This window comes from Sphingomonas kyeonggiensis, from assembly GCF_030812785.1.
Classification (GTDB): domain Bacteria; phylum Pseudomonadota; class Alphaproteobacteria; order Sphingomonadales; family Sphingomonadaceae; genus Sphingomonas; species Sphingomonas kyeonggiensis_B.
Genome location: NZ_JAUSTJ010000003.1, coordinates 731,086 through 961,771 on the forward strand (window position 1 = coordinate 731,086; position 230,686 = coordinate 961,771).

The following is a 230,686-nucleotide window of genomic DNA, read 5'->3' on the forward strand; positions in this document are numbered from 1 at the left end:
CCGCAATCGCGGCCCTCTCTGGAGATATCGCATGACCGAACAGGTGCTCGTAACGGGCGGAACCGGTTTTATCGCGCAGCATTGCATGCTCGCGCTGTTCGAGGCTGGCTATCGGGTGAAGACCACAGTGCGCTCGCACTCGCGCGAAGCCGAAGTGCGCGCCAACCTCAAGACCGGCGGCGCCGAGCCGGGCGAGCTTTTGTCCTTCGCCGTCGCCAATCTCGATTCCGATGATGGCTGGGCCGAGGCGGCTTCGGGCTGCACCTATGCATTCCATGGTGCGTCGCCCACGCCTTCGGGCAATCAGGTGACCGAGGAGGACTGGGTGCGCCCGGCGGTGGACGGCAATCTCCGCGTGCTGCGCGCCGCCTGCGACGCGGGCTTGAAGCGCGTGGTGCTCACCTCGGCCTTCGGCGCGATCGGCGCCGGGCACGAGCCGCTCGGCCGCCCGTTCGTCGAAACCGACTGGAGCGATCTGGACGGCAATATCGCACCCTATCAGAAGTCGAAGACGCTCGCCGAGCGTGCGTCCTGGGACTTCATCGCGCGCGAGGGCGGCGGGCTCGAGCTTGCCGCGATCAATCCCACCATGGTGCTCGGGCCGGCGCTCGGAGCCGATTATTCGCACTCGATCCGTACGATCAAGGAAATGCTCGACGGCCAGCCGGGCTATCCGAAGATTCGGACCTGCGTGGTCGACGTCCGTGACGTCGCCGATCTGCACCTGCGGGCGATGCGCGATCCCGCCGCGAATGGCGAGCGTTTCCTTGCTACCACAGGCAAGAGCATGTTGCTGGCGGATATCGCCAAGGTGCTGAAGGAGGGCATGGGTGCGGCCGGCCAGCGGGTGTCCACCAAGAGCCTGCCGAGCCTGCTCATCCGCTCGATGGCGCTCACCAATCCGGCGATGAAGGCGCTCGTGCCGCTGCTCGACAGCGATCTGGATGCCAGCGGGGAGAAAGCACAGCGGCTGCTGGGCTGGGCACCGCGTCCGCGCGAGGAAGCGATCCTCGCAAGCGGCGAGAGCCTGGTGCGGCTCGGGCTGGTCAAGGCCGAAGCCTGATCGAAGCGTTCAGCCCCGCGCGGCGGGGCTGTCCAGCCAGGCCGAGAGCTCGGTATAGGAAATCGGATCGTGAAAGGCGACGCCGGCGAATTCCTCGTTGCTCCAGCGCGTGGTGCAGCGGCGCGTCGGCAGGCCCGGGATCATCAGGATCACCTCGCTGTCGGCGCGCAGGGTGCGCTGGAGGCGCAGGCACGCGCCGCCCTGGGAGAGATCGGCCACCACCACGTCGATCGAGCGGCCGAGGGAACTGATCCGCGCCGGGATGTCGGCAGCGAAGCGCGGCGAGCGCGGGCGGACCGTCGCTGCCTCGATCTGCGGCTTGCCGAGGATGGCGTTGACGTCGGCGGGCGTGTCGAAGCGCACGCCGGCGCGGCCGCCCTTGGTCCAGGCGATCGCGCCCGTCAGCGTCTGCCCACCGCGCAGCTCCACGCTGATCCGCATCGCCGGCAGCAGCGAGGCGATCGTGTCGATCTGCATGCCGTGCTCGGAGATGTTGCGGACGCGGCAGAGCTGGCCGGGATTGCCCTCATGGCTGAGCTTGCCGACGAGGAGCGTGGCGACCGCCCGCGGGGCACGCTCGATCCACTCTTCGCGAGTCTCGGCTGCGCTGGCGGGGATGGCTTCCACAATGTCCTCGGTGAATAATTGGTCCTGCCTGTTTTATAGGGAGGACGAGCGCCCGGCCGGGCGTTAACCACGTAAATTACGTAGTTTACGCAGAAGCAGGATTTAGGCGGGCGTAGCCTGGGTGATCGCGACCTTGCGCACCACGCCGGCGCCGAACGCCTCGGGCGCGGCGGCTTCGACGACCTTGCGGAACTGGTCGAGGCTGGGCAGCAGTCCGTCCTTGCCGGCGGCCAGCGGCGTCTTGAAGGTGCGCATGTTGATCGCGTGCAGCAGCAGCGGCAGGCGCTTGGTCACGTCCGGGGACTTGTCCCTGGGAACCTCGAGGTTGAACTGGAACTGGACATAGCCGGTCAGCCGCCCGTCCTCGGCCGAGACCAAAGGCGCGAGCAGCTTGTCGACCGGCACGAACACCGTCTCCACCTCTTCCGCCGGCGCCCTGGCCGCCTGGGCGGGGCGGGGGCCGAGCACCACCAACGTGGCAAGCGCGGCGCCGCCGCCCAGGCCGAGACCGGCCAGCACCACGACGATCAGGAACAGCATCTTCTTCATGGTGCGATACTCAGAACTTGAAGCTGCTGTCGGTCGGAAGCGACGAGGCTTCCGCCTTCAGGACGATGGTGATGCGCCGGTTCTCCGGCCGATCGGGCTGGCCCGGGAAGACCGGGCGGGTGCCGCCCATGGCGACGATCTCGGCGAAGCGGTCGGGCGTCATGCCCGAGGCGATCATCGCTTGGCGCGCGGCGAGCGCGCGCGCCCCGGAAAGCTGCCAGTTGGCATCGCTCTGGCCGCCGCCCGAGGCATCGGTATGCCCCTCGATCGCGATCTGGCCGCCCTGCTGGGCGAGCTTGGCCGCGGTCTTGGCAAGCAGCGAGCGGGCGAAGGGGTTGAGCTCGGCGGTGCCGGGCCGGAACATCGACTGCTTGTCGGTGTCCATCAGCGTGATGCGCATGCCGCTGCGATCGGATTCGAGCTGCACGTTCTTGCGGCCCTGGTCCTGCGGCACGCTGTCGAGCGCGACCTGCAGTTCGCTGGCGAGGACGCGCATCGAGGTGTCGGGCACATTGGCGGTGCCGCCGCGCGAGGCGCCGTTGGTCGCCGCCTCGGTGGTCGGGGTGCCGTTGGCGCGGCTGCTGTCGTTCGACGAGCGGCGGGCCTGGCCGCCGGCGCCTTCGGAGGTGCCCATGACCGGGGTCGAGGGCGCGGTGTCCGAGATCGTCGGCGAGAAATAGGCGGCAAGGCCCTTCAGCCGCTGCTTGTCGGGATTGGCGATCAGCCAGAGCAGCATGAAGAACGCCATCATCGCGGTCACGAAGTCGGCGTACGCGACCTTCCAGGCGCCGCCATGATGGGCGCCGGCGACCTTCTTGACCCGCTTGATGACGATCGGACGATCATTCGGAATCGAAGCCATGCCACTTACCCCCGAAGCTTTCGTTCATCGACAGCGCGTCGCGCAGCCGTTCCTGCACCTCGGCGAGGCGGACGTGGTTGATGGCGCTCAGCGAGTCCTCGCCACCGGCGATCCGCTCGAGCAGATTCGCGCACTCGTCGGTGTGCTGGATCAGATAGTCGAACGACTGGAGCTGCTCGATATGGTCGTGCGCGAACTGTTCGTCGGCGACGAGCACTTCGGCCAGCCGCTCGAGCATCTCGCGCATCTCGCGCAACTCGCTGGCGATCACGCTGTGGAGCATGCCCGCATGGGGGTCGTAGCCAGGCAACGGCTCGGCCTGAAAGGGCTGGGCGGGCACGGGCATACACGACATCAGAAAAGCTCCAGGTCTCCGCCGGCGGGCGGCAGGTTGACGGGGACGGGCGGGCGATCGGGAACGCGGTCCGCCACCTTGGTGCAGCGGCTCTTGCCCTCGTGGGGCAGGAACTCGACCTTGCGCGCCGAAGTGCCGCCGAGATCGGTGTGCGCGACCTCGATGCCTTCGTCCGCCATGAAGCGGCGCGCGAACGCCGCGTTCGCGGTCCCGATGCCGCCCAGACCGGAAACGATGTTGCCGCCGCCATACAGATGAGCCTTCAGCCGGGTGCGCATCGCGCCCCGCGCCATCAGCCCATTGATGAGAAGCTCCATGGCATGAACGCCATAGCGCTGCATGTCTCCGGCGGAGACGCGTTGGTCCGCGCCCGGTTCGCCGAGGAGGAAGTGGTTCATCCCACCCACCTTGGCTACGGGATCGTAGAGACATGCGGCGACACAGCTGCCGAGCAGCGTCGAAACGACGACGCCCGGCTCGGCCACGATCGCATTCTCGCCCTGTACGATCGAGACGCGGCGCATCAGGTCAGCTCGCCGAAGACGCGCTCGATCTTCTCCTTCAGCGCAGCCGGCGCGAAGGGCTTCACGACATAGTTGTTCACGCCAAGGGCCGCGGCCTTCTGGACGATCTCCTTGTCCGACGAGCCGGTGAGCATGATGAACACCGTCTTGCCGATCACCGCGTCGGTGCGGACCGCTTCCAGGAACTGGAGGCCGTCCATTTCCGGCATGTTGTAATCGGAGATGATCAGATGGACGCGGTCAGCCTTGACCGCCGCCAGCGCTTCCGGGGCGCTGGGCTTGTCACGCACGTCCTTGAACCCGAGATCCTGTAGCGCGCGACGGATCATCGCGCGCATGCTGGTCTGGTCATCGACCACCATCACCTTGATCGCTGCAGCAGCAGGCATCAGACGCTCCCAATCTTCTCTCGGCAGGCCTTGAGGATCGCCTCAGGCATGCCCGACAAACCAACTTCATGTTCCACCGCACCCAGCTCCTTTGCCGAGCGCGGCATTCCCCAGACCACGCAGGTTTCCCTGCTCTGGCCCAAAGTGCGGGCCCCGGCCTGGCGCATGGCCAGCAGGCCCTGCGCACCATCGGCACCCATGCCGGTGAGGATCACGCCCACCGCGGCTTTGCCTAGCGGCGCCACCGAGTTGAACAGCGTGTCCACCGAGGGCCGGTGGCCGGAGACGGGGTCGCCGTCCCGCAGCTTGATATGGCCACGGATGCCGCCGCGCAGCTCCATGTGGCGCTGCCCCCCAGGAGCAATATAGACGGTTCCCGGCAGGACCGGCGCGCCATCCGTAGCTTCCACAACCTGGACCCGGCATTCGCCGTTCAGCCGCTCCGCGAAATTGCGCGTGAAGGCGGCCGGCATGTGCTGGACGATCAGCACCGGCGGGCAGTTCTCCGGCAGGGCAGGGAGCAGCGAGAACAGCGCCTCGACGCCGCCCGTGGACGAGCCGATCGCGATGATCCGCTCGCCGACCGCGCCGGCGGCGATGGTCGGCTGGACGGGCAGGCGCTGCGGCCCGGCGCGAGCGACCGAACGGGCGGCCGCCTTGACCTTCTCGCAGAGCAGCACCGCGTCGCGCTCGATGTCCTCGGGCGTGCCGCTGGGCTTGGTGACATAGTCGACCGCGCCTAGGCGGAGCGCCTCGATCGTCACTTCCGCACCGCGGGCGGTCAGCGTCGAGCACATCACCACCGGCATCGGCCGGAGGCGCATGATGCGCTCGAGGAACGACAGCCCGTCCATTCCCGGCATCTCGACGTCGAGCGTCAGCACGTCGGGGTTGAGCGTCTTGATCATCTCCCGCGCCGCGAACGGTTCGGGGGCCATGCCGACCACCTCGATGGCGGGATCGGCGGAGAGCATGCGGTTGAGCGTCGCGCGCATCGAGGCGCTGTCGTCGACGATCAGCGTGCGTACCGGCGCCATCAGTGTATCTCCGGCTTCTGGTAGATGGTGTGCCCGCAGGAACGCATGTGGCGCGCCGCCGGGCCGATCAGCCGCTCGGAATGACCGATATAGAGGTGCGCGCCCGGAGCCAGCTGGTTGACGAAGCCCGCCTCCAGCTCTTCCTTCGCGGGATCTCCGAAATAGATCATCACGTTACGGCAGAAGATCACGTCGTACGCGGCCTTGAGCGGCCAGGGCTCGAACAGGTTGAGCACCTTGGCGGTCACCAGCGAGCGTGCCTCCTCGGCCATCTGGTAGCCACCCTGCACGGGCTTCATCCACAGGCTGCGATAGGGCTCGGGCACGGCTTCGGCGACATTGTCGGCATAGAAGCCGCGACGCACCGATTCCACCACGTGCGGCGCGATGTCGGTCGCCAGCAGGCGGACATCGGCGTTGCGCAGCCAGGATGCGGACGTGCGGTCCGTACCCAGCAGGCACATGGCGATCGTGTAGACCTCCTCGCCCGACGAGCAGCCCGCCGACCAGATCCGCACCGGGCCCTGCTTGCGCTTGAGCACGGGCAGGACGGTCTCGCGGAAATGATCGAAGTGGTGCGGTTCGCGGAAGAAATGCGTGTGGTTGGTGGTCAGCGCCACCACCATCGCATGGCGTTCCACCGGGTCGCTCTGCACGAGCGCGACATATTCGGAGAACTTGGCCAGGCCATGCTCGCGCAGCCGGCGCCCAAGGCGCGACTGGACGAGCGTGGTCTTCGCCTCGCTCAACGCGATGCGCGCATCCTCGTGCATGATCGCGGCGATGGCGGCGAAGTCGCGGGGCGTGAGCTCCGCGTTGCTCGCTGCCGACATGGCCGATGCGACGCCGGCAGGCGCCAGGGCGCCCCCGGCGGCGGTCACGCTGCGAGATCCAGGTGCTTGGTCAGGCTCAGCGCGTCGAGGTCGAGCAGCAGCACCATGGTGCCCTTCTCGTCCCGGGTGCCGTCCTTCTGGCGCGTGGCGATGCGGACCAGGCCGGCGATCACGCTGGGCTCGATCGTCTCGACCTCGGGGGCCGGCTGGATCTCGGTCTCGCCGATCGCGACGATGTCGTTGACTTCGTCGACCAGGAAGCCGGCCTGCTTGCCCGCGATGTTGACGACCAGCACGCAGGAGCGGGCATGGATCGCGCTCGGCTCCCAGCCCAGGCGCTCGGCCAGGCCGACCACCGGGATCACGTTGCCGCGCAGGTTGGTCACGCCCTTGATGAAGCCCGGAACGTTGGGGAGCGGGGTCGGCTCGTCCCATTCACGGATCTCGATCAGCGCGCGCATGTCGATCCCGAAGGTCTGCTGGGCGAGCGAGAAGGTAACGATCTTGCGGTCGGTACCGGCGTTGTCGTTGGTGTCGGTCATGCTGCCATTCCTTTGGGCGTGTAGCGGTTGGTGGAGGCGACGAGCGCCTCGATGTCGAGGATCAGTGCGATCGAGCCGTCACCCAGGATGGTGGCGCCGCCCAGGCCGCGGATCGGGTGCAGGTTCTGGTCGAGGCTCTTGATCACCACTTCGCGGCGGTCATCGATGGTATCGACGACCAGGCCGACCTTGCCGTGCGCCTCGCTCTCGACGATCACGACGAGGCTGTCCTCGACCGCGCGGTCGTCGTTGAGGCCGAAGATCTCCGTCGCACGCTTCACCGGCACATATTCGCCGCGCATGTCGATCACTTCGCTGTCCGGCGAGGTGCGCTTCACCTGGCCCGGCTCGGGCTGGACCGTCTCGAGCACATGCGCGAGCGGCAGCACGAAGCGCTGGCCGGCGAGGCGGACGATCATGCCGTCCAGGATCGCCAGGGTGAGAGGCAGGATCATCGTGAAGGTGGTGCCTTCGCCCGGGACCGAGTGGATTTCCACGCGGCCGCCCAGCGCCTCGACGTTCGAGCGGACCACGTCCATGCCCACGCCGCGACCCGAGATGTTCGAGATGGTCTCCGCGGTCGAGAAGCCCGGCGCGCAGATCAGCTGGTCGATTTCCTCGTTGGAGAGGACCGCGTCGGCGCTGATGATGCCCTTCTCGATCGCCTTGGCCTTGACGCGCTCGCGGTTGATGCCGCGGCCATTGTCCTGGACGCGCACGAAGATGCGCGCGCCGCGCTGCTCGGCCGAGAGCTTGATCGTGCCGGCCGGATCCTTGCCCGCCGCGATGCGCTCTTCGGCGCTCTCGAGGCCATGGTCCGCGGCGTTGCGGATCATGTGGGTCAGCGGATCGCCGATCTTCTCGATCACACCCTTGTCGACTTCGGTGGTCTCACCGTACGTCTCGAGGTTGATCGTCTTGCCGGTTTCGACCGAGAGGTCGCGCAGCATGCGCGGCACGCGGCTGAAGGCCTGCTTGATCGGCTGGGCGCGCAGCGACATGACATTGTCCTGGATCTGGCGCGTCAGGCGGGCCAGTTCCGGGAGTTCCACGCGCTGGCGATCGGCCGGCGACAGCCGGTCGGCCAGGATCGAGTTGCGGATCACCAGCTCGCCGACCAGGTTGAGCAGCAGGTCGAGCTTGCCGAGATCCACGCGGATCGTCTGCTGGGCCGCGTCGCCGCCCGCCTTGGGGGCGATGGACGGCGTCTCGACGCTGCCGATCGGCGGCGACGCCGCGGCGATCGTCTCGACGACGCGCTGCATCTCGGCGGCGAAGTCCTCGATCGGAGCGCTCACCGGCACGAAGCCGAACTCGTCGGCGCCGGTGTCGGCGGCGGGGGCCTCGGCCACCGGCGCGGCGGCCGGGGCAGGGGCTTCGTCACGGCGGACCTCGACGAGCGAATCCGGCGCGACGAAGTCGAAGCAGTCGTTGATGTCGCCCTCGGCGACCTCGCCCGGCACGCGCAGCGTCCAGGTGAAATAGGCATCCTCGGGATCGAGGTCGCGCAGCGGCGGCACCGTCTCGGTGTCGACCGAGAGGATCTCGGCGCCGAGCGTCTCGAGCTCGCGGATGATCAGCAGCGGCTCGCCGGCATTGGCGAGCGCGGCGCGCGACGGCTTGAAGGTGACGATCCACCAGGCGTCCGCGGCCGGAGCCTCGGCAGGCGCGTCGAAATCGTCGAGCGACACGGCCATCGGCACGAAGCCGAACTCGTCCGCTTCCGCGGCGGGAGCGGGGGCGGCCGGAGCCTCGACCGCGACCGGCGCGGGGGCCGGGGCAGCGGCGGGCGCACCGTCATCGGCACCCTTGTTGGCGAGAACCTGCTCGAGCGCGGCCAGCGCGGCCTCGTCGGCCGGGCGCGGGGCCAGGCCCTTGGCGGATTCGACATGGTCCGTCAGGATGTCGAAGGCGCTCAGCATGACCTTGACCACGCCGGGGCTCGGCGGGATCTTGCCACCGCGCACTTCGTCGAGGACGTTCTCGAACTTGTGCGCGAAGGCGGTCAGGTCGGCATGGCCGAACGCGCCGGCACCGCCCTTGATCGAGTGGACGGCGCGGAACACGCCCGCGATGACTTCGGCCGAGACGTCGCCGGCCTGCATGGCCGAAAGGCCCTGCTCGGCGGTCACCAGACCTTCGGCGCACTCTTCGAAGAAGATCGCCTGGATTTCGTCGAGTTCGTCGCTCACGGGCACACGCGGCGGATGGCCGCCCCCAGCTTGGTGGCTTCGAACGGCTTGGTGATCCACCCGGTCGCGCCGGCCGAACGGGCACGCGACTTCTTCTCGTCCGAGAATTCGGTCGAAAGAACCAGGATCGGCGTGCCGCGGAACTCGTTCAGCGCACGCACCGCCTCGATCAGTTCGAATCCGTCCATCTTAGGCATGTTGATGTCGGTGATGAGCAGGTCGGGCTTCACCTCGTGCATGCGCTCTAGTCCGTGCTCGCCGTCATTGGCGCTCTCGATGCGAAAGCCCTGCGCGGTCAGCGACGTCTTGAGCAGCATGCGCATGCTCGCCGAATCGTCGACGGTAAGGATCAACTTGCTCACTGGACGTCTCCGGTATCGAGGCCGACCGCCGCAGCCAGCTGGCAGCGGTTCACGCGATCGACAAATGCAGGGCTGGGGTTGGCAATGCGGAATAGCTGACCGTTGCTCGCGGCTTCGGCGCGCGCGGCGACGAGGAGCTGGAGGACGGCCTGGCCGACGCTCTCGACTTCCGACGCGTCGATTTCGATCGTGTCGTCGAGGTCCGCGGCGAGCACGAGGCGCACGCGCAGGTCTTCGGCCGTAACGGTGGTGCCATGGGCGGGGAGGCGCAGCGCGCGCTCCTCGGCGTCAGGCAGCTGCAGGGGCTGGTCCATTCTTGGCCTCGTCAAGTGCGGTTTCGAGTTGCTGGAAGGTCGGCGAATAGGCCGACGGGGTCATGCGGCGGGCGATCTCGATCGCCACCTGAACCGGCTGGTTCTGGGCATAGGCGACGATCGCGGTCTTCACGATCGAATAGGGCTTGCCGTCGGCCTCGATCGTCTCGAGCAGCTTGGCGGCGAGCGGACCCACCACGCAGTAGCTCAGCAGAACGCCCAGGAAGGTACCGACGAGCGCGCCGCCGATCATCGCGCCGAGGATCTCGGTTGGCTGGTCGATCGAGCCCATGGTCTTGATGACGCCGAGAACCGCGGCGACGATGCCGATCGCGGGCAGGCCATCGGCCATGATCTGGAGCGCGTGCTGCGGGCCGGCCTCTTCGTGGTGATGCTTCTCGATGTCCGCGTCCATCGCGGCCTCGATCTGATGCGGGTCCTCGAAGTTGACCGTCATCATGCGCAGATAGTCGCAGATGAACTCGATCAGGTGATGGTCCTTGAGCAGGCGCGGATAAGGCGTGAAGAGATTGCTCTCCTCCGGCTTGTCCAGGTGCGGCTCGAGCGCCGTGGCGCCACCCTTCTTGAAGGTGGAGAGCACGGTGAACATCAGGGTGAGCAGGTCCTTATAGTCCTGCGCCTTCCACTTGCCGCCCTTGAACGAGCGCATGATGCCCGCGCCGGCCTTCTTTACCGTCGACATCGAATTGGCGACGATGAAGGCCCCGATGGAGGCCCCTGCGATCGCCATCATCTCGTGCGGCAACGCATGCGAGATGATCTCGAACTTGCCGCCCGACATCATGAAGCTGCCGAACACGCAAACGAGAATGATGATGAAACCTACGCCGTTTAGCATGGCGGTTCGCCCGATGTCCCTGTTGTTTCCAGAATTATAGGAAGGATTTGCCGGTGCGGTGCGGCCGCACCGGCAAATTGGTTAGGCCGCGGCCGTGGCGCGGTCCTGGTACTCGATCACCTGGAGATAGTTCTGCAGCCGGTTGGTCTCGAGCGCGGCAAGCAGCTTGTTGTTGTGCCAGGGCACGATCATCTCGGCGAGCGCCGGCGCCCAGGGTGCCGAGCTGTCGAACAGCATGCCCAGGCCGAACACCGCGGGCACATGCGCCCAGGCGAGCGGGCGGGCGTCGGTCTGTGCCTCGGCGCGGAAATCCTCCACGGCGGTCAGCACGCCGTTGCGCGGGCCGCCTTCCTGCAACGCCCAGGCGAAATGGCCGCCACCGCGGAAGCCGCGATTCTCGCGCCAGCCGGCATCGCCGGGGACCACCCCTGCATCATAGCTGTAGGCGTGACGGTGCTCGGCGGGGATGCGCTCGGGTGCGTAGTAGAAGTCGCGGCGGGCGCAGGGCCAGGAGACGTCATGCAGGATGGCAAGGAAGTGCTTGCCGTCGCGGCGCGAGAGCTCGTCGGCGATGCGCAGCTCGTTGTAGACGGTGTAGTAATTGTGGTCGCCGTCGATCACCCAGGCATCGACGTCCTTCAGGCCCGGCATCGCATCGAGGCTCGGCTCGGCGATGTGGCGCACTTCGGGCGTCTGGCTCGCCCAGGCGACGAACTCGGGCTTGGGGCAGGGATCGATGCTGGTCAGGCTGCCGCCCAGCGCGCGCGCATAGGCGGCGAGCTGCTGCGACATGCCGCCGAACTCGGCGCCGACCTCGGCGATGTTGCGCGCGCCGGCGATGTGCAGACCGTGCAGGATCAGGTCCGAGAATTCCGACATGGAATGGATCAGAAGCGTCATGCGTTGGCTCCCGCGAAGATGTGAGGGGCGGTCTGGGGCACCGCGGCCTGGCGCGCGGCGATCGGGCGGAACACGAGCGCGAGCATCATCGGCCGGTCCCCCTGCCGCGGCGGAGGCGGGACCATCATGAAGCCGAACTCGTTCTCGCAGCGGAAGAGATGCGGGGCGACCTGCTCCATACCCTCGAGCGAGGGCAGGGCATCGATCTCCTGGTTGCCATCGGCATGTTGCTTGTCGCTCAGGAATCGGTCGACCGGCATGAAGCTGGCGCTTTCGACCTGCACATAATCGTAGAGTTGGCCGAACTGGACGCCCACCGAGAATCGGCTGTCGCCGATCGGGATGGGCGCCAGATAATAGCCGTCATGCGTCGGGGTGGCGGTGACCTTGCCGGTCGAGACCTGGTTGCCGTCGGCGACGATCAGCGGCAGCGCGATCGAATTGTCGACAAAGTCCTGGTATTTGAGCGGCATGGCGAAGCGGCGCTGGGCAAGCAGGCTGAGCTTCACCGCCAGCCCCTCGCCGTGCAGCTCGGCCGGCAGGTACATCCGGTCTGCGCCCTTCATGTAGGACAGCCCGCGCTGGCGCAGGCTTTTCTTCGCGATGCCGGCGTCGAACAGCGAGACGGTGTTGTCGACGCCCAGGTTGATGTCGTGCTCGAACTCGCCGAGCACCGCGAGCTCGGCCTCGAGCGGCACGTACATCAGCCGGCCGAGCACGGCGGCGGCGGCGCGGCGCCACATCATCGTCTCGTGCGGCGCTCGGGCGCCGCGGATCGTCACGCTGCCTTCGTCGTGCACAAAGCGCAGGCAGCCTGCCTGCACCGCGTCGCGGACCGTGGACTGGCGCGACTTGATCGAGTTGCCGCGGCGGATCGAGGTGCCGTCCTTCTCATAGTCGACGACCGAACCCTGGGCGGCGGTACAGAGCTGCTCGAGCACCGCGACGTTTGCGCACAGCGATTCGAGCGCGGTGCAGTCATAATCGTCGTGGCCGATGAAGCCCTTCTTGTCCAAGCCGCTGCGCGACTGCTCGCGCAGCACCAGGTAGCGGCCGGCGACCTTCACATCGAGGGCACGGGCGAGCACCGCTTCGATGTCGTTCTGGACCGAGCCGTTATAGCCCAGGTCGACCAGCATCAGCGTGTCGCCCTTGGCCGGGTTCACCGCCTTGCGAACATGCGCGATCATCCGCTCGGCAAAGGCGCGCGAGGCAGCGGTGATGCGGCGCATGCGCTGCGGATCCTGCACGGCCTTGAGAAAGGCGGGCGGGCGCCCATGATCCTTGACCAGCTTGGCGGCTTCGGCTGCCGGGAACAGCAGCTGCTTGGCCACGACGCTGAGATCGCTCATGATCTCGCGCTGGAGATAGTTCTCGACGGTTTTGGCATCGGTCAGCGAGGAGGCCGTGCCGGTGAAGCGGCTGATCTCCACGGCATGGCCGGTGCCGCCGCGCGCTTCGTGGACGAGCTGGGGCAGATAGCCGTCGCGCATCAGGAACACCGCATGGACCTTGCCGCCATTCTGTGCCTGGAGCGCGGCGGCTTCGTCGCCCAGCCAGCGGTCGAAGCCGTTGAGCACCGGGCCGAGCGTGGTGTAGCCGAGCACCTCCGCCGCGTTGTCGAGCTGCGGCTCATAAGCCGCGATCGTCGCGCGGTGCGGCTGATGGGTGAGGGCGGTGCGCGCCTCGGTGGGGTGGAAGATCGCGTTGATCGCGCTTTCCAGGCGGATGCGCTGCTCGCTGCCTTCGGTGAACTGTTTGAGGTGCAGCGTGTTCACGCCGAAGGGGGCAACGCCGTCGACATCGGCCTTCTTGTTGTCGCCGATGTGCAGGATCTTCTCCGGCGCGATCTTGAGCGCCCGGAGCACCGGCTCGTACAGGCCCTCGCCCTTGGCCTTGCCATAGAAGGACGAGCAGAAGATGCGGCCGATCAGACCGGCGACTTCCTCACCCGCCGCTGCAGCAATCAGGCCGCGCAACTGCTTCTCGTCGAGATAGGTGTCGGAGACGATGATCGTCTCGATGCCGCGGGCCTTGGCCGCGCGCATCAGCTCGACCGTCGGCTTGAAGGCGAAGCAGTGGCGCGCTTCCGCATCGAGCTCGTCGCGCACCGCGGCTGCGCGTTCGGCTGCGCTCGCGTTCGGCAGCAGCTCGGCATAGATCTCGTCGATATGGACTTCGTTGCGGCGGTGGCGGACCGCGGCGGTGCTCCGCGCGGTCTGCTCGGCCCAGCCGCGCTGAAGCAGATTGGCTTCGCCAAGCGCGCCGAACAGGTCGCGCGGGGCGTGCACGTCACGCCACAGCAGCGTGTCGAAGCAGTCGAGCGAGAGCAAGGTCACGCCCGGATACGCATCGAGCGCGGTCGGCAGCGCGTGCGGAAGAATGGTGTTGGCCAATGATTTTCCCCGGATGCGCGCCCGCATTTCGGAGGGCGCACTAATCTTATAGGATGTACGCGCCCGGAACGTTCGCAATCGTCCTAGAATGAAGGGTCAAGCAAATGGAGCGAGCATGACCCTTAGTGCCTATCAGGCGGCCCGTGCCCGGGCCGAAACGCCGCGCTCGGCAGAGCTCAGGCTGTTGGGCGAGATCACCGGCGAGATGATGGAAGCGGAAGAGCGGGGCGCGAAGGGCGCGCTGCTGATGCCGTCGCTGCATCGCAACCGTGAGATGTGGAACGCCTTCAGCAACGATTGCAACGATCCCAATAACGGCCTGCCGCGTGACCTGCGCGCGCAGATCGTCTCGCTCGGCCTCTGGGTCGATCGCTTCACCAGCGACGTGATCGCCGGGCGCGAGCGGATCCGCGAGCTGATCGAAGTGAACCGGATGATCATGGAAGGCCTCCGCGTTCCGCAGCGCGTCGCCGCCTGATCCTGCGATCCGGCTGAAGAGAAAAGGGCGCCCGGCGAAAGCCGCGGCGCCCTTTTTCGTCGGCCCGGATCCCGGCTAGGAGCGGCCGATGCTCATCGCCGCCTTCACCTGGGTCCTGCTCATCAATCTCTGGACGATCCTGCGTTTCTGGCAGGATAAAAGGCGCGCAGTCGCCGGCATGCGGCGCATTCCCGAAGCCGATCTGCTCGGCCTGGCCCTGATCGGCGGCTCGCTGGGCGCGTTCGCGGCGCGGCGGCTGTTCCGGCACAAGACCCGCAAGCGGCCCTTCACGACCCGGCTCTGGCTGATCGCGCTGGGGCAACTGGGGATCGGGGCAGGGCTGCTGATCTTCAGTTTGCGGGCTTGAGCGGCGCCCACAAGAAAAGAGCGTCCCGGCTGAAGCCGGGACGCCCCTTTTCTTGCGTTGAGGACAGGACTCAGAAGCTGGCCCAGTCGTCCCCGCCATCCATTGCCGCGGCAGCAGCAGGAAGCGCCTTCACCGGCGAGACATAGCCGTTCTTCTTGGCGGCCGGCTTCGGCGCCCGGGTGGCGGGCGTCGGGGCCGGGCGCATCGCCGGGCGCACCGCGGTGGCGGCGCCGACGGTGAAGCGGCTGGCCTGCTCCGAAAGCGCATTCACTTCGGTGTTCAGGTTGCGCGCCGCCGCCGAGGTCTGCTCGACCATCGCAGCGTTCTGCTGGGTCGACTGGTCCATCGTGCCGATCGCGGTGCTGATCTGGGTGATCGCAGCCGACTGCGCCTGGTTGTCCGCAGCCATCTCGGCGAGCAGCGTGTGCACTTCGCCCACGTCGCTCGAGATGTTGGCCAGGGCGCCATCGACCTTCTGCACTGCATCCACGGCCGAGACGATGTCGGTCTGGGTGGCGGTCAGCTGGTCGCGGGCGCGGCCGGCTTCCTCTTCGGCGCGCATCGCCAGGGCCGAGACGAGATCGGCGACCACCGCAAAGCCACGGCCGGCCTCGCCGGCGCGGCCAGCTTCGACGGCGGCGTTCATCGCCAGAACGCGCGTCTGGAAGGCGATCTTGTCGAGACCTTCGATGACCGAGTCGATGCCCTTGGCGCTGTCGCTGACGCGGGTCATTGCCTGCATCGCCTCGTCGGCGATCGCGCGGCCGCCCGAGACGGTGCTGATCGCGCCGTCCGCCCGCTCCACGGTGCGGCCGGCCGAGCCTGCCATCACCTTCAGGCGCTGGTCCATCTGGCTGATCGCGGCCGAGGTCTCCTCGAGCGACGCAGCGTTGCTCTCGGTACGGCGGGCGAGGTCTTCCGACGCCTGGGCGATCTCGGTGGAGCCGGTGTTGATCGTCGCGGCCGATTCCATCACCGATCCGATCAGCGTGCGCAGGCTGCTGACCGCTTCGTTGAAGTTGGTCTTGAGCTGGACGTACTCGCCCGGGAACTCCCGGGTGATCGACGCGGTCAGGTCACCCTTGGCGAGGTCGCCGAGATTGTCGCCCAGCGTCTCGACGACCATCTTCTGTTCCGCATCGGCCTTGGCCTTGGCGGCGGCAGCGGCTTCCTGCGCCTGGGCGGCGTCGCGGAAGACCAGCACGGTCTTGGCCATGTCGCCGAGCTCGTCGCCGCGGTCGGTGCCCGGCACCTCGACGCGGTTGTTGCCGCCGGCGAGGGTGCGCATGGTGTCCTGCAGGCGTGCAAGCGGCTGGGTGATCCCGGCCCGCGAGACGATGAAGGCCACGCCCAGCGCGAGCAGGGTCGAGATGATGCTGATCGTCAGCATCAGGGTCGAGGTCGCGTCGGCCGAGTCCGAAAGCGTGTCCGATTCCTTCTTGCCGTCGGCGATGATCGCGTCGTTGAACTTGACCATGTCCGCCGCGAGCGCGTTCATCAGCGGGTCCATTTCGGCGAGCGTCGAACGCGCATTGTCGTTGTCGTTGCGCAGGCCGAACTGGATGGCGCGGGCAGCGAGCTCATGGACCTTGGCCATCCGCGTGCGGAAGTCCTCGATCTGCGGCTTCAGTTCCGGCTGGAGCTGCACCGCATTGTCGAACAGCTTGTTGGCCGATTCGAAGCTTGCCTGCTCTTGGCCTACCGTTTCGCGTGCTTCCTTGGAGGCGCCATCATAGGCGAGCGCGCGATAGGCGCTGTAGGCGATGTCCGTGCCGCGGCGATTGGCGCGGGCCATCGCGGTGGAAACGGGCATCTGCTCTTCGACCAGCGTCGAATATTTCGCGGTGATCGAGTCGAGCGCGTTGGTGCCGAACAGCGATACGGCGAAACCCACGCCCGCGATCATGATCACGAGCGCGAGAATCTTGGTTGGAATCTTGAACTTCGCGAGAAGATTCATGGTTTTGCACTCCTGCAAAAAGAAGCGGGCTCTCCCCCGAGCCCGCTTCCCCAATTGGTTAGGATCGATGCGTCACGGCGTCAGAACGACGTCCAGTCGTCGTCGCCGCCACTGGCAACAGCTGTGGTGATGGGCAGCGCCTTCACCGGGGAAACATAGGTCGCGTTCTTCTTGGCGACCGGCTTGGCCGGGCGCGAAGGGGTGGGAGTGGGGGCCGGGCGCATCGCCGGGCGGGCCGCGGTAGCGCCGACGGTGAAGCGGCTGGCCTGCTCGGCGAGCGAGCTCACTTCCGAGCTCAGATTGCGCGCGGCGGCAGAGGTCTGCTCGACCATCGCAGCGTTCTGCTGGGTGCCCTGGTCCATCATGCCGATCGCGGCGCTGATCTGGGTGATCGCGGTCGACTGGGCCTGGTTGTCGGTCGCCATCTCGGCAAGCAGCGAGTGGACTTCGCTCACGTCGCCCGAGATGTTGGCGAGCGCGCCATCGACCTTCTCGACCATCTCCACGGCGGCGACGATGTCGGTCTGGGTGGCGGTCAGCTGGTCGCGGGCGCGGCCGGCTTCCTCTTCGGCGCGCATCGCGAGGGCCGAGACGAGGTCGGCGACCACCGCGAAGCCGCGGCCCGCCTCACCGGCACGGCCGGCTTCCACGGCGGCGTTCATCGCGAGGACGCGCGTCTGGAAGGCGATCTTGTCGAGACCTTCGATGACGCTGTCGATGCCCTTGGCGCTGTCCGCCACGCGGGTCATCGCCTGCACCGCTTCGTCGGCGATCGCGCGGCCGCCCGAGACGGTGGTGATCGCGCCGTCGGCACGCTCCACGGTGCGGCCGGCCGATCCTGCCATCGCCTTCAGGCGCTCGTCCATCTGGGCGATCGCGGCCGAAGTCTCCTCGAGGCTCGCGGCATTGGCTTCGGTGCGGCGCGCCAGGTCTTCGGAGGCCGAGGCGATTTCGCTCGAGCCGGTGTTGATCGCAGCGGTAGATTCCATCACCGAGCCGATCAGCGTGCGCAGGCTGGTCACCGCCTCGTTGAAGTTGGTCTTCAGTTCGGCATAGGCGGCCGGATAGGCGGCGGTGATCTCGGCGGTCAGGTCGCCGCGGCTCAGCGCCTGCAGCGTGTCGCGCAGCGTGTCCATCACGTCGCGCAGCTCGGCGGCCGAGCGGGCATCGGCCTCGGCGCGGGCCTTGGTGCCCAGGCGGAACTGCTCGACGGCATTGGCGATCTGGCCCAGCTCGTCCTTGCGGTCGCGGCTCGGCACCTCGGCCTCGCCACCCTGGGCGAGCACGGTGGTCGCTTCGGTCAGCTTGGCCATCGGGTTGGCGACGGTGCGGTTGATCGCGAGCCAGATGCCGCCCAGGCCAGCAAAGGAGACCAGCGACAGCAGGATCGTCATGATGAGTGCGAAGGTGGTCTGGCCCTCGCCATATTCATTGTCCTTGGCCGAGCGCTCGCGGGTGCGGGTCAGCAGGTTGTCGGCCGCCTCGATCGCGTCGTGCGACTTTTCCTTGCCGACGCCCTTGATCGCCTTGACAGCGCCTTCCAGGTCATTCGCGGCGCGCAGGTCGAAGATCGTCTTGTTGGCGGCGATCAGCTCGGTCGCGCGGGCACGCAGGCCGTCGACATCGGCGCTGAAGTCATCACCGGCTACCTTGCGATAGGCATCGATGTCCGCCAGCAGCTTGGCCTCGCCCTTGGCGCGGCGCTCCACCAGGCTCGCCTCGTCCTTCGGGGTCGCAGCATTGTAATAGCTGTAGACGATGATCCGGAGCTCGCGGATGTCGGCGAGAACATCGGTCAGGCCGGAAAGCCCGGTGATGCCATTCTCGACGTGCCGGGTGGCGACGCCACTCAGCGTCTTGTTCGACACATAGCCGTTGATACCCAGGCCAAGGACCAGGGTGCCGATAAGGGCGAAGGCCACCAGCATCTTCTTTGCGAGGGGCCAGCTGTTGATTGTGCCGAGCATTCTTAATTCCACTAGCTTCCGGCACCCTTCGTGACGGGCACCGCGATTGACAGGGGAGCCCTGACGGGCGCGAAAATACCCTTCATTATAGGACCAAGTGGCGGCCCGTTCCCGGACTGCGTAGTTTCCACAGGGTGGGGTCTGGAGTTTACGGATCATCCTATAATTCGACGGGTAACCATTTCCGGAGTTCCCCGTGTCCCGTTCCGTTCGCATCTCTCTCGCCTGTGCGGCGATCCTGCCTTTCGTCTCCGCTGCGCCGGCGCTTGCCCAGGACAAGGTCAAGCTCAGCGTGACCGGCAGCGTCCGCGTCCGTGCCGAGACGATCGGCGGCCAGTTCCGCCCGAACACGCCGGAGAGCGACAGCTTCCTCTCGTTCCGCACCATGGTGGCGGCGAAGGCGGAGATCGGCGCGTTCACGCTGGTCGGCGAAGTGGTGGATGCGCGCGGCTATGGCGAGAGCGACAAGAGCTCGGTGCGCACCAGCGAGATCAATGACCTCGAGCCCGTCCAGGCCTATCTCGCCTGGCGTCCGGTCAAGGGCGTGCAGATCACCGGCGGCAAGTTCGCGATGGACATCGGCGCAAGCCGCCTCGTCGGCCGCACCGACTTCCCGAACGGCGTGCCCACCTATCTGGGCGCCAAGATCGAGGCGAAGGACAAGAACAAGAACCAGTTGGTCCTGTTCTGGACGCGCCCCTTCACCGCGCTGCCCGAAACCCCCGCGGATATCTACGACAACAAGGTCCAGCTCGACCGCGCGACGGAAAACATCGAGTTCTTCGGCGGCAACGCGATGTTGGCCAAGCTCTACGGTAACACCTCGCTCGAGACCTATGGCTTCCGCCTGATCGAGCATGATCGCACCACCCATCCGACGCGCAACCGCCGCCTCGTCACCTTCGGTGCGCGCCTGCGCCGGGCGCCGGCCAAGAATGCGCTCGACTATGAGGTGGAGGCGGCGCTCCAGCGCGGCCTGGCCCGCGCCACCGCCGCAGTCACCGATGTGCGCGACCTCAAGGTCCGCGCCGGCTTCGTCCATGCCGAGAGCGGCTGGACCTTCGATGGCAAATGGGCGCCGCGCGTCGCCGCGCTGTTCGACTATGCCAGCGGCGAGACGGCCAATCCGAACACTTTCACGCGCTTCGACACCCTATATGGCGCGCGCCGTGCCGATTTCGGCCCGCTCTCGCTCTATGGCGCGTTCGGCCGCGCCAATATCGTGTCGCCGGGCGTACGCTTCGAGGCGCGCCCGTCGAAGCGGCTCGACCTGATGGCATCGGTGCGTGGCGCATGGCTCGCCTCGGCAGTCGACAGCTTCGCCTCGACCGGCGTGATCGATCGGACCGGCAAGACCGATACCTTTGGCGGCGTCCAGTTCGAGCTGCGCGCGCGCCGCTGGCTGGTCCCGCAGAAGCTGCGTTTCGAGCTCGGTTCGGCCTGGCTCGCCAAGGGAGCCTTCCTGCACGATGCACCCAATGCGCCGCGCACCGGCGACACCAAGTTCGTGCACGCCGACCTGACCCTCAGCTTCTGATTTCGGATTGCGGAGAGACCTTTAGGTAGAAGCCACGGATGGTGGGACCTGCATGATCTCGCATACATCCCATCATCCGCGGGCAGCAAGTCCGGGTCGCAAATGCAGGAGGGCCAGGTGAGCCCGTCGTTTCCATTGCTGGTGCTGGTTGTGCGTGAGGCGGGCCTCCGCAGCACGCTGATCGCGCGTCTGTCGATGGCGGGCGCGGACCTCGTGACGATCCATGACATCGACGATCCGCGCGTCGAGCGGTGGCTCGCCAAAGGGCCGGTGCTGATCATCGACGATGTTGCGCTCGCCGGGCGCACCGGCGGCGAAGCCGCTCTGCGCGCCGACACGCGCTGGCGGGAAATTGCAGTGATCGGCGGCGTAGCGACCGACGCAGCACTGCCGCGGGTATCCCGGGACGACGCTGCCCTTGCGATCGAGGCGATGCTGCCTGGCTGGGGCTATCCGGAGCGCTGAAGGCCAGGGTCCTTGCGGGGACCCCGGCTCCCTGTTTCAGTTCTTGGGGAACATGCCTGCGGCAAAGGCGATGCGCAGCGCCTCGGAAAGGCTGCGCACTTCCAGCTTCTCCATCAGGTTGGCACGGTAGATCTCCACCGTGCGCGGACTGATGTCGAGCTCATAGGCGATGATCTTGTTCGATCGCCCTTCGATCAGGCCCTTCAGCACGTCCCGCTCGCGCGGCGAGAGCTTGCCGATCTTCGTTTCGGCGACATTGACCCGCGACGCCGCTTCATTGCCTTCCTCGAGCCGCGAGAAGGCGAGATCGATCGCGGTCATCAGGAACTCGGCCTCATAGGGCTTCTCGATGAAATCGAGCGCGCCCGCCTTCATCGCCTGCACCGCCAGCCCGACATTGCCCTGTCCGGTCAGGATGATCGCCACGAACTTCGGATCGTTGCCAACCGCCTGGAGCACGTCCAGGCCGGTCGATCCCGGCATGTGGAAATCGAGCAGGAGGACGCCCGGATCGAGGTCCGGCAGCGATTCCAGGAATATGTCTCCCGAGCGAAAGGCCCGGATCACCAGATCTGATCGGAGAGAAAGGAGGCTGTGCAGCGAGGCACGGACGGCATCGTCGTCGTCCACGATATAGACCGTTTTTGTCATCTACTCTCCACCCTGTTCCGTGGTCGGTAACGTGAAGCGGAAGACCGCGCCACCCTCTGGCCGATTTTCCGCGCTCAGCGTCCCACCATGAGCCTCGATGATACGCTTGCTGATAGAAAGTCCAATACCCATTCCGGCACCCTCTTTCTTCGTCGTCGTGAAACGAGAAAAGAGTTGGTCGAGCATTGGTTCCGGTATGCCCGGGCCGCTATCGGCGATTTCTATTGCAATCATATCTTCGCTGGACTTGCGCGAACTTACCGTGATCCGGCGATCGATCGCATCCTGTTTGCGAAGAACATCTATAGAATTGCGCAGAAGATTGACTACAACTTGCTGCACCTGCACACGATCCGCGAAGACGCAAGGCACGTCGGGGTCGAGATCGTAAGTCAGCCTTATATTGAACTGGCTGGTTCCTATGAGGACAAGATCGGCCGCATCTCGGATGGTCGGCCCCAGCGGCGTAACCCGCAGATCGACGTCGCCCCGCATCGTGAAGCTGCGCAGTCGCCGGATGATTTCGCCTGCGCGCAACGTTTGCTCGTTGGCCATGCGGAGGAGTTCGCCTACGCGTTCGAAATCCTCTCCCTTGTCGAGCAACATACGCGCTGCGGCGAGGAAATTCGACGTTGCGGCGAGCGGTTGGTTGAGCTCGTGCGCCATGTCGGCGGCCAGTTCGCTCATCGCCGACTGGCGGCCGACATGGGCGAGTTCGGCGTTGAGCTCGCTCAGCCGCTCCTCCGCCTCGAACTGCTTGGTCAGGTCGCGGGCGAACAGCGTGTAGAGCGAATGCCCGTCGATCTGTGCGACGCTGGCGCGGACCTCCATCGGAAAGCGATCGCCCTCGCGGTTGAGGCCGGCGGCGGCGATGGTCTGGCCGGGTTCGAGCGGCTTGCCCCCCTTCAGGAAGGCGCTCAGCCGCGATTCCGCCTCGGCCTCCGCCTCGTCGTCGCGCGGATAGGGGGTGAGCATCGAGAAATTATGGCCCAGCACCTCATGAGCACGATAACCCCACAGCTCCTCCGCCGCGGTGCTGAACACCCGGATTGTGCCTTCCTCGTCCACCGCGAGCATCGCCTCGGGCACCGTCTCGATGATCGATCGGAGCTGCGCCTCGCGGCGGCGCAGCGCAGCCTCGCGCTCCTCCCGTTCGGTGACGTCGAGCATCGCGCCGATGGTGCGGGTCAGGTTGCCCTCGGTATCGTAGAAGGCGCGCGACGAGCCCTCGACGGCGCGGACCGATCCGTTGCGCTCCTTGAACCGGTAGCGGAAGCTGAAGCGCGGCGCGCGATCGGCGACGGCCAGCTCGATCGTCTCGATCACCGCCTCGGCATCCTCGGGCTCGATCTGGTCGCGCCAGCTGTCGAAGCTGGTGACCGAACCGGGCACGAGGCCCAGCCGCTCCTCGGCGCCGGGCGCCCAGCTCATCCGGCCTGTGGCAACGTCCCATTCGAACACGCCCACCTCGTGCGTGGCGGTGGCGATGGCGAGGCGCTCCTCGCTCTCGCGCAGTGCTGCCACGGTGTGGGCGCGGTCGGAGATGTCGGTCATCTTGTGGACGATCACCGGCTCGCGGCCCGTAATCTCCACCCGGTGGATCCGCTCGTGAATGGCGATCTCGCGCCCGTCGCGGGTGATCTCCACCAGTTCCAACGCCTCGCCGTGAGGTCGGCGGGGCAGGCTGGACTCGGGGCTTTCGCAGCGTGAGCGGAGCAGCAGATACTTGTTCTGCCCGCACGCCTCCTCGGCGGTCCAGCCGAACAGCTCGGCCGCGCCTTCGGACCAGTGGACGATCCGCCCGTCCGGGGCGGTGAGCGCCATGGTGGTGACGTCGATCGCCTCGCTGAGCTCAACCTGGGCGGATTGCTCGCGTGCGACGCGGGTGACCGCCCAATAGGCGATGGTGCCGACGATCAGCACGTTGCCGAGCATCGCCAGCAGCTGGCCGGGCGCCGCTGCGAACACCATCCGCCGGGCCAGCACCAGCTCCAGCACCGCGGGCAGCACCGGCAGGATCAGCGCGGCGGGCAGCAGGATGCGCAGCACGCGCCGGTTGCTGGGATCGCGGGCCAGTGCGCGCATCCAGGTGAAGCCGCTGTTCCAGGCGATCGCCGCCAGCGCTAGCGAGATCGAAATGATCGCCGCGGGCAGGGAGGTGGTCAGCAGGGGCACGCTGGGGCTGGTGCCGGGGTGCGAGAACAGGATGATGATCGCCGCCGCGGCGGCCAGGCCCAGCGCGATCATCGCGACCAGGCTGCGCATCTCCTTGGCCACCAGGTCACGCACGCATTGCCCGAGCCCGGCCAGGCCGAGCACAAGGAACACCGCCGCCGGGTTGATCCCGACGCGACCCGGGGACGGGAAGGCGAAATCGACGATCTGGTCGGGGAAAAGCAACCGGTCGACCCCCAGGTCGATCTCCGTCCAGCGCTCGAACAGCGAGACAAAGGCGATCACCAGCGGGATGGCGAGCAGGTTCATCGCCACGCGCCGACGGTCGACAAAGGAAGCCAGGAAGCCCAGCGATAGGGCGGCATAGCCGATCGCGGTCCAGGGCCAGATCGGGAAATCGTTGAAACCGAAGCCGCGCAGATCGGGGACGTCGAACACCCATCCCGCGAACGCGGTCAGGCTGCATGCCAGCCCGAAAGCGGCGAGCCCGATGGCGACCCGCCGGTTCACGGGGGCCGTCACGCGAGACGGCTCGGCAGGGTCAATTGCGACGCGCAACGATGCACCTTCCCCTTCCGGGAACTGTCAATAACACCAATCAAGCACAAGAGAAAATGGGGATAGTCCAGAGTGGTTCAGTCTCTTTGCGAAGAAGCATGGCTTGCCAAGTGCACGGTACCTGCGCGATCACCGCACCGTTACGCAAGGGGGAGAGAGTCGCTTGATCCGCTCGTTAATCATCTTTGGTGCGCTGGCAGGGCTCGCAGCCTGCGATTCGAGCAGCACCAGGGCGCAATCCGCCTCGTCCGACCCCGCTCCGGCGGCCAGTGGCCCGGGCAAGGGCAAGGGGTATAATCACGATCCCTTCCCTTCGACCTATCATGCCTATCCGGGCGCGCCGACGCTGCTGACCAACGTCACCGTGCTCGATGGCGAGGGTGGGCGGATCGACAATGGCCAGGTGCTGTTCCGTGATGGCAAGATCGTCGCGGTCGGCCAGAATCTTGCCGCCGACGGCGCCACGGTGATCGATGGGCGCGGCAAGTATGTCACCCCCGGCGTGATCGACATCCACAGCCATATGGGCGACTATCCGGTGCCTGGCGTGCAGGCCAATTCGGACGGCAACGAGATGACCGGCCCTGTCACCGCCGAGGTATGGGCCGAGCACAGCGTCTGGCCGCAGGACCCCGCCTTCGGCCGCGCGCTCGCCAATGGCGGCGTCACCACACTGCAGATCCTCCCCGGCTCGGCGAACCTGATGGGCGGCCGCTCGGTCGTCGTGAAGAACGTCTATGCCCGCACCATGCAGGGGATGAAGTTCCCCGGCGCGCCCTATGGCCTCAAGATGGCCTGCGGCGAGAACCCCAAGCGCGTCTATGGCTCGAAGGGCCGCATGCCCTCCACCCGGATGGGCAACATTGCGGTGGACCGCCAGACCTGGGCCCGCGCGGTCGAGTACAAGCGCCGCTGGGACAAATATGAGGAGAAGGGCGGGGAGGCGCCTTCGCGGGATCTGGCGATGGATACGCTTCGCGGTGTGCTGGAGGGCGAAATCCTCATCCAGAACCACTGCTACCGCGCCGACGAGATGGCCGTCGTCCTCGATATGGCCAAGGAGTTCGGCTACCACGTCTCGGCCTTCCACCACGCGGTGGAGGCCTACAAGATCGCCGATCTGCTCAAGGCCAACAACACCTGCGCCGCGGTCTGGGCCGACTGGTACGGCTTCAAGATGGAAGCCTATGATGCGGTGCCCGAGAACCTCGCCATCCTCGACAAGGAGGGCGCCTGCGCGATGATCCATTCGGACGACGGCAACGGCACCCAGCGGCTCAACCAGGAAGTCGCCAAGGCCCGCGCCTCGGGCATCAAGGCGGGGATGAACATCAGCGAGGAACATGCCTGGACCTGGCTGGCGATCAACCCGGCCAAGGCCTTGGGCATCGCCGACAAGACCGGCAGCCTCAAGCCCGGCAAGATGGCCGACGTCATCCTGTGGAACGGCAATCCGTTCAGCGTCTACACCCGTCCCGAGATGGTCTGGGTCGACGGCGCGCTGATGTACGATTCCAAGGACCCGAAGCGTCGCCCGGTTTCCGATTTCGAGCTCGGCCAGCCGGGCGAGGGGGATGTGAAGTGATGACCAGCAAGCTCCTTCTCGCCGCCACCGCGGCGCTCGCCTTCGCCACCCCCGCCATGGCGCAGACCGTGGCGATCACCAATGCGAAGCTCGTCATCGGCGATGGCGGCCAGCCGGTCGACGGCGGCACCGTCGTGATCCGCGACGGCAAGGTCGTCGCCGCCGGCCCCGGCGTCGCAGTGCCCGCCGGCATCCGCGTGATCGACGCGGGCGGCAAATGGGTGTCGCCCGGCATCTTCGCCGGCTTCACCCGTCTCGGCATCGTCGAGGTCGACGGTGTCGACGAGACCAACGACAGCGGCGCGAGCGGCACGCCCTTCCACGCGGCGATCGACGTGACCCCGGCGGTCAATCCCAAGTCGACCCCGATCGCGATCAACCGGGCCGAGGGCATCACCCGCGCCGTGGTCGCACCCGACAATCGCGGCTCGATCTTCGCCGGCCAGGGCGCGATCATCGACCTGGGATCGGACATGGACGCGGTCAGCAAGCCGCGCGCCTTCCAGTTCATGGAATGGGGCGAGGCTGGCGCGCGCGCCGCGGGCGGCAGCCGCCCGGCCGCCTATGCCGCGCTGAAGAACGTGCTGTTCGAGGTCCGCGACTATGTCCGCGCGCCGGGCAGCTACACCGATCGCGGCAAGGACGCCTTCCTCACCCGCGCCGATGCCGAGGCGCTGGTGCCGGTGGTGCAGGGGCGCATGCCGCTGCTCGTCCATGTCGAGCGTGCGTCGGACATCCTGGTCCTGCTGCAGCTCAAGAAGGAAATGCCGGCGCTCAAGCTGGTGTTCGTCGGCGCGACCGAGGGCTGGACCGTCGCGTCGCAGATCGCGGCTGCCGGCGTGCCGGTGATCGCCACCGCGCTCAACGACCTGCCCGAGAGCTTCGAGCAGCTCGCCGCCAGCCAGTCGAACATCGGCCGGATGACCGCGGCGGGCGTGCTGCTCGGCATCGGCACGATCAACCAGGACGAGGCGCGCCAGGCCCGCTGGGAGAAGCAATATGCCGGCAACCTGGTCGCGCTGACCAAGGTGCCCGGCGCGACCGGGCTCGACTGGGGCGCGGCCTTCGCGGCGATCACCTCGAAGCCGGCCGAGGCGCTCGGCCTGGGCGGCGAGTTCGGCTCGCTCAAGCCCGGCCGCCGCGGCGACGTGGTGATCTGGGACGGCGATCCGCTCGAGATCGGCACCTCGGCGGTCAACGTCATCATCGACGGGGTCGAGCAGCCGCTCGAGAACCGCTGGACGCGCCTGCGCCAGCGCTATCTCGACCCGAAGGAAGGCGCGCTGCCCAAGGCCTATCAGCGCTGACGGAACAATGGTTACGGTCCCGCATTGATTGCGGGACCGTCTTTCTGGGGAGTATCAAGATGCGGATTATCGTTCCGATGCTTGCCGCGCTTGCGCTCGCCGGTTGCGGGGGCGCCAGCAACACCAACCTGACCGCCAACGACGCCGTGACCGCCGAGCCGCTCAACGCCGCCGACGAGCCCGCCGCGGGCAATACGGCCGAGGTGAACTACAGCGCTGCGGTGCTAGCCCAGAACGACGCCCAGCGCGGCGCGACCTTCATCCGCGCGCTCCAGGACGCGCCCTTGCCCTGCGACCATGTCGACAGCTCGACCCGCATCGCCGACCAGGACGGCGTTCCGACCTGGCGCGTCACCTGCAAGGGCGGGGTGAACTACATGATCGGCATCCCGAAGAACGGCGTGGCGAAGATCATCAGCCGCACGGACCGGTAGGCTCGGGCGGGTGTCGATGATCTATGACGCGGGAGGCAGTCTGGCAGCTTCTGTCTACGGCCGAAGCGAAGGGCAACACCGGCGAGGCGGCGATAATATCCCGCTGTGCCTGATTCTAGTCAGTATTCTATTCGTCCGCTTCCGTCTCGCCAAACTTCACGATTCGAAAGCGGTCAGGAAATTCGCAATCACTATTATGTGCGAAAGGTTCATTGTCGCTCCATGATACGGTGAATGCGCGACAAACTTTCTGATCTTTCATAAGATAGTCGTCGACGGAAAAATTTATCTTCACCAGCAATGGATGTTGTCCGGCGTGAAAGCGGCGCATTTCCTTATCGGATAGAGATACGGGGGTTTCTCCAATCGCAACGACACCACCCGTGGGAACAACTGTTCCGACCGACCCCATGGTACCCAGCATAACGCCTAGTTTATCCGCGTCCTCGACGGTGGTCGAGTAATAGGTTATCGTGAACGCTGTCTGTCCGGCGTTCCGTATACTGAAGCCATAGCTAAACGCAGAGATTCTGTCGCCAGTCTGAGTTGGCTCAGCGTTCTTAACAATAATATTTACGTCGAACACTGGGCGTGCTGCATCCAGAGTGCGTGCGCGGAAGAATATCTCCGATTCAAGATTTGTTGCAGCAATGTTGACCATTTTCTTCGATATCGATGCATTCTGTTGTGAAATTGCGACATTGGCCTCAAGGGCCTCCACCTGCTTTTGCGCTGCATCCGCCTGCAATTTCGCTGCTTCGGCCGATAGGACCGCTGCTCGAGCCTGATCGCGAAGGGTGGAGACTTCAGCCTTGGATGATTCTGCAATAGTCGCGAAGCGCTGCAATGCTTCGGCGGTGTCTCTGTCGGACGATACTTGATTTATCTGCGTGATGACCGTTGCGATGACGAGAACTGCAAAGCCGAGAATACCTACGATAAGCGTGATATGGTCGTGCCAATCTCTTTCCCGAGCATCTTTCGCCGGCATCGCTTCGTGTTTTCGGAAGCGGTTGAAGAGTGGCACGTTCAATCCCCGCCATCAAGATTAGGCCATATTTGACCGCGCTAGCGCTATATTGCTTCGGGTAATCTAATTGAGTTGCCGTTCTCCACCAGCATTATTCGCGTCCCAAACAAAAAGGGAGGCCCCCTTGCGGGAGCCTCCCTCTCTGTTTCACCGATCCGTGCGGATCAGAGGCCGACGATACCGCCGTCATTCTTGGTGATGATCACGATCGCCGAGCGCGGGCGGACCGTGGCGCCGGCGGTGCCGGTCGCCTGGCTGTCCGGCCAGTGGCTGGTCGGGGCGTTCGGGTTGCCGGCGGGGAAGCTGGCAGCGCCTTCGCCCGGATGCTGGATGCCGACGAACAGCGTGCGGCCGTCCGGCGTCGAGTCCACGCCGGTGATCTCGCACTCGACCGGGCCGACCAGGAAGCGCTTCAGGCTCGCGCCCGGCGCCGCGCCGATGCGGGTCGCCTGGGTCGCGGTCGCGCCGCCCGTACCGGTGTTGGTGATCGTCCGCGCGCCGCCGTCGCCGACGGTGCCCGGCTGGCCGACCAGCATCATGCAGTTGGTGACGTCGGTATAGGCGCCGTCGTCGGTCTGGATCCACAGCAGCGGCTTGACCAGGCCCGAGGCGTTGCTCGAGCGGCCGAACCACAGGCCGTCGGGCGACGAGAAGTCGTTGTCCGCGGTCAGGCCCGACAGGTTGATGTTGGTCGCGTCGAGGTCCGCACCGGCACCAAAGGCATAGATGTCCCAGGTGAAGGTGACCGACTCGGTGCTGGTTTCCTTGATGCGGATGATGTGGCCGTTCGGATTGCCATACTGCGCCGTGGCGGCAGCGCCGAACGGATCGTTATAGTGGCGCGGATTGGCCGCATCGGTGCCGTTCAGCGGGCGCAGCGAGGCGTTGTTGTTGGTGAGGGTGAGGTAGACCTCGCCGGTCACCGGGTTCACCGCCGTCCATTCCGGACGGTCCATCGGGGTCGCGCCGACCACGTCCGCGGCGAGGCGGGCGTTGACGAGCACGTCCGCCTGGTCGGCGAACGGGTAGATCGCGCTGGCGGCGGTGACGCCGTTCTGGCCGAACACCAGCGGCAGCCAGGTGCCGGTTCCGTCAGCGTTGAACTTGGCGACGTAGAGCGTGCCGGCGTCGAGATACTTGTCGCCGATCGCCAGGCGGTCGGCCGCGGTCGCATCCGCGGCGGCCCAAGCGGTGTTCGAGATGAACTTGTACATGTACTCGCGGCGCGAATCGTCGCCCATGTACCAGGCGGGCTTGGTGCCGGCGACGAACTTGCCGGGCCAGCAGCCCTCATGGCCCAGGCGGCCGAGCGCTGTGCGCTTCCGCGGTGCCTTGCTCTTGTCATAGGGGTCGATTTCGACGACCCAGCCGAACTGGTTCGGCTCGTTGCGCCAGTCGGTCGTCGCGGTGCCGCCGGTGGTGGCGCGCGCGTCCCAGCGGCGGAAGGTGGTGTTGGTGCCGTCGGCGGGAACCACGGTCGACCAGCCATAGCTGCCCGAGGTGCTCGTCACGCCATAGCGGTTGAGCGCGGTCAGCTCCTTGGCGGTGCGGTTGGCATTGTCGCCTGAGCGGCGGAAATAGCCGGCCCAATTCTCTTCGCAGGTCAGCAGCGTGCCCCAGGGCGTGTAGCCGTTGGCGCAGTTGTTGATCGTGCCGCGGCCCGTGGTGCCGGCGGTCGAATAGGGGGTCTTGATCAGGTCCGAACCGGCCACCGGGCCGTTGAACACCACCGGGGTGTTCGGGGTGACGCGGCGGTTGAAGGTCGAGGTGGCCGAGAAGGTCCAGGCGCGGTTGGCGCCTTCCGAATATTCGACGACCGAGACGCCGTGGCACTCGATCTCCTTCAGCGCTTCCGCCTCGGGGCGGACGCCGCCGGGCTGGCTGGCGCCGGTGGCGTGGAGATACTGCTGGTTGATGTTCTCGTGGTTCTGCACGATCAGGCCGCGGGTCGAGCTATTGTCGTCGCGGGCGCCGGCGCTGTTCAGGCCGAACCAGTAGAGCGCATCACCATGGTCGCCGATGCGGTTGGCGAAGCCGGTGTCGGTGCCGTCATTCTTGTAGGCCGCGGCGCCGCCGGTGATCGGATCGCCCAGGCGCGCGCCGATCTGCACGGTGTAGCCGGCGGGCACGGTCACGACGTCGTTCTTGTTCTTGGCGACGGCGGCGAAGCCGATCGCGGCCGGGTTGACGGTGACGTCGACGGTCGAGATCCCGGCGGTGCCGGTCTTGTTGGCGGCGGCGAGCTGGAAGGTCAGCTTGGTGGCGGCGGCCACCGAGGGGGCCAGGAAGCTGGTGGTGAGCGCATTCGGCGTGGTCAGCGTCACGGCCGGGCCGGCGACCTGGGTCCAGGCATAGGCCTCGGCGGAGCCGGTGCCGGTGAGCGTGACCGTCTTGCCCGAGCTGGTGGTGCCGGCGGTGCCGGCGCTGATCGTCGGCGCGCTCAGCGGATCGTTGCTGTTGGTGCTGTCGCAGGCCGCGAGGACGGAGCCGCCCATCGTCGCCGCGACGATCGCCGTGCCGCCGCGCTGCAGCGTCTGGCGACGCGAATAGCGCAGGTCGGCCAGCTCGTTCAGCGACGGGCCGGTGTTGTGGATGTTCTGATCGACGTCGCCGTCGGTATAGCCGAAGCCCGTCTCGGTGAGATTGGTCATGGAAACCCCCAAGCAGCCGAGTCACTGGCGACCCGGTCGCCCGGTCCTTGGAAGCGCGAAATGACGCCAGCATGCGATTGTCGTTTCGTTAACGTGACTTTTGTGTTTCCGCCGCGTGACGCTTTGCGCGGAGCGGCCGCAGCGGCTAGGCAGGCGCGCGATGGACGCCGGCAAGCCCGATACCGACCCGCCCGAACCCCAGGCGGACAGCCTGTCGCACCGCCTGGCCGCGGCGCTCGCCGGTCTGCGCCTGCCCGGCGGAGGGCGGGGCGCGGCGGCGGCGTTCGGCCTGCTGCTCGCGGCCGGGCCGCTGCTCACTTTGGCCGGGGCGACCTTGCTCGCCCGGCATGAAAAACGTGCGACACTGAGGTTGCAGGAACAGGTCGCGCCGCGTCTCCAGGCCGAGGCTGCCGCGCGCGAGGCGCGTGCCGCGCTCGCCAATGCGGCAGGCCGGGCTGCGCCGGGCGTGGTGCTGGAGCTGCTCGCCGGCACGCTGCCCCCCGAGGCGAAGCTCACCCGGGTCGAGCGTACCGGCGATGGCGGGCTGGAGCTCGACGTGACCGGTGGCGACCCTGACGCGCTGCGCGCCGCGATCCGCCGCGCGCCCGAATTCGCCGGCATGCGCAACACCAGCCAGCGCCGCACCGACGCGGCGATGATCGTCTCGATGCGCGAGGATGCCCAGTGAAGCTGCCCGCGATGCTCATCGGTGGGATCGCCGGGCTTGCCGTGGCACTGCTGCTCGCGCCGGCCACCGGCACTGCGCTGGGCGATCTCGCCGCGGCGCGTGCCGAGCATGCCAAGCTCGCCGCGCTGACGGCCCAGCCGGCGGCCCCGCCGCCGCTGCTTGCCCCCGGCCTCGGCCTGCATGTTGCGGATCCGGCGGCCGGCCGGGCGGCTATCATGCAGCGCGTCCACGGCCTTGCGCGGCAGGGCGGTGTGCTGGTCGAGGAGATCGCCACCGCCCCGGCGCCCGCCGGCGTGGTGGCGCTGCGCATCCGCGTCTCGGGGGCGGAGAAGGCGGTGGTCGCGCTCGCCGACGCGTTGGAGCGCGGCAGGCCGCTGATGCGTATGCGCAGCTGGCGGATCGAGCCGATCCCCGAGGGCGGTGGCGTGCGGCTAATCGGCGAGGTGGTCGCGGCATGGCAATGAAGCGCCGCCCCGAATGGATCGCGCTGGGCATCGCCGGCGCCTTCGCGATCGGCATGCCGCTCGCGCTGCTGCTGCCCGGCAAGGCGGGGAAGGGCGCCGCGGCGCCGCCCGTGCCCGCCCCGATCGGCGCCGGCTCGATGCCCGCGCTCGCCCGTGTCTATGAGCGCCCGCTGTTCGGCGGCGCCGAGCCGGCCGAGGCGCCCGCCGACGCCCCGCAGCTGGTCGGCATCGTCGGCCGGCTGAACGTCGACGCAGTCGCGCTGGTCAAGGCCAGCGCCGGCGCGACCCGCACGCTTCGGATCGGGGAAAGCGTCGATGGCTGGAGTCTCGCCAGCCTGGCGATCGACGCCGCCTTCTTCACCCGTGGCGCGGAACGGGTGCGCGTGCCGCTGCCGATCGGGCCGGATGGGGGCGAGGCAGGCACGGACAACACTGCCCAGTAGAGCTTCGCACGCCTAGCTCCTGCGATCGACTTCCTCCGGCACACGGCCGGCCAAATTCTTCGCGACTTTGACGAAACGCCACGTCAAAGCGCCGAGCAGCCAGGCCAGTACAGCGCCCGCCAGCAATCGCCCTCCAAATTCGGGGAGCGCGTTGCCGAGAAGAACATATGCAATGGCGCATGCCACTGCCAGCAGCTGAAGCGTGATATGGGTGGCGAGGGAGCGGATTAGGCGGAGTGCGATCATCGGATGAACATGCTCCCGTAGATGGCCAGCCGACCGCGCACTGCCCCGCCGCTCAATAAATCCCGTCGATCTCCACCGTCAGCCGCGGCGTCGGCGGGGCGAGGAGGAGGCTGCCGCGCTTGGTGTTGGCGATCTCGTCGGCGCGCAGGCGGTTGTAGCGGTCCTGGGACGCTGCCGCCGCGTCGGCGCCGTCGCGCAGGATCGTCGGCTTGAGGAAGATGAACAGCGTCCGCTTCTGGTGCTGCTCGCGGCGGCTCTTGAACAGCTCGCCGACGATCGGGATGTCGCCCAGGATCGGCACCTGCTGGCGCGTGTCGATATAGTCGTCGGCGGTCAGGCCGCCGAGCACGATCGTCTGGCCATTGTCGGCGAGCACGGTGGTGGTGATCGCGCGGCGATTGGTGACCAGGTCCGAAGCCGCGGCGGTCTGCGCGGCGGCGATCGACGAGGCTTCCTGGTTGACCTGCAGCCGGATCGTGTCGCCCGCATTGATCCGCGGCAGCACGCGCAGGGTGATGCCCACGTCCTTGCGCTCGATCGTCGTATAGGGGTTCACCGTCGAGCTGTCGGTCAGGATCGATCCGGTCAGGAACGGCACGTTCTGGCCCGAGACGAACTCGCCCGCGACATTGTCGAGCACGGTGATCTGCGGCGTGGAGAGCAGGTTGGCCCGGGTCGAGCTGCCCAGCGCCTGCACCAGGATCGAGAAATCGTCGCCGATCGCCACATTGGCGCTGAGGCCGGTGCCGAGCACCTTGCCGGCCGGCACGCCCAGCGCGGTCAGGATCGTGCCGAGCGACGGCCCTCCGGTCGCGTCGAACGACGTCGCACCGCCCTTCACCTGATCGAGCACCGCGCCGCTGGTGCCCAGCTGCACGCCCAGCGCCTCGGCATCGTCGCCGGTGATCTCGGCGATCGCCGCCTCGATCAGCACCTGCGGGCGGCGCACGTCGAGATCGGTGATCAGCGGCTCGATCGCGGCGATGGCGGCCGGGGTGCCGCGCACCACCACTGCGTTCAACTCCGGTGCCGGCTGCACGTTCAGATCGGGCGTCGAGAAGCCCCGGGGCGTCTGGGTCTGCACGCTCTGCATCGTCGCGCCATTGGTGTTGGCGCTCTGCATCGCGCTGCCGATGCCGCCGCTGGTCGAGGCCGAGCTGTTGGGCAGGGCGGAGAGGTTCTGGTTGCCCTGGCTCAGCCGGGCGAAGGGATTGGAGCTGCCCGAGCCCAGGCTCTTCGCCACGGGATTGTCGGCGCTGTCGCCCTGGCCGAGCACGCCGCGCAGCACATCGGTCACCGTCTCCGCGTCGGCATAGTTCAGGCGGAACATGCGGGTGATCGGCGTCGCGCCGCCCGGCTGGTCGAGCGAGACCAGCATCTTGCGGGCCTCGGCGACCGAGGCCGGGGTGCCGCGCACGATCACCGTGTTGCTGCGCGCATCGGCGGCGACGCGGGTGCCTTCGCCCAGCACGCCCTGCAGCGCCTGGGCGACGTCGGTGGCGTTGCCGTTCTTCAGCGAGAAGGTGACGAAGGTCGCGCCGCTGCCGCCATCGAGCTGGCGGGCGATCGCCTCCACCCGGCGGACATTGTCGGCATAGTCGGTGATGACCACGGCGTTGGGCGTGCTCAGCGGCTCGACGCTGCCGAAGGTCGCGACCAGCGGGCGCACCACGCGCGCGACATCGGCGGCCGGCACGTTCTGGAGGCGGACCATCCGCGTCACCAGCTCCTGGCCCGATGCGCCGCGGCTCGGAATGCCGCCGTCGCGCACCGCATTGGCGGCCGGCACGATCCGCCAGGCGCGGCCCGAGCGCACCGCCGCGAAGCCATTGGCGCGCAGCACCGACTGGAACAGCTCCCACACGCCCTGGGGCGACAGCGGGGTCGAGGAGGTGACGGTCACCACGCCCTTCACCGCGGGATCGAGGATCAGCGTGCGGCCGGTGATGCGCGAGATCTGGTCGGAGACGTCGGAGATCTCGACGCCGCGCATGTTCACCACCACGTCGCCGGTGCCGGCATCCTGCGGGGCGGGTGCCGTCTGGGCGATGGCAACCGTATCCAGGGCGATCCCGGCGAGCGCGAATGCGGCGATGGCGGAGCGAATCTTCACGGGAGCACTTTCTAACGGAGCGGCACGGTAAGCGTGATACGCTTCCCGTCACGCAGGATCTGGATCTGGGCATTGCCGTTCGCCTGGGCGGCCGCGAAGGCGCCCTGGGCAGCGGCGGGGTCGGACAGCGAGGTGCCGTTGACCGACTGGATCACGTCGCCCGCCACCATGCCGGGCGGGCCGTTGTCGCCGATCCGATAGCCGCCCTGGACGGGGCTGGCATCGAAGCGCTGGAGGATGCCGGCCACCGTTGCGGCGGGCGGCGCCGGGGCGGGAGCGGGCGGGGCGCCCGGCGTGCGCGCCGGCGGCGGCGTGCCGGGGCCGGTCGTCACCGGATTGGCCGGCGCGGCTGCCGGCTGACCCGCGGCGGCGGCCTGGCGCTGCTCGGGCGTCAGCGTCGGATCGGGGAAGGCGAGGAACTCGTTGCGGCCCCCATTCGCCAGGATCACCTGGTCGCGCAGGATCGCCTGGATCGTCGCGCCATTGATATTGTCGCCGACCTTGTAGGCCTTGGCCGGCTGTCCGCTCACCGAGATGAACGCGCTGGAGAGGTCGCCCGGGCCGGCGGCGATCACGCCCTTCAGCTCGAGCGGCAAGGCGGTCGCCTGGCCCGCCTCGGAGACCGAGGGCTTGCCGAACGGGGCCAGCGCCACCGCCGCGCCGATATCGGGCGTCACTGCCGGGCCGCTTGTCCCCGACGGGACGGTGATCGCGCCGGTCCCGGCATGGCCGGCGATCCGCCAGGTGAGTCCGGCGAGCGCCACCGCCACCGACACGACGACCGCGCCGGTGAACAGGTTGAGCCCGATGCGCGCCTGGCGCGGCGTGAGGGTGAGCGCGGTCATTACAGCTTCCGTCCGTCCACGAAGCCGTCGAGCGATGCAAGCGCGCTCTTCTCTTGCCCGGCGAACACCTGGATGCGGACGCGCTCGATCTCGGGATCGTCGGTCCGCCGTTTCTCGACCGCGACGCGCCATTGCTGGCCCATCATCTCGACCTGGTCGCGGCCCGGCGCATTGGCCTGCAGCTCGGCCATCCGGTTCTCGGCGACCCACATGGCGGTGGTCCGGCGCTCCATCGCCCGGGTCGAATCGATGTGCGATTCGACCGTGCGCATCAGCCCGACGGTGGCGATGGCGAGGACGGCGAGCGCGACGAGCGCTTCGATCAGGGAGAAGCCGTTCTCCTCCCTCGCGAAGCGGGGGAGGGGGACCGCGCCGCGTAGCGGCGTGGTGGAGGGGGCGTCGCCACACGGGCCATCCCCAGGGGAGTAAACCCCCTCCACCACGCCCTGCGGGCGCGGTCCCCCTCCCCCGGAAACGCCATTTCCGGGGAAGGAATTGAGGAGGAGGGCGTGTATCGTCACAGCTTCAGCGCCCCAACCGGGAACGCCCGCACGGTCATCCCGTCATAGACGACCGTCCAGCGCCTGGGTCCGCTCTCGATCACCGCCTGCATCGGCCGGCCGGCGCCGTCCACGCCCAGCACCACCGGCGGCTTGACGCTCAGCGTCATCACCATGCCGCCGGGCAGCTTGTGGAAGCCGAACGCGTCGTCGGTGCGGGGCAGGGCCTTGCCGTCGGCGGCGATCGTCGCGAAGCCGTATCCGTTCTTCTGCACGGTGAAGGCGATCGTCCGGTCGCCGAGCATCGCGTCGTCGGCGGCGGCCTGGAGCCGGGTCGCGAGGCGCCGCGCCTCGGTCTCCACGCTCGGCGCGCGCGTCACCGATCCCATGCCGAGCGCCACCGTGCCCGCCATCACGCCGATGATGACCAGCACGATCATCATCTCGATCAGCGTCATGCCCGCTTCGGAGGGGCGCACGGCGATGTCGGCCCCCCGCATGCGGATCAGCCCTTGCCGTCGATATCGGCGTCCACGCCTTCGCCGCCGACCTTGCCGTCCTTGCCGAGCGAGCGAATCGTGAAGCTGCCGCCTTCCGAGCTATACTCATAGGGCTTGCCCCAGGCGTCGAGCGCCGGAGCGGAGAGATAGCCGCCCTGCGGGAAGGTCGACGGCACCGGCGGCGCGGTCGGCTTCTCGACCAGCGCCTTCAGGCCCTGCTCGGTGGTCGGATAATCGCCATTGTCGAGCCGGTACATCTTGAGCGCGCCGGAGATGGCGGCGATGTTGCTCTTGGTCGCGGTTGCCTTGGCTTCGTCCGGGCGGCCCATCACGTTCATCGCGACCAGGCCGGCGACGATGGCGATGATCACCAGCACGATCATCATTTCGATGAGCGTCAAACCGGCCTCGCCTTCGGGAACGGCGTGCTTGCGGTCCTGCACCTTAGGTGCAATGTCAGTACGCACCCGCGGTGCGATGTCATGGAACTGTTTCAAAACTATGCGCATCCCCGCCCCATGCGTCCTGCCCATGAAGCAAATGTGACAATGAGCCCAAACGCCCCGGGTGCGCCCGACCCAAATTTACCGCCCGCCGCGGGCGTGTGGACGCTGGCGGGTGACCGCCTGATCATAACCGTGCGCGACTGGCCCGCAACCATTCTCGTCCCCACCGGACAGGTGCGGCTGCTGGCGGTCGACCTGCCGCTGCCCAGCCACGCCAGGCGCGTCGCGGCGCTGCCCTTCGCGATCGAGGACCGAATCGCCGAGCCGGTCGATTCGGTGCATCTCGCGCTGGGCGAGCAGGTCGCGCCCCACCGCTATCTGGTCGGCGTGGTCCGGCACGAGGTGATGGCCCGTTGGGTTGCCCAGGCCGAGGAAGCCGGGATCGGCCATGCCGCGATGGTCCCCGACGTGCTGACCATGCCGCGTCCAGACGAGGGCTGGGCAGTGTCCCAGTCGGGCGGCCGCGCAGCGGTGCGCGTAGCGGACGGCACCGGCTTCGAAGTCCCCGCGCCACTGCTGCGCCCCGCCTGGGAAGCAGCCGAGCGGCCGGGCATCACCAGCTATGGCGAACGCCTGCCCGACGACATGCAGAAGGGCGCGGCATCGCTCGATCCCGCCGCCTTCGGCCCTGCCGCTGGCGCCGCGGTCGCCACGCTCAACCTCCGCCAGGGTGCGTATGCCGTCCGCAAGACCGGCGGTTCCAACCTCTGGCGCAAATTCGCCTGGGTCGCCGCGATCGGCGCCGCCGCGCATGTCGTGATCGCGCTCGGTGATGTGATAATGCTGCGCAATATCGCCGATCGGCGCGAGGCGGAGACCCGGGCGACCGCTGCGCTCGCCGCGCCAGGCGTGACGCTGGGCGAGGATCTCGCCAATTCGATCACCGGCATGTTGCCGAGCGGAGGCGGTGGCCGGGTGCCACAGCCCTTCCTGCCGCTGGCCAATCGCGTCTCCGGCGCGCTCGGGCCGCTCTCGGGGGCGATCACGGTCCGCGCGATGACCTTCGAGGGCAAGCTGCTCACGCTCGATCTCGATGCCTCGGCCGATGCCGGCCTCGCCGGCCAGATCGAGGCTGCCCTGAAGGGCGCCGGAATAGGGGCGCAGGTCGTCCGCTCGCCCGAAGGCGCGATCCGTATTACGGCGAGCGCCGCATGAGACTGATTCTCGCCCGCATGCCGGCGCTCGACGCCGCGCTGATCCGCTTCGATGGCTGGTGGAACGGCCGCAGCCGCCGCGAGCAGGTGATGCTCGGCGGCCTCGCCCTGTGCCTCGCCGCGCTGGTGCTGGTATTCGGCGTGATCAAGCCGCTCCAGTCCGCCCGCGCCTCGGCGCTGCAGGACATCCGCACCTATGAGACGCTCACCGCGCGCATCCGCGCCGCGGGCACGCTCTCGTCCGGCCAGCCCCAGCGCCGCCAGGGCTCGCCGGCGGACGTGATCAACGGCTCGACCGGCAGCTTCGGCCTCACCGCCACGGTCGCCCCGATCACCGGCGGCGCCCGCGCGACGATCGCGGACGGCAGCTATGACAGCGTCATGGCCTGGCTCGCCGATCTCTCGGCGACCTCCAGCCTGCGCATCCGGCGCGTGGACATCCAGCGCACCGCCACGCCCGGCCGGGTCAGCGCTACCGTGGACTTCGGCACATGAACGAGATGCTGATCCTCACCGACGATACGCCGACCACGCTGCCCTACAGCTTCGCGCGCAGGAACGGCGTGCTGCTGCGCGTCACCGATGCCGGGCTTGAGTGCGTCCACAAGGCGGGTGCGGCGCTCGACGGCCTGCTCGAGGTCCAGCGTCTCGCCCCCGCCGCGCGCTTCGTCACGCTGCCCGACGATCAGTTCGACGCCGCGCTCAGCGCCGCCTATTCGGGTGCCGGCGCCGCCGCCGACATCGACCTGGGCGACATGGACCTGGCTGCGCTTGCCGACAGCGCGGCCAGCGTCGATGACCTGCTCGACACCCGCGACGATGCACCTGTCATCCGCCTGATCAACGCGCTGCTCCTCGAAGCGGTGCGCGAAGGCGCGTCGGACGTGCATATCGAAACGCAGGAAAAGCGCCTCGTCGTCCGCTTCCGCATCGACGGCGTGCTGCGCGACATGATCGAGCCGCCGCGTGCGCTCGCGCCGCTGCTGGTCAGCCGCATCAAGGTGATGGCCAAGCTCGACATCGCCGAGCGCCGCATCCCCCAGGACGGCCGCGTTACCCTCCGGATCGGCGGCCATGACGTCGACGCCCGCGTCTCGACCATCCCGACCCAGCATGGCGAGCGCGTCGTGATGCGCCTGCTCGAAAAGGGCTCGCTCCGCCTCGACATGGAAGTGCTCGGCATGTCCGAGCGCGACCGCAATGTGTTCACCCGCCTGCTCGAGCGCCCGCACGGCATGCTGCTCGTCACCGGCCCCACCGGCTCGGGCAAGACGACCACGCTCTACGCCGCGCTCAACAAGCTCAACGACCGCAAGCGCAACATCATGACGGTCGAGGATCCGATCGAGTATGAAATGGCCGGCATCGGCCAGACCCAGGTCAATCCGCGCACCGACATGACGTTCGCGAGGGGTCTTCGCGCGATCCTTCGCCAGGATCCCGACGTGATCATGGTCGGCGAGATCCGCGACCAGGAGACCGCCCAGGTCGCCGTCCGCTCGTCGATGACCGGGCACTTCGTCCTCTCGACGCTCCACACCAACAGCGCGGTCGGCGCCGTGACGCGCCTGATCGACATGGGCGTCGAGCGCTATCTGCTCGCCCCGATGGTCGTCGGCCTCTGCGCCCAGCGTCTCGTCCGCAAGCTCTGCCAGAATTGCGCGACGCAGGACGAGGCGACCGAGGCGGATTCGCTCCTGCTCGGCGGTGCGATCAAGCCCGGCAAGAAGATCTGGCGCGCGGTCGGCTGCGCCGAGTGCCATGGCGAAGGCTATCGCGGCCGCGCGGGCTTGTACGAAGTCGTTGCGGTCGACGACAGGTTCCAGAAGCTGATCCATGACGGCGCATCGGAGGCCGAGCTCGAGGCCCATGCCCGCAAGGAGAATCCCAGCCTGCTCGACGACGGCATCGCCAAGGTGAAGGCCGGGGTGACGACGGTGGAGGAAGTGGCGCGGGTGGTGAGGGACGACGCATGATCCTCCCCGGAACGGGGAGGGGGACCGCTCGCGCAGCGAGTGGTGGAGGGGGCCCGCGTGCCTCCAGCCTTATCGTGCGTGGAGGGCGGGACCCCTCCACCAAGCCGCTTCGCGTCTTGGTCCCCCTCCCCGTTCCGGGGAGGATTTAGAAAATGCCCGCCTACGCCTACCGCGCCGCCGACCGCTCCGGCGCCGCCAAGAAGGGCATCATCGAGGCCTCCAGCCCCTCTGCCGCCCGTGCGCTGCTGCGCGAGCAGGCGCTGCTGCCGCTCTCGGTCGAAGTCGCCGCCGAGAAGGGCGCGCGCCTCGGCAGCATCCAGCTTCCCAAATTCCGCCGCGGCACCATCTCGTCCAAGGCGCTCGCCACCGTCACCCGCCAGATCGCCACGCTCGTCGGCTCGGACATCGCGATCGAGGAGGCACTCCGCCTCGTCGCCACCCAGTCCGAGCAGACGGCAACCAGCAGCCTTCTTCTGGACGTCCGCGCCGCGATCCTCGACGGCCGCAGCTTCGCCGCCGCGCTCGCCCAGCACCCCAAGGCCTTCCCCGAATTCTACCGCGCCTCGGTCGCGGCGGGCGAGGCGTCGGGCAAGCTGCCAAGCGTGCTCGAGCATCTCGCCGGGTTCGTCGAGAACCGCCAGGCCAACGGCCAGAAGCTCCAGCTCGCCCTGATGTACCCCGCGCTGCTCGCGCTGGTGTCCTTCGGCATGATGGCGCTGCTGCTCGTCTATATCGTGCCGGACATCGTCAAGGTCTTCGTCTCGCGCGGCGCCGACCTGCCGTTCCTCACCCGGGCGCTGATCGCGGTGAGCTGGTTCCTCCAGAATTTCGGGCTCTATCTGCTGCTCGGCTTCGCGGTGGTCGGCCTGGTCTTCGGGCGCTGGGCCCGCGTGCCCGCCAATCGCCTGCGCATCGACCGCTTCTTCTCCGAGCGTCGCCCGTTCCGCCGCTTCAGCCGCCAGCTGAGCGCCGCCCGCTTTGCCGGCAGCCTCGCCACGCTGGTCGGCAGCGCCGTGCCCTTGGTCGACGCGCTCCACGCCGCGGCCGCCGTCACCCCCAATCGCTGGGTCCGCGAAAAGGCGCTCGGCGTCGCGACGCGGGTGCGCGAGGGCATCAGCCTGCGCGCGGCGATGAGCGAGGCCGGGGTTTTCCCCTCGATGCTCGTCGCGATCGTCGCTTCGGGCGAGAGCTCGGGCCGCCTCGCCCCCGCGCTCGGCCGCGCCTCGGACGAGCTTCAGCGCGAGCTGGACGCGCTCGTCTCCACCCTGGTCGCGCTGGTCGAGCCGCTGGTGCTGCTGGTGATGGGCGGTCTGGTGCTGATGATGGTGCTGGCGATCCTGCTGCCGATCATCAACCTGAACAATCTGGTGGGGCTCTGAACTAGAGCATCATCCCGACGACCTTGCCTTTCCCCGGCGAAGGCCGGGGCCCAGCCCTATTAAAAAATCGCGCGCGGTAGCGCGCCTGCGCCGCGCACTGTCAAGACTGGGCCTCGGCCTTCGCCGGGGAAAGAAGAAGGGGATGGCGGCTGCGCCGTCACATCTGCCCCTGCACCGTAGCGCCGCCCGGCAGCCCCACGAACGGTAGCACCGCCGCACCCTCCTGTGTCATCGAGATGTCGAGCGCGCCGTCCTCGCGCAGCACCGCGGTCATCAGCGTCTTCAGCCGCTGGGCCGAAGGCGCCACGCGGATCGTGGTGCGGTCGCCGACATGCTCGGCGGTGATCAGCAGGGCGGGGACCGCGACCGGCCCGCCGCCGCTCTTGGCCCGGCAGCTGCCCGGATCGGTCGTCACCTTGCCGTCGGCCATCCGCGCGCCACTGCCGGTCGCGATCCGCTGCATCTCGATCTGCATCGTCAGATTGCAGGTGAAGGGCAAATTGGGCTGCAGCGCCTTGAACAGGCTGGCGTCCGCCGATCCGCTGATATGGTCGAGCACCGTCCGTCCGCCCAGATGGCGGAGCATCTGCCCGCCCAGGTCGGTGTCCGGCCCGGTCGCCTTCCAGTCGGCGGCAAAGGCCAGGCTGGTCAGCGAGCGCAGCGGCGCCATGTGCCAGGCGAAGGTTGCCCCGCCCGCGACGCCCACTTCGCCGTTCCACACCGTGCCCGCCACGCCCGTGCGCCAGCCGGTGTTCCTGAAGATCACGCTCGCCGGCATCGTCACGAGCAGCGCGAGCAGATACGCCCCTATGCCGATCAGGGCGAAGAGGATAATAGACCGCCGTGCCCCGCTACCCTCTCCCAGAGTCGGCAATGGATCGACGGACCCTGCTGAAGTCACTGCAATCAGGCCTGGTCGCGTCAGCGGCATCGGTCGTGCTTCCCTCTGTCGTGTTCGCAGCCGACAAGAAGAAGGACAAGCGCCCGATCGCCCTGCTGCTGCCGCTCACGGGCCCGCGAGCGCGGCTGGGGCTTAGCATGCGCCAGGCCGCGTTGCTCGCGGAAAACAACGCCTTTGTGCAGAGCTTTGACACCGCGGGCACCGCCGCCGGCGCCGCTGCCGCCGCCGCCCAGGCCTTGAAGCTCAAGCCGGCGCTGATCCTCGGCCCGCTCTCGGCCGAGGAAGTCCCCGCCGTCTCCAGCACCGTCGCCGGCCGCATCCCCGTCATCGCCTTCAGCAACGACAGCGTGCTCCGCGCGCCCGGCACCTGGATCTTCGGGATCACCGCCGGCCAGGTGACCACCGCGGTCCTGCGCTATGCCCGCACCCGCGGGGTGAAGACCGTCACGATGATCGACGACGGCTCGCCGTGGAGCGCCGCCGCCGCCATCGCCGCCGGCAAGAGCGAGGGCGAGATCGGCATCACCGTCAACATCCTCCAGGTTAAGCCCGGCCAGCCGCTGCCCAATCCGGGCGAGGCGCCCGACGCGGTATTGCTCCCCGGCGCTGGCGAGACCGTCCTTGCCGCCGCCCGCGCGCTCAAGGAGACCGGCGTCCAGCTGCTCGGCACCTTCCAGGCGCTCGACAACCGCCCCCAGGCGCTTGCCGCGCTCGAAGGCGCCTGGCTCGCCAGCCCGGATCCCAACGCCTTCGGCACCTTCGCCAGCGCCTTCCAGGCGCGCAACGGTGGCGATCCAGGCACGATCGCCGCGCTCGCCTATGACGCCGCCGGCATCGCCAACACGCTGCGCGCCGACAACCGGCTCGGCGTCGAGGGGCTGATGGACGCCAAGGGTTTCCACGGCGTCACCGGCCCGGTCCGCTTCCGCACCGACGGCTCGGTCGCCCGGGACTTCGCCATCCTGGTCGCCGGCCCCACCGGCTATACCCCCGTGGCGTCGAGCTCAGGGTCGTGAAATCCCGCCCCGAAGCCGGCGAAACCGGCTTCACCCTGATCGAGCTGATGATCTCGATGGGCCTGTTCGCGCTGATCGCGGTGGCGGGGCTCGCGCTGGTCGACGGTATCATCAAGGTGCAGGGGCGCACCGAGAAGCGCATGGACCGGCTCGCCGATCTCCAGCGCGCGATGTTCGTGGTGTCGAGCGACATCGACCAGATTTCGTTCGGCGCCGTCTCGGGCGGCGGCGAGAAGCTGAACTTCACCCGCGCCGCGCCCGGTTTCGGCGGGCCGGCGGTGCCGCTGCAATATTCGGTTGCCAACGGCAACCTCGTCCGCGGATCGGGCCCGATGGTGCAGACCGTGGTCGGCGGCGTCGCCAATGTCCGCTGGCGCTTCTTCGACGGCAGCGCCTGGGCCAATCGCTGGCCGATGCGCGAGGAAGACAAGGACAAATGGCCCCGCGCGATCGAGATCGACCTCCAGGCGGTCGGCCCGGGCGGCACGCCGGGCGCGCTGCGCCGCGTCGTCACGCTGCCCGATCAGGCGGAGTATCCCAAGCAATGAGCCGCCGCGAAGACGAAGCCGGGATGATCCTCGTCAACGTGCTGATGTTCGTCGCGATCGCGTCCGGCCTTGTGCTATTGCTAATCAATCGCGAGGAATTGGCGCTCGATCGGGCCCTCCGTACCCGCGAGGCGGCGCGCGCCCTGTCGGTGGTCCGCGGCGGCGAATTGTCGGCGGTGGTCGCCCTCCGCCGCGACATGATCGCCGCGCCGAACGAGGACAATCAGACCGAACCTTGGGCCAAGCTCTTGGAGAATGGCGCGCCGATCGAGGGTGGCACCTTCGATCTCGCCATCGCCGATGCCGAGGGGCGCTTCAACCTCAACAGCCTGCGCGCAGGCGATGCCGGCGCGATCGTGCTGTTCCAGACGATTGCCAAGGATGTCGGCCTGTCGACCGAGGACGCGGTCAAGGCGATCAGCTATGTCCGCCTCTACGGTCCGCTCACCGACGTCCGCCCGATCCGCCTCGCCGGGTTCGAGCCCGAGGCGGCGGCGCGGATGGAGCGGCTGGTGACCGCGCTTCCCGGCACGACCACGATCAACCTCAACGCCGCCGATCCCGAGATGCTGCGCGTGCTGTTCCGCGATCCGCTCGTCGCCCAGCGCCTCGCCGAGATCCGCCAGCGCAACGGCAAGCTGACCCTGAAGGACCTGTCGGACCTCAACCTGTCGCTGCCCTGGGGTGCCGGTTTCCGCTCGGGCACCTTCTGGGTCCGCACCCGCGTGACGATCGGCCGCACCAGCCAGCAGGCCGCGGTGCTGATCCAGCGCGTCCAGCGCCCCGACGGCAAGATCGCGGTCGGCGTGGTCGAGCGCTGGCGGGGGGCGTCGGTGCCGCCCGAGGCACCGGCATTTCCCGCGGCCCGTTGAGCGAACCCCCTCATGACCGATCCTGCGACCTTCGCCTGGTTTCCCTTCCTCGCGGTCGGCTGGGTCATCCTGGCCATTGCTGCCTCGGTCGTGCTTCGAAGGCGGCGCGGAAAGCCGATCGTTCCACGGACTCCGCCGAATGCACTGTTCTCCGAGCGCGGCTGCTCCGGCCGCTCGCTCGATACGCCATGGGGGAGGATAGGCGGCGCCCGGAACTGCCTGATGGTGGTGCTCACGCCCGAGCGCCTCGTCATCACGCCCATGTTTCCGTTCACGCTGCTCTTCCTGCCGGAAATCTATGGCCTCGATCACGATCTCGACATTTCGGCCATCCGGGAGGTGGTCGATCACACGGGCCTGCTCGGCCAGCGCATCACGCTGACCTATGCAGGCCTCAGGCTTCGCCGCGTCGAGCTACGCCTGCGGCATCCCGACGCCTTCCTCGATGGCTTGCGAAAGCTTCGGGTGTCGGTGTCGCAGGGCTGACACACCGGCATTTTAAGGGATGGCGTGCTGCTTGCGATACTTCGATGGCGTCTCTCCCATGTGCAATTTGAACGCACGCTGGAAGGCCGCCTCCGATTGGTAGCCAACCTTATCCGCGACCACGCCAGTTGGGGCGTTCGAGCCGCGCAGTTCGTTTGCGGCGACCGTCATGCGAATGTCGGTCAGCAAGTCCGAGGCCGACTTTCCCAGTCGTTGCTGAAACTGTCGGATGAAGGTCGCGCGTGACATGTGGCAAAGCGCTGCAAGCTCAGGAAGCGTCCAAGGGTACGCCGGCTGATTGAAGAGCGCGGCGAGTGCCGGGGCGAGGCGCGGATTGCCGGCAAGCGCCAATAGGCCCTCCGGTATCTTGAGGGTTTCGCTGGCCAGCCGCAGCACGAGCGCAAACATCGCGGTCGAGAGCGCGTTGAGCATCGCGAGCCCGCCGAGATGCTCCTCGGCCGATTCAAGCCTCAGCAGCCCAACCAGATTGGCAAGATGCTGGCCAGCCCCCGGCCGGGCAGCGCCAGGGCTGTTTTCCGCGGCGTTGACAATCAAGCGGTTCGGCAGATGCGCGCGGATCAGCTTCTCGTGTGCGGAGGACAGAACGAAGCGGCCACACAGCATGTCGAGCCGCTCGCCCACACCGTCATTCTCGACGACCGTGAGCGCGGGCCCGACCGTTGCATGTGCGCTCGACGGTGGGAGGTTGCTCGCGTCCCGAAGGATATGCGTGTCGCCGTGCGGCAGCAGGAGGATATCGCCGGCGAGGAGGCGGATCGGGGGACCGCCCGCCGCATCCTCGAGGTACGCGGAGCCCCCCAGCACGATATGGTAGGGAATCTCCGTCCGCTCGAACGGTCCATTGTCGAGGCGCCAGGGAGCCCCCAGGAAACACCGATAGTCTATCTGGCCGCGCACCGGGACCATCTGCAGCAGCCTGCTCAGCCAGTCCGTGGCATCTGGCACTATTCTCTCCCAGGAATGATACTTTGGAGCATGTTATAGAGCATATCGAGAATTATCAATCTCAGGGCGTGGTCATAGATAGCAGGCATCGCCCGAGACGGGCGGCTCGAAGAAGAAAGGTAGCCCGACATGCCCCGTATCCACACGCCCGCCTTGGAAAGCGCGACCGGCCCCACCGCGGAAGTCTACGCCGCTATCAAGAAAAAGGCCGGTGGCGTCCCTAACACCTATGCCGCCATCGGCGCGCTCGGCCCCCAGGCACTGAAGGCCATTCTGGAGGCGGACGGCGTTCTCGCCTCCGGCACCTTGTCCAGGCAGGACCAGGAGACGATCAAGCCCGTGGTCAGCACGGTCGTCGAGTGCCATTACTGCATCGCCGCCCATAGCTTGCTCGGCAAGATGACAGGTCTGTCGCAGGATGCACTCCGTCAGATTCGCGCCGGCGTGTCGACGGGCGATGCGAAGCGTGACGCCCTTGTCCGCTTCGTGAAATTGCTGATCGAGACAAGCGGCACGGTGTCTGACGCCGAGTTCCAGGCGATCCGGGCCGCCGGCTACACGGACGAGCAGTTCGTCGAGATCAGCCTGGCGATTGCGGTGACCGTATTCACCAACATGTTCAACCGGATCAACGACACCACGGTCGATTTTCCGCCCGTCGATTGACCCTACCGGATCGGGGCGCCACTGGCCGGCGCCCCTCCTTGGGCACCAATCCAAATCAAATCTGAATCGGGGTGTTCAGCGCAGGGCGCTGGCTTACCAACAGGAGGGAACATGACCTATATCGCCAATCTGCTGAGCCGTTCGGGCCTGCTGAAGGAAGATCTCGACTATCACCTGCTCCGCATTGCGATGGTGATCATTTTCGCCTGGTTCGGATATGACAAGTGGTTCGAGGCGGAGATAAGGGGGCTGCTCCCGATCATCACGCACGGCCCCTTCATCTCCTGGACTATTCCCGTCCTCGGCATTCATGGCACGGCGATCTTCCTCGGTAGCGCGGAATGGACCTTCGGCACCCTGTTGCTTCTGGGGTTCTGGAACAAGAAAGCCGGGATGCTTGGCGCGATCGGCTCGGTCGCCACCTTCGTCTCGACCCTGACGGTTCTGCCATTCGTGCCCGATGGCTGGAACGCCGAGGCTGGCGGCTTCCCAGCGATGGCAATGAACGCGGCCTTCCTCCTCAAGGATCTCGTGTTGCTTGCGGTCTCTCTTTACCTGCTCCGGCAGGACGCGGTCCGAGTAGTCGAAGCGGCGAGCCGAAACTGACGAGGCCTTATCCAGGAAAGCGGTGGCCCGGCGGGTTGCCGCTTTCCTTTTGCCGGTGAACTGGAAGCGGCGGGCGCTCATGGACGGCGCGCCATGAAATCGAGGATCAACCGCGCGATCTCCTCGGTCTTCTCGTCCACCTCCTAAATCAAGATCCGGAACACCGCCCCGCCGCCGGCAGCATCGCCCACATCGATGCTCCCGCCATGCGCCACCACGATCTGCCGCGCGAGGTTCAGCCCCACGCCGGTGCCTGTCGCGCGGGTGGTGAAGAAGGGCAGGAACACGTCCTGGCGCAGCCCTTCGGGCACGCCGGGGCCATTGTCCTCGACTTCGATCACCAGCGCCTCGCGGTCCTCGAACAGCCGCAGCGCCAGCGCCGGCGGGCGTTCCTGTCCGGCCATGGCTTGCGCCGCGTTCTGGAGCAGGTTGATCAGCACCTGGGCGAGCAGGTCCGGGTCGGCGTCGATCGCCAGCCGGGCCGGCGCCACGTCGACCGTCAGCGGCACGTTCGGCTCGCGCGCGGCGAAGATGCGGCCCAGTTCCTCGGCCCAGGGCTGGGCGGCAAAGGCCTGGCGCTGGATCTCGGGCGTATGCGCCACCGCGCGATAGGCCTCGATGAAATGCCCCAGCCCATGCGCGCGCCGGGCGAGGGTGGAGACGGCCGCGCGCGCGTCGCCGATCCGCGGATTGCCCGCCAGTTCGGGATCGTCGAGCAGGTCTGCCGCGGTCGCCGCCAGCGAGGTCACCGGGGTCAGCGAGTTGAGGATCTCATGGGTCAGCACGCGGACCAGGTCGGTCTGCGCCGCCATCTCGACGGCATCGAGCGTGCCCTGGATCGGCTGCACCGTCACCGCGCGGATGCTCCGCCCCAGCCGCTCCAGCGTGCCCGATCGGACCAGCACGCGCTGCGTCCGTCCCTCGATCGCCAGCAGCAGTATCTCCTCGGCCGCGTCGCCGCCTGCCAGCCTCTTGGCCAGCGTCGCGCCATAGACGGCATAGTCCTCGGCCCGTGCACCGCCGACGCCGCGGAACAGGCGCCGCGCCGCCTTGTTGGCCGGCTCGACATGGCCTTCGCCGTCGATGGTCAGCAGCGCGACCGGCATGTCGTCGACCAGCGCCTCGAGGAAGCGCGTCTCGGCCGCGGCTCGGGCCTGACGCTCGCGAAGCCGGTCCATCGCGCCGTCCAGCGCAGTGCCCAGAGCCTCGAACCCGCCGCCGCTCGCGCCACCGAAACGCGCCGAAGTGTCGCCGAAGTGCAGCGCCTCTACGAAGCGGGCGACGGCGGCATTGGTGCGCGAGACATGCTGCCACAGCCCCCAGATCGCCCCGGCGACGAGCAGCAGCGCGACGATCCGCGCCGCGCCCAGCCCAGGCGTGAAGAAGGCCAGCACCGTCGCCGCCAGCGCGAGCGCGAGCGCCACCACCCAGGTGATCAGGCCGGTCGTGAAGCGCCGGTCAAAGCCCATGCTTCTCCATCCGGCGATAGAGCGCGGCGCGCGAAAGACCGAGCTCGCTGGCGGCCAGCGAGATATTGTAGCCGTGCTTCTTCAGCGCCTCCTCGACCAGCCGGCGCTCGACCCGCTCGAGATTGAGGTCGTCGCTCTGGCGGGCCGGCGGGGGCGTCACCGCGGCGGCGGGCACGATCCGCGGCATCGCCTGGACCAGCGCGAAATCCTCGGGCTCCAGCGCGGCGTCGCGCGCCAGGATCACCGCGCGCTCCAGGGCGTGGCGCAGCGCGCGGACATTGCCCGGCCAGTCATGGTCGAGCAGCGCCATCCGCGCCGCCGGGCTCAGGGCGGGCACGGGCCGGCCATAGCGCTTGGCGTAATGCTCCAGATAATGCTCGATCAGCTGCGGCACGTCCTCGCGGCGGTACCGCAGCGGGGGCAGGTCGATCTCCACCGTGTTGAGGCGGAAGAGCAGATCCTGGCGGAAGTGGCTCTCGTCGCGCAGCTTCTCGGGTGGGAGGTTGGTCGCGGCGATCACGCGGATGTTGACCGGCACCGGCTTGTTGGCGCCCACCGGCGTCACCTGGCGCTGCTCGAGCACGGTGAGCAGTTTGGGCTGGAGGCGGAGCGGCAGATTGCCGATCTCGTCGAGGAACAGGGTTCCCCCGTCCGCCGCCTGGATGCGCCCCACCCGGTCGGTCCGCGCATCGGTGAAGGCGCCCTTCACATGGCCGAACAGCTCCGAATCGATCAGCTCCTCGCTCACCGCGCCCAAGTCGACGGTCAGCATCACCTGGTTGGCCCTGAGCGACTGCCGGTGCAGCTCGCGCGCGACCAGCTCCTTGCCGGTGCCGTTCTCGCCGAGCACCAGCACGTTCGCATCGGTCGGCGCCGCGCGGCTGATCAGCGAGTGCACCCGCGCCATCACCGGCGAGCTGCCGAGCAGCGGCGAGGCGCCGGCCTGCTGCGCCGGGGCGGGGACCGCGCCGCCACCGCTCACTGCTTTCCGGGAACGCCGCAGCGACGCGGCGGTGCGCACGGTGGCGAGCAGTTTCTCGTTCGACCAGGGCTTGGAGACGAAGTCGGTCGCCCCGCGCTTCATCGCCGACACGGCGACCTGCACGCCGCCATGCGCGGTGATCATCACCACCACCATCTCGGGATCGATGCCGAGCAGCTTGTCGAGCCAGGCCAGCCCCTCCGCCGCATTGGTCGCCCCGCGCGCGAAATTGGCGTCGAGCAGCACCGCGTCGGGCGTGCGCGCCTGGATCAGCGGCAGCGCCTCCTCGGGGCTGCGCACCGCTTCCACATCCTTGAACAGCCGTCGCAGCAGCAGCCGCGAGGCCATCAGGATGTCGTCGTCGTCGTCGATCACGACGCAGAAATCGAATTCCGGATCCCCCATGATGGCCACTCCCGTACATCTACTGTGCGGAACCGGACAATCAATTTGCGTGCCAAGCCCTGGTCCCCCTGTGGACGCAATTGGCACGGCTCATGCTGACACTCCGATGAACGGCGCGCATGCCGGAGGAGGAAATCGTGCAGCTTCGGGGGAGCCTGGTTCGGAAGGGAGCGGTCGTCGCGGCGGCGCTTCTCCTCCTGTGCCTGCCCCGCGGCCCTGTCGGTTTCGACCTGCGGATGGACGCCGCCGGCAGTCAGGCCGTGCTCCGGCTCGGCATCATATCGTTACGGGTGGCGTTCGATTCCGGACGCTCCTGTCCGAAATCGAACACTTGCCACGCCGCCGATGCCGGATCGCCTGAGGAGGCGCGGCTGGCACGGCAATTGCGGGGATAGGGGACATGACAGTGCTACGGATGCAGAAGGACAGGGGGGCAGGGGCCGTCTCGGGCAGCGGGATGGACCAGGTCGTCGAGAAGCGCAGCCTGTCGCTGCGCGTGAAGATCGCGCTCGGTGCGGTCGCCGCCTTGCTCGCTGCGTTCGGCTTCTGGTGGTTCGCCCCCTCGGGCGCCAGCCAGACGGTCGGCATGGACCGGCTGACCATCTCCACCGTCACCAAGGGCACGTTCGACGATTTCATGCCGCTGCGTGCCCGGGTCACCCCCTTGCTCACCGTCTATATCGACGCGGTCGAGGGTGGCCGGGTCGAGAAGATGCTGGTCGAGGACGGCGCCACCGTCGCCGCCGGCCAGCCGATCGCCCTGCTCTCCAACGCCGAGCTCCAGCTCTCGACGCTCGCGCGCCAGACCGAGGTCGAGCAGCAGATCAACAACATGCGCAGCCAGGAGCTGGCGCTCGCCCAGACCCGCCTCTCCAACGAGCGCGCCGTGCTCGCCGCCGAGACCGTCTATGACAAGGCACGACGCCAATATGAGCGCGAGAAGCCGCTCGCCGGGCGCGGCTTCGTCTCGGGCAAGCAGTTCGCCGACACCGAGGCCGATTACGAGCTGAGCCAGCGCAACCTCGCCGCCCTCAGGCGCAGCCAGAGCACCGACGCGCGCCTTCAGGGCAGCCAGCTCTCGCAGCAGCAGGCGGCGGCCAAGTCGATGCAGTCGGGCCTCGCCATCGCCCGCGCCAATCTCGATGCGCTCCAGCTCCGCGCCCCGGTCGCCGGCCAGCTCTCGGGCTTCTCGGTCCAGGTCGGCCAGTCGCTCGGCCGCGGCGAGCGCGTCGGCCAGATCGACAGCCCGGGCCGCAACAAGCTGATCGCCGGCGTCGACGAATTCTATCTCGGCCGCGTCCAGCTCGGCCAGCAGGCGGCGCTCGACTGGGGCGGCAAGCGCTACGGCGCCAAGGTCACCAAGATCTACCCGCAGGTCCAGAACGGCCAGTTCCAGGTCGACCTGCAGTTCGCCGGCACCGAGCCGCCCCAGCTCCAGCGCGGCCAGACCATGCAGGCGCGCCTCACCCTCGGCGATCCGGCGCCCGCGCTGCTGATCCCGAACGGCGCCTTCTACAACGACACCGGCGGCGCCTGGGTATTCGTCGTCGCCCCCGGCGGCGGCAGCGCGGAGAAGCGCAACGTCCGCCTCGGCCGCCGCAACACCGATTTCGTCGAGGTGCTCGAAGGGCTCGAGCCCGGCGAGAAGGTGATCACCTCGCCCTATACCGGCCTCACCGACAAGACGCGCCTGGACCTGACCAAGTGACCGAAAAGAAAGGGAATCCGATGCTGCACATGCGCGAACTCTCCAAGGTCTACCGCACCGACACGGTGCAGACGACGGCGCTCGACGCGATCGACCTCGAAATCGCCCAGGGCGAGTTCGTCGCGATCATGGGCCCGTCGGGCTGCGGCAAGTCGACCCTGCTCAACATGATCGGCATGCTCGATAGCCCGTCCTCGGGATCGTACATGTTCAACGGCCAGGAAGTCGCCGGGCTCAGCGAGAGCAGGCTCGCCGATGTCCGCAAGGAGAATATCGGCTTCATCTTCCAGAGCTTCAACCTGGTCGACGAGCTGTCGGTCCGTGACAATGTCGAACTCGCGCTGCTCTACCACAATGTCCCCGCCGCCGAGCGCAAGCGCCGCGTCGACGAGGTGATGGACCGCACCGGCATCGCCCACCGCGCCCGCCACCGGCCGAGCCAGCTCTCGGGCGGCCAGCAGCAGCGCGTCGCCGTCGCCCGCGCGCTCGTCGCCAGCCCGAAGCTGATCCTGGCGGACGAGCCGACCGGCAATCTCGACACCCAGCATGGCGAGGAGGTGATGCACATGCTGCAGACCCTGAACGCCGAGGGCTCGACGATCGTGATGGTCACCCACTCGCCCGCGCACGCCGACTACGCCGGCCGCATCGTCTCGATGCTCGACGGCCGCGTCCTCCAGGAACGCCGCCGCGCGGCATGATGCAACGTCCTCTCCCCCTCGGGGGAGAGGGCAGGGGAGAGGGGGAGTGATCCCTAGCGCCCCTCTCCCCGATCCTCTTCCCGCCAGCCGGGAGAGGGAGAACGAGAAGGAAGAAGCCCATGTGGCGCAACTATCTCACGGTCGGCCTGCGCGCGCTCGCGAAGAACCGCACCTATGCCTTCATCAACCTGTTCGGCCTGGCGATCGGCCTCGCGGCCTGCTTGCTGATCCTGCTCTACGTCCAGTATGAGCGCAGCTACGACCGCTGGCTGCCGGACAGCGACCGCACCTATCAGCTCCAGGTCTATTATCAGAGCAAGACCAACGGCGATAAGTACGACAATCAGGGCGCGCCCTATGTGACCAAGGCGGCCCTGCTCAAGGACTTCCCGCAGATCGAGAGCGCCACCTATACCGGCGGCCCGCGCATCACCCTGCTCAAGGACGGCCAGGCCACCGAGGTCGAGGATGGCCGGCTGGTCGACAGCGCCTTTCTCGACACGATCGCGCTGCCGATGGTGCAGGGCGACAACAAGGCGCTCTCCGCCCCCGGCACGGTCGCGCTGAGCGAGGCCGAGGCGACCCGGCTGTTCGGCACCACCAGCGTGGTCGGGCGCACCCTGACGCTGCTCGTCGCGGGGAAGAAGGCCGATTACCGCATCACCGGCGTGTTCAAGGACCTGCCGAAGAACTCGCACATGACTGCGCGCATGCTCGCCCGCGCCGACTTCCCCAGCCTGTTCCCGGGGGACGACGGCTATCTCACCAGCTGGGGTTGGACCTCGGGCTATGTCTATGTGAAGCTGCGCCCCGGCGTCGACGTGAAGACGATCAATTCCCAGATGCCGGCCTGGGAAAAGCGCAACATCCCCGACGAGAATTTCAACGGCAACCGCTACAATGCGGGCGACGAGCGTACCTTCAAGCTGGTCGCCGCGCCCGATATCCATCTCGGCATCGCCAGCAACACGGGGATGACGCCGGGCAACGACGTGCAGACGATCACCACCTTCGCGGTGATCGCGCTGCTGATCCTCGCCATGGCCTGCATCAACTTCACCAACCTCGCCACCGCCCGCGCCAGCCAGCGTGCCCGCGAAGTGGCGCTGCGCAAGGTGCTCGGCGCCACCCGCCGCCAGCTGATGACTCAGTTCCTGGGGGAATCGGTGCTGCTCGCCACGATCGCGATGCTCCTCGCGCTTGCGGTGGTCGAGATCGTGCTGCCCTGGTTCGGCAACTTCCTCGATGCCGATCTGCAGCTCCGTTATTTCGGGCATGACGGGCTGTTCCTGCCGATGATCGCGCTGGTGCTGCTCGTCGGCGCGGCGGGCGGCCTCTATCCCGCCTTCTACCTGTCGCGCTTCCAGCCGGCCCGCGTGCTCAAGGCGAACAAGTCGGCGGCGGATGCCGAAGGCTCGGGGCATTTGCGCAGCGCGCTCGTCGTCATCCAGTTCGCGGTGTCGATCGGGCTGATCATCTGCACCGCGGTGGTCTGGTCGCAGAACATCTACGCCCGCACGGTCGATCCGGGATACAAGCGCGCCGGGCTGCTCCAGCTCCAGGGCATCGGCTCGAAGACGCTCGAGCCCCAGGCCGATGCGCTGACCCGCGAGATCGCCAAGGTGCCGGGCGTCGAATCCGCCGGCCGCACGATGATCGGCGTCATCACCGGCCAGACCTCGACCACCTCGGTGGTGGTGCCCGGCCGGGCCGATCCGGTGGACCTGGGCATCTACTCGGTCGATGCCGGCTTCTTCCCCACCATGGGCATCCGCACCATGGCCGGCCGGGTGTTCGACGAGCGCGCCGCCGACGACATGACCACCCCACGCCCCGAGGATCCGGCGGCGGAGCGGGCCATGGTCGCGCGCGGCGCCCATGTCGTGCTGAACGCAGCGGGCGTGAAGCGCCTCGGCTTCAAGACCGCGCAGGAGGCGATCGGCAAGACGATCCGCTACGGCGTGAAGGAGGAATATGGGGGGATGATGAACCTCACCATCATCGGCGTCGTCGCCGATGCGCGCTTCCGCACCGTCCGCACCGCGATCGAGCCGACGATGTTCCTGCTCGACAAGCACAACGTGAACTGGCTGGTCGCCCGCTTCCACGGCGATCCGCGCCCGGTGCGCGAGGGGATCGAGCGGGTCTGGCGCCGCCACGCGCCCGACGTGCCGTTCGACGCGATCCTCGCCGACGAGGTGATCGCCAAGGCCTATGAGCGGCTCGACGCGCGGGCGCAGATGTTCGGCATGTTCGCGGTGCTCGCGGTGGTGATCGGCTGCCTCGGCCTGTTCGGCCTCGCTGCCTTCACGGCGGAGCGGCGGACCAAGGAGATCGGCATCCGCAAGGTGCTGGGCGCCCGCACGATCGACATAGCCCGGCTGCTGGTCTGGCAGTTCACCCGCCCGGTGGTGCTCGCCAACATCATCGCCTGGCCGGTCGCCTGGTGGCTGATGCGCGAGTTCCTCAACGCCTATGACGCGCGCATCGCGCTCACCCCGGTGCCGTTCATCGCCGCGAGCCTGCTCGCGCTGGCGATCGCGGTCCTCACCATCGGCGCCCACGCCTTCCGCGTCGCGCGCACCAATCCGGTTCATGCCCTGCGCTACGAGTAGGCGCGTCAGCCCAGGGCATGAGACGGGCGGGGAGGCAACTCCCCGCCCGTTTTTCGTGTAAATTCCTCCCCCAGCTCGCTGGGGGAGGGGGACCGCCCGCGAAGCGGGTGGTGGAGGGGCCGCCGCGAAGACGGCGCCCCACTTTGCCCCTCCACCACCGGCCTGCGGCCGGCGGTCCCCCTCCCCGAGACGAGCTCGGGGAGGAATTTGAAGGGGTATTTACCCAAATCCCCACCGCGCTATCCTCCCCGCAATACCAAAATCGGGAGGGGACATGATTCGTATCGCAAAGATCGTTCTGCTCGCAGCAATAGCGATGACACCGGTGGCATATGCGGCGGTCGAAGTGATCGGCCAGATGACCCCCGCCGAGCCGATCACGCACGCCCGGATTTCCACGCTTCCCATCGGCCAGCAGCGCGCCTGGAACGTCTATCTCGACAAGTCGGTCAGGCTGATGGAGGCCGACAAGGCCGCGCTTGCCGCCGAGCGGGCCGACGGCACCCTGCCCACGCCCGCCGCGCCGCCCACCGGCCCTTCGGGCGGCAGCGGCATGCCCGACAACAAGCCCGCGGCCTGGTATGCCGGCGCCGAGGCGCGCCATGTCGCCGACAATATCGTCAGCTTCCAGACCCCCGCCGGCGGCTGGGGCAAGAATGTGGACCGTACCGGTCCCGTACGCGCGCGCGGCGAGCATTATGTCCCGGTCGAGAAGCTCCCCGCTTATGCCAAGACGGACATGGCGGACGAGAATTGGAGCTATGTCGGCACGATCGACAACAACGCCACCACCGCCGAGCTGCGCTTCCTCGCCCGTGCCCAGGCCGCGGCGCCGGGTGCCGAGGGCAATGCGTATCGCGAGAGCTTCCTCAAGGGCATCCGCTACCTTCTGAATGCGCAGTTTCCGAACGGCGGCTGGCCGCAGATCTACCCGCTCCAGGGCGGCTATCACGATGCGCTCACCTTCAACGACGATGCGCTCTCCTCGGTCGTCACCGTCCTCGCCGAGGTCGCCCGCCGCCAGGGCGACTATGGCTTCGTGCCCGAAGCGCTCGCTGCGGAGGCGAAAATTGCCTGCAACCGCGCGATCCAGCTGATCCTCAAGACCCAGGTCGTCGTCGACGGCAAGCGCACCATCTGGGGCCAGCAGCACGACGCGCTCACGCTAGCCCCGGCGGGCGCCCGCAACTTCGAACCGGCCGCTCTGTCCTCGGATGAGAGCGCCGACCTGCTGATCTTCCTGATGAAGCAGGCGGGCCATTCGCCCTCGGTCGATGCGGCGGTGGCGGACGGCGTGGCCTGGCTCAGGGCACATGCCGTGCACGGCGTCGCCTTCGAGAAGGGGCCGGACGGCCGCAAGCTGGTCGACAAGCCCGGCGCCGGCCCGATCTGGTCGCGCTATTACGACATCAAGACGGGCAAGCCCATCTTCGGCGACCGCGACCGCTCGATCCGCACCGACGTCAACGAACTCAGCCTGGAGCGCCGCAACGGCTATAGCTGGTACAATGCCGGCCCCGCCAAGGCACTGGCGACGTATGATAAGTGGGTGGCCGCCAAATAACCGTTATCCCGCGCCTCAAGCCGTCATCCCGGCGAAAGCCGGGATCTCAGGCGAAGGCGCGGGAAAGGAGCCGCACGAGATCCCGACTTTCGTCGGGATGACGGAGGTGGAGCTTTCCTACACCCAAATGTTCCTGTAATGTTCCAAAGATCGCCGCAAGGCCGCTCTTTGAACCGTCAAACCAGCGCACATGTGCCAACATCCGCGCGCAGAAGCGTCCGCGCGTGCGTCCGTCCGCTCTCCCACAGCGTATCGCGGAACGCCCCTCCAGGAGGGCGTTCCGCGTAAACCACGCCAACTTCCGCGTCCGAAGCGTCCGCGTCAGCCCGCTGCTTCCAGTGCCTCGCTGGCCTGGAGCCAGACCGCCTCGGCCGCCTCCAGCCGCGCCTCGACCTCGCCGCGCCGCTTCATCAGCTCGCCCATCGAGAGGTTCTTCAGCGCAGGCGAGGCAATCCCCGCCAGCGCGCCATCGACCTCGGCCAGCGCCCGCTGCGCCTTGGCGATCTCCCCCTCGGCGTCCTTCACCGCCTTGCGCAGCCCGGCCGAGGCCTCGCGCGCCTGGGCGGCGGCGCGGCGCTCCTCCTTCTTGTCGACCGGCGGGGCAGGGGCGGCGACTGCAGCGGCCGAAGGCGTCGGCTCCTTCCCCGAGACGACGAAGGCGGCATATTCCTCGATCGTCCCGTCGAACTCGCGGGCGGTGCCGCCATCGACCAGGAACAGCCGGTCGGCGACCAGCTCGAGCATGTGCCGGTCGTGGCTGACCAGGACCACCGCGCCCTTGAACTCGGCCAGCGCCTGGACCAGCGCCTCACGGGTATCGACGTCGAGGTGGTTGGTCGGCTCGTCGAGGATTAGCAGGTGCGGCGCATTATGGGTCACCAGCGCCAGCGCCAGCCGCGCGCGCTCGCCGCCCGAAAGCTTGCCGACCGCGGTGATCGCCTTGTCGCCCGAAAAGCCGAAGCGGCCCAGCTGGCTGCGCACCTGCACCGGCGTCGCGCCCTTCATCACCCGGCCCATCGTCTCGACGGCGGTGGCGGTCGGATCGAGTTCCTCGACCTGATACTGGGTGAAATAGCCGACCGTCAGCTTGGTGGCGGTGGTCATTTCGCCTTCCATAACCGGCAGCTCGCCGGCGATCATCCGGGCGAGCGTGGTCTTGCCGTTGCCGTTGCGGCCGAGCAGCGCGATCCGGTCGTCGGGATCGAGGCGCAGGCCCAGGCGCGAGAGGATCGGCTTGCCGGCCTCATAGCCGACCGCCGCCTTGTCGAGCGTCAGCAGCGGCGGACGCAGGCCCTGCGGATTGGGGAAGTCGAAGCGCATGCTCGGATCCTCGGCCACCGCCGCGATCGGCTGCATCCGCTCCAGCGCCTTGACGCGGCTCTGCGCCTGCTTCGCCTTGCTCGCCTTGGCCCGCCAGCGATCGACGAACGCCCGCAGCTTCTCGCGCTCGGCCACCTGCTTCTCGCGCGCCGCCGCCTGCTGGGCGAGCCGCTCGGCCCGCTGCCGCTCGAACGCGTCGTAACCGCCCGGATAGAGCGTAGTCTGGCCGCGATCGAGGTGGAGGATATGGTCCGCCACATTGTTGAGCAGGTCGCGTTCGTGGCTGATCAGCAGGATCGTGCCGCGATAGGCGCGCAGGAACCCCTCGAGCCACATGACGGCTTCCAGGTCGAGGTGGTTCGAAGGCTCGTCGAGCAGCAGGATGTCGGGGTTGAGGAACAGCAGGCTCGCCAGCGCCACGCGCATCCGCCAGCCGCCCGAGAAGCTGTCCATCGGCCGCGCCTGCATCGCCTCGTCGAAGCCCAGGCCCTTCAGGATGCGGCCGGCGCGGGAAGGGGCCTCGTACGCGTCGATCTGGTCGAGCCGCTCATAGATCTCGCCCAGCCGGTCGGGATCGGTCTGCGTCTCCGCCTCGGTGAGCAAAGCGGCGCGCTCGACATCGGCCTCCAGCACCGTGTCGAAGGCGCTGGTCTGGCCGCCCGGCGCGTCCTGGCGGAGATAGCCGAAACGGGCGTTACGCGGGATGTCGATCGAGCCGGTGTCGGGCTCGATCATCCCGGCGATCGCCTTCATCAGGGTCGATTTGCCGGCGCCGTTGCGCCCGATGAAGCCGACGCGGGCGCGGGGCGGGATCGCCGCCGAGGCGCTCTCGATGATCGCACGGCCGCCAAGCCGGATGGTGATGTCGCGGAAGGAAAGCATGATGGGGCGCCTAGCAGCACTCAGGCGGGCACCCAAGTGCCCTGTGACCCCTGGCGGTCACTTTACCTAAAGTGTTGAAATAAGCGGGAATAAATTGGTCGGGGAAAGAGGATTCGAACCTCCGGCCCCTGCCTCCCGAAGACAGTGCTCTACCAGGCTGAGCTATTCCCCGACCGGCGCCTCCGGGGCGAACCCCGACTGCGAGGGGGCGCCTATAACCACGCTATTTGAGTCACGCAAGCCACTGAATCAGCTTTTCGTAGCCCCCAGCATCGCATCGACCGAAACGAACTTCTCGCGGGGCGCCCCGATGCGGGCCGCGGCGATCTCCGCGGCGTCGATCTTCTGCCATTCGCGGAAGGTGACGGGATCGACTCCCCGCTCTCCCAGCAGCGCGTCGAGCCCCGGCCGCCCGGGCTTGCCGGCGCCCTCGCCAATGTCCTCGGCGATCTTCTCGGCAATGGCGAATCCGTCGGGCCGGTTGGTGCCGATCGTCCCCGTCGGCCCGCGCCGCGCCCAGCCGACCGCATAGAGGCCGGGCAGCACCCGCCCGTCGAGATTGGCGAATCGGCCCGCCTTGTCGTCATAGGGCACGCCCTCGATCGGCGGCGTGCGATAGCCGATGCAGCTCACCACCAGGCTGGCCGGCACCGCATAGGTCTCGCCCGTGCCGTGTGCGCTGCCGTCGAAGCCCAGGGCGGTGCGCTCGACGATCACCCGCTCGACCTTGCCGTCACCCTCGATCGCCACGGGCATGGCGAAGAAGTCGAACACGATGCGGATCGGCTTGTCGGGCATTCCCTGGGCATAGCGGCGCAGATGGCCGATCGACTTGCGCTGGCCGGGATCGAGCACGGCATCGTCCTCCACCGGCGGGAAGTCATGCGGATCGACCACCGGAGTCGCATGGCCCAGCTCGCCCAGCTCGCCCAGTTCCTTGGGGGTCATCGCGATCTGGTGCGGCCCGCGGCGGCCGAGCAGGGTGATGCTGTGGACCTTGGAGCCATGCAGCGAATCGAGGGCATGGGCGACGACGTCGGATGCCTCGAGCTCGTCCTCGGCCTTGGCGAGCACCCGCGCCACGTCGAGCGCGACATTGCCGTTGCCGATCACCACCGCCGGCCCGTCGAGCGGCGGGTTGAGGTTCGCATAGTCGGGATGGCCATTGTACCAGCCGACGAACGCCGCCGAGCCGACCACGCCGGGCAGCTCGGCGCCTGGGATCTCCAGCTTGCGATCATGCGGCGCACCAGTGGCGAGGACGACCGCGTCGTACAGCTCGCGCAGCTCGTCGATCGACACGTCCTTGCCCAGCGTGACATTGCCGACGAAGCGGACATTGTCGGTCAGCGCCACCGCCTCGTAGCGGCGCGAGACACCCTTGATCGACTGGTGGTCGGGCGCGACGCCGGTGCGGATCAGCCCGAAGGGCACCGGCAGCCGGTCGATGATGTCGACCCGAACCTGATCGCCGAAAACCTTCTGGCACGCTTCGGCGGTATAATATCCCGCCGGACCCGAACCGATCACCGCGACATGACGCATGGGCCTCTCCTCCCGCGATCCTAGGCCATTACCGTAGCGGCAAGCGGGGGGAGGGCAAGCCTCTCGACGGGGGCTGCCGGTTGTTGCTAGGCCGTAACCGTGAGCCCGATAGAGATCGTCGCCGTCGCCCTCGGCATCGCCAATGTCACTCTCGTCGTGCTTCGCAGCATGTGGAATTATCCGTTCGGGATCGCGATGGTCGCGCTCTACGCGCTGATCTTCTACGACGCGCGGCTCTACAGCGACGCGCTGCTGCAGGTCTTTTTCTTCGTCGTGCAGCTCTATGGCTGGTGGGCGTGGAGCCGCGCCCGCGCCGATGCGGGCGAGATCCGGGTCGAGCTGCTGGGCAACCGGGCGCGCCTGGCCTGGCTGGCCGGGATCGTCCTGGCCACCGCCGGCTGGGGCTGGCTGATGCACCATTATACCGATGCTTCGCTGCCCTGGTGGGATGCGGCCGTCGCCATGCTCAGCGTCGCCGCGCAGATCCTGCAGTCGCGCCGCAAGCTGGAGAGCTGGTGGTTATGGATCGCAACCGATCTCGTCGCCATCCCGCTTTATGCGGTGAAGGGGCTCGGCCTTACCGCCGGGCTCTATCTGGTGTTCCTGGTACTGGCGAGCTGGGGGGCGATCGACTGGGCGCGGGTTCGCCGCCATGCGCTCGCCGCCGCATGACCCGCGGGTTCCTGCTCGGCAAGTTCATGCCGCCCCATAATGGCCATGTGCTGCTCTGTGAGACAGCGGCGGCCTTGGTCGACGAACTGACTATCCTGGTTTGCTGGCTGCCCGACGATCCGGTTCCCGGGCCCCTGCGCCTGCAGTGGATGCGCGAGCTGTTCCCCCGCGCCCGCGTGATCGGCCATGATGCGGTGGTGCCGCAGGCGCCCGAGGAACATCCCGATTTCTGGCCGATCTGGCGCGGCATCGTCCGGTCCGCGCATCCCGAGCCGATCGACTTGGTCTTCGCGTCGGAGGATTATGGGCAAAGGCTGGCGGCGGAGGTCGGCGCGCGCTTCCATCCGGTCGATCCGGGGCGCAAGGCGGTGCCGGTCTCGGCCAGCGCGATCCGCGCCGATCCCTGGGGGCAGTGGCACCATCTGCCCGCGCCGGTGAAGCCTCACTATGCCCAGACCATCTGCCTGCACGGGCCGGAGAGCACTGGCAAGTCGCAGCTCGCCGCCCACCTGGCCCGGCATTTCGGCACGCAGCACGTCCCCGAATTCGGGCGCACCTGGTGTGATTGGCGCGGCACCGATCTCGCCATGGACGACCTGCTCGCCATCGCCGCCACGCATGACGCGATGACTCGGGCGGCGCTGCGCCAGTGCAATCGCCGGCTGGTCCTCGATACCGATCCGCTGATGACCGCCGTCTGGGCGGAGATGCTGTTCGGCAGGCGCGATCCCTGGTTCGACGCATGGCAAGGTGCCGCCGATCTCTATCTGTTGCTCGATATCGATCTGCCCTGGATCCAGGACGGCACCCGCTTCTTCGGCGAGGAAGCGGATCGGCGGCGCTTCTTCGAGTTGTGCCGGGCCGAGCTCGATCGCCGCGGGGTGCGCTGGGTGTTGGTGAGCGGCATCGGTGAGGCGCGATCCGAGAATGCGCTGGCGGCGATCTCCGCCGAAATGGGTAGCGCTTTAAACGCTTTTGCCATTTCCGCGTGCTAGCGAGGACGTAATGAAGCTGCGCACCATCTGTCTCCACGGTCCCGAAAGCACGGGCAAGTCCACCCTCGCGCCGCGCATCGCCGAGTATCTCGGTGGCGAGGTAGTGGACGAATATGGCCGCGAATATGCCGAGGCGCGGGGCATCGACTTCACGATGCGCGACCTGCTGGAGATCGCCAAGACCCATGATGCCGGCACGCGGACGATGGTCGCCGCCGGGCTCAAGCCGCTGGTCCTCGACACCGATCCGCTGATGACGGCGGTCTGGGCCGACATGCTGTTCGGCGACCGCGATCCCTGGTTCGACGAGTGGCAGGGCTATGCCGATTTCTACCTGCTGTTCGACATCGACATGGCCTGGCGGGCGGACGGCACGCGGATGTTCGGCACGCCCGAGCTGCGGCAGCGGTTCTTCGACCTCAGCAAGGCCGAACTGAAGCGCCGCGGGGTGCGCTGGGCGTTGGTATCGGGGCAGGGCGAGGAGCGCTACACCAACGCCATCGCCGCAATCGAGGCCGTCCAGGCGGACTGACATCTGTGGCTTCGCGCGATTGCGTGGCGGGCATGCTGCATTGCAAAAATTTAATGTTCGTTGTCACAGTTCGTACACAATCGAGTCCTAACCGCCCCTCCGCAGGGGGCAGCAAAGCTCCCCGATAACAAGAATGTCCGGCGTGCCGACGGCGCGATTCCGCGGGGCGGAGTCGTGGCCGAAGTCGCGCGTTGGGCGCATTTCAGGGAACAACCTCATGAAGATCGGCATCACCAAGACTGCCCTTTTCCTGGGCGCCGCGTTCAGCGCGCTCGCGATCGGCGGCACCGCGCAGGCACAGGACAGCACCGCTCCCGCCGCCGATGACGGCGCGGAGACCGAGATCGTCGTCACCGCCGAGCGCCGCCCGGAAACGCTGCAGAACACCCCGGTCTCGGTTGCGGTGATCGGTGGCCAGGACGCACGTGACTTCACCGCCTCGGGCGACGACACGCTGCTCTCGCTCTCGGGCAAGGTGCCGAGCTTCTACGCCGAGACGACCACCGGCCGCATCTTCCCGCGCTTCTACATCCGCGGCTTGGGCAATATCGACTTCTACCTCGGCGCCTCGCAGCCCGTGTCGATCATCCAGGACGACGTGGTCCTCGAGCATGTCGTGCTCAAGTCGAACCCGGTCTATGATCTCGATCACGTCGAAGTGCTGCGCGGTCCGCAGGGCTCGCTGTTCGGCCGCAACACCACCGCCGGCATCGTCAAGTTCGACACCGTCCGCCCGACGCTCGACGGCCTCGATGCGCGCGGCACGCTGAGCTATGGCAGCTACAACAGCATCAGCCTCGACGCCGGCATCGGCGGCCCGCTGGCCGACAATGTCGCGATCCGCGTCTCGGGCCTGTTCCAGCACCGCGACGACTATGTCGACAACGCCTTCAACGGCACGAGCGCCGATGGCACCAAGACCCCGCGCAAGAACGCGATGGGCGGCTTCGACGAGCGCGACGCGCGCATCCAGCTGCTGGTCAAGCCGACCGAGGACTGGACCTCGCTCTTCTCGGCGCATGCACGCAACTATAACGGCACCTCGACCCTGTTCCTGCGCCAGGCGCTGAAGAAGGGCTCGAACGACGTCAGCAACGTCTCGCGCACCACGGTCCGCTATGACGAGGCGATGGACAATCCGCAGGACTATGACACCTACGGCATGTCGTGGAACAACAGCTTCGACTTCGGCCCGGTCACGCTGACCTCGATCACCGCGTACGAGACCTCGTCGGGCTATAGCCGCGGCGACACCGATGGCGGCGCTGCGGCCGACTATCCGGTCGGTGGCCTGCCCAACGGCTTCGGCCAGTCGATGGGCCGTCTGGCCGATCTCGACCAGTGGACCCAGGAAGTCCGCCTTGCCAGCAACGGCGACGGCCCGTTCAAGTGGCAGGTTGGCGGCATGTACTTCGACAGCCGCGACATCACCGAGTTCTACCAGCGCGCCTGGTTCCTGACGACCTCGGCCCGCAACCCGAACAACTGGGTGCGCCTGCACGACGTCAACACCAGCTGGGCGCTGTTTGGCCAGGCGAGCTACCAGCTCACCCCGAAGTTCCGCCTCACCGCCGGCGTGCGCGTGACCGAGGACACCAAGACCACCGACCTGCTCAAGACCGCCGACACGGTCGCCGGCGCCTCGACTTATACCGGCCGCCGTCACGTCCGCATGTCGGACACCCAGCCCAGCTGGGACGTGAGCGCGCTCTATGAGGCGACCGACGATCTGAGCCTCTACGCCCGTGTCGCCCGCGGCTTCCGCGGCCCGACCATCCAGGGCCGCTCGGCGGTGTTCAACTCGGACTTCACCACCGCGAACTCGGAGACGATCCTGTCGTACGAGGCCGGCCTCAAGTCGAGCCTGTTCGACAACAAGGTCCGCTTCAACCTGACCGGCTTCTACTACACGGTCGACGACATCCAGCTGAACGGCAATGATTCGAACGGCAACGGCGTCCTGTTCAACGCCGACAAGGCCGAGGCCTATGGCATCGAAGCCGAGCTGAATGTGCGTCCGGTGCGCAACCTTGCGCTCTCCTTCGGCGCCAGCTGGCTCCACAGCGAGATCAAGGACAAGCGTGTCTATGCCCAGGCCTGCGCGCTCAACGGCGTGCTCGTCTGCACGGTCAACGATCCGATCGTGACCCGCACCGTGTTCGGTGCCCCGGCCTATTTCGCCCAGATCGACGGCAACCCGCTGCCGAACGCGCCGGAATACAACCTGAGCGCCGTCGCGCGCTATGACATCCCGGTCAGCGACAGCGGCAAGGCGTTCATCTCGACCGACTGGAACATCCAGGGCTACACCAACTACGTCCTCTACAAGACCGACGAGTTCTACTCGAAGGGCAATTTCGAGGGCGGCCTGAAGATCGGGTACACCGGCGGCAACGGCACCTGGGAAATCGCGGCCTTCGCCCGCAACATCACGAACGAGAAGAACCTCAAGGGCGTGATCGAGAACTACATGGCCGCCGTGCTCAATGAGCCGCGCGTCATCGGCATCTCGCTGACGGGCCGCACCCGCTAAGCGATAAGCCTGTAGACAAGGTCGGGCCCGGTGGAGTTCAAGCTCCGCCGGGCCCGTTCCTTTTGGGCACGATGCGGGGACTTCCTGCGCTGCCCCGCGCCTGCTAACGCGCGCGGATCATGGCAACCGAACTTTCCAAGATCCGCAACTTTTCGATCATCGCGCATATCGACCATGGCAAGTCGACCCTGGCCGATCGGCTGATCCAGCGCACCGGGGGGCTCTCCGACCGCGAGATGTCCGCCCAGGTCCTCGACAACATGGACATCGAGAAGGAGCGCGGCATCACCATCAAGGCGCAGACCGTGCGCCTGGAGTGGAAGGGCCATATCCTCAACCTGATGGACACGCCGGGCCATGTCGACTTCGCCTATGAGGTGAGCCGCAGCCTCGCCGCCTGCGAAGGCGCGCTGCTGGTGGTGGACGCGGCGCAGGGCGTGGAAGCCCAGACGCTGGCGAACGTCTACCAGTCGATCGAGCACGACCACGAGATCATCCCGGTCATCAACAAGATCGATCTCCCCTCGGCCGAGCCCGAGAAGGTGAAGAACGAGATCGAGGAGATCATCGGCATCGACGCATCGAACGCGGTGCTCGCCAGCGCCAAGTCGGGCATCGGCATCGAGGAGATCCTCGACGCCGTCGTCGAGCGTATCCCAGCGCCCAAGGGCGATGCCGACGCGCCGCTCAAGGCGATGCTGGTCGACAGCTGGTACGACCCCTATCTCGGCGTCGTGATTCTGGTCCGCGTGATCGACGGCACGATCAAGAAGGGCCAGCAGATCAAGTTCATGGCGGCCGGGACGACCCATCTGGTCGACCGCGTCGGCGCGTTCACGCCCAAGATCGAGCAGCTGCCCGACCTGGGGCCGGGCGAGATCGGCTTCATCACCGCACAGATCAAGGAAGTCGCCCAGGCCCGCGTCGGCGATACGCTGACCGACGCCAAGCGGCCCGCCGCCGAGCCGCTGCCGGGCTTCAAGGAAGTCCAGTCGGTGGTGTTCTGCGGCCTGTTCCCGGTCGATGCCAACGACTTCGAGAAGCTGCGCGAAAGCATCTCGAAGCTGCGCCTCAACGACGCGAGCTTCTCGTTCGAGATGGAGACGTCCGCGGCGCTGGGCTTCGGCTTCCGCTGCGGCTTCCTGGGCCTGCTGCACCTGGAGATCATCCAGGAGCGGCTGATGCGCGAATATGATCTCGACCTGATCACCACCGCGCCGTCGGTGGTCTATCAGATCGAGCTGACGCATGGCGGCGGGCATATCGAGCTGCACAATCCGGCCGACATGCCGGATCCGAACAAGATCGAGAGCATCGCGGAACCCTGGATCCAGGCCGTGATCTATGTGCCGGACGAGTATCTCGGCTCGGTGCTGAAGCTGTGCCAGGACCGGCGTGGCATCCAGAAGAACCTGACCTATGTCGGCGGCCGTGCGCAGGCGACCTATGAGCTGCCGCTCAACGAAGTCGTGTTCGATTTCTACGACCGGCTGAAGTCGCTGTCGAAGGGCTATGCCAGCTTCGACTATGAGCAGATCGGCTATCGCGAGGGCGATCTGGTCAAGATGGGCATCCTGGTCAACGAAGAGCCGGTCGATGCGTTGAGCATGATCGTCCACCGGTCGACCGCCGAGGTGCGCGGCCGCGGCATGGTGGAGCGGCTCAAGGAACTCATCCCGAGGCATCTGTTCAAGATCCCGATCCAGGCGGCAATCGGCGGCAAGGTGATCGCTCGCGAGACGATCAGCGCGATGCGCAAGGACGTGACCGCCAAATGCTATGGCGGCGACGCGACGCGCAAGCGCAAGCTTCTGGAGAAGCAGAAGAAGGGCAAGGCGAAGATGCGCGAGTACGGCTCGGTGCAGATCCCGCAGGAAGCCTTTATCGCCGCGCTGCGGATGGGCGAGGAATAGAGGCCGGGAGCGGCTGGACCGCTCCCGACCCGATTACGCCGGACAGACTGGCGCGGATCGGGGCGTGCGAGGCACGCCCCGCGTGGCTTACAGGCCGTCGACGCTCTTGCTGACCAGGATGTTCACCGCGACGCGGCGGTTCTGCGCCTTGCCCTCCGGCGTGTCGTTGCTCGCCAGCGGATCGGCCTTGGCCATGCCGGTGGGGGTTAGCATGCGATACGGTTTCCACCCGCAGACCTGCTGCAGATAGTTGATAACCCGCGCCGCGCGCTTCTCGCTGAGCTCCTGGTTGAGATCGTCGCTGCCGGTCGAGTCGGTATAGCCGACCACCAGCATCAGCGCGTTCTCGGTCTGCTGGGCCTCGTTCGCCGCGGTGCAGAGCTGTGACTTGTCCTGCGCCGAGATATCGGCCCTGCCGATATCGAAGTGCACGTTGGTCGTGCTCTTGACGTTGTACTTGTCGATATCGGCCATGCGCCCGCGCAGTGCCTCGGTGGCCGCGGCCTGCTCCTCGAAGCGCTGCGACGTGCCGCTCTGGATCATCGTCGCGGTCCGCAGGTCATTCTTCCGCAGATTGATCTGGCTTGCATAGAGCTCGCCGCCCGCCTGGGCGCCCCGCGGCTGCAGCGTCTTGATGGTGACCGGCAGGCCGTTGAGCAGCGAATCCGCGGCAAGCTTCTGGCCGCCACCGAGGAAGCCGCCACCGCTCTTGATCCGCGTCGTATCGGTGAGGGCGATGATCGTGGTGCCGTCGGCGGTCGCGACCTTCATCCGGTCGCCGTGACGCGCGGTGATCACGCCCTTGATCTCGGGGCCTTCGGTAAGGTCCGCGGGCGCCGGACCGTTCACGACGATATTGGGATCGGGCGTGCTCTGCTGATCCTGCGCATAGGCGCCGCCCGACGCAGACACGGCCAGCATGGCAGCCAGGAAGCGAACCCCCGACCTTTTGGAAATGATACGCATTGAGGCAACCTCCTTCAAAACTGCCCCCGCCGGCTTGCCTTGCGTGTTCGGAGGAAGCTGTCCGCCAGATGAACGCCCCCGGCAAGGCCCGTGCCGGAGCGGGTGGTTCGGGCGAGACCTGCGACGAACCGAGGCGGAGGGTGCCCGCCGGACCCGCGATATTTTGTCATCGGGCGCCGCGAAAGGCGTCGCCGAATTGTCATCGATACGTCGCACTGCGTTTATAGAGCCCGGCTTCGTAACCAAGGGGAACCCGATGCTGCTTGCCACGATGATGCTGCTCCAGGCCGTACCCGCCGCTGCCGCCGTGCAGGAGGTGCCTACGGCCGAGGTGAAGGCGATCGGCGAGACGGCGGCCGTGGCAAGCCTGGAGGATGCGGCGGACGATCCCGCGATCTGGCGCAACCCGCGTGATCCCCGCCACAGCCTGATCGTCGCGACCGACAAGAAGGCCGGGCTCAACGTCTATGACCTGTCGGGCAAGCTGCGCTCGACGCTGCCGGCGGGCCGCGTGAACAATGTCGACCTGCGCGTATGGGGCGGGCAGGTGATCGTCGCGGCGAGCGACCGCAACGACAAGACGGCGGCCAAGCTGGCGCTCTATGCGCTGGACACCAAGGCGGCGACGCTGCGCGAGATCGGCCGCTTCGATGCCGGGGCGGGCGAGGCATACGGCCTGTGCATGTACGCCCCGCGCGGGGGCAGGCTCTATGCCTTCGTCGTGCACAAGGCGGGCACCATCGTGCAGATGGAAGTGCTGCGCGAAGGCGGGGCGATCAAGGCTGACCGGGTGCGGACGATGAAGCTCGCCACCCAGTCCGAGGGCTGCGTGGCGGACGACCGCACCGGCCAGCTGTTCGTGGGCGAGGAGGATGCCGGCGTGTGGCGCTTCGGCGCGAACGGCAAGGACCCGGTTGCCGGCGAGAAGGTAATCGTGGCCGACGGCAGGCATCTGGTGGCCGATGTCGAGGGCGTGGCGATCGCGGCGGAAGGCGCGCGGGGCGGCTATCTGGTCGTGTCGAGCCAGGGCGACAACGCCTACGCACTGTGGCGCCTGCGGGACATGGCCTATGCCGGGCGCTTCCGGATCGCTGCGGGCAAGTTCGGCGCGACCAGCGAGACCGACGGGATCGAGGTTTCGACCGCGGGCTTCGGGCCCGGGCTCGAGGGCGGGCTGATGCTGGCGCAGGATGGCGACAACGCGCCGGCCGCGCAGAACTTCAAGCTGGTCCGCTGGGCGGACGTGCGCAGGGCGCTACGGCTCAAGTGAGGGCCTTGTCTCACCGGCCGGCGGCTGTCAGGCAGTGGACATGACGACCAGACAAGGGATCGACCGGCGGGCGCTGCTCGCCGGCATGGGCGTGGCGGCGCTGGCCGGGCCGCGCGTGGCGCTGGCGAGCGCTAAGGCGCCGCTGGTGCTGGCGGCGGCGAGCCTGCAGGAATCGATGACCGCGGCGGCGGATGCCTGGGCGGCGAAGGGCCGCGCTCGGCCGGTCTGCTCGTTCGCGGCGTCTTCGGCGCTGGCGCGGCAGATCGCAGCAGGGGCGGCCGCGGACCTGTTCGTCTCGGCCGACGAGCCCTGGATGGACGATATCGAGAAGCGCGGGCTGATCGTGCCGGGCACGCGCGCGCCGTTCCTCGGCAACCGGCTGGTGATCGTAGCGCCGGCGGGCACGCCGCGCGCGCGGCCCTATGACGTTTTCCGCGGGCTGGGGCGGACGAAGCTGGCGCTGGCCGATCCGGATTCGGTGCCGGCGGGCCGCTATGCCAAGGCAGCGATCGAATATGGCGGGAGCTGGGAGGCGGTGGCGCCGCAGGTCGTGCGAGCGGAGAGCGTGCGCGCGGCCCTGGCGCTGGTCGAGCGCGGCGTGGTGCCGCTCGGCGTCGTCTATGCGACGGATGCCTTGGCATCGAAGCGGGTGCAGGTGATGGCGGTGTTCTCCGAAGAGAGCCATCCGCCGATCCGCTATCCGCTCGCCCGGCTCAAGGCTTCGACCAGCCCCGATGCCGAGCCGTTCCGCCGCTTCCTGCTGAGCGGCGAGGGCAAGGCGATCTTCCGGCGCTTCGGCTTCCGACCGCTTTAGAGCCCGCTTGGCGGCGCAGTTGACCCGGGCGGCCGCGCAGCCTCTAGTGCGACATCTTCGGCGCGAAGCCGACATTGCGGGGGGGGCATTGCATGAACAAGAACGGAGCGATCGGGTTCGCCATGGGCGTGTTTGGCGGGATCATCCTCGGCGCGCTGATCGACAATATGGCGATCGGGCTGCTGATCGGCTTCGCGGTCGGTTTCGGCCTGCTGAAGTTCCCGGTGAAGCGCGGCGGGGCCTGATCGGGTGAGATCATGACGGCCGAACTCTGGGGCATCGTCTGGTTGTCGCTCAAGGTGGGCGGGGTGGCGGTGCTCGGTTGCCTGCCGGTGGCCTTCACGCTTGCCTGGCTGCTGGCGCGCGGACGGTTTCCGGGCAAGCTGCTGCTCGACGGGCTGGTGCATCTGCCGCTGGTGGTGCCGCCGGTGGTGACCGGCTGGCTGCTGCTGCTCGCCTTCGCGCCCGTCGGGCCGATCGGGAGCTGGCTGCAGGACTGGTTCGGCGTGAGCGTGCTGTTCCGCTGGACCGGCGCGGCGATCGCCAGCGCGGTGATGGCGCTGCCGTTGATGGTGCGCGCGATGCGGCTGTCGATCGAGGCGGTGGACCGGCGGCTCGAACAGGCAGCGGCGACGCTGGGGGCGGGGCGCTGGCGGGTGTTCGCGAGCGTGACCCTGCCGCTCAGCCTGCCTGGGGTGCTTGCCGGCGCCGTGCTGGGCTTCGCGCGGGCGCTGGGCGAGTTCGGCGCGACGATCACCTTCGTGTCGAGCGTGCCGGGCGAGACGCAGACGCTGCCGCTCGCCATCTATGCCGCGCTGCAGATGCCGGACGGCGAGGCGCAGGTGCTGCGGCTGGCAGGTATCTCGGTGCTGCTCTCGCTGGCGGCGCTGCTCGCCTCCGAGTTGATCGCGCGGCGGGCGGGCAGGGGGCTGCATGTCCTTTGACGTCGATATCATCGGGCGCGTCGGCGACACCGAGATTCGCTGCCGCATCGAACCGATCGATGGCCTGACCGTGCTCTTTGGCCCGTCCGGATCGGGCAAGACGAGCGTGCTCAACATGATCGCCGGGTTGATCGACCCAAGCTACGGCCATATCCGCGTTGCCGGCGAGACGCTGTTCGATGAGGATTGGGATCCCTGGAATTATGGGAGCATGCCGGCACCGAAGCGCCGTGCGGGTTATGTCTTCCAGGAGCCGCGGCTGTTCCCGCATCTGCGGGTGCGGGCGAACCTGCTCTATGGCCGGCGCGAGGGTGCGGGGCTGGATGTGGACGAGACGATCGCATTGCTCGGCATCGCCCATCTGCTCGACCGCTGGCCGCGCACGCTCTCGGGCGGCGAGGCGCGGCGGGTGGCGATCGGGCGGGCCTTGCTCTCCGATCCGCGCTTCCTGCTGCTCGACGAACCGCTGTCCTCGCTCGATCGGGCGCGGCGCGAGGAGATCATGACGCTGATCGAGCGGCTGCGCGACGAAGTGAAGCTGCCGATCCTGATGGTCACGCACGACCGGGGCGAGGCCGAGCGGCTGGGGACGCGGATCGTGGAGATCTAAGGGGCGGTATCCCGGGCTTGCATGGAAGAGTGGACGCTGCGCAAGCGCTCCAGTTGCGGAGATCCAGCCCCCTTGGCATAAACGAGGGATGTTACGCTGGATCATGACCGCGGCGATCCTCTTCTGGGTGACGCTGCTCGGCCTTGCGCTGATATCGGTGTTCTCGGGCGGGCACCCCGGCCCGGAGAGCTTTTATCTGGTCGGTATTCCGATGGCGATGATTGCGGTGACGATCGTTACGCAGAGGACTGCGAAGAATCCTCGCCTTGCCTCCGGCGCCCTTGCAGGCGGCTCAATAACAGCGGGATTTGCCGTGATGATGTTGATCGGAATCCTGGGCGCAGGGGTGTGATCTGCGAACAAGGGCTGACCACCCGATAACCCCTCCTTTTCAAGGAGGGGAGTTGAATGAAGTCAGCCCTCCAGCTCCGGCCCGTAGACGCGGAAGGACACGCCCTCGCTGCGCTTGGCAGCGTAGAGCGCCAGGTCCGCGCGGCGGGTGAGTTCCTCGGGAGCGAGCTTCTCGGCGCGGGACAGGGCGATGCCGATGCCGGTGCCGACATGCAGCGTGCGGCCCTCGACGAAGACCGGCCGGGCGATGCTCTCCGCGAGGCGCCCGGCGACAAGCTTGGCGATCTCGGGATTGGCGAGGCCCGGAGTGATCACCGCGAACTCGTCGCCGCCCAGCCGCGCGGCGGTGTCGCCTTCGCGCACCGCGCCGGCGATGCGGTCGGCGACCACGCGCAGCAGCGCGTCGCCCATGCCATGGCCATGGGTGTCGTTGATCGCCTTGAAGCCGTTGAGGTCGAGCATCAGCACGGCATGAAGACCGCTCGGGCTGAGCTTGGCCAGCGCCTCGTCGAAGGCGCGGCGATTGGGCATGCCGGTGAGCGCGTCGTGATAGCCGAGGTCGCGGGCGCTGCGCTCTGCCGCGATGCGCCGGTCCCGCTCGCGCCCGCGTGCGCGCTGCTGGTTGAGGCCATAGCTGAACAGCAGCAGGATCAGCGCCGAGGCGAAGAGCAGGAACTCGTCCAGCTCGATGCGCAGCTTGCGGTCTGCGACCGACGAGGTCTCGTCGCGGATGATGTCGAAGGCGAAGATCGCGTAGAGCCCGGCCATCGCCAGCAGGACGACGAACCAGATGCTGCGATTGAACAGCAAGGTGCGAATTCCGGCCTCCATGACGACGATCCTGCGCGCGTGACGGTTAATTCCGTGTGGACGCTGCACTCAGTATAGACGCGAGGGCGCGGTTCATCGGTGCGTCGATGCCATGTTTTTCGCCGAGCCGGACGATCACCCGGTTGCGCGCATCGACTTCGGTCTGGCGGCCGGCAAGGAAATCGGCGTGGAGCGAGTTGAGCGACTGGGGATGGGCGAGGGTGGTCCATTTCACCACCTGGTCGGCGAGCTTGTCGGGCAGGTCGGCCCCTTCGGCGCGGCCTACCGCGATGCACTCGCGGACCAGCGCGCGCATCACTTCGGCGACGCCCTCGTCATTGGCGACTTCGGCCGGTCGATGGGTGAGCGCGCTGACGATGCCCGAGCAGTTGATCGCCAGCTTGCGCCAGGCCGCAGTGACGAAGTCGGGCGTGGTCTGCGCATCGATCGGGGTATCGGTGAACAGCGCCACCAGCGCCTCGCCGGCATCCCCCTCGGGCACATGGATGGTGCCGTTGCGACGCTGGACGATGCGCCCGGGGGCGGTGCGCTCGGCGGGCAGGTCGATGATCACCGGCACGGTGCGCTGGGCCGGCACCTGCGGGAAGCGGTCGCGCTGCTCGACGCCGTTCTGGATCACCGCCAGCCGCGTGGTGGCGCCCATCAGCCCGGGCAGCCAGGCGGCCGCGGCGGCGCAGTCATAGGTCTTGGTGGTGCAGAGCACCCAGTCGACTTCGCTCGCCTCGGCCGGATCGGTGAGGATGCGCGGGGTCGCGCGGATCGGACCTTCCGGCGTCTCGACCTCGAGATCCTCGAGCGGCGAGCGCGCGCAGACGGTCACGTCATGGCTCTGGGCGAGCCAGGCGGCGAGCGTGCCGCCGATGGCGCCCGCGCCGATCACCGCGATGCGGACCATCAGATGCCGCCCAGATAGTCCATCTTGCCCAGCGGCGCGCCCTTGTGGCGCAGGATCGCGTAGGCGGTGGTCATGTGGAAATAGAAGTTCGGCAGGGCGAAGGTGGTGACGTAGGGCAGGCCCTTGAAGTGGAAGCTGCGGTTCGGCGTCTTCACTTCGATATCGGCATCCTCGCGGCCGTCGATCGCTTCACGCGGGACCGACTTGAGGAAGTCGACCGTGGCGGCGATGCGCGCCTGGAGCTCGTCGAAGCTGGTCTCGGTATCGGCCATGGCCGGTGCCTCGATCTGGCCGAGCCGGGCGAGCGCGAACTTGGCGCCGTCGCTGACGCGCTGGATCTGCGCGCTGAGCGGGGCCATGTCGTCGGCCAGCCGCGCCTCGAGCAGCTCGGCATGCGGGACGCCGTTCTCATCGGCCCAGGCGCGCGCCTTGTCGAGGAAGGTCGCCATGGCCTTGAAGCCGCGGAGGAAGACGGGGACGGTGAGGTCGTAGAGTTCGGTCGCCATGGGCGCGCAAATAAGCCGCGCGCAACGGGTTCGCAACGGTCCAGAATCTCCCTCTCCCCGCCGGGGAGAGGGAGAAGGGGCATCAGAACGCCGCGCGGATGGTGAACTGGACCAGCGGGCCCGAATGCTCGCGCTCGATCTCGTACTCGTCGAGATCGCCGGCGGCGCGGTTCTGGAGGATCTCCTCGAGCGAGTCGCCGTCATATTTGCGGAACTCTTCGTACTTCACGCGGTCGAGCAGGTTCTGCGCCGAGACGCGGAGCACGATGTGCTTGCCGATGCGCTTCTCGACGAAGGCCTCGAGGTCCGGATCGTAGCGCAGCTCCACCGTCTCGTCGAAATTCGACTCGAGCGACTTGGAGCGGCCCGAGATCGTGGCGCCGAAGCTGACGTCCGCTGCCTTCACCGTCTGGATGAAGCCGACATTGTAGACATGGTGCGGCTGGGCATTGAAGCGGCGCTTCTCGCCGGTGAACGGATCGGTCGTCGAGCTGTCGAGATAGGTGTAGTTGGCGAAGACGCCGGTGTCGGGCATGCCGAGGAAGGTCAGCGGCGCCGACAGGTCGAACTCCACGCCCCAGGCCTGGCCGTCGCCGATATTCTGCGGACGGAAATCCTGGCCCGCGCCATTGTCGCGGGTCGCGACCAGCTCGATCAGGTCGGTGATGTCGCGGTAGAAGAAGTTCACGCCGGCGATGCCGCTGCCGCCGATGCGGCGCTCATAGCCGACGTCCACGCCCCAGGCGCTCTGGTTGCGGAGGTCCGGGTTGCCGGTGGTGGTGTCGTCATCGCCCGGCGTCTCGTCATATTCGATCGGCGAGAGCAGGTCATAGTCCGGACGACGGATGGTGCGCGCGACCGAGGCGCGGAACTGGTCGGCGCCGGTGGGTGACCAGCGGAGGCTCAGGGAGGGATTCAGAATGCCGGTGTTGTACTTGGCCGAAGCGGTGGTTGCGGTCACCTTGCGGTCGACGATCTCGTAGCGCGCGCCGCCGTCGATGGTGAGCGAGCTGCCCAGGTCGTAGGTCAGCCGGGCATAGGGCGAATAGCGGTTCTCGCGGATGCGGAAGATGTCGGTCAGGACGCCGTCGTTGAGGCCGTCGCGCGTCTTGAACAGGAAGTCCGAGCCGATCTTCAGCTTGAACGCCCCGGCTTCGTAATTGCCGAACAGCGTGCCGCTCCACTCGCTGTCCTTGATGTGGAGCGTTTCCTCTTCGTCCAGGTCGACATCGCTATAGTCGTTCTCGTTGTCGCCCTCGAACACCGAGGTCCGGGTGTTCTCGCGATACTGGTTCCAGCCGCCGGCCAGGCCCAGCTCGAAGCTGTCGCTCAGCGGCACGCGCGCGTCGGCGGTGATCGCATAGGTCTGCTGCTTGATACGCTCCTTCTGGAGCTCGACGCCGTCGAAATCGAGGCTGGCGTCGTCGAGCGTCACCGACTGCTCGTCCTCGTCGCGATGCGTGTCGACGAAGAAGCCGTTGAGGCGCAGCCGGCCGCCATCGCCGAAGCGCGTGGTGATCTCGGCGCTGCCCGACAGGTCGCTGCCGTCGCGGGTATCGCTCTGGGCCTCGAAATCATGGAATTCGGGGTCGGTGACATAGTTGCTCTTCGACGGATCGCCCGGGAAGCGCTTGTCGTCGGTCACCGGCACGTCGTCGAACCGGTACGAGACCTTGCTCTTCGGGTTGCGGCGCTTCTGGTAGTTGAGCGCGATCCAGTAATCGGTCTTCTCGCCGATCTTGCCGGCAAAGGCCGCGGCGGCCGAGGGACGGAACACGCCGTCGCGGGTGTTGAGCAGCGCGCCGATCTTGCCGAAGCCGCCCTCGAACGAGGCCGATTCCTTGGTGATGACGTTGAGCGTGCCGGCGACGCCGTCGCTCGGCTGGTCCGGGCGGGGCGCGCGGACGATCTCGATACGCTCGACCAGCTCGGCCGGTATGCGATCGACGAAGAAGGTGCCGTCGGACTCGCCGCCGGGTGCGCGACGGCCGTTGATCAGCACGTTGGTGAAGCCGCCGGGCAGGCCGCGGAACTGGACCTGGTCATATTCGAGCACGTCCGAGGTGAAGGTGGCGCCCGGCACGCGCTTCAGCATCTCGCCGACCGAGACCGGCTCGAACTTCTGGAAATATTCGAGGTCGTAGGAGAGGACCGGGTTCGGGTCCGCAGTGCGGTTACGGAAGAAGATCTGGCCGGTGACCAGGATCTCGTTGGCGCGCTGCTCCTCGGTCGCGGGCGTCTCGACCGTGGCCGCATTGTCCTGGGCTTGCGCAGCACCGGCGGCGAGGGTGGTGGCGAGCACGGCGATGGCTGCGCCGCCTAGTAAGCGCGAAACGTTCATGTCCTGGTTCCCCTTTCGCAAGGGGCGACCCGCCCCCGCTCTCAGCGGGCGCTCAACAGGACGTAGATGAACCGTACACGGCGGTTCGGAGTCGTTTCAGTTACGATTATGTTTCTTTTTGGAGACTGTGCCACCCGCGCAACATTTGTTGCGCGGGTGTATCCGGTCAGTGCATCGTGGCGCCGTTCAACGCCTGACGCTGCGCCGCGGGGCGGTGGCCGGCGTGTGGCGCGTCGATGGTGAAGCTCGCGGCGCTGTCGGCGAGCGAGTCCACTTCCTGGGTGAGGTTGCGCGCGGCGGCCGAAGTTTCCTCGACCATCGCGGCGTTCTGCTGCGTACCGCGATCCATGTCGCCGATCGCCTCGCTGACCTGGCTGACCGCATGGCTCTGGGCGTTGTTGTCCTCGGCCATGGTGCCGATCAGGGCATGGACCTGGCCGACATCGCCCGAGATATCGGCAAGCGCACCGTCGACCTTCATCACGGCTTCCACCGCGGTGACGACTTCGGCCTGGGTGTGGGTGAGCTGGTCGCGGGCGCGGCCGGCTTCCTCTTCGGCGCGCATGGCGAGCGCAGAGACGAGATCGGCGACCACCGCGAAGCCGCGGCCAGCCTCGCCGGCGCGGCCCGCTTCCACCGCAGCGTTCATCGCGAGGACGCGGGTCTGGAAGGCGATCTTGTCGAGGCCCTCGATGACCGAGTCGATGCCCTTGGCGGATTCGCTGACCCGGCCCATCGCCTGCACCGCCTCGTCGGCGATCGCGCGGCCATTGCCGACCACGGCGATGGCACCGTCGGCGCGCGACAGCGTCTCGTTGGCCGAGAGCGCGATCGACTTGAGGCGATGGTCGATGGCGTTGACCGCCGCGTTGGTCTCCTCGAGCGTCGCGGCGTTGCGTTCGGTACGGCGAGCGAGGTCCTCGGAGGCCGAGGCGATCTCGTTGGCGCCGGTGCGGATGTTCTCTGTGCCGGTGACGACGTTGCCGATCAGCGCGCGCAGGCCGTGCGCGGCGTCGTTGAAGCTGCGCTTGAGCGCCGCGAAGGGACCGGTGAGCTCGGCGCTGATCTCTACGCTCAGGTCGCCGCGTGCCATCGCGTCGAGGCTGGTGCCGATGGTATCGACGATCAGGCGGGTCTGCGCCTCCTTGGCTTCCTCGGCGGCCTTGAGTTTGTCGCGGAAGGCGTCGATCGCCTGGGCCATGCCGCCCAGCTCGTCCTCGCGATCCGCATGCGGCACCTTGACCGACAGGTCGCCGCCGTCGAGCGCGCGCATCGTGCCGGCAAGATCGAGCAGCGGACGGATGAGCAGGCGGCGCGCGGTCTGGGCGAGCAGCAGTGCGGCGGCCATGCCGGCGAGCAGGGTGATGAACAGGATCACCATCGCGACCGTGCCGAGCGTCGCCGAGCTGGCGGCGACCTGCTTGGCGTGATTCTCGATCGCGTCCGAGGCGGCCGCCATCGATTCCTCTAGGGCGCGGAACTGCTGGAGGAAATTGGGAAGCTGGGTGCGCGCGGCGACCGGATCGGTACCGGCGGCATCGACGATCTTCTGCGCGGCCGAGGCATAGGCGTCCATCGGCGCCTTGAGCTTGCCGGTCGCTGCGACGATGCTGTCGACGCCCTGGAAGGCTGCGTCCTCGTTGATCGTCTTCGAGAGCGTATCGAGATGGTCCTTGAGGTCGGCGAGCGTCTCACGGCGCGCGGCATCGTCTCCACCGACCAGCGCGGCGAGCACGTCGGCGCGGACCGCGTCGTGCATCATGTCCGCTTCCATATGGTTCTGGAGCAGGCTGGCCGCCGCGGCCTGTTCGGCGATCGCGGCATTCTCCTTGGCGACGATGAACAGCCCGGTGCCGCCCGAAAGCGCGGTGATGCCGATCAGAATGGCCGCCGCCTGCGTCGTCGCCTTGTTGAGTGACGTGATCTTCACGAAAGTCTCCCGCACGGAAGCCTTCGCGGCTCCGTCCCCGAAGCCAATTATAGGGTGAATCGAACCAGTCCGGTCCCAGCCCTCTATTATTGTGTCTGGGGATGTCGCGAACTGGGGCTTTTGGACATGCGTGGGACTTTTGGCGGGGCCTCGACGGCGCTCGCCCTGCTTTTCTCGACTTCGGCATATGCTCAGGAATCGGAAGATCCGGCGCTCGACATTGGCGCGACCTATCGCGTCGACCTGTCGGGCGTGGCTGCCGACGGGCGCAAGATGCGCAGCTTCGGTCTCGACGACCTGAACATCGAGGCGAATGGCGATCTGGAGCGGCTGGTTGGCTGGAAGGGCGCGAGCTTCCATGTCGATGTGCTCAACAATCTGGGCGACCGTCCCAATGACGTGGCGGGCACGCTGCAGGGCGTCGACAATATCGAAGTCGCCTCGCCCAAGCTGCGCCTCTACGAATTCTGGCTCGAGCAGAAGATCGGCGGCGCCACCACGCTGCGCGCCGGCCTCTACGACCTCAACAGCGAATTCTATGCCAGCGATGCCTCGGGCCTGCTCCTCGCCCCGGCGTTCGGCGTGGGTTCGGAGATCGCTGCGACGGGTCCCAACGGCCCCTCGATCTTCCCCACCACTGCGCTGGCGGTGCGCATCGAGCAGCGCTTCGGCGGTGTCGGCTTCGCGCGCGTCGCGCTGCTCAACGCCACGGCGGGCGCGCTCGGCGACGATCGCGGCTCGGCGCTCGATTTCCATCACGGTGCGCTGCTGATCGGCGAGGTGGGGCTGGAGAAGGACGGCAACAAGCTGGCCGTCGGCGCCTGGGGCTATAGCCAGAAGCAGGACGACATCGTCGAGACCGACGGCGCCGGCGACCCGGTCCGCCGCAAGGCGCGCGGCGCCTATGTGCTTGCCGAGAAGACGCTGGGTGGCCAGGACGGCCCCTTTGCCACCAGCCTGTTCGTCCGTGCCGGCATCTCCGACGGCAAGACCACCCCCTACAAGGGCGGCTGGCAGGCGGGCGTGCTCGCCACCCATGTCGTGCCCGGGCGCGACGACAGCCAGGTCTCGGTCGGCGTGAACCAGGCCTATCTGTCGAAGGGCTATCGTGACCTGCTGCGCGGGGATGGCATCAGCACCGCCGCGGCGGAGAATGCGGTGGAGTTCACCTTCTCCGACAAGCTCACCAAGTTCCTGACTTTGCAGCCGGATCTGCAGTTTATCTGGAATCGTGGTGGCGACCGGGATGCACAGCGTGTCACCGTCGCCACATTGCGGGCGACGCTGGAATTCTGATCTCAGGATTGCGCCAATATGGTGCGAGTATATCCGTAAAAGTGAGGAATTGAGCGAGGAGGATGCTCTCTCTAGGATTCGGCGGGTATTGATGGATGCAGGGCATTACACTTGGTTATGCCTTGCATGCATCTCGATAATACTTGGCGTGATTTGACAATTGACGCTGGTGTGTTGCGTTCATAGTTCACCTCGCCTCGGCCATGTAGGACCTGTCGAAATGCCCGTTACGTTTGCGCCGGCGCGTGTTCCGGCGACGTCCCCGCGCAAGCTGCGCGAAGTGCACAATCATCACTTCGATTCGACCGTGTGGAACGACCTGGTCTTCCGCCGCGACGATGTCGTGGTCGCGACTTATGCCAAGGCGGGGACGACCTGGACGCAGCAGATCGTCGCGCAGCTGATCTTCAACGGCGATCCCGAAGTGTCGGTCGCCGAGATCTCGCCCTGGGTCGATCTGCGCGTGCCGCCGGCGCTGGCCAAGCTCGCCGCGCTGGAGGAGCAGACGCACCGGCGGATCCTGAAGACGCATTTGCCGGTCGACGCGCTGCGCTTCAGCCCCAGGGCGAAGTATCTTTATGTCGCGCGCGACGGGCGCGACGTGGCCTGGAGCCTGCACAACCATCATCTCCACGCGACCGACGCCTGGTATGCCGCGCTCAACGACACGCCGGGCCGGGTCGGTCCGCCGATCCCGCGCGCGAACCCGGACGTGATCGCCTATTTCCGCGAATGGCTCGAGGCCGATGGCGCGCCCTTCTGGCCATTCTGGGAGAATGTCCGCAGCTGGTGGGCGATCCGCGACCTGCCCAACGTCCATCTCGTCCATTTCGAGGCGCTGAAGCGCGACATGGCGGGCGAGATCCGCCGGATCGCCGAGTTCCTGGAGATCGACGTGGCGGCCGAGACCTGGCCGCGCGTGCTGCGCCATTGCAGCTTCGACTGGATGAAGGCCAATGCCGGCCAGGTCGCCCCGCTGGGTGGCGTGTTCTGGGATGGCGGCGCCGAGACCTTCATCAACAAGGGCACCAATGGCCGCTGGCGCGACATGCTGACCGCCCAGGATATCGCCCGCTACGAGGCGGCCGCGCTGGCCGAGCTCGGCCCCGAATGCGCCGCATGGCTTGCAAGCGGCAGGGCGGCGTAACTGCCCCGCTTGCAGATCGAGGTCCGTGCGCCGAAGTAGGGCGCATGGACCTCGATGCACTGCTCACCCATTATTTCGGCACCGACGAACCCGAGGCGCTGGACACTTCCGTCCGCGAACGCGGCGAGGAGCGGCTGCGCATCGATTTCGGCGTGGAGCAGGAACCCTCGCGCAAGTTCGCGCTGTGGGTGGTGATGGAAGGGCTGGGCATCGCCCCGCTGCCCGCCGAGGCGTTTGACGAGGAGCCGGCGCTCAAGGCGGCAGCCGAGAAATATCTCGACGCCGCCTGGAGGCTGGAGCGGGACTAAGCCCGAGGCTTAGCCCTCGGCCTGCGCGCGCAGCCGGGCCTCGCGCTCGATGATCTCCGGCGTGAGCTCGGCGCCGAAATCGGCCATCTCGTAGAAGGGGCGGATCTCCAGCTCGCTCGGGCCGGGCATCGGATTGGGGCAGCGCTTAGCCCAGGCGATCGCCTCGTCCATGTCCGCGACTTCCCACAGCCAATAGCCGGCGACCAGCTCGCGCGTCTCGGCGAAGGGGCCGTCGATCACGGTGCGGCCCGGGCCGTCGAACGCGATCCGCTTGCCGGCGGAGGAGGGCTTGAGCCCGTCGCCGCCCTTCATGATCCCGGCCTGCACCAGCTCCTCATTATACTTCATCATCGCGTCGAGCAGCTCGGTCGAGGGCATCAGGCCCGCTTCGCTGTCCGCGGTCGCCTTGACCAGCACCATCACCCGCATCGTTCATCTCCTCATGGTTCGCACGAAGCGCCATTGCCTCGCATCCTGACGACGAACGGGCGGGATGGAAATCGACAGGGGGGAAGAAAAATTTCTCGCGGCGGGCTCAGCAGCCTTCGGTCAGCGTGACATGCAGCGTGACCGTGCGCTTTACCGTCGAGTCGAGCGACGATCCGACGGGCACCTCCGCGGTTCGTCCACCGAACAATCCGCTGATCGCGACCATGCCGATCGCGGTCCCCGCGGGAAGGCCGCCGTCGCGGCTCACCCGGCCGTCGAGCCGGACGATGGTCTCGCCCAGCTGCAGGTAGAGCGGCCGCAATGCCAGCTTGCCCGAGGTGCCGAGCGCGCCGGTGCCGCTGGCGTCGGTGATCTGTCCCTTGGCGGGCGTGCCTGCCGGGATCGCCACGACGCCGTCGATCTTCACGTCCTCGGCAACGGTGAGCGCCACCATGTCGCCGGTCGCGGCGCGCTTGCTCGACAGCCGCTCCGCGGTGAGCAGCCGGATCGCGGTGCCCTCGGCGAGCGTCAGGTCCCGCTCGCACTTCGCGGGCGGCGCGGCCCCCAGCAACGGGGCGAGCAGCAGCGCGACGATCATCGCGTGCCGGGGGCCGGAGCGGGCGTCGCGACCGTTCCCGGCGCCCGCCGTACTGCAGCGCCCGAATAGTCGAGAACGACCTCCTCGGCGACGAAGCTGCTGACGACTTCGCCGGCCTTGATCTTGGCGTTGTTGCCGCGGTGGAACAGGCCCATCAGGCCGCCGCTGAGCACGGCACCGGCCACCGAGCCCTTGCGGCCCTTGCTGCTGATCTCGCCGTCGAGCGGGATCTCCACATCGCCGAGCTGGACGTGCTTCAGCCGCGCGGTCATCTTGCCCGACTTGCCCAGGCCGCCGGCATCGCTTGCGGTGACGACCTCGCCCCAGGCCGGCGTCCCGGCCGGGATCACCGTCAGGCCTCCGATCAGCACTGCGCTGCGCACCTGAAGCTTGATCGGCGTGCCGGGCTTGGCGTTCGCCGTGCTGACTTCGCGAGTCGCGATCAGCTCCACCGGCGTGTCGCGCGGCAGCGTCACCAGCAAGGCCGCCGGTGCCGCGACTACCGCCGCCGGAGTCGGCGTGGCCGTTGCTGCCGGCACATCCTGCGCAGCGGTACAGAAAGCCCCGAAGGCCATCAGGCTAATAAAGATCATGACAAGTCCCCCTTCGGGAAATATTCCCGCTGCCAAAGCATTTGGCAAGCGCTTGTCGAATTCCCAAGCTTGAGGCAGGTTCTCGTTACCCGGACGGGATTCGGGTTACCAAGGGGGACAATCATGAAGTTCACGCGTCTCGCGGCGCTCGCTGCCGTTTCGATTCTGGTGGCATCGCCGTCGCTGGTCTCTGCACAGGACAAGCAGGACAAGAAGGGGCAGAAGCACTATGTCGTCGTCAACGAGGACGTCGGCGTGCCGGTGTTCGCGACCGACCTTCCGGACCGCCCCTACAAGGTGCTCGGCGAAGTGAAGGCCGGCGTCCGCAAGGCGACGATCTTCAGCAAGGAAGCGTCGCAGAGCAAGATCTATCGCGAGCTCTGGGAGCGGGCCGAGAAGCTGGGCGCAGATGCGGTGATCAACGCCAAGTACGGCGATTCGCACGTCAGCGCGTTCAGCTGGGGCAAGACCAACGCCACCGGCACGGCGATCAAGTTCCTGGCGCCCGGCGAGGCTCCGGCCCCGACTCCGGCGGCCGCCACGAACTAAGTACCGCGTCGCTCCGACGCGAGAAACAGCCGCCGTCCGGTACGCCGGGCGGCGGTTTTCCTTTCAGGGAGGGCCACGATCAGGGTTGCCCCGATGGCCGCGCACCGCCGAGCAGGTTCCGCGCGGTCTTCTGTTCGGCGGTGTTCCCGGCGTCGAACAGCAGGGGATAGAGCACGCGATAGCCGGTCTCGTTCTGGCCCTGGCGGAGCAGTTCCTCACCGAACTGGAGGCGGGCCGATGCAGCTCCGGGAACGTGCTGCAGGGCCCGCGCCATGCCGATCATCGCCGATTCAGGCACGCGGGTGCCGGCCAGCGTGAAGCTGCGGAAATAACCGATCGCGGGCAGCGGCGCCTGGCCATCGAGCGCGATGGCGCGCTGGAAGGTGTCGCGCGCGGCGGCGAGCCCGGCTTCGCGCGTGGCTGGTGGCCCGGCGATCGCGCGATGGGTCAATGCGGCTCCCTTCCAGGCCAGGGCACGCACATCGTCCGGATCGTCGGCGAGCAGGGCCTCGGCCGTGGCGAGGCAGGCGTCCGGATGGTCGCTACGGCATTCCGCCTCGGCGAGAAGCAGGCGGGCATCGTTCGATCCGCTCCCCGCCAGGCGGATACGCAAGGCATCCAGCCATTCCGCGTCGTTCACACGCGCCCCGAGCGCGACGCGCGCGTCGACCAGCGCGGCGCTTTCGCGCGAAAGGCGCGTGATCAGAGGCTCCTTCACGGGCTCGCTGGGCTTCGCGGTCCGCGCGTACAGCGTCCGCTTGTTGGCATAGACGAACAGTCTTTGCCGCAGGCCGCCGGTATCGCCGAACGCCTCGGCCGCCTTTGCGAGCGGCACGCCACGCTGGACGGCGGCCATGTAGCGGGCGAACTGCCTGCTCTCTTCGGGCTTGAGCTTCGAGAACAGGAAGTAATGCGCGATCACCCAGGCGTGATAGGGCGTCCAGAGCATCACGTTGGAAGGCTTGTCGAGATAGCGTCCGGTCAGCACGTCGTCGGACCGGACCGTTCCATAGGAATAGAGGATCTGGTCGATCTCCTCCGGAATCCGTGCATAGTCGATCGTGCCGTCGCCGCGCACGTCGGTGGTCGAGAACATCGCCCCGACGCCGTCGATATACCAGCGCGGATAGATGGCGTGGGTGTAGGTCAGCAGGAAATGCTGGGCATAGGCGCCGAACAGCACCGATTCCCACCGGCGCACGAACGGGGGTATTTGGGGTTCGCGGCAGGGGACGCCCGCCGCCACTGCCGCCTCGCAGGCATGATCGGCGGCGATGGCGGTATTGAGGTCGATCAGCTGGTCGGTGCGCGAAACCGCAAGGATCGGGCCGTCTTCGCGCGGATCATAATAACGCTGCTCGGGGAAATCCTTGAAATAGGGGCCCTCCAGCCAGCGTTGGTTGGCGAGGCCCATATTCTTCTGGAATCGAGGGGACTCGAACAGCACCACCTGCAGCTTGACCGTGTCGTCACTCGCTTCGCCACGGCGGAAGATACGGGACAGGAGCAGATAGAGGCGATCCAGATCCTTGGTCACGCGGATCAGCTCGGCTTCGCTGCCGTCGCTGAAGACGATGACGTGATCGCTCTCGGCCCGTTTCCAGTCGCTCTTCTTCCCGGTTTCGCCCTGCACGACGATCGCCTGGCCGCCGTCATCGGTCTGCGCCGAGGCGGGCAGGGCGGCGAACAGCGACAAGGCGACAGCGAGCCACTGGAAACGCGACATCGAAGTTCCCCCAGCAATTCCAGCAGAGTTTTGGGGGCGGATAGTTGAACACGCGCTGAGCGAAACGAAAATTCGCGCCGATCCGGCGAGGTCAGTCCTTGCAGACCTGCACCAGCGCCATGCGCATCGGCTCGCCGCCAAAGCCGGGGAAAACCTGGTTCTCCACCGTGATGTTGCGGCACGGCTTGCCCTGCTTGTTTAGGATCGCCTTTCTGCTCGTGTGCGCAGGTGCGGGGGCAGGGGCGGCGGCCCTCGGTGCCGCGACCCGAGTGGCGGGGCAGTCGCCCTGGACGACGAGCTGGCGGTAGCTCGCCTCTTCTTGCGACTTCGCCCAGGCATTGGCAGCTGCCTTGCCCTGGCGCTTGTAGCGCGCGGTATAGCCGTCGATCAGCCGGCGCTTCTCGGGCTCGGGCAGTGAATCGATCGAGCAGCGCCCGGCCTTTTGCGCGGTGGGGACGGGGCTAGCTTCGGCGATCGGGACGGGCGCCAGCAGAAGCAACGCGGTGGGGAGGAGTCGCAGCAAGATTCTCTCCAGCAATGCCGCCACCCCGCGTGCATTCTCGCCGGAGCCCCGTGACATTGGCAATCGCGCTGTTCCCGGGCGAGCGCGCAAACCGCTCGACCTGCCGCCCAAAAGAAAACCGCCGCCCGGTTGCCCGGACGGCGGCGTTTCTTGTCAGCGCGAAGAACGGCTGAACTCAGGCGATCATTCGCCTTCGTTCAGATACTCGCCGGCATCGGCATCGGTGCCATGGCCCGAGGGCACGACCGAGGCGAGCGGATCGCTGCCGGTGCCTTCGGCGTCACGCGCCGAGCGGGCGTGCTCGGCGGCGCGCTCCTCGGCGGCCGAGTTCGGCGCCACCAGCGCGTTCTGCAGCGCACGCTGCTGGACGCGGAGGGCGGCGTCGCGGCTCGTCGCGGCGACACGCAGACGGTTCATGCCCGCGCCGGTGCCGGCGGGGATGAGACGGCCGACGATCACGTTCTCCTTGAGGCCGATCAGCGTGTCCTGCTTGCCCTGGACCGCAGCCTCGGTGAGGACGCGGGTGGTCTCCTGGAACGACGCCGCCGAGATGAAGCTGCGGGTCTGCAGCGACGCCTTGGTGATGCCGAGCAGGATCGGCTTGCCCTGTGCGGGGGCCTGACCCGGAGCCAGCTTCTCGTTGGTCTCGTCCATCTCCGAACGGTCCACCTGCTCGCCGGGGAGCAGGGTGGTGTCGCCGGCTTCGGTGATCTCGACCTTCTGCAGCATCTGGCGAACGATCACCTCGATGTGCTTGTCGTTGATCTTCACGCCCTGCAGTCGATAGACTTCCTGGATTTCCGACACGAGATATTCCGCGAGCGGCTCGATGCCGAGCACCTCGAGAATGTCGTGCGGATCGGGCGAGCCGCCGATCAGGTTGTCGCCACGCTTGACGTAGTCGCCTTCCTGGACGTCGATCACCTTCGACTTCGGAACCAGATACTCCACGACCTCGCCGCCGTCCTCGGGCTGGATGCCGATCTTGCGCTTGGCCTTGTAGTCCTTGCCGAACACGACACGGCCCGAGACCTTGGCAATGATAGCATTCTCCTTCGGCTTGCGGGCCTCGAAGAGCTCGGCGACGCGCGGCAGACCGCCGGTGATGTCGCGGGTCTTGGCGGACTCGCGAGCGACACGGGCGAGAACGTCACCGGCCTGCACGGTCGCACCGTCCTCGACCGAGAGCACCGCGCCCGGCGCCAGCATGTAGCGGGCGGCTTCGGCGGCACCTTCGCCGGTCAGGGTCAGGCGAGGACGCAGGTCCTCCTTCGACTTGCTGGCCGCGCGATACTCGGTGACGACGCGCTGGGCGATGCCCGTCGCTTCGTCGACCTGCTCGGTCAGCGTCTTGTTGTCGAGCAGGTCCTGGTACTTCACGACACCGCCGGTTTCCGTGATCACCGGCATGGTGAACGGATCCCACTCGGCCATGCGATCACCCTTCGAGATGATGTGGCCGTCGTCGAACATGACATACGCACCATAGGGGATGCGATCGACCGCGAGCTCGCGGCCTTCCATGTCGAGGATGGCGATCTCACCCGAACGGCTGAGCACCACGCGGCGGCCACGCTGATCCTCGATCAGACGCAGGTCGCGGAACTCGACGGTACCGTCGACAGCTGCCTCGAGGTTCGAGGTTTCGTTCAGCTGCGCCGCACCACCGATGTGGAAGGTACGCATGGTCAGCTGCGTGCCCGGCTCGCCGATCGACTGCGCCGCGATGACGCCGACGGCCTCGCCGATGTTCACCGGGGTACCGCGGGCGAGGTCACGCCCGTAGCACTTGCCGCAGACACCGATCTTGGCTTCGCAGACCAGCGGCGAGCGGATCTTCATGCCCGGAATGTTCAGGGCTTCGATCTTCGCCACGGCCGGCTCGTCGAGCAGGGTGCCGGTCGGGATCACGACATTGCCGTCCTTGTCGACCACGTCCTCGGCCGTGGTACGGCCCAGGATACGCTCGCCAAGCGAAGCGATGGTCGAGCCGCCCTGCACGATCGCGCGCATTTCCAGCGCCCGCTCGGTGCCGCAGTCCAGCTCCATGATCACGCAGTCCTGCGACACGTCGACCAGACGGCGGGTCAGGTAACCCGAGTTCGCCGTCTTGAGCGCCGTATCCGCCAGGCCCTTGCGGGCGCCGTGGGTGGAGTTGAAGTACTCGAGGACGGTCAGGCCTTCCTTGAAGTTCGAGATGATCGGCGTTTCGATGATCTCGCCCGACGGCTTGGCCATGAGGCCGCGCATGCCGGCGAGCTGCTTGATCTGCGCCTGCGAACCACGCGCACCCGAATGGGCCATCATGTAGATCGCGTTGATCGGCTTCTCGCGGCCCTTGTTCGGGCCGTCCTCGAAGCGCTTCACAGCCTTGATCTCGTCCATCATGGCGCCCGCCACCTGGTCGCCGCAGCGGCTCCAGGCGTCGATCACCTTGTTGTACTTCTCCTGCTGCGTGATCAGGCCGTCCTGATACTGCTGCTCATAGTCCTTCACGAGCGCCCGGGTCTCGTCGACCATCGCTTCCTTCTGCTGCGGGATGATCATGTCGTCCTTGCCGAACGAGATACCCGCCTTGAAGGCGTGACGGAAGCCGAGCGCCATGATCGCGTCGGCGAACAGCACGGTCTCCTTCTGCCCGGTGTGGCGATAGACCTCGTCGATCACGTCGCCCACGTCCTTCTTGGTGAGGAGGCGGTTGACGGTGTCGAACGGCACCTTGTGGCTCTTCGGCAGGCACTCGCCGAGCAGCATGCGGCCCGGGGTGGTCTCGAAGCGCTTGAGGTACTGGTTGCCCTCTTCGTCGGTCTGTGGGACGCGGCTGATCACCTTGGTGTGCAGGGTGACGGCGCCGGCCTCGAGCGCCTGGTGCACTTCGGCCATGTCGCCCAGCAGCATGCCTTCGCCGGGCTCGCCTTCCTTGAGCATCGACAGGTAGTAGAGACCCAGCACCATGTCCTGCGACGGCACGATGATCGGCTTGCCGTTCGCGGGCGACAGGATGTTGTTGGTCGACATCATCAGGACGCGCGCTTCCAGCTGGGCCTCGAGGCTCAACGGAACGTGGACGGCCATCTGGTCACCGTCGAAGTCCGCGTTGAAGGCCGAGCAGACCAGCGGATGGAGCTGGATCGCCTTGCCTTCGATCAGCACCGGCTCAAACGCCTGGATACCCAGACGGTGGAGCGTCGGCGCGCGGTTCAGCAGAACCGGGTGCTCGCGGATCACTTCGTCCAGGATGTCCCAGACTTCCTTGCGCTCCTTCTCGACCCACTTCTTGGCCTGCTTCAGGGTCATCGAAAGACCCTTGGCGTCCAGACGGGCGTAGATGAACGGCTTGAACAGCTCGAGCGCCATCTTCTTCGGCAGGCCGCACTGGTGCAGCTTGAGCTCCGGACCGGTCACGATGACCGAACGGCCCGAATAGTCGACGCGCTTGCCGAGCAGGTTCTGACGGAAGCGGCCCTGCTTGCCCTTGAGCATGTCGGACAGCGACTTGAGCGGACGCTTGTTCGCACCGGTGATGGTGCGGCCGCGGCGGCCATTGTCGAACAGCGCGTCGACGGCTTCCTGCAGCATGCGCTTTTCGTTGCGGACGATGATGTCCGGCGCGCGCAGCTCCATCAGGCGCTTCAGGCGGTTGTTGCGGTTGATCACGCGGCGATACAGATCGTTGAGATCCGAGGTCGCGAAGCGGCCACCGTCCAGCGGCACCAGCGGGCGCAGCTCGGGCGGGATGACCGGCACGACGTCGAGGATCATCCACTCGGGGCGGTTGCCCGAATCGATGAAGCTCTCGACGACCTTCAGGCGCTTGATGATCTTCTTCGGCTTCAGCTCCGACTTGGTGACCGCGAGCTCCTCGAGGAGCTCCTTGCGCTCGCCTTCCAGGTCGAGATCCATGAGCATGATCTTGACCGCCTCGGCGCCGATGCCGGCCGAGAACGCGTCTTCGCCATATTCATCCTGCGCGTCGAGCAGCTCGTCCTCGGTGAGGAGCTGGAACTTCTCGAGCGGGGTGAGGCCCGGCTCGGTGACGATGTACGACTCGAAGTACAGCACGCGCTCGAGCTGCTTGAGCTGCATGTCGAGCAGCAGGCCGATGCGCGACGGCAGGCTCTTCAGGAACCAGATGTGCGCGACCGGGGCGGCCAGCTCGATATGGCCCATGCGCTCGCGGCGGACCTTCGAGACGGTCACTTCCACGCCGCACTTTTCGCAGACGATGCCCTTGTACTTCATGCGCTTGTACTTGCCGCACAGGCACTCGTAGTCCTTGATCGGACCGAAGATGCGCGCGCAGAACAGGCCGTCACGCTCGGGCTTGAACGTGCGATAGTTGATCGTCTCGGGCTTCTTGATCTCGCCGAACGACCAGCTGCGGATGCGGTCCGGCGACGCGATCCCGATCTGGATCTGGTCGAAGGTCTCCGGCTTGGCGAGCGGGTTCGCGAAGTTGGTAAGTTCGTTCATTTTCTAGTCCCTCTGGAGGGTCAAATTCTTCTGGGCGGGGAGGGGATGGCCCCTGTCTTCGGGAGACAGGGGCCGAAGGTTCCTTACTCCGCCGCCTCGGCCAGGCTGTTGCCGTCCTCGTCCGTCTCATCGATGGACTTGAGTTCGACGTTGAGGCCCAGCGAGCGCATTTCCTTGACGAGCACGTTGAAGCTCTCGGGGATGCCGGCCTCGAAGGTGTCGTCGCCCTTGACGATCGCTTCGTAGACCTTGGTGCGGCCGACCACGTCGTCCGACTTCACCGTCAGCATCTCCTGCAGCGTATAGGCAGCGCCATATGCCTGCAGGGCCCAGACCTCCATTTCGCCGAAGCGCTGGCCACCGAACTGCGCCTTGCCGCCCAGCGGCTGCTGGGTGACGAGCGAGTACGGTCCGATCGAGCGCGCGTGGATCTTGTCGTCCACGAGGTGGTGAAGCTTCAGCATATAGATGATGCCCACGGTCACCTTGCGGTCGAACGCGTCGCCGGTGCGGCCGTCGAACAGCGTCGACTGGCCCGAGGTGTCGAGACCCGCCAGCTCGAGCATGTCCGAAACGTCTGCCTCACGCGCGCCGTCGAACACCGGGGTGCCCATCGGAATGCCCGTGCGGACGTTCTGGATCAGCTCGTTGACCTGCTCGGGGCTGCGCGCCTCGATCTCGTCGGCATAGTGATCGCCGTAAACCACCTTGAGACGATCCTTCACCGCATCGGGCATCACGCCCGGCTGCGCGTCCGGATTGTTCTCGCGCCACTCCTCGAGCTGCTTGGCGACCTGCATGCCCAGGTTGCGGGCAGCCCAGCCAAGATGGGTCTCGAAGATCTGACCGACGTTCATGCGCGAAGGCACGCCGAGCGGGTTCAGCACCAGGTCGACCGGGGTGCCGTCCTCGAGGAACGGCATGTCTTCCTGCGGCAGGATCCGCGAGATGACGCCCTTGTTGCCGTGACGGCCGGCCATCTTGTCGCCCGGCTGCAGCTTGCGCTTCACCGCGACGAAGACCTTGACCATCTTGAGCACGCCCGGCGGCAGCTCGTCACCGCGCTCCAGCTTCTCGCGGCGGTCCTCGAACTTGTCCTTGATGCGCTTCACGGCCTCGTCATACTGGCCCTTCACCGCCTCGAGGTCGCCCTGGACCTTGTCGTCAGCGACGGCGAATTTCCACCATTCGTGACGATCCACGCTGTCGAGCAGATCGGCGTCGATCTCGGCGCCCTTCTTCAGGCCCTTCGGGGTCGCCGTGGCGACCTGGCCCAGCAGCATCTCGCGCAGACGCGACCAGGTCGCGCGGTTGAGGATGTTGCGCTCGTCGTCGCTGTCCTTCTTCAGGCGCTCGATTTCCTCGCGCTCGATGGCCAGCGCACGCTCGTCCTTGTCGATGCCGTGGCGATTGAAGACGCGCACGTCGACGATCGTGCCGGCCACGCCCGGGGGCAGGCGGAGCGAGGTGTCGCGGACGTCCGAGGCCTTCTCGCCGAAGATGGCGCGGAGGAGCTTCTCTTCCGGCGTCATCGGCGATTCACCCTTGGGGGTGATCTTGCCGACCAGGATGTCGCCCGGCTCCACTTCGGCGCCGACATAGACGATGCCCGCCTCGTCGAGGTTGCGCAGCGCTTCCTCGCCGACGTTCGGGATGTCGCGGGTGATGTCCTCCGGCCCGAGCTTGGTGTCGCGGGCCATCACTTCGAACTCGTCGATGTGGATCGACGTGAACACGTCGTCCTTCACGATGCGCTCGGAGATCAGGATCGAGTCTTCGTAGTTGTAGCCGTTCCAGGGCATGAACGCGACGAGCGCGTTGCGGCCCAGCGCCAGCTCGCCGAACTCGGTCGAGGGACCGTCAGCGATCGTGTCGCCGGCGTTGACCGTCTCGCCCACCTTCACCAGCGGGCGCTGGTTGATGCAGGTCGACTGGTTCGAACGCTCGAACTTCATCAGCGTGTAGATGTCGACGCCGCTCTCTTCCGCCGAGACCTCGCCGGTCGCGCGGATGACGATACGGGTGGCGTCCACCTGATCGACGATGCCCGAGCGCTTGGCGGCGATCGCCGCACCCGAGTCACGCGCAACCGTCTCTTCCATGCCGGTGCCGACGAAGGGCGCTTCCGCCTTCACCAGCGGCACGGCCTGGCGCTGCATGTTCGAGCCCATCAGTGCGCGGTTCGCGTCGTCGTTTTCCAGGAACGGAATGAGCGACGCTGCGACCGAGACCAGCTGCTTGGGGCTGACGTCCATCAGCGTCACCGTCTCCGGCAGCGCCATCAGGAATTCGCCGGCCTGGCGGGCCGAGATCAGGTCCTCGGTGAAGCGGTGATCGGCATCGACCTCGGCCGAGGCCTGCGCGATCGTGTGCTTCGCCTCTTCCATCGCCGACAGATAGACCACGTCGTTGGTCACCTGGCCGTTGTTCACCTTGCGGTACGGCGTCTCGATGAAGCCGTACTTGTTCACGCGGCTGAACGACGCGAGCGAGTTGATCAGACCGATGTTCGGGCCTTCCGGCGTCTCGATCGGGCAGATACGGCCATAGTGCGTCGGGTGAACGTCGCGGACTTCGAAGCCCGCGCGCTCGCGGGTGAGACCGCCCGGCCCGAGCGCCGAGACGCGACGCTTGTGCGTCACTTCGGAAAGCGGGTTGGTCTGGTCCATGAACTGCGAGAGCTGCGACGAGCCGAAGAACTCGCGAACCGCGGCAACCGCCGGCTTCGCGTTGATCAGGTCGTTCGGCATCACGGTCGACACGTCGACCGAGCTCATGCGCTCCTTCACGGCGCGCTCCATGCGGAGCAGGCCGACGCGGTACTGGTTCTCGAGCAGCTCGCCCACCGAGCGGACGCGGCGGTTGCCGAGATTGTCGATGTCGTCGACTTCGCCCTTGCCGTCCTTCAGGTCGACGAGCGTCTTGACGACAGCGAGGATGTCCTCGGTGCGCAGCGTGGTGACGGTGTCCTCGGCGTCGAGGTCGAGGCGCATGTTGAGCTTCACGCGGCCGACGGCCGAGAGGTCATAGCGCTCCGGATCGAAGAAGAGACCGGCGAACAGCGACTCTGCCGTCTCGAGCGTCGGCGGCTCGCCGGGGCGCATGACGCGGTAGATGTCGGCGAGCGCCTGCTGACGCTCCTCGGCCTTGTCGGCGGCGAGCGTGTTGCGGATCCACGGACCGGTCGAGATATGGTCGATGTCGAGCAGCTCGACGCGGTCGATGCCGGCCTTGTCCAGCTTCTCCAGGTTTTCGGCCGAGACTTCGTCGCCGGCTTCGATGTAGATTTCGCCGGTCGACTCGTTGATCAGGTCATAGGCCGAATAGCGGCCGAAGATCTCGTCGGTCGGGATCAGCAGGGTTTCGAGACCATCCTTCTGCGCCTTGTTGGCGGCGCGCGGGCTGATCTTCTGGCCAGCCGGGAAGATCACTTCGCCCGACTTGGCGTCGACGATGTCGAACGACGGCTTGGCGCCGCGCCAGTTGGTCGGGTCGAACGGGATCTGCCAGCCGTTCGGGCCGCGGACGAAGGTCACGCGGTTGTAGAAATAGTTGAGGATGTCCTCGCCGTTCAGGCCGAGGGCATAGAGCAGCGTCGTCACCGGAAGCTTGCGCTTGCGGTCGATACGGACGTTGACGATGTCCTTGGCGTCGAACTCGAAGTCCAGCCAAGAGCCGCGATACGGGATCACGCGTGCAGCGAAGAGATACTTGCCCGAGGCATGGGTCTTGCCGCGGTCATGGTCGAACAGCACGCCCGGCGAACGGTGCATCTGCGAAACGATGACGCGCTCGGTGCCGTTGATGAAGAAGGTGCCGTTCTCGGTCATGAGCGGCATGTCGCCCATGTAGACGTCCTGCTCCTTGATATCGAGCACCGAACGGGCTTCCGTATCCGGATCCACCTCGAACACGATCAGGCGCAGCGTGACGCGCATCGGGGCCGCATAGGTGATGCCGCGCTGGCGGCACTCTTCCACGTCGAACTTCGGATGCTCGAGCTCGTAGTTCACGAAGTCGAGCTCGGCGGTGCCGGCGAAGTCGCGGATCGGGAAGACCGAGCGCAGGGTCTTCTCGAGGCCGGAGACGTAGCCGATCGAGGGATTGGACCGCAGGAACTGCTCGTAGGATTCGCGCTGAACCTCGATCAGGTTCGGCATCTGCACCACTTCGTGGATGTCGCCGAACACCTTGCGGATGCGGCGCTTGAACGTGCCGCCCTCGATTGCCTTGGTTGCCATGGGTGTTTTTGCCTCGTCAGCCGTAATTTCGGTGCCCCTGTCCGGGGCCGGGACGTGCGGAAAGACGCAGAAAAAGCCGCGCGACTCCCATTTCGGGTTTCGGCAGCTTTCAGCGTCTTATGAGACCACGATTCCAATTCGACCGATGCGCTGCGCGACGACGCATCATTTCCCGAAACCGTGGTGAAGTGCGGGATATAGGGGCTGTGTTGGATTCTGTCAAAGGGTCGGAGCGCGACAAGATTCGCGCAGTTCCGCAAGCACCTGGAAAACGTTTCGCATTGCAACGAAAATGATGCTGCAATGCAGCGTAAGCGTAACATTCCCCCGTCACTGGCCTCCAGCTGAGTTAACAAAGAAGGGGGTTGGTTTCCATGGCTAACAAGATGAAATTGCTCGCGGTGCTGCTGGCATCGACGGCAACGGGCGTGGCGCACGCTCAGCAGGAGCAAACCAAGCCGGAGGCATCTCAGGAGGCAGCGGGCGGCAACGAGATCGTCGTCACCGCGCAGAAGATCGAGCAGCGCGCGATCGACGTGCCGATCACCATCTCGGCGCTCACCGAAGCGCGGATGAACGAGCTCGGCGTCTCCGACCTCGACGAGCTGTCGGCCTATGTGCCCGGCCTCAATATCCAGGAGCAGAGCGCCAACAATCCCGGCATCGTCATCCGCGGCATCACTTCGGACAGCGGCTCGGCGCAGCAGGCGGCGCGCGTCACCCTCTATTACAACGGCATCGACATCTCGCGGTCGCGCGGCGCCTATCAGGCGGTCTATGACCTCGACCGTGTCGAAGTGATCAAAGGACCGCAGGCGACCCTGTTCGGCACGGCATCGGCGGTGGGCGCGATCAGCATGATCTCGGCCCGGCCCCGCGCGGGCTTCTCCGGCGAGCTGTATGGCGGCATCGGCAATTACGACCAGAAGCAACTGGGCGGCCATCTGAATCTGGGTTCGGACGTGATCGCCGGCCGCGTCGCCTTCGAATGGAAGAAGCGCGATGGCTATGTCCACAATCTCTCGACCACCCAGGGCGATCTCTATGCCCAGAACCAGCTCGGCGTTCGCGCCGCGCTGCGCTTCACGCCGAGCGATGCGCTGACCGTGGATCTGATCGGCACCTATGACCGGCAGCGCAACAGCGGCACGCCGTTCATCTCGAAGCTCTATCCGACCGCAAGCGGCCCGGGCAATCCGTTCGGCGATGCCAACCTGTCGGGCTCGCCGGTTTCGAAGGCCGCGCTCGGCGCCGACAAGCTGGGGCTGAACCGCAACGTCTATGACGGCAACCTGACGATCAGCTATGATTTCGCCGATGGCTGGAACTTTACCAGCGTCAACGGCTATCGCAGCTTCGACTCGCTCGAAATCTTCGACGCCGACGGTTCCGCAGCCTGGTACCTTGAATTCGCCGAAGGCGCCTATGGCTCGCAGATCAGCCATGAATCGCGCTTCGCCTATAGCGACGATCATTTCCGCACGAGCTTCGGCTGGAACGTCTTCCACGAGAACAACCGCCAGGAAGTGCCGTTCTCGACCGAGGAGGGCATCTATCTCCAGTGCGCCGCCAATGTGATCAAGGGCCTGGGCTGCATCGCGCCCAACGGCACCGTCACGGCCGCGCAGGCGACCGGCCTGCTCACCGGCGGCAAGGCGACCGCCATTCCCTATCGCTCGATCTTCACCAACAAGGGCATCAACGACAGCTATTCGATGTTCGGCGAAGTGACCTGGACGCCCACCCCGCGACTGGAGCTGACCGCCGGCATCCGTGCCCTGATCGAGCAGCGCAAGTCGGGCTATTATGCGGTGGCGCCGAAGTCGGTGCTTTCCGGCGCCGCGCTGATCCCGGGCCAGGTGACGACCAACGGCACGATCTGGTCGCAGGACAGCTTCCAGGCCTTCCTGCCGCGCTTCAACATCCTCTATCGCCTGAGCGACGGGCTGAACCTGTACGGCACCGTTTCGAAGGGTCGCCGCTCGCCTACGGTCAACCAGGGTGCCGGCACCACCTCGCTGATTCCGGAGGAGACGGTCTGGAACTATGAGGGCGGCATCAAGGCGTCGAAGGGCATCGTCTCGGGCTCGCTCGGCGTCTATTACCAGAAGTACAAGAACTTCCAGGTCTCGCGCGTGGTCACGGATGCGAACGACCCATCGGGTCGCCCGGTCGGGTCGAGCGTCACGGAAAGCGCCGGCAGCGCGAGCAATCTCGGCGTCGAGGCCGAGCTGCTGGTGCGTCCGGTGTCGTGGTTCAGCATGTTCGGCAACATCGGCTATATCGATGGCGGCATCGACAAGACCAAGGCGAACGGCGTCTATGCCGGCAACAAGTTCCGCCTCCAGCCCGAGGTCCAGGCGGCGGCCGGCTTCACGGTGGATGCGCAGCTTGGTGATGGCATCCGCTTCTTCGCAACGCCGAGCGTGACCTATCGCAGCAAGATCTATTTCGAAGTGCCGAACAAGGAAGCGATCTCGCAGGAAGGCGTGGTGCTGGTGAACGCCAAGGCGGGCGTCAGCTTCGCCGAGCGGCGCTACGAGATCGCCGCCTATGTCCGCAACGCGACGAACAAGCGCTATCTGCTCGATGCCGGCAACACCGGCGGCGGCTTCGGCAATCCTACCTTCATCCCTGCCGAACCGCGCTTCTATGGCGTGCAGCTGACCGGACGCTTCTAAGCATCCGTCCATTCGCCTGGCGGAGGGGTGGGGCGCGGCCCCATTTCTCCGCCAGCGCAAACCTCCTGCGAGCAGATCGGGGCGGAACCTTTTGCCTGCCCGTAAGTGCTGCGTGAATCTGCAATTAACCGCAGATGAACGCGGTTGTTCGTCGTTCATGACGCGCAGTTCACCGCAGTTTCGAGCCTCCTTCGCGACGGAATCCGGGTTCCATTCATTGAACCTGCGACATGAAGGAGAGACTTGTAATGCGTACCACCCGTGCCGCGCTGTTTCTCGGCGCCGCTTTCCTTGTTCTGCCCGCCCGGGCGCAGGACACCCCCCAGCAGGTTACCCCGCCGCCGATCATGACGACTCCGGCACCTGCGCCCGCTCCCCAGCCGCAGGTGGTGATCCAGCCCTCCGCCCCGGTGGTCCAGTCGGTCCCCTCGGTCGAGGAGCAGCAGCGCGGCGCCGCCGCGGCGGATGCGCCGGCTCCGGCCGAGCGCCGCGCCACCGCGACCCGCACCACGACGACGCGGACCACGACCACCCGCGCGGCGCCGGCTCCCGCTCCCGCACGCCAGGCCGCTCCGGCGCCTGCCGCCGAGACGCCGACAGCCCCGCCGTCGCCGCCGATCGATCCGTCGGCCGTGCCCGCGCCGCTGCCGCCCCAGGCCGAGACCGCGCCGGCTCCGGCGCCCGACGCCGCAGCGCCGGTAGCGTCCGACACCACCACGACCCAGACCAGCAGCACCGCTATCGCCTGGCCATGGCTGATCGGCGGCCTCGCGCTGCTGGGGCTGGGCATCATCGCGTTCCTGTTCACGCGCCGCCGCCGCAATGACGAGGTGGTGACCACCGAGACTGCCTATGTCGAGCCGGCCTATGTCGCGCCCGTCGCCGCCGCACCGGTGGTGGTCGAGCCTGTCGCCGCACCCGACGCCGCCGTCATCGCCGAGGTGCCGCCCGCCGACGAGCGGATCGTCCGCCGAGAGCCCAGCCCGGCGATCGTCCCCGAAGTCGCCGCTGCCGAGCAGGTCGAGGAGGCCGAGATCGCCGATGCCAGCAAGGACGACCTTGCGGGTGTCGCAGATGCCGCCGCGCCGGTTTCGCACCGTCCGTGGATCGAGCTCGGCCTGCGCCCGGTGAGCGCCGGCACTACCGAGGAAGAGGCGATGGTCGATTTCGAGCTGACCGTCGGCAATTCGGGCGACACCCAGGCGCGCAACGTCCGCATCTCGAGCTTCATGCTCGCCGATGAGGCCGAGAGCACCGAGATGGAGCGCATGCTCACCGAGCGCCGCGCCGACACCATCGTCCCGCCGGTCTCGATCGAGCCGGGCGACGGCACCCGCGTCGATGCCCATCTCGCGGTGCCCAAGGGTGACCTGGGCCGAGTGTTCAACCCCGTGGTCGTCGCCGAGGCGCGCTACACCCTGCCAGACGGTAGCGAGGCGCGCACCGCCGCGGCGTTCAGGATCGGCCGCCCGGCCTTTGAAGGCGGGATCGGCGCGATCGGTGCCTCGCGCCCCCATGTGACCGACGATCTCGCCGCCGAACTCTACGGCCAGCCCGAGCACGTCTGATCCCTGACATATCGGGGACACAGGAGCCCGCTTCTTCCGAAAGGGAGGAGCGGGCTCTTTCCTTGCGGATGGATTTGGGCCTATCGAACGCCATCCTGAGGGAGATACTATCACATGAACAAGTCGCTGCTCGCCCTGGCCGCCGGAACGGCCATCCTCGCTGCCACGGCCGCCCAGGCGCAGGAAAGCCCCGCACCCGCCCAGGCGCCCGCCGCGTTCAACGACATCCCGCCGAACTTCCAGCCGCCCGCGCTGCCGGCCGACTATATCAAGCGCGAAGTGATGATTCCGATGCGCGACGGGGTGAAGCTCTACACGGTGATGATCATCCCCAAGGGCGCGAAGAACGCCCCGATCCTGTTCACCCGCACGCCCTACAACGCTGCCGGTCGCGTCGTCCGCACCGAGAGCGGCAAGATGATCAACACCCTGCCCGAAGGCGACGAGGTGTTCGTAAAGGCCGGCTATATCCGCGTGTTCCAGGACATTCGCGGCAAGTACAAGTCGGAAGGCGACTATGTCATCACCCGCCCGCCGGTCGGCCCGCTGAACCCGACCAAGGTCGATCACATCACCGACGCCTATGATTCGATCGACTGGATGGTGAAGAACGTCCCCGAGACCAACGGCAAGGTCGGCATGCTCGGCTCGTCCTATGAGGGCTTCACCGTGGTGATGGCGCTGATGGGCCCGCACCCGGCGCTCAAGGTCGCCGCGCCCGAGAGCCCGATGATCGACGGCTGGATGGGCGACGACTGGTTCCACTATGGTGCCTTCCGCCTGGCGAACATCGGCTGGATCGGCGCGCAGACCGGCTACAAGGGCGCCGGCAAGGCCCCGCCGCGCCCCGACTGGGACGATTACGAGACCTTCCGCAAGGTCGGCTCGGCTGGCGACTGGGCCAAGCAGTTCGGCTATGACCAGCTGCCCGCCTGGAACAAGATGAGCCAGCACGTCGCCTACGACAAGTTCTGGCAGGGCCAGGCGCTCGACAAGCTGCTCGCCGCCAACCCCTCGAACATCCCGACGCTCTGGGAACAGGGCATCTGGGATCATGAGGACATGTACGGCGCGATCCACGCCTGGGAGGAACTGCAGAAGACCCCGCAGGCCAGCAAGAACTATCTGCTGATGGGTCCGTGGCGCCATTCGGGCTTCAACTATAACGGCTCGAGCCTCGGCCAGCTCAACTTCGAGGGCGACACCGCGCTCCAGGCGCGCCGCGACATCCTGCTGCCCTTCTTCAATGCCTATCTCAAGGACGGCGCGCCGGCCTTCACGCCAGCCAAGGCGAGCTTCTACAACACCGGCGAGAACCGCTGGGAGTATCTCAACAAATGGCCGCTCGCCTGCGAGACCGGTTGCGACGCCAAGCTTACCCCGATCTACCTCAAGCCCGCCGAGGGCCTGGGCTTCGACAAGCCCGGCGCAGGCTCGGACAGCTATGTCTCCGACCCCGCCAAGCCGGTGCCGCACCTGCCGCGGCCGGTGAACTTCCAGGACGGCCGCTGGTCGACCTACCTTGTCACCGACCAGCGCTTCGTCGATGGCCGTCCGGACGTGATGACCTATGTCACCGATCCGCTGACCGCCCCGGTCCGCGTCTCGGGCGCGCCGCTGGCGGACATCTTCGCCAAGACGACGGGCACCGACGGCGACTTCGTCGTCAAGGTGATCGACGTCTATCCGGACGACTATGTCACCAAGAAGGAGATGGGCGGGTTCCAGCTGCCGATCAGCATGGACATCTTCCGCGGCCGCTATCGCGACTCGTTCGAGCACCCGACGGCGATCCCGGCGAACAAGGTGCAAGAGTTCAAGTTCCGTCTGCCGACGGTGAACCATGTCTTCCAGCCGGGCCACCGGATCATGGTGCAAGTCCAGTCGAGCCTGTTCCCGGTCTATGACCGCAACCCGCAGAAGTTCGTGCCGAACATCTTCTTCGCCAAGCCGGAAGACTATCAGAAGGCGACGGTGACGCTGATGTATGGCGGCGCCCAGTCGAGCAACGTCCTGCTGCCGGTGGTGCCGCTCGATCAGTCGGCGAACGAACAGAAGTGAGACAGGAACGGGCCGGGGCGGGATGCTCCGGCCCGTTTCGCTTCGCCGGCGGAGGGGCGCGGATGAGAGGAGCGGTGGCGTTGGTGGCGGGACTGGCCGCGGCATGCGCGCCGCTCGCCGCGCAGGCTTCCACCTATCCCGAGATGCCGCGCTGTACGCTGCCGTCGCTGCCCGGTGACGCCAGGCTGGTGCTGTTCGGCGCCTATAGCGGCAACGCGGTTTCTTCGGTATCGGTCGGCGGGCCCGATCAGGCGACCGACGTCATCGATGTCGAGATCGAGCGCGGCACGAGGCGGCTCTATCTTGTCCTGACCTCCTATGAATCGATGGTTTGGCGAATTCGCGGCGACACGGGCCGGATCGCCGCGGTGGTGGTCTCGGCGTTTCTTTATCCGCGCAAGGCCGGCGACAAGAGCTCCCCGCCGCCCGTGCCGATGTCTGCCGCCGGGGTGACGGGTGTACCCCGGGAGAAGGTTACGATTGCGCCCACCAATTGCCCGGCCTTCTTCCACGCGCCGGACGGCAAGGAGGCGCGCACTGCGGTCGCGACGCTCCATCGCGCGCTCGGCTTCCGCCCCGATGCCGTATTCGGCGGATACCACGTGCGCCGCGTGGCGCTGCCCTCGGGAACACTGCCGCCCGGAGAGAAGGCTGTTCCGCCGACGCCAGCGGGGTTCGATCTCGCCTTGTGGCGGGAGGCATTACGTTACCATCCGGGTGGGCTGGTGCGCATCGGCCGGGGCCGGGTGGTCGCCCGTGCGCCAGTCGCGCCCTATCCGGTGCTGCCGAGCGAGATGGGCCTGGCCCAACTCCTCGGTGCAGGCGCGATCGAGCGTCGGCCGGACGGCACATTTCGCGTGCTGCGCCCCATCGCGCATCTGCCGCCGCGCCTGCGGGCGAAATTCTTCCTCGCACCCGGCGTGCCGATGCCGCCCGGCGATCCGTGGAATGGCTGCATTGTCGAGGAAGCGACGGGGCGCACCAGAGGCTCGATATGCGCGATGATGGGCGAGCGGACCCCGGAGCAATAAAGCCCCTGTACAGCGGCGCTGCGGAGTGTGACGGTGGGTTAGATCACCGACTCACCCGAGGGGAGAATAGATGAGGAAGTGGAGTCTTGCGCTCGCCCTGGCGGCGACTGCAGTCCCGGCGCTTGCCCATGCCCAGGCAAGCGCGCCTGCGGCGGCCAGCAAGCTGCATGTCGACACGCAATATTTCACGCTGCCCAATGGCCTGCGTGTCGTTCTGACCAGGGACACGATTGCGCCCACGGTCACGGTCGGCGTCTATTATGGCATCGGCTTCCGCGTGGAGCCGAAGGACCGCACCGGCTTCGCCCACCTGTTCGAGCATCTGATGTTCCAGGGGTCGAAGCATGCGCCCAAGGGCGTGTTCGACACGACGATCACCAATTCGGGCGGCGTCAACAACGGCTCGACCCGGTTCGACTTCACCAATTATTTCGAGATCGTCCCGTCGGGCGCGCTCGAGCGGATGCTGTGGCTCGAGGCCGATCGCATGGCCAATCCGGTGATCGACGATGTCGTGCTGAAGAACCAGCAGGGCGTGGTCGGCAACGAAGTGAAGGTCAACGTCCTCAACCAGCCCTACAGCACCTGGCCGTGGATCGACCTGCCGATGCTGGCCAACACCAACTGGTACAACAGCCATAATTTCTACGGCGACCTGAAGGAGATCGAGGCGGCGACGGTGCCCGACGCCCAGGCCTTCTCCAAGGAGTTCTACCGGCCGAACAACGCGGTGCTCGTGATCGCCGGCGACTTGGATTACGCCGCGACCCGGGCGATGGTGGAGAAGTATTTCACGCCGATCGCGTCCGCGGCGCCCGTCGCCCAGCCCGACATCTCCGAGCCGCGCCAGACCGCCGAGAAGTTCAAGAGCCGCGTCGATGCGCTGGCTCCCAAGCCGGGCTATGCCGCCGGCTATCACGTGCCGGATCGCGGCACCCCCGAATGGTATGCGATGGGGCTGATCGACCAGATCCTGCTCCAGGGCGACGACAGCCGGCTGTTCAAGAAGCTGGTGTCCGACACCGGCATCGCCGGCGAGCTTTCGGGCGGGATCAACGGCGATCTCGGCAACATGTTCAACTATCGCGGGCCGATGCTGTGGAGCTTCAGCTTCACCCATGATCCGACGCACACCACCGCCCAGATCACCAAGGCCGTGGACGAGGTGATCGAGGAGCTGCGGACGAAGCCGGTGACCGCAGCCGAGCTGCAGCGCGCCCGCACCAAGATGCGCTCCGACCTGTACGGCACGATCGACGGGGGAGGGCGGGTCGGCCTGATCGACCTGCTCGCCGTCTATGCGCTGTTCGACAATGATCCCGCAGCGGTGAACAAGATCGAGGAGGGCTTCGCCAAGGTGACGCCCGAACTGATCCAGAAGACCGCGCAGGAATATCTCCGCAAGACCAATCGCTCGGTCTACGTCATCGAGCCGGGCGCCCAGCCCAAGGGAGGCAAGTGATGAAGCGCATGCTCCTCGCATCGGTGGCGTTGCTCGCTGCCACGCCGGCCCTGGCCCAGGACAATTTCCCGCCCGCGCCGCCGATCGCCGATCCCAAGCCGTTCACCTTGCCGGCGACCGAGACCTATACGCTGCCCAATGGCTTGCAGGTCACGCTGATCCCCTATGGCATCGCCCCCAAGACGGTCGTGTCGCTGCGCGTGCGCGCCGGCGCGGTCAATGAAGGCGATGCGGTGTGGCTCTCCGAAGTCACCGGCGCGCTGATGAAGGAAGGCGCGGCCGGCAAGACCGCCGCCGATCTCGCCGCTGCGGCGGCGGGGATGGGCGGGCAGCTCAATGTCAGCGCCGGCATGCAATCCACGTCGGTCGGCGTGAACGTGCTTTCCGAATATGCCCCCGACGCGGTCCGGCTGGTCAGCGATGTGGCGATCCATCCGACGCTGCCGGCAAGCGAGTTGGCCCGGGTGAAGGCCAATCTCGGACGCCAGCTCTCGGTCGCCTTGTCGCAGCCGGGCACGCTGGCGGACGTGGCGCTGGGCCGCACCGTCTATGGCGCCAGCCATCCCTATGGCCGGATCATCCCGAGCGCGGCGCAGCTCCAGGGCTATACGATCGCGCAGGTGCAGGCTTTCCATGCCGGCCAGTTCGGCGCGAAGCGCGCGCATCTCTATGTCGCCGGGCGTTTCGACGCGGCGGCGGTGAAGGCGGCGATCGACAAGGCCTTTGCGGGCTGGAAGGCCGGTCCCGATCCGGTGACGCTGCAAAGCCCGCACAAGCCGGGCCCGCAGATCGTGCTGATCGATCGTCCGGGCGCGCCCCAGGCCACGCTGCGCCTCAGTTTCGATGCCAGCCGCGCCGGCACGGAGGGGGACATCCCGCAGCGGGTGACCAATGCGCTGCTCGGCGGCGCGTTCAGTTCGCGCATCACCCGCAACATCCGCGAGGACAAGGGCTATACCTATTCGCCCGATTCCGACGTGGGGTTCACCCCCGAACAGGCGCTGTGGACCTTCCAGGCGGACGTGACCACCGAGCATACCGGGGATTCGCTGAAGGAGGTCTTCAAGGAGATCCGCCGGATGCAGACCGAGCCGGTACCGGCCGACGAAGCCAAGGGAATCCGCACCTATCTGGCCGGCCTCTTCGCGATTTCGAATTCCACCTCCGGCTCGGTAGTCGGCACCCTGGCGACGCGCGACCTGCTCGGCCTGCCGGGCGACTGGACAGAGCGCTATGTGCCCGCGGTGCTGGCGGTGACCCCGGAGCAGATGCAGGCCTCGGCGAACAGCGGCTATCCGCTCGGCAAGCTCACTTTGGTGGTGGTCGGCGATCTCAAGACCGTCGTCCCCCAGCTCAAGGCCCAGCCCGAGCTGGCCAATGTGCCCACGACCACGGTGACGGTGCCGTGATCCTCCAAATCCTCCCCCGGCTTGGCCGGGGGAGGATTGCTTATGGCCTGACCCCCAGGATCGTCCGCTTCAGGTCGGCATAGATCAGGTCGTTGCCCAGCCCGCTGGGATGATCCCCATCGAAGAACAGCGGCCGGCCGCCAGGCAGCGCCTCGCAGGTCTGGCCAGGGCAGAAGATCGGCAGCGGGTCCCACAGGATCGTCGAGCGCCGGCTGGCGACGAGCTGGCTCATCGCCCGCATCACGTCGCGGCGACGCTCGAGCATGTGCTCGCGGCCGATCGTCAGGCCATGGCAGGCGGGATTGGCGCGGTTGAACCAGTCGGCGCAGCGGAAGACCGGGCTGGGGAAGACCGGCTTGGGCGCCTCGAGCACGATCCGCGCGCCTTTTGCCTCCAGCCGCTGCGAAATGGCCTGCGCTTCGGCCAGCGCGCCCTGGGAAACCGTATCGGGGTGCGCGCCGATCAGGTCGCGATCATTCTCGAACTGGTTGGCGAGCCGGGTGACGCGCAGGCCGGGGAGGAACACGACGTCGCCCGGTTTCGACCGTGCTTCGATGTCCTGCTCCACCCCTCGATACCAGCCGGCGCAGCGCGGGCGGGAGGCATGGGTCTGGATCAGCTTGAAATAGGGACAGCCGGGCCGGAAATAGAGGCGCACGCTGGCGCCGGTCTCCGCCGCCAGCCGGCGTAGCGCCGGAGTATAGGCGAGGCCGTGCGAGTCCGCCGGCACGAACAGCGTGAAGCCCTCCGGCCGGGCGCAGCGCGGGGTCCAGAGCTTGACCCGGCCGCCTGCTACCCACTCTTCGCTATCGATCGGTGTGCAGCCGGTCAGGTCGAGCGGCAGCGGGCGGCCGGGCTCGGCATACCAGGCGAAGCGGTCGCGGGTGACGCTGAGGGTGATCCGGTTGTGCGCCGCGATCAGCAGCTGCCCACCCAACGCTGCGACCAGCACGCCTGTCAGCGCTGCCGTGACGACCCGCCCACGCGGCCAGCAGGCGATGACGCGGCTCGAGCGCAGCGGCTTCTCGATCAAGAAGTAGGAGAAGATCGCCAGCACGACGGCGATGACCAGCGCGGCGAGCTGGTGCTTCAGGCTGTGGAGGCCAACGGTCCAGCGGAAAAGTACGAAGACCGGCCAGTGCCAGAGATAGAGCGAGTAGGAGAGCAACCCCACCGCCACCATCGGCCGGCTGCCCAGCGCCCATGGTGCGGTGCCGCCAAGGATCGCCGTGATGACCAGCGCGGTGCCTGCCACCGGCAGCAGCGCGCCGGGGAAGGGGAAGAGCGGCCCTTCGGGAATAGCGAAGCCCGCTGCGACCAGCAGCGCACCCAGCGGGGCGAGCCAGCGCCGGCCGGCGGTCCAGGGCTGCCAGCGCTCGCGGGTCAGGCACAGCAGCATGCCCACGCCCAGTTCCCAGAAGCGCGGGAAGATTAGGTAGAAGGCGAATTTCTGGGCGAACAGGCCGAGCACCGCGCAGAGCAGCAGCGAGAGGCTCGAGAGGATCGCCACCCAGCGCACCGCCTTCGCTCCCGAATGGAGCCGGTGGTGCCACCAGAGGAGGAAGGGGAAGAACAGGTAGAACTGCTCCTCTACGCCCAGCGACCAGCTGTGGGTGAAAGGGTTGTACGCCGCCTGGGGGCCGAAATAGCTGTCGGTGTCGGTCGCCAGCACCAGATTGCTCAACCCGAAAAAGGCGAAGCGGCCGACCTGGGGAAGGCTGTTGCTCAGCCAGGAATCGGGGATGAACAGCTGGGCGGCGAGCAGGGTCACCAGGAGCATCGCGACCAGCGCCGGCATGATCCGCATCAACCGGCGGGCATAGAAATAGCCGGCGAGCTGGCCGAGGCTGGTGAACTCGCGGCCGATCAGCGATCCGGTCACCACGAAGCCCGAGATGACGAAGAAGATGTCCACCCCGGTGAAGCCGCCGGGCAGCGTCCAGGGCCAGAGGTGGAAGAGGATGACCGAGGTGACGGCAATGGCGCGCAGCCCGTCGATCGCCGGTATATAGCCGGGGCCGGGCCCTGCTCGCTCGCCAGTCACCAATGTCTCCCCAGTGTTTCGTCGCTGTAAGGGACGGAGACCCGAGGGACAATCCGCCCTCGACATGCGGCGAACGGCGCGCGATGTGCAGCCATTGTTCAGCTTCGGAGCGCCAGGAAAAGGCCGTGAACGCAGGGAGGCTCAAGACTGGCTGGCTGTGCGGCCTGGCCGCGGCGACCCTCGCCGCGCCGCTGGTGCGTGCGCAGGACACACCGGCACCGAGCCCGAGCCCCGTGGTGGTCCCGACGCAGCGTCCCCAGTCGCTGCCGGGGGTGATCCCCGAGCGCTTCAGCCTGGCGCCCGCGCCGAGCCCGACGCCTGCGCCGCTTGCTCCGCCGAGCCCGATCCCGACCGTACGGGCGACCCCCGCGGCGCAGCGGGCCGCCCCGGTTGCGCGTGCCACGGCCGAGCCGCGGGGTACTGCGCCCATAGCCACGCCTTCGGCTTCCCCGGCCCCCGTGCCGGTCGCCACACCATCGGCCGCGCCGGTCGTTCAGGCGACGACCGTCCCGCAGCCGGCCGCCACCGCTGCGCCGGTTGCCGCGCCCGGATCGTCCACGCCGCCCTGGATCTGGGCGGCGGGTGGCGCCGGTGCGGTCGCGCTGCTCGGGCTGGGCGGCTGGCTGCTGCTCCGTCGTCGCCGTGAGGAGGATGAGGAGGAGGCGTTCTTCGAGGAGGCGCCGGTCGCCGCCCCGCCGCCGCCAAGACCCATCCAGCCGCCGCCCGGCCTGGTGCCTCCCGCGCCAGTGCCGCCGCCGATGCCCGTGCCGGCCGCGCCGGGCGGCGAGCCGTTCGAGCTGGCGCTCCGGCCGCACCGCATCGCCTTTGGCGAGAACGAGGTGGTGCTCGAGTTCGAGCTGCTGATCGCCAACCTCTCCGGCGCGTCGGCGGACAATATCCGCGTCGCCTTCGCGGCGATGAGTGCGCATGCCCAGCAGGATGCGGTGATCGCCGGCTTCCACGGCGGGCCGCCGGGCGAGCCGGGCGGCCCGCCCTTCGACCTGCCCGCAGGCGGCGGTGGACGCATGCCGATACGCCTGGCGATCCCGCGCAGCGGGGTGAATGTGGTCGAGCTCTCCGGGCGGCCCATGTTCGTGCCGATCGTGCTGATCGACCTGCGCTGGCGCGGCGGGCTGAGCGTCCGCCGCTTCGGCGCCGACTTCATGCTGGGCACGGCGGGGCAGGGCGACAAGCTCGGCCCGATCTGGCTCGATCGCCCGGCGCCGGGCGGGCCGCTGGCGGCGCATCGCTATGTCGCCCGGCAGGTGGCAGCGGCCTGAGGCTTCCTACCGCGGCGGCAAGCGCCGACTCGCCAAAGTTCACGAAGTTCATGCCTAGAGCGGGTTTTCGCGGGCGGAATGTCGCAAACATCGTGCACAGCGCAGATGGCGAGCGGCATGCTGCGCAATATCCTTGCGCACGCGTGATCCTATTTCTCCTACGGAGTCAAAGAGCGGCCGGATGTCGCGCCGGCTGGGTGAGCCAATCAGGCGAAATCCTATTTTGCAAGCGGGGCCTCCCCGCCGGGTCCCGCTGCCATCGGCCATCGCGGTCTGACGTCGAGCTTCGTGTTCAGCGCTCGCCTCCCGGTGGACCCCGGCACAAGGCCGGGGTGACGAAGGAAAACGGCTCCCCCGGGACGACCAAAAGAAAAGGGCGGCCCGTTGCCGGACCGCCCTGATCTGTTTCGCTGCGAAGCGAGAAGCTAAGAAGCTAAGAAGCTTACTTGACCTCGACGGTCGCGCCAGCCTCTTCGAGCTGCTTCTTGATCTTCTCGGCCTCGTCCTTGTTGACGCCTTCCTTGACAGCCTTCGGAGCCGACTCGACGAGAGTCTTGGCTTCGGTCAGGCCCAGGCCGGTGATGGCGCGGACTTCCTTGATGACGTTGATCTTCTTGCCACCGTCGCCGGTGAGGATCACGTCGAACTCGGTCTTCTCTTCAGCGGCCGGAGCAGCGGCACCAGCGCCACCCGGGGCGGCAACGGCGACGGCAGCGGCGGCCGAGACGCCCCACTTCTCTTCGAGCAGCTTCGAGAGCTCAGCGGCCTCGAGGACGGTCAGTTCCGAAAGCTGGTCAACAAGCGCGTTAAGGTCAGCCATGATAAACTCCAATCAGTTCAAATGTTTAGGGATGTATAAGCTTGCAAGGTCCGCTTATGCGGCGTCCTTGGCCGCATAGGCGCCGAAAACGCGCGCGAGCTGCGCGGCCGGTGCCTGGGTGACGGTCGCGAGCTTGGTCGCCGGAGCGACGATAAGGCCCACGAGCTTGCCACGCAGTTCGTCCAGCGACGGCAGCGAGGCGAGTGCCTTGATGCCTTCCTGGTCGAGCACCTGCGTGCCCATTGCGCCGCCGACGATTTCGAGCTTATCGTTCGTCTTGGCGAACTCGACCGCCACCTTGGCCGCAGCCACGGGGTCGATCGAGGTGGCGAGCGCCGTGGGACCCGTAAGCAGGTCGGCGATCGCCGCGTAATCGGTGCCAGCGGCAGCGATCTTGGCAAGCTTGTTCTTCGAGACCTTGTAGCTCGCGCCGGCCTCACGCATCTTGTTACGGAGGTCCGTCGACTGCTTGACGGTCATCCCGAGGTTGCGGGTGATAACCACCACGCCAACCTCGCCAAAGGTGCGGTTCAGCTCGGCAACGGCGTCAGCCTTCTGGGAACGATCCATGCCGGTCTCCTCGTTATGAGCGTCTCCCTTGCGGGAAGCGCCCGGTTACAAAATGTCCGAGGGGAAGGATCGTCGTGCCCGGTTATCCCTGGGCATGACCCGAGCGCTCCGCTTGCGGACCGCCGGTGAAAATCTGTCCCCGTCTAGGCGAGAGATCAAGCAGGGCAAATTCCCTGCACTCGCTGTCTCGGACGGTCTCCTCCCGAAGGAGGAAGGCGCGCCAATAGCGATATTTGTGGATAAGTCAATCGGTGCGCGCCGTGCGGCGGAGGGGATGCGCTGCGGTGTCTTCAAGGTTTCACACTTGTTTCGCGGAGGTTTCGCACAAGCACAACGAGACTGCCACATCCGCCTCCTAGGGGCCCGTGCTGCGGCGCAACGAAGCCGCGATCCCAGGGGGAAATAATGACCGTTCGTCACGCGCTTCGCGCTACCGTTTGTGCCGCCGTTCTCGCCGCCGCCATGCTGGCGACGCCGGCATTGGCCCAGGACCAGACCCAGGCAGCGCCTGCCGCCGAAGAAGGCGCGCCGGAGAATGCCGGGGACGGCACGATCCTGGTCACCGCGAAGCAGACCCGCTCGGCCACGGCGATCTCGCAGAGCGAAATCCAGAAGATCCTGCCGGGCGTCTCGCCGCTCAAGGCGATCCAGACCCTGCCCGGCGTGCTCTATGTCACCGCCGATCCCTGGGGCAACAACGAGCAGAACGCCCAGATCTTCATCCACGGCTTCGCCGGCAACCAGCTCGGCTACACGATGGACGGCATCCCGCTCGGCGACCAGAGCTATGGCAACTACAACGGCCTGTCGCCGCAGCGCGCCGTGACTTCGGAGAATGTCGGCCGCGTCGTCGTGGCGACGGGCGCCGGCGACCTCGCCACCGCCTCGAACAGCAACCTGGGCGGCACGATCGAGACCTATTCGTCCGATCCTACCCAGGCGTTCGGCTTCACCGCCAACCAGACGATCGGCAGCTACAACACCTCGCGCACCTTCCTGCGCCTGGACACCGGCAATTTCGGCGGCGGCGGCACCAATGCCGGCTACCTCTCGGTCGCGCGCCAGGACGCCCGCGCCTGGGATTTCAATGGCAAGCAGGGCGGCTGGCAGGTCAACAGCAAGTTCGTGCACGACGATTCGGTCGGCAAGCTGACTCTGTATTTCGACTATAACGACATGACCCAGCCGAATGAGGACGCGACCGTCTTCTTCAAGCCGTCGGCCGGCCAGACCGCCAGCGCGGTGCAGCTCTACACGCCCTATACCAAGCCGTTCTTCTATCCGAGCTTCGACGGCTATCGCAGCTATATCAGCGCGCTGGGCAACTCGCCCGCGGCGCAGGGAGGCAATTACCGCAACTATTATTCGGACGCGCAGCGCACCGACTATCTGACCTATGCGCGCTATGACGCGAAGATCGCCGACAACATCACGCTGTCGAACACGATCTACTATCACCACAATGACGGCGCCGGCGTCGTCGCCGGCCCGCTCGGCCAGTCGATCACGACGGCGCAGCCCTATCTCGATCCGAACTATGCCAGCCTGCCGGCCAATTGCCGCTTCGGCACCAACGGTAACGGCATCCGTCCCACGGCCTGCACCGGGCTGACCGACGCGCAGGCAGCAGCGGCCGGTGCGGCGCTGGTCACCGCCACGGGCGGCTCGGGCCTGATCACCCGGACCACCGAATATCGTATCGACCGCGGCGGCGCGATCACGGCGCTCAACCTGGAGCTGGGCGACCACAAGATCGAGCTGGGCGGCTGGTTCGAGCACAACAGCACCAGCCAGTGGCGCCGCTGGTATGCCGTGCCCGCGACCTTCCCGAACCTGAGCACGCCGTATATCCGCCCGCTGCAGGTGATGCAGCCGCTGTTCACCCAGTATCAGGGCGAGGCGCGGATCAACAATCTGCAGCTCCATGTCCAGGACACCTGGCAGGTGTTCGAGCCGCTGCTCGTCCAGTTCGGCTTCAAGACCAGCGCGCAATGGGCCAATGGCTGGTATCCGGTGCAGCCCAAGCTGGGTTCGCTCTCGGGCCTGACCGGCGGCCTGCCCCAGGGCAAGATCGACACGCTGAAGTGGTTCCTGCCGGCGATCGGCGCGACCTGGGACTTCAACGGGCACGAGGAAGCCTATTTCAACGTCCAGAAGAACCTGCGCCAGTATCAGGCATATCTGGCCGGTGGCGGCGGCCCGTGGTTCACCGGCAGCCAGACCGCGTTCAATGCCTTCGCCACCGACGGCAAGCCCGAGAGCAGCTGGACCTATGAGGCGGGCCTGCGCACCCACCGCAATTTCGGCGGCGGCATTGGGCTCGACGCGCAGGTCAACTATTACCATGTCGACTTCAGCGACCGCCTGCTGGCGATCTCGACCAATCCGGGCGGCATCGCGGGCGGCCAGATCGCCGGTGGCACCTCGGTGCTGGTGAACGTGGGCGACGTGAAGACCAACGGCGTCGACGCCGCCTTCACGCTGCGCTTCGGCCGCGCCTTCTCGTTCTACAACGCGGTCTCGTACAATCTCTCCAAGTACCAGAGCGACTATCGTTCGGCGGCGACCGGCATCGGCGCGGCCACCGACACCTGCATCGGCGGCTATACCGTGGCGAGCAGCGGCGCCAATGCCGGCATCGTCCCGACCTGCGGCAAGCAGCTGCCGGGCACGCCGAAGTGGATGAACAAGAGCGTCGCGACGCTCAATCTCGGCCCGGTCGAGGCGCAGCTGGTCGGCGACTATGTCGGCAAGCGCTATGCGACCTTCTCGAACGACGCCAGCGTCGGTTCCTACTTCCTCGCCTCGCTGAGCCTGGGCGTGGACCTGCCGGCGGAGCGGATCGGGATGCAGAAGGCGAAGCTGAGCCTGAACGTCACCAATCTGGGCGACATCAAGGGCGTGTCGACGCTCTCGGTGGGCTCGGCGACCAACAACTACTCGGCCTATCCGATCCCGCCGCGCCAGTGGTTCCTGACCTATTCGTCGCAGTTCTGATCGACGGTTGATGCGAAAGGGAAGGGGCCGGGGGCATCGCTCCCCGGCCCCTTTTTATTGCCCGAGGCCGGCGAGCAGCGCGCGGGCGGGTACCGCCTCGGGCGTGTCATAGGGGCCGTCCGCCACCGGCAACAGCGCAGCGCGGGCCGCCGGGGCGTTGCCGCGCTGCGCCAGCGCCTGGCCGAGCAGCAGTCTGGGGGCGGGGGCGGAGGGGACGGTGTCGGCGGCCTTCATCAGCCCCTCGATCGCCACGTCGGGCGCCGCTTCGCCGGCATCGGCGAAGCTGCGGTAGTAGGCGAGCAGGGGCAGCGGGTTCTCGCTGTCGGCGCGGTTGGCGCGGGCGATCGTCACGCGCGCGGCCTTGAGCTTCGCGGTGCGCTCGCCGGCCGGAGCGGCGAGGGCGAGCTCGGCCTGGGCGATGCCCTGCCAGGCGAGCGCGTTGCTGTCGCTCGGGGCGATGGCGAGTGCTCTGGAGGCTGCAGTTGCACATTCGGGGCCCTTGTCGCTGCGGCACTCGGCTTCGGCGAGCAGCAGCTGGGCGTCGAGATTGGCGGGGTAGCGCGCGGCATCGCGGCGCAGGCCCTTGAGCCAGCCGTCGCGGCGGGCGATCGAGTCGCTGCGCTGCTTCTGGTTCTTCGGGTCGGTGGAGGCGGGGGGAATCGCGATCCGCGCGCCGAGTTCGAGGCGGCCCTTGACGAAGGCGGCCTCGCCCTCGCTCAGCCGCCGGACGATCGGCTCGGCGGCGCGGTCGGCGGGATAGGACATCTGCTCATAGGGCAGCTTGCCGCGGTCATAGGCGATGAGCTCGGCCTGCAGCTTGCCCAGGTCGCCGAATGCCGCAGCGGCCTGTTCCATCGATCCGCCGGCCGCGATCGTGGCGAGATAGGCGTGGAGCTGGCCCCTGCGCGTGTTCGAGAAGAACAGCATGTGGGTGAGCGCCCAGGCGTGGAAGGGCGTCCAGCACTCGCCGGCCTTGCGATCGGCGAGAGTGCGGCCGGTGAGGATGTCGGCGACCGGCGTGCGCGCATATTTGTCGAGTATCTTGCGATAGCCCTCGGGCGCGCGGCCATATTCGATCCGGGCATCGCCCTCGATCGCGAGCGTGGCGAAGACCTCGCCGAAGCCGTCGACATACCAGCGCGGATAGGCGTGCGGAAAATAGGTGACGAGGAAATGGCGGGCATAGCCGGCATAGATGCGCCCTTCCGCCGACAGCGGCGCCGCCAGCTCGTTGACCGAAAGGGCCAGCGGATCGCCCCGGCCGAACCGGGCGATCGAGCCGGCATAGCTGGAGGCGAGCGCGGTGCTGGTGCCGGGATTCTCGCCGGAGACGCCGGGCGCGCCGACCGTCTCGGGCGTGGTGGCGCGGATCAGGTCGGGGAGGATGCCGGCAAGCGACTGGCCGCGCTCGAGCTGGACCTTCTGGTCGAAGCGACTCGCGGCGAACACTGCGCCGTCCTCGCGCGGGTCGTAATAGGCGGGCTCGGGGAAGGCGCGGGCATAGGGACCGGGCGAGTAGCGCAGGTTGCGCAGGTCCATCGCGTCGAACTCGGCGCCGTCGCCGACCAGGGTGATGCGCAGCTTCAGCGTGTTGTCGGGCTTGTCGACTCGGTTGAGCAGCACCGAGAGCAGGAAATGGAGCCGCTCGAGGTTATGGGCGATCCGCGCCAGCTCCTTCTCGCTGCCGTCGCTGATTACCAAGACATGATCGGTCTCGGCCTGGCGCCAGTTGCTCGGCCGGTCGCGCATGCCTTGCACGACGATCGCCGACTCCGGCGCGGGGGGATTCGACTCCTGTGCCTGGGCGGCTGCGGGAAGCCCGAACAGCGCAAGTGCCAAAAACATCCGGGCCCTATGCATATCGCCTATCCCCCTTCGTTGTCCGTGCGTTACTATGCGCGTTACGTCGGGGGGAAGGAAGCGCACTATGGCGGTTCGGCTGCGCCCGGAATCGCGAAGGGCAGAAGAGCGGGAGGGCATGCCATTTTGGCTGGATTCTCATCCGCCTGTGGCCATTTTCTCCTATACCCGGCCGGTGACTCCGCTGGCTGAAAATAACACCAACTCGGTTGGATTCGCGCGCGCGTCAGCTAAAAGCAGACGGCGATGGTGACCGGGACGATCGAGCAACTCACAGCACGCGAACGCGACTGCCTGCGGCTGGTCGCGCGCGGCATGTCGTCCAAGGAAATCGCCCTTGCGCTCGGGCTCTCCCCGCTCACCGTCGACGGCTATCTCAAGGAAGCGGTGCGCACGCTCGGCGTGTCGAGCCGGCGCGAGGCCGCGCGCGTCCTCGCATCGCATGAGTCGTCCCCTCAGGCGGCGCCTCCGCAGGTCGAGGAAACGCCCCCCCAAAATTTGGGGGCCGAGCCGCTGGACCTTGCCGAAACGGTGCATTCGGAGGTTCCATTGCCACCGAAACGGTCCGAAGCCGAACCGCGATTTCGGGTCCCGTTTCTGAGGCAGGGGAAGCAAACAAATGATCTGGACCCGTTCAACCGACTGATGTGGATCTTTGGTCTCGCGTTGCTGATGATGATCGCGGTGGCCAATTTCCTCAACGGGTTGGGCGCGCTCTGGCGCATTACGGGCTAACGCCCCGGTCTCTTTCGAAAACAACCACGTACCACGTCGCAGCCTTTGCTGCGCGAAGGAGGACCCATGCCTTCAGCCAAGAAGATCGCTTCCGTGCGCATTGCCCGTTCGCTCCAGCCGGCGGAGCTCGCGGTGAACCAAGCCGCGCTCAAGGTGCTGGCGATGGGCACCGCCGTGCTCACCGCACGCGCGGACGGCACGTTCCACCCGCTCGAGGCCCAGGCCGCCGTCGACTATGTCGGCGAGGCGACCGCGAAGGTCTTCGGTGCGCTCTCCGACATCAAGAAGGCGCATGGCGAGCTGCGCAGCGTCGCGATCCGCCACCAGATCCTGGGCGAGGGCGATGTGTTCGATACGCCGCCGCACGGGGATGTGCCGAAATTGGCGACCGTTCCTCCCGTTATCGCAGTCGCGGCATGAGGGGGGCGTTGACTTGGAACGGTTTCGCTGGTGCGATCATGTCGCATGAACAAGATCGTCTATCTGGCCTTGCTGGTGGGCTGCTGCCTCTACGCGCTCGCGCGCGGCGGCACCCCGGAGCGCGCGGCCGTGGGGATATTGGTGTCGGCTGTCGCCGCGACCATTCTCAGCCCGGCAGCCGGATCGCATCGCTTCTATCAGCTGGAGCTCAACCTGCTGGTGATCGATGGGACCTTGTTCCTGGCGATGACGGTCCTCGCGTTGAAAGCGCAGCGCTACTGGCCGATGTGGCTGGCCGCGGTGAAGCTCAACACGGTCGTCACGCACCTGCTGATCCTGTCACCCACCTTGCCGCCCTGGTCCTATGCGATCGCGAACGCGGCATGGAGCTATCCGAGCCCGTTGCTGATCGCGATCGGCGCGGTGCGGCATCGCCAGCGGCTGAAGCGCTACGGAGCGGATCCGGCCTGGTCCTGACAGGGGAGGCACATCATGGCTGAGGCGGACAACTCCCTGTACCGCCTGCGCGAACGCCCGGCGCTTCCGGCCCGGGCGGCGGCGGGCGGCGTGAGCTTCTCGGGCAAGGCAGCGGACCTGGTCGAAGGCATCTACCGCTCCCGCAGGCTGCGCGACGATGCATTCGGGGAGATCGCGGGCCAGTTCCGCGAGCCGACCTGGGACATATTGCTCGACCTATACCTGGCGGCTGCCAAGGGACGCCCGGTATCGGTGAGCAGCGCCTGTATCGGCAGCGGTGCGCCGCAGACCACGGCGATCCGCCATCTCGCCCTGCTCGAGAGCGCCGGGCTGGTGGTCCGCTCGCCCAATCCGATGGACAACCGCGCAGGCATCGTCACGCTGACCGAGGAAGCGATCCGCAGGGTCGACGACTGGGCGCGGCGGGTACGCAGCGTGTGGAAGGCGGAAACCGCCCTGCCAGGCGATCCGACAGTCTAGCCGGCCCCTTTCGAAAGGGGAGGCGAAAAGGGGCCGGAGGCAAGTCTTCGGCCCTTTTTTCATGCCCGCCGTACGCGGGCAAAAGAAAAGGGCCGGAAGGATCGCTCCCCCGGCCCCTGTTCTTTCAGCAGTGACGCTGGATCAGACGGTCGCGACTTCGGCGACGTCGACCTTCACGCCCGGGCCCATCGACGAGCTCAGGGCGACCTTCTTGAGGTACTTGCCCTTGGCGCCCGACGGCTTGGCCTTGACCACTGCGTCGACCAGCGCGTCGAAGTTCGCGCGCAGGTCTTCCGCCGGGAACGACGCCTTGCCGATGCCCGAGTGGATGATGCCGGCCTTTTCGACGCGGTACTCGACCTGACCGCCCTTGGCAGCCTTGACGGCTTCGGCGACGTTCATGGTGACGGTGCCGAGCTTCGGGTTCGGCATCAGGCCCTTCGGGCCCAGCACCTTGCCGAGACGGCCGACCAGGCCCATCATGTCCGGGGTCGCGATGCAGCGATCGAACTCGATCTTGCCGCCCTGGACGATCTCGAGCAGGTCCTCGGCGCCAACGACGTCGGCGCCAGCCTCGCGAGCCTCATCGGCCTTCGCGCCCTTGGCGAACACGCCGACGCGCACGGTCTTGCCGGTGCCCTTGGGCAGCGTGACGACGCCGCGGACCATCTGATCGGCGTGACGCGGGTCGACGCCCAGGTTCAGCGCGACTTCGATCGACTCGTCGAACTTGGCGGTGGCGTTGGCCTTCACCAGCGCGATCGCCTCGTCCACACCGTGCAGCTTCTCGCTGTCGATGGTCCAGGTCTTCTGCTTCTTGGTCAGCTTTGCCATGGTATCAGCCCTCCACAACCTGGAGGCCCATCGCGCGGGCCGAGCCCTCGATGATGCGGGTGGCCGCCTCGATATCGTTAGCGTTGAGGTCCTTCATCTTGACCTCGGCGATCTTGCTCAGCTCCGAACGGGCGATCTTGCCCGCCGAGACCTTGCCCGGCTCCTTCGAGCCCGACTTCAGGTTCGCGGCCTTCTTGATCAGATAGGTCGCCGGCGGGGTCTTGGTCTCGAACGAGAACGAGCGGTCCGCATAGACGGTGATGACGGTGGGGAGCGGGGTGCCCTTTTCCACGTCGCCGGTCTGGGCGTTGAACGCCTTGCAGAATTCCATGATGTTCACGCCGCGCTGACCCAGGGCAGGGCCGATCGGAGGCGAGGGGTTTGCAGAGCCGGCCGGCACCTGCAGCTTGATATAGCCGGTAATCTTCTTTGCCATGTCACTCTCTTTCGTAGGGCGCCGTGCCGAGGCTTGGCGTCCATGATCAAGTCGAGCGGTATAAGCGGCCGTGCGAACACGACCTCCCGCGGATTTCCGTAGCTGTTGCTTTGGAAGGGCGCGCTCCTAGCGCAATCTGCGTTCCAGTGCAATTGCTTCCGTGCTGAAGTGGCGCGAACCGGCCCGCCACGCGAGAGTTGGTGTCATCAAACTGACTTGATTAACTTTTGTTAATGACGCTGAACTGTCATCGCTCCGGCGCACCGGCCCCCCGTTCAACTCCCTGGGGGGACCTCCAAAAATGCGCAACGCCAAGACCCGTTTCCTCGCGCGCCCGGCGCTCGCTGCGCTGGCGCTGAGCATCGCCGCACCCGCCTTCGCGCAGGAGCAGGCGGCGCCCGCAGCCGAGGCGCAGGACGCGCCGCAGGACATCGTCGTCACCGGCCAGCGCGCCGCCCAGCGCGCCGCGAACCTCGAGAAGCGCGATGCCGACAACACGGTCGAGACGCTGCACGCCAATGACGTGGGCAAGCTGCCCGACCAGAATGTCGCCGAGGCGATCAAGCGCCTGCCGGGCCTGTCGGTCGCCAACGACCAGGGCGAGGGCCGCTATGTCATCATCCGCGGCATCGATCCCAACCTGATCAACGTCACGCTGAACGGCCAGACGCTGCCGGCGCCCGAGCCTGCTGGCCGCCAGGTCAAGCTCGACGACCTGCCCTCGGGCATGATCCAGTCGGTCACCGTCAGCAAGTCGCTGCTCGCCAGCCAGGATGCCAATGCGGTGGGCGGCGAGGTCAACATCAAGACCAAGACCGGCTTCGACAGCCGCACCCCCTTCTTCTTCGACGCCCGCGGCGCCATCGGCCGCTACGACATGAACCACAAGGCGCCGTGGGAGCTCGACGCCACGCTGGGCGGCCATACCGACACGCTGGGCGCGGTGGTCTCGGTCAACTATTCGAGCCGCCCGATCGAGACGGAGAATTACCAGGGCTCCGCGGCGTGGAATGGCGCCGGCACGCCCGACGGCAACGGCCTGCGCGACTATAACCTTACCCGCACCCGGCTGGGCGTGGTCGGCAATTTCGACTGGCACCCGAGCGACGCAGTGAAGCTGTACCTGCGCACCAGCTATTCGAAGTTCCAGGACCACGAGACCCGCGACCAGAACCGCCTGGCGATCACCACCTTCACCCCCGGCGCGCTCAAGGCGACCGGCACGATCCTGGTCCGCCGCCGCGAGGAGGACGACAACACCAAGTCGGCCACGCTGGGCGGCGAGTTCGACCTGGGCGGCGGCAAGCTCGAGGCTTCGGGCGGCTGGACCCGCGCGGTGAAGATCGACCCGATCCGCAGCGAGTTCACCTTCGGCACCAGCAAGGGCGGGGTGTCCGCGAGCTTCGACAACAGCACCGATCCCTATACGCTGGCGCCCGGCGGCACCTCGGCCGGGGTGTTCGACGATCCGAGCCAGTTCAAGCTGACCAAGTTCAACTACGAGACGCGCCAGGCCAGCGAGGACCTGTGGCAGGGCCGGCTCGACTATACGCTGCCGATCTCGGTGGGCGAGGACAGCGCAATCAAGGTCGGCTTCAAATATCTCGACCGCCGCAAGAAGAACAATCAGGACAAGCGGAACTACAAGAACGGCGCCACGGCCTGGACGATGACCAATGTCGCCTATGCCGCCGATCCGAGCTTCTATGACGGCCAGTTCCATTTCGGCGAGCGGATCGATTACGGCGCCGCGCTGGCTTATACCAACGCCAATCCCGGCGTCCTGGCGATCGACAATGCCGGCACGCTCGCGGACTCGCTGTCGAGCGACTATGACGTGCGCGAGAAGATCACCGCCGGCTATGCGATGGCGACGCTGCGCTTCGGCGCGCTGACCCTGATCCCGGGCGTGCGGGTCGAGCATACCGACGACGATATCCGGGCGAAGATCGTCCAGAGCGGCTCGACGCTGGCCGATGGCTACAACAGCCATGGCGAGAACGGCTATACCGACTTCTTCCCGGGCCTGAACGCCAAGTTCGAGATGGCGCACAACCTGTTCCTGCGCGGCGCGCTGACCACGGCAATCGGCCGGCCCAACTATGCCGATCTCGCGCCCTACATCACCGTCGACAGCGGTGCCGCGCCCACGGCGATCGCGCTCGGCAATCCCGACCTGAAGCCCTATCGTGCGGTCAACTACGACGCCTCGATCGAATATTATCCGACCCCGGACAGCCTGTTCGTCGCGGGCTTCTTCCACAAGGACATCGACAACCCGATCTACAAGAGCGGCGGCCTGGTCACCAACGGCGTCTATGGCGGGGTGACCTATGCCAGCGCGCTGGTCACCAAGCCGATCAACGTCGACAGCGAGACGCTGAGCGGCGTCGAGTTCAACCTCCAGACCCAGTTCACCTTCCTGCCGGGCCCGTTGAGCGGCTTCGGCGTCTCGGCGAACTTCACCCATGTCTGGGGCCATGCGAACGGCATCGGCAATCGCGGCGACCTGCCGCTTGCCTTCCAGTCGAAGAATGTCGGCAACGTCCAGCTGTTCTACGAGAAGTACGGCATCGCCGCGCGCCTGGCCTTCAACTATCGCTCGTCCTATCTCGACACGCTCAACCTGCCCGCGGCCTCGGGCGACCAGTTCACCGACGGCAATGGCCAGCTCGACCTGCACGTCAGCTACCAGATCATGCCGGAAGTGACGGTGTTCGGCGACGCGGTGAACCTGACCAACGCGCCGTGGCGCCGTTATATCGGCTCGAAGCAGCTCCTGGTCGAGCGCGAGCAATATGGCGCGCTGCTGCGTGGTGGCGTGCAGCTGCACTTCTAGGCCGAAGGGACAGGATGATGCGCAAGGCGATGACGTTCCGCACTCTGCTGGGCGGCGTCGCCCTGATGCTCAGCCTGGGCGGCAACGGGCCTGCGGGACCCGCCGCCGACGCCCCGCCGCCGGGGCTGACCGTGGACCGCGTCGTGCTGCTGATGCGGCACGGCGTGCGCCCGCCGACCAAGGCGCCGCCGATACCTGCGGGCATGGCGGCCGACCCCTGGCCGAGCTGGCCGGTCGCGCCCGGCTGGCTCACTCCGCACGGGGCGGAGGCGGTCGGCCGGCTTGGTGGATGGGACGGTGCGCGGTTGCGCCGGCTTGGGGTGCTTCCCGCTACCGGCTGCCCGGCAAAAGGCGCGGTTACCGTGGTCGCCGACAGCGACCAGCGCACCATTGCCACCGCCGATGTCTGGCTCGCCGCGCTTGCGCCGGGCTGTGCCATCCCCAGCCGCCACCGGCCGCAGGGCGAGGACGACCCGATCTTCTCGGGTGACGGCAGCGTCGATCCCGCCATTGCGAATGCGGAGCTCGCCACGGCGATCGGGCCGGGTGGCATCGCCGCGGTGGAGGCGCGCTTCCATCCGCTGCTCACACGGCTCGACAAGATCCTCTGTGGTGCGGCCACAAGCGGGTGCGGCGTCTCCGCCGCGCCTTCGCGCATCCTTCCCGCCGGCGCCGGCAAGCGTCCCAAGCTGGAGGGCGCACTCGATCGTGCCTCCACTGTGGCGCAGATCCTGCTGCTCGAATATGGCGAGGGCAAGCCGATGGCCGAGGTCGGCTGGGGCCGGGCGACTGCCGGGGATGTCGCCGCGCTGTCGGCGTTCCACGCGCTCGAATTCCGCCTGCTCGCCCGTCCGCCGCACCTCGCTGCTGAGCACCTCGCCGGCATCGCGCCGATCCTGGTCGAGGGACTGACCGGCAGCGCGGCGGTGACGCTCGTCTCCGGGCACGACACCAATGTCGCCAATCTGGGCGGGCTGCTCGACGTGCACTGGCAGGTGCCGGGGATCGCCGCCGACGACCCTGCGCCGGGCGGGGCGATCGTGCTGGAACGGCTGCGTGACGCAACGGGCGCGCTCTACGTCCGCGCACTCTACCGGTCGCAGACGCTCGAGCAAATCCGCAGCGCCGGGCCGCTCGTGGCCGATGCACCCTATCGTGCGGTGCTGGCGATCCCGGGATGCGCGGCGCGGGGCATCCGGGGCCTGTGCACGCTCGCCCAGTTCGAGGAGAAGCTGGCGCCCGCGCTGCGCTGACACCCTTTCCGATCAATCATGCCTTGCCAATCGGTCCGGCCATGACCAGTCTGGCCGGACCGGCGGCACGAGCGAAGCTCCCATGAGACTGCCGGGGCAATCCAGGAGGCGCCTGGAGAAGATGCCATGTTCAAGCATAATCGTACGGCTGCATTCGCGGCCATCGGCCTGATCCTCGCTAGCGCGGGGGTCGCCTGGGCCTACACCACCGACGTCGATGCCCGCGGCAGCATCACCAATATCAGCAACGGCAAGCGCTTCACCATCCAGCAGCGAACCGACAGCACGCCGGGCAGGGCGGAACTGCGCGGCACGTCGAGCACCACCGGCGCCTCGGCGAGCGGGCGGTTCAAGCTGGTGAGCGGCGGCAAGTATGTGAGCGTGATGCAGGTGCTCAACGTCGTCGCGGCAGGGAGCACTTCGGGCCCGTCCGAACCGATCACCCAGCTCGCGGTGCGGCCCAAGTCGGGCGGCAATTTCGAGTTCTACGTGGTGCAGGGCGGGCAGGTGTGCAGCGGCGCGCCGACCGTGGTGATCGGCAGCTCCTATGACGTCAGCGTATCGGTGAGCACCGGGCAGACGCCGGAATACCGGATCAACGGCGTGATCTGCAAGAAGTCGAACCCCGACGGGGACAAGGCGGGCACCGTCTTTGACGGCAGCCTGAAGAGCGGGCGCCATTTCTACCCGAAGATGGGCGCCTACAATACGAGCAGCAACCAGTCCCAGAGCGGTGGTGGCTCGACGATCGAGTGGACCGAGATCGCGATCTGATGGGTATTCCCTTCTCCCCGTGGGAGAAGGGAGGGGCCCGCCCGCGCAGCGGGTGGGAAGGATGAGGGCGGGCGCGCCACGGACGATATCGTTCGAGGAGAGCTCACCCTCACCCAACCCTCTCCCAAAGGGAGAGGGCTTTCAATGTCCCCCCATGTCCTGCGGCATCGGCATCATGTTGGCGTTGAGGTGGTACATCACCCACACCGAGCCGCCGATCGTCAGGATCACGATCACCGCGGTGAACAGGAAGGCGAGCAGTGTCCATCCGCCCTCGGACCGCGTGTCGAGGTGCAGGAAGAAGACGACATGGACGATGATCTGGACGATCGCGAAGGCGAAGATCGCCGCCACGGTCCAGCCGGGCGAGAGCGGCGAGCCGTTCATCACCAGCCAGAACGGGATCACCGTCAGGACGATGGCGAGCAGCGCGCCGATGCGGTGGCCATTGCCGTGCCCGTGCGTGCCGGGCGTTTCGTGCGGGGTGCTCAACGGATCACTCCATAGAGATAGACGAAGGTGAAGACGCCGATCCAGATGATGTCGAGGAAGTGCCAGAACATCGACAGGCAGATCAGGCGGCGCTTGGTCGCCGGGTTGAGGCCGTGCTGGCCGAGCTGGATCAGCATGGTGACGATCCACACCAGGCCGACGGTGACGTGCGCGCCGTGGGTGCCGACCAGAGTGAAGAAGGCCGAGAGGAAGGCGCTACGGTTCGGCCCGGCATTCTCGGCGATCAGGTGCGAGAACTCGTAGAGCTCGATCCCGACAAAGCCTGCGCCGAGCAGCCCGGTGAGCGCCAGCCAGAAGCGGACGGGACCGACCCGGGCCGCCTCCATGTGCGGCATCGCTTCCCCGAAGGTGATCGACGAGGCGAGCAGCAGGCCGGTGTTGAGCGCGACGAGCTTCAGGTCGAAGATCTCGCGCGGGACCGGGCCGCCAGCATAGGCGCCGGCCACCACCCCGAACATCGCGAACAGCGAGGCGAAGATGAGCGCGTCGCTCATCAGGTAGATCCAGAAGCCGAGGATCGTGGGGCCGCTGGCCCCGTGATCGTGATGCTCCTCTTCCTCGGTCAGGTGCCAGACCGGCTCGGCCTGGGGTTCCAGTGTGTGGTCGGTCATGTCAGGCCCCCTGCGCAAGCAGCGTGGTGCGCTTGTCCTCGGTTGCGGCGACTTCCTCGGCGGGAATGGTGTAGTCGCGCTTGAAGTTGAAGGTGTGTCCCACGGCGACCGCGAACAGGCCGGCGAAGCTGAGGGCGGCGAGCCACCAGATGTACCAGATCATCGCGAAGCCGAAGACCAGCGCCAGGGCCGAGAGGATCACGCCCGCGCCGGTGTTCTTCGGCATGTGGATCGGGCGGAAGCCGGTGGTCGGGCGCAGATAGCCGCGGCTCTTCATGTCGTACCAGGCATCCAGGTCGTGGATGACCGGGGTGAACGCGAAGTTGTAGGCCGGTGGGGGCGACGCGGTCGACCATTCGAGCGTGCGGCCCTCCCACGGATCGCCGGTGACGTCCTTGTGCTGCTCGCGCTTCAGCCAGCCGACCAGGATGCTCATCACGAAGCCGAGGATGCCGACCAGGATGATCACCGCTCCGATCGCCGCGATGACGAAATAGGGCTGGAAGCTCGGATCGTCGAAATGGTTCACGCGGCGCGTGGTGCCCATCAGGCCGACGATGTAGATCGGTGTCCAGGCGACCCAATAGCCGATGACCCAGCCCCAGAAGGCGACCTTGCCCCAGAAGTCGTCGAGCTTGAAGCCGAAGGCCTTGGGGAACCAGTAGACCATGCCGGCGAACAGCGCGAACACCACGCCGCCGATGATGACGTTGTGGAAATGGGCCACCAGGAACAGCGAGTTGTGCAGCACGAAGTCCGCCGGCGGGATGGCGAGCAGCACGCCGGTCATGCCGCCGACGGTGAAGGTGAGCATGAAGGCGACCACCCACATCATCGGCAGCTCGAAGCGGATGTTGCCGCGGTACATCGTGAACAGCCAGTTGAAGATCTTCGCGCCGGTCGGGATCGAGATCACCATGGTGGCGATGCCGAAGAAGCTGTTGACCGTCGGGCCGGCGCCCATCGTGAAGAAGTGGTGGAGCCAGACGAGATACGACAGGATCGTGATGACCACCGTGGCGTAGACCATCGACGAATAGCCGAACAGGCGCTTCCCGGTGAAGGTGGAGGTGATCTCCGAATAGATGCCGAAGGCCGGCAGGACGAGGACATAGACCTCGGGGTGGCCCCAGATCCAAACCATGTTCCAGTACATCATCGGCGCGCCGCCGAGCTCGTTGGTGAAGAAGCGGGTGCCGGCGTAGCGATCGAGCAGCAGCAGGAAGAAGGCCGCGGTCAGCGCCGGGAAGATGGCGATGGCCAGGACATTCGAGCAGAGCGCGGTCCAGGTGAAGACCGGCATCTTCATCATTGTCATGCCAGGGGCACGCATCTTGATGACGGTGGCGACCATGTTGATCGCCGAGAGGGTGGTGCCGACGCCGGCCATCTGGAGGGACAAGAGATAGTAATCGACACCTGTGTCGGGGCTGTACTGCAATCCGGCCAGCGGCGCGTAGCTGAGCCAGCCGGTGCGGGCGAACTCGCCGACGAACAGCGAGAGCATCACCAGCACCGCGCCCGCGACCGTCAGCCAGAAGCTGAGATTGTTGAGGAACGGGAAGGCGACGTCGCGCGCGCCGATCTGGAGGGGCATGACGAAGTTGACGATGCCGACGATCAGCGGGATCGCCACGAAGAAGATCATGATCGTCCCGTGCGCGGTGAAGATCTGATCATAGTGGTGGGGCGGCAGGTATCCGGGGTTGTCCCCGAAGGCGATCGCCTGCTGGGCGCGCATCATCAGCGCATCGGAGAAGCCGCGCAGCAGCATCACGATGCCCAGGATGATGTACATGATGCCGATCTTCTTGTGATCGACGCTGGTGAACCACTCCTTCCAGAGATAGCCCCAGAGCTTGTACTTGGTCACCACGCCTACCAGGCCCAAGCCGAGCAGCGCGACGACGATGAAGGTGCCGAGCAGGATCGGCTCGTGCAGGAAGGGCAGGGACTCCAGGGACAGGCGTCCGAACACCGTCTTTGTCAGATTGTCGGTCATGGCGGTTCCGATCGCTCAGGCCTGGGCGGCGCGCGGGGCGCCGGGCATGCGGAGGGGAGGGAGGGCGGACATGTTCATGCCCTCGTGATGCGGTTCGGCGGGCTTGGGCGCGCCGGGCGGCGGCTCCTTCCCGGGCTTCATCCGCGCGCGCATCATGTCGCCGCGCATCACGTCGACCATGCAGGGCTTGCCGGGCTCCACGCACTGGTTGACGATCCTGTCGAACAGCCCGGGCTGGACGGTGGAGAAGCGCATCACCGGCACCTTCGCACTCGGCCTGGCGAGCTGGAGATAGGTCGCGGTGTCGAGCGCGCCGCCCGCCTTCACCCCGGCGACCCACTGGTCGAAGCCGGCCTTGTCCATCCCGCGCAGCTTGAACCGCATGTCCGAATAGCCGGCGCCGGTATAGTTGCCCGAATAGCCCCAGCTGTCGCCAGTCTTGTTGAGCACCGCGTGCAGCTCCGACTTCATCGTCGGCATCGCATAGATCATGCCGGCGAGGGTGGGGGCGTAGAAGGTGTTGAACTGGTCGGTCGAGGTGATCGAGAAATGCACCGGCTGGTCGACCGGCAGCGCCAGCTCGTTGACCGTGGCGATGCCCAGGTCCGGATAGATGAACAGCCACTTCCAATCGAGCCCGATCGCCTGCACCTCGAGCGGCCTGGTGTTCGTCGGCACCGGCTTGCCCGGGGCGATGCGCTCCAGCGGGCGGAAGGGATCGAGCAGGTGCGTGCTGGTCCAGGTGACCGCGCTCAGCGCGATGATGATCAGCAGCGGGCAGGTCCAGATGATCAGTTCGAGCGTGGTCGAGTGATCGAAATCGGGGTCATAGGTCTTGTTCGGATTGCCGCGCCGGTATTTCCAGGCGAACCAGATGGTCAGCGCCATCACAGGTACGATGATCAGCAGCATCACCCCTGTAGAGAACAGGATGAGATTGCGCTGTTGCACGGCGATGTCGCCGGTCGGGTTCATGACGACCATCTTGTCGCAGCCACCCAGAATCAGGGGCAGGGCCAGTATGGAGAGGCCCCAAAAGGCCCGGCGATGCAGCTTGGATCCTGGTCTCAGCATGCGCCCCAGCTATCCTCCCGATGCTCTTCTGCCTTTGACCGATGTCAAAGGCAGGCGACTGACGATAGACTAGGCCGGAAACTATCATGGAACTGGGTCGTTGCGCATCCGTGCCTGTGCATGCGCAGCGAGTGGAAGAGGACCGAGGGATGGTGGCCACGCTGAGCACGACGAATTCGACGCAGCTCGAACGCGACGCCCGGCTGATCAACGCGCGGGACCATGAAGTGCGCCCGTCCGACATCGCCGTCGGCGTCATCATCGGCCGTGCTTCGGAATTCTTCGACTTCTTCGTCTACGCCATCGCATCGGTGATCGTCTTCCCGGCGGTGATCTTCCCCTATGTCGATGCGCTGACCGGGACGCTCTATTCCTTCGCGGTGTTCGCGCTGGCCTTCATCGCCCGGCCGTTCGGCGCGCTGCTGTTCATCTGGCTCGACCGCAAGCATGGCCGCGGGGTGAAGCTGACCATCGCGATGTTCCTGCTCGGCGGATCGACCGCGGCGATGGCTTTCCTGCCGGCCTATGCCCAGGCGGGCGGGGTGGCGGTGGCGCTGCTTGCGCTGTTCCGGCTCGGCCAGGGCTTCGCCCAGGGCGGCACCTGGGACGGGCTGCCCTCGCTGCTCTCGCTCAACGCCCCGCACGAGAAGCGCGGCTTCTATGCGATGATCCCGCAGCTCGGCGCGCCGATCGGCCTGTTCGTGGCCGCCGCCGTATTCGCCTTCCTGCTCACCGCGCTGAGCCCGGCCGACTTCCTCGACTGGGGCTGGCGCTATCCGTTCTTCGTCGCCTTCGTGATCAACGTGGTCGCGCTGTTCGCCCGGCTGCGGCTGATCTCGACCCCCGAGTTCGAGCGGCTCTACGAGAGCCAGGAGCTGCAGCCGACCCCGGTGGGCGAGCTGTTCCGCGAGGAGGGGCGCACCGTGATCCTGGGCGCCTTCGCCCCGCTCGCCAGCTTCGCGCTGTTCCACCTCGTCACCGTCTTTCCGCTATCCTGGGTGGTGCTGAAGGGCGAGCCGGCCGAGCATTTCCTGGTGATCGAGCTCGTCGGCGCCGCGGTGGGGCTGATCGCGGTGGTCCTGTCGGGCTATATTGCCGACCGGATCGGCCGCCGCACCCTGCTCGGCGTCTCGGCCGCCTTCATTGCCGCCTATAGCGGATTCGCGCCGCAGCTGCTCGGCACCGGGGCGACCGGCGAATGGGTGTACATGATCCTCGGCTTCATCCTGCTCGGCCTGTCGTTCGGCCAGAGCTCGGGCGCGGTGAATTCGAGCTTCTCGGCCAAGCGGCGCTACACCGGCGCGGGCACGACGGCGACCGCGTCCTGGTTCATCGGCGCCGGCTTCGCGCCGCTGGCCGCTTTGTTCCTGGCGAGCAGTTTCGGGCTGCTGGCGGTCGGCGCCTACCTCCTCTCCGGCGCGGTGTGCACGCTGGCGGCGCTCGGGCTCAACCGGGAATGGGGCGGCAAGGAAGCCTGATCCGGATACAAAACGACCGCCGCGCATTCTCCTGAGCAATGAGCGCATATGACGAGCTGCAGCGGCTGCACGCGGAGATAGGGACCAGGCTCGACGAGCTGGAGGCGCTGGCGGCGCGTCCCGAGCCGTCCATGCAGGCGCTTTCCGCGGTCCGCCTCGCGCTCACCCGGGCCAGCCGGGCGCGGACCATGTTGCTGGACCGGCTCTATCCCGACCTCATCGCCCGGGCCGGCGGCCAGGCCAGGGCAGATATCGAGGCGCTGCGGGCAGGGGCGCAGCACGACCGCTTCGCCTCGACCACGCATATCTCCAGCTGGACGATCCGCGAGATCACCACCCGGTGGGACGAGTATCGCGACGCCTCGCATGCCATGCGCGCGGCGATGCGCGAGCGGATCGGTCGCGAGGTCGCGCTGGTCTATCCGCTGCTTGCGGATGCGGACGGTCCGGACGCGGAAGTTGGCACCATTCACGCCCGGTGACCCTCAGACGGGCCGGTTTCCGGTTCGTTGCGTCCACTCCGCCCTCTACGCCCGGGATGCACCAGCGGACGGTGCGGGCCCCGATATTGGCACGCGTCGCCGGTTGCGGCCCGATAGCGGGCTGCGGGCAGGAACGGGGTTCACCGGTTCAAAGAGCGTTGCTGCGGAACAATAGCAGAACATCGCTTTGTAGGAAAGGCGGTGCGGCGGCGGCTTCCGTGGTCGTGAATATGCGCGGTGGGGTGGAAAACCGCCGTTCCCCGGGCTTCGGCTGCGATGTCGTTCGAGAGGTTTTCCTGTCCCGCCGGCTATGCCGAAGCTGGACCCCGGCCTTCGCCGGGGAGCCGGGAGCTTGCAGAGGAGCGGTGCGAGCTTCCGGATGCAGTGCGTCCGGTCAGGCGGGCGCGCCTGCCCGCCGCCAACGAAAAAGGCCGGAGCTTTCGCCCCGGCCCTTTCGTGATCCCAGGATCGCGCGCGCTTACTTGATGCGCTCGACGTCCTCGAAGCCGAGTTCCAGCGGCGTCGCGCGGCCGAAGATCGAGATCGAGACCTTGACGCGGCTCTTGTCGTAGTCGAGCTCCTCGACCACGCCCGAGAAGGTCGCGAAGTTGCCGCTGGTGACCTTGACGGTGTCGCCGATGTCGTAGTCGACCTTGACCTTCGCCTTGGGCGCGGCGGTGGCCGCTTCGTCCTTGGTGTTGAGAATGCGCGCGGCCTCGGCCTCGCTGATCGGCTGGGGCTTGCCCGACGAGCCGAGGAAGCCGGTCACCTTCGGCGTGTTCTTCACCAGGTGATAGACGTCGTCGTTCATCTCGAGCTTGGCGAGGACATAGCCGGGGAAGAACTTCCGCTCGGACTGGATCTTCTTGCCGCGGCGGACCTCGGTGACGGTCTCGGTCGGCACCTCGACGGATTCGACCAGGCGGTCGAGGCCCATGCGGGCGGCGTCGGCCAGGATCTGGTCGCGGACCTTGCCCTCGAAGCCCGAATAGGCGTGGATGATGTACCAGCGCGCCATGCGTTCGTTTTTCCCTTTGGTTCTTCGGTGCGGCTTACTGCGCCAGGCGCAGCAGCGAATTGACGATGAAGTCGAAGACGGCGTCGATGCCGAAGAAGAACACGCCGAGCAGCGTGGTCATGATCATGACCATCACGCCGGTCATGAACGTCTCGCGCCACGACGGCCACACGACCTTGCGGGCCTCGGTCTGCACCTGCTTCACGAATTCGGTCGGACTGGTCTTCGCCACTGGGGCCATCCTCGCTTCAAAGTTCGCCGCCTGCGGGGCACGGGTCCGCTGCCCGGTCCTTCCTGAAGGAACCGGTGCTTTCCCACCCACGCTGTCGGATTGGGTGCTGTATCTAGCGAGTCGCGAGCGAGGGTGCAAGCTGGCGGCGCGAGGAAAAGAAACGGGGCGTTTGACCGAGCCCGGAACGTCTATTTCATCGTCATCCCCGCGAAGGCGGGGATCCAGGGCCACAGGCAGGGAGCGGGCGGCCCGCTTCGGTGTTTCCGGTTAGCCGATGCTCGATTGCATCCACCGTCCTTCGCTACCCTGGATCCCCGCCTTCGCGGGGATGACGAGGTAGGCGTGAGATTGCGAAGGTAGGCAGGATTGCAAGGGGAGTTAGAACAGCGCGACTGCGACGAAGCCCAGCACGATCAGCGCCAGGAAGCCCCAGGCGAACAGGTCCAGCCGCTTCTCGACGAACTCCTGCACCGGCGCGCCGTAGATCTTGAGCAGCGTCGCGACGAGGAAGAAGCGGGCGCTGCGGGTGATCGTCGCGAGCAGCACGAAGAGGGCGAAGGGATAGTGCGACAGGCCGCTGGCGATGGTCACCAGCTTGAACGGGATCGGCGTCAGGCCCTTCACCAGGATGATCGCCCAGCCATATTTGTTGTACTGTTCGGTGAATTCGTGGAACGCGTTGTGCTTGAAGAATTCGAGCACCTGGTTCGCGAAGTCGGTCAGGAAATAGCCGATCGCGTAGCCGAAGATGCCGCCCAGCACCGAGCCGAGCGTGCAGATGCCGGCGATCAGGAACGCACGGTCGCGGCGCGCGAGCACCATCGGCATCATCATCGCGTCGGGCGGGATCGGGAAGAAGCTGGCCTCGGCGAACGAAACGGTGAACAGCGCCGGCAGCGCGTGGCGGTGATGCGCCATGCGCAGCACCCAGTCGTACAGAGGTCGGAACATCGGGACCGGGCAACTTTCCGTGCGGGAAGGGAGAAGCCGTCCTTTATGGGGGGCGCCGGGACTTGTCCATGCCGCGCCCGCGGCCCGCGCCGCATTGGGCCTTTTCGGAGGCAATTCGCCTTGCGGGCGCTCGGTCCCAACCCTAGCCTCCCGCATCATGGCGACCTCCGCCCCCACGAGCACGCCGGCGCCCGCACCGACGCCGCCCCCGACTCCGTCGCAGCCGCCCGTGGAGATACTCTACGCGGTACCGGTGGGGACGGTGATCTCCTGGTATCCGCCGGCCACCGCCTTCTCGGTCGATTCGAACGATGGGAACACCAAGACGCTGATCTGTCCGCCCGGCTTCGCGGTGTGCGACGGCAGCGTGGTCAAGGATCCGCTGAGCCCGTTCAACGGCCAGACGCTGCCCGACCTGCGCAACCGCTTCATCCTGGGCCTGAATACCGGCGATGCGGGCGCCACGGGCGGATATGATGTGACGGTGGGCTGGCAGAACCCGCAGTTCATCACTTCGCCGACCTCGGCGAACACCTCGGACAATGTGCAGAACTACATCATCCAGGACCACAGCCCGACCACTTCGTGGCGGTACGTGCTGGCGGGCGAGGACGGCATCAACGACGGCAATCACCATCACTATGTCCTCGGGGCCACCTTCACCGTGCCGCCGCCGGCCTATGCCACGCTGATCCTGCTCATCCGGATCAAATAGGATGCGCACGGCGCGCGCACATGTCCCAGGCCGCGCGCCCCTGCAGACAGCGGCGCCGGCCCGGGCGCAGGCGTTGGCGCCGCACGCGCCGGCCGGGCCTGCGCCCATGCCCCTGCACGACATCAGCCGGGTACCGATCGCCGCGCCGGTCCAGCGCCGGGCGGTGCCGGGAGGGGCGAACCGCACCGGGTTGCCCGACGGGCTCAAGGCGGGGCTGGAATCCATGTCGGGCATGTCGATGGACGCGGTGCGCGTGCATTACCGCTCGCCCGAGCCGGCGCGCATCGCCGCGCATGCCTTTGCAAGGGGCACGGACATTCATCTGGCACCCGGCCAGGAACGCCATCTGCCGCACGAGGCCTGGCACGTCGTCCAGCAGGCGCAGGGGCGGGTGCGGCCCACCGTCGACATGATCGGCACTGCGGTCAACGACGATGCCGGGCTGGAGCGGGAGGCCGACCGGATGGGCTCCGCCAGCCTGGCGCAGGGGCGGGGCGGTGCGGTTGCGCCGGCGGGTCCGCTGGCGGCACCGGTCGGCGACACCGTGCAGGGCGAGTTCACCATCGGCGCCGGGGCGCTGAAGGGGACCTACAAGACCAAGGCGGGCAAGGATACCAACTGGCTGGTCGACGAGGTCAAGCGCGTGATCGAGGACGATCTCGGCCCCGGCTGGATCGGCGACCTGCGTGGATGGGCCGCCAAGGGCGAGGGCCCCTATTCCTGGAACTCGACGACCGAGTTCCTGGACGACATGCTCCAGCGCTACGCAAAGGTGCAGAAGGACGGCAAGACGCGACCCAATTTCTCGTCGATCGCCTACAAGCTCGCCAAGGTCACCTATGGCATCCAGACCGGCATGGACCAGTCCGGGCTGAGCCCGTCGGACGATGACCTCGCTATGCCGCACCGCTTCCCCTATGCCGGGATCGAGCTGAGTACCGCGCTGTTCATCTCGGGCAAGGAAGACGACAACGACCTCAAGCGCTGGACCGGAAGACTCTACAACGCGACCGTGGGGCGGCGGAAGCTGAACCTGCCGCACATCGCGAGCAAGTCCGAGGCGCAGTGGTACAACAAGGCGGTGCAGGACCAGCTCGACGAACTCGACAATGCGGTCGGCGCGATCATCTCCGCCAAGAAGAAGGGCGAGACGATGACGCTGCACACGCCGGTGGTGCAGCGGCTGCTCAAGGCGGCCAACAACATGCACGGCAACATCCCGGACTATGGGCCGCACTCCAAGATCAACATCCCGGTCTCGAACCGGCTTCACCTGCATGTCGAAGCGCCCGACGACGACATGCTGGAGGACGACGACTGGACGGCGCCGATGACGCCCGGCTCCTATGAGGCGGGGCAGATGTCGCCGCACCGCGTTCCCAAGGGCATCGCCCATGACGACGATGGCGAGAACATGATCGGCACTGACGGCTTCGGCTATCCGATCGAGCGGATCGAAGGCTATGACGACCTGATGAAGCGCCATGGTATGGGCACCACCACGATCGGCTCCAAGGCGCTGAACTGGTGGGAAACCTAGCTCAGCTCTCGAAGCGCGGGTCCAGCGTGAAACCCTCCAGCAGCGCATCCTCCAGCGCGACGGCGAGCTCGGCACGCCGGCCGGACGGCACGGCGAGGTTGTAGGCGCCGAGCTGGTCTCGGTTGGTCGCCCCCGTATCGATTATCCGCGGGTTCGCCGGATAGGGCTCGAGCCGCGCGAAATCGGGAAGCGGATAGGCGTTGTCGGGGAAGAAGACCGGCGGTGCGGTGCCGAACTGGAAGCTGGTCCCCGTCGCGCGCACCGGGCAGGTGAGGGCGCAATTCGGATCGGTGCAGGTGGTGCAGGCGGTGACGGTCGAGTCCGACGCGGTGGTGCAGCTGCAGTAATTGGTGTCGGGCGTGCCGAGCACGAGATGGCGCAGCAGGACGTTGCTGCCGCCCACGCCGCTGATTTTCCCGCAGCTCTTGCAGCGCGCCACCAACAGGCTGGGCGGTGCAGGTGCAGGTGCGGGCGTTGGGGTTGCTGTAGATGGGGGGGCGGGAGTGGGGGCGGACGCGGCGTCGAGCGCCGCCTCGGCGCCGGCTGCCCCGGCACCGGCGACGAGATAGCGCAGCTCGACGACGTAGCAATTCGAGAAGGTCATGCTGCCCGAGCAGTGGAGCGGGCCCGCAAACAGCGAGTCGACCGCGTCGCCGCCTGCGCCGATCTGGGCGGCGCCCATCAAGGTGGTGCGGGCGATATGGGCGGTGGCCAGGGGCAAGTAGAGCACCGGCCGGGTCATGTCGTCCGGCGGCACGTGCAGCGGGCTCAGCACGCAGCTTTCGAGGGTGACCGTGCCCTCCACCCGGCTGAAATCGAGCGGCGCGGCGATCGTCCGCTCCAGGGTGATCACCGCCTTGCCGTTGAAGGGCGGCGGTGGTGGTGGTGGAGGCGACGGCGCCGGTGCGGGCGTGGGCGTCGATGACGCGGCCGGAGTCGGGGCCGGTGTCGGCGAGGGGGAAGGCGCGGGCGGCGGTGGTGGTGGGGGTGGCGGAGGCGGCGGCGGGGCGGGCAGGATCGCGCTGCCGCTGGGCGGGAGCAGCGTCATGTCGAGCAGGTTGAGCTCGAGATTGCCGCCATTGAGCCAGATCGCGCCCTGGAACAGGATCCCCGACATGCCGAAGGTGCCCAGCGTGCCCGAGCTGGGGCCGGTCAGGGAGAAGGAGGTGGGATTCGAAACGTTGAGGAGCGCCTGGCTGCCGGCGGCCGAGACGACCCATAATTTGTCCCCCGGTGGCGGGGCGATCTTCTGGGCGTTGATGTAGCGGGTCGCGCTTGATTGCAGCACCAGCACCGTGAAGGGCTTGGGGTTGCTTTCCCACAGGCTCAGCTGGTTGACGATCCAGCCGGTGTTGCCGGCATCGTAAAGCGTCACGGCATTGGCCGGTACGGGAAGCGCGGGGCGCAGGCCGATCCCGCCGATCGCGCCGGGCATGGCGATACCATAGTCGACGCTGAGCGCGGCAGGCCCGCCCCAGGCTGAGGGCCAGCTGAAGAGCCCCTGCTCGGGATCGATCGTCGCGGCGGGGACCAGGCCCAGCTCCCAGGCGGGTGGGGTGGGTGCCATCGGCGTCTGCGTCGAGGCGGGGGCGACGATCACCACCCGGTCGCCGACGAGGGTAACGAAGCAGTTGGTGAGCTTGGCCGCGAACGCCGTCTCGGCCTCGGCGGGTGTGGTCACCGGGGTGGAGAAGGGCAGGTTGAGGTTGAGTACCTTCTTGGTCGGTGCGGTGAAGGTCATCACCGTGCCGGGCGCGGCGCCGTTGATCACGTCGAGCAGATGCTGGTCGAGCGGCAGGGTCGCTGCGGCGATGCCCGTTCGGGCGCTGCCGGTCAGCAGCAGCGGGTCCTGGCTGCCGGGCGCGGGCAGCAGCGACAGCGATGCGGTGGGCACCGTCGGCACGATCAGCAGCGCATTACCAAGCACGCCGCAGATCAGCGCGCGGACGTCGGCCTCGGTCACCTGGGTGCCGGGAGTGACGGTGCAGCTGGCGATCGCCTGCTGGAGCAGGGCGAGCAACTGGCTCATCGACGGGGCGGCGGGCACATCGATCGCCAGCACCGCATGCGCGTCGCCATAGTTCATGTTGAGTGTGGTCGTCTGCGCGGTGACCGATTGCAGATTTATCGCGCCGCCCTGGAGCAGCGGATAGTCCGGCGCGGGCGGCTGGACCGAGTCGGTGCCGAGCGGCATGGCGCGCACGCCATCGGCGCCGAGCGCGGTCCAGTCCGAGGTGCTAGTCTGCTTGTAGCGGATCACCAGCCCGCGCTCATTGCCATAGAGCATCGAGCTGCCGGGCCCGGTGCCGGGCGTCGTCCAGACGCGGTTGTACTGGGCGAGGTCGGCGGCGAGCATCGCAGTGGTGAGCTCCACCGGCAGCGCGGTGACCGGCGGCGCGGCGACCCATTCGAGCGGCGTGTTGGCGAGGTTGTAGAGCGGCTGGGTGAGGCCAAGCGGGTTGAAATGATAGAGGTGCGGGGTCGAGGCGCCGAGCGGCGTGACGCTGGTCATCGCGAAGCTGGGCAGGCGCCAGACGCGCAGCAGGCCGACGGACTCGCCGGAGGGATCGACGGGCGGGTCGTCCGGCTGGGCCGGCGCGGGCGCGGACGTAGTGTCGGCGGTCGGCTGTGGCTCGGCGTCGGCCAGCGGCCAGCTGGCGAAGGGCGTGGTCGTGTCGGGCGCGTAGAGCGAATACCAGCCGCTGCCGTCGCGCACGCGACGCGGGATGGCGGCGGCGATGCCCTTGCGCCGCCGGAAGCCGAGCGCATCGGCGACGAGCGCGCGGTGCTCGGGTCGGACCGGCTGCGCCACCTCGAGCCCGAGCTGCGCCGCGATATAGGGAATCAGCTGGAGCGGGCAGGTCTGGATGAACCAGGCGTCCTCGAGCTCGCGGATCGAATCGCCGATCTCCTCGCGGACATGGTCGAACACCTTGCACAGGGCGAGCAGCGGATAGCCCTGGGGAATGTCCGCCATCCGGAAGATCGGCGGCAACAGCTCGTAAAGCGGATCGGGCAGCGGCGTGCCGGGGGGCGTTTCGGTCATTGCGTCGGCTCCCCGGTGTCCGATTCGGTGAAGGTCACGGCGTCGGCGTCGGCGCTGACATAGAGGATCTGCGCGCCGGTAACCGGGGTAAGCTGGGCGCGCTTCGGTGCCAGCACCTGCTGGTGGTGGACGGGCGGACCGTCGCTCGACTGGGTCGGGGCCCAGAGATCGGTGATCCCGCTCGCCGTCACCCCGGCGATGCCATTGACGATGCGGGCGATCTCGCTGGCGCGGACCAGTTCGTCGAACGCCATTGCCGGCAGCGCATAGGCGGCGCGGATCGCATCGGTGATCGACTGCTGGATCGCATGGACGTCGGCGCCCTTGTCGGCGGTGAACCAGCCCGAGACCTTGAACGGCACCGGCTCGAAGGGGAGCAGGAAGATGTTCAGCCGGGTCGCCTGCGCGGCATCGACCGCGGCCTCGAGCGACTTGAAGGCGGGCGAGGTCATGTCGGGCACGCCGTTCTGCGGCGCGGCGAGGGTGAGCAGGAAGGCGTTGCGGCGTTCCTGGGCGACGGTGTCGTCGTCCACCACGACATCGAGCACCGCCGCGCCGACCTCGGGCCGGTTGAGCACGAAGCTGACCATGTCCTGCCGGTTGATGATCCGCCCGAGATCTGCGACGCCGATGGGGATCTGGTCGCGCAGCCCGCCGCGCAGCGGCGCGCCGATGCCGCCGCTCGCCGGCACCGGGTTTAGCACGCCCCTGACCCCGCCGACGCCCATCGGCGCGCGGGTGATGCTGCCGGCGGCGACATTGCCGTTGGTCCCCGCGCCGACCCGGTAGGTGGCCGTGATATTGTCGGTACCGGTCGGCGGGCGAAGGCCGTGCACGCCGTCGCCAAAGGTGACCTGGGCGCGGCCCTGGGCATCCTGAGTGAGCTGATAGGCGCGCGCGTCCGGCCCCATGCTGCCCAGCGCCTGCACGCACTGCCAGACCGCGCCGTTGACGGTGACGCTGAGCTGCGGCGCGATCGAGCCATCCGCATCCTCGAGCCAGGTCAGCGGCGCCTGCTTGAGCATGAACTGCTGGAAGGGCTTCTGGCCGTCGCCGCTGCCCAGCACCTCGTTGGGGACGGTGCTGCCCTGGGTCACCTCGACGACGTTGCCGTACACCGTCGTCGTAGTGCGGTCGTAGAGATAGCGCAGCGGCTGCTGCAGGGTCAGCGTCGTCGTATTGTCCTGCGACGACCGAGCGATCGCCTTGACCGTCACCGCCTCGCTCTGGACCGGGCGAGTGAACAGCGCGAGCTCGTCGGAGGTGACGTTGCCGATCGTCGTGCCGTTGCCCGACAGGTAGACGAAGTCCGACGGCGGTTCGCCCTTGGGATCGGTCTCCAGTGAGAGATTGCCGGTATCGGGCAGGTTGGCCCACCACCAGCTCTCGTCGCGCTGGGGAATCGGCGAATAGACCATCACCAGCGTGTCCTCGGGCAGCTTGGCGCCGCCGACGAGGGAGACGCCGCCCACCGTGCGCGCCAGCGGCGGATTGCCGGCGAGGAGCAGCGCCTGGCCGACGATGATCTGGTCGATCAGTCCGGTCAGGACGAGCGTGTCGTCGGTTATCGCCGGCTGGCCGATCGGCGTGTTGCCGGGCAGCGGCGCATCGTCGATCGGCGGGGCGAGATAGAGCCGGGCGCTCTGGGTGTAGACCAGCGCCTGACGGCGTGCGTCGGAGTCCGCAGGCGGCGGCGCCTCGACATAGAGCACGGCCGTGCAGGTGGAGCTGCCGTCCTCGCCGACCTGGCCTCCAAAGGCGTAGACGCCGTGCTCGGCGAGCGGGATCAGGTTCACGCCCTCGGTGAGCGACACCAGATTGGGATAGTCGGGCGAGGGTAGCGAGATCGGCAGCGGATAGGCGGGCTCGCCGCCGACCCCGCTCAGCGGCACGATCTCATAGGTCGAGTCGGTGTCGCCGCCCATCATCAGCACGCCTTCGTCGATGAGCACCGCGCCCTGCGAGCGGCGTGCGGCGGAGAGGCTGGGGCCGGCCCCGAAGGCGAAGCTGCTGGGATCGAAGACCACGGTGCCGGTGGTCGGCGCCATGGTCCAGTCGGTCGCGCCGCCGGCGAGCAGCACGCGGGCATCGGGCAGCAAGGTCGCCGAATGCATCGCGCGCGGCACCGGCATGGCGGCGATGGTGGCGAAGGCCTGGGCGGCGATGTTGAACACTGCCGCCTGGGCGGTCGGCCAGATCTCGATCTGCTCGAAATGCGCGACCGACTGGAAGGCGCTGAACCCGCCCGCGATCAGCACGTCGCCATTGGCGAGCAGCGTCGCCGAATGCAGCGCGAAGCCGTCGTTCAAGACCGTGGTGATCGCGGTGAAGGCCTGGGTGGCGGTGGCGAAGGTCTCGGCCGTGGCGAGCGAGGGGACGTAGATCGCCTCGACCCCCGGCGGGTCGTAGACGATCGGGGGAACCGCGAAGCCGCCGGCGAGCAGCACCGATCCGTCGGTCAACACCGTCGCGCTATGGCCGCAGCGCGGCGTGGTCATCTTGTTGCCGACCTTGCGGAAGGTGCGGCTCTTGGGATCATAGACTTCGGCGGTGTCGAGCACCGCATAGCCATTGTCGCCGATCCCGTAGCCGCCGGCATAGAGGACCGTGCCGTTGGCGAGCAGCGACAGGGTGGCGCCGATGCGCGGCGTGAGCGGCGCGCCCGCCGCGGTGGAGAGGCCCGTGCCGGGATCGAAGGTCCAGGCGAAGCCGCTCATGCTCGTCGTCGGCACGGGGAAGGGCTCGGGCCGGGTCGCGCCGACGATCAGGATCGTGCCGTCGGCGAGCAGGATGGTGCCTGTCGGCGCGAGGGTGAAGGGTGTGGTCAGCACCGGCCCGGGCAGCGTCTGCATCGTGCCGACATCGGCATCGAGCGCGACCACCGCGCCGGTATAGGTGGGCGGCGTGCTGGCGTCAGGCGACAGGGCGGTGAGGCCGCCGGCGAGCAGGAGATAATCCTGGGCCAATGCGGCAAAGGCGGGATAGCCCTGCTGGGTGGGCAGCGGCGCGCCGACGATGCCGGGGGCGAGCACTTCGGTGCCGTCGAAGGGAATACTGACCCCCGCGCTGACCGCGAAGGTCTCGACCGTGGCAAGCACCGTCGTGCCCGAGACGCCGCCGGCCACCGCGACCTTGTTGCCAGGGAGCAGCGCCGCGGCGTGGTTCGAGCGGGGGCCGGCCAGGGCCGGCGCGGGGATGAGCGTCGGCACGGCCGACGGGCCGCCGTCGACCGGGTTCTGATAGTCGGCAAATGCGCCGATCAGCCAGTCGTCGCCGACTGGTCCGGTAGCGGACTGACCGCCGGTGAGCAGGAAGCCCATATTGTTCGGCAGGGCCACTGCGACCTGGGCATAGCGGGCGCTGCCGGGGGTGCCATTTGCTGCTATTGCGTAGCATTTGCCGGTTGGCTGCCATGCGACCGTGTCGGTGACCTCGACATCGTTCCACACCGTGCCGACCGCCTTGCCGCTGTCCGGAAAGCCCGGCGGCGCGGCGCCGCCGTCATGGCCGCCGGCGAAGATCACCGTGCTGGCGACGGGCGGCGTCGCCGAGGTTCCGCCATCGGCCTGGCTCTTGACCACCGGGCAGAGCGTGGCGCTGTGGCCGGCGCGGGCGCGGGCTAGATTGATGCTGGTCTGCCACGCGGGCGCCGCGGGGTTGTAGACCATCACCGAGCTGGTCGCCTTGAGGTCGGCGAACAGCTCCTGGATCTTGTCGTAGGACTGGTTGGTGGCGAGCGTGAGGCCGCCGCTCAGCATGATCTGGTTGTTCGGAAGCAGGGTGGCGGCATGGCCGACGCGCGGCACTTCGAGCGGCGCATCCTGCACCAGGCTGAAGCGCATGGTCGAGGGATCGAAGACCATCACCGTTTCCGCCAGCGACCAGTCCTGCTTCACGCCGCCGGCGAGATAGACCTTGCCGTCGACCATCGTGGCGGTGTGCAGCGCGCGCGGCTCGGGCAGCTTGTCGATCTGGCTGACGAGCTGGCTGGTGGGATCGTAGATTTCGACGCTGTCGAGCACGCCCTGCACGCCGATGCCGCCGACGAGCAGCACGCGTCCGTCGCTGAGCGTGGTGGCGCTGTGCCCCATGCGCGAGGGGATCAGCGCGGATCCGGTCGGCAGGGTCGCCGGATCGGGCTCCAATACCACCTCGGTGACCTGGCCCGACATGTTGAATTCGGAGATGTTCTGGCGCGACACCGCTTCGATGATGCCCAGCGTCTTGTCCTCGGGCGTCTCGAGCAGGAACTGGCTGCCGGGGAGGACCTTCGGATAGACCGCCTGGAGATCGAGCTGGTTCAGGTCGATCGCATAGCCGGGCCATTCGGAATATTCGGAAGGGACCATGCCGGTCGGCGTGTTGGCGCGCTGGACCGCGGCGGACTGGGACGACCAGGAGGCGGCGTTATAGCCGAACAGCCGGCAGGTGAGATCGAAGGCGTAGAGCTCCAGCCCATTGGCTTCGTTGGGCGGCAGCGGATCGGTCGCGCCGCTGGCGCCCCATTGCTGGCCGATCGGCGCGCCGATCCCCACGGTGGTGGTCGACAGCGTGTGGTTCTCGCTGACCGAGAACACGGTCAGCCGCACCCATTGGATCGGGGCGGGCGTGACGCGCTTGTAGAGCAGGAAGTCGCCGACCTGGAGGCCGAGCCCGGTGCCGGCGAGCAGCAGCTCGGTCGCGTCGGCGGTGACCCAGGCCGGGCGCGTCTGCTGCGGAGTGAGCTGGTTGAGCGACGGGACGGCGGTGAGCGAGGTGGCGGTCTCGAACACCGGCGCGGAGGCGACCGCCGCTGCAGTGCTGGCACTGACGCTGGTCGGGGCGGTGGACGTGCTCTGGGCGGCCGACGATGACGTGGTGCTGCTGCTGCTGGCCGTGCTTCCGGTCGGGCTGCTGCCGGCGGCGGTGCTCGATCCGCGCGACGTGGGCGGGGTTGCCTGGATCGCCGCGCCCTGGGGCACCATCACCGGGTCGCCTGGCTGGGCGAAGACCGCGATCTCTGCCGTCGCGCCGATGAAGGTGCCGGGGCTCTCGCCCAGGCCGCGGCCGATCAGCGCGAGGCTGCGATATTCGATCGCCGTCGACAGATAGCCTTCGTTGAGCACCCGGTCCTGGTAGAAGGACAGCACGTCGGCGACCTCGGCAAAGGCATCGATCATCGCGAGCGTCGGATCGCTCGGCACGTTGCGGTTGAGGCGCGCCAGCGGATGGATGATGCCGCTGCCCTTGGTGTCCACCACCACGCGCGGGATCAGGTCGAACATCTCCTGCTTGAAGCGCATATAGTCGCCGAGTCCGGCCGAGATCTCGTCATCGGGGCCGTTGCTGCTCATTTCGACACCGCCACATAGAGGCGGACACTGCCCATCGTGGGATCGAGCCGGTCATTCTCGGCGCGGGCGCGCTGGGTGGCAGTGATGCGGATCAGGCCGGCGCGGATATTGTCCTCGGTGGTGTCGCCGCCGCTCACGGTGCGGAACACCACGCGCGGATCCATGTTCGGGTCGCTGACCACCAGCGAGACCGCGGGGTCCGCGTGCAGCAATTGCATGAGGTCGGAGAGCAGGACGGAGCGGCCGAGCGGCCAGGCGGTCGGGTGGAAATGGGCGGGACCGCCATCGGAGCGGGCGCCCGCACCGATCCGCTGGAGCAGCCGCTCGCGCGCCGCGGTGATGTTGGTGCCCTGGGTGCAATAGACGACCAGCGCCACGTCGACCGGTACGTCGGTGCCCTGCTCGATCACCGGCGGGGCGCCGAGCACGGCATAGTCCGCCAGCCGTGCCTTCGCGATCTTGTAGGTGGCATCCTGCGACGGCGGGTTGCCCAGCATCACCGTATCGACGGTTGCGATGCCGACGGTGCAGGGGGCATAGCCGTTGTTCAGATGCGCCTCGACCTCGGTGACCAGCGGATCGGTGCGGGCGATGCGGTCCCAGTCGGTCGGCTCGATGCCGCGCAGGTTGCTGCGGAAGCTGGTCGTCGCGAACAGGCGGACGCTCTCGTTCCGCTCCGGCTCGCCCGGCGAGGCGGGCAGGGGGTTGGTCACCCAGCCGATCAGCGGATTCGAGCCGACGATCTGGACCAGCGCATTGGCGCGTACCCGGCCGCTCTGCCCGTCGCCGACACGCATCGTAGCGGTGAACACCGTGCCGGGGGGCGGCGCTTCGCCGAGCGCGCCGTCGCCGAAGCGGAGGAACAAATGGCGCCGGTTACCGCCGATGCCGTCCTCGGGCGCCGCCGCGAAGGCGCGGCCTGCTGCCGGGGTGCTCATCAGGTCGGCCCGCGCGGTCCAGATATCGGCGACCTTGGCCATGCCGGGGCGGACCCCGGCCATGCGGACGCACAGGTTCGCCGCCGCCGGTTGGGGGGCGAGGCTCGCCTTGGCCGAGGGGACGAGCAGCGCCGATTCCGTGATATCCTGCGACCCGTCGAATGCCGCCGCGAAGCCGGGAGGAGGAGCGGCCGACACCGGGTCCTCCACTTCGATCATCGGGCGATAGGCGCGGCCGGCGGGCACGGTGTCCGGGACCGGCGTGGCCGCCTGGGTACGGCCGTGGTCGGCGAGTCCGACATTGCCGTAGAGCTGCACCATGCCGGGCTGGTTCTGCGCGGCGATGGTCATCGACCGGGTAAGCGCGTCCTCGGGGTGCCAGGTGATCACCGTGGCATAGGGCGTTTTTTTGGCGTTCTGGGGCGGCGGATTGTCCTGGTACAGCAGCTCGACCTTGAGCAGCCGCACCACCTGCGCACCGAAGGGCTGGGCGACGCCGGCGGGGGGAATCGTCTGGACGAAAGCGATCAGCTGGCCGGGGACGAGGCCGCTCTGGGGGGTGCTGAGCTGGGCCTGGATCGCCCCCTCCGGCAGCGTATAGGCCGCGGAGTGCGCGAGCGGAAAGCTGAGGTCGTTGCGCAGGATCGAGACCGGGATGTCGGTCATCGTCTCGAACACGGTGGTGCTGGCGGCGAGCTGCTGGCTGGCCGGCAGGTTCATCTTCACCACGCCGGGCTGCTGCGTCACCACCTGCAGCCCGCGCGGGATCACGCCATTGCCCTTGACCGTGAAGACCAGGGCGGTGCGCGCATTGCATCCGTCATTGACCGCATAGTCGCGCAGCCGGGCATGGCGGCGCAGCGAGAGGCGGTGGCGGGCGGTGGGGAGGTAGGATTCGGTTCCGGCAGCGTCCTGGCGGAAAGAGAGGTGATCGCCGGCATATGCGAGCGCTTCGATGATCGTCGTCATCGGATCGGCGGGATGATCGAGCGCCCAGGCGGAATCGTCGCGGACGATCTGCGCGACGCGCGAGCGCATCAGCGCAGTGAAGGCGGCATAGTCGCGGCCGAGATAGTTGATCGCGGCCTGGCCGGGCGGCGGCTGCACCGGCGTCTTCGGCGTGGCGATGTTCGCGCGCGATTCGGGCGCGAACCAGGTCGAGACGTCGCCGATGGTGAGCCGATAGGCCGGCGCATCGGCCGCGGGATCGGCGGGCGGCGGGACCGCCTGGATGTGGAGCAGGCCGGAATCCGCGTCGAGCGTGTGGATGTGCACGACCTCGGCCGGCGTGCCGAACAGGTCCGCGATCGAGACGGTCAGGAGATCGAGCGCCGGTATCGGTGCGGTGACGGCGGCGGCGATCGGCGGCGGTGTGGGGGACGCGGCCTCGTCGGCCCCGGCATCGGGGACGACGTCCATGGCGATGTCCGGCAGCGCGGGAGGCGCGGGGGGCGCCAACGCCTGGGGCACCTGCACGACCAGCTGGAGCGAGCCCGCGCTCTGCACCGAATGGACGACGGTGGGCCTGGTATCGTCCGCCATGGCTCAGGCGCCCGAGATCGAGACGCTGGGGCTGCCGCTGCTGCCCTGCGGGTTCAGGCTGTGGCCGGGCAACGGCACGGTGACCGAGGTGGCTGCGGCCGTCTGGCTGTGCGTGACGAAATAGGTGAGATCGACGGTCACCGACTCCCGGCCCATCGTCACGGTGAGCGTGTTGATCGAGATCGCGTCGCCGAGGAACTGGAGCAGCTTGCTGCGCACCAGCGTCTCCGCCGCGCTCGCCAGTGCCGCATCCATCCCGCCGAAGACGAGCTGCTTGAGCCCGCCGCCGAAATCGGGGCGATTGACCCGCTCGCCCGGATTGGTCTCCAGCACGAGCAGGATCAGGTTCTGCACATAGACCGAGAGATCGGTCGTGGCGGTCTGGCCCGATCCGTCGATCTGATAGGGGAAGCTCAGATAGCCGGTCACCGTACGGCCTCCCGGACGCGCGCTCGGGCCGCTACAGCACCGTCAGGCCGCCCTCGTTGATCGTCACCTCGGGCTCGACGCCGTTCACCATCGCCGAGCCGTGGGCGATGGTGAAGCCCTCCATCGTCACCGCCAGCGTACCCGGCTCGGCGAGGATGTTGACCCCGGATTCGTTCATCGTGATGCGGATCTCGGCGAGGCTGATCACCACCCCCGTGCTCGATCCGCTGACCACCACCGGCACCGCCACGGCGGGATCGGTCACCGTCAGGGTGAAGCCGCCTTCGCCCGGCAGGTCGTTGAACAGCAGCTTGCCCGAGCTGGTCTGGATCATCCGCATCGTCGGCAGCTCGGCCTCGATCGGGCGCTCGCCCTCGCGCCAGAAGCAGCCCGACCAGATCGGATAGTCCGGGTCGCCGCCCTCGAATTCCACCCACAGCGCCGCGCCGACCGGGGGCATCATGTAGAAGCCCACCTGCATCCCGGCATAGGGGACGCAGGGCATCGCCCAGGCGCTCACCACCTCGCCCAGCACCATCGGCACCATCACCTGCAGCCGGCCGAGCATCAGCGGATCCTCGTTGTCCACGACGATCCCGCGATACTTGCCCCAGAACTGCTTCATCCATGCCTCCCCGGCTGCGCCCCGTGCTCATGGCACCACCACCGGAAGCAGTGGGTCGGTGCCGTCGCGCTCAAGCTTGAACGCCTGCTTGTACTCGTTCCGCTTGAGCTTGTGATGTACTTCCGAGACGCTCCAGTTGCCATCGAAGGTCGTGCCCGCACCGCGCACGCCGACCAGCCCGCCGGCACGCAGGATCGAGCCATATTTCTCGACATTGAGCACGCCCTCCGCCTTGGCGACGGCGGTGGAGGACTTGTTCACCCGGCCTTGGGCGAAGCCCATCGCGCGGATCTCGTCAAAGCCGTCCGACCCGGTCGGCAGCTTCATGCCGAGCAGCGAGGAGATCGGGAACGGGCTCTTGAGCGCCAGCGGCGGGAGCAGCGTGGGTTCCAGCGCCATCACCGGCAGCGCGGGCGTCGCCTCGAGCGGGCCGGGGATCAGCCCGGAGACCTGGAAGGCGGCGCGCCCGTCCTGGGTGAAGGTCATCTGATCGACATTGTTGAAGGTGTTGTTGCCGATGGTGAGCGCGGGCGCCGGAATGCCGACACGCTTGGGCGGTCCCCAATAGGCGGTGTTGGTCAGCGGCACCGCGCCCGGGCGCAGCGTGAAGACATAGCCGTAGCGGTTCGCCAGGTCGTAGAGATATTCGAGATCGGTTCCGTGCTGGATCGGGGTGCGCTGGACGATCGTCGGGAAATCGGACTCCACCGGCGGGATCGTCTCCGGCACGATCGCGAAGCGCTCATACTCGGCGAGGATCTCGAGCACGATCATCTCGTCGTCCATGTCGGGATAGCCGCGGATCTTCTCGGTCAGGTCCATCGCGACGCTGAGGTCCGCGCCGCTGATCACGATGCGACTCTGGCTGGGGTCCCTGGCCGGATCGAGCCAGATGTCGGTGATCAGCCCGTCGATCAGGACCGTTGGCAGCGCTGCCTGCATCGCCATGATCAGCACGCGGTTGCCCGGCGAGAACCGTCCGTCGGACAGCACCGAGACCTGCGTGCCGCTGCCATTGTCGGTGCGCTGTGCCCCGAAGCTGAGGCGGAATGCGGCCTGGCCGTCGGCGACCTCGGTCACCTCCGCGTCGATCAGCAGATCGGCCATGGCGGGGCCGATCGGGGTCGGCACTTCCTGATTGCCCGCCATCACCGCGAGCTGGATGCCGACGGGGAAGCTCATGCGCTTTCCTCGAGATCGTCGGTCTGGTCGGTCGGCGCGGCGGCGGTGCCGCGGCGCGAGGCCTGGGGCTGGTCGAACGGATCGCCGCTCTGGCCGACCAGTGCGGGCACGATGATCTTGCGACCGGGCGCCGCGCAGAGCATCGCTGGATCGCTCACATTGTTCGCCTCGAGCAGCATCCAGTAGAGCATCGGATCGCCGAGCAGCCGGGCCGAGACGTTGTCGAGCCGGTCGCCGGCCTGGATCGTGTAGGTAGTTTGCCGGTTGAAGCTGCTCGCCAGCGGAAGGAGCGTGCGCGCCAGATAGGGCACCGCGTCCTTGGCATCGGCCAGGCTCGGCTGGCCCGATGTGGGAGTGGGTGACGGCGTGGGGGCGCTCGCGGCTGGGACGTGGCGGGTACGGGTGCGCACCAGCTTGCCCGGCGCGGCCTGATCGATCTGCAGCGGATAGCGGGTGAGCCGGCGCCCGATCATGCGGACAGGGCTCCCGAGATGATGCTCGCGCCGCTCTGCACCGTGCCCAGCGCCGACATCAGCTCACGCTCGGCGAGATTGGCGAGATAGAGGTAGAAGCCGGTCTGGCTGGGCGAGAAATCCTGATAGGTCAGCACCTTCATGTCCATCGTCACATTGGCGTCGATCGGATTGAGGCGCGTGTCGTGCATCGTCTCGGTGACGCTGTAGCTGGTGATCTGGACGGGCAGCACGCGCTGCGGGCCCCAGACGAACACGGTGAGCGGCGATTCCGGCGGCACGATCTCGAGCATGCCGAGCGCCATCTGGGCGAGACCCTGAACGATCGAGCTGGTCGTCGGGAACAGCATCATCTCCAGCGTGGCGAGCTGGGGGTGGATGCCGAACATCATCGCCGTCGCATCGTTGCTCTCCAGCTGATCGACCGCGCTGATCCGCGCAGTCATCTGGATCGTCTCCTTGGCCGGGCCGGCGAGCAGATTGGTGCCGGTGGGCGTGTCGCCGGTCTTCTCGAAATCGGGGGCGAGCTGGCGGGTGAGCTCGGCGGGGTTGTATTGCAGCACGATCAGCCGGGGCACGGGGATGGTGCCGCCCATGCTGATCAGCCCGGCCTTCAGGACATGGGGACTGTTGGGATAGGGCGTCATTGCGTGCCTCCACCCGCCCGTAGCTTCGCCTGGATCGCCTCGGCGATGGTGCGGCGGACATGATCGCGCTGGGCGGCGTCGAGCCCGGCGAGCCGGTTGCGGATGCGCGGATCGCGGGCGATCGCGGCGTCCACCGCGGCGGCGAGATTGGCGGGCAGGCGGTTCATGCCGGCCAGTCCGCAAGCTCGCCGGCAGGGACGCGCCGGCGCTGCTTGGCATATTCGCTTTCGAGCGCGCGGGCGATGTGGCGCATCGATATGTCGCTCTCCTCCTCCGATGCCAGCATCGCGGCGTTGATCGAGACGACGCGGATCTGGCCGCCGGTGAGCGTCAGGCGTGCCAGCCGGTCCCAGTCGAGGGCGGATGCCGGCGCTGCGGCGGGGAAGGCGCCGCGCCAGATGCGCTGGCGCTCCTCGACCGAGGGGAATTCGAAGTGCAGGCTGAAGGCGAAGCGGCGGGCGAAGGCGTCGTCGATCGCATTGGCCAGGTTGGTGGTGAGGACGGCGATGCCGCGGAACGCCTCGATCCGCTGAAGCAGATAGCCGACCTCGAGATTGGCATAATGGTCGTGCGAATCCCGCACCTCGGTGCGCCGGCCGAACAGCACGTCTGCTTCGTCGAACAGCAGGATCGCGTCGGTCATGTCGGCGGCGTCGAACAGCGCGGCGAGGCGCTTCTCGGTCTCGCCGATATATTTGTCGACGATCCGCGACAGATCGACGCGGAACAGGTCGAGCGACAGGGTGTGGGCGAGCGCTTCCGCCGCCATCGTCTTGCCGGTGCCGCTGGGGCCGGCGAACAGCACGCTCATCCCCTGCGCGCCGCCGCCGGCGCCGGCAAAGCCCCATTCTTCCATCACCTTGGCACGGTTACGCTGGCGGGCGACGATCTGGCCGAGCACGGCGCGGGCATTCTCGGGGAGGACAAGATTGTCCATCGTCATCCGCACCGGCACCGGATCGGCGAGGCCGCTCATCGCATCGCGTACCTGATCGCGCAGCAGCGGCAGCATCTCGGCGAGGATCGCCTCCTGTGGGGCGGGGGCGGCGGTCTCCTCGGCCTTGGCGCGGGCGACTGCGGCGCAGCTCTCCAGCGTCGGCAGCGGCAGGCGGAAGCGCGCGGCGACGTCGCGCAGCTGCGGCGTGGCGTCCTGGCCCAGGCCGGTGGCGAGATGGTCGGCGACTTCCCCGGGATCGGGCCGGGGCAGCGATACGCGGATCACCGCGCCGGGCGCGCGATCGGCGATCGACTGGCCGGCCGCGCCGATCAGGAACAGCGGCCCGCTGCCCTCGCCGATCAGCCGCGAGATCGCGCTGAGCTGGAACTCGCCGGGCGGCTCCTCGAACGAGACGAGCAGCGCGCCGCGCAGCGCGAGCCGGTCGCGCTGCCAGAGGCGGAAGAAGCCGTCGCGCTCGGCCTCGGCGGTCAGGCGGGCGAGGGGGAGGTGGAAGGGCAGGAAGCCGAGCGCCAGGGCGGCGCCTGCCGCGACGCCGAGCGCCCGCCGGCCGGGCTCGGCGGCGAGGTGGAGCGTGGCGTCGGTGCCCGAGGCATGGACCGTCCGCGCCAGCCGGCGGGCCAGCGCGGCATCGGCGGGCAGCTGCGGCGCCAGGTCGAGCGGGCGGACGATGTCGGCCAGCGCGTCGTCGAGCACCGGCTGGCCGACGAGGAAGGACAGCACCGCATCGGGCATGGCGAAGCGCAGCTGGAGCCGGCTGCCGGGCTGGCTGCGCTCGACGGCGATCAGGTTCCAGTAGCGCAGCGGCGCGGAGGGGGCGAATGCCGCCTGGGACGCGCCTTCGAGATCGGCGAACACCGCGAGCGCGAGCAGCGAGGTGGGATAGGTGACCGTGGGATCGCCCTGGGCGAGGGCGCAGAGATTGGCCATGTCCGGCGAGATCTCGAACCCGGCGGCGAGCGCGACCACCGCCAGCTCGAAGGGGGTGAGCGAGAACCAGCCGGCCAGCGCGTCGAGCGCCGATCCTTCCGCCGGGGTGCCGAGGCCGGTCGGGTGCGGCGCCGGCTGCTCGTAGCGCAGGGCGGTGCGCGAGCGCGACCGGGCATAGTCCTCGAGCATCCGCTCGACCGCGGTGACGGCCTCCTGGAGGCGGGAGACGTGGAGCGTGGGGTCGGCCATCAGCTCGCCTTCACCGTGACGAGGGGGCCGGTATAGAGGCCGTCCTTCCAGTCGAGCAGACTGGCGACGCCGTCGATCTCGATGCTGACCAGATAGTCGCCCGCCGCCACCCCGGTTAGCGGCGCGGCCAGCGCGGTGCCGGGCGTAGTGCGCGGCAGGCAGGGGAGCTTGTACGAGGTCGCCTTGGCGCCCCGGGCGAAGAGCAGGGCAACGGCGCTCGCCTGGGCGGGCACCGGCAGCGCCATGGCGAGATCGAGCTGCTTGCCGTCCGTGCTGACCGCCGGGGGGGTGGCGAAGCCGGGGACGATGTTGGTGGCGAAGGCGGGCGATTCCGCGGTGATGCTCTTGTCCGGCCCGAGCTTGACCAGCTTGACGGTGAGGCTCCCGGTGGCGAGCGGCGCGGTCTGGGCGCTGGTCAGCGGCACGAGCAAGGCGGCATAGCCCTGCGCGTCGAAGCCCCGGGTTACGTCGGTCGCCGCTATGCCGTTGAGCAGCACCGACAGGCCCGGCTGGGCGGGATCGGGGATGCGCACGGCCAGCGTGCCGCCGCCGGTGAGCGGCAGGTCGGGATCGGCGGCATTGACGACATCGGTGATCACGATCGCGCGCGAGGGCAAGGCGCGCAGCCCGATGCGGCGCACCGGCAGCACCGGCTCGACCTGGAGCTTGTACTCGATCGCGATCGGCGTGGCGGTGTAGAGCTGGGTGAGCTGATAGGGGACGTTGACGAACTCGGACCAGAGCCGGGCCATCGCGTCCGGTGCCATGTTGAGCGGGGTGACGACGATCTCCTCGCGCGGCAGCTCCTGGTCGCCGCTGCCGGCCAGCCAGGGGGTGGTCGCCACCGCCGAGCGCAGCATGTCGCGCGGGACATAAGGCTCGGCGTTGAGGCCGCCGGCGACCAGCCCGAGCAGGCGCTGGGGATCGAGCCGGCTGTCGTCGCCGAAGAAGGTGATCATGTAGTCGAGGTCGAGCTTGAGCACCGGCGAGTTCCTCGCCTGGCCGAGCGGGCCGCGGGTCGGCAGGTCGTTGTTCGAGACGAAGCCGTTGCGGGTGGTGCGGAACAGATAGAGGTTCACGAACGGATCGCCGGTGCGCAGCGCGTCCGAGCCGGGGTTGAGCGTGGTCACGCGCGCGCCGGGCACGGCGTCGCCGATGAACATGTGCAGCCGGTCGGCGATCGCGACGGTGCAGGCGGCGATCGAGAAGCTCGAATTCATGCGTCCGGCCCTCCGCGCGGCTTGGCCTTGAGCGGCGGCGGTTGCGGACGGGACGGCGGCGTGCGCGGACGCGGCAGGTCGATCTGGATGCGGCCGATATCGATGCGGATGTCGCCGGAGGGCGGGGCGGCGCGCTTGGGCTCGGGGGCGGGGGTGCGGGCGGGGGTGATCTCGGCCGCCACCGGGCGGGGGGTGGAAGCTAGGGGCTGGGCGGGCGTCGTGCGAGTTGGTGCGGGGTCGGCCGAGGTGGCGGCGCTGTGCCGCGCCGTGCGGGTTTCGGGCGAGCGGGTTGCGGGCGTGCGGACGGCGGTGGCGCGAGGCTGGATCGCTGGCTCGCCGCTCCTGACAGGGGACGGATCTGCGGGCTGCGCCGGTGCTTCCAGCGGCGTGGTGTCGAGGCGCGCGCGGGCCGCCGTGGCAACGGAAACGGGCAGCGTCGGGGATGACGCCGGAGCTGGAGCAGCGGGTGCGGGCTGTATAGAGGCTGTGGGCGAAGCAATCGGCGAGGGCTGGAGGGAGGCGCCGGCTGGCGGGGCGGTTTCGGGCCGCGCCGCTGGCTGCGTAGGCCGGGCCGGCGATGCCTGTCCTCGGGCTTCGATCGGTGCCGCGGCCATCGGTGAGGCTACTACCGGTGACGCTGCCATAGGGGCTGTCCGGGCCTGGGCGGTGAGACCGGGCCTCTCAATCGCGCGGCGCTGCGTGACCGGTGCGGGTGCCGCTGCTGCTGCTGCTTCGGGGGCGCCGGCGATGCCGATCTCCCGGGACCTTAGGGGCGGCTGCGCGGTCTCCGGAGCTGTGGCGCGGGTGGCTGCTGGCGTCTCGGCCGTCCGGACGACGGCTTCGGTTCTGGGGGAGGCGAGAGGAGGCCGCGCCGCCAGGGAGGAGACGGCATGCCGCTCGGTTTCGCTCCGGCTGGCAAGGGTTTCTGCTCCGGCAGCCTCGTGGGCGGGCGCGCGGGCCGGCTGTTGCGCGACTTCTCCTCGCGCTGGGGGCAGCGAGGTCCGGTCGGGCTCGGTTGTCGGGGCGGGTTCCGCCTGGCTTTCGATCCCTGTTGGCGGGATCATGGCTTCCAGTCCTCGCTCGCGACGGTGCGGCCTTGCAGGAAGCGGCTGCGGTGGGGAGGAATCGAGCAAAGCCGACACCGGCGGCGGCACCGGGGCTGCCGCCTCGATGCTCGGCTGCGTCTCCGGCACCCGGTTGGCGGGTAGGGCGACTGGCGCTTCGGGCGCGTGGGACGATGCGGAGGCGGGGGGTTGAACCGCGAGCGGCGAGGCCGTTGTGGCGCGCACCGCCTTTGGCCCAGCCATGCGGCCTGCAAGGGAAGCCGCCGCGCGGGCTTCTGCTGCCGGGCCCGTCGCCGAGATTGCCTTGCGTTGCACGACGGGAGTGCCGGTGGTTCCGGGCGAGGCGCCTGCGACGGGGGCTGGCGCTGGGCTGATCGGAGCTTGTGGGCCCGTGCGCGGCCCTACTTCGGCTGGGCGTGGAGCGGGGGCAGGAGGAAGTGTGGACGCCGTGCCGTTCTCGCTGTTGCTGGAGGGCAGGTCGCTGACAGGGGCGGTGGCCAATGTCTGCTGGTGGGGCGCCTCTGCCGGGGCGGGGACCGGGTCGAGCTGTGCGGCATCGCCTGCACGTCCGCGTGGCCGATTTTCTCGTGCTTCGTTCCGCCGCCGCGAAGGGCGGAGTGTGGGCGCCGAGGTGCTGTCGATCGACGTCTGGCCGGCCGAAGGGTGGATGGCCGACATCTGCTCCACCGGTGCCGGCTCGCGCTGGGCGACTGGTTCCATGCGCGCGGGAGCGACTGCCGCTGGCTCTGCTGCTGCAGCTGGTTTCGGACCGGGTGCTTGGGAGGGAACCGGTGCGGACGGACGCGGCGCCGCCACGGCATCTCTCGCCACGACGTCGGATGCCTCCGGCGGGGTACCCGGATCGGCCGACCCTGCTTCGTCCCGAGGGACCGCCCCGGCAGCCGGCGGCGACCGGTGCGCCTCCGGCCGGGCGAGCGCCTCCGCCAGCGGATCGCCGGCATGGGCGGGAAGTGTGGCAGGGCTGGTGACCAGCTCCTCGCCCGGCCAGGCTTCCTGATAGTCCGCGACCGGCGCGAAGCGGTAGCCGATGCGGCGGCCGAGCACGACCGGGCTCTCCTGCGCACGCGCCGCAAGCCGGGCGAGCATGTCGCTCATTGCTGGAGCCGCGCGAGATAGGCACGGCGCCGTTCCTGGCCGAGCGCGAGGATCGCGTCCTCGCTCCAGTGATAGGCCTGGGCCAGCAGGTGGATCTCGTCGAGCAGCGCGTCCGCCGCGCCCTCGATCTCGCCGGCCAGCACGCCGGCGATGTCGACCGGCGCGTCCCATTCGAGTTCGCATTCGGGGCAATGGAGCGCGACGAACGGGTCGCCCGCCGGATCGATCTCGGCCATCGCCGCCGCGACGGCCTCGATCTCCGCTTCCTCGAGCCAGGGCGGCACTTCGGCGCCGGCCAGCGGCACCAGGCAGCGGCGGGCGAGTTCGGCGCGCGCCTCCTCCATATCGGGGATCCAGCCGATCGCGGTGAGGTCGGCGCTGTCCGCGGGGCGCACCGCGAAACGCTCGCCGTCGATCGCGATCTCCTGCAGCCGGGCCGGTGCCTCAGCCTGGATCGCCAGCAGCGCGTCGGACGTCGTCTCCACGTCGAGCCGTGCCTCGCAGCGCGGGCATTTCGCGCTGAGCTCGATCCGCTCGCCGAACATCGTCCGGCGCAACGCGACGATCGCTGCGTCGCGCGCGCCGATGGGCAGGGTGGCGCAGTCGCCGAAGGACTGGCCCGGCATGCCGAGCGCCGCCAGATACACGCCCTTCTCGGCTGCCGAACGACCCCGGCAGGCCGAGGCGGCGTCCAGCAGCTCTCCGGCGGTCAGCGGATGCAGCGCCATGATCAATAGCTGGGCGGCGGCGGGACCTTGACGCTGGCATCACGCTCCCAGCCCTCGTTCTGCAGAACGAGCGTCTGGATCGCCACGGCGTTCGAGCTCGAATCGAGCTCGGGCATCGCGGTGTATTCAGAGGGCCAGCAATTGTAGATGTTGTACGCGTACACAAGCTGCCCCGCAGCGTTGTAGAATTCGAGCGTGATGTTGCGGCGGAAATTGGCGAGCGAGCTCTCCATCCCCTGACCGGCGCGATAGTTCCACACCTGGCTCACCCAGGTCTCGAACTCCAGATCCTGGGTCATCCCGCGCTCGAGCGTGATCGGTTCGAACTTGGTTTGGCCGGGGAGGATACGGTTCGTGCTCGGGTCGCCGCCCTCGCGGAAGGGAGTCGCCTCGGTACTGCGCTTCAACGCGCTGCACTTGCTCAGGCCGGCGACATACTTGCCCTGCCATTTGATACGGAACTTGAAGTTGAGATACGGGTCGGGCGACTGGCTTGTCGACGAGACGCTGGGCATGGGTTGCTATCCTAGCTCGAAGACTGTCCGGCCATCTGCTGCAAGCTGATGACGACGAATTCCGCGGGTCTGACCGGGGCGAACAGGATCAGGACGTTGACGATCCCGTTGTCCATGTCCTCCGGGGTCGTGGTCGATTCATCGCAGATCACCTGATAGGCCTGCGAAGGCGTGGCGCCGACAAAGGCGCCCTGCAGATAGAGCGGATGCAGGAAGGCATTCACGCTCAGCCGGATCTGCGCCCAGAGCGCCGCGTCATTGGGCTCGAACACCACCCATTGCAGCCCCTGGATCAGGCTCTGCTCGAGATAGAGCGTCAGCCGGCGGACCGAGATGTACTTCCAGTCATCGTCCGCGACATTCGCCGCGGCGAGCGTGCGCGCACCCCAGGAGATGTTGTCGTAGATCGGGAAGGTGCGCAGCGCGTTGATGCCCAGCGGATTGAGCTGGCCATTCTCCTGGTCGTTCATGACATAGGAGAGCTGCTGCACCCCGGCGAGCGGCGCGGTGATCCCGGCCGGCGCCTTCCACACCCCGCGATTGACGTCGGTGAGCGCATAGACGCCCGCCATCGTGCCGCTGCCGCCCAGGTTGAGCAGCTGGGTGGAGAAGGGCGTGGGGATCTGGACCGACGGCCAATAGGTGGCGGCGCTGATGATGCCCGTGCCGAAGGTGCCGGGCGTGCTCGTCGCCCATTGCACCGCGCTCGGCGTGCTGTTCACCGTCAGCGGCATGTCGAGGATCGCGAACGCCTTGCGCTGGAGCGCATAGTTGAGCGTCGACGTCGCCGAGGTGAGATAGTCCGACGTGGTCATGTTGGCCATGTCGGGCACCAGGATCAGGTTCACGATCTGCATCGCATCGAGCGAGAAGATGCCCGAGCGGTTGGTCGAGTTGCCGGCGATGTCGAAGCCGCTGGGCGGCTGGCCGTCGGGATATTTGGGCGGGGTCGTCGTCGCCGGGGGGACCAGCTGCTGGGCCTGGTAGTTGACCGACTGGACGGTGAACAGCGTGGTCGGATTGCTCGACACGCTGACCAGATAATTGGCGAAGCCCGGATCGGGCACCCAGACCTGGATGAGCTGCGCCTGCGCCCCGGTCGCCGAGGCGAAGGGGGAAAGGCAGGCGCGCACCTGCGCGCTGGCCAGGCTCGGATAGCCCATCGTGCCCGCCGCGCTCGCCAGGGCGCTCTGGATCGCCGCGATCATGTCGCCGACGGTCTGGACCGAGAAGTTCGCGGTCAGCGTGAAGGTCTGGGGCGCCGGCGGCTTGGTCGGGTCCGATCCCGGCGCCTGCACCGTCACGGTCAGTCCGGTGACGGTGACCGTGCTCTTGGGCGCGGTGAAGTTGAGGATCGTGCCGCTGGCGAAGGGCACTAGCACCGAGGGCGTGGTGGCGAGGGTGGGCACCGCCAGCAATGCGCTGTTCTGGTTGCCCGACTGCATCACCTCGACCAGCGAGTTGGTCTGGCTGATGTCGAGCGTGACCGCGGGCAGGCTCTGCGTCTGGACGACGCTGTAGCTGCTGCTCGACGAATTGCTGTTGCTGGTGATCGAGTAGAGCGTCGCCGCCATGTTGAACGTGTTCGGCCGGTTGGTCATGTAATCGACCGTGACGAACACGTTCTCGCCCCAGGTGCCCGGGTTCTGCGAGTCGATCGCTACCAGATTGGTGCCAGTTGTCGGGGTGAGCCCTTTGCCGCCACCGCCGCCACCGCTAGAACCGGTGGGGGGAGGCGCACCCACAAGCTCGGTCTGTGGCTGTACCGGTGGTGAAGAACTGGCACAGACGCGGCTGATCCAGGCTTCGGTGCCGCCATTTAGAAAGAATTGCGATACCTGGAAGCTGGTGGTGCTGCTAGCGTCAAGGCCGCCAAAAACGCGCTGGAAATCACCAAAGTTCAAGCATTGAACCGGCGTATTCATGGGTCCGCGAGTCAAATAGCCGACAAAAGCCGTTACCGATGTCGCTACCCCCGAAATGGTGTGAGTTCCGCTTGGGAGTTCTTGGACGTATACGCCGGGATACGTTAGCTGAAGCGCCATTTGACTCTCCGTCCCGGACGATGGGTTCGTCGGGGATTCCCCGTGTCGAAGTTCAGGTCTTGTTGATGACCAACGTTGTGCTTGACGATGCGCGGGTGCGTCAATAGCATAATTTCATATCGACTCCATTTGCTTGATCTCGTTTCTTGACAGAAACAGGGATTACGTTCGGCTAACCATTTTCTGTAGGGTGGGGAGGGCGTTGACCATGGCGGCCGAGAACAGCGCTTCGTTGCAGCACGCACTCGATCTCACCTTTTACGACCTGCCTTCGTCCGCCTCGATCCGGCTCGAATTTCCGATCGAGACCGGGGCGGTGATCCCGGTGCTGGTGGCGACGCCGTCGGTGCGCCTGGGGGCGAGCTATGGCGGCGGGGAGATGGTGATCCGCGGCCTGTCGATCCAGCCGCGCCGGATCGAGTTCGACATCGAGAATGCACCCGCCACGCTGCCGCTGCTCGTCCACGTCCTGTGCAGCGGCCCGTTCCTCCATGGCTGGCTGCAGGTGCCGGGCAATGTGCAGGCCTCGATCGCGACCGCTGCCCAGCGCATCCGCTTCGTCGGCCCCGGCTATTGGGCGGTGCCGCTGATCCAGCCCGAAGGCGACGGCAAGCCGGCAGCGGCCAAGCCCGCTGCACCGGCTCCGGCGCCTGCGCCTTCGTCCGCGCCGACCCCGACGCCTTCGACCAGCAAGCCGAGCCCCAGCCCCAGTCCGAAGCCGTCGCCCACGCCGGCGCCCGAGCCCAAGGCCGCGACGCCGACCCCGGCGCCCGATGCGAGGTCTCCCACGCCTACGCCGGCAAGGTGAGCGCGGCCGCTACCCAGGATCCCTGAACAGACTCCGCGGGGGGGCGATCCGTGGACCGAAGTCTCAAAACCATCGCCACATCATTTGAAAAGGAACGTGTCATGACGAGCCCCATCACGATCAATTTCCAGAACGCGACCCTGACCACGACGACCTCGCAGATCATCGTCGGTGCCGGCACCTTCGCGCTCGACACCAGCAGCGCGCTGTCGATGTCGGGCACGATCAGCTTCTCGTCGCTCTACATCACGTCGGGCGCGATCAACTTCAACGTCGAGTCGGGGACGCAGTTCACCGCCGCGATCGTCGCGCCGGTCACCGCACCGGGCGGCGCCCCGACGCTTGAGATCACCAACTTCGCCGGCACCGTCACCGTGACCTGGCCGACCTCGACCGGCCTGCAGACCCAGACGGTGATGTCGGGCGACCCGATCACGCTGAACGGCTTCACCGGCTAAGCTTCGGCCTTACCTCGAATCCAGGAGACCCCCCGGTGTATGCGCTAGTGACGATAGACTTCGCCGGGGGTGTCGCCATGAACAACCTGGTCCAGATCCAGATCGGCAAGGCGCTGATCGCGCTCGAGGCCAGCCGGGGCGTCACGACCACCGTCGTCGCCTTTCCCAACCTGTCGGTCTCCGGCGAGGAGGTGGGCGTCGCGACGGTGAGCGGCGGCGTGTTCGAGGGCACGCTGGCGCTGGTGCTGGCCTGTGACGGGCAGACCGATCCGGTGGTCACGCTCAAGAATCTCGTGCCCGGGCCCGGCGGGAACCCGACGACGATCACCTGGCCCTGCGCGACGATGCCGCAGACCCAGGTGCTGATGCCCGACAATCCGCTGACGCTCAGCGGCATCGTCGCCAACTAGGCGCGGCTGCGATGCCACAGCTCGTCAGCCTGGGCGCCGTGCTTTCCTGCGACTTCGGCGCCGCGCCGATGCCGATGATCGTCCCGCCCGAAGTGCCGGTGCTCACCGACATGCTGCCCGCGGCGACGATCATGGACTTCGTGCCGCTCGAGAACATCCCCAGCTTCGGCCTGTGCTCGAGCCTGGCCAATCCGGAGGTCGCGGCGGCGACCATATTGGCGGAAGGCGTGCTGACGCCGATGCCCTGCATCCCGGTGACGACCTCGCCCTGGTTCCCCGGCGCGCCCGAGGTGCTGCTGGAGGGCATGCCGGCCTTGTGCATGGGATCGATGTGCCTGTGCGACTGGCTGGGCGAGATCACCATCGACGAACCCGGCCAGGAAAGCGCGATGACCGACATCTGAGTGAGACGCCTTTCTCGACGTCTGTTCCTATTTATCTTATGAATGTGGTGGGGCGTGAAATGTCACCCCCATGGTTCAGCAAGGATGGGAAGGATCATGATGCCGAGAAACCAAGGGCGCAGGGCCACGCGCCGACTCGTGCTGGCGAGTCTGTTGATAGGGGCGGGGCTGGGCGGGACGCCAGCACTGGCCCAGACCAAGGCGACGCCGCCGGCCGCAGTGCCGCCGGGCGCGCCCGAGACCCCCTATGTCGATCCCGACAAGGCCTATCTGTTCGCCCACATGACCAGCGAGCATTATGGCGTGCTCTACTACGCGGTGAGCGTGGACGGGCTGCACTGGCGCGCGCTCAATGGCGGCCAGCCGGTGTCGCAGGACTATCACGGCCATGCCTCGATCGCGAAGGGGCCGGACGGGCGCTATTACCTGGTTGGCAACAAGAGCGACGGCGACAGGCTGATCCGCTTCTGGAGCTCGACCGACCTGATCCACTGGGCGCCCTACGGCACCTATGAGCCCAAGCTGTCCAACATCCCGGGCCTGCCCAATGCGCTGCAGCGGATCGGCGCGCCCAAGCTCTATTTCGATGCGCCCTCGGGCAATTTCCTGCTGACCTGGCACACGCCGACCGTGCCGGGCGTGCCCGACGATCCCGAGCGCTACTGGGCGAGCCAGCGGACGCTCTATGTCCAGTCCAAGGACCTGAAGACCTTCGCCGCGCCGCCCAAGCGGCTGTTCAACTGGGACATGGCGACGATCGACACGTTCGTGCGGCCCAATGACGACGGCAAGGGCTATTGCGCGATCATCAAGGACGAGCGCTATCCCTCGTACAACTGGACGACGGGCAAGACGGTGCGGATCAGCTGCGGGCCCACGCTGCTCGGGCCGTATCCGGAGCCGGGCGCGCCGATCAGCCCGAACTTCCGCGAGGCGCCGACGCTGATCCGCGCGCCGAACGGGCAGGACTGGCTGATGTATTACGAGCAATATGCCGGGGCGAGCTATGGGCTGTCCAAGGCGCCGCGGCTCGAGGGACCGTGGTACCAGGTCTCGGGCAACAGCCGTATGCCCGAATGGGATCGGTTTTCGATGCCCGAGGGGTTCCGCCACGGATCGATGATCGAGATCAGCCGCAAGGAATATGACGCGATCGTCGCGGCTTTTCCCGAAGGCAAATAGACAAAAAACACCCCCGGGCGGCGGTGCCGTCCGGGGGTAGTCAGGGATCGGTTTTCCCAGATCAGTTGTAGAGCGTCACCTGGGTGGTGACCGTCGACTTGATCGCGGCATTGGTGGTGTCGGTCGCCGTGATCGTCGCGGTGTACTTGGTCGGGAGCGGCGGCGAGACGATCGCGCCGGCGCTGTCCCCTCTGCTGGCATTGCCGCACCCGGTCAGTGCCAGGATCGCAGCGAGCGACAGCACGCCGACCGCGCTGCGCAGCGCCGAGAAGAGCAGCATCAGCGGCGCGGCGCCGACAAGCGCCAGGGCAGGCAGGCTGGCGAAGCCGAAGCCCGAGCCGCCACCCGAGGACGATGCCGAGGCCGTGCTGGTGCCCGAGCGCAGCGTCAGCTTCGCCGTCTGCGCCGCCGTGCCGGTGAAGGTCAGCGTGTCGCGGTCGAAGCTCGCGCTGCCGTTGAAGCCCGGGATCGAGACGGTGAGCTTCAGCGTTCCGAGATAGCCGCCATTGGGGCTGACGGTGACGTTGCCGCTCGCGCTCTGGTTGAGCGAGACGCCGATCGCGTCGGCGCTCAGCGCCAGGGTCGGCGAGGAGGCGTAGGTGGGCACCTTGCCGAAATAGACGCGGCAGACATTGGATGCGTCATAGTCGGTGGTCAGGCCGAACAGGGTCGTGCCGCCGGCGAGCGGCAGGAGCGGCGGCGAATAGTTCTGGCAGACATTGCTGGTGCCGGTGAGCCCGGCGATGGGGGCGGGGGCCGCCATCGTCTTCCACTTGCCGCTGCCATCGGCAGTGTCGTTGTAGAACACGACATTGCCGTTGCCCGAGCCGATGCCGGTCGTGCCGCTCTCGATCTGGCCGATCAGGAAGATGCGGCCATTGGGCAGGCCGGGGAGGGGCGCCCAGGCGACGGTGGGCGTGTGGAGGAACCAGTGGCCGTCCTCGCTCTCGACCCGGGCGCCGACGCTGCTCGCCGGGGTCCAGTTGATGCCGTCGGGCGAGGTCTTGTAGAACACGGTGCAGCCGGCGGGGCCGCACAGCTCGAAGGTCATGAAATAGCGGCCGCTGGGCAGCTTGCGGACCACGGCCATGCCCGGGCGATCGGCCTGGAGGCCGCTGGCCACGGTGCGGACCGGGGCACTCCAGTGGATCCCGTCGGTCGAGGTGACCTGCTGGAGCATCTGCGAGAAGCCGGGAATGGTCTCGTCCGAATAGAAGCAGACCAGCGCGCCATTGGCGGCGATGGTGAATTCGGGCTCCCACAGGCCGCCGGCCGAACGGTTCACCGTGCCGGTGGCGCAGTTGGAGAGATAGGACCAGGTCGCGCCGCGATCGGTGCTCTTGTAGATGCGGATCTGCATCGGCTGGGCAGGGGTGTCGCCGCCCACCGAGCCGGCCCAGAGCAGGGTGCCGGCCGAGAGCGCGCCGACCGTCTGGGGCAGCTCGTAGAGCGTGCCGCAGCACAGGCCGCGCGAGAAGAGCGGGTCGGTGATCGTGCCGATCTGGCTGAAGGTCGTGCCGTTATCGTCGCTGGCATAGATCGGCTGGATGCCGCTGCCGCCGGTGAACGTGGTGAAGCTGACGACGATGCGGCCGTTGTTCGCCGGAGTCGCATTGTGGCTGAGCTGGACGGCGCGCGGGTACATGCCCTGGGCGAGCATGGTGCGCTGGGCCAGCGCGGGCGTGGCCCAGCCGGCGGTGAGGAACGCGAATATACACAGGAGTCGCGGCAGCACGCCGCGCAGCAATGACCTCATCGATTTTCTCCCCTTCTACCCGGCTTGGGCCGGCGCTGTTGGTTCCGCGCATCGGGGGTGGAGGTCGGCCGCCCTGGATCGCGCGGCGAACTAACTGCGCCACATTCCTGCAGGCGTCAATAAATATGATGAATAGGATATAACGGTGTAATCCGTTCTTTAGCCCATTTATCGCCCTGCAGTCGGTCGCGAGGGAGTGTGGCGGCGGCGCCACAGGTGAGTGGGTCGTCCACGGCGTCCTTCAAAAGGGGCTTGTGGGGCGTCCATTGGTCCGCTAGTTCTGAATGATAATATTAATGAGGGCACGCTGCGCTAGTGCCCGCCAATCGGGAGGGAGATCTGATGAAGCGTCGTTCTATTGCCCTGAAGTCCGCCACTGCGATCGCGCTGATCCTGTGCGCCGCGCCTGCCTTTGCGCAGGACACGGCCGGCCAGGCCGCGCCGCAGGCGGATGCATCGCAGGATGAGGGCGAGATCATCGTCACCGGCCAGCGCGCCAGCCTGGGCGCCGCCGCGAAGATCAAGCAGGACTCGGCCAATGTCGTCGACTCGATCGTCGCCGACGACATCGGCAAGTTCCCCGACCGCACCGTCGCGGGCGCGCTGCAGCGCGTGCCGGGCGTGCAGGTCACCGTGGGCGGCAACAACGAGATCGTCGCGCCGATCATCCGCGGCCTGGGCGACATCCTCACCACGCTCGACGGCCGCGAGATATTCACCGGCGTCGGCCGCGGCTTCGCCTATCAGGACTTGCCCGCCGAAGCGCTGGCCGGCGCCGATGTCTACAAGACCAGTTCGGCCAACCTGATCGAGGGCGGTGTGGTCGGCGTGATCGACCTGCGTCTGCACAAGCCGTTCGACTTCAACGGCTTCACCGTCGCCGCCAATGCCCGCGGCATCTATTCGAAGAACACCAATGAAGTCACGCCGATCGCCGGCCTGCTCGTCTCGGATCGCTGGGACACCGGCATCGGCGAGATCGGCGCGCTGCTCGACGTCTCCTATGCGAGCACCGACTTCAACCGCCCGATCGCCTTCAACTGCGACTATCGCAGCGGCAATCACGGGCCGAACCCGGTCGCCGGCGGCTCGGGCGGGCTGGCGGCGCCGACTTGTGTTGGCGGCTTGAACAACGAAGGCAACTATCGCCGCATCCAGACCAACGCCGCGGTGCAGTGGAAGGTCTCGCCGGAGTTCCAGCTCGACCTGACCGGCCTCTACACCAGCTATGTCTCCAAATGGGCGAGCATCTTCCTGATCGACGACCTGTTCGGCGGACCGTTCAGCAACGTGCAGGCGACCGGCGACTGCAATGCCTATGACGTGGGCGCGGACGGTTTCTATGCCAATCCGTTCAAGCCCGACGGCACTGCCAACCCAGCCGTGCACCGCGAGACCCTGTGCACCGCCAAGAGCATGACCGTCGGCAGCCATGGCGGCTTCACCAGCACCCAGGCGCACAACGACCGCACCGACCTCTATGTGCTCGCGGTCGGCGGCAAGTATCAGACCGGCGCGCTCACGCTGAATGCCGACATCTCGTACCAGAGCTCTAACATCCGCAACCAGAACTTCATCCTGGACACGCTCAAGGTGGGCGGCGGCATGGTCAGCACGATCACCAACCTCAATGACGATGGCGGCACCGTCTATTCGTCGCCGGGCCTGAGCAATCCGGCCAATTTCGGCCTTTCGCCGCTCAACCAGGATACGAGCCGCGACAAGGGCAGCGCGTTCGCCGCCAAGTTCGACGGCAAATATGAAGTCGGCTCGATCCTCAAGGAGATCCAGTTCGGCGCGCGCTATGCCGATCACAAGGCGGATCACCAGCAGGCAGTGCTCGGCACCTGCGGTCCGCAGGCGGCGCCGGTCTGCGGCACGCTGCTCACCAACGTCTCGTTCCTGCCCGCCGACTTCATGATCCACAGCTCGGGCATCCCCACCGTGAACAACGGCCTGGGCGTTGTCGCACCGGACCAGGACATGCTGCGCGATCCGACCATCCAGAACCAGCTGCGCAAGCTCTATGGCCTGGCCGAGGGCTGGCCGGCCTTCCAGCCGGAACGTGCCTTCAGCGCGCAGGAGAAGACGCTCTCCGGCTATGTCCAACTGGCCTATGACATCCCGCTGGGCGGCGCGCTCTCGGTCGACGGTCTCGTCGGCGCGCGCTACACGCATACCAGCCGCGATATCAACGGCGCCGCGATCGTGACGCCGGCGGCGACTCCGGCCAACCCGAACCCGCTCGGGGTGGTCACGCCGTACAGTGCCTCGACCGACGATAATGACTTCATGCCCAATGCCAGCGCCCGCATCCGCTTCGGCGGCGGCCTGCAGGCGCGCTTCAGCTATGCCAAGGCGATCTCGCGTCCGTCCTTCGGCTCGCTCAACCCGGGCCTGAGCTACCTGATCTCGACCAACATCCTGATCCTGCCGGCGGGCAGCGGCGGCAATCCGGACCTGAAGCCGCAGAAGTCGGACAGCTTCGATGCCACGCTGGAATATTATTTCGGCCGCGACAGCTATGTCTCGGTGGCGGGCTATTACAAGGACATCACCGACCGCGTGATCAGCCAGGGCCAGGTCGAGACGATCAACGGCTTCAACTACAACATCACCCGCCCGCGCAATGTCGGCAAGGTGACGCTGAAGGGTATCGAGGTCGCCGGCCAGGCCTTCCTCGACTTCCTGCCGGGCCCGCTCAGCGGCCTGGGCATCATGGCGAACTTCACCCTCGCCGACAGCGAGATCAAGGAGGACGTCGATGCCCGCATGATCGGCCAGGCGATCGGCGGCGTTTCGAAGTACAACTACACCGTCGGCGCGCTCTACGAGAAGTACGGCGTCACCGGCCGTGTGGTCTACACCCACCGCTCGAGCTATTATGACGAGATCTATGGCGGCACCACGATCCGCCCGGCCGCCGGCCCGGTCACGTCGCTCCAGCCCGATCCGCTGGTGCTCAACATGGTGCGTCCGGGCGGCCGCCTCGATGCCAGCCTGGGCTTCGATGTCGCCAAGGGCATCACGCTGAGCGTGGACGCCACCAACATCACCAAGAACAATTATCGTAGCTATTATGGCCGCCCGGAATTCCCGCGCGACCGCCGCTTTGACGACACCACCTACTCGGTGGGCGTCTCGGCGAAGTTCTGAGCCTGATCGAGGCCGGCCCTGCGCCGGCTTCCCTGAACAAGAAGCCGCATCCGCTACGCGCGGGTGCGGCTTCTTCGTTTGCGCGCTCTAGGCGCTGGCCGGCTGAGGTTGCGGCCTGGCCTTGTCGAAGGCGAAGGCCGGCAGCGCATAATGGACCACCCAGCCGATGCTGACGGCGTAGAGCACTGTGCCGAGCCCGACGGTGCCGCCGAGCAGCCAGCCGATCGCGAGCACGGCCAGCTCGATCGCCGTGCGCACGGCCTTCACCGGCAGGCCGGTGCGGCGGCAGAAGCCGGTCATCAGCCCGTCGCGCGGGCCCGGGCCGAGTCCCGCGCCGATATAGGCGCCGCCGGCGATGCCGTTCAGCACGATGCCGAAGCCGAGCAGCGCGAAGCGGGGGATATAGCCTTCCGGCGCCGGGATCACGGCCAACGCGAGATCGGTGACGGTGCCGATCACCATGATGTTGAGCACGGTGCCGAGGCCCGGCCGCTGGCGCAGTGGCAGCCACAGCGCCAGCACGACGAGGCCGACCAGGTTGACCGTCCAGCCGAAGCTGAGGCCGAGCCGGTGCGCGAGCCCCTGATGGAGCACGTCCCAGGGATCGAGGCCGAGATTGGCCCGCACCATCATCGCCATGGAGATGCCGTAGAGGCACAGGCCGGCAAGGAGCTGGGTGAGGCGGGCGGGGAAGCGGTCATGGCGAAGCATGATGTCCAGATGGATTGAATTGGCTCTATCTGAAATATCCACTTTGATGATAGTGGCATTGCATGGATGCTATATCGCTCAAGGCTGGCTCGCTCTCCCGTCTGCTCGGGCAATGGCGCGGCGCGGACAGCGCGGATGCCGCGTACCGGCTGCTCGCCCGTGCGCTGCGGCTGCTGATCCTGGACGGCCGAGTGGGCCTGGGCGTGCGGTTGCCGGGGGAACGCGAGCTGGCCGAGGTGCTGGGGGTCAGCCGGACGACGCTGACTGCTGCCTATGGGCAGCTGCGCGACGAAGGCTATCTGCTGAGCCGGCGGGGATCGGGGAGCGTCACGCACCTGCCCGGCGGTCGCGCGGCGGCGGGCGAGATCGCCGATATCGGCGAGGGCGATTCCTTCATCGACTGGACGGCGGCGGCGCTGCCGGCCCCGGCCGGGCTGTGGCAGGCCTATGAGGAGGCGCTCAGGCGGCTGCCGGCCTGGCTTTCGGGCATCGGCTATGAGGCATTGGGCCTGCCCGAGCTGCGCGAGGCGATCGCGCACGACTATGCCCGGCGCGGCTGCCCGACCCGGCCGGAGCAGATCATCGTGACGAGCGGGGCACAGAACGGGCTCACGCTCGCCTTGCGCGCGCTGACCGGGCCGGGCGACCGGGTCGCGGTCGATCATCCGACCTATCACAATGCGCTGGGCGCGATCCTGCGCAACAGCTGCCAGCCCGTGCCGATCAGCCTGCCGGAAACGGGCTGGGACCTCGAGGCGATGGAGGCGATCTTCCGCCAGACGGGGCCGCGCCTTGCCTATCTGCTGCCCGATTTCCACAATCCCACCGGCCGGCTGATGGACGCGGCCAGCCGGCAGGCGCTGGTGGCGATCGCCGCGCGGACGCGCACGCCGCTGCTGATCGACGAGACGATGGCCGGGACGGGGTTCGGGTCCCCGATGCCGGCGCCGGTCGCCGCGCATGATCCCGAGGGACATCTGGTGCTGAGCCTCGGCTCGGTCGCCAAGCGCCATTGGGGCGGGCTGCGCGTCGGCTGGATTCGTGCCAGCGAGCAACGCATCGCCGAGCTCGGCCGCCTGCGCGCGATCCTCGACATGGCGACCCCGGTGCTCGAGCAGCTTGCCGTCACGGTGCTGTTCGAGCGCGAGAGCGGCATGGGCGACCGGCCGGCGATGCTGCGGGCGCGCTGCGAGAAGCTGATCGCCCTGCTCGGGGAGGCCCTGCCGCACTGGCGCGTGCCGATGCCCGAGGGCGGGCTCGCACTCTGGGCCGAGCTGCCGCACCCCGAAGCTTCCGCGCTGGCGGCGATGGCGCAGACGCTCGGCCTGCGCGTCGCGCCCGGTCCCCGCTTCGCGGCGGATGGCGGGTTCGAGCGCTTCCTGCGCCTGCCTTTCACCCTGCCTGAGCCCGACCTCGCCCGTGCGGTCGAGCGGCTCGCCCAGGCCGAGGCGCGGCTCCACCGCCGGCCCTTCCGCGACAGCGAGAGCCCGCTCCGGCTGATTGAGGCCGAGCGGGTCATCTAGCTTATTTGCGCTTCGTCTCCTCCCAGGCGGGGGTCGGCTTGCGATAGTCGAGCGCGGGCGTGCGGGTGCCGAGCAGCGCGTCGTACTTGAAGTCGGGGCCGCGCGCCTTGTCGAGCTCGGCCCGGGCTTGCTTCAGCAGCTCGGGCGAGAGGAACAGGTCCGCGCCCGTGAGCGCGATCGTCTTGGCGGCGACCGTCGCGCCCTTGAAGCCGATCGAGGAGCCCGAAGCGGCGACCGCCTGCCAGCTATGCGCGGGCGTGCCCGGCACCCAGGTCGCCGTGCCGAGGCCGATCGTCGGCACGGTCCAGCTGATGTCGGCCACATCGGTCGAGCCGCCCCCGTCGGGGCCGCGCTCGCGTGAGCTGGTCTGCTTCACCGAGTCGAGCGGCTTCTGCGTCGGCAGGCTCTTCTGCAACTCTGTCGCCCAGGCGGTCTCCTCGGGCGTCCATTGCTCGCCGCCCACCGCGTTGAGATTGGCGCTCATCACCTTGGCGAGCGTCTCGCTGGCGAGCATCGAATAGACGCCGCCGGTGATCTCGTAATCGACGCTGGTGCCGGTCGCCATCGCCGAGCCCTGCGCGGCCTTGACCACGCGCCCCCACACGTCGCGGACGACCAGCGGATCGACGTTGCGGACATAGTAGTAGCTCTCGGCGAAGTCGGGCACGACATTCGGTGCCTCGCCGCCGGCGGTGATGATGTTGTGGATGCGCGTCGACGAGGGGACGTGCTCGCGCATGAAGTTCACCGCGACGTCCATCACCTCGACGCCGTCCAACGCCGAGCGGCCCTTGTCGGGCGAGGCAGCGGCATGGGCGCTGACGCCGTGGAAGCGGAACTTGCCCGAGATATTGGCCATGCTCTTGCCGGTCGACACGCCGTTGGCGTCGCTCGGGTGCCAGTGGAGCACGGCCGAGACATCGTCGAACAGGCCGGCGCGGACCAGATAGACCTTGCCCGAGCCGCCTTCCTCGGCCGGCGAGCCATAGACGCGCAGTTCGCCCTGGACCTTGTTGGCGATCATCCATTCCCGGATCGCGATCGCCGCCTCGACGCTGGCCGCGCCGAACAGATTGTGGCCGCAGCCATGGCCGGCGGCCTTGCCGGCGATCGCGGTCTTGGTCGGCGCGGTCGTCTGGGCGAGGCCGGGCAGGGCGTCATATTCGGCGAGGATGCCGATCACCGGGCCGCTGCCCTGCTTGAAGCTGGCGACAAAGGCGGTCGGCATGCCGGCGACGCCGGGGGTGACGGTGAAGCCGGCTTTCTTCAGCTGCGCCTGGAGCAGCGCGGAGGACTTGTTCTCCTGATAGCCGACTTCGGACCAGCCCCAGATCGCCCTGGCGGTGCTTTCCAGCTCGGGCGTGCGCCTGTCGATCCCGGCGAGCAGGGCGCTGCGCTGCGCCTCGGGCACGGCCTGGGCATGAACGGAAAGCGGCGCGAACATGCTGGCCAGCAGCAACGCGGTCCTGATCCTCATATCCTGCATTCTCCCCTTATTTCGCGCCGATAGCCGCGGCATCGGGACGGCGCGTGTCGGCCGATCCCAGGAACTTGTCGCCTTCGACCATGATCGACTGGACCGATCCCATGGTGTTCGAGCTGCGCACCTTGTGCCCCTTTGCCTCGAGCAGGGGAATGATGTCCGGCGAAAAGCCTTCCTCCAGCTCGATCGGGCCGTCGCCGCCCGACTGGTTGATGCGCGGACGCTCGGCGGCCTCGGCGACGTTGAGGCGGTGATCGATGACGTTGGAGAGCATCTGCACCATCGTCGCGATGATATAGCCGCCGCCCGGCGTGCCGGTGACCAGCCAGGGCCTGTCGTCCTTGAAGACGATCATCGGCGTGATCGTCGAGCCGACGCGCTTGCCCGGCACCGGCTGGGTCGCCTTGCTGTCCGGGCCGCTGCGGCCCCAGGCGAGGTTGCCGAGCGAGTTGTTGAGCAGGATGCCGGTGCCCGGCGCCACGACATGCGCGCCATAGGAGGCGGAGAGCGTGTAGGTGTTGCTCACCGCATTGCCGGCGGCATCGACCACCGAGAAGTGCGTCGTGTCCTTGCTTTCGTAAGGATAGGGATTGCCGTCGGGCAGGGTCTTCGCGTCGAGCGATGAACCGGTCTGGATCAGCTTCGCGCGCTCGGCGGCGTATTCCTTGCTCGCCAGGCCCTTTGCGGGCGTCCGCCAGTCCGGGCCGCCGCCGATCAGCTTGCGATCCGCCCAGACGATCTTGAGCGTCTCGGCCAGCAGATGGAGGTTGGCGACGCTGCCCCAGCGCTGCTCGCGCACCGGGAAGCGCTCGAGGATGTTCATCGCCTCGGCCACACTCACGCCCGAGGCGGTGGGCGGCATGTAGGCGATCGGCATGCCTCGGTAGCTCGACCAGATCGGCTCGGAGATCACTGGCTGGTAATCGGCCAGGTCCTTCTCGTCGATCACGCCGCCGCCGGCCTTCATCCCCGTAGCGATCTTCTGCGCGATCGCGCCGGTGTAGAAACCGTCGCGGCCCTTGGCGGCGATCAGCTGCAGCGTCGCGGCGAGCTCGGGCTGCTTCCAGCGCTCGCCCGGCTTGTAGGCGCTGCCATCGGGCTTGAAGAAGACGGCGAGGGCGGCTGGATCGTCGTGCATCGCCTTCTTCTGGTCGGCGTTTGCTTGCGCTTCATCGTCCGACAGGATCACGCCGTCGCGAGCCATGGCGAGGGCCGGGGCGATCAGCGTGCCCCAGGGCAGCGCGCCGAAGCGCTTGTGCGCCTCCCACAGTCCGGCAACGGTGCCGGGGATCGCCACGCCCTTCATCGAATAGCCCTTGGCGGCATCGAACTTGCCATTGGCGCCGAGCAGCAGGTCGGGCGTCGTGTGGCGCGATGCCTGGCCGTAATAGTCGATCGCGATCGTCCGGGCGGGCTTGCCGTCCTTCGCCGCCATGTGGATTAGCATATAGCCGCCGCCACCGACATTGCCGGCGCGCGGCAGGGTGACGGCGAGGGCGAAGGCGGTGGCGATCGCGGCGTCGACCGCGTTGCCGCCCTTGCGCAGGATCGCCGCGCCTATGTCCGCCGCAATCCGGTTCTGGCTGACGACCATGCCGCCGCGCCCGATTATCGGCTTGTGGATCTGGTCATAGGCGACGATGTCGCCGCCGGAGACGCGCTGGGTGGCGGGGGCTTCCGGTGCTTCCTGGGCGAAGGCCGGCGTCGCGAGCGAGGCCAGCGCGAGGATCAGGGCGATCCGCATCAGAAGCTCGCCCGCATGTTGGCGTACCAGTAGCGGCCATAGGGGCTGTAGAGCGAGCCGAGGAAGCCGCTGGAGCTGAGCGGCGGACCTTCGTTGGTGAGGTTTCGCACGCCGATGCGCAGGCGGTAGCGGCCGCCATTGTCGCGCTTGCCGACGGTGACCTGGCCGTAGAGGTTGAAGGTCATCCGGTCCTCGATCAGCCAGGCGGCGCCGGCGGAATCGAGCAGGCCGGTATCATCCACGTCGCTGGTATACTGGGTGAAGCCGCCGATCTGGAACGGCCCCTTCTCCCAGGTGATCGAGCCGGTCACCTTCCAGCGCGGCTTGCCGTTCTGGCGGACGAGATCCCCGGCATCGGCGATGTTGGTGCCCGCGTTGATCGTGCCCGCGGCGCGCGCGGCGATCAGGTTCTGGATCGGCGGCGAGGGCTCGAGGAAGAACTTGTCGAGATAGGCGGCATTGGCGTTGAGGCTAATCTTGCCCGCGCCGAAGTCCGGCAGGCGCCAATTGAGGCCCAGATCGACGCCGGCGACTTCCTGCGGCAGCAGGTTGACGTACTTGTCGTTGACGTAGAGCACGCGGCCGACGGGGGTGAGGCCAGTTCCGGCGAACAGCGCATTGTCCTCGGCGGTGGGCGCGGCGCGGATCACGTTCGGATCGCTCGATCCCTGCACGCGCAGCAGATAGTCGTTGATCAGCGCATTGCCCTCGCCGAACAGGCCGACGATCCCCTTCTGGTCGACATGCCAGTAGTCGGCGGTGAGGGTGATCCGGCCGATCGCGGAATCGAGGAAGTGGGGCTCCAGCACCACGCCGACGGTCCAGGTCTTGGACTGTTCGGGCTTCAGGTCGGGATTGCCCGAGCGCCGCGCCGTGGTGGCGAAGCCCTGCGAGCAATTGGCGAAGCTGGAGATCGCGCCGGTGCGCAGCTGCGCCTCGCAGCGGACATAGTCGGTGCGCGTGTTCGAGCGAGTGACCAAAGTGGCGTTGATCTGCTCGAGGTTCGGCGCCTTGAAGCCCTCGGCATAGGAACCGCGCACGCGGATGCCGCGGACGATGTCCCAGGCGGCGGCGACCTTCGGCTTGGCGACCGAGCCGACGTCCGAATAATGCTCGAAGCGGCCGGCAAGCTGCAGCTCGATGTTGCGGACCAGCGGGATGTTCATCTCGGGCGAGACCACCGGGACGGCGAATTCGAGATAGGCGGCGGCGACGGTGCGGCGGCCGCTGGTGTCGGGCGAGGGGCTGGTGCCGATCAGGTCCGATCCGTTGACCGCGCCGGTGATCGAGTCGGTGAACTGGATCGTGCCGTCGACCCGGGCATCGCGATCGTCATTCTGGGTCTCGCGGCGCACTTCGCCGCCGATCGCCATGCCGACATTGCCGCCGGGCAGGCTGAACAGATCGGTGGTCGAGCCCTTGATGTCCCACATCGCCAGCGTCGACTTGCTGACGCGGGTGGTCTTCACCTTGACTGCATTGATCGCCGCCAGGCTGCTCGGCGTATTGTCACCGCCGCTCGGCGGCGTGATGCCACTGCCGTTGAACGGGTTGTACGCATCCGGCGTGGTCAGGTTGATCTGGCGCTGGAGCAGCGTCTGGCTGATGCCGTCCGACGTGTCGCGCACCCGCGCTTCCGAATAGAGCGCGGCGCTCTCCCACTGCAGGCCCAGCAGGTTGAAGCGCAGACCGGCGAGCAGGCGATACTGGGTGTTGAGCACATCGACATGGTTGGGGCCGACATCGGCGAAATTGTAGCTCGACAGGGTGATCGCCTGACCGGCCGCGGCGGCGTTGATGCCGGGCAGGCGGTTGGCGCTGCCGGTCGGGCCGAACGGATTGTAATAGGCGTTGGCCGCGATGGTCAGCGGGCCCGAGGAAAGCGTGCCGGTCGAGGCCTGCAGGCTGTTGCTCTTGCCGTTGTAATAGCCGGCCTCGCCGAACAGCTCGACGCCGCCGCCCAGCTCGTAATGGCCGTTCAGGAACAGGTTGATGCGGCGGATGTTCGGCGTGACGTTGGTGTTGAAGGCGAGCGGCGCGTCGAAGCGCAGGTCGCGGATACCGGCTGCCGAGCTGGTGCCGGTGGCGACGCAATTGGTGCCGTTGATGATGCCGGCACTACCCGCCGGGCAGCCGGTGAAGCTGGTCGGCTGGATGTGGAACTGGCCCGAGGTGTTGGTGAGTGCGGTCGTGCCCTGGCGGACGACGACATTGCCGACCGTCTGGAACGAGCCCCAGGGAGTGATCGTCGAGCGGCCGTCGAGCGAGGTCGAGCCGTCGAAGCGCGTGCCGGCGAACAGCGAGCGCAGGTCGCTGCTGCGGGTATAGTCGAAGTCGCTGGCCATCACGCCGTCGCGCTTGTCGTAGCTGGCGAACAACGTGATGTTGCCGCGATCGCCCAGGTTGCGGCCGGCGAGCAGGTGGGTGTTGGTCTCGAACAGGCTCGAGCCTTCGCCCCAGCCGACCTGGCCTTCGAGCTCGACGCCGTTGTAATCGGTCTTGAGCACGGTGTTGACCACGCCGGCGACCGCGTCCGAGCCATAGATGGCGGCGGCGCCGTCGCGCAGCACTTCCATGCGCTCCAGGCCGAAGACGGGGATGGCGTTGGTGTTGACCGTCAGCACCGGCACGAGATTATCGTCCGCGCGGCTGGTCGGGTGGTTGACCACGCGGCGGCCGTTGAGCAGCACCAGCGTGTTGCCGACGCCGAGATTGCGCAGGTTGATCGAGCCGACATCGCCGCGCGCCGAGTTGGAGCTGTTCGGCAGATAGGAGCTGTTGAAGCTGACATCGCCGAGCTGCGGGATCGAGCGGAACAGCTCGTCGCCCGAAGTCGCGCCCGTGGCGCCGATCTGGGCCTCGTCGACCACGGTGACGGGAAGGGCTGCGGTGACCTTGCTGCCGCGGATCTGCGAGCCGACCACGACGATCTCCGCCGGCGCCGGCTCGTCGCCGTTCACCGCCTGCTCGACGGCGGCGGTCTCGGCTGCGGCCTGCTGGTCGCCGGTGGACGTGGAGGCGGGGGCATCCTGGTAGAGCGCCACGGGGCGCACGCCCGGCTGGGCGTCGCTCTTCGGCATCACGCGCACGCTGTTGGGGCCGGTGAAGCGATAGGTGTAGCGGCTGTTGGCGAGCAGCAGGTCGAGCGCGTCGCGGATCGTGTAGCGGCCTTCGAGCTTCGGCGCCTTGAGCCGGGCGATCGCAGGGTCGGTGAAGACGAGTTGGACGCCCGTCTGCTGGGCGACCTGCATCAGCGCGGTGTCGAGGCGCCCGCCCGGCAGGCGGATCTCGTGGCGGGCGGTCTCACGGGCCTGGGCGGCGGCCGGGACCGCGGCGAAGGCGGCGACGGTAACGAGAAGAAGCTGGCGTTTTTTCATGGAAATCGATCCCCCTGAATCGATGCCTGGACGCGGCAATCACGGTTTATGACGCGGGCAAGTCACAACCGCGAACCGAAGCGGATCAAATTTTTTCGGGTGTTGCAGGATTGCACGGTTCGCCTTTGTCATTGTTGCGCGTCATGGCAGGAGGAAATTGCGCAGCGCGCGCGAGACGGGGAGATGCGGGCTTTGGCCGCCGGACGACCTGGAATGCAGCAGGCTCCCGATGACGGGCAGGGCGCGTTCGATGCCTATCGGGCGGCGTTGCGTGCGTTCGTCGCGCGCCGGGTCGACGATGCGGCCGAGGTCGAGGATTTGGTGCAGGAGGCCTGCGCCCGCCTGGTCGCCAGCGCGCGCGAGCGCACCGTCGACGAGCCCCGGGCCTATCTCTTCCGAATTGCGGCAAACCTGATCGCGGATCGGCACCGCCGGGCGCTGCCGGTGGTGCCGCTCAGCCCAGAGATCGATCCGCCGGTGCGTCCGGTGCAGGAGGACCGGCGGCGGGTGGCGGACCTGCAGGCGGCGCTCGAGGCGGCGCTCGACGAACTGTCGCCGCGCTGCCGCGAGGTGTTCGTGATGCGCCGCTTCGATGAGCGCGGCACCGGCGAGATCGCCCGCGCGCTCGGCATCTCGCCGCGCATGGTGCAGAAGCACCTGACCCACGCAGTCGCGCATCTCTACGACCGGCTCGCGCATCTCATGGAGCGCGGCGCATGAGCAAGCGCGATCTCGGCAAGCGCGCGCCTGCGGTGTTCGAGACTTTCCTCGATGGCCGGGATGCGCACCTGCATCCGGACGACCGTGCGGAAGCGTCAGAATTCTGGAACTGGCTCGGCGAGTTCGAACGTCCGGGGCGGGCGCCGGTGCGACAGCGGCCTGTCTGGGTAGGACCGGCGCTCGCTGCCTCGGTTGCGACACTGGCGGTGTTCGGCGGAGCCTTGTGGATGACGCATCCGCAGCCCGCGCACGAGGCGGTGCAGAGCGTCGCGACCGGCCATGCCGAGCGCCGCCGCATCGCGTTCAGCGACGGATCGGTGGTGACGCTGGCGGCCGACAGCCGGGTGGACGTCGCCTATGTCGCGAAGGAGCGCCGCCTGCGGCTCGTCTCGGGCGAGGCGCTGTTCAAGGTCGCGCATGACAAGAGCCGGCCCTTCGTCGTCGAGACCCGCCATGGCGAGGTCGTCGCGGTAGGCACGATGTTCGATGTCAGCGTCGGCAAGGGCGAGGCGGAGGTCACGGTCGTCGAGGGCGTGGTACGCGTCGCCCTGTCCGAATCCGGCCGGCCGGGCGCCGCCGAGCCGATCGAGAAGCTGGCACGCAAGGGTGAGCGGCTGTCTTTCGGTGTCGCCATGGGGGCGCGCGGCAATACCGGCTTCATTCGCCAGGCCGCGGATATCGACGCCGACAGCGCGGTCGCCTGGACGCGCGGCCGCCTTGTCTTCCAGGGCGAGCCGCTGAGCGAGGTCATCGCCGAGGTGAACCGCTATGCGAAGGATCGGCTGGTGCTGACCGATCCGCGCGCCGCCGACATCCCGGTCTATGGCGTGGTGAACCAGGGGGATACTGCGGCGATCCGCGACCTCATCGCGAATCCGCGCGCCGTGGCGGTCGAATCGCGTACGCCCTGACGGGTATCCGGAAATAGAGGCTTCAGGTCGGATCGCGCTCGTTCGTGGCCGCGGTCCGATGCCGGCTGCGTGCGGAAGCGGGAGAGCGTTTCGGCCATTAAAGCCCGGAATATGGGGGCAAATGTTCGCTGAGTGTGGAAATTTGTGAATTTATTGCCCGATTGTCACAAAAACTCCACGGCGTCCGCATAGTGCCCCGGCTGCGGCGCGGTAACCCAGCGTGTCGCAGGTTCTCGATCACCATTGGGGGTTCCAATGCTCCGCCACACGCGACTTTCGTCGCGCGCAGCCCTGCGCGCGCTGTTGATGCTCAGCACCACGGCTCCGGCCGTGATCCTCGCCGCCCCGTCCGCGCACGCGCAGGACTATACCAACATCGCGGCCTCGGGCCGGGTGACGGCCGAAGACGGCACGCCGCTCGCCGGCGCCGAAGTGAAGATCACCTCTTCCGACAAGGGCGTCAGCCGTTCGGTCACCACCGACAGCAGCGGTGCCTATACCTTCCCGCAGCTGACGCCGGGCAATTACGACTTCACTGTCACGGCCGAGGGCTATGCCCCCTATAGCGAGCAGGCGATCGCGCTGACCCGCGAGACCGGTGGCGCCAACAGCTTCCGCCTGGCGCCGGCTGCGCAGGGCAACGAGATCGTCGTCACCGGCTCGCGCCAGCGCACCGCGGACTTCCAGGACACCACGGTCGGCGCGACGATCAACCTCGCCTCGCTCACCCAGCGCGTGCCGATCGGCCGCTCGCTGCGCGACGTGATGCTGCTGACCCCGGGCACCGTGCAGGGCAGCTCGCCCTCGAACGGCGGCTTCGCCAACCAGGTCTCGGTCGCCGGCGCGGCGTTCACCGAGAACGCCTTCTTCATCAACGGCTTGAACGTCACCGACTTCGTCTCGGGCGGCCAGCCGACCGAAGTGCCGTTTGACTTCTACGAGACCGTCGAAGTGAAGACCGGCGGCGCCCCCGCCGAGTTCGGCCGCGCGACCGGCGGCTATGTCGTCGCCACCACCAAGTCGGGCTCGAACCAATATCATGCCAGCGTGACCGGCCTGTGGGAGCCGAACGACCTGCGCAGCACCTCGCCCTCGACCCGCACCACCGACTATCGCCACGCAACGGCGAGCCGCCAGGAGCTGATCCTGCAGGCGAGCGGGCCGATCATCAAGGATCACCTGTTCGTCTACGGTCTCTACAATTTCCGCAACATCCGCTCGATGACGCCGTCGGCGAACCAGAACAACGCGACCAGCTCGGTCAACACCAGCCCGTTCTGGGGCGGCAAGGTGGACGCCTATATCACCGGCGATCATCACCTCGAATTCACCTATTTCGACACCACCAACGAAACCCGCAACCGCAGCCAGAACTGGGACCGCACCAATTTCACGCTGGGCGGCAAGACCGGCGGCACCGATGCCCGCTCGGGCGGCACCAACTATGTCGGCCGCTACACCGGCACGATCACGCCCTGGCTGACCGTTTCGGGTGCGTACGGCGTCAACAAGCTGCGCTCGGGCAACGTCCCGCTCGACATCACCAACCCGCAGGTGACCGATTACCGGACCGACCCGGCCGGCATCCAGATCGGCGCGAACAAGGTGACCGACGCCTATAGCAAGACCGACAATGAGCGCGAATTCTACCGCGGCGACGTCGACCTGCAGTTCCACCTGCTCGGCAGCCATCATGTCCGCGTCGGCTACGACCATGAGAAGGACACGCAGGTCCAGAGCTTCGAGACGATCGGCGGCGGCGCATTCAAGATCTACACCGTCACCGCGGAATCGGCGGCGCGCATCGGCCAGGCGGTCGGCACGCAATATTACACCACCCGCGTCTATGCCCAGAACGGCACCGCGCACGTCCGCAACGAAGCCTTCTACATCCAGGACCAGTGGTCGCTGTTCGACAACCGGCTGCGCCTCGACCTCGGCCTGCGCAACGACCGCTTCAGCAACCAGGGCGTGAACGGCAAGTCGTTCTTCGAATCGGGCAACCTCTGGGCACCGCGCGTCGGCGCCTCGTTCGATCCGCTGGGCGACGGGCGCACCAAGATCTTCGGATCCTATGCGCAATATTACCTGCCGATGGCCGGCGACATCAACCTGAACGTCGCGGGCAGTCTGGTCACCTATACCCGGTATAATTTCTTCACCGGCACCAGCGGCGCAGGCAATATCCCGACCAGCGGCGCGCCGATCCTGACAGTGGCCAACACCACGGCCTGCCCGGACACCAAGGTGAACAATTGCGAGGTCTCTGCCGACGGTTCGGCGTTCAACCCCTCGGGCGCGATCGCGAGCAACATCAAGCCGCAGTCGGACAATGAGTTCATCTTCGGCGCCGAGCACCAGTTCGCCGACCATGTCCGCATCGGCGCCTATTTCACCCATCGCCGGCTCAAGGACGTGATCGAGGACATCTCGGTCGATATCGGCGCACGCGCCTATTGCATGAGCAAGGGCTTCACGGCGGCGCAGTGCCAGGCGTCGTTCCCGGGCGGCCGCCAGTTCGTCATCGCCAATCCGGGCCGCGACGTGACCGTGCAGCTCGCTTCGCTGCCCGACGGCTCGACTCCGACGGTGACGCTGAAGGCGTCCGACCTCGGCTATCCCAAGCCGAGCCGCAACTATGACGCGGTGACGCTCACCTTCGATCGCACCTTCGACCAGAAGTGGAGCCTTTCGGCCTCGTACACACTCGCGTTCAACAAGGGCAATTACGAGGGTGGCGTCCGCTCGGAGAACGGCCAGCTCGCGATCAACCGCACCGCGGACTTCGACTCGCCGGGCTTCGTCAACGGCGCCTATGGCTATCTGCCCAGCGATCGGCGGCACAACTTCAAGGCCTATGGCAGCTATCGCCTGAACGACATGATCGATGTCGGCGCCAATGCCGTGGTCCAGTCGCCGCAGCATTACAGCTGCATCGGCGCGGTGCCGCTCACCGTCGATCCCTATGCCAACACCTATCATGGCTATGGCTATTATTGTCAGGGCAAGCTGATCCCGCGCGGCACGGCGTTCAACGGCGACTGGCGCACCCAGATCGACGTCAGCGCGTCGCTCCGCCTGCCGCTCCCGTACAGCGTGGATGCCTCGATCCGCGTCGACATCTTCAACCTGCTGAACAGCAAGTCGGTGACGTCGTACAACAATTTCGGCGAGCAGGGAGATGGCTCGACCAACCCCGATTACCGTTCGCCGGTCAACTATCAGGCACCGCGCTCGATGCGGCTCACTGCCCGCCTCGGCTTCTGAGGCTGGTTCGCCGGGGCCGGTTTTGGCCGGTCCCGGCACATCCTGCTTGCAAAATCACCGGCGACCAGCATGTCTCGCGGCGGAGCCGGTGGAGACCCGCCATGGAGGGGACGATAGAGAAGAGATCACAGCGCCAGCGCGAGATCATGTCGCGACTGCGCAGCGGACGGACATTGTCGGTGACCGCGCTCGCGACGGACCTCGCCGTTTCGGACGAGACGATCCGCCGCGAGCTGCGCGCGCTCGAGGATCACGGCGTGATCATCCGCGAGCATGGCGGCGCGCGCATCGCCACGCCGGTGCTCGAGGGGCCGCTCCACCAGAGGATGGAGGAGAATGCCGATGCCAAGCAGCGCATCGCCGCCACCGCCGCCGACTTCGTGCCCGATGGCGGGATCGTGTTCATCGATTCCGGCACGACGAGCTGCTTCATCGCGCGCCAGCTGGTCGAGCGGCGCTCGCTGACCGTCATCACCAATTCGCTGCGCGTCGCCAATGACCTGGGCGGGATCAACAACAACCGGCTGTTCCTCGCCGGCGGGCAGATGGATTACGACTATCGCGCCTTCTCCGATCACAGCGCGCAGGAATATGTGCGCGGCTTCTCGCCGCATCTCTCGATCCTGTCGGTCGGTGGGATCAGCATCGAGCGCGGGCTGATGGATTTCCATCCGGGCGAGGCCGAGATGAGCCGGATCGCCTATGCCACGTCGAAGCAGGTGCTGCTGGCGGCGGACGCCTCCAAGTTCGGGCGCTATGCGCTTGTCCAGACCGCAGCGCTTACCGATGTCGATATCCTCGTCACCGATCAGCCCCTGGACGACGCGTTCGCCCGGGCCTTTGCTCACGCCGAGGTGGTGGTCGCCTGACGGGTGCGGACGGCGCGCAGCAGCGGCATGCCGGCGGCCAGCATCAGCAGCGCGCCGGCTCCCGCGACGCCGGCGTGGAGCAGCCAGAACTGGCCGGTCGCCATGCGCTCGTAGAAGACGCCGCTGAACCCGACCCAAAGGCTGGCGAAGAAGCCGTGCAGGTAGAACAGCCCCATCCACAGGCCGACCAGCCGGCCGGGGGCGATGCCGGCGATGAGGCTGAGGCCCGAGGGCCAGACCAGCACGATCGCCGCGTCGATCAGCAGCAGGTAGCAGAGCGCCCAGGCCAGGCTCAGTGCCGCGCCGCCGCTGGTCGCAATGCCGAACGCGAGGACCAGATATCCGGCCGCGCAGAACAGGCAGCCGAGCAGGATCTGCGCCCCTGCGCTGATCGTGATGCCGCGACGCTCGAGCACGTGCATCGCCCATTGCGACAATGCGATCAGGCCTAGTGTGAAGGCGCCGTCGAGCGAGAGGAACCAAGCGACCGGCATCGCCCATCCGCCCAGCTTCAGGTCGACATGGCTGCGCGCCCAGATGAGGAAGATATTGCTCAGCTGGTCATAGGCCGAATAGCAGAGATAGACCGCGACCAGTGCGACGATCAGCAGGGCCGTGGCGATCAGCGGATCGGTCCGCGCGCCGGACCGGTCGGTCGCCTTGTCCGCCTGGTCCGGCTCGGTAGCGCTTCGTGCGTAGAAGATCAGGCCGATCATCAGGGCCAGCGCGGCGGCGGCGATCGCGTAGGCGGGGCCGGCAAACATGGCTATCGTGCCACACACCAGCGGCCCGCAGATGATGCCGGCGTTGAGGAAGCCGAGGTACAGTGCATAGCCGCGCCGGCGCTGCGCCTCGTCGCGGAACAGCAGCCCGACCTGGGCCGAGAGGTTCCCCTTCAGCAGGCCGGTGCCGATCGCGAAGGGGATCAGGCCGAGGAGGAAGCTGCTATCGATTAGCATTAGCATGAGGCCAAGCAGCATCAGGGCGCCGCCGCTCGCCACCATGCGCCGCCGGCTGCCGACCAGGTCACCGGCCAGTCCGCCGAGCGGGACGGCGAGATAGATCAGCGCATTGGCATAGCCATAGAGCTGCGAGGCGAGGCCGGTGGTGGAGACCTGTCCGAACAAGGCTGCGCTGGCATCGCGGATGGCGGTCGCGCCGAGCACCCGCGACAGGTCGCCGGCGAGCACATGGTCAACGAGGATCAGCACGAGGAGCGACTTCATGCCGGACATGGCGAAGCGCTCCCAGAACTCCATCGCCGCCAAGGCGAGGAAGCGCGCGCTGAATAGGTTTTCGTCCGTCGCCGCGCCCGATTCCATCACGCCCGCCCTTGTCGAGCGGTGCCCCTAGGCGCGCTTCGCAACAGGCTTATGACAATGGGACGGCTTGCGCCTCTCTCTTCGTCACCCCGGCCTTGTGCCGGGGGCCACCGCGAGGCGAGTCATGGGCAGGAGGCTCCAGCCCAGCCGGTGCGGCACAGTGGACCCCGGCACAAGGCCGGGGTGACGGGTTGGGAGAGCCTCGACCTCTTAAGCCGGATGCGGGAAGGCGGCTGTCGGCTCGCTGATGCCGGGCTGACCGGTCTCGACATGGCCGGCCAGCCGCAGCCGGGTTCCAGCAGGGCCGGTGAGCAGCAGGTCGTACCAGCGATGCTCGGGCAAGGTGACCGGCAACTGCGCCTCGGCACCGGCCACGATCACCGCCTGCTGGCGAATGCCGCTGTGCGCGCAGTGGGTCGAGAGCGTTACCGGCTCGCCGCCACGGTTCGCCAGGTGCAGCGTGCCGGCGTTGCCCTGCCAGGCGATCGCCGCCTCGATCCGCGAGGTGCCGTCTCCGCGGAACTCGCGCTGGAAGCCATTGGGGCCGCGCACCACCAGCGCGTGCGGACGGTCACGGCGCAGCGGCCAGTTCTCCTCGAGCCGCGAGTTCGCCGCGACAGTGAAATAGCGCCAGCCGGGAAAGGCAGTCTCGTCCTGCACGCCGAAGACGATGCCGGTCGGGCCGTCATTGACGAAGCGCAGCGTGAGGCCGGCATCGCTCCACACCGGCTCGACGTCCAGGCGATAGGGCAGGGCGCGGGCGGGGCGGGTGCCCGGCTCCTGCGCGGGCAAGCTCTTGCTGGTGGCGATCTTGGGTGGCGGCGCCGTCTTGCAGAGCTTCTCGGTCTCCTCGACATAGGTCGCGACCGAGGGCAGGGCGGCCGCCCAGCGCGTGTCGAGCCGGGCCTTGAGCGGCACGTCGAAGTCGAACATCGTGGTCAGGTCGCCGCACACCGACCGGCGCCAGGGCGAGATGTTGGGCTCGGCCACGCCGAAGCGCTTCTCGAGGAAGCGCAGCACCGAAGTGTGGTCGAACAGCTGCGAATTGACCCAGCCGCCGCGCGTCCAGGGCGAGATCACCATCATCGGCACGCGCGGCCCTAGGCCGACCGGCTCGCCTTGGTACGTCTCGCTGCGCACATCGACGTTGCTCGCGCCATATTGCGGCGCGATCGCCGGCATCGGCGCAGGGATATGGTCGAAGAAACCGTCATTCTCGTCATAGTTGAGGATGAAGGCGGTCTTGGCCCAGACCTTGGGATTGGCGGCGAGCGCGGCGATCAGGCTGGAGACCAGCACCTCGCCGAACGGCACCGGCGCGTCGGGATGCTCGCTCATCTCCATCATCGGGACGATCCACGAGATGGCGGGCAGGCGGTCGGCGGCGACGTCCGCGGCGAAGGCTGCGATCAGGTGCTTCGCCTGGGTTTTTTCGGGGTTCTTGGGCGCGACGCCGTCGATCCAGTCGACATAGGCGCGACCGCGCTTGTACAGCGACGAGGCCCGGTCGAGCTTGCGGAACTCCTTGAAATAGCCGAGCGGATTGTCCGAATAATTGGCGATCTCCTGATAGAGCTTCCAGGAGATGCCCGCCTCTTCCAGCCGGCCGGCATAGCTGCGCCAGGGCAGGCCCTCGCTGTCATCGTCCTTGGCCATGTCGGCGCCCGGATTGGGATCGGTGCCGCCATTGGTGACGCAATATTCGCCTTCCTGGCCGACGCTCAGGCCGTTGGTGCCGCTGAAATGATAGAGGCGATTGGGGCCGGTCGGGCCCTGCAGCGAGCAGTGATAGCTGTCGCAGATGGTGAACTGGTCGGCCAGCGCGTAATAATAGGGGATGTCGTCGCGGGTCAGGTGCGCCATGGTCAGCGGGCCCTTCTGGTCCGCCCAGACGTCCCAGTTGTGCCAGCGCGCCTGGCTGTCCTTCCAGCTATGGTCGAGCCCGGTGAAGCAGCGCGCGTTGCTGCTGGTGTAGTCGAGCCGGAAGGGCCAGGCGATCTGGCCGCCGTCGCGATCGGCGCGGCGCTGCGCCCAGACCGGCTTGCCGCCGGGCAGCGAGACCGGGCGCGGATCGGCGAAGCCGCGGACGCCGCGCAGGGTGCCGAAATAATGGTCGAAGGAGCGGTTCTCCTGCATCAGGATCACGACATGCTCGATGTCCTGGATCGATCCGCCCTTGGCCGGCCGTGCCAGGCCGCTCGCGGCGACACCTTCCGCGGCCGCGACGCCCGAGGCAGCCAGGATGAAGTTCCTGCGATCGATCGCCATGTTCCCGCTCCCCACTCGATTTCCACTACGCGCTACGCGACTTGCCGGCGGCAAGCGCGGTCGTCGCTAGGCGCGCTATGTGCAAGAGATGTGACGAAAAGCGAAGTCCGACTAATTTTTGAGTAATGCGGTCAGAATTTCCACATTCCTGATCTCAGGCCTGACCAGGCGCAGGATAGAGCCAGGCCGGATTGCGGATCCATTCGCGGCGGGGCATGCCCGAGAACTCGCGCAGCCGCTCCGGATCAAATGTATAGTCATATTGGCGGCGGGCGATCAGCCCGGCCGACAGGAGCTGTCGCAGGATCCGGTTCACATGCACCGAGGTGATGCCTAGCAGGTCGGCGAAGTCCTCCTGGGTAAGCGGCACATGCAGCGAGACGGTGCCGGTAGCGGGACCGGCGAGGCGATCGTGCAGCTGGAGCAGCAGCGCGGCGAAGCGCTGCGCGGCAGGGGTGCGGCCGACTGCGGCAAGGCGGTCCGAGAGCATCACCCGTTCCTGCTGCGAGCTCAGGAACAGCGACGCCATCAGCCGCGGCGCCTCTGCCTGCAGCACGCCGAATGCCGAGAGCGGCACCGGCGCCACCGTGACCAGCGTGGCCGCGCTGAGCGTCTCCATCGCGCGCGGCAGCACGATGCTGGGCGCGCCGAGGATATCGCCGGGCAGGTGCACCTTCAGGATCTGGCGCTGGCCGTTCGGCAGCTCGACACTGCTGAACACCCAGCCGCGCAGGAGCACGAACACGCCCTGCACCCTGTCGCCGCTCCGGCGTATCCGGGCATGGCGCGGCAGGTCCTGCACCGGGCCGCGCAGTTGCTCGGACATTGCGAGCTCTTCTTCCGACAGGTCGAAAAATTCCAGAAGACGCCCCCGCGGCACGCTATTCAAACAGCCTTCCCCCCAAGCATTGGCGCGCGCCGAACAGGTGCCGCATTCGATTACGCCTGGCGCAATAACCAACTCAACGGGGCTAACCCCAACATATGTAAGGGTTTTGTTGGATTTCCCGCGCGTTGGCCGACCGGCGCGGGCCAATGTGCCTAACCTATGTTTTGCCTTGCGGCGGGTGGGGCTGGCCGTGCGGCGGTTCGCGCCCGGGCACGAATGAAGGGCTGAGAGTCGTTCGCAGCAGGAACCGGGGCAAAATGCGGCGCTTTGCAACCGTGCAGCAAACACGGAGAATTTCCATGGCCGACCAGGAGTTTACCGATGCGATCGCGTTGCTGAAGGCCGACCACCGCGCGGTCGAGGCACTGTTCGAGCAATATGAGAAGACCACGGGATCGGCGGCGAAGAAGAAGCTCGCCCACCGGATCTGCGTCGAGCTCAAGATCCATACGATGCTCGAGGAGGAGATCTTCTACCCTGCGTATCGCGGCAAGATCGAGGACGACACGCTGGACGAGGCCTATGTCGAGCATGACGGCGCAAAGGTGCTGATCAACGATATCGAGGCGGGCAGCCCCGAGGACGATTTCTACGACGCCAAGGTCAAGGTGCTGTCGGAGGAGATCACGCATCACGTCCATGAGGAGGAGATGCGCGGCGAGGGCATGTTCGCCCAGTGCCGCAAGGTCGAGGAGGTCGATCTGGTGGCGCTGCGCGACCGGATGCTCGCGCGCAAGCAGGAACTGATGGCCCAGGAGGAAGCGGGCGGGCTGCCGCCGGCCGAGCCCAAGGCGGTCCGGCTGCAGCCGGCCTGACCGAAAGCGTTTCAGCAGGCAAAGAAAAGGGCCCGCTTTCCAGAGAAAGCGGGCCCGGTTTTCTGACGAAGAGTCGGATCAGAAATTGATGGTCGTGCCGAAAGCGATCTGACGGCCGAGCGAGTCGTAGCGCGCGGAGATCGTGTTCGCGCGCGACAGGCCGATGTCGTAGGAATTCGGCATCACCGGCGGCGTCTTGTCGAGGATGTTGTTCGCCGCGATGCGGAACGAGAAGCCCTTCTGGACGCGGAAGTTCAGCGCCAGATCGAAGTAATCATAGGCGTCGATCCGGTAGAAGGTGCTCCGCACCGAGCTGGCATCCGCGCCGAGGCTGGTCTCGCCGGAGTTGGAGGTGCGGGTCAGCGGGCCAAGGTGGCGCCAGTTCAGCGAGGCGCTGAAGAACTGGTCCGCCGTGGTCCAGGTGCCGCGCAGGTTGTGCGTCCACTTGGCGATGAACTGGCCGCAGCCGGCGCCGCCATAATAGCCCACGCAGTTACGCTCGGCGAGGAACGACGCGTCCTGCGCGCCGGCCAGGGTGGTCAGCGTGCCGGCGAAGTCGAAGTCCAGGCGACCGGCACCGCCGAGCTGCAGCGCATACTGGCCCTGGAAGTCCCAGCCATGCGACTTGCTCTTGTAGTAGTTGGTCGTGCCCTGGCGGATGAAGCCGGTGGTCGGGTTTGCAGTCGGATCGCTCGACAGCGTGCCGTTCGTGTTGCGGACGAACATGCTGCAGAAGAACGGATCGGCGGTCTGGACGCAGCCCTGCGAGAAATAGGCATAGTCGTTGTAGCCGATCGACTGGTTGAGATCGATCAGGAAGCGATCGGCCGAGAGCACCAGGCCCGGCAGGAAGCGCGGCTTCAGCACCACGCCGAAGGTCTTGGTGTAGGCGGTCTCCGGATCGACGGTGAAGCCGCCGGCGCGATAGGTGCAGCCGACATCGGTCGGGCAGAGCAGGGTTGCGCTGCCGTAGAGATTGTCGGCCAGGCCGGTGGCGCGGCACGCCTCGCGCGAGCCGACCGGGGCGCCATAGACATTGACCGGCTGGCCGGTGACCGGATCGATCGAGGTGCTGACGATGGTCGGTGCGCAGATGTCGTTATAGGCGGTGGTGATCCGGCCGTAGCTGGTGTTCGAGCCCTGGAAGCTCTCCACCACGGTCGGCGCGCGCTGGGCGCGGTTGATCGAGGCGCGGAAGGTGATGTCCTGGATCGGCGCCCAGACCGCCTCGGCCTTCCAGGTCGAGAAGGTGTCCGGATTGCTGCTGTACTTGGACAGGCGATACGCGCCGTTGAACTGGAGCAGATCGGCGAAGGGCTTGTGCTCGATGATCGGCGCCTGGAGCTCGACATTGCCTTCCCAGACGTGCTGGGCGAGGTAGCGATCGGCATCGTTGCTGACCGTCTCGCGCCAGATCTGGTCGGCGTGGCTCTTCAGCTGGTCCTCGCGATATTCGACGCCGAACGCGATCGCCAAGCCCTGGTCCGCCCAGGGGCTCTTGATGCCATAGGTGCCGAGATCGCCCTGGATGGTGGCGATGCCGTTGTAGAGCGTGTTGGTCGTGGTCGAGGTGCCGTAGGTGCCGGCGACCAGATAATTGTACAGCGTCGAGTTGTTGGTCGCCGAGTTGGCGCTGAACGGATCGAAGGGCACGCAGCCGTTCGCGACGTCGTTGACGCAGCTGATCACGCCATTGTTGCTGACGACGTTGAGCGCGTTGTTGACGCGGTCATAGAGCGGGCCGGCCCAGCTGGTGTCCTGCTGGTTGCGGGCGTAGACGCCGCCGATATCGTAGTTCCAGCCCTTGGCGAATTCGCCGCGGACGCCGCCGGTGATGCGCAGGCCCTCATTGACGTAGCGGTCCTCGAGGTCCGGCACGCCGGTAAAGCGGTAGCGCAGCTCGATCGGCACGAAGGTGCTGGTGCCCGCTGCGGCGCCGCAGATCGCGGTCGACTGGGCGGCTGACATGTACGGGTTGTTGCAGCGGACCTGATAGGGGCCGTCCGAATAGGCGGTCGAGCTGTAGACGCGGGCCGGATAGACATTGGCCGACTTGTCGCGGAACCACATCGCATTGGCATAGACTTCGGCGGCGTCCGAGATCTCGAACGACGCGAAGCCGCCGGCATTCCAGCGCTCGTTCTTGCGCTGGAAGGAGTAGCCGTCATACGGGTTCGCGGCGAGCGCCGTCGAATAGGGCACGAAGGTGCGGGTGCCGTTCGGGTTGTTCAGATAGGCGTTGCCGGCGTTCGGGCCGCTCTGCGGCGAGACATAGCCATAGCCGGTATAGCTCGAGATCGAGCAGCTGAGCGGGCCGTCCTTGGTGCCTTCGACCAGCTGGCAGCCCGAGGTCTCGCGCGCGCTGTAGGGGACGAGGTCCGCCTTGCGATAATCGACATAGGCCGAGACGTGCATGCGGCCGTCGAAGAACTTCTTGCCGGCGGTGAGCGACAGGTCGACACGGCCGCCATCGGTGGTCAGGCCCTGGGCGGGCTGGGCGAAGCCGTAATTCTTGGCGACCTGCGAGACGAGGCCCGCCTTGTTCTCGTGCGCGTAGAAATTATAGTTGGCGTTGGCCTGGATGCCCTCGAAGTTGTTGTCGAGGATGAAGTTGACGACGCCGGCGACGGCGTCCGAACCATAGACGGCCGAGGCGCCGCCGGTCAGCACGTCGACGCGCGAGACCAGCGCGGTCGGGATCATGTTGGCGTCGAGGCCGTTCATCGTGCCGAGGCGCTTGCCGTCGACCAGGATGAGAGTGCGCTCGAAGCCGAGGTTGCGCAGCTTGATACGCTGGCGGCCGTCCGAATCCTGATAGTTCTGCTGGCTGTCCGGGGCGACCGAGGGGATGCGGTTCAGCACTTCCTCGATGTTCACCGCAGCCTGGGCGCGGATCGCTTCCGAGGTGACCGAGGTGATCGGCGAGGCGGCCGCCGCGTTCGGGCGGGTGATACGGCTGCCGGTGACGATGATCGCGCCGCTGTCCTGCGAAGCGGTGGTCGCCTCGGCGGTGTCCTGCTGTGCTTCCTGCGCCATTGCCGGCGTCGCGAGCAGCACTGCGAAACAGGTCGAACTCAGCAGCAGTGCATTCAACTTCTTCATTACTTCCCCCTAGAAATCAGGAAATGGGTCAGGGTCACTTGGAGGCCGCGGGCTTCTTTAAGCTCTCGCAGGCCCGGATTTGCGTTCGTCCCGCAAGGTCGGTCACAGCAAAGGTGAAGCCGGGCTGGAGCGCGAAGGCGCCGACCTGGCCATGATGATCGATGGCGAGGAAGCCGACCTGCGCATCGCGCACGGCGTCTCCGCGGAGCTTGGCGATGTGCAGCACGGCCTCGCGGCAGGCGGCCTGGGGCGACATGCCGGCGCGCATCGACGAGACCACGCGGGCCGAGCCGGCGATGCGGGTGACTTCCTCGCCGACGCCGGTGGCGGTCGCCGCGCCGACGCCGGCCTCGACGAACAGGCCCGAGCCCGATTGCGGGGAATCGCCGACCCGGCCGCGCAGCTTGAACGCCATGCCCGAGGTGGTGCAGGCACCGGCGAGCCGCCCGTCGGGGCCGCAGGCGACGATGCCGATCGTGTCATGGTCGAGCGCGGTGCCGCGCATGTTCTCGCTGTTGGCGACCGGCTTGTACTTGGCGGTCTTCAGCCATTCGCGCCACGCCGCCTCGGCCTCGGGGGTGAGCAGCTTGGTCTGCTCGAACCCTTCGGAGATCGCGAACTGGCGGGCGCCTTCGCCGACTAGGAACGTGTGAGGGGTCTTCTCCATCACCCGGCGCGCGACCGAGATCGGATGCATGAAATCCTCGAGTGCGGCGACAGCGCCGACATTGCCGCGATCGTCCATCAGGATCGCGTCGAGCGTCACATGGCCGTCGCGATCGGGATAGCCGCCATAGCCGACCGAGTGGTTCTCGGGATCCGCCTCGGGAACGCGAGCACCGGCCTCGACCGCGTCGAGCAGGCTGCCGGTCTTCTTCCACTGCGCAAAGGCGGCGTCATTGGCGGCGGCGCCGAAGTCCCAGGTAGAAAGGATCAGGGCGCGATCACCCGGTCGGGCGAGGACCGGCGGTGTCGCGGCAAGCGCCGCTCCGCCCACGCCAAGTGCCATTGCTCCACGACGAGAAGTTTCCATCACAGCCAATCCCGAATGCGAGCGCCGGGGGACGTTCGCGGATGGTTCGGATCGTCACGGAGACGTCCTTGCCTTGTCGTAGGATTGTCATAGGTGAAATATCACTTCAATACCAAAATCGTACTTGGTGTTATCGTTTCCGGATAATTCGCATACCAGTTGCATAATTACGTCACCGGCTGCGCGGGCGCAGGGCAAGCGCCCCCCTCGCCGCCAACGGGCGACGGGGGAATTTGTTGCGATCAAGGGGTGACGCAGCCTGGGGCCAGGGCATCAGGCGATCCCGCCCCGGCGCGCGGCCGGGGTAGGATCGGGCATGCGCGATCAGCGCGCGGGCAGGAAGCCGCCGATGCCGGCGATGGCCAGGCGTCCGGCCGGGACCGCGGTTTCCGCGAAGGTCAGGCGCAGGTAGCGCGCGGTGCGGACGCGGGTGAAGGCGATGCGCTGGGTCGAGAGCGCATAGGCGATGTTGGAGAACTCGCCAGTGGTCGCCGGTTCCCAATTGGTCCCATCGACGCTCGTCTCGGCGGCATAGCCGCGGGGCGGCGCGGCGCCGGTCATCACTTGGCGCGACGGCGTGAGGCTGAAGCCCGCCAGCGCGGTGGGCGCGCCGAGATCCAGGGTGACGCGCGCCGGAGCGGCCGGCGTCGGGCTGGGCTGCACCCAGATCGTGCCGGCTTCATTGTCGAGCAGCTTCTCGGCACCGGGGGCGCTCGCCTCGACGACCTTCCATTTGGTCACGTCGAGCACGGTCGGATCGGTCGAGACGATTGCGGGGACCGGCACCGGCGCGACCGAGGCGAACAGCGCGAACTCGCTGATCGCCGGGCAGGCGGGCGCTTCGAGGACCCGCAGCCGCACGCGGCGCGGCGCGATCGGGGCGGGGAGGCGGATGACGCGCTGGGCCGAGATGCACTCGTGTTCCGCCAGAGTCTGCCAGCTGCCATTGATCTCGGCATCGACCGCGAAACGCGTCACCCGCACGCCGAGCGGGAGGTACTCGCGCAGCCGGATCACGTCGAAGCGGGTGCCGGGCTTGAGGTCGAGCGTCAGGACCGGTGTGGTTACCTTGTCGGGCGCGGTCCAATAGGTCTCGCGATTGCCGTCGAGCACCTTGGCTGGCGCAAAGCCCGGGCGGCTGGCGCTGGCATGAGCCACCGCACCCCTGGCGAGGTCCCTGGCGAAGGTCGCGCGGATCGCGTCGCCGTACGACTTGAGGATCTTGAAGTCCTGGTCGGGTATGCGGCCGCGGCGATCGGGCGGCACGTTGAGGTTGAGGTTGGTCCCGCGTCCGACCGACTCGTCATAGAGGCGGATCAGCCGCTCGGGGCTCTTCACCTTCGAGTCCTCGTCCGAATGGTAGAACCAGCCCGGGCGGATCGAGACGTCGGTCTCGGCCGGCCACCAGATCGCGCCGCCGCGCACGCCGGCATTGCCGTTCTTCTGGTCATAGGGCTCGTTCGGCATGGTCGGCCAGCAGGGATCGCCGGCGATGCCATCCTCATTGCCGACCCAGCGAATATCCGCGCCGAGCGGATCGAAGGTGCAGGCATTGGGCTGCAGCTTGTGGACCAGCGCGACGATCGACGGCCAGTCATAATAGCGCGGCGCATCGATCTTCCGCGCCTCGCGCGCGCCGCCATAATAGCCGTCGCCGCCATTGGCGCCGTCGAACCAGACTTCGAACAGGTCTCCATAACGGGTGCACAGCTCGGTCAGCTGGGCACGGTAATAGGTGACATAGGCCGGGCGGCCATATTCGGCATGGTTCCGGTCCCAGGGCGACAGGTACAGGCCGAAGGGCAGCTTGGCGCGGCGGCAGGCATCGGCCATCTCGCGGACGATGTCGCCCTTGCCGCCCTTGTAGGGGCTGTTGCGGATGCAATGCTCGGTGAGCATCGTCGGCCACAGGCAGAAGCCGTCATGATGCTTGGCGGTGAGGATCAGGCCCTCGAGCCCGCCGGCCTTGACCGCGGCGACGATCTGGTCGGCGTCGAAGTCGCTCGGGTTGAACAGCGCCGGGCTCTCGTCGCCGAACCCCCATTCCTTGTCGGTGAAGGTGTTGATCGAGAAATGGACGAAGGCGTACTGCTCGCGCCCGTGCCAGCGCCACTGGCGCGGGCTGGGCGTGGCGCCGAAGGGCTTCGGCGTATTGGCGCGCGCTTCGGCCTGGGCGGGAATTGCGGGCAGCGTGCCGGCGGCAAGGCCGGTGGCGAGCAGGGTACGCCGGGACAGATCGGTCATCATTCTCTCCGGGATCAGGCGGGGCTGCGGCCGAACGACGGCGGCCGGTCAGCGAGCGCGCGGCCAAAGGCGCGGTTCGGGTTTGCGGACATGGTGAAGCGCAGCGTGCCGCCGGCGGCCAGCTCGCGGTGCGAGATCCAGCTCTTGCTCCACGGACGGCCGTTCCAGGTCACCGCGGCGACATAGGGGGTATCTGCCCGGTTGCCCGGCGCCTCGACCACCAGCTTGCGGCCCTTGCCCAGCTGCATCTCGGCGCGCTCGAACAGCGGCGAGCCGAAGACATAGGCGGCCTCGACCGGGTCGACCGGGTAGAAGCCGAGCGCGGACAGCACGAACCAGGCGCTCATCTGGCCGCAATCGTCATTGCCGATGATGCCGTCGGGATCGTTCTTGTACATCTCGGTGCACAGCCGGCGGATCATCGCCTGCGTCTTCCAGGGCGCGCCGACATAGCTGTACAGGTACGCGGCGTGTTGGTCCGGCTCATTGCCATGGGCGTACTGGCCGACCAGCCCGGAGATGTCGGGTGGCGCATTGTCGGGCAGCGTCGAGGGTGCGGTGAACAGCGCGTCGAGCTTCGCCTCGAACGCGGTGTCGCCGCCCATATGCGCGATCAGGCCATAGATGTCGTGCTGGTTGAGGAAGGTCGCCTGCCAGCCATTGGCCTCGGTATAGTCGCGCCACCAGGGCTTGGGCATGTGGCCGAGCTGGATCGGGTCATAGTCCTTCCACCACTGGCCATTCTCGAAGCGCGGGCGGGCGAAGCCGATCTGCCCGTCGATGACGTTGCGCCAGTTGCCCGAGCGCTTGTACAGCCGCTCGGCATCTTCGACAGCACCGGCCGCGCGGGCGAGCCGGGCCGAGGCCCAGTCGTCATAGGCATATTCCTGCGTCCGGCTGACGCTCTCGAACACCTTGTCCGCCGGGACATAGCCGAGCCGGTCGTACAGGTCGCGGCCAAGGCTGTTGTCCTTGTCGGGCGCGGTGAAATCGAAGCTGCGCTTGCGGATCGCCGGCCAGGCCGCGGCATAGTCGGCAGGGATACCCTTGGCATGCGCCTCGGCAAGCGGGACGACGCCGTGCCAGCCGATCATCGTGCCGGTTTCCTTCCCCTGCAGCGGCCAGACCAGCGGGCCGAAGCGCGACTGGGCGGTCTGGCGGATCATGTCGTCGACGAGCAGTTTGGTCTGATCCGGCGCGACGAGGGTGAGCAGCGGATGGAGCGCGCGATAGGTGTCCCACAGCGAATAGGTGCTGAACGCGGCACCGCCCTTGGGCACGGTCTGCGTCTTGCCGTCCATGCCGGGATAGCGGCCATCGACGTCCGACACGAGCGTGGGCGCGAGCTGGGCGTGGTAGAGCGCAGAGGAGAGGATCGTGCGCTGGTCGGGCGTGCCGCCCTCGACCTTCACGCTGCCGAGCGACTTGCTCCACAGAGCAGCGGCGTCGCGGCGGATGCGGTCGAAATCCCAATGCTTCGCCTCGGCGGCGAGATTGGCGCGGGCGCCCGCGGCGTCGACGGCGGAGATGCCGCAGCGGATGACCAGCGGCGCGGTGCCGGCATCGTCATAATGGAGCACGGCCTTGAGCCGCTTGCCCGCGATGCGGGTGGCGCCCGCCGGCTGGGCAACGTCACCGTCGCCGATGAAGGTGATCCGATCGGGCTTTCGCGACAGCTGCATCGCGAAGAAGATTCGCCGGCCCTTGGCCCAGCGGAACACGCGGCGCGTGCCACTGAGGGTGCCGTCCGCCGCTAGCTCGAGCAGCGCCTCGTCGACCAGCGGCGGCGAGTCCGACTTGTCGAGGATCAGGTGCGACAGGTCTACCAGCACATGCCCCTTGCCCGCCGGGAAGCGGTAGCGGTGCCAGCCGGTGCGCTCGGTCACGGTCAGCTCGGCCTGGACGCCGGTTTCCAGCGCGACCCGGTAATAGCCGGGCTCGGCATGCTCGGCCGAGAAGCGCTGGCGATAGCCGGCATCGGGATTCTCGATCGTGCCCGGCTGGAGCTGCACCGGACCTGCCGACGGTACCACCAGCACGTCGAGCATGTCGCCGATGCCGGTGCCCGAGAGATGGGTGTGCGAGAAGCCGAGGATCGAGGTGTCGGTCTTGTGATAGCCCGAGCAGGTCTCCCAGCGCTCGACACCGGTGTCGGGGCTGAGCTGGACCATGCCGAAGGGCAGGGTGGCACCGGGATAGGTATGGCCGGTGCCGCCGGTGCCGATGAACAGGTTGGGCGGCGTTGCCTGCCGGCCGCGCGGCGCAGCGATGGCGGGAAGCGTGGAGGCGGCGAGGCCGAAGGCGCTCGAGGCGAGGAGTTGGCGACGGGTAGGGGTCAAAGCGTCTCAGCCAGCAGATTGGGCCGGGTATCGGCCAGGTGGACGATCAGTTCGCCGAACAGGCCATTGGCCCAGGCGAACCATTCGCGGGTGAACTTTGCGGGATTGTCGTCGTCGACGGCCTCGTGGATGAAGCCGGTGCCGCCATCACTGTCGCGGATCATGCGCAGGCATTGGCGGATCGTCGTGTCGTCGCTGGACGAGAGCGCGCGCATCACCAGCGACATCGGCCAGACCTGGCCGAGCCCGACATGCGGGCCGCCAATGCCTTCGACGACCTTGCCGCGCGACCAATAGGGGTTGTTCTCGCTCCACGCCGCATCGGCGGTGCGGCGCCACAGCGGGTCGGTCGCCGCGAAGCAGCCGAGATAGGCGAGGCTGGAGAGCGAGGGGACGTTGGCGTCGTCCATGAAGAGCGTATTGCCGAAGCCGTCGACTTCGAACGGGATCACCTCGCGGCCATCGGGCAGGCGCATGCGGGCATATTGGCGAAGGGCCGCATCGACTTCGTCGGCCAGCGCGATGGCGTTGGCGGCGAGCGCCGTGTCGCCGCGCGCAGCATTCGCGACCACCGCCAGCTCGCGCAGTGCGGTCACCGCGAAATAGTTGGACGGGATCAGGAAAGGATAGACGCAGGCGTCATCGGAGGGGCGGAAGCCGCAATGGATCAGCCCGACCGAACGCGAGGGCGCGCCATAGCCGTCGAGCATCAGCGATTCGGTCGGGTTGTTGCTCTTGCGCTGGAAGCGGTACGGGCCCCTGCCATGTTTCCGCTGCTGCTCGCGGAAGGTCGCGATGCTCAGCCGCGCGGCTTCGGCCCAGCGCGCGTCGAACGGCGTCTTGTCGCCGGTCGCCTGCCAGTATCCATGCGCGAGGCGCATCGGATAGCAGAGCGAGTCGATCTCCCATTTGCGCTCCGCCACGCCGGGCTTGAGCGGGAAGCGATCGTCGAGCGACCAGCTCAGATTGGTCCTGGCGGCGGGATCCTCCATGAACGCATTGGCATAGGGATCGAGCAGGATCGAGCGCGACTGCCGGGCGATCAGGCCGTGATAGAGGCGGCGGAGATCGGCATCCTCTTTCGCCAGATGCAGATACGGCTTCACCTGGGCCGAGCTGTCGCGCAGCCACAGCGCGTTGATGTCGCCGGTGCGCACGAACGCATCGGGCGCGCCGTCGACGGTGCGCATCGCCACGGTGGTATCGAGCGTGTTCGGATAGCAATTGCCGAACATCCAGCGCAGCTTGGTGTCGCCGATCTTCTTCGAGACGCGGACGATCTCGCGCTCGACCGACTTGCTTACGAACTTGCGGTCGGCAGGGGCGGGGCGGTGGCTGGCGAAGCCGGTCGCCTTTTGGGCAAGGGCCGGCGTGGCGGCGAGCGCGAGGCCGGCGCCGATCATCGTGCGGCGGTCCATTCCCTTGGCGATCACTTGGGCAGCTCCTGCGCTTCGCCGGTGAGGGTGAAGTCGGTCCATTGCCCCGGCGCGGTGCCCGGCTGGCCGCCGCCGATCCACAGGCGATAGGCGCCCGGGACGACCTGGCGGGTGCCGTCGCGCGACACGGTGCTGATGCTGCGCGGATCGAGGCTGAAGCGCAGCGTGCCCGCCTTGCCCGGCTTGAGCGCGATGCGCTGGAAGCCGACCAGCGCGCGCTGGAGCACCGGGGTGGTCATGCCGTTGCCGCGCGCCTTGCTCGCCGGCGGAATCAGATAGGCCTGGACCACTTCCTCACCCGGCCGCGCACCGCTGTTGCGCACGCGCACGGTGACATCGACCGGAGCCGCGGTGCTGCCTGCCTTGGCGGTCAGCTGGTCATAGGCGAAGCTGGTGTAGCTCAGGCCGTGGCCGAAGCCCCAGAGCGGGGTGCCGGTGAAGAAGCGATAGGTGCGCTCCTTCATGCCGTAATCGATGAAGGCGGGCAGGTCGTTGGTCGACTTGTAGAAGGTGACCGGCAGGCGGCCCGACGGGTTGTTGAGGCCCGCGAGCGTCTCGGCGATGGCGGTGCCGCCGCTCTCGCCCGGATACCAGGCGGCGAGGATCGCATCGGCCAGCGAGGGATCGACCGAGACGGCGCTGCCGCTGGTCAGCACCAGCACCACCGGCTTGCCGGTATCGCGCAGCGCCTGGAGCAGGCGTTGCTGGGCGAAGGGCAGGGCGATGTCGGTACGGTCGCCGCCGACGAAACCGGGCACGGTGACCTGCAGCGCTTCGCCCTCGAGGTCGGGCGACAGGCCGAGCACGGCCACCACGACGTCGGAGTCCTTCGCGGCAGTCACTGCCTGGGCGAGCAGCGGTTCGGCGGGCGGGAGCCATAGCAGGCGCAGGCCCTCGTCCTCGCCGGCATGGTCGATCTCCATGCGGAAGGCGTGGCGGTTGCCGTCGCTGGTGAAGGGAAGTTCCACGCGGCCCTTGCCGAGCAGGCCTTCATGCAGCGGCTTGCCATCGATCCACAGCCGCACGCTGTCATGCGTCTTGCAGTCCTTCCAGCAGGCGGGGATGTCTATCGCCAGCGTGTAGCGGCCCGGGCCCGGCGGCACGATCTCGCCCGACCAGCGGACGGCGAAGCCTTTGGGATCGAGCTCGGGCAGCGGCGCGACGCGGGTGTAGTTGAAGTCGATCCGGCGATCCTGGCGGGTGACGACCGGCGTGCCGGTCACCGTCGGGCTGGCGAAGTATTCGGCCTTGAGCCCCGGCTTTCCGTCGGCGGCGAACGCGGTCTCGGGCATCACGACGGGCGCGCCGTCGGCGAGCACCGAGCCCTGGGCATAGACGACATTGGCCGCGCCGAACTGGCGGCGGATGCCGTCGAGCGGAGTGACCGGCGCCTGGGCGGTGCCGTGGTAATTGCCTTCGAGCACGCCGAGATCGTCGGCATCGGCGCCGATCACCGCGATTCGGCTACCGGGCTTGAGCGGCAGGCGGTCGGCATCGTTCTTGAGCAGCACGATCGCCTTGCGGGCCGCATCCAGTGCCAGCGCGCGGTGCGCAGGCGTGCCGACTTCGCTCGGCTTGATGCCGTTCCACGGGCTGGTCGCACCGAAGAGCGTGCCGAGCGCCTGGCGGGCCGAGAGGGCGCGGGTGAGCGCCGTGTCGATCTCGGCCTCGCTGACCAGGCCGCGCTTCAGCGCCTGAGGCAGCGCGGCATAGGTGTTGCCGCAGTTGAAGTCGTTGCCGCCCTTGATCGCCGCCGCCGAAGCCGCCGCCGCGTCGAGCTTGTAATGGTGGAACATGTGGATGTTGGCGACGGCGTCGCAGTCGGAGACGGTGAAGCCGTTGAAGCCCCAATCGGTGCGCAGCCGCGTGTTCATCAGGTCGGACAGCGCGCAGGCCGGGGTGCCGTGGATCGAGTTATACGCGCACATCAACGAGCGCGCCTTGCCCTCGGTCACTGCGAGGCGGAAGGCGGGGAGATAGGTCGATTCCAGGTCCTGCGGGCTCGGGTCGACATCGAAGCCGTCGCGCCCGGCTTCGGGGCCGCTATGCACCGCGAAATGCTTCGGGGTGGCGATCACCTTGGGATATCTGGGGTCCGGACCCTGTAGCCCCGTGATGAAGGCGACGCCGAGATGACCGGTGAGGTACGGATCCTCGCCATAGGTTTCCTGGCCGCGGCCCCAGCGCGGATCGCGGAAGATGTTGATGTTGGGCGACCAGATGGTCAGCCCCTCATAGATGCGGCGGTCGGCGCCGATCGGGCGGGCGTTGAACTTGGCGCGCGCCTCGGTCGCGACTACGTCGCCGACCTGGTTCATCAGCGTGACGTCCCAGGTCGCGGCCAGGCCGATCGCCTGGGGGAAGACGGTCGCATAGCCGTTGCGGGCCAGGCCGTGCAGGCCTTCGTTCCACCAGTCATAGGCCGGGATTTCCGCCTGGACGTCGGCCGGCGCGGTGCTCTGGAGCTGCGCGGCCTTTTCCTCGACCGTCATGGTCGCGATCGCGCGGGCGACCGCATCGGGGTCTGGGTCGGCGGCGGCGAGAAGCAGGAACGGGATCATTTACTGGGGTCCTAGGGTACGCAAGGTCAGGGCGTTCTGCAGCGTCTGGGCCGAGGAATCGGAACGAACCTCGACCGTGACGCTTTCGCCGGGAAGAAGATCGAAGCCGTCATCGGCTGGCTGTGCCGCAGCGGCGCCGAAATCGAGCATGACCGCGCGGGCGAGCGCGGTGGCGGTGATCGTCACGCGCCTGCCGTCCCACTTCGCCGTCAGACCGGGGGCGGGATAGGCCATGTCCTTGGGCAGCGCGCGCTCGACGATCGTACGCGAGACGCTGCGGCCGTCGACCAGCAGCTCGGCTACGGCATAGCTGGCCGAGGGCGCGGCACCGGCGAACAGGTCGGCATCGGCGATGCTCGCGGCTTCCTGCGCGCCGAGCGGGGCGAGGGTGACCTTGCCGCCCTTCTCGCCGAGCGGTTTGCCCGCCATGTCGAAGGCACGGATGCGCCATTCCGCGGCGATGGGCCTGGTCGAGTCGGAGACCAGCGCGACGCGGGTGGCGCCGTCCTTGTGTTCGGTGACGATCGCCTGGGGCGCGAAGAAGCGCCTGGCGGCGTACTGGAGCAGCTTCCACTGGCCGTCATAGGAGATGCTGGCCCAGGAGATGGCGGGCCAGGTATCGTTGAGCTGCCAGTAGAGCGAGCCCATCGTCACCGGGCGGCAGGCACGGTGATGGCGCGCGGCCATGTCGATCGCCTGGGCCTGGTTGACCTGGGTCAGATAGACCAGGTCGGCAAAGTCTTTTGCCGGGCGCAGCCGCTGGTCGAGATAGAGCTGCAGCCGGGCATTGCCTTCGCCAGCGAGGAAGCGCTGGTGCGCCTTGAGCACCGGGCTGTCGATCGCGAGCGGCCCGTCGCCCGCGAAGTCGCGGATCGTGGACAGGTCCGGCATCGCCTGGAAGCCATATTCGGACATGAAGCGCGGGCAGCTGTCGAGATAGCGCTCGACCGGCTTGGAGCCCGACCAGACGTCCCAGAAATGGCGGTCGCCATCCTTGTCGGTGTCGGTCGGCGCTTCATAGTCCGTGGCGGGCGAGTTGTTCCAATAGGGCGTGCCGGGCGAGCGGGTGATCACGGCGTCGCGCAGCACGCGATCGAACAGCACCGCCATGCCCACGCCGATCCGCTCCTGCTCGTCGGCGCCGACGCGCTTCTTGAACGCCTTGCGATCGGACCAGTTATCCCAGCCGGCCAGGATCTCGTTGCCGCCCGACCAGGCGATCACCGAGGGGTGCGGCTGGAGCCGCTCGACCTGATCCTCGGCCTCGACGCGGACATTGTCGCGGAACTCGGCATCGGGGGGCGTGATCGAGCCGCCGAACATGAAGTCCTGCCAGATCATCAGCCCCAGCTCGTCGGCGATCTCGTAGAAACCGTCGTCGAGATAATAGCCGCCGCCCCAGACGCGGATCATGTTCATGTTGGTATCCCGCGCGCTCTGCAGGACGTGCAGCATCTGCGCGCGGGGCACGCGGCTGGGGAAATTGTCGAACGGGATCAGGTTGGCGCCCTTGGCGAAGATAGGCACGCCATTGACCATGAAGCCGAAGCTGCCGTCCTTGCGGATCAGCTCGACGGTGCGCAGGCCGGTCTTGCGGGTCACGCTGTCGGCCTTGCCGTCGCGATCGGAGAGCTGGCCGGAGACATCGTACATCGGCTGTGCGCCATAGCCGACCGGCCACCAGCGACGCGGGGAGGCGACGGTGAGCGGCACGCTGACTTCGTTGACGCCGGGCGCCACGGCGAAGCTGCGCGACACCGTCTGCGTCTTGCCGTCCGGGCCGGTGAGGGTGGTACGCAGCGTGAGCCGGGTGCTGGCGCCGGCCACGATGCGATAGCGCGCGACCAGCCGCGCCTCGGCATCGTTCAGCGCTTCCTGGTCGACGCGCATATTGTCGATCCGGGCATTGTCCCAGGCCTCGAGCCGGGCAGGGCGCCAGATGCCGATATTGACCAGGCGGGGACCCCAGTCCCAGCTATACTGGTATTTCGGCTTGCGGATGTAGGGGGAGGTCTGCTTGCCCTTGGGCTCGTCGCCAAACTCGGAATCATATTCGCCGGGCAGCGGATTGGCCTGGGCGAGCACCATCGGCTGGAGCGTGCGGATCGGCGAGGCGATCGCGATGACCAGCTCGTTGCGGCCGAGCCTGAGCGCAGACTTGGCGTCGATACGCCAGCGGCGATGCGCGTTGGCGGTGGTGAGCAGCTTCTGCCCGTTGAGCGAGACGGTGGCGAAGGTGTCGAGACCGTCGAACACCAGGTCGAGATGATCGCGCTTGAGCATTTCCGGGGTGACTTCGATCACCTTGCGGAACTGCCAGTTGGTGAGGCCGGCCCATTGGATCGGCGCCTGGTTGATCCCCTTGAACGGATCGGGCGCGCGGCCCGAGGCGATCAGGTCCTGCTGGACGCTGCCGGGCACGCGCGCGGCGAACCAGCTCGCTTCCCTGGGGTGCGTCTTCGCCGCTTCGGCATCGGCGGGATCGATCCGGACTTCCCACGCACCGTCGAGCGAGACGGCGTCGCGCGGGCCCGCCCAGGCGGCGGTGCCGGCGAGGAGCAGAGGCAGCAGGGCAAGGGTACGCATCTTTACACGGATCTTCACTTGCCGGCCTCCTCGCGCAGCGTCACGCGCTCGACCGCGTAGAAGGGATCGCTCAACGGCGAGGTGAACTGGAAGCAAAGATCCTCATCTCCTGGCATTGCCGGCAAAGCCCCCGAGAAGCTGAAGCGGGTCGGCGCCGTCGCGGGATCGGGCAGCGGGAAGGTCGCCACCACCACCGGCTTGACTGTCTTGTCCGTGGCATTGCAGCGCGCGCTGATCACCAGCTCGCCATATCGGCTCACCGCGAACTGGCCGATCTGCGAGCTATATTCATGCGCCAGGGCCCAGAGCCGGGGCAGCCGCGCGACTTCGACGGTGAAGCCCTTCGCCACGTCGAGCGGGGCGGCGGGGTAGCTGTAGCAGGTGTCGAACGGGTTGACGTTGAACGCCGGCGCATTTGCTGTCGCCTCGGCCGTCAGCGGCACGCGCAGCCAAGGTTTGCGGCCGGCGCAGCCGGTGAGGTCCGAGGCGGTGCGGGTGAGCAGCGCGGCGCGGCTGCTGTCATAGGCACGCGGCGCGGCGGTGGCGTTGCCGGCCTTGTCGAACGCCGCCGCACGGATCGTCGCGCCGGGGGCAAGCGTCAGCGGCCCCTTATAGGCCGGCGACTTGGCGGTCGGCACCTTGCCGTCGAGGGTGTAGCGGATCGTGCCATAGGGCGCCTGGGTCGCCAGCGCGACGCTCGCCTTGTTCGTCCGCAATGCTTCGCCGCGGGTGCCCGCCAAGGTGAACTCGACCGCGAAGGCGCCGTCGGCGACTTCCATGCCGGAGCGGCGCCAGCGTTCCAGCTGCGGCCCGACCCGATCGAGGAAGCCGGCAAAATCGCGCTTGTCCTTAGCCGACCAGGTGATCTCGGCGATCGCCGCGGCGCGCGGGAACAGCACATGCTGCAGCTGGCCGGGCGTGACGATATATTCGCTCCACGCATTGCCCTGCGCGCCGAGCACATGTTTGGCCTTCTCTGCGTCGATGCCGGCGGGCACCGGGTCATAGGCATAGACCTTGGCGAGCGTCTGGACCGGGAACTGACCCGGCGGCTCGTCGGCATGGTTGCTCTGCAGGCGGTTGAGATAGAGGACCGGATCGGGGCTCAGCACCACGTCGTGGTTCTGGTTGGCGGCCTCGACGGCGCCTTTCTCCCCGCGCCACGACATCACCGAGGCGGAAGCGGGCAGGCCGCCCTCGAGGATCTCGTCCCAGCCGATCAACCGGCGGCCCTTGCTGCCCAGATAGGTGGCGAACTGCTCGATCAGCCAGCTCTGGAGATGGTTCTCGTCGCGCAGCCCGAGCGCCTTGATCTGCGCCTGCACCTCGGGCGAGCGCTGCCACTGGTCCTTGATCGCCTCGTCGCCGCCGAGATGGATATAGGTGCCGGGGAACACGTCCATCAGCTCGTCGAGTAGCTGCTTGACGAACGCCACGCCCTTCGGGCCCGGATTGAACAGATAGGGGTTGATGCCCCATTGGTTGGAAACCGCCGGCGTGTCGCCGAGGATGCCCAGCTCGGGATAGGCGGCGACCAGCGCCTGGGCATGGCCCGGCAGGTCGATCTCGGGGACGATCGTCACGCCGCGCTCGGTGGCATAGGCGACGAGCGCCTTGAGCTGTGCCTGGGTGTAGAAACCGCCGACCCGCGGCCCGGGCGCGCCGCCGGACGAGGGACCGGTGCGCCAGGCGCCGACTTCGGTGAGCCTGGGATAGGCCTTGACCTCGAAGCGCCAGCCCTGGTCGTCGGTGAGGTGCAGGTGCAGCGTATTGAGCTTCACCGACGCCATCTGGTCGATGATCGCCTGGACCTGCTCGATCGGCTGGAAGTTGCGCGATACGTCGAGCATCAGCCCGCGCCAGCCGAAGCGCGGCGCGTCCTCGATCGCCACGGCGGGCACCTTGACCGGCTTGCCATGGGCACGGTCCGGGCTGAGCAGCTGGGAGAGCGTCATCGCGCCGTAGAGCAGGCCGCGGTTGCCGGAGGCGGCGATACGGATTCCCTTGGCATCTACGGTCAGGCGATAGGCTTCGTCGCCGGTCACCGAGGCGTCGCGAACCAGTTGGATCGCAGCCGGGCTCGATCCGGGGGCGAGCGTGATGCCGCGCTCGACCTTCACATGCGCGGCGAGAAGGCGTGCGGCGGCGGCCGCGCCGGCATCGCCTTCCGGAAAGCCGATCGGTGCACCGTCGCGCACCATATAGCCGCCGGCACCGGGCGTGACCGATGCGGGGAGGGGCGTGACCGGAAGTTGCTGGGCGAACGAGGCCGGGCTCGCCAGCAGCATTGCCCAGGCCAGATGTCGTGCCTGCCGAACCCCAGATTTGCCCATGCATTCCTCCCGCTCATGACATTTGGCTGAGCGGGCGGTGTAACCAATATAAGTCCTGTGGCACAATAGGGTCGTGCCCCAGCTTTGCCCCGCAAGGGCGTTGCGCAGGCGGACAAGCGTGCGAAATATTGATATTATAAGAGCTACCAATATAAATCCACCGCATGCCGTTGCCGCGGCAGGGCTGGTGCATTAGCTTCGTGGCCAACGGAGTGCGCAGGGGGCACGCCCGGGGAGGATTGATGGGATTTTCGGACCAGTTAGGACGTTTTCGCGAGGACAATCCGTCCCCGCTCTACCTCCAGCTGCAGCAGCTCATTCGCGACGGGATCGGCTCGAACGTGCTCGGACAGGGGGACGCGATCCCGCCCGAGCGCGACCTGGCGGCCGAATATGACGTGTCGCGCATCACCGTGCGCAAGGCGATTGGCGGGCTGGTCGAGGAAGGGCTGCTCACCCGCCGCCGCGGCGCGGGCACCTTCGTCGCCGGGCGCGTCGAGAAGAGCTTCTCCAAGCTCTCCTCCTTCACCGAGGACATGGCGGCGCGCGGCCGCAAGGCGAGCAGCAGCTGGATCTCGCGCGCGCCGGGCCAGGTCAATCCTGAGGAAGCGATGATGCTGGGGCTGTCGCCGGGCGCGCCAGTGCTCCGCTTCGCACGCATCCGCTATGCCGATGACGAGCCGATGGCGCTCGAATTCTCGACCATCGCCGGCTATTGCCTGGCCTCGGTCGATGCGGTCGAGGACTCGCTCTATGGCGCGCTCGACAAGGTCGGCAATCGCCCGGTGCGCGCGCTCCAGCGGCTGCGCGCTGTGCCCTTCGGTACCGAGCATGCCAAGATGCTGGGTGTCGATCCCGGCCATGCCGGGCTGCTGATCGAGCGCCGCGCCTTTCTGCGCGACGGCCGGCCCGCCGAGGTCACGCGCTCCTATTATCGGGGCGACGCCTATGACTTCGTCGCCGAGCTGAGCGACATCTGACCCTTTCTTCCAATTGCCATCGGGCCGCATCGTACCGCGGCCCCAGTCGGAGTTTCGCCATGGATCGTCGTCAACTCCTACGGGGGAGCGTCGGCGTCGGCGCGCTGTTGGCGGCGCCGATCGGCACGGCGGAGGCGAGTGCGAAGGACGCGGGCGACGGCGACGGCTTCCCGATGCCCCGCCCGCTCGCCACGCTGGCGCCGAGGCTGTCCGAGGGCGATCCCTCGCGCACGCTGCTCGAGCTCGGCTGGCGCTTCCACGAGGGCGATATCCCTACGCCGGAGCCGCAGGGGCATCACGAGACCTATCTGAGCGTCAAGGCGGGCAACGCGCTCGGCGCGGCGGCGATCGCCTATGACGACAGCGACTGGCGCGAGGTGCGGCTGCCGCACGACTGGGCGGCGGCCCAGCCTTTCGTCGAGACCGCCAATGTCTCGCAGGGCTATCGTCCGCGCGGGATCGGCTGGTACCGCCGCACGCTGCGGCTCGACCCGGCGGACCAGGGCAAGACGCTCGAGCTGCACTTCGACGGCATCGCCACCAACGCGACGATCTGGATCAACGGCAGCACCGTCGCGCACAACTGGTCGGCCTATAACAGCGTCCATGTCGACCTGACGCCGTTCGCCCGCTTCGGCGACGAGACCAATGTGATCGCGATCCGCGTCGATGCCGATGCCAAGGAAGGCTGGTGGTACGAAGGCGCGGGGCTCTATCGCCATGCCTGGCTGGTGCGGCGCGCGCCGGTGGCGATCGTCAGCGACGGGGTGCACTGCGATCCGCGCAAGGTCGATGGGCGCTGGCAGGTGCCGGTGACCGCGACGCTGCACAATGTCGCGCGCATCGCGGCGGCGGTGACGGTCGAGGCGGTGCTGCTCGATCCCGAGGGGCGCGAAGTCGCGCGGGGCGAGACGCTGGTGTCCGTGCCGGTGCTCGACAGCGCGGATGGTGTGCTGCGGCTCGATGCCGGGTCGCCGCGGCTTTGGTCGGTCGAGGAACCGACGCTCTACACGGTGCGCACCCGGGTGCTGGAGGACGGCGCGGCGATCGACGAGCGGCGCACCGCGATCGGCTTCCGCACCATCCGCTTCGATGCCGATCAGGGGCTGTTCGTCAACGATCGTGCCGTCAAGCTGAAGGGCGTGTGCCTGCACCAGGACCATGCCGGGGTCGGCGTGGCGGTGCCGGATTCGCTGCACCGTTGGCGGCTCGAGCGGCTGAAGGAGATGGGCTGCAACGCGATCCGCATGTCGCACAACGCGCCGACCGCCGAGCTGCTCGACTGGTGCGACCGGATGGGCTTCCTCGTCATGGACGAGAACCGGCTGTTCAATCCGGCGCCCGACTACATGGCGCAGCTCGAATGGCTGGTCCGCCGCGACCGCAACCATCCGAGCGTGATCCTGTGGTCGGTGTTCAACGAGGAGCCGATGCAGGGCACCGGCGCCGGTGTCGAGATGGTCCGGCGGATGATCGCGGCGGTGAAAAAGCTCGACGACAGCCGTCCGGTGACCGGGGCGATGAACGGCTCGTTCTACAACGCGGTCAGCGTTGCGGGCGAGTTCGACGTGATGGGCTTCAACTATTACCAGGCCGATTACGACAAATACCACAAGCTGCATCCGAACCAGCCGATCACCAGCTCGGAGGACACCAGCGCCTATGAGACGCGCGGCGCCTTTGCCAGCGATCCGGCGAAGCACGTCCTCACCTCCTACGATACCGAGGCGACGAGCTGGGGGGCGACGCACCGGGACACCTGGAAGAACATCGCCGAACGGCCCTTCGTCGCGGGCGGGTTCGTGTGGACCGGGTTCGACTATCATGGCGAGCCGACGCCCTATGCCTGGCCGACCATCGCCAGCTTCTTCGGCATCCTCGACCTGTGCGGCTTCCCCAAGACCGCGTTCGACATCCACCGGGCACACTGGACCGACGACAAGGACGTGGTGGCGATCGCGCCGCACTGGACCTGGCCGGGTCGTGAGGGCGAGCCGATCAAGGTCTTCGTCAGCTGCAATGCCGAGACGGTGGCGCTGCGGTTGAACGGGCGCGAGCTCGGCGTTCAGAAGGTCGATCGCATCATGGGCAATGAGTGGACCGTGCCCTATGCGCCGGGCCGGATCGAGGCGCTGGCGATGCGCGGCGGCAAGGTCGTCGCCCGGGCCGTGCACGAGACGGCGGGGGCGCCGGTCGCGCTGCGGCTGACCCCGGCGCGCGGCGTGATGGCCGGCGACGACGAGGAATGCCAGGCGATTACCATCGACGCGGTCGACGCCAAGGGACGGCACGTGCCGTCCGCGAACCTGATGACGCGCTTCACCGTCGAGGGCGCGGTGATCCTGGGTGTCGGCAATGGCGACCCGAACAGCCACGAGCCCGAGCAGGTCGCGCCGGGCGCGGGATCGCGCTCGCTGTTTAACGGGCTGGCGCAGCTGCTGGTCCGCGCCGACACGGGCCGCGGGCGGATCACCGTGCGGGCGCAGGCCGAGGGGCTGGCGCCGGCGGTGCTGACCATCGCCCGGGCCGAGGTGGCGCCGCGCCCGCAGGTGGCGGTGGTGCCGCAGGTTCTGGACCTGCGCGAATGGCGGCGCTCGCCGGTGCTGGCGGAGAAGCCCGCCCCGACCTTGGCGCCGGCGGATGGCGACAACAACAGCTGGGACTTTGTCCGCAGCGGGGTGCCGACGCCGGCCGAGGCGCAGCCGGGCTGGCGGGTCTATCGCACCCGGGCGACGCCGTGGAAGCGGGTGGCGGCCGAGGGCGGCGTGATCGCCTTCGAGGCGATCGGCGGCAAGGCCGAGCTTTGGGTCGACGGCACGCTGCGGGCGACCAAGGCCGGCGCTGCGCCGGGGCCGCTCAGCGCGGCGCTGCCGGCGGGGAAGGGGCCGCGGGCGGTGGTGCTGCTGGTCGAGGCCGCGCCCGGCGCGGCTTCGGGGCTGCTCGGCACGGTGGCGATCACGCCGCGCTGAGGCGGCAAACATTGCTAAGGTCGTGCACTGTGCGTGTTGCTGCGCGCTTTCCTATCGTGCGCGCCGGGGCGACTCGGCAAAGTTCACTAAGTTCATGCCAGGAGCGGGTTTTCGCGGCGGCTATTTTCCCTGTTTTCCCGGGAATGCGGCGCATCTCGCAACATGTTTGCGAGGGGGTGATCCTATCTTTCCTACGGGGTCAAAGAGCGGCCGGGTTTGTGACGCGGCTGCGGGAGCCGAGCAGGCGGAATCCTATTTTGCAATAGGTGCTGCCTGGCTGAGGTAGCGGCAGAGAAACCCTGGGCCCCGGCTTTCGACGGGGAACTGAAGGGGATTTAAGCCGCCGTGAGCAGACCCTCGGCGCCATTCGAGGCGAGGAGCAGGTGGACCACGCCCTCCGAGGGATGGGCGACGGTGCGGACGCCGAGCGCCACCAGCGCCGGCTCTGCCGCCTTGGCAGGCTCGCACAGTTCGACGCGGAGGCGGTTGCCGAGGAGGCGGGCGCCGAGGACATTGTCGGCGCCGCCCAGCGCGGCCAGCGCGGCCGGAGTGAGCGTCGCCTGACCGGCGGGTGCCGCCACCGGCGCCGGGGCGAGGGCGGTGCCGCCCAGCGCCAGCGCGTCGCGGATCTCGACCGCGACCGAGTCCGCGATCGGGCCGAGCACGACCTGGAGCGCGTTGGCCGAGGGGCGGATCACGCCGCGGGCGCCGAGCGCCTTGAGCATGGGCTCGTCGACCTGGGCCTGGTCCTTGACCATCAGGCGCAGGCGGGTGGTGCAGGCATCGACGCTGGTGATGTTCGCCGCGCCGCCGAGCGCACGGGCGAAGGCAGGGCCGCGCTCGCCGGCGATGGCGGCCGCGGATGCCGGCACCGCCGCCTCGGGCTCGCGGCCGGGCGTCTGAAGATTGAAGCGGCGGATGACGAAGGAGAAGATGCCGTAATAGAGCCCGAAATAGACGATGCCGACCGGGATCAGCAGCAGCGGCCGCGTCGCCTTGCCGAAGTTCAGCACATAGTCGAACAGGCCTGCCGAGAAGCCGAAGCCGAGCTTCACCCCGAGCAGGTCCATCACCACCATCGCGATGCCGGTGAGCACCGCATGCACCGCGAACAGCGCGGGTGCGAGGAACATGAAGCTGAACTCGATCGGCTCGGTCACGCCGGTCAGTGCCGAGGTGAGGGCGAGGCTGAAGAGCATGCCGCCCACCGCCTTGCGGCGCTCGGGCCGCGCGGCGCGGTATATGGCGAGGCAGGCGGCGGGCAGGCCGAACATCATCACCGGGAAGAAGCCGGCCATGAACGCGCCCGCGCTGGGATCGCCGGCGAAGAAGCGGCGCAGGTCGCCATTGGCGCCGTGATAGTCGCCCTGGACGAACCAGAAGACGTTGTTGAAGATGTGATGGAGGCCGGTGACGAGCAGCAGCCGGTTGATCAGGCCGAACAGGAACAGGCCGATCTCGCCCGCGCCGGTGATGCCATGGCCGAGCCCGTCGATCCCGGCGCTCAGCTGGGCGAAGCACAGGCCGATCAGGCCGGCGATGAGCACGCCGGCGAAGCCGCTGACGATCGGCACGAAGCGGCGCCCGCCGAAAAAGGCGAGATATTCCGGAAGCTTGATCGTCGAGAAGCGGTTGTAGAAGATGCCGCCGATCAGGCCGGAGAGGATGCCGATCGGCACGTCGAGCCGGGCGATCGCCTTGGCCTTCCAGGCGGCGGTGGTCAGCTCGAGCAGCGGGCCTTCCATGCCGGCGGTGACGTCCGCGGGCACGGTGAGCAGCACCTTGGCGGACTCGGTCGCGACGAGGAAGCAGGTGATGCCGGCAAGCGGCGCGGCGCCGTTGCCGTCCCTGGCATAGCCGGTGGCGACGCCGATCGCGAAGAGCAGGCCGAGATGCGAGAAGAGCGCGTCGCCCGCGGCGCTGATGAAGGCGATATCGAGCAGGTCGGGCTGGCCGAGGCGGAGCAGCAGGCCGGCGACCGGCAGCACTGCGATCGGCAGCATCAGCGCCCGGCCCAGCGGCTGGAGCAGTTCCAGGATCGACTTCATGCGGTGAACTCCCGGGCAAGAGCGCGGACATCGGCGGCGGTCGCGCAGGCGAGCGCTGCCTGGGCATGGGCACGGACGGCGTCGAGGGTGAGACCGGAGACCAGAGCCTTGATCTCGGGAACCATAGCAGCGGTGGAGGACAGCTCGGTCACGCCCAGGCCGATCAGGATCGGCACGGCGAGCGGATCGGAGGCAAGGCCGCCGCACACACCGGTCCAGCGGCCCTTGCTGGCAGCACCCCGGCAGGTATCGGCGATCAGGCGCAGCACGGCGGGGTGGAGCCCGTCGATCGCACTCGCCACGCTGGCGTTGCCGCGGTCCATCGCCAGGGCATATTGGGTGAGGTCGTTGGTGCCGACCGAGAGGAAATCGGCTTCGGCGGCGAGCAGGTCGGCGGTCACCGCGGCTGCGGGCGTCTCGACCATCACGCCGAGCTCGACCGCTTCTGTGATGCCGAGATCGGCGCGGACCTTGTCGAGCATGTCCCGGACGCGGCGCAGCTCGTCGATCCCGGCGATCATCGGCACCATGATGCGGCACTGGCCGACCGGCTGGACGCGCAGGATCGCGCGGATCTGGTCCTCGAGCAGCTGCGGATGGGCGAGGCCGACGCGGATGCCGCGCAGGCCCAGCGCCGGATTCTCCTCGGCCGGGATCGGCAGATAGGAGGCGGGCTTGTCGCCGCCGATATCGAGCAGGCGGACGATCAGCGGGCGGCCGGCGAGCGTGTCGGCGATCGCCTGATAGTCCGCGGCCTGCTCGTCGACGCTCGGCGCGGTGTCGCGATCGAGGAACAGGAATTCGGTGCGCAGCAGGCCCGAGCCCTCGGCGCCATTGGCGATGGCCAGCTCGGCATCGGCGCGCGAGCCGAGATTGGCGAAGACTTCGATGCGGGTGCCGTCGGCCATGTGGCAGGGCCGGACCGCGGCGGCGAGCGCGGCGGCGCGGCGCTCGGCGCGATCGGCGACGGCCAGATGCGCTTCGGCGAGCGCGGCTGCGTCCGGCGCGACATGGAGCCTGGCGAGGCCGGCATCGAGGATCAGCGGGGTTTCCTCGCCGATCTGGCGCAGCACCGGGCCGAGCGAGACGAGCATCGGCAAGCCGAGGCCGGCGGCGAGGATCGCGGCGTGCGAAGTCGGGCCGCCGCGCTCGACGCAGAGGCCGATGACCTGATCGGGATCGAGCGCCGTCACCTGCGACGGGAGCAGATCCTCGGCGAGCAGGATGGTGTTCGGCGGGAAGGCGAGCGGCGCTTCGTCGGTACCGGCAAGGACCAGCAGGACGCGGCGTTCGAGGTCGCGCAGATCGTCGGCGCGCTCGGCGAGGCGGGCGTCGCCCGAGGCGGTGAGCGCCTCGGCCTGGGGCGCGATCGCGGCGCGCCAGGCCTGGCCGGCGCTGGCGCCGTTCCGGATGGCTTCGGCGGCGTCGGCGAGGATGCCGTCATCGTCGAGCATCGCGCGGTGCGCCTCGGCGATGGCGCGCTGGGCGCCGTGCGCATGCCCGATCTCGCCGTCGAGCCGGGCGGCGAGGGCGGCGCGGGCGGCGTCGAGCTGGGCCTGTTCCTCGGCCGCGCCCTTGCTGGCCGTGTCGACCTGCACTTCGGGCAGGCGGAAGCGGCGGGCCTGGCCGACCGCGAGTCCTGGGGCGGCGGTGACGCCGTTGAGCTTGCCGTCGGCGGGGAGGGCGGTGATCTGCGGCGCGGCGGCGATGGGGGCTGCGGGCTTGGGGGCGGCGGCGTGGCCCTTCTCGCCCATGCCGCTCTCGATCAGCGCGGCGAGCGCGGTAGCGGCCTGTTCGGCATCGGGGCCGGTGGCGGCGATACGGACCTCGTCGCCGAACGCGATGGCGAGCGTCAGCAGGCCGACCGGGCTGCGTGCGCTGGCGGTACGGTCCTGCTTGCTGAGGGTGACGTCGGCGGTGAGGCCGGCGAGCAGGTCGCGGATGTGCGCGGCGGGACGGGCATGGATGCCGTGGACGAGCGGCACGGTGACGACGCGCTCTACGGTCTCGCCGGTGAGCGGCGTGGTGGTGGTCGCCGCGGCGGCGAGGCGGGGTTCGAGCGCGAGGATCGCGTCGCCGACCTGGACCGGGCCGTCGGCACGGGTACGGACCAGCGTGTGGCCGGGCGTCTCGAGCAGCAGCACCGGGGTGACCGCCGAGGGGGCGGCGCAGACGATCGTGTCGAGATCGAAGCGGATCAGCGGATCGCCCGCGGCGACGCGGTCGCCGACCGCCACGCAGGGGGTGAAGCCTTCGCCCTTCAGCGCCACCGTATCGAGGCCGACATGCATCAGGATCTCGACGCCGTCGGCGGCACGGATGGTGATCGCATGGCCGCTCGGCTGGAGCACGGCCACTTCGCCGTCGCACGGCGCGTGCAGGCAATCGCCGGTTGGGTCTATCGCGATACCGTCTCCCAGCATGCGCTGGGCGAAGACGGGGTCCGGAACCTCGTCTAGACCGGAGAGCCAGCCGGCGAGCGGGGACGCGAGAAGGATCCGCCCCCCGGGCGTGTCATCGAGCGGCGGCGGCAGCGATTGCGTGGGCAGGGCGTGTCTCCCGAGAGTCAGGCGATGCGGGTGCCGGCGATCCAGGTGCCGGCGGGCTCCAGATCGCGGGTCAGCTGGACCCAGTCGGCGACGAGGCCGGGCGCGAGCGCGCCGCGCTCGTCGCTGAGGCCCAGAAAGGCGGCGGGGCTGGTCGCGGCCATGATGGCGGCGTCGGCATGCGACAGGCCGATCCGGTTGACCGCGTTGCGGAAGGCGCCGGCCATGTCGAGCGCCGAGCCGGCCAGCGTGCCGTCCTCGCCCAGGCAGCGCCCGCCATCGACGAGGATGCGGCGGCCATGCAGGTCGAACTCGGCGACCTCGGCACCGACGCAGGGCATCGCATCGGTGACGAGCATGAAGCGATCGTGCGGCCGGGCGCGCATCGCGATGCGGACCGGGGCGTCATGGACGTGGAAACCGTCAAGGATCAGGCCGCAATAGATGCTCTGGTCCTCCAGCGCCGCGCCGACCACGCCGGGCGCGCGGTGGAGCAGGGGGGACATGGCGTTGAACAAATGCGTGACCCCGGTCATGCCCGCGGCGATCGCGGCCTTGACGACGTCATAGCTTGCATCGCTGTGGCCGATGCTGAGGATCACGCCGGCATCGTGGAGCCGGCGGATGTCCTCGAGCGAGACCATCTCGGGGGCGAGGGTAAGCATCACCTTGCCGCGGCGCGGGCGGGTGAGCAGTTCGAGCAGGTCCGCGTCGAGCAGGCGGAACTTGTCGGCGTCATGGATGCCCTTGCGGGTGACGCTGATGATCGGGCCTTCGATATGGACGCCGATGCAGCCCGGCACGCCGGCCGCGATCGCGGCCTCGGCGGCATCGAGCGCGCGGGCGATCACCTCGGGCACGTCGCTGATCAGGGTCGGCAGGAAGCCGGTGGTGCCGTAGCGGGCATGCGCGCGGCCGATCGCCGCGATGCCTTCGACATCGGGCGCATCGTTGAACAGCACGCCGGCGCCGCCATTGACCTGGGTGTCGATGAAGCCGGGGACAAGCCAGCCGCCGTCGAGGTCGATGGTCTCGTCCGCCTGCGCATCGGGAAGGATCGCGGCGATGCGGCCCTGGGCGACCTGGATGGTCGCCTGGTCCAGCACGCCGCCGGGCGTGACGATATGCCCGTTGGTAAAGGCGTGGGCAGTCATCGCGTCTCGGTCACCTTCTTGAGGTAGAGCGGGCGATCGGGATCGTGGCCGCGCGCGAGCGAGAGCGCATTGGCCATGTGGTAGAAGCTCTGGACCATCAGGATCGGCTCGATCGCGGGATGGTCGGGGAGGGCGGGCAGGCTGCCGCCGCCCTTGGCATCGGCAACGCAGAGCCGGGCACCGCGCTCGGCGAACTCGGCCGCGGCCTCGCGGACGCTGTCGCCGGCGGGATCCGAGGTGGCGAAGGCGAGCACCGGGAAGCCTTCCCCGACGATCGCCATCGGGCCGTGGCGGACCTCGGCGGCGCTGAACGCCTCGGCATGGAGCCCGCAGGTCTCCTTGAACTTGAGCGCGGCCTCCTGGGCGATGCCGAAGCTGTAGCCGCGGCCGATCACGAACAGATTGGTCGCGTCGCGCAGCGCGGTGACGGCGTCGCTCCAGTCGAGCGTGCGTGCGGCCTCGAGCTGCTCGGGCAGGCGGGTGAGGGCGGCGGCGAGGGCATCGTCGCGCGCCCATTCGGCGACCAGCGCGACAAAGGCGGCGAGCGCGGTGATATAGGATTTGGTCGCGGCGACCGAGCGCTCGGGGCCGGCCTTGAGGCCGATCAGCGTGTCGGCGAGCAGCGCGAGCGGCGAGCTCTCGTCATTGACGAAGGCGACGACATGCGCGCCGGCTTCCTGGTGCGCGCGGACGGTGGCGAGCAGGTCGGGGCTGCGGCCGCTCTGCGAGATGGCGATGCACAGCGCCGAGCCGGGGGCGACCGGCGCGGCGAACACCGACGCCACCGACGGGGCGGCGGAGGCGACGGGGATGCCGATGAAGGTCTCGATCAGGTATTTGCCATAGCTCGCGGCATGGTCCGACGAGCCGCGGGCGCAGGTGACGATGCGCGCGGGCGGGTTGGCGCGGAGCCGCGTCGCCAGCGCCGTGAGGGCAGGCTCGTTCGCATCGACCAGACGGCGCACCGCCTCCGCGGCCTCGGCCGCCTCGGTCTCCATGAGCGTGGCGGTCACCCCCGCCTGCTGCTCGTCAGCCCCCATCTGTACACCCTGTGTTACTATCGAAGCGGACGGGAATAAGTCATATATTGGTACTGTTCAAGGTTCTATGCTCGTCGAGAATGCGCCGCATTGTGGATACTTTTGCGGGGTCGGTCTGGAGGCTCGGGCCGGTCTGGAAGCCGAAGCGCTGCTCGGCCTCGCCGGGGGTGCCGGAAGGGCTGCGGCACGAGGCATGGACCTCGGGCACGCCGGTGGCGAGGATCGCGGGCAGGTTGGCGGCATCGATGCCGCTGCCGGCGAGGATCAGGATGCGGCCCTCGGCCCGGCGGACCAGCGCGGCGAGCATGTCGAGCGCGTCGGCGGCGCGGGGCTGGCCGCCCGAGGTGAGGATCCGGTCGAAGCCGAGCGCGATCGCGGTGTCCAGGGCCTCCAGCGGATCGGGGCAGAGATCGAAGGCGCGGTGGAGGGTGAGCGACAGCGGCCGGCCGGCTTTGGTGCCCTCGGCCCGGGCATGCGCGACCCAGGCGGCGAGGAGGCCCGCATCGAGCTTTCCGGCCGCGTCGCTCGCGCCGATCACGACGCCGGCAAGGCCCGCCTCGGCGGCCAGGCTAATGTCGTCGGCGACCAGCGCAGCCTCGCCGGGGCTGTAGCGGAAGTCGCCGTCGCGGGGGCGGGAGAGGAGATGGGCAGGGATCGGCGCAGCGGCTGCGCGCGCGACCAGCGAGCGGGGCGGGGTCAGCCCGCCGACCGACAGCGCGGCGCAGAGTTCGAGCCGGTCGGCACCGCCGGCGATGGCGGCGTCGATCCCGGCAAGCGTGTCGATGCAGATTTCGAGCATTGGGGCTCCAGGTCAGGGGTCGGGCAGCGTCATAGCCGCGGCTGGTGCGGAAGCCCAAGGGGTTGCGAAGCGGGTAGGAGTATCACGCCCGCCTAAGGGCAAATGCGCTACGCGCAATCTCGGGATGGTGGCACAGGACGCGTCATGGTCTTGCTTCCGGCTGGAGGCCTGGATGCTCGATACGCGCTGCGCTCGTTTTCTGGTTGTCGATGATTCGCGCATGATGCGCCGGATCGTGGCGAGCATGATCCACGACTTCGGCGTGGGGCATGTCGACCAGGCCAGCGACGGCACGGAGGCGCTGGGCCTGCTCCGGCGGCATCATTACGACCTCGTCATCTCCGACTGGTGGATGGAGCCGATCAGCGGCTTCGAACTTCTGCTCGCGGTGCGCATGCATCCGTCGCTGGCGAAGATACCGTTCCTGATGATCACCGCCGAACGCGACTTCGGCGAAGTGCTCAATGCCAAGAGCGCGGGCGCCACCGACTATCTGCTGAAGCCGTTCACCGCCGAGACGCTCAACCGAAAACTCAGCCGCTTCGTTTCCGTCGATGCCGAGGACCGGCTCGCGCAGGTCGCCCTGGCGCGCCGTGCCGGGGTGAACCAGGACGTGGACGAGATGTTCTGAGCAGAGAGCGACACGGCAGAGAAACCCTGGACCCCGGCTTTCGCCGCGGAACAGCCAAATTTTAGACGTCCCCCATCCCCGCCAGCTCCGCGTCCTGCGCGCCTAGCGTCACGAACTGGTCGAGCAGCCAGGACGCTGCCGGCCCCGGCGGCGTATCGCGCCGCCAGATGCCCGAGAAGCGATAGGTGCCGCCGACATGGTCGGGCATCGCCAGCCGCACCAGCGTGCCCGCCACCAGGTCCGGCTCGATCATCGGCAGCGGCATGTTGCCCCAGCCGATCCCCTCGCGCAGCAGCGCGTGCTTCGCGCCGAGGTCGGCGAGCCGCCAGGTCTTGGGGCTGGCGACCGAGAAATCCTGCCCCTCGGTGAAGCGCGAGCGGTCGGTCAGCACCAGCTGGGTGTAGTCGCGCCCGGCGCCCGGCAGGATCGCCTCCATCCGGCCGAGCGGATGGTCGGGCGCCGCCACCGGGACCATCGGCACCGATCCCGCGACCATGCTCTCGATCCCCTCGACGCCCGAGGAGAGTGGCCCCGAGATGCCGATCACCGCTTCCTGATCGAGCACCATCGCGGTCACCGCGCCCAGCGCCTCGACATGCAGGCGCAGCTGCACCGTGGGATATTCGCGCACAAAGGCGCGCAGCACCTTGCCCAGCCGCTCGGCCGGCAGCATCACGTCCACCGCCAGGCTGATCTCCGCCTCCAACCCGTCGAGCAGCCCCTTCACCTTGGCGCGCAGCCCGTCCATGCCGTCCGAGATGCTCCGCGCCTCGGCGAGCAGCGCCCGGCCGGCGACGGTGAGCTGCGGCTTGCGCGTGCCCTCGCGGTCGAACAGCGTGATGCCCAGCTGCGTCTCGAGATTGGCGATGCCATAGCTTATCACCGAAACCGCCCGGTTGAGCTTGCGCCCGGCACCCGCGAAGCTGCCGGTATCGACGATAGTCAGGAAGATGCGCAGCTGGTCATAGGTCGGCGTGCCCGGCGTATTCACTATTCAACTTTCTGGAACGTTTCGGCAGATTTTATCCCTCTGATCCAGAAAGTGGGCAAGTCCTAAATCCGTCTCCACAAGGGCGGCCGGAGCCGCTCCACAGGAGACACCCCATGATCGAACTTCGTCCCTTCGACAGCCTCGGCGGCGCCAACCATGGCTGGCTCGATGCCAAGCATCATTTCTCGTTTGCCGGCTATCACGATCCCGCCCGCATGCACTGGGGCAACCTCCGCGTGTGGAACGACGACACGATCGCACCGCAGACCGGCTTCCCGCCGCACCCGCACCGCGACATGGAGATCATCACCTATGTCCGCGAAGGCGCGATCACCCACCAGGACAATCTGGGCAACAAGGGCCGCACCGAAGCGGGCGACGTCCAGGTGATGAGCGCCGGCACCGGCATCCGCCACTCGGAGTACAACCTCGAGGACGTGACCACCCGGATCTTCCAGATCTGGATCGTCCCGACCCGCGACGGCGAAGCGCCCAGCTGGGGCGCCAAGCCCTTCCCCAAGGGCGATCGCTCGGGCCATTTCGTCACGCTGGCTTCGGGATACGAGAACGACAATGACGCGCTGCCGATCCGCACCGATGCGCGGGTGGTCGGCGCCACGCTGAAGGCCGGCGAGACCGCCGAATATGCCCTGGGCGCGGACCGCAAGGCCTATCTCGTGCCCGCCAGCGGCGCGATCGAGATCGACGGCATCCGGGTCAATGCCCGGGACGGCGCGGCGATCAGCGACCTCGAGGTGCTGAAGGTCACTGCGATCGAGGACAGCGAGATCGTGATGGTCGACGCGGCCTGAACCGGAAGCGCGCGACGTCCCCCTACGCCGCGCGCTTTTTCATCGGAAGGCGTTCGATCCGCTACCGCGACAGCGCTTCGAGCAACTCTGCTGTGCTGAGGATCGCATGGGCATAGGTCGGCCCGTTCAGCGCATGGGCGGCATGCATCATCTCCTCGGAGAAGGCCGCCGTCGCGTCGCGGACCAGGGTGACGTGATAGCCGATCTCCATCGCGTAGCGGCCGGTCGATTCGATGCAGGTATTGGCGAGCAGCCCGATCAGGATGACATGGCTTATGCCGTGCTGGCGCAGCTGCTGGTCGAGATCGGTGTTGGCGAAGCCGCTCTGTGCCCAATGCTCCTTGGCGATGACGTCGCCGGGCTGAGGGACGAAGTCCGGGTGCCAGTCGCCACCCCATTCGCCGCGGGCGAAGCTGTGGCGGTGCATGATCGCGCGCTGGGTGGGATTGGGGTGCGCCCAGTCCTCGTAATCGCCCGGCTCCCACCGACGATGCGGGGCGTAGAAGACCCGCATGCCAGCGCCGCGCACCGTATCGGCGATCGCCTTGAGGTTGGCGATCAGGCCGTTCGCTTCGGCAATCGCCTGTACGCGCGGCCAGACCTTCCCGCCTTCGGACAGAAAGTCGTTATAGGGATCGACCAGCAGCAGCCCGGTCGCGCCCTTAGGATAATCGGGAGTCATGCGATTGCTCCCTTCAAGCGGCGCGGCGCGCAAAGCGCTCGATGCTGGCGGCGAACAGCGGCGTCTCGCCCTGGTTATGGGCGATCGACATGGGCTGGCGCTGCGCCCGGAACACCTCGAACGGAATGCCTTGCTTGTCGAGCAGGGTGAGCATCGCATCGGTCGCGCGCGAGCGGACATGGTTGGTGAACTCGCAGCGGCCGCTATCGATCGCCTTCACGCTCAGCTCCCAATGGACATGGATGGTCGTGCGGCCGTTCGGCGTGAACACGTCCGACACCGACTCCAGGATCAGGTGATCCCTCTCGGCGAGCGTCTCAACATAATGCTGGACCATCAGGCTGCCGCCGATGATCTCGACATTGATCGACATGCGGGTGCCGTCGGGCGCGGTGGTGAAGCCGGCGGCGACATGGGCGGGCGAGCAGCCCTGATATTCGGCATCGGGCAGGGTGAAGGCCCAGGTCGGCAGGTCGATCTTCTCGATCGGCGCGTCGACGATTGCGGAGAAGCTCGAGCTCACGATCTCGTTGTCGGTCATGGAAGATGCTCCGGTTGGGGATGGCCCGGGCAAGGTCGGCCGGGAGCTGGGTCGGAGCTATTGGACGATGGTGCCGATTGGACCTTGGTATCGGGTTTCGGGCTGGCCCGTTGATCTTCGCCGCCGCGCGATATTAGCTGCGGCTATTGGCGACCCTAAGGTGATTGTGAGACAATGCTCCGGAATGGGGAGAAAGCCGCAGGATCAGACCAGCCGCGAGACGCTGGCCCGGGAAGCCGGGCCGGTGCGCCGCTGGCTGACCGGCTATTTCCGGCGCCGTGTCCGCGACGATGACGAGGTAGAGGACCTGGTGCAGGACGTCTTCACCCGGATCGTGGCGCGCGACAGCGAGGAGTCGGTCGGCCATCTCGGCGGCTATGTCCTGCGCACCGCGGCGAGCGTGCTGGCCGATCGCGCGCGCCGCCGCGCGGTGCGGCGGAGCGACCTGCACGTCGTGCTCGACAGCGATCGCATGGGCGACGACGAACTCGATCCCGAACGGGTGCTGAGCGGCAGGGAGGACCTGAACGCCGTCACCGCCGCGCTGCTCTCGCTGCCCGAGCGGACCCGCACCGTGTTCGTGCTGCGCAGGCTCGAGGGCCAGCGTCATGCCGAGATCGCCCGGCATCTCGGCATCTCGATCAGCGCGGTGGAGAAGCACATGGTCCGCGCGATGCGGCACCTGAGCGCGGAGATGGAGAAGCGCGATGGTGCATGAGGCGCTGACCCTGGAGCGGCTGCAGGCGATGCCGCTGGACGAAGCCGCCGCGCTGCTCGCGGTGCGCCGGGCCGAGGGACTGACGGCGCAGGAGGAGGGGTTGCTGGCCGACTGGCTGGCGGCGGACCCGGCGCATGCCCGGGCCTTCGGACTGGCCGAGCGCGGCTGGGATGCGTTTGACGCGAGCGCCGACGACGAGCTTCTGGCGGCGATGCGCGCGCATGCGCTGGCGCAGCGGCGGCAAGGCGGTCGCGGCTGGCCGCAGTTCGCTGCGGTGGCGGCCGCGGTGTTCCTGTTGGTCACGGCGGGGCTGTGGTGGATGCCGTCCTTCCTGCCGGGCGGAAGCGGGCCGGCGGTGCGGGAGCTTGCCTGGACGCGCTATGCGGCGCCGGACCGTCAGGTGCGCGACGTCACCCTGGCCGATGGCAGCGTGATGACCCTCGATGCGGGCAGCGTCGCCGAAGCGCGCTTTTCGGGCGATGGCCGCGCGATCCGGCTGGTGCGCGGGCGGGCGCTGTTCGAGGTCGCGCACGATCCGTCGCGGCCCTTCGGCGTGATGGCCGCCAGCCGCCGCGTGGTGGCGCTCGGCACGCGCTTCGTCGTCGACCTCGACGACGACATGCTCAAGGTGATGCTGATCCGCGGCAAGGTCGCGGTCGAGCCGATGGGCAAGGGCGATGCGGTGACGCTGAAGCCCGGCCAGCGCTTCACCGAGCATGACGGCGCGGTCTCGGTGACGATGGTGCCGGCCCCGGTGGAGACGCCGGCCTGGAGCCAGGGGCTGGTCGATCTCAACGACGTGCCGCTCGGCCAGGCGGTGGCGGAGATCAACCGCCATGCGGCCGTCCGTGTCGTCATCCGCGATCCCGCCGTCGCGGCGCTGCGGGTCTCGGGCCAGTTCCGTGCCGGCGAGCCGGAGCGCTTCGCCCGCACCGTCGCCGAGCTGCACGGGCTACGCGTGATCCGCCGCGTGGGCGAAATCGAGCTCGCGCGAAAATAATTCTCGGATCGAGGTGTGGGTTTCCGATTCCGCTGCGTCTTTGGCGGGAATTTCGGAAGGGCACCCCAATGACCGCCACGCTCGCTTCGTACGACAGCTGCCGCTTCGAGCGGCCGCTCTTCCTGGGCAGCGCCGGGATTCCGCTGGCGCGGGTGCGGCCGAACCCCGCCGCGAAGGACCCGCATGCGATCGCGCATATCGTGCACCACGACAGGGCCGCCGCGGCGCGGCTGGCCGAGCTGTGCCGCTCCACGGGGATCGAGGCGAGCATCCATGCCAGCGTCCACGCCTTTGCCGAGGCAGCGCTGCCCGACGCGCCGGCCTGCCTGCTCATCCATGTCCGCCATTTGCCCTCGACCGAGTTCGAGCTGCTGGCCCGGCGCGTGCTGCCCGAGGCGCTGCCGCCGGTGATCGTCGCCGCCGAGCGGGCCGATGTGCGCACCGCAGTGCTGGCGATGAAGGCCGGCGCGATCGAGTTTTTCGATGGGCCGCCGCGCGATCAGGACCTGCTCGACGTGATCGCCACCGCCATCGCGATGGACCGGGCGCGCCGCCGGCTGGCGGTGGACTGCACCGCGCTACGCACGGCCCATGCCCGGCTCACCGAGCGCGAGCGCCAGGTGATGGCGCTCGTCACCCAGGGCCTGCTCAACAAGCAGGTCGCTGGCGAGCTGGGGATCAGCGAGATCACGGTGAAGGCGCATCGCGGCGCGGTGATGCGCAAGATGGGCGTGCGCACGCTCGCCGACCTGGTGCGGATGGCAGATGCGCTAGCCTATCTCTCCGGCGATAGCGAGGCGCTCTAGAAGTTCGCGTTGAAGCCCAGTTCGAAACGGCGCCGGCGGGGATCGCCATAGGGGCTGTACATCGGGGTATTGCCCACAAACGCGTTCACGGCGTCATAGGGCGGCCTTTTGTCGAAGACGTTGACGATCCCCAGATCCAGGCTGAACGCATTGTCCTTGCCGATCCAGGGCAGGCTGAAGCGCCGGCTGGCGTAGAGATCGACATAGAGTTGCGCCGACACAAAATTCGATCCCTGCAGTCGTATGGTGCCGGTGGAGCAGCACAGATACTTGTCCGACATGGCGACCCGGTAGCGGCTGAGATACTGGACGTTCGCGCCGACAAGAGAGCGTCCGACCGTCCACTCGGCACCGCCATTCGCGCGCCAGCGCAACGGGCCGTTGCGATAGCCGGCAAGATGCTCGGCTACGTCGAACGGCTCGGTCCGCGTGGTACGAATCTGCCAGGTGCCGCTCGCATAGCTGCGCAGCGTTCCCTCGGCAAAGGGCAGGGTCCAGTCCAGCTTGGCATCGACCGATTCAACGTCGAGGGTGCCCGCGTTCATCACCCGGGAATCGATCATGGTGATGAGGCCGCCGGTATAGCCGAGCGCCCGGTCCGCATCGGTGAGCGGCAGCCGGGTGACGCGCTCGGGCCAGGCATCCTCATGAGCGAGGATGGTGGACGAGTATAGCTCGACCAGATCACCGGTCCTGCGGATGTGCGAATAGTCGAAGGACAGGCGCGGACCGCGCTCCGCTGCCGGATTTAGGACCATGCCGAGCGCCAGGGTATTGGCGCGGATCGCCTTGAGGTCGGGGTTTCCCGACAATTTGGACAGATAGTCGCCGGTATCACTGAGGTCCCAGCTATTGCTCCGTTTCGGATCGGCGAGGCTATAGCGCCCCGAAGTGTAGGAAAACTCGATGAGATAATTGAGCGGCGGCGGCTGTTGCCCGGTCGCATAGCTGCCGCGCAGCATCAGCCAGGGAAAGGGAAGGAATTTCGCGCCGGCAGTGAAGGCGAGCGCCTGGAATCGGACGCGCCGCCGCTCCGAGTCCAGTTCGTCCGGATCGGTGGAGAAGCGGAAGCGCTGGTCGTCGTAGCGCGCGGCGAGCTGCAGCTCGAGGCCCTTGAGCAAGGGCACCGGCGCGTCCGCCGCGATCAGGGGAGCATTGAGCTCCGCGTGCAGCGATCGGGTGTTGCTCGTCCGGGCGGCATAGTCGGAGTAGAGCGGTTCCGGGCCGTACAGGTCGGCGAGATACTCGATGCTGAACCCGGGGACCTTCTCGATCCGGTTCTGGGCGAGAAGGGTCAGCGTCGTCGGTCCGGCGGTCATCCGCCAGACCGGGCCGGCCAGCCGCAGCGACTGCTCGCGATAGCGATTGTGCGACCGCTGCGTCGCCGCAGAGCTGCGCGTGAGCGTGGCAAGGTCGCGCTGCAGCGTGTCCCAGTCGCCAAAGGGATTGAAGCCGATATCGTCCTCGATCCCCAGCAGAGGGAAATAGCCTTTCGTCCCGCCTTTCGCCTTGTAGCGGACCGATCCGAAGGTCGCCTCCGCAGTGGCGCTCCAGCGGAAGGACAGGGGCACGATCAGGCCCGCCGTGTAGCGATCACTCGCCATGTTGACCCGGTATTGCTGCGGCGAGGCCGGGCCTGGGAAGGTCACCGCGATATAATTTTCGAACGGGTTGTTCGGGGCGTCCGGTGAGAACATCACCTGGCCATCGGAGGTCTCGCCGTCGAACCGTCCCTGGTTGCGGAGCAGGAGCACGTCGAGATACGCCTCGATTCCGCCGACGAAGCGGTGGCGAAGGTTGAAGAGCGCCGAGGTGGTGGCCGGCGTCGATCCGAGGTCGCTGGCATTGCGCTCGTCCGACAGGGTGAGATCGGTCTTGCCCGAAGCCTGCATGAGCGCGGCGACCATGTCCGCGGTGCTTCCCGAGAAGCCGCGCGGCAGATAGGTGGTGCTGGCAATGGTAGCGCCGCCATATTCGGGCTTGAAGGTCAGGGGCTCGTCGCTGAACAGCCGGGATATGTTGATCGCGTTGCTGTAGAGGCGGGTTCCGCTTCCGGAGAATTCGTCGGGCAGTATCGCGTTGACGAACTTCCGGGCTTCCAGCGCATAGTTGCGCTGGCCGTCGAGCAGCGCCTGTTCCCGGCGATGCGCGACATAGATGCTGACATTGGTGTCGCCCTGGTCCGGCGAGAAGCCGAAGCCACCCTCGAGGTTGAACCGGCGGGCATCGCCCCGGGTGCTGATCCCGGCGGTACCGTGGAGCTCGAGGCCGTGCAGGTCGCGTCGCAGCACGATGTTCACCACGCCACCCAGCGCGCCGAAGCCATAGATGCCGCCGGCCGTGCCGGTGAGCGTCTCGACCCGCTCGATCGCGTGGAACGGAATGGCGTTAAGGTCGGGCTGGGTGAAGCCCAGCGAGCTTTCCGGAATGCCGGGCAGGCGGCGGCCATCGACCAGGATCAGCGTCTGGTCCGTGCCCAGGCCGCGCAGGTCGATCTGCGAATTGGTCGCGCCCGTCTGGCCAAAGCTGTTCGGGAACATCTGCGTGTTGGCGCTGACCCGGTTGCGAAAATATTGCTCGAGATCGTTGCGGTGCGCGTTGACGATCTGGGGGCGTGTCGAAACCTGATAGGGCTGGACGTCGTTCTCGCGGCGGCGGATGTCGAGATTCTGGGTCTTGCGGCCGACCACCAGGATCTCGGGTTCGGCAAGTTCCTCGGGCGGCGCGGCTTCGGGCAGGGTGGGGCGTTCGACGACCCAGGCACCGGTGGCGGCGCGGCGATGGACGAGGTCGGTCTGGCCGAGCAGCGAACGCAGCGCGGCGTCGATCGTCATCCGGCCCTTGAGCCGCGGCGCGCGCAAGCCGCGCAGCGTGGCGCGGTCGAACAGCAGCTCGATCCCGGTCTGGCGGGCGAGGTCCTTCAGCGCGCCGTCGAGCGGGCCGCTGAGGATGTCGACCGGAAAGGCATAGCCCTCCCCGGGCGCTGGCGCGGGCGCTTCGAGACCAGGCGGTGTTAACGCAAACACGGATAGCGCGACGGATGCCAGCATGCCCGATCCCCAAGAGCAGCGGTCTCATCCGGCACATAGTGTAGAGAGGTGGTTTTAGTCCATATCGGAGCAAACCAACATGGGTCAGGCTGTTTCCGCCCGGGCGCGGGAGAGGGCGGTGGCCCACCAGTGCAGCTCGTCGAGCATCGTCGCGGCATTGGGCGCGAGATAAGGGAACTCTTCGAGCGGCTTGCCTTGCTGCCAGGCCGCGAGGAAGTCGGCGCCCTGGAGGTGCACGCCATTGCGGGTGGGCGCCATCTGGAGCTCGACGCAGATCAGCCGCAACTGCTCCACCGCCCGCGCGCCGCCGACGCTGCCATAGCCGAGAAAGGCAGCCGGCTTCCGGTTCCATTCGGGATAGGCATAATCGAGCGCGTTCTTGAGCACGGCGGGGATGCTCCGGTTATATTCGGCGGTGACGAAGATATAGCCGTCATACCCGGCGACCTTGCGCTGCCAAGCCTGGGCGATTTCGTCCTGCGAGGGCACCCAGGCATTGGAGGCGGCTTCGTCGAAGAAGGGCATCGGATAGTCGCGCAGGTCGAGCAGCTCGACGTCCATGTCGCCGCGCGCCCCGGCATGATCGAGGAGCCAGCGCGCCGGGATATCGGCGAAGCGCGTGGCGCGCGTGGTGCTCAGGATGATGGCGATGCGGGGCTGGGTCATCGGGCTGGCTCCTTGGTGGGTCAGGCGAGGGCGAAGTCGGACAGGTCGATCGAGACCATGACCGGATCGAGGATCGGCGCACCGTCCTCGCCGCGGCGATACGCACGGCGTCGGGTGGGAAAGCGAAAGCCGGAAACCTCGACGAAGTCCGAGACGAGGTGCGCACCCGCGAAACCGCCGGCGACATCGACATGATAGTCGTGGCGGGCGAGCAGGCCGTCGGGGCCGAAATAGAAGTCCTGCTGCGTGCTGTGCGTGGCGATCCGCGCGGGAAAGGTGGCGCGCAGCCCGCGCCAGGTCTCGCCGCCCGCCTCGATCGGGGCGATGTCCTCGATCCCGACATCGGGCTCGGCGAGCAGGAAGGGCGTGGTGAGATAGGTCCACAGCGCATAGCCGTTGAAATAGGCCCGGTGGAGCGGGTCCCAGGGCGTGGCGATCGCATGGCCGGCAAAGGCGGAGCGGGGATCGGCACGCTCGGCGACCACCCGGTCGCTGCTGTCGCAGATCGCGATCCGATCGGGATGGAACACACTCCGCCAGTCGGGATCGCCGAACGGGGCGAGCGTCGCCCATTCATGATCGAGCGTCACGGTGATCCGGCGCGGATCGCTGTCCTGGACCAGTCCCTTCATCCCCCAGAAGGCGCCGCCTGTAACGATCGTGGCGGAGAGCGTCTGGTAGCGGCGCCAGCGCTCGAGGCCGCCATGCGCGGCAAGGGCTTCGGTGAGGAGACTATGCATCGATCGGGTTCCTGGGGGCGGCGGAAGGGGTTCCGGCACCCCCCGATCTGGCAGCTCGACCCCGCCGGATTCCATTGGACCATGGTATTGGCGACACCATCGGACAATGGCGGGCGAAGCGGCCCCGCCGATATCCCGAGGACCTTCCAGCAGACGAGGTCTTCCCCATGGAGCATGAGCAGAAAGTCGCCATCGTCACCGGTGCGTCGCAGGGCATCGGGGCGGGGCTGGTCACCGCCTTTATGGCACGTGGCTACCGCGTCCTCGCCACCTCGCGCACGATCCGGCCGTCCGGCGATCCCGCGCTGCTGAGCGTGGCGGGCGACATCGGCGATCCGGAGACGGGTCCGCGCGTGGTCGCCGAGGCGCTGGCGCGCTTCGGGCGGGTGGACACACTGGTCAACAATGCCGGCATCTTCGTCGCGAAGCCCTTCACCGACTATACCGCCGAGGACTATGCCCGGGTGGTCGCGACCAACCTGACCGGCTTCCACTTCACCACCCAAGCGGCGGTCGCGGCGATGGCGAAGCGGGGCGGCGGGCATGTCGTCAGCATCACCACCAGCCTGGTCCGCGCGCCGAGCTCCAGGGTGCCATCGGTGCTCGCCTCGCTGAGCAAGGGCGGGATCGACGCGGCGACGCGCAGCCTGGCGATCGAATATGCCAAACGCGGCATCCGGGTGAACGCAGTCTCGCCGGGCGTGATCCGCACCCCGATGCACGCGCCCGAGACGCATGACGCGCTTGCCGCGCTCCACCCGGTCGGGCGGATGGGCGACATCGCCGACATCATCGGCGCGGTGCTCTATCTGGAGGATGCCGGCTTCGTCACCGGCGAGACGCTCCATGTCGATGGCGGCCAGGCGGCCGGGGCCTGAGGGGGAGGTACGCCATGCCGATCGTGACCGTGCAACTCACCCGCGAAGGCTCCACCCCGGATACCGACCGCCTCACGCCCGAGGAGAAGGCGGCGATCCACAAGGGGATGAGCCAGGTGCTGCTCGACGTGCTGGGCAAGCCGCTCGAATGGACCTGGGTGGTGATCGAGGAAGTCGATGTCGAGAATTGGGGCTGGGGCGGGCTGCCCGTGCTCGAATATCGCGCGAAACTGGCGGGGAAGGGCTAAGGCGCGGGCATGACTTCACCCTCCCGCTCGGTCGGCACCGCCTATCGCTTCGCCACGGTGGCGGGGCTGCGGCTCTTCTACCGTGAAGCGGGGCCGCCGGATCCGCCGGTGATCCTGATGCTGCACGGCTATCCGTCCTCCTCGCGGATGTGGGAGCGGCTGATCCCGCTGCTTGCCGACCGCTACCGGCTGGTCGCGCCCGACTATCCGGGCTTTGGGCACAGCGATGCGCCTTCGCCCGACGCATTCGCCTATACCTTCGACCGGCTTGCCGAGATGGTCGAGGGGCTGGTCGATGTGCTGGGGATCGAGCACTACGCGCTGCTCCAGCAGGATTATGGCGGGCCGATCGGCATGCGGCTGGCGGTGCGGCGGCCGGAGCGGGTGCACGCGATCCTCGTCCAGAATGCGGTGGCGCATAAGGAAGGGCTGGGGCCGCTCTGGGAATCCCGCCGAGCCTATTGGCGCGACCGGCCGGCGCATGAGGAAGCGGTGATCGGCGCCTTCACCTCGCTCGAGGGCGCGCGGCAGCGGCATCTCGGCACCAGCCCGTCGGCCGAGCGCTACGATCCCGACAGCTGGACCGACGAGGCGGCCTTCCTCGCCCGGCCGGGGCAGCGGCGGATCCAGGCCGACCTGTTCTACGATTACCGTTCCAATGTCGCGTCCTACCCGACATGGCAGGCCTGGCTGCGTGCGCACCGGCCGCCTTTGCTCGTGCTGTGGGGGCGCTACGACCCGTCCTTCGCCACCGCCGGCGCCTATGCCTATCTGCGCGACGTGCCCGATGCGGAGGTGCACATCCTCGATGCGGGCCATTTCGCGCTCGACGAGAAGCTCGAAGACTGCGCGGTGCTGATCCGCGAATTCCTTGCACGGAGGCTGAGATGATCCGCACACGACCCCTGTTCACGCTCGAGGTGGCGGTGGATGGGCTCCACCTCGCCGGCGGCCCGCCGGGTGCCGAGCGGCGGATCGGCGACCTGCCCTCGGGGCGCTTCGCCGGCGCGCGGCTATCCGGGGTGGTGCTGCCGGGCGGGACCGACTGGCAGACCCTGCGCGGCGACGGCGCGGTGCTGCTCGATGCGCGGGTGGTGCTGCGGACCGACGACGATGCGCTGATCGCGATGACCTATGCCGGCATCCGCCACGGCCCGGCCGAAGTGCTCGCCGCGATCGCGCGGGGCGAAGACGTCGATCCAGCCTCCTATTATTTCCGTATCACCGCCAGCTTCGCGACCTCGGCGCCGCGCTACGAATGGCTGAACCGCATCGTTGCGATCGGAACCGGCCACCGCCGCGCGGCAGGACCGGTCTATGAGGTGTTCGAGATCATTTAGGTATTCGCCTCATCCCTATCGGGGAGGGCGGGAGCGCCTCTGAGGATCGGCGCTCCCGCAGCTTCCGGTGCTGGGCTCAGCGGAGAGGCCGGAAGCTTTCGCGTAGTTCCTCGGTAAAGGCCTTGGGCTGTTCCCAGGCGGCGAAATGCCCGCCCTTGGGCATGCGCTTGTAGTGGATCAGCTTGGGATAGGCGCGCTCGGTCCAGCTTTTGGGAGCCGTGTAGATCTCGTCCGGGAAGGCGCTCACCGCGGTCGGCAGCGGCACATGCTTGGGCGCGAAGAAGGCGAGCTTGCTCTCCCAATAGAGCCGCGCCGAGGAGACCGCGGTGTTGGTCAGCCAGTAGAGCGTGATGTTGTCGAGGATGTCGTCGCGGGTGAGGCCCTCGGTCGCGCCGTCGAACACGCGGGCGATCAGGTCGTAGCTGCGCGCATCATGGTCGAGCATCCAGGCGGCGAGGCCGACGGGCGAGTCTTCGATAGCGTAGAGCGTCTGCGGGCGGTTGCCCATTTCCTGGGCATAGGCGAGGCCGTGCTTGTAGAAGAAGTCGAGCTGGTCCCAGGCATAGGTTTCGTCGGCCGACAGGTTGGCGGGCTTTTTGCCCGAAGCGAGCGCGGCGGCGATCTCGTCGGGAATGGTCGCGGGCATGTTGGTGTGGATGCCGAGCAGGCCCGGCGGTGTGAGCAGTGCCAGCTGCTCGGTCACCGCATTGCCCCAGTCACCGCCCTGCGCGACGTAGCGGGTGTAGCCGAGACGCTGCATCAGCACGGCCCAAGCCTTGGCGATGCGGATCGGATCCCAGCCGAGCACGGTCGGCTTGCCCGAGAAGCCATGGCCGGGGAGCGAGGGGATCACCACGTCGAACGCGTCCGCCGCCGTGCCGCCGAATGCGGTGGGGTCGGTGAGCGGGCCGATGATCTTCATCTGCTCGATGATCGAGCCCGGCCAGCCATGGGTGACGATCACCGGCAGCGCGCCCGCGTGCTTCGACTTCACATGGATGAAGTGGATGTCGACGCCGTCGATGCGGGTGACGAACTGGGGCAGCTTGTCGAGCCGCGCCTCGAGCTTGCGCCAGTCATGGCTGGTCGCCCAGTAACGCGCGAGCTTCTCGATCGTAGCGAGCTGCACGCCCTGGGTAGTGTCGGTCACGACTTCCTTGCTCGGCCATCTGGTCGCCAGGACGCGGCGCCTGAGATCGGCGAGTTCCTCATCCTTCGCCCGGTAATGGAAGGGACGGATGCTGGTGTCGTCGTCCGAGCCGGCCGGTGCGACTGTGCCGATCAGCGCGGCGCCGGCCAGCGGCGCGGTAGAGACGCTGGATGCGGCCCTGGCGGTGGAAAGCGTCGCAGTCGCGACCGGGGCGGGGGCCTGGGCAGCATGTGCGGCGAGCGGCATCACTGCACCGGCGGCGCCCACCGCGGCGGAAGTGAGCAGAAACTGGCGGCGGCCGAGCGAGGAACGGGATTCAGGCATGATCATGCTCCACTGGTTGCTGGAGCCTGCCAGGAGTCCCCGCACAGCCTCCCGAAATGTCAGGGTGCGGACAGGAACAAGGAGAGTGCCCGCGGCCCGGACTATGGGTCCGTCGGCGCTGGCGCGGCTATTGCACCATGGTCTCCCATATACCTTGGTATCGCGCCGCCCGCGCGCCTAGCCGATTGCCCGCGTGCTGGACCGGATGACGAGTTCGTGGGGCAGGGTGATCTGGCTCACCAGACTTTCGCCGCCGCGCAAAATGTTCACGAGGAGCTCGACTGCCTGGTGCCCGATGCGCCCCTTGGGCTGGGCGATGGTGGTGAGGCCGGGCTGGAAGAAGCGGGCGAGCGGCAGGTCATCGAAGCCGATGACCGAAATATCGTCCGGGCAGCTGAGGCCTGCCTGGCGGATTGCGCTGATCGCGCCCATCGCCATTTCGTCGCTGAAGCAGAACAGCCCGGTCACGCCCTGTGCGATCAGATCCGAGACATGGCCGGCGGCGGACTGGGCGGAATAGTCGCCGACACGGACCTGCAGCCGGTCGCGAAGGCCATGGCGTTCGGCCGCCTGGATCGCGCCGGCGAGGCGGTCGCGGCTGATCGGGCTGACATGCGGGCCGGTGACGACGCCGATGTCGCGGTGCCCGAGCCTGACGAGATGCTCGAGCGCGTCGCAGCCGGCAGCGGCATTGTCGATATGCACGCTCGGCACGCCGATATCGGGGCTGTACTCGCAGCCATTGACCACCGGGGCGCGGGCGCCCTGCTTCGAGATCATGGGACGCAGATTGTCCGGCAGGCGATGCCCGAGGAAGACCAGCCCGTCGACCTCGCGGCTGGAGAGCATGTCGGCATACTGGTCCTCGATCGAAGGATCGTGCCGTGTGTCGCCGACGACGACCGCATAGCCGGCATCGCGCGCAGCTTCCTCGGCGCCGCGAATCACGCTGGCGAAGAAGGGGTTGGAGATGTCCGGGACGGTGACGAGAATCTTGGCGGCGCGGAGCGTTCGGAGCGTTCGGGCGGCGACATTGGGCTTGTAGCCCAACGAATCGACGACCTCGAGCACGCGCAGGCGCGTCGTCTCCGAGACCCGATCCGGATGGCTCAGGACGCGTGAAACCGTGGCTGTGGAGACGCCCGCCATCGCGGCGACCTGGATGATCGTCGGCATCGGCCCTTCATGCCGCTTGTTCGCTCCATTTGTCGATACGCAACAATGTAATCCTTTACATCCATATTTATCCGACCTAGCCTGAGTCCCGGCAAGCAGGAAAACTGCAGCGGAAAAGGGAGAGGGGCTTCATGGCCACTTTGGGCAAGGATGCGCTCGCGGCATCGCAGCGTCCGGTATCGGGAATGCTCATGGGACGCCTCAGCGCGCTCATGTTCATGCAGTTCTTCGTCTGGGGCGCGTGGAACGTCACGCTCGGTCTGGTCATGCAGACCGTCGGCATCGGCAGCCTGATCGCAAACGCATTCTCGGTCGGCCCGATCGCCTCGATCGCCGGTTCCTTCCTGCTCGGCATGGCGGCGACCCGCTATCTGAGCCCCAAGGCGCTGATGGTGATCCTGCACCTGGTCGGCGGCGCGATCCTGCTGGTGATGCCGGCGCTGGTGACGCCCGAGAATGGCACCACCTTCGTCTGGGTCCTGCTCGGCTACATGATCCTCTACATGCCGACAGTCGGCCTGGCGAACACGATCGCGCTGAAGAGCTTTGGCGAGCGGACCGACCGCTTCCCCTTCGTCCGCGCATTCGGCACGCTGGGCTGGATCGTCGCGGGCCTGATCATCGGCTGGGTCGGCCTGTCGGCGAGCCCGGAGATCTTCCGCGTCGCCGCAATCGTCTCGATCGCGCTCGGCCTCTACAGCCTGACCCTTCCCAATGTCGCGCCCGACGCGCCACGCGACGAGAGCCTGGTCCGCCAGGTGCTGTGCGTCGAGGCGTTCGGCCTGATGCGGCAGCGCTCCTATCTGATCTTCATCCTGGCAGCGACGCTGATCTCGGTCCCGCTGGCGATGTACTATGCCTATGCCTCGGCCTATCTCGGCGTGGCGGGCATCGAGAATGTCAGCGGCACCATGGCGATCGGGCAGATGTCCGAGCTGCTGTTCATGTTCTCCATGCCCTGGCTGTACCGCCGCTTCGGGGTGAA

The 230,686-nt window shown here is 67.6% G+C and carries 185 protein-coding genes, 1 tRNA gene and 1 pseudogene (1 of these 187 cut by a window edge); 83 read left to right on the forward strand and 104 right to left on the reverse strand.

Features of this window, described 5'->3' with window-relative positions; genetic code table 11:
* Positions 1 to 31 precede the first annotated feature (31 nt).
* Positions 32 to 1,063 (forward strand): SDR family oxidoreductase, encoded by a 1,032-nt coding sequence (locus J2W22_RS20940; RefSeq protein WP_307120217.1) that lies wholly within the window; start codon positions 32 to 34, stop codon positions 1,061 to 1,063.
* Positions 1,064 to 1,072: 9 nt separating this feature from the next.
* On the opposite strand, the gene J2W22_RS20945 is transcribed toward J2W22_RS20940, so the two are convergent.
* The 15 genes from J2W22_RS20945 to J2W22_RS21015 all read right to left on the reverse strand — a co-directional run bounded on the left by J2W22_RS20945 (position 1,073) and on the right by J2W22_RS21015 (position 13,804).
* On the reverse strand, positions 1,073 to 1,690 hold the full coding sequence (locus J2W22_RS20945) for a PilZ domain-containing protein (protein WP_307120218.1): 618 nt from the start codon (positions 1,688 to 1,690) through the stop codon (positions 1,073 to 1,075).
* A gap of 102 nt (positions 1,691 to 1,792) precedes the next feature.
* Complete coding sequence (locus J2W22_RS20950) at positions 1,793 to 2,239, reverse strand: hypothetical protein (protein WP_307120219.1); 447 nt, start codon at positions 2,237 to 2,239, stop codon at positions 1,793 to 1,795.
* A gap of 10 nt (positions 2,240 to 2,249) precedes the next feature.
* Positions 2,250 to 3,101, reverse strand: a complete 852-nt coding sequence (locus J2W22_RS20955; RefSeq protein ID WP_307120220.1) for a flagellar motor protein MotB — start codon at positions 3,099 to 3,101, stop codon at positions 2,250 to 2,252.
* Positions 3,082 to 3,456 carry a hypothetical protein gene (locus J2W22_RS20960; RefSeq protein ID WP_307120221.1) on the reverse strand — a complete coding sequence of 125 codons (375 nt, stop codon included), beginning with the start codon at positions 3,454 to 3,456 and terminating at the stop codon, positions 3,082 to 3,084. Before J2W22_RS20960 ends, J2W22_RS20955 begins: the two co-directional genes overlap by 20 nt.
* A complete protein-coding gene (locus J2W22_RS20965; RefSeq protein ID WP_307120222.1) occupies positions 3,456 to 3,980 on the reverse strand; it encodes a chemotaxis protein CheD in 525 nt (174 codons plus the stop codon). Before J2W22_RS20965 ends, J2W22_RS20960 begins: the two co-directional genes overlap by 1 nt.
* Entirely contained in the window at positions 3,980 to 4,369 is a 390-nt protein-coding gene (locus J2W22_RS20970; protein WP_183998045.1) for a response regulator, read from the reverse strand. Before J2W22_RS20970 ends, J2W22_RS20965 begins: the two co-directional genes overlap by 1 nt.
* Positions 4,369 to 5,406 carry a protein-glutamate methylesterase/protein-glutamine glutaminase gene (locus J2W22_RS20975; protein ID WP_307120223.1) on the reverse strand — a complete coding sequence of 346 codons (1,038 nt, stop codon included), beginning with the start codon at positions 5,404 to 5,406 and terminating at the stop codon, positions 4,369 to 4,371. Before J2W22_RS20975 ends, J2W22_RS20970 begins: the two co-directional genes overlap by 1 nt.
* Complete coding sequence (locus J2W22_RS20980; RefSeq protein WP_307120224.1) at positions 5,406 to 6,287, reverse strand: CheR family methyltransferase; 882 nt, start codon at positions 6,285 to 6,287, stop codon at positions 5,406 to 5,408. Before J2W22_RS20980 ends, J2W22_RS20975 begins: the two co-directional genes overlap by 1 nt.
* Complete coding sequence (locus J2W22_RS20985) at positions 6,284 to 6,781, reverse strand: chemotaxis protein CheW (protein WP_307120225.1); 498 nt, start codon at positions 6,779 to 6,781, stop codon at positions 6,284 to 6,286. The genes J2W22_RS20980 and J2W22_RS20985 overlap by 4 nt, the downstream gene beginning before the upstream one ends.
* Entirely contained in the window at positions 6,778 to 8,973 is a 2,196-nt protein-coding gene (locus tag J2W22_RS20990) for a chemotaxis protein CheA (protein WP_307120226.1), read from the reverse strand. Before J2W22_RS20990 ends, J2W22_RS20985 begins: the two co-directional genes overlap by 4 nt.
* The gene (locus J2W22_RS20995) at positions 8,970 to 9,335 is read right to left on the reverse strand and encodes a response regulator (RefSeq protein WP_183998053.1); all 366 of its coding nucleotides are present in this window, start codon (positions 9,333 to 9,335) and stop codon (positions 8,970 to 8,972) included. The genes J2W22_RS20990 and J2W22_RS20995 overlap by 4 nt, the downstream gene beginning before the upstream one ends.
* Entirely contained in the window at positions 9,332 to 9,649 is a 318-nt protein-coding gene (locus tag J2W22_RS21000) for an STAS domain-containing protein (RefSeq protein ID WP_307120227.1), read from the reverse strand. Before J2W22_RS21000 ends, J2W22_RS20995 begins: the two co-directional genes overlap by 4 nt.
* Positions 9,624 to 10,508: a flagellar motor stator protein MotA gene (gene motA / locus J2W22_RS21005; protein ID WP_307120228.1), complete on the reverse strand. Its 885-nt coding sequence runs from the start codon at positions 10,506 to 10,508 to the stop codon at positions 9,624 to 9,626. The genes J2W22_RS21000 and motA overlap by 26 nt, the downstream gene beginning before the upstream one ends.
* 81 nt (positions 10,509 to 10,589) lie before the next feature.
* On the reverse strand, positions 10,590 to 11,408 hold the full coding sequence (locus J2W22_RS21010) for a class I SAM-dependent methyltransferase (RefSeq protein ID WP_307120229.1): 819 nt from the start codon (positions 11,406 to 11,408) through the stop codon (positions 10,590 to 10,592).
* The gene (locus J2W22_RS21015; protein WP_307120230.1) at positions 11,405 to 13,804 is read right to left on the reverse strand and encodes an HAD family hydrolase; all 2,400 of its coding nucleotides are present in this window, start codon (positions 13,802 to 13,804) and stop codon (positions 11,405 to 11,407) included. Before J2W22_RS21015 ends, J2W22_RS21010 begins: the two co-directional genes overlap by 4 nt.
* A gap of 115 nt (positions 13,805 to 13,919) precedes the next feature.
* Between J2W22_RS21015 and flaF the strand changes: the two genes are divergently transcribed.
* Entirely contained in the window at positions 13,920 to 14,282 is a 363-nt protein-coding gene (gene flaF / locus J2W22_RS21020; RefSeq protein ID WP_307120231.1) for a flagellar biosynthesis regulator FlaF, read from the forward strand.
* Between the two features lie 88 nt (positions 14,283 to 14,370).
* Positions 14,371 to 14,649: a DUF1294 domain-containing protein gene (locus J2W22_RS21025; RefSeq protein ID WP_307120232.1), complete on the forward strand. Its 279-nt coding sequence runs from the start codon at positions 14,371 to 14,373 to the stop codon at positions 14,647 to 14,649.
* A gap of 70 nt (positions 14,650 to 14,719) precedes the next feature.
* Here J2W22_RS21025 and J2W22_RS21030 read toward each other — a convergent pair whose 3' ends face one another.
* Both J2W22_RS21030 and J2W22_RS21035 read right to left on the reverse strand, forming a co-directional pair.
* Complete coding sequence (locus J2W22_RS21030) at positions 14,720 to 16,609, reverse strand: methyl-accepting chemotaxis protein (RefSeq protein ID WP_307120233.1); 1,890 nt, start codon at positions 16,607 to 16,609, stop codon at positions 14,720 to 14,722.
* A gap of 80 nt (positions 16,610 to 16,689) precedes the next feature.
* A complete protein-coding gene (locus tag J2W22_RS21035; protein ID WP_307120234.1) occupies positions 16,690 to 18,576 on the reverse strand; it encodes a methyl-accepting chemotaxis protein in 1,887 nt (628 codons plus the stop codon).
* Positions 18,577 to 18,772: 196 nt separating this feature from the next.
* Between J2W22_RS21035 and J2W22_RS21040 the strand changes: the two genes are divergently transcribed.
* Positions 18,773 to 20,113, forward strand: a complete 1,341-nt coding sequence (locus J2W22_RS21040; RefSeq protein ID WP_307120235.1) for an alginate export family protein — start codon at positions 18,773 to 18,775, stop codon at positions 20,111 to 20,113.
* Positions 20,114 to 20,230: 117 nt separating this feature from the next.
* Complete coding sequence (locus J2W22_RS21045) at positions 20,231 to 20,578, forward strand: hypothetical protein (RefSeq protein WP_307120236.1); 348 nt, start codon at positions 20,231 to 20,233, stop codon at positions 20,576 to 20,578.
* Between the two features lie 36 nt (positions 20,579 to 20,614).
* Here the strand turns inward: J2W22_RS21045 and J2W22_RS21050 are convergent, their stop codons facing one another.
* Positions 20,615 to 21,229, reverse strand: coding sequence for a response regulator transcription factor (locus J2W22_RS21050; RefSeq protein ID WP_307120237.1), 615 nt, complete (start codon positions 21,227 to 21,229; stop codon positions 20,615 to 20,617).
* Positions 21,230 to 23,926: a PAS domain-containing sensor histidine kinase gene (locus J2W22_RS21055; protein WP_307120238.1), complete on the reverse strand. Its 2,697-nt coding sequence runs from the start codon at positions 23,924 to 23,926 to the stop codon at positions 21,230 to 21,232.
* A gap of 199 nt (positions 23,927 to 24,125) precedes the next feature.
* On the opposite strand from J2W22_RS21055, the gene J2W22_RS21060 reads away from it, so the two are divergent.
* From J2W22_RS21060 to J2W22_RS21070, 3 genes are read left to right on the forward strand one after another with little or no spacing between them, the layout of a single operon-like run.
* The gene (locus J2W22_RS21060; protein ID WP_307120239.1) at positions 24,126 to 25,547 is read left to right on the forward strand and encodes an amidohydrolase; all 1,422 of its coding nucleotides are present in this window, start codon (positions 24,126 to 24,128) and stop codon (positions 25,545 to 25,547) included.
* Positions 25,547 to 26,854: an amidohydrolase family protein gene (locus J2W22_RS21065; RefSeq protein ID WP_307120240.1), complete on the forward strand. Its 1,308-nt coding sequence runs from the start codon at positions 25,547 to 25,549 to the stop codon at positions 26,852 to 26,854. The genes J2W22_RS21060 and J2W22_RS21065 overlap by 1 nt, the downstream gene beginning before the upstream one ends.
* A gap of 59 nt (positions 26,855 to 26,913) precedes the next feature.
* Positions 26,914 to 27,288 (forward strand): hypothetical protein, encoded by a 375-nt coding sequence (locus J2W22_RS21070; RefSeq protein ID WP_307120241.1) that lies wholly within the window; start codon positions 26,914 to 26,916, stop codon positions 27,286 to 27,288.
* Between the two features lie 127 nt (positions 27,289 to 27,415).
* On the opposite strand, the gene J2W22_RS21075 is transcribed toward J2W22_RS21070, so the two are convergent.
* Together J2W22_RS21075 and J2W22_RS21080 are read right to left on the reverse strand one after the other, a co-directional pair.
* Positions 27,416 to 28,315, reverse strand: a complete 900-nt coding sequence (locus J2W22_RS21075) for a hypothetical protein (protein ID WP_307120242.1) — start codon at positions 28,313 to 28,315, stop codon at positions 27,416 to 27,418.
* 167 nt (positions 28,316 to 28,482) lie between these two features.
* Positions 28,483 to 30,969 carry a PhoX family protein gene (locus J2W22_RS21080; protein WP_307120243.1) on the reverse strand — a complete coding sequence of 829 codons (2,487 nt, stop codon included), beginning with the start codon at positions 30,967 to 30,969 and terminating at the stop codon, positions 28,483 to 28,485.
* Between the two features lie 160 nt (positions 30,970 to 31,129).
* Between J2W22_RS21080 and J2W22_RS21085 the strand changes: the two genes are divergently transcribed.
* From J2W22_RS21085 to J2W22_RS21095, 3 genes are read left to right on the forward strand one after another with little or no spacing between them, the layout of a single operon-like run.
* The gene (locus tag J2W22_RS21085; RefSeq protein WP_307120244.1) at positions 31,130 to 31,657 is read left to right on the forward strand and encodes a hypothetical protein; all 528 of its coding nucleotides are present in this window, start codon (positions 31,130 to 31,132) and stop codon (positions 31,655 to 31,657) included.
* On the forward strand, positions 31,654 to 32,121 hold the full coding sequence (locus J2W22_RS21090; RefSeq protein ID WP_307120245.1) for a GspMb/PilO family protein: 468 nt from the start codon (positions 31,654 to 31,656) through the stop codon (positions 32,119 to 32,121). The genes J2W22_RS21085 and J2W22_RS21090 overlap by 4 nt, the downstream gene beginning before the upstream one ends.
* Positions 32,112 to 32,564, forward strand: a complete 453-nt coding sequence (locus J2W22_RS21095; protein WP_307120246.1) for a hypothetical protein — start codon at positions 32,112 to 32,114, stop codon at positions 32,562 to 32,564. Before J2W22_RS21090 ends, J2W22_RS21095 begins: the two co-directional genes overlap by 10 nt.
* A gap of 12 nt (positions 32,565 to 32,576) precedes the next feature.
* On the opposite strand, the gene J2W22_RS21100 is transcribed toward J2W22_RS21095, so the two are convergent.
* The 6 genes from J2W22_RS21100 to gspG all read right to left on the reverse strand — a co-directional run bounded on the left by J2W22_RS21100 (position 32,577) and on the right by gspG (position 37,235).
* The gene (locus J2W22_RS21100) at positions 32,577 to 32,810 is read right to left on the reverse strand and encodes a hypothetical protein (RefSeq protein ID WP_307120247.1); all 234 of its coding nucleotides are present in this window, start codon (positions 32,808 to 32,810) and stop codon (positions 32,577 to 32,579) included.
* Positions 32,811 to 32,862: 52 nt separating this feature from the next.
* Positions 32,863 to 34,923, reverse strand: a complete 2,061-nt coding sequence (gene gspD, locus J2W22_RS21105; protein ID WP_307120248.1) for a type II secretion system secretin GspD — start codon at positions 34,921 to 34,923, stop codon at positions 32,863 to 32,865.
* Between the two features lie 11 nt (positions 34,924 to 34,934).
* Positions 34,935 to 35,768: a type II secretion system protein N gene (locus tag J2W22_RS21110; RefSeq protein WP_307120249.1), complete on the reverse strand. Its 834-nt coding sequence runs from the start codon at positions 35,766 to 35,768 to the stop codon at positions 34,935 to 34,937.
* The gene (gene gspI / locus J2W22_RS21115) at positions 35,768 to 36,208 is read right to left on the reverse strand and encodes a type II secretion system minor pseudopilin GspI (RefSeq protein ID WP_307120250.1); all 441 of its coding nucleotides are present in this window, start codon (positions 36,206 to 36,208) and stop codon (positions 35,768 to 35,770) included. Before gspI ends, J2W22_RS21110 begins: the two co-directional genes overlap by 1 nt.
* A 77-nt stretch (positions 36,209 to 36,285) precedes the next feature.
* Entirely contained in the window at positions 36,286 to 36,768 is a 483-nt protein-coding gene (locus J2W22_RS21120) for a prepilin-type N-terminal cleavage/methylation domain-containing protein (protein WP_307120251.1), read from the reverse strand.
* A 5-nt stretch (positions 36,769 to 36,773) separates the two neighbouring features.
* Positions 36,774 to 37,235 carry a type II secretion system major pseudopilin GspG gene (gene gspG / locus J2W22_RS21125; protein WP_307120252.1) on the reverse strand — a complete coding sequence of 154 codons (462 nt, stop codon included), beginning with the start codon at positions 37,233 to 37,235 and terminating at the stop codon, positions 36,774 to 36,776.
* A gap of 81 nt (positions 37,236 to 37,316) precedes the next feature.
* On the opposite strand from gspG, the gene gspL reads away from it, so the two are divergent.
* The 4 genes from gspL to J2W22_RS21145 all read left to right on the forward strand — a co-directional run bounded on the left by gspL (position 37,317) and on the right by J2W22_RS21145 (position 41,783).
* Positions 37,317 to 38,429, forward strand: coding sequence for a type II secretion system protein GspL (gene gspL / locus J2W22_RS21130; RefSeq protein ID WP_307120253.1), 1,113 nt, complete (start codon positions 37,317 to 37,319; stop codon positions 38,427 to 38,429).
* Complete coding sequence (gspM, locus tag J2W22_RS21135; RefSeq protein WP_307120254.1) at positions 38,426 to 38,923, forward strand: type II secretion system protein GspM; 498 nt, start codon at positions 38,426 to 38,428, stop codon at positions 38,921 to 38,923. The genes gspL and gspM overlap by 4 nt, the downstream gene beginning before the upstream one ends.
* 5 nt (positions 38,924 to 38,928) lie before the next feature.
* A complete protein-coding gene (gene gspE / locus J2W22_RS21140; protein WP_444875422.1) occupies positions 38,929 to 40,404 on the forward strand; it encodes a type II secretion system ATPase GspE in 1,476 nt (491 codons plus the stop codon).
* A gap of 152 nt (positions 40,405 to 40,556) precedes the next feature.
* Positions 40,557 to 41,783 carry a type II secretion system F family protein gene (locus J2W22_RS21145; protein ID WP_307120256.1) on the forward strand — a complete coding sequence of 409 codons (1,227 nt, stop codon included), beginning with the start codon at positions 40,557 to 40,559 and terminating at the stop codon, positions 41,781 to 41,783.
* Between the two features lie 157 nt (positions 41,784 to 41,940).
* Here the strand turns inward: J2W22_RS21145 and gspN are convergent, their stop codons facing one another.
* Positions 41,941 to 42,657, reverse strand: a complete 717-nt coding sequence (gspN, locus tag J2W22_RS21150; RefSeq protein ID WP_307120257.1) for a type II secretion system protein N — start codon at positions 42,655 to 42,657, stop codon at positions 41,941 to 41,943.
* Here gspN and J2W22_RS21155 point away from each other — a divergent pair.
* From J2W22_RS21155 to J2W22_RS21170, 4 genes are read left to right on the forward strand one after another with little or no spacing between them, the layout of a single operon-like run.
* Complete coding sequence (locus J2W22_RS21155; RefSeq protein WP_307120258.1) at positions 42,657 to 43,700, forward strand: ABC transporter substrate-binding protein; 1,044 nt, start codon at positions 42,657 to 42,659, stop codon at positions 43,698 to 43,700. The two genes, gspN and J2W22_RS21155, sit on opposite strands and share 1 nt — an antisense overlap.
* The gene (locus J2W22_RS21160; RefSeq protein ID WP_307120259.1) at positions 43,697 to 44,248 is read left to right on the forward strand and encodes a PulJ/GspJ family protein; all 552 of its coding nucleotides are present in this window, start codon (positions 43,697 to 43,699) and stop codon (positions 44,246 to 44,248) included. Before J2W22_RS21155 ends, J2W22_RS21160 begins: the two co-directional genes overlap by 4 nt.
* A complete protein-coding gene (locus J2W22_RS21165) occupies positions 44,245 to 45,120 on the forward strand; it encodes a type II secretion system minor pseudopilin (protein WP_307120260.1) in 876 nt (291 codons plus the stop codon). The genes J2W22_RS21160 and J2W22_RS21165 overlap by 4 nt, the downstream gene beginning before the upstream one ends.
* A gap of 12 nt (positions 45,121 to 45,132) precedes the next feature.
* Entirely contained in the window at positions 45,133 to 45,606 is a 474-nt protein-coding gene (locus J2W22_RS21170) for a hypothetical protein (protein ID WP_307120261.1), read from the forward strand.
* Positions 45,607 to 45,618: 12 nt separating this feature from the next.
* Here J2W22_RS21170 and J2W22_RS21175 read toward each other — a convergent pair whose 3' ends face one another.
* A complete protein-coding gene (locus tag J2W22_RS21175) occupies positions 45,619 to 46,572 on the reverse strand; it encodes an AraC family transcriptional regulator (RefSeq protein WP_307120262.1) in 954 nt (317 codons plus the stop codon).
* 129 nt (positions 46,573 to 46,701) lie between these two features.
* Here J2W22_RS21175 and J2W22_RS21180 point away from each other — a divergent pair, with 129 nt between their 5' ends.
* Complete coding sequence (locus J2W22_RS21180; RefSeq protein WP_307120263.1) at positions 46,702 to 47,238, forward strand: carboxymuconolactone decarboxylase family protein; 537 nt, start codon at positions 46,702 to 46,704, stop codon at positions 47,236 to 47,238.
* Between the two features lie 111 nt (positions 47,239 to 47,349).
* Positions 47,350 to 47,844, forward strand: coding sequence for a YkgB family protein (locus J2W22_RS21185; protein WP_307120264.1), 495 nt, complete (start codon positions 47,350 to 47,352; stop codon positions 47,842 to 47,844).
* 143 nt (positions 47,845 to 47,987) lie between these two features.
* Here J2W22_RS21185 and J2W22_RS21190 read toward each other — a convergent pair whose 3' ends face one another.
* Complete coding sequence (locus J2W22_RS21190) at positions 47,988 to 49,313, reverse strand: sensor histidine kinase (protein WP_307120265.1); 1,326 nt, start codon at positions 49,311 to 49,313, stop codon at positions 47,988 to 47,990.
* On the reverse strand, positions 49,303 to 50,700 hold the full coding sequence (locus J2W22_RS21195; protein ID WP_307120266.1) for a sigma-54-dependent transcriptional regulator: 1,398 nt from the start codon (positions 50,698 to 50,700) through the stop codon (positions 49,303 to 49,305). The genes J2W22_RS21190 and J2W22_RS21195 overlap by 11 nt, the downstream gene beginning before the upstream one ends.
* Before the next feature lie 400 nt (positions 50,701 to 51,100).
* On the opposite strand from J2W22_RS21195, the gene J2W22_RS21200 reads away from it, so the two are divergent.
* The 4 genes from J2W22_RS21200 (at position 51,101) to pelA (ending at position 57,288) form a co-directional block, all read left to right on the forward strand.
* Positions 51,101 to 52,408 carry an efflux RND transporter periplasmic adaptor subunit gene (locus J2W22_RS21200; RefSeq protein ID WP_307120267.1) on the forward strand — a complete coding sequence of 436 codons (1,308 nt, stop codon included), beginning with the start codon at positions 51,101 to 51,103 and terminating at the stop codon, positions 52,406 to 52,408.
* 20 nt (positions 52,409 to 52,428) lie between these two features.
* Positions 52,429 to 53,109, forward strand: a complete 681-nt coding sequence (locus tag J2W22_RS21205) for an ABC transporter ATP-binding protein (protein ID WP_183998125.1) — start codon at positions 52,429 to 52,431, stop codon at positions 53,107 to 53,109.
* Positions 53,110 to 53,228: 119 nt separating this feature from the next.
* Positions 53,229 to 55,724, forward strand: coding sequence for an ABC transporter permease (locus tag J2W22_RS21210; protein ID WP_307120268.1), 2,496 nt, complete (start codon positions 53,229 to 53,231; stop codon positions 55,722 to 55,724).
* 274 nt (positions 55,725 to 55,998) lie between these two features.
* A complete protein-coding gene (gene pelA, locus J2W22_RS21215) occupies positions 55,999 to 57,288 on the forward strand; it encodes a pectate lyase (protein WP_307120269.1) in 1,290 nt (429 codons plus the stop codon).
* A 321-nt stretch (positions 57,289 to 57,609) separates the two neighbouring features.
* On the opposite strand, the gene J2W22_RS21220 is transcribed toward pelA, so the two are convergent.
* The 3 genes from J2W22_RS21220 to J2W22_RS21230 form a co-directional block, all read right to left on the reverse strand.
* Entirely contained in the window at positions 57,610 to 59,490 is a 1,881-nt protein-coding gene (locus J2W22_RS21220) for an ABC-F family ATP-binding cassette domain-containing protein (RefSeq protein WP_307120270.1), read from the reverse strand.
* 95 nt (positions 59,491 to 59,585) lie between these two features.
* A tRNA-Pro gene (locus tag J2W22_RS21225) sits at positions 59,586 to 59,662 on the reverse strand.
* A gap of 77 nt (positions 59,663 to 59,739) precedes the next feature.
* Entirely contained in the window at positions 59,740 to 61,035 is a 1,296-nt protein-coding gene (locus J2W22_RS21230; RefSeq protein ID WP_307120271.1) for an FAD-dependent oxidoreductase, read from the reverse strand.
* Positions 61,036 to 61,134: 99 nt separating this feature from the next.
* Here J2W22_RS21230 and pnuC point away from each other — a divergent pair, with 99 nt between their 5' ends.
* From pnuC to lepA, 5 genes are all read left to right on the forward strand, one after another.
* Positions 61,135 to 61,707, forward strand: coding sequence for a nicotinamide riboside transporter PnuC (gene pnuC, locus J2W22_RS21235; protein WP_307120272.1), 573 nt, complete (start codon positions 61,135 to 61,137; stop codon positions 61,705 to 61,707).
* Positions 61,704 to 62,702, forward strand: coding sequence for an AAA family ATPase (locus tag J2W22_RS21240; protein ID WP_307120273.1), 999 nt, complete (start codon positions 61,704 to 61,706; stop codon positions 62,700 to 62,702). Before pnuC ends, J2W22_RS21240 begins: the two co-directional genes overlap by 4 nt.
* Before the next feature lie 10 nt (positions 62,703 to 62,712).
* Positions 62,713 to 63,234 (forward strand): ATP-binding protein, encoded by a 522-nt coding sequence (locus tag J2W22_RS21245; RefSeq protein WP_307120274.1) that lies wholly within the window; start codon positions 62,713 to 62,715, stop codon positions 63,232 to 63,234.
* A 217-nt stretch (positions 63,235 to 63,451) separates the two neighbouring features.
* Positions 63,452 to 65,767: a TonB-dependent receptor gene (locus J2W22_RS21250; RefSeq protein WP_307120275.1), complete on the forward strand. Its 2,316-nt coding sequence runs from the start codon at positions 63,452 to 63,454 to the stop codon at positions 65,765 to 65,767.
* A gap of 119 nt (positions 65,768 to 65,886) precedes the next feature.
* On the forward strand, positions 65,887 to 67,680 hold the full coding sequence (gene lepA / locus J2W22_RS21255; protein WP_307120276.1) for a translation elongation factor 4: 1,794 nt from the start codon (positions 65,887 to 65,889) through the stop codon (positions 67,678 to 67,680).
* Positions 67,681 to 67,767: 87 nt separating this feature from the next.
* Here the strand turns inward: lepA and J2W22_RS21260 are convergent, their stop codons facing one another.
* Positions 67,768 to 68,646, reverse strand: coding sequence for an OmpA family protein (locus tag J2W22_RS21260; RefSeq protein ID WP_307120277.1), 879 nt, complete (start codon positions 68,644 to 68,646; stop codon positions 67,768 to 67,770).
* A gap of 256 nt (positions 68,647 to 68,902) precedes the next feature.
* On the opposite strand from J2W22_RS21260, the gene J2W22_RS21265 reads away from it, so the two are divergent.
* The 6 genes from J2W22_RS21265 (at position 68,903) to J2W22_RS21290 (ending at position 72,636) form a co-directional block, all read left to right on the forward strand.
* On the forward strand, positions 68,903 to 69,916 hold the full coding sequence (locus J2W22_RS21265; protein WP_307120278.1) for a phytase: 1,014 nt from the start codon (positions 68,903 to 68,905) through the stop codon (positions 69,914 to 69,916).
* Between the two features lie 85 nt (positions 69,917 to 70,001).
* The gene (gene modA, locus J2W22_RS21270) at positions 70,002 to 70,730 is read left to right on the forward strand and encodes a molybdate ABC transporter substrate-binding protein (RefSeq protein WP_307120696.1); all 729 of its coding nucleotides are present in this window, start codon (positions 70,002 to 70,004) and stop codon (positions 70,728 to 70,730) included.
* A gap of 92 nt (positions 70,731 to 70,822) precedes the next feature.
* Positions 70,823 to 70,975, forward strand: a complete 153-nt coding sequence (locus J2W22_RS21275) for a hypothetical protein (protein WP_307120279.1) — start codon at positions 70,823 to 70,825, stop codon at positions 70,973 to 70,975.
* Between the two features lie 9 nt (positions 70,976 to 70,984).
* Entirely contained in the window at positions 70,985 to 71,674 is a 690-nt protein-coding gene (modB, locus tag J2W22_RS21280; protein ID WP_307120697.1) for a molybdate ABC transporter permease subunit, read from the forward strand.
* The gene (locus J2W22_RS21285; protein WP_307120280.1) at positions 71,664 to 72,284 is read left to right on the forward strand and encodes an ATP-binding cassette domain-containing protein; all 621 of its coding nucleotides are present in this window, start codon (positions 71,664 to 71,666) and stop codon (positions 72,282 to 72,284) included. The genes modB and J2W22_RS21285 overlap by 11 nt, the downstream gene beginning before the upstream one ends.
* Positions 72,285 to 72,387: 103 nt before the next feature.
* Positions 72,388 to 72,636 (forward strand): hypothetical protein, encoded by a 249-nt coding sequence (locus tag J2W22_RS21290; protein WP_307120281.1) that lies wholly within the window; start codon positions 72,388 to 72,390, stop codon positions 72,634 to 72,636.
* A 62-nt stretch (positions 72,637 to 72,698) separates the two neighbouring features.
* Here the strand turns inward: J2W22_RS21290 and J2W22_RS21295 are convergent, their stop codons facing one another.
* The 5 genes from J2W22_RS21295 to J2W22_RS21315 form a co-directional block, all read right to left on the reverse strand.
* Positions 72,699 to 73,466, reverse strand: coding sequence for a GGDEF domain-containing protein (locus J2W22_RS21295; protein ID WP_307120282.1), 768 nt, complete (start codon positions 73,464 to 73,466; stop codon positions 72,699 to 72,701).
* A 25-nt stretch (positions 73,467 to 73,491) separates the two neighbouring features.
* Positions 73,492 to 74,361: a 2-dehydropantoate 2-reductase gene (locus J2W22_RS21300; protein WP_307120283.1), complete on the reverse strand. Its 870-nt coding sequence runs from the start codon at positions 74,359 to 74,361 to the stop codon at positions 73,492 to 73,494.
* Positions 74,361 to 74,867, reverse strand: a complete 507-nt coding sequence (locus tag J2W22_RS21305; protein ID WP_307120284.1) for a DUF1993 domain-containing protein — start codon at positions 74,865 to 74,867, stop codon at positions 74,361 to 74,363. The genes J2W22_RS21300 and J2W22_RS21305 overlap by 1 nt, the downstream gene beginning before the upstream one ends.
* Before the next feature lie 82 nt (positions 74,868 to 74,949).
* Entirely contained in the window at positions 74,950 to 77,208 is a 2,259-nt protein-coding gene (locus tag J2W22_RS21310) for a TonB-dependent receptor plug domain-containing protein (RefSeq protein WP_307120285.1), read from the reverse strand.
* Positions 77,209 to 77,374: 166 nt separating this feature from the next.
* Entirely contained in the window at positions 77,375 to 79,138 is a 1,764-nt protein-coding gene (locus tag J2W22_RS21315) for a methyl-accepting chemotaxis protein (protein ID WP_307120286.1), read from the reverse strand.
* 126 nt (positions 79,139 to 79,264) lie between these two features.
* Here J2W22_RS21315 and J2W22_RS21320 point away from each other — a divergent pair, with 126 nt between their 5' ends.
* From J2W22_RS21320 to J2W22_RS21330, 3 genes are all read left to right on the forward strand, one after another.
* Positions 79,265 to 80,434 carry a carbohydrate porin gene (locus J2W22_RS21320; RefSeq protein WP_307120287.1) on the forward strand — a complete coding sequence of 390 codons (1,170 nt, stop codon included), beginning with the start codon at positions 79,265 to 79,267 and terminating at the stop codon, positions 80,432 to 80,434.
* A gap of 220 nt (positions 80,435 to 80,654) precedes the next feature.
* Entirely contained in the window at positions 80,655 to 81,581 is a 927-nt protein-coding gene (locus J2W22_RS21325) for a sulfotransferase domain-containing protein (RefSeq protein WP_307120288.1), read from the forward strand.
* Between the two features lie 44 nt (positions 81,582 to 81,625).
* The gene (locus J2W22_RS21330) at positions 81,626 to 81,889 is read left to right on the forward strand and encodes a hypothetical protein (RefSeq protein WP_307120289.1); all 264 of its coding nucleotides are present in this window, start codon (positions 81,626 to 81,628) and stop codon (positions 81,887 to 81,889) included.
* Positions 81,890 to 81,970: 81 nt separating this feature from the next.
* Here the strand turns inward: J2W22_RS21330 and J2W22_RS21335 are convergent.
* The 3 genes and pseudogenes from J2W22_RS21335 to J2W22_RS21345 all read right to left on the reverse strand — a co-directional run.
* A pseudogene (locus J2W22_RS21335) lies at positions 81,971 to 82,318 on the reverse strand (YciI family protein); the annotation flags it as partial.
* Between the two features lie 106 nt (positions 82,319 to 82,424).
* Complete coding sequence (locus J2W22_RS21340) at positions 82,425 to 82,916, reverse strand: hypothetical protein (RefSeq protein ID WP_307120290.1); 492 nt, start codon at positions 82,914 to 82,916, stop codon at positions 82,425 to 82,427.
* Complete coding sequence (locus J2W22_RS21345) at positions 82,913 to 83,509, reverse strand: hypothetical protein (RefSeq protein WP_307120291.1); 597 nt, start codon at positions 83,507 to 83,509, stop codon at positions 82,913 to 82,915. Before J2W22_RS21345 ends, J2W22_RS21340 begins: the two co-directional genes overlap by 4 nt.
* A 123-nt stretch (positions 83,510 to 83,632) precedes the next feature.
* On the opposite strand from J2W22_RS21345, the gene J2W22_RS21350 reads away from it, so the two are divergent.
* Entirely contained in the window at positions 83,633 to 84,058 is a 426-nt protein-coding gene (locus J2W22_RS21350) for a heavy metal-binding domain-containing protein (RefSeq protein ID WP_307120292.1), read from the forward strand.
* A gap of 79 nt (positions 84,059 to 84,137) precedes the next feature.
* On the opposite strand, the gene J2W22_RS21355 is transcribed toward J2W22_RS21350, so the two are convergent.
* From J2W22_RS21355 to rpoB, 4 genes are all read right to left on the reverse strand, one after another.
* Positions 84,138 to 85,784, reverse strand: a complete 1,647-nt coding sequence (locus tag J2W22_RS21355; RefSeq protein WP_307120293.1) for a hypothetical protein — start codon at positions 85,782 to 85,784, stop codon at positions 84,138 to 84,140.
* Between the two features lie 91 nt (positions 85,785 to 85,875).
* Positions 85,876 to 86,307 (reverse strand): hypothetical protein, encoded by a 432-nt coding sequence (locus J2W22_RS21360; RefSeq protein ID WP_307120294.1) that lies wholly within the window; start codon positions 86,305 to 86,307, stop codon positions 85,876 to 85,878.
* Positions 86,308 to 86,490: 183 nt separating this feature from the next.
* Positions 86,491 to 90,780 carry a DNA-directed RNA polymerase subunit beta' gene (gene rpoC, locus J2W22_RS21365; protein ID WP_307120295.1) on the reverse strand — a complete coding sequence of 1,430 codons (4,290 nt, stop codon included), beginning with the start codon at positions 90,778 to 90,780 and terminating at the stop codon, positions 86,491 to 86,493.
* Positions 90,781 to 90,863: 83 nt separating this feature from the next.
* The gene (gene rpoB / locus J2W22_RS21370) at positions 90,864 to 95,021 is read right to left on the reverse strand and encodes a DNA-directed RNA polymerase subunit beta (protein WP_307120296.1); all 4,158 of its coding nucleotides are present in this window, start codon (positions 95,019 to 95,021) and stop codon (positions 90,864 to 90,866) included.
* Between the two features lie 374 nt (positions 95,022 to 95,395).
* Between rpoB and J2W22_RS21375 the strand changes: the two genes are divergently transcribed.
* From J2W22_RS21375 to J2W22_RS21400, 6 genes are all read left to right on the forward strand, one after another.
* Positions 95,396 to 97,702, forward strand: a complete 2,307-nt coding sequence (locus tag J2W22_RS21375; RefSeq protein ID WP_307120297.1) for a TonB-dependent receptor — start codon at positions 95,396 to 95,398, stop codon at positions 97,700 to 97,702.
* Between the two features lie 248 nt (positions 97,703 to 97,950).
* Positions 97,951 to 99,270 carry a hypothetical protein gene (locus J2W22_RS21380; RefSeq protein ID WP_307120298.1) on the forward strand — a complete coding sequence of 440 codons (1,320 nt, stop codon included), beginning with the start codon at positions 97,951 to 97,953 and terminating at the stop codon, positions 99,268 to 99,270.
* A 114-nt stretch (positions 99,271 to 99,384) separates the two neighbouring features.
* Positions 99,385 to 101,331: a CocE/NonD family hydrolase gene (locus tag J2W22_RS21385; RefSeq protein WP_307120299.1), complete on the forward strand. Its 1,947-nt coding sequence runs from the start codon at positions 99,385 to 99,387 to the stop codon at positions 101,329 to 101,331.
* 80 nt (positions 101,332 to 101,411) lie between these two features.
* On the forward strand, positions 101,412 to 102,362 hold the full coding sequence (locus J2W22_RS21390; protein WP_307120300.1) for a hypothetical protein: 951 nt from the start codon (positions 101,412 to 101,414) through the stop codon (positions 102,360 to 102,362).
* A 70-nt stretch (positions 102,363 to 102,432) separates the two neighbouring features.
* Complete coding sequence (locus J2W22_RS21395) at positions 102,433 to 103,824, forward strand: M16 family metallopeptidase (protein WP_307120301.1); 1,392 nt, start codon at positions 102,433 to 102,435, stop codon at positions 103,822 to 103,824.
* Entirely contained in the window at positions 103,824 to 105,233 is a 1,410-nt protein-coding gene (locus tag J2W22_RS21400) for a M16 family metallopeptidase (RefSeq protein ID WP_307120302.1), read from the forward strand. The genes J2W22_RS21395 and J2W22_RS21400 overlap by 1 nt, the downstream gene beginning before the upstream one ends.
* Before the next feature lie 40 nt (positions 105,234 to 105,273).
* On the opposite strand, the gene J2W22_RS21405 is transcribed toward J2W22_RS21400, so the two are convergent.
* A complete protein-coding gene (locus J2W22_RS21405; protein ID WP_307120303.1) occupies positions 105,274 to 107,277 on the reverse strand; it encodes an acyltransferase family protein in 2,004 nt (667 codons plus the stop codon).
* 125 nt (positions 107,278 to 107,402) lie between these two features.
* Between J2W22_RS21405 and J2W22_RS21410 the strand changes: the two genes are divergently transcribed.
* The gene (locus J2W22_RS21410) at positions 107,403 to 108,557 is read left to right on the forward strand and encodes a hypothetical protein (RefSeq protein WP_307120304.1); all 1,155 of its coding nucleotides are present in this window, start codon (positions 107,403 to 107,405) and stop codon (positions 108,555 to 108,557) included.
* Positions 108,558 to 108,999: 442 nt separating this feature from the next.
* Here J2W22_RS21410 and rplL read toward each other — a convergent pair whose 3' ends face one another.
* Both rplL and rplJ read right to left on the reverse strand, forming a co-directional pair.
* Positions 109,000 to 109,377 carry a 50S ribosomal protein L7/L12 gene (gene rplL, locus J2W22_RS21415; protein WP_086130246.1) on the reverse strand — a complete coding sequence of 126 codons (378 nt, stop codon included), beginning with the start codon at positions 109,375 to 109,377 and terminating at the stop codon, positions 109,000 to 109,002.
* 54 nt (positions 109,378 to 109,431) lie between these two features.
* On the reverse strand, positions 109,432 to 109,947 hold the full coding sequence (gene rplJ, locus J2W22_RS21420) for a 50S ribosomal protein L10 (protein WP_307120305.1): 516 nt from the start codon (positions 109,945 to 109,947) through the stop codon (positions 109,432 to 109,434).
* A gap of 405 nt (positions 109,948 to 110,352) precedes the next feature.
* Here rplJ and J2W22_RS21425 point away from each other — a divergent pair, with 405 nt between their 5' ends.
* Entirely contained in the window at positions 110,353 to 112,944 is a 2,592-nt protein-coding gene (locus J2W22_RS21425) for a TonB-dependent receptor (protein ID WP_307120306.1), read from the forward strand.
* 54 nt (positions 112,945 to 112,998) lie between these two features.
* Here the strand turns inward: J2W22_RS21425 and J2W22_RS21430 are convergent, their stop codons facing one another.
* A complete protein-coding gene (locus tag J2W22_RS21430; RefSeq protein ID WP_307120307.1) occupies positions 112,999 to 114,789 on the reverse strand; it encodes a tetratricopeptide repeat protein in 1,791 nt (596 codons plus the stop codon).
* A 261-nt stretch (positions 114,790 to 115,050) separates the two neighbouring features.
* Between J2W22_RS21430 and J2W22_RS21435 the strand changes: the two genes are divergently transcribed.
* From J2W22_RS21435 to J2W22_RS21450, 4 genes are all read left to right on the forward strand, one after another.
* Positions 115,051 to 115,539 (forward strand): helix-turn-helix domain-containing protein, encoded by a 489-nt coding sequence (locus J2W22_RS21435; RefSeq protein WP_307120308.1) that lies wholly within the window; start codon positions 115,051 to 115,053, stop codon positions 115,537 to 115,539.
* A 66-nt stretch (positions 115,540 to 115,605) separates the two neighbouring features.
* Positions 115,606 to 115,959, forward strand: a complete 354-nt coding sequence (locus tag J2W22_RS21440; protein WP_307120309.1) for a hypothetical protein — start codon at positions 115,606 to 115,608, stop codon at positions 115,957 to 115,959.
* A gap of 45 nt (positions 115,960 to 116,004) precedes the next feature.
* Complete coding sequence (locus J2W22_RS21445) at positions 116,005 to 116,436, forward strand: hypothetical protein (RefSeq protein WP_307120310.1); 432 nt, start codon at positions 116,005 to 116,007, stop codon at positions 116,434 to 116,436.
* 15 nt (positions 116,437 to 116,451) lie between these two features.
* Positions 116,452 to 116,916 carry a winged helix DNA-binding protein gene (locus tag J2W22_RS21450; RefSeq protein ID WP_307120311.1) on the forward strand — a complete coding sequence of 155 codons (465 nt, stop codon included), beginning with the start codon at positions 116,452 to 116,454 and terminating at the stop codon, positions 116,914 to 116,916.
* 141 nt (positions 116,917 to 117,057) lie between these two features.
* On the opposite strand, the gene rplA is transcribed toward J2W22_RS21450, so the two are convergent.
* Positions 117,058 to 117,750 (reverse strand): 50S ribosomal protein L1, encoded by a 693-nt coding sequence (rplA, locus tag J2W22_RS21455; protein ID WP_307120312.1) that lies wholly within the window; start codon positions 117,748 to 117,750, stop codon positions 117,058 to 117,060.
* Positions 117,751 to 117,754: 4 nt separating this feature from the next.
* Positions 117,755 to 118,186 carry a 50S ribosomal protein L11 gene (gene rplK, locus J2W22_RS21460; protein ID WP_183998219.1) on the reverse strand — a complete coding sequence of 144 codons (432 nt, stop codon included), beginning with the start codon at positions 118,184 to 118,186 and terminating at the stop codon, positions 117,755 to 117,757.
* 301 nt (positions 118,187 to 118,487) lie between these two features.
* Between rplK and J2W22_RS21465 the strand changes: the two genes are divergently transcribed.
* From J2W22_RS21465 to J2W22_RS21475, 3 genes are all read left to right on the forward strand, one after another.
* Complete coding sequence (locus J2W22_RS21465) at positions 118,488 to 121,025, forward strand: TonB-dependent receptor (protein ID WP_307120313.1); 2,538 nt, start codon at positions 118,488 to 118,490, stop codon at positions 121,023 to 121,025.
* A 29-nt stretch (positions 121,026 to 121,054) separates the two neighbouring features.
* Complete coding sequence (locus tag J2W22_RS21470) at positions 121,055 to 122,278, forward strand: histidine-type phosphatase (RefSeq protein WP_307120314.1); 1,224 nt, start codon at positions 121,055 to 121,057, stop codon at positions 122,276 to 122,278.
* A gap of 126 nt (positions 122,279 to 122,404) precedes the next feature.
* Positions 122,405 to 123,052: a hypothetical protein gene (locus J2W22_RS21475; protein ID WP_307120315.1), complete on the forward strand. Its 648-nt coding sequence runs from the start codon at positions 122,405 to 122,407 to the stop codon at positions 123,050 to 123,052.
* A gap of 141 nt (positions 123,053 to 123,193) precedes the next feature.
* Here J2W22_RS21475 and cyoD read toward each other — a convergent pair whose 3' ends face one another.
* From cyoD to cyoA, 4 genes are read right to left on the reverse strand one after another with little or no spacing between them, the layout of a single operon-like run.
* Positions 123,194 to 123,544 (reverse strand): cytochrome o ubiquinol oxidase subunit IV, encoded by a 351-nt coding sequence (gene cyoD / locus J2W22_RS21480; protein WP_307120316.1) that lies wholly within the window; start codon positions 123,542 to 123,544, stop codon positions 123,194 to 123,196.
* On the reverse strand, positions 123,541 to 124,176 hold the full coding sequence (cyoC, locus tag J2W22_RS21485; protein WP_307120317.1) for a cytochrome o ubiquinol oxidase subunit III: 636 nt from the start codon (positions 124,174 to 124,176) through the stop codon (positions 123,541 to 123,543). The genes cyoD and cyoC overlap by 4 nt, the downstream gene beginning before the upstream one ends.
* A 1-nt stretch (position 124,177) precedes the next feature.
* Positions 124,178 to 126,178: a cytochrome o ubiquinol oxidase subunit I gene (gene cyoB, locus J2W22_RS21490; RefSeq protein ID WP_307120318.1), complete on the reverse strand. Its 2,001-nt coding sequence runs from the start codon at positions 126,176 to 126,178 to the stop codon at positions 124,178 to 124,180.
* 15 nt (positions 126,179 to 126,193) lie between these two features.
* Complete coding sequence (cyoA, locus tag J2W22_RS21495) at positions 126,194 to 127,153, reverse strand: ubiquinol oxidase subunit II (RefSeq protein ID WP_373423006.1); 960 nt, start codon at positions 127,151 to 127,153, stop codon at positions 126,194 to 126,196.
* Between the two features lie 248 nt (positions 127,154 to 127,401).
* Between cyoA and J2W22_RS21500 the strand changes: the two genes are divergently transcribed.
* Positions 127,402 to 128,730 (forward strand): MFS transporter, encoded by a 1,329-nt coding sequence (locus J2W22_RS21500; RefSeq protein ID WP_307120320.1) that lies wholly within the window; start codon positions 127,402 to 127,404, stop codon positions 128,728 to 128,730.
* A 38-nt stretch (positions 128,731 to 128,768) separates the two neighbouring features.
* A complete protein-coding gene (locus tag J2W22_RS21505; protein WP_307120321.1) occupies positions 128,769 to 129,212 on the forward strand; it encodes a hypothetical protein in 444 nt (147 codons plus the stop codon).
* 478 nt (positions 129,213 to 129,690) lie between these two features.
* On the opposite strand, the gene nusG is transcribed toward J2W22_RS21505, so the two are convergent.
* The 3 genes from nusG to J2W22_RS21520 form a co-directional block, all read right to left on the reverse strand.
* Positions 129,691 to 130,230: a transcription termination/antitermination protein NusG gene (gene nusG / locus J2W22_RS21510; protein ID WP_307120322.1), complete on the reverse strand. Its 540-nt coding sequence runs from the start codon at positions 130,228 to 130,230 to the stop codon at positions 129,691 to 129,693.
* Between the two features lie 34 nt (positions 130,231 to 130,264).
* The gene (gene secE / locus J2W22_RS21515; RefSeq protein WP_307120323.1) at positions 130,265 to 130,462 is read right to left on the reverse strand and encodes a preprotein translocase subunit SecE; all 198 of its coding nucleotides are present in this window, start codon (positions 130,460 to 130,462) and stop codon (positions 130,265 to 130,267) included.
* Positions 130,463 to 130,840: 378 nt separating this feature from the next.
* Positions 130,841 to 131,413, reverse strand: coding sequence for a YqaA family protein (locus tag J2W22_RS21520; RefSeq protein WP_307120324.1), 573 nt, complete (start codon positions 131,411 to 131,413; stop codon positions 130,841 to 130,843).
* 157 nt (positions 131,414 to 131,570) lie between these two features.
* On the opposite strand from J2W22_RS21520, the gene J2W22_RS21525 reads away from it, so the two are divergent.
* Positions 131,571 to 132,128: a hypothetical protein gene (locus J2W22_RS21525; RefSeq protein ID WP_307120325.1), complete on the forward strand. Its 558-nt coding sequence runs from the start codon at positions 131,571 to 131,573 to the stop codon at positions 132,126 to 132,128.
* Between the two features lie 106 nt (positions 132,129 to 132,234).
* Positions 132,235 to 133,668, forward strand: a complete 1,434-nt coding sequence (locus tag J2W22_RS21530) for an eCIS core domain-containing protein (protein ID WP_307120326.1) — start codon at positions 132,235 to 132,237, stop codon at positions 133,666 to 133,668.
* A gap of 1 nt (position 133,669) precedes the next feature.
* Here J2W22_RS21530 and J2W22_RS21535 read toward each other — a convergent pair whose 3' ends face one another.
* The 15 genes from J2W22_RS21535 to J2W22_RS21605 all read right to left on the reverse strand — a co-directional run bounded on the left by J2W22_RS21535 (position 133,670) and on the right by J2W22_RS21605 (position 156,405).
* Positions 133,670 to 136,714 carry a phage tail protein gene (locus J2W22_RS21535; protein WP_307120327.1) on the reverse strand — a complete coding sequence of 1,015 codons (3,045 nt, stop codon included), beginning with the start codon at positions 136,712 to 136,714 and terminating at the stop codon, positions 133,670 to 133,672.
* Positions 136,711 to 142,047, reverse strand: a complete 5,337-nt coding sequence (locus tag J2W22_RS21540) for a kelch repeat-containing protein (protein ID WP_307120328.1) — start codon at positions 142,045 to 142,047, stop codon at positions 136,711 to 136,713. Before J2W22_RS21540 ends, J2W22_RS21535 begins: the two co-directional genes overlap by 4 nt.
* Positions 142,044 to 144,527, reverse strand: coding sequence for a hypothetical protein (locus J2W22_RS21545; RefSeq protein ID WP_307120329.1), 2,484 nt, complete (start codon positions 144,525 to 144,527; stop codon positions 142,044 to 142,046). Before J2W22_RS21545 ends, J2W22_RS21540 begins: the two co-directional genes overlap by 4 nt.
* 3 nt (positions 144,528 to 144,530) lie before the next feature.
* On the reverse strand, positions 144,531 to 144,956 hold the full coding sequence (locus J2W22_RS21550; RefSeq protein ID WP_307120330.1) for a GPW/gp25 family protein: 426 nt from the start codon (positions 144,954 to 144,956) through the stop codon (positions 144,531 to 144,533).
* Between the two features lie 31 nt (positions 144,957 to 144,987).
* On the reverse strand, positions 144,988 to 145,581 hold the full coding sequence (locus tag J2W22_RS21555) for a phage baseplate assembly protein V (RefSeq protein ID WP_307120331.1): 594 nt from the start codon (positions 145,579 to 145,581) through the stop codon (positions 144,988 to 144,990).
* A gap of 27 nt (positions 145,582 to 145,608) precedes the next feature.
* Positions 145,609 to 146,763: a phage late control D family protein gene (locus tag J2W22_RS21560; protein ID WP_307120332.1), complete on the reverse strand. Its 1,155-nt coding sequence runs from the start codon at positions 146,761 to 146,763 to the stop codon at positions 145,609 to 145,611.
* Positions 146,760 to 147,236: a hypothetical protein gene (locus tag J2W22_RS21565; protein ID WP_307120333.1), complete on the reverse strand. Its 477-nt coding sequence runs from the start codon at positions 147,234 to 147,236 to the stop codon at positions 146,760 to 146,762. Before J2W22_RS21565 ends, J2W22_RS21560 begins: the two co-directional genes overlap by 4 nt.
* The gene (locus J2W22_RS21570) at positions 147,233 to 147,883 is read right to left on the reverse strand and encodes a hypothetical protein (protein WP_307120334.1); all 651 of its coding nucleotides are present in this window, start codon (positions 147,881 to 147,883) and stop codon (positions 147,233 to 147,235) included. Before J2W22_RS21570 ends, J2W22_RS21565 begins: the two co-directional genes overlap by 4 nt.
* Complete coding sequence (locus J2W22_RS21575) at positions 147,880 to 148,050, reverse strand: hypothetical protein (RefSeq protein ID WP_307120335.1); 171 nt, start codon at positions 148,048 to 148,050, stop codon at positions 147,880 to 147,882. The genes J2W22_RS21570 and J2W22_RS21575 overlap by 4 nt, the downstream gene beginning before the upstream one ends.
* Positions 148,047 to 150,017 (reverse strand): ATP-binding protein, encoded by a 1,971-nt coding sequence (locus J2W22_RS21580; RefSeq protein WP_307120336.1) that lies wholly within the window; start codon positions 150,015 to 150,017, stop codon positions 148,047 to 148,049. Before J2W22_RS21580 ends, J2W22_RS21575 begins: the two co-directional genes overlap by 4 nt.
* Positions 150,017 to 151,237 (reverse strand): Pvc16 family protein, encoded by a 1,221-nt coding sequence (locus J2W22_RS21585; RefSeq protein WP_307120337.1) that lies wholly within the window; start codon positions 151,235 to 151,237, stop codon positions 150,017 to 150,019. Before J2W22_RS21585 ends, J2W22_RS21580 begins: the two co-directional genes overlap by 1 nt.
* Positions 151,234 to 151,419 carry a hypothetical protein gene (locus J2W22_RS21590; protein ID WP_307120338.1) on the reverse strand — a complete coding sequence of 62 codons (186 nt, stop codon included), beginning with the start codon at positions 151,417 to 151,419 and terminating at the stop codon, positions 151,234 to 151,236. The genes J2W22_RS21585 and J2W22_RS21590 overlap by 4 nt, the downstream gene beginning before the upstream one ends.
* Positions 151,420 to 153,413: 1,994 nt before the next feature.
* A complete protein-coding gene (locus J2W22_RS21595) occupies positions 153,414 to 154,145 on the reverse strand; it encodes a hypothetical protein (RefSeq protein WP_307120339.1) in 732 nt (243 codons plus the stop codon).
* A 2-nt stretch (positions 154,146 to 154,147) separates the two neighbouring features.
* Positions 154,148 to 154,660 carry a phage tail protein gene (locus J2W22_RS21600; protein WP_086130278.1) on the reverse strand — a complete coding sequence of 171 codons (513 nt, stop codon included), beginning with the start codon at positions 154,658 to 154,660 and terminating at the stop codon, positions 154,148 to 154,150.
* Between the two features lie 11 nt (positions 154,661 to 154,671).
* Positions 154,672 to 156,405, reverse strand: a complete 1,734-nt coding sequence (locus J2W22_RS21605) for a phage tail sheath family protein (protein ID WP_307120340.1) — start codon at positions 156,403 to 156,405, stop codon at positions 154,672 to 154,674.
* Between the two features lie 508 nt (positions 156,406 to 156,913).
* Here J2W22_RS21605 and J2W22_RS21610 point away from each other — a divergent pair.
* The 5 genes from J2W22_RS21610 to J2W22_RS21630 all read left to right on the forward strand — a co-directional run bounded on the left by J2W22_RS21610 (position 156,914) and on the right by J2W22_RS21630 (position 159,967).
* Entirely contained in the window at positions 156,914 to 157,513 is a 600-nt protein-coding gene (locus J2W22_RS21610; protein ID WP_307120341.1) for a hypothetical protein, read from the forward strand.
* Positions 157,514 to 157,614: 101 nt separating this feature from the next.
* Positions 157,615 to 157,971: a hypothetical protein gene (locus tag J2W22_RS21615; protein WP_307120342.1), complete on the forward strand. Its 357-nt coding sequence runs from the start codon at positions 157,615 to 157,617 to the stop codon at positions 157,969 to 157,971.
* Positions 157,972 to 158,048: 77 nt separating this feature from the next.
* The gene (locus tag J2W22_RS21620) at positions 158,049 to 158,381 is read left to right on the forward strand and encodes a hypothetical protein (protein ID WP_307120343.1); all 333 of its coding nucleotides are present in this window, start codon (positions 158,049 to 158,051) and stop codon (positions 158,379 to 158,381) included.
* A gap of 11 nt (positions 158,382 to 158,392) precedes the next feature.
* Positions 158,393 to 158,785: a DUF4280 domain-containing protein gene (locus J2W22_RS21625; protein ID WP_307120344.1), complete on the forward strand. Its 393-nt coding sequence runs from the start codon at positions 158,393 to 158,395 to the stop codon at positions 158,783 to 158,785.
* A gap of 138 nt (positions 158,786 to 158,923) precedes the next feature.
* Positions 158,924 to 159,967 (forward strand): family 43 glycosylhydrolase, encoded by a 1,044-nt coding sequence (locus tag J2W22_RS21630; protein ID WP_373423007.1) that lies wholly within the window; start codon positions 158,924 to 158,926, stop codon positions 159,965 to 159,967.
* Positions 159,968 to 160,028: 61 nt separating this feature from the next.
* On the opposite strand, the gene J2W22_RS21635 is transcribed toward J2W22_RS21630, so the two are convergent.
* Positions 160,029 to 161,723 (reverse strand): sialidase family protein, encoded by a 1,695-nt coding sequence (locus J2W22_RS21635; protein WP_307120345.1) that lies wholly within the window; start codon positions 161,721 to 161,723, stop codon positions 160,029 to 160,031.
* Between the two features lie 342 nt (positions 161,724 to 162,065).
* Here J2W22_RS21635 and J2W22_RS21640 point away from each other — a divergent pair, with 342 nt between their 5' ends.
* Entirely contained in the window at positions 162,066 to 164,879 is a 2,814-nt protein-coding gene (locus J2W22_RS21640; protein ID WP_307120346.1) for a TonB-dependent receptor, read from the forward strand.
* 87 nt (positions 164,880 to 164,966) lie between these two features.
* Here J2W22_RS21640 and yczE read toward each other — a convergent pair whose 3' ends face one another.
* Positions 164,967 to 165,590: a membrane protein YczE gene (yczE, locus tag J2W22_RS21645; RefSeq protein ID WP_307120347.1), complete on the reverse strand. Its 624-nt coding sequence runs from the start codon at positions 165,588 to 165,590 to the stop codon at positions 164,967 to 164,969.
* A 62-nt stretch (positions 165,591 to 165,652) separates the two neighbouring features.
* Here yczE and yczR point away from each other — a divergent pair, with 62 nt between their 5' ends.
* Positions 165,653 to 167,113 (forward strand): MocR-like transcription factor YczR, encoded by a 1,461-nt coding sequence (yczR, locus tag J2W22_RS21650; RefSeq protein WP_307120348.1) that lies wholly within the window; start codon positions 165,653 to 165,655, stop codon positions 167,111 to 167,113.
* A 1-nt stretch (position 167,114) separates the two neighbouring features.
* Here the strand turns inward: yczR and J2W22_RS21655 are convergent, their stop codons facing one another.
* Genes J2W22_RS21655 through J2W22_RS21665 form a run of 3 tightly spaced genes read right to left on the reverse strand, consistent with a single transcriptional unit; the run spans position 167,115 to position 173,717 of the window.
* Positions 167,115 to 168,590, reverse strand: coding sequence for an amidohydrolase (locus J2W22_RS21655; protein ID WP_307120349.1), 1,476 nt, complete (start codon positions 168,588 to 168,590; stop codon positions 167,115 to 167,117).
* Between the two features lie 16 nt (positions 168,591 to 168,606).
* On the reverse strand, positions 168,607 to 170,340 hold the full coding sequence (ggt, locus tag J2W22_RS21660; protein WP_307120350.1) for a gamma-glutamyltransferase: 1,734 nt from the start codon (positions 170,338 to 170,340) through the stop codon (positions 168,607 to 168,609).
* A complete protein-coding gene (locus J2W22_RS21665; RefSeq protein WP_307120351.1) occupies positions 170,340 to 173,717 on the reverse strand; it encodes a TonB-dependent receptor in 3,378 nt (1,125 codons plus the stop codon). The genes ggt and J2W22_RS21665 overlap by 1 nt, the downstream gene beginning before the upstream one ends.
* A gap of 213 nt (positions 173,718 to 173,930) precedes the next feature.
* On the opposite strand from J2W22_RS21665, the gene J2W22_RS21670 reads away from it, so the two are divergent.
* The 4 genes from J2W22_RS21670 (at position 173,931) to J2W22_RS21685 (ending at position 179,484) form a co-directional block, all read left to right on the forward strand.
* Entirely contained in the window at positions 173,931 to 174,437 is a 507-nt protein-coding gene (locus J2W22_RS21670) for an RNA polymerase sigma factor (RefSeq protein WP_307120352.1), read from the forward strand.
* Positions 174,434 to 175,348 carry a FecR family protein gene (locus J2W22_RS21675; protein WP_307120353.1) on the forward strand — a complete coding sequence of 305 codons (915 nt, stop codon included), beginning with the start codon at positions 174,434 to 174,436 and terminating at the stop codon, positions 175,346 to 175,348. Before J2W22_RS21670 ends, J2W22_RS21675 begins: the two co-directional genes overlap by 4 nt.
* A gap of 255 nt (positions 175,349 to 175,603) precedes the next feature.
* Positions 175,604 to 178,615: a TonB-dependent receptor gene (locus J2W22_RS21680; protein ID WP_307120354.1), complete on the forward strand. Its 3,012-nt coding sequence runs from the start codon at positions 175,604 to 175,606 to the stop codon at positions 178,613 to 178,615.
* A gap of 101 nt (positions 178,616 to 178,716) precedes the next feature.
* The gene (locus J2W22_RS21685) at positions 178,717 to 179,484 is read left to right on the forward strand and encodes a DeoR/GlpR family DNA-binding transcription regulator (RefSeq protein WP_307120355.1); all 768 of its coding nucleotides are present in this window, start codon (positions 178,717 to 178,719) and stop codon (positions 179,482 to 179,484) included.
* Here J2W22_RS21685 and J2W22_RS21690 read toward each other — a convergent pair.
* The 3 genes from J2W22_RS21690 to J2W22_RS21700 form a co-directional block, all read right to left on the reverse strand.
* Positions 179,460 to 180,806, reverse strand: coding sequence for a POT-type proton-dependent oligopeptide transporter (locus J2W22_RS21690; RefSeq protein WP_307120356.1), 1,347 nt, complete (start codon positions 180,804 to 180,806; stop codon positions 179,460 to 179,462). The two genes, J2W22_RS21685 and J2W22_RS21690, sit on opposite strands and share 25 nt — an antisense overlap.
* Positions 180,807 to 181,016: 210 nt before the next feature.
* Positions 181,017 to 183,074 (reverse strand): phosphocholine-specific phospholipase C, encoded by a 2,058-nt coding sequence (locus tag J2W22_RS21695; protein ID WP_307120357.1) that lies wholly within the window; start codon positions 183,072 to 183,074, stop codon positions 181,017 to 181,019.
* A gap of 154 nt (positions 183,075 to 183,228) precedes the next feature.
* Positions 183,229 to 183,900: a Crp/Fnr family transcriptional regulator gene (locus J2W22_RS21700; RefSeq protein WP_307120358.1), complete on the reverse strand. Its 672-nt coding sequence runs from the start codon at positions 183,898 to 183,900 to the stop codon at positions 183,229 to 183,231.
* Between the two features lie 362 nt (positions 183,901 to 184,262).
* Here J2W22_RS21700 and J2W22_RS21705 point away from each other — a divergent pair, with 362 nt between their 5' ends.
* Positions 184,263 to 184,778 (forward strand): hemerythrin domain-containing protein, encoded by a 516-nt coding sequence (locus J2W22_RS21705; RefSeq protein WP_307120359.1) that lies wholly within the window; start codon positions 184,263 to 184,265, stop codon positions 184,776 to 184,778.
* 78 nt (positions 184,779 to 184,856) lie between these two features.
* On the opposite strand, the gene J2W22_RS21710 is transcribed toward J2W22_RS21705, so the two are convergent.
* From J2W22_RS21710 to J2W22_RS21745, 8 genes are all read right to left on the reverse strand, one after another.
* Positions 184,857 to 187,880, reverse strand: a complete 3,024-nt coding sequence (locus J2W22_RS21710; protein ID WP_307120360.1) for a TonB-dependent receptor domain-containing protein — start codon at positions 187,878 to 187,880, stop codon at positions 184,857 to 184,859.
* 34 nt (positions 187,881 to 187,914) lie between these two features.
* Complete coding sequence (locus tag J2W22_RS21715) at positions 187,915 to 188,913, reverse strand: N(4)-(beta-N-acetylglucosaminyl)-L-asparaginase (protein ID WP_307120361.1); 999 nt, start codon at positions 188,911 to 188,913, stop codon at positions 187,915 to 187,917.
* A 324-nt stretch (positions 188,914 to 189,237) separates the two neighbouring features.
* A complete protein-coding gene (locus J2W22_RS21720; RefSeq protein WP_307120362.1) occupies positions 189,238 to 191,157 on the reverse strand; it encodes an alpha-L-fucosidase in 1,920 nt (639 codons plus the stop codon).
* 14 nt (positions 191,158 to 191,171) lie between these two features.
* Positions 191,172 to 193,496 (reverse strand): GH92 family glycosyl hydrolase, encoded by a 2,325-nt coding sequence (locus tag J2W22_RS21725; protein WP_307120363.1) that lies wholly within the window; start codon positions 193,494 to 193,496, stop codon positions 191,172 to 191,174.
* A complete protein-coding gene (locus tag J2W22_RS21730) occupies positions 193,493 to 194,899 on the reverse strand; it encodes a glycoside hydrolase family 125 protein (RefSeq protein WP_373423017.1) in 1,407 nt (468 codons plus the stop codon). The genes J2W22_RS21725 and J2W22_RS21730 overlap by 4 nt, the downstream gene beginning before the upstream one ends.
* Positions 194,900 to 194,925: 26 nt before the next feature.
* On the reverse strand, positions 194,926 to 197,493 hold the full coding sequence (locus J2W22_RS21735; protein ID WP_307120364.1) for a glycoside hydrolase family 3 C-terminal domain-containing protein: 2,568 nt from the start codon (positions 197,491 to 197,493) through the stop codon (positions 194,926 to 194,928).
* On the reverse strand, positions 197,494 to 200,079 hold the full coding sequence (locus tag J2W22_RS21740; protein ID WP_307120700.1) for a beta-mannosidase: 2,586 nt from the start codon (positions 200,077 to 200,079) through the stop codon (positions 197,494 to 197,496).
* A 14-nt stretch (positions 200,080 to 200,093) separates the two neighbouring features.
* On the reverse strand, positions 200,094 to 202,412 hold the full coding sequence (locus J2W22_RS21745; RefSeq protein ID WP_307120365.1) for a beta-N-acetylhexosaminidase: 2,319 nt from the start codon (positions 202,410 to 202,412) through the stop codon (positions 200,094 to 200,096).
* A gap of 242 nt (positions 202,413 to 202,654) precedes the next feature.
* Between J2W22_RS21745 and J2W22_RS21750 the strand changes: the two genes are divergently transcribed.
* Positions 202,655 to 203,392, forward strand: coding sequence for a GntR family transcriptional regulator (locus J2W22_RS21750; protein ID WP_307120366.1), 738 nt, complete (start codon positions 202,655 to 202,657; stop codon positions 203,390 to 203,392).
* 59 nt (positions 203,393 to 203,451) lie between these two features.
* Positions 203,452 to 206,361: a beta-galactosidase GalA gene (gene galA / locus J2W22_RS21755; RefSeq protein ID WP_307120367.1), complete on the forward strand. Its 2,910-nt coding sequence runs from the start codon at positions 203,452 to 203,454 to the stop codon at positions 206,359 to 206,361.
* A 335-nt stretch (positions 206,362 to 206,696) separates the two neighbouring features.
* Here the strand turns inward: galA and nagE are convergent, their stop codons facing one another.
* The 5 genes from nagE to J2W22_RS21780 all read right to left on the reverse strand — a co-directional run bounded on the left by nagE (position 206,697) and on the right by J2W22_RS21780 (position 213,948).
* On the reverse strand, positions 206,697 to 208,409 hold the full coding sequence (gene nagE, locus J2W22_RS21760; RefSeq protein WP_307120368.1) for an N-acetylglucosamine-specific PTS transporter subunit IIBC: 1,713 nt from the start codon (positions 208,407 to 208,409) through the stop codon (positions 206,697 to 206,699).
* Entirely contained in the window at positions 208,406 to 210,907 is a 2,502-nt protein-coding gene (ptsP, locus tag J2W22_RS21765; protein ID WP_307120701.1) for a phosphoenolpyruvate--protein phosphotransferase, read from the reverse strand. The genes nagE and ptsP overlap by 4 nt, the downstream gene beginning before the upstream one ends.
* Before the next feature lie 68 nt (positions 210,908 to 210,975).
* Positions 210,976 to 212,109 carry an N-acetylglucosamine-6-phosphate deacetylase gene (gene nagA, locus J2W22_RS21770; protein WP_307120369.1) on the reverse strand — a complete coding sequence of 378 codons (1,134 nt, stop codon included), beginning with the start codon at positions 212,107 to 212,109 and terminating at the stop codon, positions 210,976 to 210,978.
* Positions 212,106 to 213,149, reverse strand: a complete 1,044-nt coding sequence (locus tag J2W22_RS21775; RefSeq protein ID WP_307120370.1) for an SIS domain-containing protein — start codon at positions 213,147 to 213,149, stop codon at positions 212,106 to 212,108. Before J2W22_RS21775 ends, nagA begins: the two co-directional genes overlap by 4 nt.
* Before the next feature lie 40 nt (positions 213,150 to 213,189).
* Positions 213,190 to 213,948: a copper homeostasis protein CutC gene (locus J2W22_RS21780; protein WP_307120371.1), complete on the reverse strand. Its 759-nt coding sequence runs from the start codon at positions 213,946 to 213,948 to the stop codon at positions 213,190 to 213,192.
* 172 nt (positions 213,949 to 214,120) lie between these two features.
* Here J2W22_RS21780 and J2W22_RS21785 point away from each other — a divergent pair, with 172 nt between their 5' ends.
* A complete protein-coding gene (locus tag J2W22_RS21785; protein ID WP_307120372.1) occupies positions 214,121 to 214,579 on the forward strand; it encodes a response regulator in 459 nt (152 codons plus the stop codon).
* A gap of 61 nt (positions 214,580 to 214,640) precedes the next feature.
* Here the strand turns inward: J2W22_RS21785 and J2W22_RS21790 are convergent, their stop codons facing one another.
* Positions 214,641 to 215,570: a LysR family transcriptional regulator gene (locus J2W22_RS21790; protein ID WP_307120373.1), complete on the reverse strand. Its 930-nt coding sequence runs from the start codon at positions 215,568 to 215,570 to the stop codon at positions 214,641 to 214,643.
* Between the two features lie 113 nt (positions 215,571 to 215,683).
* Here J2W22_RS21790 and J2W22_RS21795 point away from each other — a divergent pair, with 113 nt between their 5' ends.
* Positions 215,684 to 216,382: a pirin family protein gene (locus J2W22_RS21795; RefSeq protein ID WP_307120374.1), complete on the forward strand. Its 699-nt coding sequence runs from the start codon at positions 215,684 to 215,686 to the stop codon at positions 216,380 to 216,382.
* 61 nt (positions 216,383 to 216,443) lie between these two features.
* Here J2W22_RS21795 and J2W22_RS21800 read toward each other — a convergent pair whose 3' ends face one another.
* Positions 216,444 to 217,064 (reverse strand): cysteine hydrolase family protein, encoded by a 621-nt coding sequence (locus J2W22_RS21800; RefSeq protein ID WP_307120375.1) that lies wholly within the window; start codon positions 217,062 to 217,064, stop codon positions 216,444 to 216,446.
* Positions 217,065 to 217,077: 13 nt separating this feature from the next.
* Complete coding sequence (locus J2W22_RS21805; RefSeq protein ID WP_307120376.1) at positions 217,078 to 217,605, reverse strand: hypothetical protein; 528 nt, start codon at positions 217,603 to 217,605, stop codon at positions 217,078 to 217,080.
* A 184-nt stretch (positions 217,606 to 217,789) separates the two neighbouring features.
* Here J2W22_RS21805 and J2W22_RS21810 point away from each other — a divergent pair, with 184 nt between their 5' ends.
* From J2W22_RS21810 to J2W22_RS21820, 3 genes are all read left to right on the forward strand, one after another.
* Positions 217,790 to 218,323 (forward strand): RNA polymerase sigma factor, encoded by a 534-nt coding sequence (locus J2W22_RS21810; protein WP_307120377.1) that lies wholly within the window; start codon positions 217,790 to 217,792, stop codon positions 218,321 to 218,323.
* Positions 218,313 to 219,323 (forward strand): FecR family protein, encoded by a 1,011-nt coding sequence (locus J2W22_RS21815; protein WP_307120378.1) that lies wholly within the window; start codon positions 218,313 to 218,315, stop codon positions 219,321 to 219,323. The genes J2W22_RS21810 and J2W22_RS21815 overlap by 11 nt, the downstream gene beginning before the upstream one ends.
* 68 nt (positions 219,324 to 219,391) lie before the next feature.
* Positions 219,392 to 220,129 carry a response regulator transcription factor gene (locus J2W22_RS21820; RefSeq protein WP_307120379.1) on the forward strand — a complete coding sequence of 246 codons (738 nt, stop codon included), beginning with the start codon at positions 219,392 to 219,394 and terminating at the stop codon, positions 220,127 to 220,129.
* Here J2W22_RS21820 and J2W22_RS21825 read toward each other — a convergent pair.
* From J2W22_RS21825 to J2W22_RS21835, 3 genes are all read right to left on the reverse strand, one after another.
* Positions 220,126 to 223,179, reverse strand: a complete 3,054-nt coding sequence (locus J2W22_RS21825) for a TonB-dependent receptor (RefSeq protein WP_307120380.1) — start codon at positions 223,177 to 223,179, stop codon at positions 220,126 to 220,128. The genes J2W22_RS21820 and J2W22_RS21825 overlap by 4 nt on opposite strands.
* Positions 223,180 to 223,263: 84 nt before the next feature.
* Complete coding sequence (locus tag J2W22_RS21830) at positions 223,264 to 223,845, reverse strand: NADPH-dependent FMN reductase (protein WP_307120381.1); 582 nt, start codon at positions 223,843 to 223,845, stop codon at positions 223,264 to 223,266.
* Positions 223,846 to 223,865: 20 nt separating this feature from the next.
* Complete coding sequence (locus J2W22_RS21835) at positions 223,866 to 224,585, reverse strand: hypothetical protein (protein ID WP_307120382.1); 720 nt, start codon at positions 224,583 to 224,585, stop codon at positions 223,866 to 223,868.
* 167 nt (positions 224,586 to 224,752) lie between these two features.
* Between J2W22_RS21835 and J2W22_RS21840 the strand changes: the two genes are divergently transcribed.
* From J2W22_RS21840 to J2W22_RS21855, 4 genes are read left to right on the forward strand one after another with little or no spacing between them, the layout of a single operon-like run.
* Positions 224,753 to 225,463: an SDR family NAD(P)-dependent oxidoreductase gene (locus J2W22_RS21840; protein WP_307120383.1), complete on the forward strand. Its 711-nt coding sequence runs from the start codon at positions 224,753 to 224,755 to the stop codon at positions 225,461 to 225,463.
* 14 nt (positions 225,464 to 225,477) lie between these two features.
* Complete coding sequence (locus tag J2W22_RS21845; RefSeq protein WP_307120384.1) at positions 225,478 to 225,711, forward strand: tautomerase family protein; 234 nt, start codon at positions 225,478 to 225,480, stop codon at positions 225,709 to 225,711.
* A gap of 9 nt (positions 225,712 to 225,720) precedes the next feature.
* Positions 225,721 to 226,602 carry an alpha/beta fold hydrolase gene (locus J2W22_RS21850; RefSeq protein WP_307120385.1) on the forward strand — a complete coding sequence of 294 codons (882 nt, stop codon included), beginning with the start codon at positions 225,721 to 225,723 and terminating at the stop codon, positions 226,600 to 226,602.
* A complete protein-coding gene (locus tag J2W22_RS21855) occupies positions 226,599 to 227,051 on the forward strand; it encodes a DUF3237 domain-containing protein (RefSeq protein WP_307120386.1) in 453 nt (150 codons plus the stop codon). Before J2W22_RS21850 ends, J2W22_RS21855 begins: the two co-directional genes overlap by 4 nt.
* A 76-nt stretch (positions 227,052 to 227,127) precedes the next feature.
* On the opposite strand, the gene J2W22_RS21860 is transcribed toward J2W22_RS21855, so the two are convergent.
* Both J2W22_RS21860 and J2W22_RS21865 read right to left on the reverse strand, forming a co-directional pair.
* Positions 227,128 to 228,525: an epoxide hydrolase family protein gene (locus tag J2W22_RS21860; protein WP_307120387.1), complete on the reverse strand. Its 1,398-nt coding sequence runs from the start codon at positions 228,523 to 228,525 to the stop codon at positions 227,128 to 227,130.
* A 177-nt stretch (positions 228,526 to 228,702) separates the two neighbouring features.
* Positions 228,703 to 229,701, reverse strand: coding sequence for a LacI family DNA-binding transcriptional regulator (locus J2W22_RS21865; RefSeq protein WP_307120388.1), 999 nt, complete (start codon positions 229,699 to 229,701; stop codon positions 228,703 to 228,705).
* Positions 229,702 to 229,832: 131 nt separating this feature from the next.
* On the opposite strand from J2W22_RS21865, the gene J2W22_RS21870 reads away from it, so the two are divergent.
* On the forward strand, positions 229,833 to 230,686 hold the 5' portion of the coding sequence (locus J2W22_RS21870) for an MFS transporter (RefSeq protein ID WP_307120389.1). 400 nt of this gene lie beyond the right edge of the window; the window shows 854 of its 1,254 coding nt (coding positions 1-854); its start codon is at positions 229,833 to 229,835; its stop codon lies beyond the right edge, outside the window.

Excerpts from the sequence above, each read along its gene's own strand:
- J2W22_RS21685 (WP_307120355.1), top strand. The coding sequence starts at position 178,717 with ATGGAGGGGACGATAGAGAAGAGATCACAGCGCCAGCGCGAGATCATG.
- J2W22_RS21655 (WP_307120349.1), bottom strand. The coding sequence starts at position 168,590 with ATGAGGATCAGGACCGCGTTGCTGCTGGCCAGCATGTTCGCGCCGCTT.
- J2W22_RS20955 (WP_307120220.1), bottom strand. The coding sequence starts at position 3,101 with ATGGCTTCGATTCCGAATGATCGTCCGATCGTCATCAAGCGGGTCAAG.
- J2W22_RS21745 (WP_307120365.1), bottom strand. The coding sequence starts at position 202,412 with ATGGGCAAATCTGGGGTTCGGCAGGCACGACATCTGGCCTGGGCAATG.
- J2W22_RS21355 (WP_307120293.1), bottom strand. The coding sequence starts at position 85,784 with ATGTCGCGTTTCCAGTGGCTCGCTGTCGCCTTGTCGCTGTTCGCCGCC.
- J2W22_RS21400 (WP_307120302.1), top strand. The coding sequence starts at position 103,824 with ATGAAGCGCATGCTCCTCGCATCGGTGGCGTTGCTCGCTGCCACGCCG.
- J2W22_RS21110 (WP_307120249.1), bottom strand. The coding sequence starts at position 35,768 with ATGACCGCGCTCACCCTCACGCCGCGCCAGGCGCGCATCGGGCTCAAC.
- J2W22_RS21430 (WP_307120307.1), bottom strand. The coding sequence starts at position 114,789 with ATGTTTTTGGCACTTGCGCTGTTCGGGCTTCCCGCAGCCGCCCAGGCA.
- J2W22_RS21845 (WP_307120384.1), top strand. The coding sequence starts at position 225,478 with ATGCCGATCGTGACCGTGCAACTCACCCGCGAAGGCTCCACCCCGGAT.
- J2W22_RS21575 (WP_307120335.1), bottom strand. The coding sequence starts at position 148,050 with ATGAACCGCCTGCCCGCCAATCTCGCCGCCGCGGTGGACGCCGCGATC.
- J2W22_RS21285 (WP_307120280.1), top strand. The coding sequence starts at position 71,664 with ATGTCCTTTGACGTCGATATCATCGGGCGCGTCGGCGACACCGAGATT.
- J2W22_RS21500 (WP_307120320.1), top strand. The coding sequence starts at position 127,402 with ATGGTGGCCACGCTGAGCACGACGAATTCGACGCAGCTCGAACGCGAC.
- rplA (WP_307120312.1), bottom strand. The coding sequence starts at position 117,750 with ATGGCAAAGCTGACCAAGAAGCAGAAGACCTGGACCATCGACAGCGAG.
- rpoB (WP_307120296.1), bottom strand. The coding sequence starts at position 95,021 with ATGGCAACCAAGGCAATCGAGGGCGGCACGTTCAAGCGCCGCATCCGC.
- J2W22_RS21595 (WP_307120339.1), bottom strand. The coding sequence starts at position 154,145 with ATGGCGCTGCATCCGCTGACCGCCGGAGAGCTGCTGGACGCCGCCTCG.
- J2W22_RS21820 (WP_307120379.1), top strand. The coding sequence starts at position 219,392 with ATGACCGCCACGCTCGCTTCGTACGACAGCTGCCGCTTCGAGCGGCCG.
- J2W22_RS21070 (WP_307120241.1), top strand. The coding sequence starts at position 26,914 with ATGCGGATTATCGTTCCGATGCTTGCCGCGCTTGCGCTCGCCGGTTGC.
- J2W22_RS21220 (WP_307120270.1), bottom strand. The coding sequence starts at position 59,490 with ATGCTTTCCTTCCGCGACATCACCATCCGGCTTGGCGGCCGTGCGATC.
- J2W22_RS21010 (WP_307120229.1), bottom strand. The coding sequence starts at position 11,408 with ATGACGCTTCTGATCCATTCCATGTCGGAATTCTCGGACCTGATCCTG.
- J2W22_RS21230 (WP_307120271.1), bottom strand. The coding sequence starts at position 61,035 with ATGCGTCATGTCGCGGTGATCGGTTCGGGTCCGGCGGGATATTATACC.
- J2W22_RS21520 (WP_307120324.1), bottom strand. The coding sequence starts at position 131,413 with ATGTTCCGACCTCTGTACGACTGGGTGCTGCGCATGGCGCATCACCGC.
- J2W22_RS21840 (WP_307120383.1), top strand. The coding sequence starts at position 224,753 with ATGGAGCATGAGCAGAAAGTCGCCATCGTCACCGGTGCGTCGCAGGGC.
- J2W22_RS21385 (WP_307120299.1), top strand. The coding sequence starts at position 99,385 with ATGAACAAGTCGCTGCTCGCCCTGGCCGCCGGAACGGCCATCCTCGCT.
- J2W22_RS21505 (WP_307120321.1), top strand. The coding sequence starts at position 128,769 with ATGAGCGCATATGACGAGCTGCAGCGGCTGCACGCGGAGATAGGGACC.
- yczE (WP_307120347.1), bottom strand. The coding sequence starts at position 165,590 with ATGCTTCGCCATGACCGCTTCCCCGCCCGCCTCACCCAGCTCCTTGCC.
- J2W22_RS21395 (WP_307120301.1), top strand. The coding sequence starts at position 102,433 with ATGAGGAAGTGGAGTCTTGCGCTCGCCCTGGCGGCGACTGCAGTCCCG.
- rplJ (WP_307120305.1), bottom strand. The coding sequence starts at position 109,947 with ATGGATCGTTCCCAGAAGGCTGACGCCGTTGCCGAGCTGAACCGCACC.
- J2W22_RS21465 (WP_307120313.1), top strand. The coding sequence starts at position 118,488 with ATGCGCAACGCCAAGACCCGTTTCCTCGCGCGCCCGGCGCTCGCTGCG.
- J2W22_RS21600 (WP_086130278.1), bottom strand. The coding sequence starts at position 154,660 with ATGCCCAGCGTCTCGTCGACAAGCCAGTCGCCCGACCCGTATCTCAAC.
- J2W22_RS21320 (WP_307120287.1), top strand. The coding sequence starts at position 79,265 with ATGCGTGGGACTTTTGGCGGGGCCTCGACGGCGCTCGCCCTGCTTTTC.
- flaF (WP_307120231.1), top strand. The coding sequence starts at position 13,920 with ATGACCCTTAGTGCCTATCAGGCGGCCCGTGCCCGGGCCGAAACGCCG.
- J2W22_RS21025 (WP_307120232.1), top strand. The coding sequence starts at position 14,371 with ATGCTCATCGCCGCCTTCACCTGGGTCCTGCTCATCAATCTCTGGACG.
- J2W22_RS21560 (WP_307120332.1), bottom strand. The coding sequence starts at position 146,763 with ATGAGCTTCCCCGTCGGCATCCAGCTCGCGGTGATGGCGGGCAATCAG.
- J2W22_RS21080 (WP_307120243.1), bottom strand. The coding sequence starts at position 30,969 with ATGACCAATCTCACCGAGACGGGCTTCGGCTATACCGACGGCGACGTC.
- J2W22_RS21450 (WP_307120311.1), top strand. The coding sequence starts at position 116,452 with ATGGCTGAGGCGGACAACTCCCTGTACCGCCTGCGCGAACGCCCGGCG.
- galA (WP_307120367.1), top strand. The coding sequence starts at position 203,452 with ATGGATCGTCGTCAACTCCTACGGGGGAGCGTCGGCGTCGGCGCGCTG.
- J2W22_RS21250 (WP_307120275.1), top strand. The coding sequence starts at position 63,452 with ATGAAGATCGGCATCACCAAGACTGCCCTTTTCCTGGGCGCCGCGTTC.
- J2W22_RS20960 (WP_307120221.1), bottom strand. The coding sequence starts at position 3,456 with ATGTCGTGTATGCCCGTGCCCGCCCAGCCCTTTCAGGCCGAGCCGTTG.
- J2W22_RS21200 (WP_307120267.1), top strand. The coding sequence starts at position 51,101 with ATGACAGTGCTACGGATGCAGAAGGACAGGGGGGCAGGGGCCGTCTCG.
- J2W22_RS21100 (WP_307120247.1), bottom strand. The coding sequence starts at position 32,810 with ATGATCGCACTCCGCCTAATCCGCTCCCTCGCCACCCATATCACGCTT.
- lepA (WP_307120276.1), top strand. The coding sequence starts at position 65,887 with ATGGCAACCGAACTTTCCAAGATCCGCAACTTTTCGATCATCGCGCAT.
- J2W22_RS21740 (WP_307120700.1), bottom strand. The coding sequence starts at position 200,079 with ATGCGTACCCTTGCCCTGCTGCCTCTGCTCCTCGCCGGCACCGCCGCC.
- J2W22_RS21570 (WP_307120334.1), bottom strand. The coding sequence starts at position 147,883 with ATGACGCCCTATCCCAACAGTCCCCATGTCCTGAAGGCCGGGCTGATC.
- J2W22_RS21555 (WP_307120331.1), bottom strand. The coding sequence starts at position 145,581 with ATGAAGCAGTTCTGGGGCAAGTATCGCGGGATCGTCGTGGACAACGAG.
- J2W22_RS21545 (WP_307120329.1), bottom strand. The coding sequence starts at position 144,527 with ATGGCGGACGATACCAGGCCCACCGTCGTCCATTCGGTGCAGAGCGCG.
- J2W22_RS21345 (WP_307120291.1), bottom strand. The coding sequence starts at position 83,509 with ATGATCTTTATTAGCCTGATGGCCTTCGGGGCTTTCTGTACCGCTGCG.
- J2W22_RS21625 (WP_307120344.1), top strand. The coding sequence starts at position 158,393 with ATGCCACAGCTCGTCAGCCTGGGCGCCGTGCTTTCCTGCGACTTCGGC.
- J2W22_RS21795 (WP_307120374.1), top strand. The coding sequence starts at position 215,684 with ATGATCGAACTTCGTCCCTTCGACAGCCTCGGCGGCGCCAACCATGGC.
- J2W22_RS21145 (WP_307120256.1), top strand. The coding sequence starts at position 40,557 with ATGCCCGCCTACGCCTACCGCGCCGCCGACCGCTCCGGCGCCGCCAAG.
- J2W22_RS21780 (WP_307120371.1), bottom strand. The coding sequence starts at position 213,948 with ATGCTCGAAATCTGCATCGACACGCTTGCCGGGATCGACGCCGCCATC.
- J2W22_RS21810 (WP_307120377.1), top strand. The coding sequence starts at position 217,790 with ATGGGGAGAAAGCCGCAGGATCAGACCAGCCGCGAGACGCTGGCCCGG.
- nagA (WP_307120369.1), bottom strand. The coding sequence starts at position 212,109 with ATGACTGCCCACGCCTTTACCAACGGGCATATCGTCACGCCCGGCGGC.
- motA (WP_307120228.1), bottom strand. The coding sequence starts at position 10,508 with ATGCTAAACGGCGTAGGTTTCATCATCATTCTCGTTTGCGTGTTCGGC.
- J2W22_RS21830 (WP_307120381.1), bottom strand. The coding sequence starts at position 223,845 with ATGACCCAGCCCCGCATCGCCATCATCCTGAGCACCACGCGCGCCACG.
- nusG (WP_307120322.1), bottom strand. The coding sequence starts at position 130,230 with ATGGCGCGCTGGTACATCATCCACGCCTATTCGGGCTTCGAGGGCAAG.
- J2W22_RS21670 (WP_307120352.1), top strand. The coding sequence starts at position 173,931 with ATGCAGCAGGCTCCCGATGACGGGCAGGGCGCGTTCGATGCCTATCGG.
- J2W22_RS21300 (WP_307120283.1), bottom strand. The coding sequence starts at position 74,361 with ATGGTCCGCATCGCGGTGATCGGCGCGGGCGCCATCGGCGGCACGCTC.
- J2W22_RS20975 (WP_307120223.1), bottom strand. The coding sequence starts at position 5,406 with ATGGCGCCGGTACGCACGCTGATCGTCGACGACAGCGCCTCGATGCGC.
- rplK (WP_183998219.1), bottom strand. The coding sequence starts at position 118,186 with ATGGCAAAGAAGATTACCGGCTATATCAAGCTGCAGGTGCCGGCCGGC.
- J2W22_RS21585 (WP_307120337.1), bottom strand. The coding sequence starts at position 151,237 with ATGAATTCGAGCTTCTCGATCGCCGCCTGCACCGTCGCGATCGCCGAC.
- J2W22_RS21565 (WP_307120333.1), bottom strand. The coding sequence starts at position 147,236 with ATGATCGGGCGCCGGCTCACCCGCTATCCGCTGCAGATCGATCAGGCC.
- J2W22_RS21800 (WP_307120375.1), bottom strand. The coding sequence starts at position 217,064 with ATGACTCCCGATTATCCTAAGGGCGCGACCGGGCTGCTGCTGGTCGAT.
- J2W22_RS21295 (WP_307120282.1), bottom strand. The coding sequence starts at position 73,466 with ATGGAGGCCGGAATTCGCACCTTGCTGTTCAATCGCAGCATCTGGTTC.
- J2W22_RS21825 (WP_307120380.1), bottom strand. The coding sequence starts at position 223,179 with ATGCTGGCATCCGTCGCGCTATCCGTGTTTGCGTTAACACCGCCTGGT.
- cyoC (WP_307120317.1), bottom strand. The coding sequence starts at position 124,176 with ATGACCGACCACACACTGGAACCCCAGGCCGAGCCGGTCTGGCACCTG.
- J2W22_RS21120 (WP_307120251.1), bottom strand. The coding sequence starts at position 36,768 with ATGCGGGGGGCCGACATCGCCGTGCGCCCCTCCGAAGCGGGCATGACG.
- J2W22_RS21525 (WP_307120325.1), top strand. The coding sequence starts at position 131,571 with ATGGCGACCTCCGCCCCCACGAGCACGCCGGCGCCCGCACCGACGCCG.
- yczR (WP_307120348.1), top strand. The coding sequence starts at position 165,653 with ATGGATGCTATATCGCTCAAGGCTGGCTCGCTCTCCCGTCTGCTCGGG.
- J2W22_RS21290 (WP_307120281.1), top strand. The coding sequence starts at position 72,388 with ATGACCGCGGCGATCCTCTTCTGGGTGACGCTGCTCGGCCTTGCGCTG.
- J2W22_RS21785 (WP_307120372.1), top strand. The coding sequence starts at position 214,121 with ATGCTCGATACGCGCTGCGCTCGTTTTCTGGTTGTCGATGATTCGCGC.
- J2W22_RS21030 (WP_307120233.1), bottom strand. The coding sequence starts at position 16,609 with ATGAATCTTCTCGCGAAGTTCAAGATTCCAACCAAGATTCTCGCGCTC.
- cyoB (WP_307120318.1), bottom strand. The coding sequence starts at position 126,178 with ATGACCGACAATCTGACAAAGACGGTGTTCGGACGCCTGTCCCTGGAG.
- J2W22_RS21850 (WP_307120385.1), top strand. The coding sequence starts at position 225,721 with ATGACTTCACCCTCCCGCTCGGTCGGCACCGCCTATCGCTTCGCCACG.
- J2W22_RS21690 (WP_307120356.1), bottom strand. The coding sequence starts at position 180,806 with ATGGAATCGGGCGCGGCGACGGACGAAAACCTATTCAGCGCGCGCTTC.
- J2W22_RS21715 (WP_307120361.1), bottom strand. The coding sequence starts at position 188,913 with ATGGAAACTTCTCGTCGTGGAGCAATGGCACTTGGCGTGGGCGGAGCG.
- J2W22_RS21445 (WP_307120310.1), top strand. The coding sequence starts at position 116,005 with ATGAACAAGATCGTCTATCTGGCCTTGCTGGTGGGCTGCTGCCTCTAC.
- J2W22_RS21305 (WP_307120284.1), bottom strand. The coding sequence starts at position 74,867 with ATGGCGACCGAACTCTACGACCTCACCGTCCCCGTCTTCCTCCGCGGC.
- J2W22_RS21260 (WP_307120277.1), bottom strand. The coding sequence starts at position 68,646 with ATGCGTATCATTTCCAAAAGGTCGGGGGTTCGCTTCCTGGCTGCCATG.
- J2W22_RS21610 (WP_307120341.1), top strand. The coding sequence starts at position 156,914 with ATGGCGGCCGAGAACAGCGCTTCGTTGCAGCACGCACTCGATCTCACC.
- J2W22_RS21635 (WP_307120345.1), bottom strand. The coding sequence starts at position 161,723 with ATGAGGTCATTGCTGCGCGGCGTGCTGCCGCGACTCCTGTGTATATTC.
- J2W22_RS21435 (WP_307120308.1), top strand. The coding sequence starts at position 115,051 with ATGGTGACCGGGACGATCGAGCAACTCACAGCACGCGAACGCGACTGC.
- J2W22_RS21340 (WP_307120290.1), bottom strand. The coding sequence starts at position 82,916 with ATGATCGTCGCGCTGCTGCTCGCCCCGTTGCTGGGGGCCGCGCCGCCC.
- J2W22_RS20965 (WP_307120222.1), bottom strand. The coding sequence starts at position 3,980 with ATGCGCCGCGTCTCGATCGTACAGGGCGAGAATGCGATCGTGGCCGAG.
- J2W22_RS21865 (WP_307120388.1), bottom strand. The coding sequence starts at position 229,701 with ATGCCGACGATCATCCAGGTCGCCGCGATGGCGGGCGTCTCCACAGCC.
- J2W22_RS21210 (WP_307120268.1), top strand. The coding sequence starts at position 53,229 with ATGTGGCGCAACTATCTCACGGTCGGCCTGCGCGCGCTCGCGAAGAAC.
- J2W22_RS21330 (WP_307120289.1), top strand. The coding sequence starts at position 81,626 with ATGGACCTCGATGCACTGCTCACCCATTATTTCGGCACCGACGAACCC.
- J2W22_RS21530 (WP_307120326.1), top strand. The coding sequence starts at position 132,235 with ATGCCCCTGCACGACATCAGCCGGGTACCGATCGCCGCGCCGGTCCAG.
- J2W22_RS21615 (WP_307120342.1), top strand. The coding sequence starts at position 157,615 with ATGACGAGCCCCATCACGATCAATTTCCAGAACGCGACCCTGACCACG.
- J2W22_RS21095 (WP_307120246.1), top strand. The coding sequence starts at position 32,112 with ATGGCAATGAAGCGCCGCCCCGAATGGATCGCGCTGGGCATCGCCGGC.
- J2W22_RS21775 (WP_307120370.1), bottom strand. The coding sequence starts at position 213,149 with ATGGGGGCTGACGAGCAGCAGGCGGGGGTGACCGCCACGCTCATGGAG.
- J2W22_RS21835 (WP_307120382.1), bottom strand. The coding sequence starts at position 224,585 with ATGCATAGTCTCCTCACCGAAGCCCTTGCCGCGCATGGCGGCCTCGAG.
- J2W22_RS21310 (WP_307120285.1), bottom strand. The coding sequence starts at position 77,208 with ATGAACGTTTCGCGCTTACTAGGCGGCGCAGCCATCGCCGTGCTCGCC.
- J2W22_RS21195 (WP_307120266.1), bottom strand. The coding sequence starts at position 50,700 with ATGGGGGATCCGGAATTCGATTTCTGCGTCGTGATCGACGACGACGAC.
- J2W22_RS21705 (WP_307120359.1), top strand. The coding sequence starts at position 184,263 with ATGGCCGACCAGGAGTTTACCGATGCGATCGCGTTGCTGAAGGCCGAC.
- J2W22_RS20985 (WP_307120225.1), bottom strand. The coding sequence starts at position 6,781 with ATGACCGACACCAACGACAACGCCGGTACCGACCGCAAGATCGTTACC.
- J2W22_RS21535 (WP_307120327.1), bottom strand. The coding sequence starts at position 136,714 with ATGACCGAAACGCCCCCCGGCACGCCGCTGCCCGATCCGCTTTACGAG.
- J2W22_RS21620 (WP_307120343.1), top strand. The coding sequence starts at position 158,049 with ATGAACAACCTGGTCCAGATCCAGATCGGCAAGGCGCTGATCGCGCTC.
- J2W22_RS21000 (WP_307120227.1), bottom strand. The coding sequence starts at position 9,649 with ATGGACCAGCCCCTGCAGCTGCCTGACGCCGAGGAGCGCGCGCTGCGC.
- J2W22_RS21855 (WP_307120386.1), top strand. The coding sequence starts at position 226,599 with ATGATCCGCACACGACCCCTGTTCACGCTCGAGGTGGCGGTGGATGGG.
- J2W22_RS21695 (WP_307120357.1), bottom strand. The coding sequence starts at position 183,074 with ATGGCGATCGATCGCAGGAACTTCATCCTGGCTGCCTCGGGCGTCGCG.
- J2W22_RS21860 (WP_307120387.1), bottom strand. The coding sequence starts at position 228,525 with ATGCCTGAATCCCGTTCCTCGCTCGGCCGCCGCCAGTTTCTGCTCACT.
- J2W22_RS21815 (WP_307120378.1), top strand. The coding sequence starts at position 218,313 with ATGGTGCATGAGGCGCTGACCCTGGAGCGGCTGCAGGCGATGCCGCTG.
- J2W22_RS21205 (WP_183998125.1), top strand. The coding sequence starts at position 52,429 with ATGCTGCACATGCGCGAACTCTCCAAGGTCTACCGCACCGACACGGTG.
- J2W22_RS21155 (WP_307120258.1), top strand. The coding sequence starts at position 42,657 with ATGGATCGACGGACCCTGCTGAAGTCACTGCAATCAGGCCTGGTCGCG.
- J2W22_RS21640 (WP_307120346.1), top strand. The coding sequence starts at position 162,066 with ATGAAGCGTCGTTCTATTGCCCTGAAGTCCGCCACTGCGATCGCGCTG.
- J2W22_RS21050 (WP_307120237.1), bottom strand. The coding sequence starts at position 21,229 with ATGACAAAAACGGTCTATATCGTGGACGACGACGATGCCGTCCGTGCC.
- J2W22_RS21185 (WP_307120264.1), top strand. The coding sequence starts at position 47,350 with ATGACCTATATCGCCAATCTGCTGAGCCGTTCGGGCCTGCTGAAGGAA.
- J2W22_RS21265 (WP_307120278.1), top strand. The coding sequence starts at position 68,903 with ATGCTGCTTGCCACGATGATGCTGCTCCAGGCCGTACCCGCCGCTGCC.
- J2W22_RS21580 (WP_307120336.1), bottom strand. The coding sequence starts at position 150,017 with ATGGCCGACCCCACGCTCCACGTCTCCCGCCTCCAGGAGGCCGTCACC.
- rpoC (WP_307120295.1), bottom strand. The coding sequence starts at position 90,780 with ATGAACGAACTTACCAACTTCGCGAACCCGCTCGCCAAGCCGGAGACC.
- J2W22_RS21475 (WP_307120315.1), top strand. The coding sequence starts at position 122,405 with ATGTTCAAGCATAATCGTACGGCTGCATTCGCGGCCATCGGCCTGATC.
- J2W22_RS21735 (WP_307120364.1), bottom strand. The coding sequence starts at position 197,493 with ATGATCCCGTTCCTGCTTCTCGCCGCCGCCGACCCAGACCCCGATGCG.
- gspL (WP_307120253.1), top strand. The coding sequence starts at position 37,317 with ATGAGCCCAAACGCCCCGGGTGCGCCCGACCCAAATTTACCGCCCGCC.
- J2W22_RS21170 (WP_307120261.1), top strand. The coding sequence starts at position 45,133 with ATGACCGATCCTGCGACCTTCGCCTGGTTTCCCTTCCTCGCGGTCGGC.
- nagE (WP_307120368.1), bottom strand. The coding sequence starts at position 208,409 with ATGAAGTCGATCCTGGAACTGCTCCAGCCGCTGGGCCGGGCGCTGATG.
- J2W22_RS21325 (WP_307120288.1), top strand. The coding sequence starts at position 80,655 with ATGCCCGTTACGTTTGCGCCGGCGCGTGTTCCGGCGACGTCCCCGCGC.
- J2W22_RS21065 (WP_307120240.1), top strand. The coding sequence starts at position 25,547 with ATGACCAGCAAGCTCCTTCTCGCCGCCACCGCGGCGCTCGCCTTCGCC.
- J2W22_RS21805 (WP_307120376.1), bottom strand. The coding sequence starts at position 217,605 with ATGACCGACAACGAGATCGTGAGCTCGAGCTTCTCCGCAATCGTCGAC.
- J2W22_RS21190 (WP_307120265.1), bottom strand. The coding sequence starts at position 49,313 with ATGGGCTTTGACCGGCGCTTCACGACCGGCCTGATCACCTGGGTGGTG.
- J2W22_RS21700 (WP_307120358.1), bottom strand. The coding sequence starts at position 183,900 with ATGTCCGAGCAACTGCGCGGCCCGGTGCAGGACCTGCCGCGCCATGCC.
- J2W22_RS21750 (WP_307120366.1), top strand. The coding sequence starts at position 202,655 with ATGGGATTTTCGGACCAGTTAGGACGTTTTCGCGAGGACAATCCGTCC.
- J2W22_RS21470 (WP_307120314.1), top strand. The coding sequence starts at position 121,055 with ATGACGTTCCGCACTCTGCTGGGCGGCGTCGCCCTGATGCTCAGCCTG.
- J2W22_RS21680 (WP_307120354.1), top strand. The coding sequence starts at position 175,604 with ATGCTCCGCCACACGCGACTTTCGTCGCGCGCAGCCCTGCGCGCGCTG.
- J2W22_RS21085 (WP_307120244.1), top strand. The coding sequence starts at position 31,130 with ATGGACGCCGGCAAGCCCGATACCGACCCGCCCGAACCCCAGGCGGAC.
- modA (WP_307120696.1), top strand. The coding sequence starts at position 70,002 with ATGGGCGTGGCGGCGCTGGCCGGGCCGCGCGTGGCGCTGGCGAGCGCT.
- ggt (WP_307120350.1), bottom strand. The coding sequence starts at position 170,340 with ATGCGGATCGCCCTGATCCTCGCGCTGGCCTCGCTCGCGACGCCGGCC.
- J2W22_RS21380 (WP_307120298.1), top strand. The coding sequence starts at position 97,951 with ATGCGTACCACCCGTGCCGCGCTGTTTCTCGGCGCCGCTTTCCTTGTT.
- J2W22_RS21440 (WP_307120309.1), top strand. The coding sequence starts at position 115,606 with ATGCCTTCAGCCAAGAAGATCGCTTCCGTGCGCATTGCCCGTTCGCTC.
- gspE (WP_444875422.1), top strand. The coding sequence starts at position 38,929 with ATGCTGATCCTCACCGACGATACGCCGACCACGCTGCCCTACAGCTTC.
- J2W22_RS20970 (WP_183998045.1), bottom strand. The coding sequence starts at position 4,369 with ATGCCTGCTGCTGCAGCGATCAAGGTGATGGTGGTCGATGACCAGACC.
- J2W22_RS21180 (WP_307120263.1), top strand. The coding sequence starts at position 46,702 with ATGCCCCGTATCCACACGCCCGCCTTGGAAAGCGCGACCGGCCCCACC.
- gspM (WP_307120254.1), top strand. The coding sequence starts at position 38,426 with ATGAGACTGATTCTCGCCCGCATGCCGGCGCTCGACGCCGCGCTGATC.
- J2W22_RS21730 (WP_373423017.1), bottom strand. The coding sequence starts at position 194,899 with ATGATCGGCGCCGGCCTCGCGCTCGCCGCCACGCCGGCCCTTGCCCAA.
- cyoA (WP_373423006.1), bottom strand. The coding sequence starts at position 127,153 with ATGAACCCGACCGGCGACATCGCCGTGCAACAGCGCAATCTCATCCTG.
- J2W22_RS20950 (WP_307120219.1), bottom strand. The coding sequence starts at position 2,239 with ATGAAGAAGATGCTGTTCCTGATCGTCGTGGTGCTGGCCGGTCTCGGC.
- J2W22_RS21540 (WP_307120328.1), bottom strand. The coding sequence starts at position 142,047 with ATGAGCAGCAACGGCCCCGATGACGAGATCTCGGCCGGACTCGGCGAC.
- J2W22_RS21245 (WP_307120274.1), top strand. The coding sequence starts at position 62,713 with ATGAAGCTGCGCACCATCTGTCTCCACGGTCCCGAAAGCACGGGCAAG.
- J2W22_RS21675 (WP_307120353.1), top strand. The coding sequence starts at position 174,434 with ATGAGCAAGCGCGATCTCGGCAAGCGCGCGCCTGCGGTGTTCGAGACT.
- J2W22_RS21165 (WP_307120260.1), top strand. The coding sequence starts at position 44,245 with ATGAGCCGCCGCGAAGACGAAGCCGGGATGATCCTCGTCAACGTGCTG.
- J2W22_RS21275 (WP_307120279.1), top strand. The coding sequence starts at position 70,823 with ATGAACAAGAACGGAGCGATCGGGTTCGCCATGGGCGTGTTTGGCGGG.
- pelA (WP_307120269.1), top strand. The coding sequence starts at position 55,999 with ATGATTCGTATCGCAAAGATCGTTCTGCTCGCAGCAATAGCGATGACA.
- J2W22_RS21375 (WP_307120297.1), top strand. The coding sequence starts at position 95,396 with ATGGCTAACAAGATGAAATTGCTCGCGGTGCTGCTGGCATCGACGGCA.
- J2W22_RS21240 (WP_307120273.1), top strand. The coding sequence starts at position 61,704 with ATGACCCGCGGGTTCCTGCTCGGCAAGTTCATGCCGCCCCATAATGGC.
- J2W22_RS21035 (WP_307120234.1), bottom strand. The coding sequence starts at position 18,576 with ATGCTCGGCACAATCAACAGCTGGCCCCTCGCAAAGAAGATGCTGGTG.
- J2W22_RS20940 (WP_307120217.1), top strand. The coding sequence starts at position 32 with ATGACCGAACAGGTGCTCGTAACGGGCGGAACCGGTTTTATCGCGCAG.
- rplL (WP_086130246.1), bottom strand. The coding sequence starts at position 109,377 with ATGGCTGACCTTAACGCGCTTGTTGACCAGCTTTCGGAACTGACCGTC.
- J2W22_RS21425 (WP_307120306.1), top strand. The coding sequence starts at position 110,353 with ATGACCGTTCGTCACGCGCTTCGCGCTACCGTTTGTGCCGCCGTTCTC.
- J2W22_RS21710 (WP_307120360.1), bottom strand. The coding sequence starts at position 187,880 with ATGAAGAAGTTGAATGCACTGCTGCTGAGTTCGACCTGTTTCGCAGTG.
- J2W22_RS21720 (WP_307120362.1), bottom strand. The coding sequence starts at position 191,157 with ATGACCGATCTGTCCCGGCGTACCCTGCTCGCCACCGGCCTTGCCGCC.
- J2W22_RS21665 (WP_307120351.1), bottom strand. The coding sequence starts at position 173,717 with ATGAAAAAACGCCAGCTTCTTCTCGTTACCGTCGCCGCCTTCGCCGCG.
- J2W22_RS21350 (WP_307120292.1), top strand. The coding sequence starts at position 83,633 with ATGAAGTTCACGCGTCTCGCGGCGCTCGCTGCCGTTTCGATTCTGGTG.